220 protein-coding genes, 1 tRNA gene, 1 other RNA gene, 15 pseudogenes and 2 riboswitches (2 of these 239 running past the window's edge) are annotated in these 230,686 nt (G+C 41.9%); of the genes and pseudogenes, 179 read left to right on the forward strand and 58 right to left on the reverse strand.

Annotated features, from left to right (window positions below):
• From flgK to GFC28_RS14590, 6 genes are all read left to right on the forward strand, one after another.
• On the forward strand, window positions 1-127 hold the end of the coding sequence (gene flgK, locus GFC28_RS14565) for a flagellar hook-associated protein FlgK (protein WP_044746290.1). Its footprint begins 1,454 nt before the window's first position; 127 of the gene's 1,581 nt are visible here — the last part of the coding sequence; its start codon lies beyond the left edge, outside the window; its stop codon occupies window positions 125-127.
• A gap of 10 nt (window positions 128-137) precedes the next feature.
• Entirely contained in the window at window positions 138-1,058 is a 921-nt protein-coding gene (gene flgL / locus GFC28_RS14570; protein ID WP_044746289.1) for a flagellar hook-associated protein FlgL, read from the forward strand.
• Window positions 1,059-1,077: 19 nt separating this feature from the next.
• A complete protein-coding gene (locus GFC28_RS14575; RefSeq protein ID WP_044746288.1) occupies window positions 1,078-1,632 on the forward strand; it encodes a DUF6470 family protein in 555 nt (184 codons plus the stop codon).
• A gap of 58 nt (window positions 1,633-1,690) precedes the next feature.
• Window positions 1,691-2,134 (forward strand): flagellar assembly protein FliW, encoded by a 444-nt coding sequence (gene fliW / locus GFC28_RS14580; RefSeq protein WP_044746287.1) that lies wholly within the window; start codon window positions 1,691-1,693, stop codon window positions 2,132-2,134.
• On the forward strand, window positions 2,135-2,362 hold the full coding sequence (csrA, locus tag GFC28_RS14585) for a carbon storage regulator CsrA (protein WP_044746286.1): 228 nt from the start codon (window positions 2,135-2,137) through the stop codon (window positions 2,360-2,362).
• 115 nt (window positions 2,363-2,477) lie between these two features.
• Entirely contained in the window at window positions 2,478-3,290 is an 813-nt protein-coding gene (locus tag GFC28_RS14590; protein WP_044746285.1) for a flagellin N-terminal helical domain-containing protein, read from the forward strand.
• Window positions 3,291-3,726: 436 nt separating this feature from the next.
• Here GFC28_RS14590 and GFC28_RS14600 read toward each other — a convergent pair whose 3' ends face one another.
• Entirely contained in the window at window positions 3,727-4,581 is an 855-nt protein-coding gene (locus GFC28_RS14600; protein WP_044746283.1) for a DNA endonuclease, read from the reverse strand.
• A 471-nt stretch (window positions 4,582-5,052) separates the two neighbouring features.
• Here GFC28_RS14600 and GFC28_RS14605 point away from each other — a divergent pair, with 471 nt between their 5' ends.
• From GFC28_RS14605 to GFC28_RS14650, 10 genes are read left to right on the forward strand one after another with little or no spacing between them, the layout of a single operon-like run.
• Complete coding sequence (locus GFC28_RS14605) at window positions 5,053-6,801, forward strand: motility associated factor glycosyltransferase family protein (RefSeq protein ID WP_156450543.1); 1,749 nt, start codon at window positions 5,053-5,055, stop codon at window positions 6,799-6,801.
• A gap of 2 nt (window positions 6,802-6,803) precedes the next feature.
• Window positions 6,804-7,157 (forward strand): hypothetical protein, encoded by a 354-nt coding sequence (locus GFC28_RS14610; protein WP_044746282.1) that lies wholly within the window; start codon window positions 6,804-6,806, stop codon window positions 7,155-7,157.
• Between the two features lie 4 nt (window positions 7,158-7,161).
• On the forward strand, window positions 7,162-8,529 hold the full coding sequence (locus GFC28_RS14615) for a motility associated factor glycosyltransferase family protein (protein ID WP_044746281.1): 1,368 nt from the start codon (window positions 7,162-7,164) through the stop codon (window positions 8,527-8,529).
• Between the two features lie 13 nt (window positions 8,530-8,542).
• Window positions 8,543-9,538, forward strand: a complete 996-nt coding sequence (locus tag GFC28_RS14620; RefSeq protein WP_044746280.1) for an NAD-dependent 4,6-dehydratase LegB — start codon at window positions 8,543-8,545, stop codon at window positions 9,536-9,538.
• A complete protein-coding gene (locus GFC28_RS14625) occupies window positions 9,535-10,707 on the forward strand; it encodes a LegC family aminotransferase (protein ID WP_044746279.1) in 1,173 nt (390 codons plus the stop codon). Before GFC28_RS14620 ends, GFC28_RS14625 begins: the two co-directional genes overlap by 4 nt.
• Window positions 10,700-11,857, forward strand: coding sequence for a UDP-N-acetylglucosamine 2-epimerase (gene neuC / locus GFC28_RS14630; RefSeq protein WP_044746278.1), 1,158 nt, complete (start codon window positions 10,700-10,702; stop codon window positions 11,855-11,857). Before GFC28_RS14625 ends, neuC begins: the two co-directional genes overlap by 8 nt.
• The gene (gene neuB, locus GFC28_RS14635; protein WP_044746277.1) at window positions 11,854-12,924 is read left to right on the forward strand and encodes an N-acetylneuraminate synthase; all 1,071 of its coding nucleotides are present in this window, start codon (window positions 11,854-11,856) and stop codon (window positions 12,922-12,924) included. The genes neuC and neuB overlap by 4 nt, the downstream gene beginning before the upstream one ends.
• On the forward strand, window positions 12,924-13,556 hold the full coding sequence (locus tag GFC28_RS14640) for an acetyltransferase (RefSeq protein WP_044746276.1): 633 nt from the start codon (window positions 12,924-12,926) through the stop codon (window positions 13,554-13,556). The genes neuB and GFC28_RS14640 overlap by 1 nt, the downstream gene beginning before the upstream one ends.
• Window positions 13,553-14,602 (forward strand): nucleotidyltransferase family protein, encoded by a 1,050-nt coding sequence (locus GFC28_RS14645; protein WP_044746275.1) that lies wholly within the window; start codon window positions 13,553-13,555, stop codon window positions 14,600-14,602. Before GFC28_RS14640 ends, GFC28_RS14645 begins: the two co-directional genes overlap by 4 nt.
• Window positions 14,599-15,294, forward strand: a complete 696-nt coding sequence (locus tag GFC28_RS14650; protein WP_044746274.1) for an acylneuraminate cytidylyltransferase family protein — start codon at window positions 14,599-14,601, stop codon at window positions 15,292-15,294. Before GFC28_RS14645 ends, GFC28_RS14650 begins: the two co-directional genes overlap by 4 nt.
• Before the next feature lie 785 nt (window positions 15,295-16,079).
• Here the strand turns inward: GFC28_RS14650 and GFC28_RS14655 are convergent.
• Entirely contained in the window at window positions 16,080-16,889 is an 810-nt protein-coding gene (locus tag GFC28_RS14655; protein WP_044746273.1) for a flagellin N-terminal helical domain-containing protein, read from the reverse strand.
• A 132-nt stretch (window positions 16,890-17,021) separates the two neighbouring features.
• Here GFC28_RS14655 and flaG point away from each other — a divergent pair, with 132 nt between their 5' ends.
• From flaG to GFC28_RS14775, 24 genes are all read left to right on the forward strand, one after another.
• A complete protein-coding gene (flaG, locus tag GFC28_RS14660; RefSeq protein WP_044746272.1) occupies window positions 17,022-17,372 on the forward strand; it encodes a flagellar protein FlaG in 351 nt (116 codons plus the stop codon).
• A gap of 15 nt (window positions 17,373-17,387) precedes the next feature.
• Window positions 17,388-18,953 carry a flagellar hook-associated protein 2 gene (locus GFC28_RS14665; protein ID WP_044746271.1) on the forward strand — a complete coding sequence of 522 codons (1,566 nt, stop codon included), beginning with the start codon at window positions 17,388-17,390 and terminating at the stop codon, window positions 18,951-18,953.
• Window positions 18,954-18,975: 22 nt separating this feature from the next.
• Window positions 18,976-19,374 carry a flagellar export chaperone FliS gene (fliS, locus tag GFC28_RS14670; protein ID WP_044746270.1) on the forward strand — a complete coding sequence of 133 codons (399 nt, stop codon included), beginning with the start codon at window positions 18,976-18,978 and terminating at the stop codon, window positions 19,372-19,374.
• Window positions 19,374-19,727 carry a flagellar protein FliT gene (locus GFC28_RS14675; RefSeq protein ID WP_044746269.1) on the forward strand — a complete coding sequence of 118 codons (354 nt, stop codon included), beginning with the start codon at window positions 19,374-19,376 and terminating at the stop codon, window positions 19,725-19,727. Before fliS ends, GFC28_RS14675 begins: the two co-directional genes overlap by 1 nt.
• Before the next feature lie 75 nt (window positions 19,728-19,802).
• Entirely contained in the window at window positions 19,803-20,063 is a 261-nt protein-coding gene (locus GFC28_RS14680) for a DUF8042 domain-containing protein (protein ID WP_052661024.1), read from the forward strand.
• 3 nt (window positions 20,064-20,066) lie between these two features.
• Window positions 20,067-20,288: a hypothetical protein gene (locus GFC28_RS14685; RefSeq protein WP_044746268.1), complete on the forward strand. Its 222-nt coding sequence runs from the start codon at window positions 20,067-20,069 to the stop codon at window positions 20,286-20,288.
• Window positions 20,289-20,421: 133 nt separating this feature from the next.
• On the forward strand, window positions 20,422-20,976 hold the full coding sequence (gene hpf / locus GFC28_RS14690) for a ribosome hibernation-promoting factor, HPF/YfiA family (protein WP_044746267.1): 555 nt from the start codon (window positions 20,422-20,424) through the stop codon (window positions 20,974-20,976).
• 68 nt (window positions 20,977-21,044) lie between these two features.
• Window positions 21,045-21,518 (forward strand): hypothetical protein, encoded by a 474-nt coding sequence (locus GFC28_RS14695; protein WP_044746266.1) that lies wholly within the window; start codon window positions 21,045-21,047, stop codon window positions 21,516-21,518.
• Between the two features lie 139 nt (window positions 21,519-21,657).
• Window positions 21,658-24,171, forward strand: a complete 2,514-nt coding sequence (gene secA / locus GFC28_RS14700; RefSeq protein ID WP_044746265.1) for a preprotein translocase subunit SecA — start codon at window positions 21,658-21,660, stop codon at window positions 24,169-24,171.
• A 90-nt stretch (window positions 24,172-24,261) separates the two neighbouring features.
• Window positions 24,262-25,366, forward strand: a protein-coding gene (gene prfB, locus GFC28_RS14705) for a peptide chain release factor 2 (protein WP_369815562.1) whose coding sequence is annotated in 2 segments (ribosomal slippage) — window positions 24,262-24,336 and window positions 24,338-25,366 — 1,104 coding nt in all. Because the reading frame shifts where the segments join, the coding sequence is not laid out codon by codon here.
• 312 nt (window positions 25,367-25,678) lie between these two features.
• The gene (locus GFC28_RS14710; protein WP_044746299.1) at window positions 25,679-26,548 is read left to right on the forward strand and encodes a YitT family protein; all 870 of its coding nucleotides are present in this window, start codon (window positions 25,679-25,681) and stop codon (window positions 26,546-26,548) included.
• 60 nt (window positions 26,549-26,608) lie between these two features.
• Window positions 26,609-26,938, forward strand: coding sequence for a cytochrome c551 (gene cccB / locus GFC28_RS14715; RefSeq protein WP_044746264.1), 330 nt, complete (start codon window positions 26,609-26,611; stop codon window positions 26,936-26,938).
• A gap of 191 nt (window positions 26,939-27,129) precedes the next feature.
• Entirely contained in the window at window positions 27,130-27,816 is a 687-nt protein-coding gene (gene ftsE / locus GFC28_RS14720) for a cell division ATP-binding protein FtsE (RefSeq protein WP_044746263.1), read from the forward strand.
• A complete protein-coding gene (gene ftsX / locus GFC28_RS14725) occupies window positions 27,806-28,699 on the forward strand; it encodes a permease-like cell division protein FtsX (RefSeq protein WP_044746262.1) in 894 nt (297 codons plus the stop codon). Before ftsE ends, ftsX begins: the two co-directional genes overlap by 11 nt.
• Before the next feature lie 31 nt (window positions 28,700-28,730).
• Complete coding sequence (locus GFC28_RS14730; protein WP_044746261.1) at window positions 28,731-30,020, forward strand: murein hydrolase activator EnvC family protein; 1,290 nt, start codon at window positions 28,731-28,733, stop codon at window positions 30,018-30,020.
• Window positions 30,021-31,154: 1,134 nt separating this feature from the next.
• Window positions 31,155-31,718, forward strand: a complete 564-nt coding sequence (gene ahpC / locus GFC28_RS14735) for an alkyl hydroperoxide reductase subunit C (protein ID WP_044746260.1) — start codon at window positions 31,155-31,157, stop codon at window positions 31,716-31,718.
• Window positions 31,719-31,732: 14 nt separating this feature from the next.
• Complete coding sequence (gene ahpF / locus GFC28_RS14740) at window positions 31,733-33,262, forward strand: alkyl hydroperoxide reductase subunit F (protein ID WP_044746259.1); 1,530 nt, start codon at window positions 31,733-31,735, stop codon at window positions 33,260-33,262.
• A gap of 810 nt (window positions 33,263-34,072) precedes the next feature.
• Window positions 34,073-34,498 carry a MerR family transcriptional regulator gene (locus GFC28_RS14745; protein WP_231883383.1) on the forward strand — a complete coding sequence of 142 codons (426 nt, stop codon included), beginning with the start codon at window positions 34,073-34,075 and terminating at the stop codon, window positions 34,496-34,498.
• A gap of 124 nt (window positions 34,499-34,622) precedes the next feature.
• Window positions 34,623-35,309: a zinc metallopeptidase gene (locus GFC28_RS14750; RefSeq protein WP_044741479.1), complete on the forward strand. Its 687-nt coding sequence runs from the start codon at window positions 34,623-34,625 to the stop codon at window positions 35,307-35,309.
• 61 nt (window positions 35,310-35,370) lie between these two features.
• Window positions 35,371-36,705 (forward strand): hemolysin family protein, encoded by a 1,335-nt coding sequence (locus GFC28_RS14755; RefSeq protein WP_044741478.1) that lies wholly within the window; start codon window positions 35,371-35,373, stop codon window positions 36,703-36,705.
• A gap of 270 nt (window positions 36,706-36,975) precedes the next feature.
• Complete coding sequence (locus GFC28_RS14760; RefSeq protein ID WP_044741477.1) at window positions 36,976-37,698, forward strand: ZIP family metal transporter; 723 nt, start codon at window positions 36,976-36,978, stop codon at window positions 37,696-37,698.
• 122 nt (window positions 37,699-37,820) lie between these two features.
• Window positions 37,821-38,129 (forward strand): ArsR/SmtB family transcription factor, encoded by a 309-nt coding sequence (locus tag GFC28_RS14765; protein WP_044741476.1) that lies wholly within the window; start codon window positions 37,821-37,823, stop codon window positions 38,127-38,129.
• Between the two features lie 17 nt (window positions 38,130-38,146).
• Window positions 38,147-39,091, forward strand: a complete 945-nt coding sequence (locus GFC28_RS14770) for a cation diffusion facilitator family transporter (protein WP_044741475.1) — start codon at window positions 38,147-38,149, stop codon at window positions 39,089-39,091.
• Window positions 39,092-39,614: 523 nt separating this feature from the next.
• Window positions 39,615-41,063 (forward strand): S41 family peptidase, encoded by a 1,449-nt coding sequence (locus tag GFC28_RS14775; RefSeq protein ID WP_044741474.1) that lies wholly within the window; start codon window positions 39,615-39,617, stop codon window positions 41,061-41,063.
• Window positions 41,064-41,100: 37 nt separating this feature from the next.
• On the opposite strand, the gene GFC28_RS14780 is transcribed toward GFC28_RS14775, so the two are convergent.
• The 9 genes from GFC28_RS14780 to GFC28_RS14820 all read right to left on the reverse strand — a co-directional run bounded on the left by GFC28_RS14780 (window position 41,101) and on the right by GFC28_RS14820 (window position 49,275).
• Window positions 41,101-41,499: a GtrA family protein gene (locus GFC28_RS14780; RefSeq protein ID WP_044741473.1), complete on the reverse strand. Its 399-nt coding sequence runs from the start codon at window positions 41,497-41,499 to the stop codon at window positions 41,101-41,103.
• Window positions 41,496-42,485: a glycosyltransferase family 2 protein gene (locus GFC28_RS14785; protein WP_044741472.1), complete on the reverse strand. Its 990-nt coding sequence runs from the start codon at window positions 42,483-42,485 to the stop codon at window positions 41,496-41,498. Before GFC28_RS14785 ends, GFC28_RS14780 begins: the two co-directional genes overlap by 4 nt.
• A gap of 15 nt (window positions 42,486-42,500) precedes the next feature.
• A complete protein-coding gene (locus GFC28_RS14790; protein ID WP_044741471.1) occupies window positions 42,501-44,189 on the reverse strand; it encodes a DUF6044 family protein in 1,689 nt (562 codons plus the stop codon).
• Window positions 44,190-44,791: 602 nt separating this feature from the next.
• The gene (locus tag GFC28_RS14800; RefSeq protein ID WP_044741469.1) at window positions 44,792-45,298 is read right to left on the reverse strand and encodes a hypothetical protein; all 507 of its coding nucleotides are present in this window, start codon (window positions 45,296-45,298) and stop codon (window positions 44,792-44,794) included.
• Window positions 45,299-45,300: 2 nt separating this feature from the next.
• Entirely contained in the window at window positions 45,301-46,326 is a 1,026-nt protein-coding gene (locus GFC28_RS14805; RefSeq protein ID WP_044741468.1) for a hypothetical protein, read from the reverse strand.
• Between the two features lie 262 nt (window positions 46,327-46,588).
• A complete protein-coding gene (locus tag GFC28_RS14810) occupies window positions 46,589-47,098 on the reverse strand; it encodes a hypothetical protein (protein WP_052660893.1) in 510 nt (169 codons plus the stop codon).
• A 375-nt stretch (window positions 47,099-47,473) separates the two neighbouring features.
• A complete protein-coding gene (locus GFC28_RS20310) occupies window positions 47,474-47,713 on the reverse strand; it encodes a transposase (protein WP_442854559.1) in 240 nt (79 codons plus the stop codon).
• A gap of 55 nt (window positions 47,714-47,768) precedes the next feature.
• A complete protein-coding gene (locus tag GFC28_RS19375; RefSeq protein ID WP_231883382.1) occupies window positions 47,769-48,443 on the reverse strand; it encodes an IS630 family transposase in 675 nt (224 codons plus the stop codon).
• 328 nt (window positions 48,444-48,771) lie between these two features.
• Entirely contained in the window at window positions 48,772-49,275 is a 504-nt protein-coding gene (locus tag GFC28_RS14820; RefSeq protein ID WP_044741467.1) for a MerR family transcriptional regulator, read from the reverse strand.
• A 239-nt stretch (window positions 49,276-49,514) separates the two neighbouring features.
• On the opposite strand from GFC28_RS14820, the gene GFC28_RS14825 reads away from it, so the two are divergent.
• From GFC28_RS14825 to GFC28_RS14955, 27 genes are all read left to right on the forward strand, one after another.
• A complete protein-coding gene (locus GFC28_RS14825) occupies window positions 49,515-50,708 on the forward strand; it encodes a PDZ domain-containing protein (protein WP_044741466.1) in 1,194 nt (397 codons plus the stop codon).
• A 16-nt stretch (window positions 50,709-50,724) separates the two neighbouring features.
• On the forward strand, window positions 50,725-50,946 hold the full coding sequence (locus tag GFC28_RS14830; protein ID WP_044741465.1) for a CsbA family protein: 222 nt from the start codon (window positions 50,725-50,727) through the stop codon (window positions 50,944-50,946).
• Between the two features lie 202 nt (window positions 50,947-51,148).
• Window positions 51,149-53,128 carry an excinuclease ABC subunit UvrB gene (gene uvrB / locus GFC28_RS14835; protein WP_044741464.1) on the forward strand — a complete coding sequence of 660 codons (1,980 nt, stop codon included), beginning with the start codon at window positions 51,149-51,151 and terminating at the stop codon, window positions 53,126-53,128.
• A 16-nt stretch (window positions 53,129-53,144) separates the two neighbouring features.
• Window positions 53,145-56,006 carry an excinuclease ABC subunit UvrA gene (gene uvrA / locus GFC28_RS14840; protein ID WP_369818776.1) on the forward strand — a complete coding sequence of 954 codons (2,862 nt, stop codon included), beginning with the start codon at window positions 53,145-53,147 and terminating at the stop codon, window positions 56,004-56,006.
• Window positions 56,007-56,335: 329 nt separating this feature from the next.
• Window positions 56,336-56,650 carry a magnetosome magnetite crystal formation protein family gene (locus GFC28_RS14845; RefSeq protein WP_044741481.1) on the forward strand — a complete coding sequence of 105 codons (315 nt, stop codon included), beginning with the start codon at window positions 56,336-56,338 and terminating at the stop codon, window positions 56,648-56,650.
• 14 nt (window positions 56,651-56,664) lie between these two features.
• Complete coding sequence (locus tag GFC28_RS14850; RefSeq protein WP_044741462.1) at window positions 56,665-56,865, forward strand: PspC domain-containing protein; 201 nt, start codon at window positions 56,665-56,667, stop codon at window positions 56,863-56,865.
• A complete protein-coding gene (locus GFC28_RS14855) occupies window positions 56,862-57,206 on the forward strand; it encodes a phage holin family protein (RefSeq protein ID WP_044741461.1) in 345 nt (114 codons plus the stop codon). The genes GFC28_RS14850 and GFC28_RS14855 overlap by 4 nt, the downstream gene beginning before the upstream one ends.
• An 86-nt stretch (window positions 57,207-57,292) precedes the next feature.
• A complete protein-coding gene (gene hprK, locus GFC28_RS14860; protein WP_044741460.1) occupies window positions 57,293-58,228 on the forward strand; it encodes an HPr(Ser) kinase/phosphatase in 936 nt (311 codons plus the stop codon).
• A gap of 18 nt (window positions 58,229-58,246) precedes the next feature.
• Entirely contained in the window at window positions 58,247-59,056 is an 810-nt protein-coding gene (lgt, locus tag GFC28_RS14865) for a prolipoprotein diacylglyceryl transferase (RefSeq protein WP_044741459.1), read from the forward strand.
• Window positions 59,057-59,072: 16 nt separating this feature from the next.
• The gene (locus GFC28_RS14870) at window positions 59,073-60,008 is read left to right on the forward strand and encodes a nucleoside recognition domain-containing protein (RefSeq protein ID WP_044741458.1); all 936 of its coding nucleotides are present in this window, start codon (window positions 59,073-59,075) and stop codon (window positions 60,006-60,008) included.
• Window positions 60,008-60,649, forward strand: a complete 642-nt coding sequence (ppaX, locus tag GFC28_RS14875) for a pyrophosphatase PpaX (RefSeq protein WP_044741457.1) — start codon at window positions 60,008-60,010, stop codon at window positions 60,647-60,649. Before GFC28_RS14870 ends, ppaX begins: the two co-directional genes overlap by 1 nt.
• 3 nt (window positions 60,650-60,652) lie before the next feature.
• Window positions 60,653-61,147: an acyltransferase gene (locus GFC28_RS14880; protein ID WP_044741456.1), complete on the forward strand. Its 495-nt coding sequence runs from the start codon at window positions 60,653-60,655 to the stop codon at window positions 61,145-61,147.
• 490 nt (window positions 61,148-61,637) lie between these two features.
• Entirely contained in the window at window positions 61,638-62,810 is a 1,173-nt protein-coding gene (locus GFC28_RS14885; protein ID WP_044741455.1) for an ATP phosphoribosyltransferase regulatory subunit, read from the forward strand.
• Between the two features lie 103 nt (window positions 62,811-62,913).
• Complete coding sequence (gene hisG, locus GFC28_RS14890) at window positions 62,914-63,537, forward strand: ATP phosphoribosyltransferase (RefSeq protein WP_044741454.1); 624 nt, start codon at window positions 62,914-62,916, stop codon at window positions 63,535-63,537.
• A 17-nt stretch (window positions 63,538-63,554) separates the two neighbouring features.
• Entirely contained in the window at window positions 63,555-64,841 is a 1,287-nt protein-coding gene (gene hisD, locus GFC28_RS14895; RefSeq protein WP_044741453.1) for a histidinol dehydrogenase, read from the forward strand.
• On the forward strand, window positions 64,835-65,422 hold the full coding sequence (gene hisB, locus GFC28_RS14900; RefSeq protein WP_044741452.1) for an imidazoleglycerol-phosphate dehydratase HisB: 588 nt from the start codon (window positions 64,835-64,837) through the stop codon (window positions 65,420-65,422). Before hisD ends, hisB begins: the two co-directional genes overlap by 7 nt.
• Window positions 65,423-66,058 (forward strand): imidazole glycerol phosphate synthase subunit HisH, encoded by a 636-nt coding sequence (hisH, locus tag GFC28_RS14905; RefSeq protein ID WP_044741451.1) that lies wholly within the window; start codon window positions 65,423-65,425, stop codon window positions 66,056-66,058.
• Window positions 66,058-66,795 carry a 1-(5-phosphoribosyl)-5-[(5-phosphoribosylamino)methylideneamino]imidazole-4-carboxamide isomerase gene (hisA, locus tag GFC28_RS14910; protein WP_044741450.1) on the forward strand — a complete coding sequence of 246 codons (738 nt, stop codon included), beginning with the start codon at window positions 66,058-66,060 and terminating at the stop codon, window positions 66,793-66,795. Before hisH ends, hisA begins: the two co-directional genes overlap by 1 nt.
• Complete coding sequence (gene hisF, locus GFC28_RS14915) at window positions 66,792-67,550, forward strand: imidazole glycerol phosphate synthase subunit HisF (RefSeq protein ID WP_044741449.1); 759 nt, start codon at window positions 66,792-66,794, stop codon at window positions 67,548-67,550. Before hisA ends, hisF begins: the two co-directional genes overlap by 4 nt.
• Window positions 67,547-68,179, forward strand: a complete 633-nt coding sequence (hisIE, locus tag GFC28_RS14920) for a bifunctional phosphoribosyl-AMP cyclohydrolase/phosphoribosyl-ATP diphosphatase HisIE (RefSeq protein WP_044741448.1) — start codon at window positions 67,547-67,549, stop codon at window positions 68,177-68,179. The genes hisF and hisIE overlap by 4 nt, the downstream gene beginning before the upstream one ends.
• 680 nt (window positions 68,180-68,859) lie before the next feature.
• Window positions 68,860-70,317, forward strand: a complete 1,458-nt coding sequence (locus tag GFC28_RS14925) for a tetratricopeptide repeat protein (protein ID WP_044741447.1) — start codon at window positions 68,860-68,862, stop codon at window positions 70,315-70,317.
• Window positions 70,318-70,409: 92 nt separating this feature from the next.
• Window positions 70,410-71,357, forward strand: a complete 948-nt coding sequence (gene trxB / locus GFC28_RS14930; RefSeq protein WP_044741446.1) for a thioredoxin-disulfide reductase — start codon at window positions 70,410-70,412, stop codon at window positions 71,355-71,357.
• A gap of 312 nt (window positions 71,358-71,669) precedes the next feature.
• On the forward strand, window positions 71,670-72,128 hold the full coding sequence (locus GFC28_RS14935; RefSeq protein ID WP_044741445.1) for an 8-oxo-dGTP diphosphatase: 459 nt from the start codon (window positions 71,670-71,672) through the stop codon (window positions 72,126-72,128).
• Between the two features lie 15 nt (window positions 72,129-72,143).
• Window positions 72,144-73,037 (forward strand): RNase adapter RapZ, encoded by an 894-nt coding sequence (gene rapZ / locus GFC28_RS14940; protein ID WP_044741444.1) that lies wholly within the window; start codon window positions 72,144-72,146, stop codon window positions 73,035-73,037.
• On the forward strand, window positions 73,034-73,996 hold the full coding sequence (locus GFC28_RS14945) for a gluconeogenesis factor YvcK family protein (protein WP_044741443.1): 963 nt from the start codon (window positions 73,034-73,036) through the stop codon (window positions 73,994-73,996). The genes rapZ and GFC28_RS14945 overlap by 4 nt, the downstream gene beginning before the upstream one ends.
• A 57-nt stretch (window positions 73,997-74,053) precedes the next feature.
• Window positions 74,054-75,010 (forward strand): DNA-binding protein WhiA, encoded by a 957-nt coding sequence (gene whiA, locus GFC28_RS14950; RefSeq protein ID WP_044741442.1) that lies wholly within the window; start codon window positions 74,054-74,056, stop codon window positions 75,008-75,010.
• 25 nt (window positions 75,011-75,035) lie between these two features.
• On the forward strand, window positions 75,036-75,293 hold the full coding sequence (locus GFC28_RS14955; protein WP_044741441.1) for an HPr family phosphocarrier protein: 258 nt from the start codon (window positions 75,036-75,038) through the stop codon (window positions 75,291-75,293).
• Window positions 75,294-75,514: 221 nt separating this feature from the next.
• Here the strand turns inward: GFC28_RS14955 and clpP are convergent, their stop codons facing one another.
• Entirely contained in the window at window positions 75,515-76,105 is a 591-nt protein-coding gene (gene clpP, locus GFC28_RS14960) for an ATP-dependent Clp endopeptidase proteolytic subunit ClpP (protein ID WP_044741440.1), read from the reverse strand.
• 453 nt (window positions 76,106-76,558) lie between these two features.
• Between clpP and GFC28_RS14965 the strand changes: the two genes are divergently transcribed.
• Window positions 76,559-76,630, forward strand: a tRNA-Arg gene (locus GFC28_RS14965).
• Between the two features lie 379 nt (window positions 76,631-77,009).
• Here the strand turns inward: GFC28_RS14965 and GFC28_RS14970 are convergent.
• Window positions 77,010-77,516, reverse strand: a complete 507-nt coding sequence (locus GFC28_RS14970) for a DUF3189 family protein (RefSeq protein WP_044741439.1) — start codon at window positions 77,514-77,516, stop codon at window positions 77,010-77,012.
• Between the two features lie 454 nt (window positions 77,517-77,970).
• Between GFC28_RS14970 and rpoN the strand changes: the two genes are divergently transcribed.
• The 24 genes and pseudogenes from rpoN to GFC28_RS15090 all read left to right on the forward strand — a co-directional run bounded on the left by rpoN (window position 77,971) and on the right by GFC28_RS15090 (window position 104,536).
• Window positions 77,971-79,269 (forward strand): RNA polymerase factor sigma-54, encoded by a 1,299-nt coding sequence (gene rpoN, locus GFC28_RS14975; RefSeq protein WP_044741438.1) that lies wholly within the window; start codon window positions 77,971-77,973, stop codon window positions 79,267-79,269.
• A 12-nt stretch (window positions 79,270-79,281) separates the two neighbouring features.
• Window positions 79,282-79,527 carry a glutaredoxin family protein gene (locus GFC28_RS14980; protein ID WP_044741437.1) on the forward strand — a complete coding sequence of 82 codons (246 nt, stop codon included), beginning with the start codon at window positions 79,282-79,284 and terminating at the stop codon, window positions 79,525-79,527.
• 129 nt (window positions 79,528-79,656) lie between these two features.
• On the forward strand, window positions 79,657-80,691 hold the full coding sequence (locus GFC28_RS14985) for a sugar-binding transcriptional regulator (RefSeq protein WP_044741436.1): 1,035 nt from the start codon (window positions 79,657-79,659) through the stop codon (window positions 80,689-80,691).
• Between the two features lie 31 nt (window positions 80,692-80,722).
• Window positions 80,723-81,730, forward strand: coding sequence for a type I glyceraldehyde-3-phosphate dehydrogenase (gene gap / locus GFC28_RS14990; protein WP_044741435.1), 1,008 nt, complete (start codon window positions 80,723-80,725; stop codon window positions 81,728-81,730).
• A 113-nt stretch (window positions 81,731-81,843) separates the two neighbouring features.
• Window positions 81,844-83,028 carry a phosphoglycerate kinase gene (locus GFC28_RS14995; RefSeq protein WP_044741434.1) on the forward strand — a complete coding sequence of 395 codons (1,185 nt, stop codon included), beginning with the start codon at window positions 81,844-81,846 and terminating at the stop codon, window positions 83,026-83,028.
• 18 nt (window positions 83,029-83,046) lie between these two features.
• Window positions 83,047-83,808, forward strand: a complete 762-nt coding sequence (tpiA, locus tag GFC28_RS15000) for a triose-phosphate isomerase (RefSeq protein ID WP_044741433.1) — start codon at window positions 83,047-83,049, stop codon at window positions 83,806-83,808.
• Complete coding sequence (gene gpmI / locus GFC28_RS15005) at window positions 83,801-85,336, forward strand: 2,3-bisphosphoglycerate-independent phosphoglycerate mutase (RefSeq protein WP_044741432.1); 1,536 nt, start codon at window positions 83,801-83,803, stop codon at window positions 85,334-85,336. The genes tpiA and gpmI overlap by 8 nt, the downstream gene beginning before the upstream one ends.
• Before the next feature lie 20 nt (window positions 85,337-85,356).
• Window positions 85,357-86,649 carry a phosphopyruvate hydratase gene (gene eno, locus GFC28_RS15010; protein WP_044741431.1) on the forward strand — a complete coding sequence of 431 codons (1,293 nt, stop codon included), beginning with the start codon at window positions 85,357-85,359 and terminating at the stop codon, window positions 86,647-86,649.
• A 310-nt stretch (window positions 86,650-86,959) separates the two neighbouring features.
• Window positions 86,960-87,346 (forward strand): DUF3221 domain-containing protein, encoded by a 387-nt coding sequence (locus GFC28_RS15015; protein WP_044741430.1) that lies wholly within the window; start codon window positions 86,960-86,962, stop codon window positions 87,344-87,346.
• Between the two features lie 390 nt (window positions 87,347-87,736).
• Window positions 87,737-87,970, forward strand: coding sequence for a preprotein translocase subunit SecG (secG, locus tag GFC28_RS15020; protein WP_044741429.1), 234 nt, complete (start codon window positions 87,737-87,739; stop codon window positions 87,968-87,970).
• Between the two features lie 72 nt (window positions 87,971-88,042).
• On the forward strand, window positions 88,043-88,783 hold the full coding sequence (locus tag GFC28_RS15025; protein WP_044741428.1) for an alpha/beta hydrolase: 741 nt from the start codon (window positions 88,043-88,045) through the stop codon (window positions 88,781-88,783).
• An 18-nt stretch (window positions 88,784-88,801) separates the two neighbouring features.
• Window positions 88,802-91,090: a ribonuclease R gene (gene rnr, locus GFC28_RS15030; protein ID WP_044741427.1), complete on the forward strand. Its 2,289-nt coding sequence runs from the start codon at window positions 88,802-88,804 to the stop codon at window positions 91,088-91,090.
• An 88-nt stretch (window positions 91,091-91,178) separates the two neighbouring features.
• Window positions 91,179-91,646: an SsrA-binding protein SmpB gene (gene smpB, locus GFC28_RS15035; RefSeq protein WP_044741426.1), complete on the forward strand. Its 468-nt coding sequence runs from the start codon at window positions 91,179-91,181 to the stop codon at window positions 91,644-91,646.
• A 107-nt stretch (window positions 91,647-91,753) separates the two neighbouring features.
• Window positions 91,754-92,107: a transfer-messenger RNA gene (gene ssrA, locus GFC28_RS15040) on the forward strand.
• Window positions 92,108-93,506: 1,399 nt separating this feature from the next.
• Window positions 93,507-94,634 (forward strand): annotated as a pseudogene (locus tag GFC28_RS20315) (DNRLRE domain-containing protein); the annotation flags it as partial.
• Between the two features lie 1,975 nt (window positions 94,635-96,609).
• Window positions 96,610-97,173, forward strand: a complete 564-nt coding sequence (locus tag GFC28_RS15050) for an SMI1/KNR4 family protein (RefSeq protein ID WP_044742373.1) — start codon at window positions 96,610-96,612, stop codon at window positions 97,171-97,173.
• A gap of 140 nt (window positions 97,174-97,313) precedes the next feature.
• A complete protein-coding gene (locus GFC28_RS15055; protein ID WP_231883380.1) occupies window positions 97,314-99,890 on the forward strand; it encodes an RHS repeat domain-containing protein in 2,577 nt (858 codons plus the stop codon).
• 56 nt (window positions 99,891-99,946) lie between these two features.
• Window positions 99,947-100,309, forward strand: a complete 363-nt coding sequence (locus tag GFC28_RS15060) for a YxiJ-like family protein (protein WP_044743943.1) — start codon at window positions 99,947-99,949, stop codon at window positions 100,307-100,309.
• A 103-nt stretch (window positions 100,310-100,412) separates the two neighbouring features.
• Window positions 100,413-100,985, forward strand: a pseudogene (locus GFC28_RS15065) (RHS repeat-associated core domain-containing protein); the annotation flags it as partial.
• A 15-nt stretch (window positions 100,986-101,000) separates the two neighbouring features.
• Entirely contained in the window at window positions 101,001-101,564 is a 564-nt protein-coding gene (locus GFC28_RS15070; RefSeq protein WP_066329572.1) for a hypothetical protein, read from the forward strand.
• Window positions 101,565-101,680: 116 nt separating this feature from the next.
• Window positions 101,681-102,613, forward strand: a pseudogene (locus GFC28_RS20320) (RHS repeat domain-containing protein); the annotation flags it as partial.
• A 34-nt stretch (window positions 102,614-102,647) separates the two neighbouring features.
• On the forward strand, window positions 102,648-103,076 hold the full coding sequence (locus GFC28_RS15080) for a WapI family immunity protein (protein WP_044744790.1): 429 nt from the start codon (window positions 102,648-102,650) through the stop codon (window positions 103,074-103,076).
• A 137-nt stretch (window positions 103,077-103,213) separates the two neighbouring features.
• Window positions 103,214-104,097: pseudogene (locus GFC28_RS20120) on the forward strand (RHS repeat-associated core domain-containing protein); the annotation flags it as partial.
• A gap of 19 nt (window positions 104,098-104,116) precedes the next feature.
• The gene (locus GFC28_RS15090; RefSeq protein WP_066149114.1) at window positions 104,117-104,536 is read left to right on the forward strand and encodes a YxiG family protein; all 420 of its coding nucleotides are present in this window, start codon (window positions 104,117-104,119) and stop codon (window positions 104,534-104,536) included.
• A 231-nt stretch (window positions 104,537-104,767) separates the two neighbouring features.
• On the opposite strand, the gene GFC28_RS15095 is transcribed toward GFC28_RS15090, so the two are convergent.
• Both GFC28_RS15095 and GFC28_RS15100 read right to left on the reverse strand, forming a co-directional pair.
• A complete protein-coding gene (locus GFC28_RS15095; protein ID WP_066329568.1) occupies window positions 104,768-105,934 on the reverse strand; it encodes an IS256 family transposase in 1,167 nt (388 codons plus the stop codon).
• A gap of 159 nt (window positions 105,935-106,093) precedes the next feature.
• Complete coding sequence (locus tag GFC28_RS15100; RefSeq protein ID WP_156487543.1) at window positions 106,094-106,393, reverse strand: inorganic diphosphatase; 300 nt, start codon at window positions 106,391-106,393, stop codon at window positions 106,094-106,096.
• A 407-nt stretch (window positions 106,394-106,800) separates the two neighbouring features.
• Between GFC28_RS15100 and GFC28_RS15105 the strand changes: the two genes are divergently transcribed.
• The 4 genes from GFC28_RS15105 (at window position 106,801) to GFC28_RS15130 (ending at window position 111,366) form a co-directional block, all read left to right on the forward strand.
• On the forward strand, window positions 106,801-107,181 hold the full coding sequence (locus GFC28_RS15105; RefSeq protein WP_044742734.1) for a DUF2712 domain-containing protein: 381 nt from the start codon (window positions 106,801-106,803) through the stop codon (window positions 107,179-107,181).
• A gap of 433 nt (window positions 107,182-107,614) precedes the next feature.
• A complete protein-coding gene (locus tag GFC28_RS15110) occupies window positions 107,615-108,445 on the forward strand; it encodes a hypothetical protein (RefSeq protein WP_044742735.1) in 831 nt (276 codons plus the stop codon).
• A 1,580-nt stretch (window positions 108,446-110,025) separates the two neighbouring features.
• Window positions 110,026-110,673: an ATP-binding cassette domain-containing protein gene (locus tag GFC28_RS15125; RefSeq protein ID WP_044742738.1), complete on the forward strand. Its 648-nt coding sequence runs from the start codon at window positions 110,026-110,028 to the stop codon at window positions 110,671-110,673.
• Window positions 110,674-111,366: a hypothetical protein gene (locus tag GFC28_RS15130; RefSeq protein WP_044742739.1), complete on the forward strand. Its 693-nt coding sequence runs from the start codon at window positions 110,674-110,676 to the stop codon at window positions 111,364-111,366. It begins immediately after the preceding gene.
• A gap of 92 nt (window positions 111,367-111,458) precedes the next feature.
• On the opposite strand, the pseudogene GFC28_RS15135 reads toward GFC28_RS15130, so the two are convergent.
• Window positions 111,459-111,773, reverse strand: a pseudogene (locus GFC28_RS15135) (transposase); the annotation flags it as partial.
• A 69-nt stretch (window positions 111,774-111,842) separates the two neighbouring features.
• Between GFC28_RS15135 and GFC28_RS19005 the strand changes: the two are divergent.
• The 4 genes and pseudogenes from GFC28_RS19005 to GFC28_RS15150 form a co-directional block, all read left to right on the forward strand.
• Window positions 111,843-111,989, forward strand: a pseudogene (locus GFC28_RS19005) (ATP-binding protein); the annotation flags it as partial.
• A gap of 151 nt (window positions 111,990-112,140) precedes the next feature.
• Complete coding sequence (locus GFC28_RS15140) at window positions 112,141-112,647, forward strand: inorganic diphosphatase (protein ID WP_369815521.1); 507 nt, start codon at window positions 112,141-112,143, stop codon at window positions 112,645-112,647.
• A 451-nt stretch (window positions 112,648-113,098) separates the two neighbouring features.
• A complete protein-coding gene (locus tag GFC28_RS15145) occupies window positions 113,099-113,692 on the forward strand; it encodes a TetR/AcrR family transcriptional regulator (RefSeq protein WP_044742789.1) in 594 nt (197 codons plus the stop codon).
• Window positions 113,693-113,779: 87 nt separating this feature from the next.
• Window positions 113,780-115,156, forward strand: coding sequence for an MFS transporter (locus GFC28_RS15150; protein ID WP_044742788.1), 1,377 nt, complete (start codon window positions 113,780-113,782; stop codon window positions 115,154-115,156).
• Window positions 115,157-115,437: 281 nt separating this feature from the next.
• Here the strand turns inward: GFC28_RS15150 and GFC28_RS15155 are convergent, their stop codons facing one another.
• Window positions 115,438-116,001: an FAD-dependent oxidoreductase gene (locus GFC28_RS15155; protein ID WP_044742796.1), complete on the reverse strand. Its 564-nt coding sequence runs from the start codon at window positions 115,999-116,001 to the stop codon at window positions 115,438-115,440.
• 763 nt (window positions 116,002-116,764) lie between these two features.
• A complete protein-coding gene (locus GFC28_RS15160) occupies window positions 116,765-117,667 on the reverse strand; it encodes a MerR family transcriptional regulator (RefSeq protein ID WP_052660949.1) in 903 nt (300 codons plus the stop codon).
• A 658-nt stretch (window positions 117,668-118,325) separates the two neighbouring features.
• Between GFC28_RS15160 and GFC28_RS15165 the strand changes: the two genes are divergently transcribed.
• The gene (locus GFC28_RS15165; protein WP_044742787.1) at window positions 118,326-118,589 is read left to right on the forward strand and encodes a YusU family protein; all 264 of its coding nucleotides are present in this window, start codon (window positions 118,326-118,328) and stop codon (window positions 118,587-118,589) included.
• A 103-nt stretch (window positions 118,590-118,692) separates the two neighbouring features.
• On the opposite strand, the gene GFC28_RS15170 is transcribed toward GFC28_RS15165, so the two are convergent.
• Together GFC28_RS15170 and GFC28_RS15175 are read right to left on the reverse strand one after the other, a co-directional pair.
• Entirely contained in the window at window positions 118,693-119,781 is a 1,089-nt protein-coding gene (locus GFC28_RS15170) for a GGDEF domain-containing protein (RefSeq protein WP_066329560.1), read from the reverse strand.
• Between the two features lie 418 nt (window positions 119,782-120,199).
• Entirely contained in the window at window positions 120,200-121,864 is a 1,665-nt protein-coding gene (locus tag GFC28_RS15175) for an ABC transporter ATP-binding protein (RefSeq protein ID WP_044742786.1), read from the reverse strand.
• Window positions 121,865-122,769: 905 nt separating this feature from the next.
• Here GFC28_RS15175 and GFC28_RS15180 point away from each other — a divergent pair.
• Both GFC28_RS15180 and GFC28_RS15185 read left to right on the forward strand, forming a co-directional pair.
• Window positions 122,770-124,503: an ABC transporter ATP-binding protein gene (locus GFC28_RS15180; protein WP_044742785.1), complete on the forward strand. Its 1,734-nt coding sequence runs from the start codon at window positions 122,770-122,772 to the stop codon at window positions 124,501-124,503.
• Between the two features lie 158 nt (window positions 124,504-124,661).
• A complete protein-coding gene (locus tag GFC28_RS15185) occupies window positions 124,662-125,222 on the forward strand; it encodes a nitroreductase family protein (RefSeq protein WP_044742784.1) in 561 nt (186 codons plus the stop codon).
• A gap of 231 nt (window positions 125,223-125,453) precedes the next feature.
• Here the strand turns inward: GFC28_RS15185 and GFC28_RS19380 are convergent, their stop codons facing one another.
• Window positions 125,454-125,621 carry a hypothetical protein gene (locus GFC28_RS19380; RefSeq protein WP_156487544.1) on the reverse strand — a complete coding sequence of 56 codons (168 nt, stop codon included), beginning with the start codon at window positions 125,619-125,621 and terminating at the stop codon, window positions 125,454-125,456.
• 83 nt (window positions 125,622-125,704) lie between these two features.
• Between GFC28_RS19380 and GFC28_RS15190 the strand changes: the two genes are divergently transcribed.
• Entirely contained in the window at window positions 125,705-126,286 is a 582-nt protein-coding gene (locus GFC28_RS15190) for a CotO family spore coat protein (RefSeq protein WP_044742783.1), read from the forward strand.
• 158 nt (window positions 126,287-126,444) lie between these two features.
• On the opposite strand, the gene GFC28_RS15195 is transcribed toward GFC28_RS15190, so the two are convergent.
• From GFC28_RS15195 to GFC28_RS15205, 3 genes are all read right to left on the reverse strand, one after another.
• Entirely contained in the window at window positions 126,445-126,927 is a 483-nt protein-coding gene (locus GFC28_RS15195; protein WP_044742782.1) for a CotY/CotZ family spore coat protein, read from the reverse strand.
• Window positions 126,928-127,239: 312 nt separating this feature from the next.
• Window positions 127,240-127,734, reverse strand: coding sequence for a spore coat protein (locus tag GFC28_RS15200; RefSeq protein ID WP_044742781.1), 495 nt, complete (start codon window positions 127,732-127,734; stop codon window positions 127,240-127,242).
• Window positions 127,735-127,835: 101 nt separating this feature from the next.
• Window positions 127,836-128,117: a hypothetical protein gene (locus GFC28_RS15205; RefSeq protein WP_044742780.1), complete on the reverse strand. Its 282-nt coding sequence runs from the start codon at window positions 128,115-128,117 to the stop codon at window positions 127,836-127,838.
• A gap of 604 nt (window positions 128,118-128,721) precedes the next feature.
• Between GFC28_RS15205 and GFC28_RS15210 the strand changes: the two genes are divergently transcribed.
• From GFC28_RS15210 to GFC28_RS15240, 8 genes are all read left to right on the forward strand, one after another.
• Window positions 128,722-129,081 (forward strand): DUF1360 domain-containing protein, encoded by a 360-nt coding sequence (locus GFC28_RS15210; protein WP_044742779.1) that lies wholly within the window; start codon window positions 128,722-128,724, stop codon window positions 129,079-129,081.
• A 680-nt stretch (window positions 129,082-129,761) separates the two neighbouring features.
• Entirely contained in the window at window positions 129,762-129,917 is a 156-nt protein-coding gene (locus GFC28_RS19385) for a hypothetical protein (RefSeq protein ID WP_156487545.1), read from the forward strand.
• 133 nt (window positions 129,918-130,050) lie between these two features.
• The gene (locus GFC28_RS15215) at window positions 130,051-130,374 is read left to right on the forward strand and encodes a hypothetical protein (protein WP_044742778.1); all 324 of its coding nucleotides are present in this window, start codon (window positions 130,051-130,053) and stop codon (window positions 130,372-130,374) included.
• Window positions 130,375-130,483: 109 nt separating this feature from the next.
• Window positions 130,484-130,837 carry a hypothetical protein gene (locus GFC28_RS15220; RefSeq protein WP_044742777.1) on the forward strand — a complete coding sequence of 118 codons (354 nt, stop codon included), beginning with the start codon at window positions 130,484-130,486 and terminating at the stop codon, window positions 130,835-130,837.
• Window positions 130,838-131,218: 381 nt separating this feature from the next.
• A complete protein-coding gene (locus GFC28_RS15225) occupies window positions 131,219-131,986 on the forward strand; it encodes a glucose 1-dehydrogenase (RefSeq protein WP_044742776.1) in 768 nt (255 codons plus the stop codon).
• Window positions 131,973-132,446: a hypothetical protein gene (locus GFC28_RS15230; RefSeq protein ID WP_044742775.1), complete on the forward strand. Its 474-nt coding sequence runs from the start codon at window positions 131,973-131,975 to the stop codon at window positions 132,444-132,446. The genes GFC28_RS15225 and GFC28_RS15230 overlap by 14 nt, the downstream gene beginning before the upstream one ends.
• Window positions 132,433-133,473 carry an alpha/beta fold hydrolase gene (locus tag GFC28_RS15235; protein WP_052660947.1) on the forward strand — a complete coding sequence of 347 codons (1,041 nt, stop codon included), beginning with the start codon at window positions 132,433-132,435 and terminating at the stop codon, window positions 133,471-133,473. The genes GFC28_RS15230 and GFC28_RS15235 overlap by 14 nt, the downstream gene beginning before the upstream one ends.
• A 703-nt stretch (window positions 133,474-134,176) precedes the next feature.
• Window positions 134,177-135,463: a glycosyltransferase family 2 protein gene (locus tag GFC28_RS15240; RefSeq protein ID WP_052660946.1), complete on the forward strand. Its 1,287-nt coding sequence runs from the start codon at window positions 134,177-134,179 to the stop codon at window positions 135,461-135,463.
• On the opposite strand, the gene GFC28_RS15245 is transcribed toward GFC28_RS15240, so the two are convergent.
• Both GFC28_RS15245 and GFC28_RS15250 read right to left on the reverse strand, forming a co-directional pair.
• The gene (locus GFC28_RS15245) at window positions 135,460-135,666 is read right to left on the reverse strand and encodes a hypothetical protein (RefSeq protein ID WP_044742773.1); all 207 of its coding nucleotides are present in this window, start codon (window positions 135,664-135,666) and stop codon (window positions 135,460-135,462) included. The two genes, GFC28_RS15240 and GFC28_RS15245, sit on opposite strands and share 4 nt — an antisense overlap.
• 17 nt (window positions 135,667-135,683) lie before the next feature.
• The gene (locus tag GFC28_RS15250; protein WP_044742772.1) at window positions 135,684-136,025 is read right to left on the reverse strand and encodes a hypothetical protein; all 342 of its coding nucleotides are present in this window, start codon (window positions 136,023-136,025) and stop codon (window positions 135,684-135,686) included.
• A gap of 711 nt (window positions 136,026-136,736) precedes the next feature.
• On the opposite strand from GFC28_RS15250, the gene GFC28_RS15255 reads away from it, so the two are divergent.
• The 3 genes from GFC28_RS15255 to GFC28_RS15265 all read left to right on the forward strand — a co-directional run bounded on the left by GFC28_RS15255 (window position 136,737) and on the right by GFC28_RS15265 (window position 140,589).
• Window positions 136,737-137,756, forward strand: coding sequence for a glycosyltransferase family protein (locus tag GFC28_RS15255; RefSeq protein WP_052660945.1), 1,020 nt, complete (start codon window positions 136,737-136,739; stop codon window positions 137,754-137,756).
• Between the two features lie 695 nt (window positions 137,757-138,451).
• A complete protein-coding gene (locus GFC28_RS15260) occupies window positions 138,452-139,579 on the forward strand; it encodes a polysaccharide pyruvyl transferase family protein (protein ID WP_044742771.1) in 1,128 nt (375 codons plus the stop codon).
• Between the two features lie 2 nt (window positions 139,580-139,581).
• Window positions 139,582-140,589, forward strand: a complete 1,008-nt coding sequence (locus tag GFC28_RS15265; protein WP_044742770.1) for a CgeB family protein — start codon at window positions 139,582-139,584, stop codon at window positions 140,587-140,589.
• Between the two features lie 251 nt (window positions 140,590-140,840).
• Here the strand turns inward: GFC28_RS15265 and GFC28_RS15270 are convergent, their stop codons facing one another.
• The gene (locus GFC28_RS15270; RefSeq protein WP_044742769.1) at window positions 140,841-141,563 is read right to left on the reverse strand and encodes an ABC transporter permease; all 723 of its coding nucleotides are present in this window, start codon (window positions 141,561-141,563) and stop codon (window positions 140,841-140,843) included.
• Between the two features lie 780 nt (window positions 141,564-142,343).
• On the opposite strand from GFC28_RS15270, the gene GFC28_RS15275 reads away from it, so the two are divergent.
• A complete protein-coding gene (locus tag GFC28_RS15275) occupies window positions 142,344-142,547 on the forward strand; it encodes a hypothetical protein (RefSeq protein WP_066329558.1) in 204 nt (67 codons plus the stop codon).
• Window positions 142,548-142,601: 54 nt separating this feature from the next.
• Complete coding sequence (locus GFC28_RS19550; RefSeq protein WP_172798659.1) at window positions 142,602-142,778, forward strand: hypothetical protein; 177 nt, start codon at window positions 142,602-142,604, stop codon at window positions 142,776-142,778.
• Window positions 142,779-142,816: 38 nt separating this feature from the next.
• Here the strand turns inward: GFC28_RS19550 and GFC28_RS15280 are convergent, their stop codons facing one another.
• Together GFC28_RS15280 and GFC28_RS15285 are read right to left on the reverse strand one after the other, a co-directional pair.
• The gene (locus tag GFC28_RS15280; protein WP_044742767.1) at window positions 142,817-143,149 is read right to left on the reverse strand and encodes a spore coat protein; all 333 of its coding nucleotides are present in this window, start codon (window positions 143,147-143,149) and stop codon (window positions 142,817-142,819) included.
• A gap of 13 nt (window positions 143,150-143,162) precedes the next feature.
• Window positions 143,163-143,429: a hypothetical protein gene (locus GFC28_RS15285; protein WP_044742766.1), complete on the reverse strand. Its 267-nt coding sequence runs from the start codon at window positions 143,427-143,429 to the stop codon at window positions 143,163-143,165.
• A gap of 178 nt (window positions 143,430-143,607) precedes the next feature.
• Between GFC28_RS15285 and GFC28_RS15290 the strand changes: the two genes are divergently transcribed.
• The gene (locus GFC28_RS15290; RefSeq protein ID WP_044742765.1) at window positions 143,608-144,525 is read left to right on the forward strand and encodes a proline dehydrogenase family protein; all 918 of its coding nucleotides are present in this window, start codon (window positions 143,608-143,610) and stop codon (window positions 144,523-144,525) included.
• A gap of 556 nt (window positions 144,526-145,081) precedes the next feature.
• Here GFC28_RS15290 and GFC28_RS19010 read toward each other — a convergent pair.
• The gene (locus GFC28_RS19010) at window positions 145,082-145,231 is read right to left on the reverse strand and encodes a YuzL family protein (RefSeq protein WP_080862757.1); all 150 of its coding nucleotides are present in this window, start codon (window positions 145,229-145,231) and stop codon (window positions 145,082-145,084) included.
• Window positions 145,232-145,421: 190 nt separating this feature from the next.
• Here GFC28_RS19010 and GFC28_RS15295 point away from each other — a divergent pair, with 190 nt between their 5' ends.
• The 23 genes from GFC28_RS15295 (at window position 145,422) to yunB (ending at window position 168,819) form a co-directional block, all read left to right on the forward strand.
• Window positions 145,422-147,806 carry a 3-hydroxyacyl-CoA dehydrogenase/enoyl-CoA hydratase family protein gene (locus GFC28_RS15295; protein WP_044742764.1) on the forward strand — a complete coding sequence of 795 codons (2,385 nt, stop codon included), beginning with the start codon at window positions 145,422-145,424 and terminating at the stop codon, window positions 147,804-147,806.
• 181 nt (window positions 147,807-147,987) lie between these two features.
• The gene (locus GFC28_RS15300; RefSeq protein ID WP_044742763.1) at window positions 147,988-149,163 is read left to right on the forward strand and encodes an acetyl-CoA C-acetyltransferase; all 1,176 of its coding nucleotides are present in this window, start codon (window positions 147,988-147,990) and stop codon (window positions 149,161-149,163) included.
• 55 nt (window positions 149,164-149,218) lie between these two features.
• A complete protein-coding gene (locus GFC28_RS15305) occupies window positions 149,219-151,003 on the forward strand; it encodes an acyl-CoA dehydrogenase family protein (RefSeq protein ID WP_044742762.1) in 1,785 nt (594 codons plus the stop codon).
• Window positions 151,004-151,062: 59 nt separating this feature from the next.
• Window positions 151,063-151,422, forward strand: a complete 360-nt coding sequence (locus GFC28_RS15310) for an arsenate reductase family protein (protein ID WP_044742761.1) — start codon at window positions 151,063-151,065, stop codon at window positions 151,420-151,422.
• A gap of 74 nt (window positions 151,423-151,496) precedes the next feature.
• Window positions 151,497-151,880, forward strand: coding sequence for a glycine cleavage system protein GcvH (gene gcvH, locus GFC28_RS15315; RefSeq protein WP_044742760.1), 384 nt, complete (start codon window positions 151,497-151,499; stop codon window positions 151,878-151,880).
• Window positions 151,881-152,063: 183 nt separating this feature from the next.
• On the forward strand, window positions 152,064-152,411 hold the full coding sequence (locus GFC28_RS15320; protein ID WP_044742759.1) for a toprim domain-containing protein: 348 nt from the start codon (window positions 152,064-152,066) through the stop codon (window positions 152,409-152,411).
• 15 nt (window positions 152,412-152,426) lie between these two features.
• Entirely contained in the window at window positions 152,427-152,741 is a 315-nt protein-coding gene (locus GFC28_RS15325) for a thioredoxin family protein (RefSeq protein ID WP_044742758.1), read from the forward strand.
• A gap of 259 nt (window positions 152,742-153,000) precedes the next feature.
• The gene (locus GFC28_RS15330) at window positions 153,001-153,348 is read left to right on the forward strand and encodes an SCP2 sterol-binding domain-containing protein (protein ID WP_044742757.1); all 348 of its coding nucleotides are present in this window, start codon (window positions 153,001-153,003) and stop codon (window positions 153,346-153,348) included.
• Window positions 153,349-153,423: 75 nt separating this feature from the next.
• Window positions 153,424-153,523: riboswitch (SAM riboswitch) on the forward strand.
• Between the two features lie 70 nt (window positions 153,524-153,593).
• Window positions 153,594-154,910: an O-acetylhomoserine aminocarboxypropyltransferase/cysteine synthase family protein gene (locus GFC28_RS15335; RefSeq protein WP_044742756.1), complete on the forward strand. Its 1,317-nt coding sequence runs from the start codon at window positions 153,594-153,596 to the stop codon at window positions 154,908-154,910.
• 442 nt (window positions 154,911-155,352) lie between these two features.
• A riboswitch (SAM riboswitch) is annotated at window positions 155,353-155,460 on the forward strand.
• 85 nt (window positions 155,461-155,545) lie between these two features.
• The gene (locus GFC28_RS15340; protein WP_044742755.1) at window positions 155,546-156,571 is read left to right on the forward strand and encodes a methionine ABC transporter ATP-binding protein; all 1,026 of its coding nucleotides are present in this window, start codon (window positions 155,546-155,548) and stop codon (window positions 156,569-156,571) included.
• A complete protein-coding gene (locus tag GFC28_RS15345; protein WP_044742754.1) occupies window positions 156,564-157,229 on the forward strand; it encodes a methionine ABC transporter permease in 666 nt (221 codons plus the stop codon). The genes GFC28_RS15340 and GFC28_RS15345 overlap by 8 nt, the downstream gene beginning before the upstream one ends.
• A gap of 22 nt (window positions 157,230-157,251) precedes the next feature.
• A complete protein-coding gene (locus GFC28_RS15350) occupies window positions 157,252-158,082 on the forward strand; it encodes a MetQ/NlpA family ABC transporter substrate-binding protein (protein ID WP_044742753.1) in 831 nt (276 codons plus the stop codon).
• A gap of 219 nt (window positions 158,083-158,301) precedes the next feature.
• A complete protein-coding gene (locus GFC28_RS15355) occupies window positions 158,302-158,664 on the forward strand; it encodes a carboxymuconolactone decarboxylase family protein (RefSeq protein WP_044742752.1) in 363 nt (120 codons plus the stop codon).
• Between the two features lie 192 nt (window positions 158,665-158,856).
• Window positions 158,857-159,636 (forward strand): Fe-S cluster assembly ATPase SufC, encoded by a 780-nt coding sequence (sufC, locus tag GFC28_RS15360; protein WP_044742751.1) that lies wholly within the window; start codon window positions 158,857-158,859, stop codon window positions 159,634-159,636.
• A gap of 18 nt (window positions 159,637-159,654) precedes the next feature.
• Window positions 159,655-160,965: a Fe-S cluster assembly protein SufD gene (sufD, locus tag GFC28_RS15365; protein WP_044742750.1), complete on the forward strand. Its 1,311-nt coding sequence runs from the start codon at window positions 159,655-159,657 to the stop codon at window positions 160,963-160,965.
• Window positions 160,965-162,185 carry a cysteine desulfurase gene (locus GFC28_RS15370; protein WP_044742749.1) on the forward strand — a complete coding sequence of 407 codons (1,221 nt, stop codon included), beginning with the start codon at window positions 160,965-160,967 and terminating at the stop codon, window positions 162,183-162,185. The genes sufD and GFC28_RS15370 overlap by 1 nt, the downstream gene beginning before the upstream one ends.
• Window positions 162,175-162,612, forward strand: a complete 438-nt coding sequence (sufU, locus tag GFC28_RS15375) for a Fe-S cluster assembly sulfur transfer protein SufU (protein WP_044742748.1) — start codon at window positions 162,175-162,177, stop codon at window positions 162,610-162,612. The genes GFC28_RS15370 and sufU overlap by 11 nt, the downstream gene beginning before the upstream one ends.
• Before the next feature lie 29 nt (window positions 162,613-162,641).
• On the forward strand, window positions 162,642-164,039 hold the full coding sequence (sufB, locus tag GFC28_RS15380) for a Fe-S cluster assembly protein SufB (protein ID WP_044742747.1): 1,398 nt from the start codon (window positions 162,642-162,644) through the stop codon (window positions 164,037-164,039).
• Window positions 164,040-164,346: 307 nt separating this feature from the next.
• Complete coding sequence (locus GFC28_RS15385) at window positions 164,347-165,195, forward strand: DUF72 domain-containing protein (RefSeq protein WP_044742791.1); 849 nt, start codon at window positions 164,347-164,349, stop codon at window positions 165,193-165,195.
• A 14-nt stretch (window positions 165,196-165,209) separates the two neighbouring features.
• Window positions 165,210-166,028: a sulfite exporter TauE/SafE family protein gene (locus GFC28_RS15390; protein ID WP_044742746.1), complete on the forward strand. Its 819-nt coding sequence runs from the start codon at window positions 165,210-165,212 to the stop codon at window positions 166,026-166,028.
• Window positions 166,029-166,043: 15 nt separating this feature from the next.
• Window positions 166,044-167,423 carry a bifunctional metallophosphatase/5'-nucleotidase gene (locus tag GFC28_RS15395; RefSeq protein WP_044742745.1) on the forward strand — a complete coding sequence of 460 codons (1,380 nt, stop codon included), beginning with the start codon at window positions 166,044-166,046 and terminating at the stop codon, window positions 167,421-167,423.
• 54 nt (window positions 167,424-167,477) lie between these two features.
• The gene (locus tag GFC28_RS15400; protein ID WP_044742744.1) at window positions 167,478-167,780 is read left to right on the forward strand and encodes a YunC family protein; all 303 of its coding nucleotides are present in this window, start codon (window positions 167,478-167,480) and stop codon (window positions 167,778-167,780) included.
• Between the two features lie 283 nt (window positions 167,781-168,063).
• Window positions 168,064-168,819 carry a sporulation protein YunB gene (yunB, locus tag GFC28_RS15405; RefSeq protein WP_044742743.1) on the forward strand — a complete coding sequence of 252 codons (756 nt, stop codon included), beginning with the start codon at window positions 168,064-168,066 and terminating at the stop codon, window positions 168,817-168,819.
• 241 nt (window positions 168,820-169,060) lie between these two features.
• Here the strand turns inward: yunB and GFC28_RS15410 are convergent, their stop codons facing one another.
• On the reverse strand, window positions 169,061-170,029 hold the full coding sequence (locus GFC28_RS15410) for a M23 family metallopeptidase (protein WP_044742790.1): 969 nt from the start codon (window positions 170,027-170,029) through the stop codon (window positions 169,061-169,063).
• Between the two features lie 207 nt (window positions 170,030-170,236).
• On the opposite strand from GFC28_RS15410, the gene lipA reads away from it, so the two are divergent.
• Complete coding sequence (gene lipA / locus GFC28_RS15415; RefSeq protein WP_044742742.1) at window positions 170,237-171,133, forward strand: lipoyl synthase; 897 nt, start codon at window positions 170,237-170,239, stop codon at window positions 171,131-171,133.
• Between the two features lie 140 nt (window positions 171,134-171,273).
• Window positions 171,274-172,800: an IS1182 family transposase gene (locus GFC28_RS15420; RefSeq protein WP_066329555.1), complete on the forward strand. Its 1,527-nt coding sequence runs from the start codon at window positions 171,274-171,276 to the stop codon at window positions 172,798-172,800.
• Between the two features lie 111 nt (window positions 172,801-172,911).
• Here GFC28_RS15420 and GFC28_RS15425 read toward each other — a convergent pair whose 3' ends face one another.
• The gene (locus GFC28_RS15425) at window positions 172,912-173,535 is read right to left on the reverse strand and encodes a YhcN/YlaJ family sporulation lipoprotein (RefSeq protein WP_369818775.1); all 624 of its coding nucleotides are present in this window, start codon (window positions 173,533-173,535) and stop codon (window positions 172,912-172,914) included.
• A 167-nt stretch (window positions 173,536-173,702) separates the two neighbouring features.
• Between GFC28_RS15425 and GFC28_RS15430 the strand changes: the two genes are divergently transcribed.
• Complete coding sequence (locus tag GFC28_RS15430; protein WP_044742343.1) at window positions 173,703-173,978, forward strand: YutD family protein; 276 nt, start codon at window positions 173,703-173,705, stop codon at window positions 173,976-173,978.
• A gap of 317 nt (window positions 173,979-174,295) precedes the next feature.
• Here the strand turns inward: GFC28_RS15430 and GFC28_RS15440 are convergent, their stop codons facing one another.
• On the reverse strand, window positions 174,296-174,571 hold the full coding sequence (locus GFC28_RS15440) for a cytosolic protein (protein WP_369818726.1): 276 nt from the start codon (window positions 174,569-174,571) through the stop codon (window positions 174,296-174,298).
• Window positions 174,572-174,697: 126 nt separating this feature from the next.
• Window positions 174,698-174,964 (reverse strand): DUF3055 domain-containing protein, encoded by a 267-nt coding sequence (locus tag GFC28_RS15445; protein ID WP_044742337.1) that lies wholly within the window; start codon window positions 174,962-174,964, stop codon window positions 174,698-174,700.
• 116 nt (window positions 174,965-175,080) lie between these two features.
• Here GFC28_RS15445 and GFC28_RS15450 point away from each other — a divergent pair, with 116 nt between their 5' ends.
• The 3 genes from GFC28_RS15450 (at window position 175,081) to GFC28_RS15460 (ending at window position 177,343) form a co-directional block, all read left to right on the forward strand.
• Complete coding sequence (locus GFC28_RS15450) at window positions 175,081-175,518, forward strand: DUF86 domain-containing protein (protein WP_044742336.1); 438 nt, start codon at window positions 175,081-175,083, stop codon at window positions 175,516-175,518.
• Between the two features lie 83 nt (window positions 175,519-175,601).
• Complete coding sequence (locus GFC28_RS15455) at window positions 175,602-176,240, forward strand: helix-turn-helix transcriptional regulator (RefSeq protein ID WP_044742342.1); 639 nt, start codon at window positions 175,602-175,604, stop codon at window positions 176,238-176,240.
• Between the two features lie 332 nt (window positions 176,241-176,572).
• Window positions 176,573-177,343, forward strand: coding sequence for a TIGR01457 family HAD-type hydrolase (locus tag GFC28_RS15460; protein ID WP_044742341.1), 771 nt, complete (start codon window positions 176,573-176,575; stop codon window positions 177,341-177,343).
• A 244-nt stretch (window positions 177,344-177,587) separates the two neighbouring features.
• Here GFC28_RS15460 and GFC28_RS15465 read toward each other — a convergent pair whose 3' ends face one another.
• Window positions 177,588-178,073, reverse strand: a complete 486-nt coding sequence (locus GFC28_RS15465; RefSeq protein ID WP_044742335.1) for a phosphatidylglycerophosphatase A family protein — start codon at window positions 178,071-178,073, stop codon at window positions 177,588-177,590.
• A gap of 418 nt (window positions 178,074-178,491) precedes the next feature.
• On the opposite strand from GFC28_RS15465, the gene yutH reads away from it, so the two are divergent.
• Both yutH and GFC28_RS15475 read left to right on the forward strand, forming a co-directional pair.
• Complete coding sequence (gene yutH, locus GFC28_RS15470; protein WP_044742334.1) at window positions 178,492-179,496, forward strand: spore coat putative kinase YutH; 1,005 nt, start codon at window positions 178,492-178,494, stop codon at window positions 179,494-179,496.
• A gap of 267 nt (window positions 179,497-179,763) precedes the next feature.
• On the forward strand, window positions 179,764-180,759 hold the full coding sequence (locus tag GFC28_RS15475) for a 2-hydroxyacid dehydrogenase (protein ID WP_044742333.1): 996 nt from the start codon (window positions 179,764-179,766) through the stop codon (window positions 180,757-180,759).
• Window positions 180,760-180,780: 21 nt separating this feature from the next.
• Here the strand turns inward: GFC28_RS15475 and GFC28_RS15480 are convergent.
• Together GFC28_RS15480 and GFC28_RS15485 are read right to left on the reverse strand one after the other, a co-directional pair.
• A pseudogene (locus tag GFC28_RS15480) lies at window positions 180,781-181,653 on the reverse strand (IS1182 family transposase); the annotation flags it as partial.
• A gap of 163 nt (window positions 181,654-181,816) precedes the next feature.
• Window positions 181,817-182,982 (reverse strand): annotated as a pseudogene (locus GFC28_RS15485) (IS256 family transposase).
• Between the two features lie 128 nt (window positions 182,983-183,110).
• On the opposite strand from GFC28_RS15485, the gene GFC28_RS15490 reads away from it, so the two are divergent.
• Window positions 183,111-184,481 (forward strand): lipase family protein, encoded by a 1,371-nt coding sequence (locus tag GFC28_RS15490; RefSeq protein ID WP_044742527.1) that lies wholly within the window; start codon window positions 183,111-183,113, stop codon window positions 184,479-184,481.
• A 181-nt stretch (window positions 184,482-184,662) separates the two neighbouring features.
• Here the strand turns inward: GFC28_RS15490 and GFC28_RS15495 are convergent.
• Window positions 184,663-185,001: pseudogene (locus GFC28_RS15495) on the reverse strand (ATP-binding protein); the annotation flags it as partial.
• An 86-nt stretch (window positions 185,002-185,087) separates the two neighbouring features.
• Between GFC28_RS15495 and tnpC the strand changes: the two are divergent.
• Window positions 185,088-186,536 (forward strand): IS66 family transposase, encoded by a 1,449-nt coding sequence (gene tnpC / locus GFC28_RS15500; protein WP_044742528.1) that lies wholly within the window; start codon window positions 185,088-185,090, stop codon window positions 186,534-186,536.
• Window positions 186,537-186,578: 42 nt separating this feature from the next.
• Here tnpC and GFC28_RS15505 read toward each other — a convergent pair.
• The 5 genes and pseudogenes from GFC28_RS15505 to GFC28_RS15525 all read right to left on the reverse strand — a co-directional run.
• Window positions 186,579-187,031, reverse strand: a pseudogene (locus GFC28_RS15505) (ATP-binding protein); the annotation flags it as partial.
• Complete coding sequence (locus tag GFC28_RS20125) at window positions 187,028-187,726, reverse strand: hypothetical protein (RefSeq protein WP_082063584.1); 699 nt, start codon at window positions 187,724-187,726, stop codon at window positions 187,028-187,030. The pseudogene GFC28_RS15505 and the gene GFC28_RS20125, both read right to left, overlap by 4 nt.
• Entirely contained in the window at window positions 187,719-188,609 is an 891-nt protein-coding gene (gene istA / locus GFC28_RS20130) for an IS21 family transposase (protein ID WP_082063585.1), read from the reverse strand. The genes GFC28_RS20125 and istA overlap by 8 nt, the downstream gene beginning before the upstream one ends.
• An 849-nt stretch (window positions 188,610-189,458) precedes the next feature.
• Window positions 189,459-190,630: pseudogene (locus GFC28_RS20325) on the reverse strand (ISL3 family transposase).
• A 724-nt stretch (window positions 190,631-191,354) separates the two neighbouring features.
• Window positions 191,355-193,042: pseudogene (locus GFC28_RS15525) on the reverse strand (IS1182 family transposase).
• Between the two features lie 377 nt (window positions 193,043-193,419).
• Here GFC28_RS15525 and GFC28_RS15530 point away from each other — a divergent pair.
• A pseudogene (locus tag GFC28_RS15530) lies at window positions 193,420-194,498 on the forward strand (IS256 family transposase).
• 129 nt (window positions 194,499-194,627) lie between these two features.
• On the opposite strand, the gene GFC28_RS15535 reads toward GFC28_RS15530, so the two are convergent.
• Window positions 194,628-196,103: an IS1182 family transposase gene (locus GFC28_RS15535; RefSeq protein WP_044745120.1), complete on the reverse strand. Its 1,476-nt coding sequence runs from the start codon at window positions 196,101-196,103 to the stop codon at window positions 194,628-194,630.
• A 312-nt stretch (window positions 196,104-196,415) separates the two neighbouring features.
• On the opposite strand from GFC28_RS15535, the gene GFC28_RS15540 reads away from it, so the two are divergent.
• From GFC28_RS15540 to thrB, 3 genes are read left to right on the forward strand one after another with little or no spacing between them, the layout of a single operon-like run.
• On the forward strand, window positions 196,416-197,714 hold the full coding sequence (locus GFC28_RS15540) for a homoserine dehydrogenase (RefSeq protein WP_044745125.1): 1,299 nt from the start codon (window positions 196,416-196,418) through the stop codon (window positions 197,712-197,714).
• Window positions 197,714-198,775 (forward strand): threonine synthase, encoded by a 1,062-nt coding sequence (gene thrC / locus GFC28_RS15545; protein ID WP_044745119.1) that lies wholly within the window; start codon window positions 197,714-197,716, stop codon window positions 198,773-198,775. The genes GFC28_RS15540 and thrC overlap by 1 nt, the downstream gene beginning before the upstream one ends.
• Window positions 198,772-199,701 carry a homoserine kinase gene (thrB, locus tag GFC28_RS15550; RefSeq protein WP_044745118.1) on the forward strand — a complete coding sequence of 310 codons (930 nt, stop codon included), beginning with the start codon at window positions 198,772-198,774 and terminating at the stop codon, window positions 199,699-199,701. Before thrC ends, thrB begins: the two co-directional genes overlap by 4 nt.
• A gap of 44 nt (window positions 199,702-199,745) precedes the next feature.
• On the opposite strand, the pseudogene GFC28_RS15555 reads toward thrB, so the two are convergent.
• Window positions 199,746-200,047 (reverse strand): annotated as a pseudogene (locus GFC28_RS15555) (NifU family protein).
• Window positions 200,048-200,075: 28 nt separating this feature from the next.
• Between GFC28_RS15555 and GFC28_RS15560 the strand changes: the two are divergent.
• Complete coding sequence (locus tag GFC28_RS15560) at window positions 200,076-200,411, forward strand: YuzD family protein (RefSeq protein WP_044745117.1); 336 nt, start codon at window positions 200,076-200,078, stop codon at window positions 200,409-200,411.
• Between the two features lie 165 nt (window positions 200,412-200,576).
• Here GFC28_RS15560 and GFC28_RS15565 read toward each other — a convergent pair whose 3' ends face one another.
• Together GFC28_RS15565 and GFC28_RS15570 are read right to left on the reverse strand one after the other, a co-directional pair.
• Window positions 200,577-201,551: a DMT family transporter gene (locus GFC28_RS15565; RefSeq protein ID WP_044745116.1), complete on the reverse strand. Its 975-nt coding sequence runs from the start codon at window positions 201,549-201,551 to the stop codon at window positions 200,577-200,579.
• 514 nt (window positions 201,552-202,065) lie between these two features.
• Window positions 202,066-203,136 carry an NAD(P)/FAD-dependent oxidoreductase gene (locus tag GFC28_RS15570; RefSeq protein WP_044745115.1) on the reverse strand — a complete coding sequence of 357 codons (1,071 nt, stop codon included), beginning with the start codon at window positions 203,134-203,136 and terminating at the stop codon, window positions 202,066-202,068.
• A gap of 226 nt (window positions 203,137-203,362) precedes the next feature.
• Here GFC28_RS15570 and GFC28_RS15575 point away from each other — a divergent pair, with 226 nt between their 5' ends.
• Window positions 203,363-203,602: a YuzB family protein gene (locus GFC28_RS15575; RefSeq protein WP_044745114.1), complete on the forward strand. Its 240-nt coding sequence runs from the start codon at window positions 203,363-203,365 to the stop codon at window positions 203,600-203,602.
• Window positions 203,603-203,821: 219 nt separating this feature from the next.
• Here the strand turns inward: GFC28_RS15575 and GFC28_RS15580 are convergent, their stop codons facing one another.
• Window positions 203,822-204,529, reverse strand: a complete 708-nt coding sequence (locus GFC28_RS15580) for a DUF2225 domain-containing protein (protein ID WP_052661008.1) — start codon at window positions 204,527-204,529, stop codon at window positions 203,822-203,824.
• A gap of 198 nt (window positions 204,530-204,727) precedes the next feature.
• Here GFC28_RS15580 and dapF point away from each other — a divergent pair, with 198 nt between their 5' ends.
• Window positions 204,728-205,582 (forward strand): diaminopimelate epimerase, encoded by an 855-nt coding sequence (gene dapF / locus GFC28_RS15585; protein WP_044745112.1) that lies wholly within the window; start codon window positions 204,728-204,730, stop codon window positions 205,580-205,582.
• A 159-nt stretch (window positions 205,583-205,741) separates the two neighbouring features.
• Window positions 205,742-206,104, forward strand: coding sequence for a HesB/IscA family protein (locus GFC28_RS15590; protein ID WP_044745111.1), 363 nt, complete (start codon window positions 205,742-205,744; stop codon window positions 206,102-206,104).
• 152 nt (window positions 206,105-206,256) lie between these two features.
• Here GFC28_RS15590 and GFC28_RS15595 read toward each other — a convergent pair whose 3' ends face one another.
• Window positions 206,257-207,249, reverse strand: coding sequence for an NAD(P)/FAD-dependent oxidoreductase (locus tag GFC28_RS15595; RefSeq protein WP_044745110.1), 993 nt, complete (start codon window positions 207,247-207,249; stop codon window positions 206,257-206,259).
• Between the two features lie 265 nt (window positions 207,250-207,514).
• Between GFC28_RS15595 and GFC28_RS15600 the strand changes: the two genes are divergently transcribed.
• The 5 genes and pseudogenes from GFC28_RS15600 to GFC28_RS15615 all read left to right on the forward strand — a co-directional run bounded on the left by GFC28_RS15600 (window position 207,515) and on the right by GFC28_RS15615 (window position 210,839).
• Window positions 207,515-208,738 (forward strand): NAD(P)/FAD-dependent oxidoreductase, encoded by a 1,224-nt coding sequence (locus GFC28_RS15600; RefSeq protein ID WP_044745124.1) that lies wholly within the window; start codon window positions 207,515-207,517, stop codon window positions 208,736-208,738.
• Between the two features lie 74 nt (window positions 208,739-208,812).
• Window positions 208,813-209,309 (forward strand): annotated as a pseudogene (locus GFC28_RS15605) (NUDIX domain-containing protein).
• Window positions 209,310-209,447: 138 nt separating this feature from the next.
• Window positions 209,448-209,576: a YuiA family protein gene (locus GFC28_RS19555; RefSeq protein WP_044745109.1), complete on the forward strand. Its 129-nt coding sequence runs from the start codon at window positions 209,448-209,450 to the stop codon at window positions 209,574-209,576.
• A gap of 133 nt (window positions 209,577-209,709) precedes the next feature.
• Window positions 209,710-210,033 carry a YuiB family protein gene (locus GFC28_RS15610; protein WP_044745108.1) on the forward strand — a complete coding sequence of 108 codons (324 nt, stop codon included), beginning with the start codon at window positions 209,710-209,712 and terminating at the stop codon, window positions 210,031-210,033.
• A gap of 104 nt (window positions 210,034-210,137) precedes the next feature.
• Window positions 210,138-210,839, forward strand: coding sequence for a 3D domain-containing protein (locus tag GFC28_RS15615; RefSeq protein WP_044745107.1), 702 nt, complete (start codon window positions 210,138-210,140; stop codon window positions 210,837-210,839).
• A 161-nt stretch (window positions 210,840-211,000) separates the two neighbouring features.
• Here GFC28_RS15615 and GFC28_RS15620 read toward each other — a convergent pair whose 3' ends face one another.
• Complete coding sequence (locus GFC28_RS15620) at window positions 211,001-211,831, reverse strand: cobalamin-binding protein (protein WP_044745106.1); 831 nt, start codon at window positions 211,829-211,831, stop codon at window positions 211,001-211,003.
• A 90-nt stretch (window positions 211,832-211,921) separates the two neighbouring features.
• Between GFC28_RS15620 and GFC28_RS15625 the strand changes: the two genes are divergently transcribed.
• From GFC28_RS15625 to GFC28_RS15640, 4 genes are all read left to right on the forward strand, one after another.
• Window positions 211,922-212,293 carry a DUF309 domain-containing protein gene (locus GFC28_RS15625; protein ID WP_044745105.1) on the forward strand — a complete coding sequence of 124 codons (372 nt, stop codon included), beginning with the start codon at window positions 211,922-211,924 and terminating at the stop codon, window positions 212,291-212,293.
• Window positions 212,294-212,363: 70 nt separating this feature from the next.
• Window positions 212,364-213,857 (forward strand): leucyl aminopeptidase, encoded by a 1,494-nt coding sequence (locus GFC28_RS15630; protein ID WP_044745104.1) that lies wholly within the window; start codon window positions 212,364-212,366, stop codon window positions 213,855-213,857.
• 374 nt (window positions 213,858-214,231) lie between these two features.
• Entirely contained in the window at window positions 214,232-214,852 is a 621-nt protein-coding gene (locus tag GFC28_RS15635; protein ID WP_044745103.1) for a DUF47 domain-containing protein, read from the forward strand.
• Between the two features lie 17 nt (window positions 214,853-214,869).
• Window positions 214,870-215,868, forward strand: coding sequence for an inorganic phosphate transporter (locus GFC28_RS15640; RefSeq protein WP_044745102.1), 999 nt, complete (start codon window positions 214,870-214,872; stop codon window positions 215,866-215,868).
• Between the two features lie 38 nt (window positions 215,869-215,906).
• Here GFC28_RS15640 and GFC28_RS15645 read toward each other — a convergent pair whose 3' ends face one another.
• Window positions 215,907-216,512 carry a biotin transporter BioY gene (locus tag GFC28_RS15645; protein ID WP_044745101.1) on the reverse strand — a complete coding sequence of 202 codons (606 nt, stop codon included), beginning with the start codon at window positions 216,510-216,512 and terminating at the stop codon, window positions 215,907-215,909.
• Between the two features lie 300 nt (window positions 216,513-216,812).
• Between GFC28_RS15645 and GFC28_RS19560 the strand changes: the two genes are divergently transcribed.
• Complete coding sequence (locus GFC28_RS19560) at window positions 216,813-216,965, forward strand: hypothetical protein (protein WP_172798626.1); 153 nt, start codon at window positions 216,813-216,815, stop codon at window positions 216,963-216,965.
• 376 nt (window positions 216,966-217,341) lie between these two features.
• Here the strand turns inward: GFC28_RS19560 and GFC28_RS15650 are convergent, their stop codons facing one another.
• Together GFC28_RS15650 and GFC28_RS15655 are read right to left on the reverse strand one after the other, a co-directional pair.
• A complete protein-coding gene (locus tag GFC28_RS15650; protein ID WP_044745099.1) occupies window positions 217,342-218,670 on the reverse strand; it encodes an ArsB/NhaD family transporter in 1,329 nt (442 codons plus the stop codon).
• Between the two features lie 14 nt (window positions 218,671-218,684).
• Entirely contained in the window at window positions 218,685-219,107 is a 423-nt protein-coding gene (locus tag GFC28_RS15655) for a hypothetical protein (RefSeq protein WP_044745098.1), read from the reverse strand.
• Between the two features lie 217 nt (window positions 219,108-219,324).
• Between GFC28_RS15655 and kapD the strand changes: the two genes are divergently transcribed.
• The 3 genes from kapD to GFC28_RS15670 all read left to right on the forward strand — a co-directional run bounded on the left by kapD (window position 219,325) and on the right by GFC28_RS15670 (window position 220,826).
• On the forward strand, window positions 219,325-219,951 hold the full coding sequence (gene kapD / locus GFC28_RS15660) for a 3'-5' exonuclease KapD (RefSeq protein ID WP_044745097.1): 627 nt from the start codon (window positions 219,325-219,327) through the stop codon (window positions 219,949-219,951).
• Window positions 219,952-220,044: 93 nt separating this feature from the next.
• Window positions 220,045-220,251, forward strand: coding sequence for a hypothetical protein (locus GFC28_RS15665; protein ID WP_044745096.1), 207 nt, complete (start codon window positions 220,045-220,047; stop codon window positions 220,249-220,251).
• Window positions 220,252-220,310: 59 nt separating this feature from the next.
• On the forward strand, window positions 220,311-220,826 hold the full coding sequence (locus GFC28_RS15670) for a superoxide dismutase family protein (RefSeq protein ID WP_044745095.1): 516 nt from the start codon (window positions 220,311-220,313) through the stop codon (window positions 220,824-220,826).
• A 578-nt stretch (window positions 220,827-221,404) separates the two neighbouring features.
• Here GFC28_RS15670 and GFC28_RS15675 read toward each other — a convergent pair.
• Window positions 221,405-222,571: a MalY/PatB family protein gene (locus tag GFC28_RS15675; protein ID WP_044745094.1), complete on the reverse strand. Its 1,167-nt coding sequence runs from the start codon at window positions 222,569-222,571 to the stop codon at window positions 221,405-221,407.
• Window positions 222,572-222,755: 184 nt separating this feature from the next.
• On the opposite strand from GFC28_RS15675, the gene GFC28_RS15680 reads away from it, so the two are divergent.
• The 3 genes from GFC28_RS15680 to GFC28_RS15695 all read left to right on the forward strand — a co-directional run bounded on the left by GFC28_RS15680 (window position 222,756) and on the right by GFC28_RS15695 (window position 224,869).
• Window positions 222,756-223,019 carry a DUF1871 family protein gene (locus tag GFC28_RS15680; RefSeq protein ID WP_044745093.1) on the forward strand — a complete coding sequence of 88 codons (264 nt, stop codon included), beginning with the start codon at window positions 222,756-222,758 and terminating at the stop codon, window positions 223,017-223,019.
• 183 nt (window positions 223,020-223,202) lie between these two features.
• Window positions 223,203-223,703: an Lrp/AsnC family transcriptional regulator gene (locus GFC28_RS15690; RefSeq protein WP_044745091.1), complete on the forward strand. Its 501-nt coding sequence runs from the start codon at window positions 223,203-223,205 to the stop codon at window positions 223,701-223,703.
• A complete protein-coding gene (locus tag GFC28_RS15695) occupies window positions 223,700-224,869 on the forward strand; it encodes an aminotransferase (RefSeq protein WP_044745090.1) in 1,170 nt (389 codons plus the stop codon). Before GFC28_RS15690 ends, GFC28_RS15695 begins: the two co-directional genes overlap by 4 nt.
• A gap of 54 nt (window positions 224,870-224,923) precedes the next feature.
• On the opposite strand, the gene GFC28_RS15700 is transcribed toward GFC28_RS15695, so the two are convergent.
• Window positions 224,924-225,289 (reverse strand): helix-turn-helix domain-containing protein, encoded by a 366-nt coding sequence (locus tag GFC28_RS15700; RefSeq protein ID WP_044745089.1) that lies wholly within the window; start codon window positions 225,287-225,289, stop codon window positions 224,924-224,926.
• A 188-nt stretch (window positions 225,290-225,477) separates the two neighbouring features.
• Here GFC28_RS15700 and yugI point away from each other — a divergent pair, with 188 nt between their 5' ends.
• Window positions 225,478-225,858, forward strand: coding sequence for a S1 domain-containing post-transcriptional regulator GSP13 (gene yugI, locus GFC28_RS15705; RefSeq protein ID WP_044745088.1), 381 nt, complete (start codon window positions 225,478-225,480; stop codon window positions 225,856-225,858).
• Between the two features lie 45 nt (window positions 225,859-225,903).
• On the opposite strand, the gene GFC28_RS15710 is transcribed toward yugI, so the two are convergent.
• Entirely contained in the window at window positions 225,904-226,137 is a 234-nt protein-coding gene (locus tag GFC28_RS15710) for a DUF378 domain-containing protein (RefSeq protein ID WP_044745087.1), read from the reverse strand.
• Window positions 226,138-226,404: 267 nt separating this feature from the next.
• Between GFC28_RS15710 and GFC28_RS15715 the strand changes: the two genes are divergently transcribed.
• Window positions 226,405-227,568: an iron-containing alcohol dehydrogenase gene (locus tag GFC28_RS15715; protein ID WP_044745086.1), complete on the forward strand. Its 1,164-nt coding sequence runs from the start codon at window positions 226,405-226,407 to the stop codon at window positions 227,566-227,568.
• Between the two features lie 86 nt (window positions 227,569-227,654).
• On the opposite strand, the gene GFC28_RS15720 is transcribed toward GFC28_RS15715, so the two are convergent.
• The gene (locus tag GFC28_RS15720; protein WP_044745123.1) at window positions 227,655-228,263 is read right to left on the reverse strand and encodes a transglutaminase-like domain-containing protein; all 609 of its coding nucleotides are present in this window, start codon (window positions 228,261-228,263) and stop codon (window positions 227,655-227,657) included.
• A 269-nt stretch (window positions 228,264-228,532) separates the two neighbouring features.
• Between GFC28_RS15720 and GFC28_RS15730 the strand changes: the two genes are divergently transcribed.
• Window positions 228,533-229,882 carry a glucose-6-phosphate isomerase gene (locus tag GFC28_RS15730; RefSeq protein WP_044745084.1) on the forward strand — a complete coding sequence of 450 codons (1,350 nt, stop codon included), beginning with the start codon at window positions 228,533-228,535 and terminating at the stop codon, window positions 229,880-229,882.
• 195 nt (window positions 229,883-230,077) lie between these two features.
• Here GFC28_RS15730 and GFC28_RS15735 read toward each other — a convergent pair whose 3' ends face one another.
• Window positions 230,078-230,440 carry a helix-turn-helix domain-containing protein gene (locus tag GFC28_RS15735; protein ID WP_044745083.1) on the reverse strand — a complete coding sequence of 121 codons (363 nt, stop codon included), beginning with the start codon at window positions 230,438-230,440 and terminating at the stop codon, window positions 230,078-230,080.
• 167 nt (window positions 230,441-230,607) lie between these two features.
• On the opposite strand from GFC28_RS15735, the gene GFC28_RS15740 reads away from it, so the two are divergent.
• On the forward strand, window positions 230,608-230,686 hold the beginning of the coding sequence (locus tag GFC28_RS15740) for a helix-turn-helix domain-containing protein (protein WP_044745082.1). The gene runs 152 nt beyond the window's last position; only the first 79 of its 231 coding nucleotides appear in the window; the start codon lies at window positions 230,608-230,610; its stop codon lies beyond the right edge, outside the window.

The following is a 230,686-nucleotide window of genomic DNA, read 5'->3' on the forward strand; positions in this document are numbered from 1 at the left end:
TCTTGATGAAGAAATGACGAATATGATTAAGTTCCAACACGCTTATAATGCAGCAGCCCGGCAAATCACGGTCATTGATGAGATGCTTGATAAAATCATCAACGGAATGGGCATTGTAGGAAGGTAGGTGGTTTATAATGAGAGTGACGCAGTCGATGCTTGCCAATAATATGCTTCGCAATTTATCAAACAGTTATGAAAAGCTTGGAATATATCAAGAACAGCTGACAACGGGAAAAAAGATTACACGTCCATCTGATGATCCTGTGGTTGCGATGAAAGGAATTGCTTACCGTGAAGGCTTAGAGCGTGTACAACAATATCAGCGCAATATTGGCGAGGTTAATAACTGGATTGATAGTGCTGACGATGCCCTTGATCAGGTGGGCCTTGCTTTGCAGCGTGTGCAGGAGCTGATTGTTCAAGCGTCTACCGACACGGCAACTCCTTCAGATCGCCAGAAAATTGCTGATGAAATCGAACAAATTCAAAAACATATTGTGGATGTGGCTAATACGAAGATAGGAGATAAATATATTTTTAATGGCGCTGATACAAAAAATCCGTTGTTTACTTCTTATCCTGAAAGCACTGGAACAGCATTGGGATTAAATCCTAATGCTAATACAAGTGATGTAGAAATCGAGGTATTTGACGGAATTAAGCTTGATGTCAATATTAATGGTAAGGATTTATTTGCTGGTGCAACAGGACAGGACGGGCTTGTTGGCCTATTGCAAAAAATAAAAATCGATTTAAGGGACGGAAGTAAAACAGGAGACGATATCGATAACTATTTAGGAGATATTCAAAAGCAACAAGATGCGTTATTATCTGCGCGTTCGGAGCTGGGAGCCAAACAAAATCGAGTAGAAATGATGGAGAATCGCTTATCTTCGCAAGAAGTGATTATGACAAAAGTCATGTCTGAGAATGAAGATATTGATTATGAAAAAACGATTACGAATCTTATTTCACAGGAAAGTGTGCATCGTGTTGCGTTAAGTGTGGGTGCACGCATTATTCAGCCGACTTTAGTTGATTTCCTGCGTTCATAATAAAGTAAAAGGTGAGAGCATGGATTTTCCGCAAATACAAATTCAAACGACTAAAGCCATTCTTGGGTTAAACATTCAAAGGCCTATTCAACAAATAGAGCAGCCTAAAGCTGATCTGAATATTAAGCAGCCACCGGCAACGGTTTTGATAGATTCAAAGCCTGCCCGATTAACAATTGATCAATCGAAAGCTTGGAGCGATATGGGGCTCATTGGTCCGTTAGCTTCTTCAAGAGAATTTGCGCAAGAAGGGCGACAGGCAGTGTTAGAAGGCATTTCTCGGCGTGCGCAGGAAGGGGATCGGTTGATGAAAATTGAAGATAAAGAAAATGTCATTGCGGAAATGGAAAAAGAAAAAGGAATAAGGCTTTATAGCGGTCTTACTATAAAATTTATTCCTTCTGTGCATAGCGTCAAAATCGATTATCAACCGAGCGAAGTAAATATTGAAGTCGATACAAATAAACCGATTATCAGCGTGAACGTGAATCGGCCGATTCATGAATATACGCCTGGTAAAGTATCAGGTTATATGATTCAGTATCCGTCCATTAAAATCGATGTTAAATATTGAGAAGCGGTACCGTTGCGGTGTACCGCTTTTTTTGTGAAAGGGAAGAAAGGGGTATAGTATGAAAATTGTATCGAAATTTCTAGGAGAAGTGGAAATCAATGATGACCAAATCATTCATTTTCCTAACGGATTACCGGGGTTTGAAACAGAAAAACAATTTGCTATTTTGCCACTAGAGGATCAATCTGCTTTTGCCATTTTGCAATCCGTTGGTCACAGCCATGTGGGATTTGTGATTGCCTACCCTTTTGCTTTTTATGCTAACTATACTTTTGAATTGACTGAGGATGATATTTCCAAGCTGAAACTGGATTCTCCAGACGACTGTGTAACGTATGCCATCATGACATTAAGAGAACCTTTTATTGATTCGACTCTGAATCTCAAAGCGCCCATAGTCATTAATATAAAAGAAAAAATCGGCAAACAACTGATTCTTCATGATAGCGATTATCCGATCCGTTTCCCGATTTCAACTGTACATGGGAAGGAGGAAGTATAATTGCTGGTGCTTACGCGAAAAAAAAATGAATCGATTATGATCGGGGATTCCATTGAAATTAAAGTGCTTTCAGTAGAAGGGGAACAAGTGAAGCTCGGGATTATTGCCCCCAAGCATGTTGATATACATCGCAAAGAAATCTATTTATCTATTCAAGAAGAAAACAGGCAGGCAGCCGACATTTCGACAAAATTATTGCAGCAATTAAAAAATAACAAAAAAAGCTAAAAAGCATTAAACATTTCGCAAATCGTACCGATATAAAAAATGGAGAGCAGGGAGATCCTGTCTTCCAATTCTACAAGGATGTAGAAAAATATCAATTCAAGGAGGAATTTCGAAAATGAGAATTCAACACAACATCTCTGCGTTAAACACGCACCGTCAATTAGCGTTCAACAACACTCAAGCTGCGAAAAACCTTGAGAAGCTTTCTTCTGGCTTCCGCATTAACCGTGCTGGCGACGATGCAGCAGGTCTTGCCATCTCTGAAAAAATGCGCGGCCAAATCCGCGGTTTAGAAATGGCATCTAAAAACGCGCAAGACTCTATTTCTTTAATTCAAACAGCGGAAGGTGCGTTAACGGAAACTCATGCTATCCTTCAACGTATGCGCGAGCTTGCTGTACAAGCATCTAACGACACAAACGTAACGGCTGACCGTGAAGCAATTCAAAGTGAGATTGATCAACTTGTTTCTGAACTTGATCGTATAGCTGGTAATACTGAATTTAACACGCAAAAACTTTTAAATGGATCTTTTAGCGGAAAAGTGTTCCAAATTGGTGCAAACAGCGGCCAAACTATTACTTTATCAATTAGTAATATGGACTCTTCTTCTTTAAGTGTGAACAGTCTTTCAGTAAGCACAGCTTCAGGTGCGCAAGATGCGATCACTAAAATTAACACAGCTATTGAAACTGTATCAAAAGAGCGTTCTAAACTTGGTGCGGTGCAAAACCGTTTAGAACACACAATTAACAACCTTGGCGCCACTTCTGAAAACTTAACAGCTGCTGAATCACGTATCCGTGACGTTGACATGGCGAAAGAAATGATGGAGTTCACGAAGAACAACATCTTAATGCAAGCTGCGCAATCAATGTTGGCTCAATCCAACCAAATGCCGCAAGGAGTATTGCAGCTATTACGGTAATTTGGATTGGAAGGGCGTCTAGCCTGGAAACGGGCTAGATGATGACTGGGTGAATTGCTGGGAAGCCCTAAAGCCTTCCTTGCCACAACGAAGCTGGAAACGGCAGGCGTGAAGGTGCAAAAAAAGGAAGGATGCAACAATGGGCAATCAGCAGCCAAGCTCCTGTCTCGAAAGAGTGGAGAAGGTTCAACGACTAGGGCGTACCACCTAAGGCCATTGGCTATGGTGATGAGGTCCGTAGGGGAGGCGGATGCCGAACCGAAGTGCCCGGCCCCTCACTAGCGATTAGCTGGCGGGTGAAGAGATAGTCTACACAACGGTCGAAAGACGTTGAGGCATGGCAAGCCAACCAACAACCACAAGGAGTATTGCAATTGCTCCGTTAATTTGCAAACAGCGATGGGCCTTAGAATTGTTTCTAAGGCCTTTTTAATATTTATATATCGTACCTTTGTATTTCTCTCCATTTATAGACAATGGACCAGTAACTTCTTTGCAGGGCGCTGGCAATTTCTTTAATGCTCATCCCGTTCTGTTTCATCTGTTTGATTAGTTTTATTTCTTCAGAGGAGTAGGGTTTGTAGCGTTCGGAGCTGCTAACTACAATGTCAAAGTTCGGATATTTATGCTTCCATTTCATACTTTCTAATTTTAGCCGCTCATTCCAATTGGTTTTGTAATGCATGGATGGACAAGTGTTTGTTACGTTGAAAATAATATGTAAGAATAGAAATGTATCTTTTACACACGTTGTTTTTAAAATCATACCTTGTCCATCTTTACGTTGGCTTAGTTGGAAAGCGATATGGAAGTGTTTAAGAATATGCCGCTGCAATTGTTGCAGTTCATTGTGTGAATAACATTGCAAATACAAGTAAATGTGAGGGGTAAGATAAATGCGTTTTTTTCGCTTGTTTACCCGAGAAGAAATACAAAGCGAACCATCATCCATATATAATACGGCAAGAAAATGAGGTAAAGTACAGTACGAAAGTAAGGAAAGCGGTATCTGTTTTGTACCATCCTCCCGATAAAAATGCGGGTACAGAGATGTAAATAGTGGCATAGAACGGGAACGGACGCATTGGCTTTTAGGAGTAATATAAAGAAATTCATTGAAAAACGATATTTTCCATTTTCGATATTCTTCTTGCTGGATTCCAAAATGTTCACGATAGCTATGATTTTTTCTTCGGCTGTTCCGATAAATTTTGGTGATTTCTCCATCTCCCATAATGCTTGCGACTAATATGTTTTGTTGTATAGGCGTTAATTGTAGGAAATCTTTCATTGAGATCTTCCCTTCCAACGAGCGTGTTTTTATGTATTATAACATATGTTCGCCTCTTTATTTCCATCGTTTATCTTTATAAATTTATAGCAGTAAGTGGAGACGCGGTGGTCATATAGGAGCAGAAGTTGCATCTTGTATCATCATTCGCATTCAAATGTGTAAAATCATATGATCATGAAGTCGTTTAGAGTTTTTATTCAATATAGGTATCATTTTCGACAAATAATAATTTTTATACTATTGGTTGATGTATGGGGCGCCTCTATAATTAACAACACGGGCTTAGGTTTACAAGAGAAAGTTGGATGTGGCTATAGCGGTTCACATGGATGAAAATCGTTTGGAATAAAAGCGGCTCTTATATTATCGAAAGAATGTCAATAGGCGTCAGTTAAATTCTAGCGATTGGGCGATGATGTATTAACAAAAGGGGATAAATGGCCGATATTATAATTGAGGTGCTAATTTATGAACAATGGGATGAAAGAGTATTCAATTATAGAGGAAATCGCCAAGAGCGGGCATCGCATTCATAGGATAAACAATTATTATTTGCACAGCAAATATGACCCGATACGCGAAGCTGCCCGATTTGCCGACCAGCATTACAAAAAGCATCATTTGCATATTTTATTTGGTATTGGGTCGGGGCATATTGCAAAAGCTTTAAGTGAAAAAATGAGTGAAGATGAGTTTTTAATCGTGATTGAACCATTAGATCAACTGATGGAAGAACAAATGAATAGTGAGTTAAAGCAGACAGCGATGATAGGGCTAAAACATGTAGATAACTTTCAACAGTTGTGTGACACGCTTTTAATGGAGCGGTTTAACTATCGAGTACAAGTTATTTGTTCGCCTAATTATGATAGACTGTTTCCAAATGAGTATAAAAAAGTATTAAGCATAATCAAAGATTTAATATACGTACAAAAAGTAAACGAAAACACTATTAGAAAATTTTCGAAGGAATGGCAGAGAAATTTTATTTTAAATTTATTTTATGCTTTTGATGACATTCCTTTGAAAGAGTTAAAAGGATATTTCAATGCTCCAGTGGTAGTGGCTTCTGGTGGTCCGTCATTAACCAAACAAATCTTGTTGCTGAAAAAAGTAAGGAATCACGTACTTTTAATTTCGTCAGGCTCTACTATCAATACGCTTCTTAAACATAATATTGAACCTGATTTTGTTGTAACAATAGATGGCCACATAAATAACTATAAACACTTTGAATCGATAGAATTTAAAAAAACGAAAATAATTTATTCTTTATCACATCATGAGAAAATTTTGGAGAAATTAAATCAGAGATCGTTCTTTTTTGTTTCAAGCGTTCATCAAACTTTAGAACTCTACGCAAAAAAATTATTAAATCAAGAAGTATCAGGTATTTTAGGAGGAGCTTCTGTAGCTGCTTTTGCGTTAAGTATAGCTTATATGATTTCTTCGGGACCTGTTGCTCTTATTGGTCAAGATTTGGCTTATACAGATAACAAAACACATGCGGAACATAATAAAAACTTCAGAAAAATTGATGAAGCTTATATTAAAGAAAGAGGAGTGTTTTATACAGAAGGATATGATGGTGGCCAAGTATTAACTGATTATGCTTTCTTCACAATGAAACACAATTTCGAAAAATTACTTCAAACTTTCCCACAGCCTGAAAGGATCTATAATTCAACAGAAGGCGGAGTTAAACTGGACGGATATCAACAAATTTCATTTCAAGAGTTTTGCGACAGATATGTAGATACAAGCAAAAATGTACCTATATTTGATATGGATTCATATCCGCATAAAGATATTCCAGAATGGCAAGAGTTTTTAATGAGAATTGAAGATGAAATAAAACTACATGATAAGGTAAAATGTCTTGTTGACGAGGCAGTCCTGTTGTTAAAAAGAAATGTTTTTGATACAGTGTTTGATGCTAAAATTTTAAAGAAGCTAGATAAAATTGATGAACAGTTAAAACCGATTTTTGCAGAGGGAATGATGTCATTAATTGCTCAACCTATTATTTTAGATACATTTAATAATTACCTTCCGGGAGAGAATGAGACGAAGAAAGAAGTATATCAACGAGTTTATACTCGTTCTCTGGATTTATATTCGCGTTTAAAGGAAGCAGCAACAGATTCAAAATTTCATCTAATATGTTTGAAAGAAAAGGTAAAAAATAAAATTATTTCAATGAATAAAGAGGGATAATGATGATAGATGTTATTTATGAAACACAGGCTAGTTTCTATGAATATATCGAACGAGTAGTAATCGGAACTCAGAACATTGCTGATTATTTACGAGAAGATAGAATTGGGGAAGCAATGCAATTAATTATGCAATTTAGTGAAGGGGTGAGTTGGCTAACTCAAGTGATTATACTAATGCGTGAGCATCATTACTATATTGATATCCACCCGAGTAAAATTAACCAATTTTTAATTGAAATTAATGAAGGTTTGGAAAGACAAGATTATGTTATTGTTGCGGACATGTTTGAATACGAGATTCAACCATTTTTTGAAGAAGCAAGGGAAAAGTGTTTCGCAAAAGTAGGGGAATAGGAAATTGAAACTATATCTAAAAAATGTTCAAGCCGTAAAGGATAAAGTATTGAAGCAGCAGCTTTTGAAAAATAGGTTTAATTATAGTAAAGATATTGAAATAGAGACATCTAAAAAAGGTCCTTTAACCTTAAAGAAAAATAATCACTATTTATATAGTCGATACGATCCAATAAAAGATGTATCGAAGTTTATTGATTCTCAAATTGATCCTTTGGCGAACATATATTGTCTATTTGGTTTCGGTCTTGGATATCATGTCGAACAACTAATGGCTAAAGAGCCGAATAAAAAAATTATTGTAATTGATAGGGATATATCAACGCTTCAAATTGCGATGCAACATATCGATTTAACCAGTATTTTAAGCAATGAAAATGTAAGAATAGTTATTATTTCCAATTCGATAAAAATTCAGGAGTTTATGAGAAGTCTCGAGTTGGATGGTTCAAATATTAAATGGATTATTCCACAATCTTGGATTAGCACGATATCAAACAGCAGTTTGAAGGAAATACTCGAAGATATAAAAATTAAAGAAATGTCGTTCTTAAGAATGAAAAATATTATGAAAGAGAATTTTCAAAATAATATTCAGCTGTTTGATTCGCATATCGGTTCACTTTTAGGTCAATTTGAGGGCGAAAAAGCTGCATTAGTCGCGGCTGGACCATCATTAGATGATAATATTGATGTTCTAAAGCAATTGAAAAATAAATACTTTTTACTTTGTGTTGGTGCTGCCTATAAAACCTTATTGCATCATAATATTGAACCTGATGCGATTGTGATGTCCGATCCGCATGATTTAGTGTTTGAACAAGTCAAGGGTGTAAGCAGCCAAATTCCATTAATTTTCCTTGCTACCGTTAATAAAGAAGTGGTCAGATATTGGTCAGGAACTAAAATTATTTTGTTTCAAGAAGGGTACCCTCCTTCAGAACAATTTGCCAAAGAACATCAGATTCCATTGATTCAGACAGGTGGTTCAGTTGCAACAACTGGATTAGATGTATTAATTAAAATGGGATTTGCGGAAATTGTCTTTTTTGGACAAGATTTGGCCTATAAAGGGAATCAATCTCACTCTATTTATTCAACTTCTAATAAAACGATTTCATTTAATCAGCCAACATTTACAGTTGAAACAAACAGTCATGAAAGGGTAGCTACATCAAGAAGTTGGTTGATTTTTCGAAAATGGATCGAACAGAAAATACAACAAACTCCGAAAGTTCAATTTAAAAATACATCATATAACGGAGCGCTGATAAAAGGTGCTCCTTATGTGGCCGGGGAACATATAGCTAATAGTGCTAAAAACATGGAGGATATAAACTTTTTAGATTTGATATCAAAATTTATTAAATAGGAATGATGCAGCAATGAAAATTTTAGTTACTGGTGCTGATGGATTTATTGGCTCTCATTTAACAGAAGAACTTGTCCGCCAAGGATATGATGTAAAAGCTTTTGTTTATTACAATTCTTTTAATTCATGGGGATGGTTAGATACCTCTCCGGAAAGTATAAAAAAAGAATTAGAAGTATTTGCTGGGGATATTCGCGATCCGCATGGTGTAAAAGAAGCGATGAAAGGATGCGATGTTGTCTTACATTTAGCGTCTTTAATTGCGATTCCTTATTCTTATCATTCACCTGATACATATATCGATACGAATATTAAGGGGACATTAAACGTTCTTCAAGCAGCACGGGAATTGGATATTCAAAAAGTTGTTCATACATCCACAAGTGAAGTGTATGGGACAGCACAATACGTACCAATTGATGAAAATCATCCGCTTCAAGGCCAGTCTCCATACTCTGCTTCTAAAATCGGAGCGGACCAAATGGCAATCGCTTTTTATCGTTCGTTTGAAACGCCTGTTGCGATTATTCGGCCTTTTAACACATATGGCCCAAGACAGTCAGCTCGTGCAGTCATTCCGACGATTATTACACAACTCGCATCTGGTAAGCGGAAAATCAAACTTGGTTCGCTTCATCCAACACGTGATTTTAATTATGTAAAAGATACAGTAAATGGTTTTATTTCTGTTATGAAGCATGATCAGTCAATCGGTGAAGTGATTAATATCGGTAGCAACTTTGAAGTGTCGATTGGTGAAACAGCACAGCTTATTGCTGAAATCATGGGTGTCGATATTGAAATTGAAACAGATGATGCTCGGATTCGCCCGGAAAAAAGTGAAGTAGAAAGATTGTGGGCGGACAATTCGAAGGCCAAAACTTTACTGGGCTGGGAGCCTAAATATGGTGGAAAAGAAGGATTTAAAAGAGGCTTAAAAGAAACAATTGAATGGTTTACAGACGAAAGAAACTTATCTCAATATAAGGCAGATGTGTATAACATATGAGCGATGTTTTATTAGAACTAGCTAAAAAAATTAAAAACATATGTCCAGAGAAAGATTTTATACCGCTACATGAACCAATATTTACAGGAAATGAAAAAAAGTATGTAGCTGACTGCATTGAGACAGGATGGGTATCTTCTGTAGGGAAATATGTAGATGAATTTGAACGATTATTAGCGGAGTTTATCGGTGTAAAAAGAGCGGTTGCTGTTGTGAACGGAACCGCAGCGCTTCATATTGCTTTAAAGATTGTTGGGGTTCAGCCTAATGATGAAGTGTTAATTCCTTCGTTAACCTTTGTGGCAACTGGGAATGCAGTTGTTTATTGTGGGGCTATTCCACATTTTGTGGATGTCTCAAAAACAACATTAGGTATTGATCCATTTAAGCTTGAAGACTATTTGAGAGATATAGCGATAGTAAAAAATAATGTTTGTGTAAATAAACAAACCGGTAAAATCATTCGAGCGATTGTTCCGATGCATACATTTGGCTATCCTGTTGATTTAGATCCATTGTTAGATATATGTGAGCGATGGAATTTAATCATGGTTGAAGATGCCGCGGAATCGCTAGGTTCCTATTATAAAGGAATTCATACAGGAAATTTCGGAAAAGTTTCTGCCATGAGTTTTAATGGCAACAAAATTATTACAACCGGCGGTGGAGGAGCAATTTTGACGAATGATGAGAAACTGGCAGATTATGCGAAGCATCTTACTACTACTGCCAAACTCCCTCATCGCTGGAAATATGAACATGATGAAATAGGCTATAATTATCGTATGCCAAATATAAATGCAGCATTAGGATGTGCACAACTAGAACATTTAGAAGATTTTATTGAAAAGAAACGCCGACTTGTTGATATGTATGAGCAACTCGTAGAAGGTTATCATGGAATTAAATTATTTAAAGAGCCTGAGTTTGCAAAAAGCAATTACTGGCTGCAAACATTAATTTTTGATGAAAAAATTTATAACATAGATGAAGTTTTGGAAACGTTAAATAATTATAACGTGATGTCAAGGCCTGTATGGAAGCCGTTACATCTGCTGACACATTTTCAAAACTGTCCAAAAGCTGATTTATCGATTACAGAACAATTACAGTATCAAATTGTAAATGTTCCTAGTAGTCCATACTTAGGAGAAGATGCAGATGAATAAAAGAAAAATATGTGTTGTAACAGGTACAAGAGCAGAATACGGTCTTTTATATTGGTTAATGAAAGAAATACAGTTGGACCCTGATTTAGAACTGCAAATTATTGCGACAGGCATGCATTTATCTCCAGAGTTTGGATTGACCTATAAGCAAATTGAGGAAGACGGTTTTGTGATTAATGAAAAGGTCGAAATGCTGCTATCTAGCGATACAGCGGTAGGAATTGTCAAATCCCTGGGGTTGGGGACAATTGGATTTGCAGATTCTCTAAATCGATTAAAACCTGATATTTTAGTCCTATTAGGGGACCGGTTTGAAATATTAGCAGCGGCTCAAGTGGCGATGATTGCCAGAATACCAATTGCCCATATTCATGGTGGGGAAGTAACTTATGGCGCGTATGATGACGCCATTCGACATGCGGTAACGAAAATGAGTTATCTTCACTTTGTAACGACTGAAGAACATAGGAAACGAGTTATTCGATTAGGAGAGCATCCGAATCGAGTCTATAACGTGGGAGCACCGGGAATTGAAAACATTATGAAATTGCAATTGCTGTCAAAAAAGCAATTAGAAGAGTCACTGGAAATTTATTTAGAAGAGCCTATTTTTTTAATAACCTACCATCCAACAACATTAAGTACCAATCCAATTGAAGGTATTGAAGAACTTTTAGAGGCGCTAAATAATTTTAACAATGCAACTATGATTTTTACAAAAGCCAATGCAGATGACAATGGGAGAAGGATAAACAATTTGATTGGCTTGTATGTGAGTAAAAAGCCAAATAAAAGAAAAATTTTTGATTCACTGGGGCAGTTACGCTATTTAAGTTTACTTAAATATGCTAGTGTTGTGATTGGAAACTCTTCTAGTGGTCTTATAGAAGCGCCTTACTTGAAAACTCCTACAGTCAACATTGGTAGTAGGCAAAAAGGAAGAATTAGACCAGACTCTGTTTTTGATTGTAATCCAGATGTTAAAGAAATAACAGAGACAATAATTAAGGCGTTAAATTATGAATTTAAAAGAGATAGTGAATATGAAATTTTTGGAAAAGGCGAAACTTCTCAACGAATATTAGAAGTTTTAAAAAATATAAATATCAAATCAGTGGCAAAAGAATTTTATGATGGAGAGATCCTATGAAACAAACATTTATTATCGCTGAAGCCGGAGTTAATCATAACGGTTCGTTAGACTTGGCCTTTCAACTGGTGGATGCCGCAGTAGAAGCCGGTGCTGATGCGGTTAAGTTTCAAACCTTTAAAACCGAACATTTAGTGACAAAATCGGCGCAACAGGCAGAATATCAAAAAAAGAATATGGGAAAATCCGCATCACAATATGAAATGCTGAAAAAGTTAGAGTTGAGTTATGCAGACTTTAAAAAGCTAAAGCAATATTGTGATGAAAAAGATATTACGTTTTTATCTACACCTTTTGATTTAGAAAGTGTAGATTTTTTAATTCAGGAATTAGGGTTGAATGCTATAAAAATACCATCTGGCGAAATTACAAATGCTCCTTATTTACATAAAATTGCATTGCATGGTGTCGATGTGATTTTATCGACAGGAATGGCTACAAAGGAAGAAATTCATCATGCACTAACGTTTTTAGCTTACGGCTTTGCGAATAAAACGGATGTTTCATTCGATAAAGTAAAACGTTTTTATCAAACAGATGAAGCCAAAATGTTGCTGCAAGAAAAAGTAAGCATTTTACATTGCACAACTGAATATCCGACACCATACGAAGATGTGCATTTGAATGCAATGGATGATATGAAAGAAGAATTTCATCTTTCTATTGGATTATCGGATCATACGGAAGGAATTGTCGTTCCGATTGCCGCAGTTGCAAAAGGGGCGAAAATCATTGAAAAACACTTCACGTTGGATAAGGCATTGCCAGGTCCAGATCATAAAGCTTCATTAGAGCCAAATGAATTAAAGGAAATGATTCAATCGATTCGAATCATTGAAAAAGCCCTTGGTGAGAAGCAAAAAAGACCGACGAAAACAGAGTTGAAAAATAAAGAAGTAGCAAGAAAAAGCTTAGTTGCGGCTAAAGCGATTAAAAAAGGAGAAGTATTTACCTTTGATAATCTAACGGTAAAGCGGCCTGGAACAGGAATCGAACCATACTATTATTGGGATTATATCGGACAAAAAGCAGGACAAGATTATGAAGAAGATGAGGTTATAAAGTAATGTGCTCCAAACCAGTGATTATTATTGGAAATGGCGGGCATGCGCGAGTATTGATTGACATTCTATTAATGCAAAAACGAGAGATAATAGGTTATACGGCACCTACAGAAGAAAATAATCGATACAATGTCACTTATTTAGGTAAAGACGAAGAAATATTAAAATATGATCCGCGAGAAATTGAACTGGTTAATGCTCTCGGTTCTGTGTCTGATACGAGGCATCGAGCAAATATTTTCAACATTTTTAAATCAAAAGGTTATACGTTTTCTACCATCATTCATCCTTCAGCGATTATTTCAGATACGGTTATATTAGGTGAAGGTGTGCAAGTTATGGCAGGTGCTGTTATTCAACCATTTGTTAAAATTGACGATAATACTATTGTAAACACCTCAACTAGTATAGACCACGACTGCTGTATAGGTAAACATTGTCATATTGCGCCGGGATGTGTTTTATCCGGTGGAGTTTTTGTTGGAGAGGGAACTCATATAGGTACAGGAACAAAAATTATTCAAAATGTTATAGTCGGAAAAAATGTGTTAGTAGGTGCAGGCTCCTTGGTCTTAAGAAGTGTTGGCGATAATAAGAAAGTTTATGGTAGTCCTGCTAAGGAAGTGAGCAAATGAGAAACTGGAAAGAATTATTAGTATCTCCTTCAACATCTATTATCGAAACGATGAAAAATATAGACCAAAACGCTGCTCAAATTGCTTTAGTAGTGGATGATGATTTTCGGCTTTTAGGTACAGTGACAGATGGGGATATAAGAAGGGGAATTTTAAGAGGTATTTCACTTGATGACCAAGTATCGAAAGTCATGAATAAAAATCCGATTACAATGAAAAAGGGAGCATCGAAGCAGGCAATTAAAAGGGTGTTCCAAGAAAAAAAACTACGTCAGCTTCCCATTTTGAATAAAAATAATCAAGTAGTAGACGTTATTTTCTCAGATGTATTATTTGATTCAGCTTCTTTTGATAATTGGGTTGTTTTAATGGCAGGGGGATTAGGCACCCGTCTTCGTCCTTTGACAGAACACATACCCAAACCGATGTTAACAGTTGGCACCAAACCGATTTTGCAAACGATATTAGAAAGTTTTATTGAACATGGGTTTCATCAGTTTTACTTTTCCGTCAATTATAAACGTGAAATAATAAAGGAATATTTTGGTGATGGATTGGGATGGGGGATAAATATCCAATACCTTGATGAAGATCGAAGGCTGGGTACTGCCGGTGCACTTTCTCTTTTTACTGAGAAACCAACAAAGCCTATTATTGTTATGAATGGAGATATTTTAACCAAAGTAAACTTTCAGCAACTTCTCCAATTTCATGAAGAAAATGGTTCTGTAGCAACGATGTGTGTAAGAGAGTATCAGCATCAAGTACCTTATGGAGTAGTACGTACAGAAGGAACAATGCTTTGTTCGATTGAAGAAAAACCAATTGAACGTTATTTTGTTAATGCAGGGATATATGTACTAAATCCAGAAGTGTTGGAATTAATTCCTGAAAATAAGTACTTTGATATGCCATCTTTATTTGAATCAATAATAAAACTTCAGAAGAAAACAAATGTATTTCCTATTCGGGAATATTGGTTGGATATCGGACAAATACCAGATTTTGAAAAAGCTAACTTAGAATTCTTGGAGGTTTTTGGATGATTAATAATAAAAAAGTTTTGGCTGTTGTTCCTGCAAGGGGAGGTTCAAAAGGAATTCCTAGGAAAAATATTAAACCACTTAGAGGAAAACCGTTAATTGCTTGGACAATAGAAGAAGCAAAGAAATCCCGTTTTTTAGATAAAATTATTGTTTCTACCGAGGACGAAGAAGTTGCAATGATCGCCAAGGATTGGGGAGCTGAAGTTCCTTTTTTAAGGCCTGTAGAATTGGCTCAGGATGAAACACCCGGGATCGCTCCTGTACTACATGCACTAGATTATTTTGTTGATTATGAATATGTCGTTGTCTTGCAACCAACTTCACCTTTAAGAAAAGCAGAAGATATTGATAAAGCTATTATTTTATGTGAGCAAAGCAAAAGTAAATTTTGTGTGTCTGTTACCGAAAGTGACATTATACCAGAATGGATGTTCTTTATCGATAATCAAGGTAAATTAGTACCTTTAAATAGTGATTATGCAGGAATTCCTTATCAAAGGCAAAATGCTAAAAAAACCTATATTCTCAATGGAGCTGTGTATGTTGGAAAGAGAAGCGCACTAATAGATAGTGGTTCGTTCTTAACTAATAATACAATTCCCTATATTATGCCTATTAGTAGATCCGTTGATATAGATGATATAATTGATTTCCAATGGTGTGAGTATATTTTAAAAGATCAAGATAGGTAGTTTGTTATTTATTACACAAATGTGATTGTCAAAATACAGTGAAAATTTAAAGTTATCTATTGATAAATGTAACTTGTGGATTCAACTTTTGTGTAAGTCTATGTGTAAGTCTATTAGAAAGACTACTGTTATTTTTAATAATAAAATTTGGTATAGCTTACTTTGAATTTATTACAAAACTATCCAATATAGGAGCCATTAATTGTTTGTGAATAATAAAGGTTAATGTTACTTTATTCACCAATTATTTTTAGTCAGTTAAAGTAATTCGTTATGTTAATTTTCCACTCTGAATCTATGCAGACTAGTAATATCATAGCTTGATAATCAAAAATGCACCAAATGGAGAATAAGAGTATTTGTTTAACAGAGTATTTATGCCATGTTACTTGATATAGATCCTTCATAGCCAATGATTCTATGTGAAAGGACAATTCATATCATTTTTCAGACAAGAGAGCCTACCGTGACCGTTACTCTATATTAAGTTATCATGATGCAGAAAAAAGATGTATACGCTTAATGGTTAAGCTATACATTCGATTTATCTAACAATTCAAAGTATTTTAAGCATATAGAATATTATGAATGTAAACGAAATAAAGAAAAGGCACGAGCTATATAAAATCAAGATTGATTTGTCAATATATAAATTGCTTCAACAACTCTTTGGTCTTATTGAAACATCTTACTTATATAGATTTTTATATCGAACTCATGCCTACATAACCTAATTTTTTAATTTTTTTGACTGCCCAGTTGTTTAGGGCAGTCTTTTTTATTTGTTAATATAATAGCTTTAATATCTCCTCCGTATTACGATTGACATGAGAAATGAGCAAATAATCACCTTGCTGCCGGATGGATCCGCTTATGTAGTTCATCATTTCACGAGCAACATTAGTGTCTCTGAGCAGAGATTCCGATGTAGTTAGGTTCACTTCTTTTAACATGGCATTGTTTAAATGATGTTCAATGGCTTCATAGTCGGAACCGATATTAGTTAAATGGAAAGTTAAGTTTTTCAATGCTTTGTCCACTTTGGTAATAAGCTGTTCAGCATCCGCTCTTGTTAGTAAATTAGCTCCATTAATTCCAAGACTTTCTGTATCCATCTTCACCATGTCGACTGAGATGATTTGTCCCGGGTTTGCTCCAACTTGTAGAATGAGTGGCCGATTTTCGCCAAGGATTTTTTGGGTATTAAATTCAAGTTTGCTAGCCGTATCATCGATTGCTTGCAACAACTGCTCTAATTCCTGCTGGCTTGCATTATGGTCATCTGCATTTAGCGTATCACTAGCATTTTGTACAGCCAGTTCCCGAATTCTTTGCAAAAGATGGCTAACATTCATCAATCCTTCTTCGGCAGATTTTAGAACGGAAAGCCCATCTTGCATATTTCGTTGTGATTGTGATAATCCCCTAATTTGTGCCCTTAGTGTTTCGGAAATGCTTAATCCTGCAGCGTTATCGCTCGATTGCTGAATACCTAATCCGGAGGCCAGTTTGTCTAAAGTTTTAGAAAGGCTTGTGATATTGCTTTGATAACGATGAATGGAAAAAGCAATCATGGAATGATTTTGTATTTGCATATACTCACCTCCCCCCTTTACTTGTACATTTTTTATATCGACATTTTTTTAACAAAACTAAATACATCTCTTTAAAGATTCTTAATGTCACCGATATAAAAAGTAAAGAAAGTGATCTAGGAGGAAATAGGAATGAAAATCATAAATTCATCGTCAGTCAGAGACATTTCGATATTAAAGTCTTCTAATGAAAGCGAGTCTTTGACGATGGAAAAAGTGATGATAGAACCAGCAGGACAGGACGAGGATACGAGAATATCAAAAGAAAGGTTAGAAGAAATTGCGGGAAAACTAAATGAATTTTTAGGAGATCACAATCGTTCTATTAAATTTGTTTTGCATGATGAACTTAAGGAATATTATGTGCAAATCATTAATTCTGAAACGAAAGAAGTTGTCAAAGAAATTCCTCCTAAGAAATTGCTCGACGCTTTTTATACGATGAAGAAGTTTTTGGGAATGGTTATTGATGAGAAAATTTAAAAGGAGACGATAGAAATGTCAACCATGAGAATTGGCGGATTAGCCAGCGGCATGGATATTGATCAGCTTGTAGGAGATTTAATGAAAGCGGAAAGAATCCCTCTTGATAAATTATATCAGCAAAAACAAACCTTCGAATGGCAACGTGATGCCTATCGTGATGTGAATAAAAAGTTAGCTGACTTCGATACGTATTTATTTAATAACTTTGGTTTGGTAAGTAGCGTTTATCAAAAAAGTACCACATCTTCTAATGAACAGGCGGTAGCTGTAAAAGCGTCAGGTTCAGCCTATGATGCAACGAATACGATAAGCGTCTCTAGACTTGCTAAAGCTGCTTCAGGTGTGTCCCAAGCAGTTGCAGGTGCGAAATCTAATACAACTCTAGGGGAAAAAGGTCTAACTGCTGATACTACGATTACGATTGCTGCCCTCCAAGCTGATGGAACGTATAGAGAAGAAGCGGTCACGTTTAAGCCGACTGATACATTTGCAGATGTAGCTAAAAAACTAAATCAGTCTGGGTTAAATATTAATGCTATTTTTGACGATGGCTCAGGAAAATTGGGCATCTCTACTCGAACAACAGGAACCGTTGATACGACCACTATCGATAAAGCGGAAGTTTATGTAAAATCAGCCATTGGAGATGATATTTTCTCCACTATTTTTGGATTTGGTACAGGCAACGATCAAGATGGCACCCCTGATGTTACGGCACTAGCGAATGGCGGTCAAAATGCTAAGTTTACTCTAAATGGATTAGAAATGGAAAGGCAAACAAACACGTTTACCATCAATGGAATCCAATATACATTGAAATCAGAGACGACGACACCGGTTATCATTACATCACAAACAGATGTTGATGGAATGATCGCAAAGATAGAGGATTTTGTAAATAAATATAACGAACTGATTAGTTCCCTAAACGATAAAATCCGTGAAAAGCGTTACCGGGATTATCCGCCGCTTACAGACGAACAGAAAAAAGATATGACCGAAAAACAAATTGAGTTATGGGAAGAAAAAGCAAAGAGTGGATTACTGCGTAATGATTCGATTATTTCTAATGGATTATCGCAAATGAGACGTGATTTGTATAGCAAGGTTGATGGTATTGGCACGAATGTGATTGACACGATTTCTGAATTGGGGATTACAACTACAAATGAAATTACAAATGGCGGTCAACTTGTTATAGATCGTGATAAACTAAGAGCAGCATTAGAAAATGATCCAGATAAAGTTGTGAAAATATTGACACAAAGTGGTCAAGTGACAAAAGATGCAAGTGGTCAAGTGGTTTCCGATACACGAGGCATTGTCCAGCGTCTTCGTGATTCTATAAAAGGAATGACGCAAAATATTGAGAAAAAAGCTGGGAAACCTACTTTGACTGAAAATCAATATTCAATAGGTGTACAATTGAAGGATGTTGAAAATCGAATTTCTGATTTTCAGCGGCGTTTAGAAGATATTGAAGCTAGATATTGGAAGCAATTTACTGCTATGGAGCAGGCTGTGCAAAAAGCAAATCAACAATCGGCGTTTTTGATGGGACAATTTGGAGGAAATTAAATAATAAAGAGGGTGCTAGTACGTGGTTAACCAACAACTCCACCAGATATATCAGCAAAATAGTGTAAGTACTGCTTCGCCAGGTGAATTAACATTGATGCTTTACAATGGTTGTTTGAAGTTTTTAAACAAAGGGAAACAAGCAATCAAAGAGAACAATATTCAGGAGAGAAATATCAATTTACAAAAGGCGCAAAGAATTATTCAGGAGCTTATGGTAACACTGGATCAGAAATATGAGGTGGCTCATCAGATGATGGCCATGTATGAATATATGAATCGTCGCTTGGTTGAAGCAAACGTTACAAATAATATTGCCATTGTGGAAGAAGTAGAAGGATTTATGACAGAATTCCGTGATGTATGGAAGGAAGTTATTCGATTAAATCGTCAAAAGCAATTTAAAGGAGATCAAGCCTAATGGATTTAGTAGAACAGCTTATGTCATGCTCTAAAAAATTGCTGGCTGTTCTTGAAAATCCAAATAGTGATCGTGACCAGCAAGTGGATAAAGTAGTGGAATTGTTAAATGAAAGAGAAGAAATCATTGTTAGATTGAAGGGACAAACTGATGCGAAGCTGAAAAAGCGTCCACAAATAATGGAAATTTTACAAATGGAACAAGATATTCAGAAAAAAATTCATCATTTATACGAACAAATAAAAAATGATTTAAAGAGATGGAATGGACAGAAGCGTTTGCAGAATGCGTATAATAGACCCTTTTCTCATGTTGAAACATATGATGGACGTTTTTACGATAAAAGAAAATAAAATTTAACTAAATTTACATTTATTGTATTATTTTGGGATTTCTCTCACCATTACGAACGCACACAAGGCGACGCGGTGCTAGCCGATCTTTTTACCGCGCTTGGCCGCATTCATGATGTCAACGAGCGGCTGCTCTCCCGCTTTTTTGCGGAGAATGCCGCCATCATGGCGGAGATCCGCCGGTTTTCCGCCGTTGAGGACGAGGCATGGAAGCTGGATGGAAAGCTGCAGGATGCCAATGTGAAGCAGCAGCTTGTCGAGACGCGCTTAGCTCCTGCGTTTGAAGCGTGGAAAGCCAGCATGCTGACGCATTTGCGCCCATATGTGGAGCAATAATTGATGCTTTTGCTACGTGAAACCATCGAAGGAGCAGTGGCGAAAGCGATCAGTGCGGAAGCACCGTTCTGTAATGTCAGCATGCCTTTTGGCAAGCAGGCCGCAGAAAAGATGAATCCATCTGTACTAAACCGTTCTCTAGCTGAGTGGAGGGCGGTTTTTTATTTGCATGGAATCAGAGTTCGCTTGATTTCAAACAAGGCTGGCATAAAGGGGCGAGAATAAGAGTAAATATTACCATAATATCCATTTGATTTTTCACAAAATTTTCAAAAAATATTCGACGTTTGAAGAAGGATTTTGTAGGGGATTGTAGAACTATACACATAACCCTTTATTAAAGGAGGCTTTTGCACATATGAAGTACAACATTCGCGGTGAGAATCTGGAAGTTACGCAAGCCTTAAAAGACTACGCTGAGAAAAAGCTCGGCAAATTGGAACGCTATTTTGACGCAACGGAAGAAGTGATAGTCAATGTGAACTTAAAAGTATATAACGATAAACAAGCGAAAGTAGAGGTGACGATCCCGATGCCGCAACTGGTGCTGCGCGCAGAGGAGCGGCATGAGGATATGTATGCGGCGCTTGATTTGGTGACAGACAAATTGGAGCGGCAGATTCGGAAGCACAAGACGAAAGTGAACCGAAAATGGCGCGAAAAAGAAGCGAAGCATGTATTTGCCGGCAACGATGTTCCGGTGGCAACTGAACCAGCAGAGGAAGAGGAATGGGATTTTGAGCTCGTGCGCACCAAACGGTTTAGCTTGAAGCCGATGGACAGCGAGGAAGCGATTTTGCAAATGAATATGCTCGGCCATAGCTTTTTCGTCTTTACCAACGCGGAGACGAACCGCACCAACATTGTCTACCGCCGCAAAGACGGAAGATACGGTTTAATTGAAGCGAATTAATCTTCATCCCCTGCCTTTTGAAGGCGGGGGATGTTATAATGTATTAGGAGAAAGGAGGTGAGTAAAAGATGGAAGAGATGTTAAAGCAAATTTTGCTTAAATTGGATAAGATGGAAACGAATGCGGAACAATTTCAAGAAGAAGTTCGCCAGCGATTGGATCAAGTGGACAAGCGTTTTGCGCAAATGGATGAGCGGTTTGTCCAAATCGACGAACGCTTCTCTCAAATCAATGAACGCTTCACCAATCTGGAAGCTCGTTTAGACCATCTGGAGAGTGAGATGGCAGAAGTGAAAGAGCGCCTCGGTCACCTTGAAAGCGACATGGTTGAGGTGAAACAACGGCTCGAGCAGGTCGAAGGGAAGATAGGCAAGGTAAAAGAAGCGGTGTTCCCCCAAGAACCTCAAGTCGCTGACGATGTGTATGCGCTGTTGAAAAACATCCATAAGAAAATCGAGGAAAAAGGGTTTGAAATCTATGCGCTCAACAAACGGCTGTTGCATGTCGAAGGAGCGATTGAACAAATCCAATCGCAAACGTAACGAGCGGTTCCAGCTAGAAGGCTGGCTTTTCTTTTTTCCCTCCTCTCTTCTCCATCGATCCCCGCGTTTGAGTTGTCACCTATTCCTGTAAATGATATCATGTAAATTAGTGATTCTATCTGAATAAGGGGCGTTATATATGCTAGGAGTATTAAAAAAGGTGTTTGATTCAAATAAACGCCAGATTCAACGCTTGGAAAAAATTGCAGAGCAGGTGGATGCGCTCAGTGCCGATATGGCCAAGCTTTCTGATGAAGAGCTGCGCCAAAAAACGGAGCAGTTTAAAGCGCGCTACCAGCAAGGCGAGTCGCTTGATGATTTGTTGGTCGAAGCTTTTGCGGTTGTGCGCGAGGGAGCGAAGCGCGTCCTTGGGCTTTATCCATATAAAGTGCAAATTATGGGCGGTGTTGTGCTTCATGAAGGCAATATCGCTGAGATGAAAACAGGGGAAGGGAAAACGCTGACGGCCACGATGCCGGTCTATTTGAACGCGTTGACAGGAAAAGGCGTTCATGTCGTGACGGTCAACGAATATTTGGCCAGCCGCGACGCGACGGAAATGGGTCGCCTGTATGAGTTTTTAGGCTTAACGGTCGGTTTGAATTTGACAGGCTTGTCACGCGAGGAGAAGCAGGCCGCGTACCAAGCGGATATTACGTATGGAACGAACAATGAATTCGGCTTTGATTATTTGCGCGATAACATGGTGCTCTACAAGGAGCATATGGTGCAGCGTCCGCTTCATTTTGCCGTGATTGACGAGGTCGACTCGATTTTAATCGATGAGGCGCGAACGCCGCTTATTATCTCTGGTACCGCGCAAAAGTCGACGAAGCTGTATATTCAGGCGAACGCGTTTGTTCGTACGCTCAAGCGGGATACGGACTACACGTATGATGAAAAAACAAAAAGCGTGCAGCTGACAGAAGAAGGGATTACGAAAGCGGAGCGCGCGTTTGGCATCGATAACTTATTTGACTTAAAGCATGTGACGCTGAACCATCACATTAATCAGGCGTTAAAAGCGCATGTGACGATGCAGCGCGATGTCGATTATGTCGTGGAAGAAGGAAAGGTCGTCATCGTTGATCCGTTCACAGGTCGTTTAATGAGAGGCCGGCGTTATAGCGATGGCTTGCATCAAGCGATCGAAGCGAAGGAAGGTCTGGAGATTCAAAACGAATCGATGACGTTGGCGACGATTACGTTCCAAAACTATTTCCGCATGTATGAAAAATTAGCGGGAATGACAGGAACAGCGAAGACAGAGGAAGAAGAATTCCGCAACATTTACAATATGCAGGTGGTTGTCATTCCAACCAATAAACCGGTCATTCGCGAAGATCGCCCGGATTTAATTTATAAAACGATGGAAGGCAAATTCCGCGCGGTCGTCGAGGATATTGCCGAGCGCCATGCGAAGGGGCAGCCGGTGCTTGTCGGTACGGTTGCGATCGAGACCTCTGAGCTGATTTCAAGCATGCTGAAGAAACGAGGCATTCCGCATAATGTGCTGAACGCGAAAAACCATGCAAAAGAGGCGGAGATTATTGCGCAAGCTGGACAAAAAGGCGCGGTGACGATCGCCACAAACATGGCAGGGCGCGGAACGGACATTAAGCTTGGCGAAGGGGTGACCGATCTTGGCGGATTGGCGGTCATCGGTACGGAACGGCACGAAAGCCGCCGGATTGATAACCAGCTGCGCGGACGTTCAGGACGTCAAGGAGATCCTGGAGTATCGCAATTTTACTTGTCATTGGAAGACGAGTTGATGCGCCGCTTCGGCTCGGAAAATTTAATGGCGATGATGGATCGCTTCGGCATGGACGATTCCCAGCCGATTCAAAGCAAAATGGTGACAAGAGCGGTTGAGTCGGCGCAGAAACGCGTGGAGGGCAATAACTTTGACGCGCGGAAGCAGCTGTTGCAATATGATGATGTATTGCGCGAGCAGCGGGAAATTATTTACCGCCAGCGCTTTGAGGTGCTGGATTCCGAAAATCTGCGTAGCATTGTTGAAAAGATGATCCAATCGGTCATCGAACGAGTGGTGACGACGCATGCGCCAAGTGAAGAGCTTCCGGAAGATTGGGATTTGAAAGGCATTCTGGATTACGTCCATGCCAACCTGCTTCCAGAGGGAGATGTGGCCGTCAGCGATTTGCGCGGCAAAGAACCGGAAGAAATGATCGAAGTGATTTGGCAAAAGGTCAAAGCGCGCTATGATGAAAAAGAACAGCAAATCGATCCGGAGCAAATGCGCGAATTTGAGCGCGTGATCGTGCTTCGCGCGGTCGATATGAAGTGGATGGATCATATTGATGCGATGGAGCAATTGCGACAAGGCATTCATCTGCGGGCATATGGACAAATCGATCCGCTTCGCGAATATCAAATGGAAGGCTATGCGATGTTTGACGCCATGATTGCTTCCATTGAAGAAGAAGTGGCAAAATATATCATGAAAGCGGAAATCCACAGCAACCTTGAGCGCCAAGAAGTGGCGAAGGGAGAAGCCGTTCATCCAAAAGAAGATGAAGGGGAAGTGAAGCGCAAGCCGGTTCGCAAAGCGGTGGACATTGGCCGCAATGATCCGTGCATTTGCGGCAGCGGCAAGAAATATAAAAACTGCTGCGGGAAAAACGCGTAAATCAAAGTGAGGGGGGCAGCCTCTCGCTTTGATTTTGCCCTGTAACAGATAGGAAATATAGGGAGTAAACTAGTAATGAGGTGAACAGCGATGATTGATTTAGTGGAAGTAAAGCAAGACTTGGAGAAAATGGCTAAGCGATTAGCGGATATTAGGGGGTCTCTTTGACCTTGATGTGAAGGAGGCGCGCATTCGCGAACTGGAGGAGCAAATGGCTGCGCCCAATTTCTGGGATGATCAAAAGGAAGCGCAGACGGTGATTAGCGAGGCGAATGCACTGAAGGATCTCGTCGGCGCCTTTCATCAACTAGAAGAGCGGTTTGAAAATTTAGAGCTGACCTATGAGCTTGTCAAAGAAGAGCCGGATGAAGATTTGCAGCAGGAGCTTGTTGCCGAAGCGAAAAAGCTGACAAAGGATTTTAGCGAATTTGAGCTGCAGCTGTTGCTGAATGAGCCGTATGATAAAAACAATGCCATTTTGGAGCTTCATCCGGGCGCGGGCGGAACGGAGTCGCAAGACTGGGGCTCCATGCTGCTTCGCATGTATACAAGATGGGCAGAGAAAAAAGGTTTTAAAGTAGAAACGCTGGATTATTTACCTGGCGAGGAAGCCGGAATTAAAAGCGTCACTCTGTTAATTAAAGGACATAACGCTTACGGCTATTTAAAGGCGGAAAAAGGCGTGCACCGTTTAGTGCGCATTTCCCCATTTGATGCTTCGGGCCGCCGCCACACATCGTTTGTGTCCTGCGAAGTGATGCCGGAGTTTAACGACGATATTGAAATTGAGATTCGTTCGGAAGACATTAAGGTCGACACGTACCGTTCAAGCGGCGCCGGCGGCCAGCATGTCAATACGACCGACTCGGCCGTGCGCATCACCCACATTCCGACAGGGCTTGTGGTGACGTGCCAATCCGAGCGTTCGCAAATTAAAAACCGCGAAAAAGCGATGAATATGCTCAAAGCGAAGCTATATCAAAAGAAATTAGAGGAGCAGCAGGCGGAGCTGGCGGAAATTCGCGGCGAGCAAAAAGAAATCGGCTGGGGCAGCCAAATTCGTTCCTATGTGTTCCATCCTTATTCGCTTGTGAAAGACCACCGTACGAATACAGAGGTAGGAAACGTACAAGCGGTGATGGACGGCGAAATTGATGCGTTTATTGACGCATACTTGCGTGCCAAGCTGAAATAAAAACGAGGCTTGAAGAGGAGAGACCATCCTTCTTCAAGCCTTTTTGCGCTTGGATTTGGATAGCGGACCAGATCGCGGTTGCTTACGATTGACAACGACGACTGACTGCTCTTCAGTTGGAGAAATCGCGAACCTTTCTTTCTGTGGCCGATTGCTTCATCTTCAAGCCGTATTTTCGATAGATTGGCTTTTATTGCGCAAACTATAAGGAAGCGGATGCGAAGATATTCTTTAATCCTTTATTGCGTTATTGGGCTGTCATTTACGAACGAAAATAGGCGTGCTATACTCTCATGGGGGGTTTTGAAGATGATGAAACAAGCAAAACGAATCGGTCAACGATTGCATCCTGCTGTTGCCATGATCGGTGAATATGTATACATTCTTATCGGTTCAGCGATCGTTGCGATCGCGTTTAATCTGTTTTTGCTGCCAAATCGCGTGGCTTCTGGAGGTGTCAGCGGCATTAGCACCATTTTGCATGCGACGTTTGGCTGGCAGCCTGCTTATGTGCAATGGGCGTTTAATATCCCGCTATTTATTGCCGGGGTTGTGTTTTTAGGACGGCAATTTGGCGTGAAAACGCTCGTGGGAACGGTCTTTTTGCCGCTCGTTGTCTATTTGACGAAAGATGTCGAACCGGCCACTCACGATCCGTTGCTTGGCTCTTTATTCGGAGGCATTGGTGTCGGTGTCGGTTTGGGATTGGTGTTTCGTGGCAAAGCGTCGACAGGTGGAACCGATTTAGCCGCGCAAATTATTCATAAATTTACAGGTCTTTCCCTCGGTACATGCGTCATTCTGATCGACGGCTTGATTGTGTTGACAGCCGCCATTGTCTTTGATATTGAACGCGCGTTATATGCACTGATTGGTTTATTTGTTACAAGCAAAACGATTGATATCGTCCAAATCGGCTTTGGCTATTCCAAAATGGCGATGATTATCACGAATAAAGAAGAGGAAGTGCGGGCGGCTATTCTACATAAAATTAACCGCGGAGTGACGAAAATGTCCGGGTACGGCGGATATACAGAGCATGAGCGCCCTATTCTTATGTGCGTTGTTGAACAAACAGAATTCACGAAATTGAAACAATTAGTGAAAACCATTGATCCATCGGCGTTTGTCGTCATTATGGACGCGACCGAGGTGCTTGGCGAAGGATTCAAACGTGCGTAAGCGGCTGGAAAATCGGTTATAATAAGGCTGTCTGCAATTTGTTAGAGGGGGAGTTCGTCAATGAAAAAGAAATTAACCGTCTTATTGCTGGGCATGTCGTTCATGTTAGCTGCTTGTGGCGGGGGAAACGAAGCAACAGATAACAAAGATACACAGAACCAAGGATCCACCGCGTCAGCCGCAGAGGAGATTTTTAAACAAAACTGTGCAAGCTGTCATGGCGCTAACTTAGAAGGAGCAGTGGGGCCTAATTTACAAAAAGTGGGGAGTAAATATTCCCAAGACGAAATTAAGCAAATTATCGAAAAAGGTCAAGGCGGCATGCCTGGCGGCATTATTCAAGGGGACGACGCCGACAAAGTGGCCGAATGGCTCGCATCCAAAAAATAAAAAGAAAAGCAATCCGGCAGGCCTGCCGGATTGCTTTTTGTTTTAAACGTCACGGTTTTGAAACATAAATGTAAACAAAAAAGGAAGAGGGTCGTGTTATAATAGGTTTTGTGGAATTTTGTATAAATAGCGCGAGACCGCTCGAATAGTGGCATCATGGGCGATGACTCTATAAAAATAAGGTGATTAAAATGATTGAAATGAAAGATGTATATAAGACCTATCCAAACGGCGTCATTGCGCTAAATGGAATTAATGTCCGCATTAAGCAGGGGGAGTTTGTTTATGTCGTTGGTCCGAGCGGTGCTGGAAAGTCGACATTTATTAAAATGATGTACCGCGAGGAAAAGCCGACAAGCGGTTCGATTATGATTAACGGCGTCAACCTTGCTCATTTGAAGGACAACAAAGTGCCGATTTTGCGGCGGAATATTGGCGTGGTATTCCAGGACTTTAAATTGCTCCCTAAGCTAACGGTATATGAGAATGTAGCGTTTGCTTTGGAAGTAATTGAAGAATCGCCGAGACTGATTAAAAAGAAAGTAATGGAAGTATTGGATTTGGTCGGCTTAAAGCATAAAGCGCGGTTTTATCCCGATGAGCTTTCTGGCGGCGAGCAGCAGCGCGTGTCCATTGCGCGTTCGATTGTCAATTCGCCAAAGATTGTGATTGCGGACGAGCCGACAGGAAATTTGGATCCTGACAATTCTTGGGGAATTATGGAGATTTTCGAGACGATTAATGATCGTGGCACGACGATTGTGATGGCTACGCATAACCGTGAAATTGTCAATACGATTAAAAAGCGTGTCATTGCGATTGAAAGTGGAAAAATTGTCCGCGATGAGGCGAGGGGAGAGTATGGCTATGAGGTTTAATACCCTTCGGCGTCACATGCGGGAAAGCTTTAAAAGCATCGGACGCAACGGCTGGATGACGTTTGCCTCCATTAGTGCCGTCACGGTTACGCTTTTGCTTGTTGGCGTGTTTCTTGTCATCATGTTTAACATGAACCATTTTGCCAGCAAGATTGAAAATGATGTCGAGATTCGCGTCTATATCGATTTGACGGCGACAGAGCAAGATAAGCAGGCGTTAAAGGCGCAAATTGAGGCGGTTCCAGAGGTAAAAGAGGTGGAGTATTCCTCCAAAGAGCAGGAGTTGAAAAATCTTATTAAGAGCTTTGGTGAGGAGGGCTCGTCGTTCCGTTTGTTTGAACAAGATAACCCGCTGAGCGATGTTTATGTCGTGAAGGCGAAACAACCGGAAGATACGGTGAAAGCAGCAAAGAAAATTGAAACGTTTAAGTCTGTACATAAAGTGAAGTACGGGCAAGGTCAAGTGGAGAAATTGTTTAAAACTCTTGGCATTGCAAGGAATATTGGCTTAGGTTTAATTATTGGGTTGCTCTTTACGGCGATGTTTTTAATCTCCAATACGATTAAAATTACCATTTTTGCGCGTCGCCGTGAAATTGAGATTATGAGATTAGTAGGAGCCACGAACGGATTTATTCGCTGGCCATTTTTCCTTGAAGGGCTATGGCTCGGTGTAATGGGAGCGATTATTCCGATCGTGTTGATTTCGCTTGTTTACTATAACATTTATGAGTTTGCCAATCCGAAACTAACGGTTCCGTTTTTGCAGCTCCTTCCGTTTCATCCATTTATGTGGAAGATTAGCATTGTTTTGCTCATGCTGGGCGGATGTATTGGCGTGTGGGGAAGCATGATGTCTGTGCGCAGATTTTTAAAAGTTTAGTAGATCATAGAGGAGAAAGGGGAACGAAGTCGTGAAGCAAAAGGTGCTTTCATTAGCAGCAGCGGCCGTCATTGGCGCATCCAGTTTTTCTCCGTACTTAGTCGGTGCGGTAAGCAATCAGGAGATTCAACAAAAGCGCAATGCAATTAACAACATTCAATCAAAGCAATCGTCGATTCAAAACCAGATGAGCCAAGCCGATCAGGATATTACTCGCTTGCAATCCCAGCAGGAGAAACTGGCGGCAGAAATCAAAAAGCTTGATATGGCCGTATCAGAAACAAGCGGAAAAATTCGCGATCTATCTGCCACGATTGAAGATACGAAACAAGATATTCAAGTTTTGCAGCGGGAAATCGCAGAGGTGAAAGAGCGTATCGAAAAGCGGAATGAGCTGTTAAAGGAACGAGTCCGTTCTTTACAGCAAAGCGGCGGATTGGTCAGCTATCTTGATGTGCTGCTAGGGGCGCAAAGCTTTGGCGATTTTATCGATCGCATTAGCGCGGTAACAACCATCTTTGAAGCGGACAAGCAAATTATCGCAGAGCAGGAAGCGGATAAAAAGCTGAAGGAAGGCAAAGAAAATGAGTTGACGACTAAGCTTGCGTCGCTGCAAAGTGATTTGCAGAAACTTCAGCAGCTCAAACAACAGCTGAGCCAACAAATTAAGGAGAAAGACCAATTGATGGCACAGCTTGAGAAACAAGAGCAAGATGTTCACGAGAAAAAATTGGCGCTAGCGGAAGAACAAGAGGTGCTGAAAAAGCAAGAAGCAGCGATGAAGGCACAGCTTCAGCAGCTGTTGATCCAACAGCAGCAACAAGCCGCAAAAGCAAAATCAACGGCATCACAAACATCTAGTTCTTCAGGCTCGTCCTATGTTTCGGGCGGAGGAAGCGCAGGGGTGCCGGCTGTGACAAGCGGAGCGTTTATGAGACCGGCCAATGGCCCAGTTACGTCCGGCTTTGGCAGACGCGGCGGCGAGTTTCATGCTGGTGTCGATATTGGCAAGCGCGCGGCTGAAGTGCCTGTTGTGGCAGCAGCAGACGGATATGTATTTCGTTCCTATTATTCACAAAGCTACGGAAACGTTGTATTTATTACGCATGTCATTAATGGACAAGTGTATACGACCGTATACGCTCACTTAGAATCCCGTTTGGCTCATGAAGGACAAACGGTCAAAAAGGGCCAAATCATCGGGTATATGGGGAACACAGGCTGGTCAGAAGGAGCGCATCTTCATTTCGAATTGCACCGCGGTCCGTGGAATGCAGCGAAATCCAATGCTGTGAACCCACTAAGTTATGTTAATTTCTAAAATCTAAAATTTAAAAAAGCAGCATCAACATGCACAACTTGTCTGGATAGCCCTTTCAGCAAGTTGTGCATTTTTTATGAAGGGAGGATGACATGGCAAGGTTTCTGTATGAATGGTTCAATTGAATCAGTCCTTTTTTACTTATGAAACAGGATCATTGAATATCATTTGAGATTGTTTTAACATACCTATCAAGAAGTCTCCTACTTCTTCATTTGCGAGGGAGATACTAGCACCACGGCATAGAGAGGTAACTTGAGATGCGAAATATGGGGTTTTGCCTGGTTGATAATGGAACGATTCTTTGGGATTAGGCAGGTGAGTTTACTTCAGAAAGGGAAAAGAGTAAAATAAAGACGGACATGGCTTTTATATGGAATATTTTAGAATTTTATAGAGATTCGGTTTTGTCTCTTGCTATAACCGGATTCCGTTTTTCAGTAGACCGCACAGCATGAAACGGCAGATCTCTGATCAGGTGCCGATGATCTCCCGATGCTTCCATCTCTGTATGATGTCACATTGGCTCAGCAGCTTTGTCTTTCCGCTTGATTTGAAAAAACACTTTGATGATCGAATACTTCTTCGCTGAACGTTCTTTGCTTGTATGTTCTTATCATGATGGGGGCAAAATAAAAGTGTATGCTTTTGATTGGGCATATGCGATGATCGTTAAGTGAGCCAGCTCCTCAAGCAAGGAGTGTCACATATACTTGTGCAGGAAAGATCTAGCGATTGTTATCAATGGCTCAAAACACGCTTGGCTTCTCTTTACAAACCTATTAAAATCAGTAGCCATACGCAGAAATGTTTGAAAAGCGTGTCTTTTCGTCAATGTGGGAGCCGATCGTGACTCATTTAGAGGAAACGGTTGCTTATTCTCATTCAACATGGACCAAATGGCCGCTAAATGAGAAAGGATGATCAGCGGCGGAGCGCAGCATTAAGGCGAATGGCCGGTTTCTATCGTTTGATGTAGGGATAAAATCAAAATAAATTTGAATCACATCTATTGACAAATAGATACTATTATATGATAATAAATATCGGATTATAATTATTATAATTTACATAAATAGCTTGGGTGACAAGCTATGAATCATTCCAACACTATTTTTAGGAGGTAGATGAAAGATGTCTTTAATCGGCAAAGAGGTACAACCATTCCAAGCAAAAGCGTTCCATAACGGAGAGTTTATCGATGTGACAGAGCAAAACTTTAAAGGAAAATGGAGCGTTGTTTGCTTCTATCCAGCTGACTTTACATTCGTATGCCCTACAGAGCTTGAAGATTTACAAAATAACTACGCAACTTTAAAAGAGCTTGGTGTTGAAGTATATTCTGTTTCAACAGATACACATTTCACACATAAAGCATGGCATGATACATCTGAAACCATTAACAAAATCGAATACATTATGATTGGCGACCCTTCACAAAAACTATCTCGCATGTTTGATGTATTAGATGAAGAAGCAGGTCTTGCTCAACGCGGTACGTTCATTATTGATCCAGACGGTGTGATCCAAGCGGTTGAGATTAATGCTGACGGTATCGGCCGTGATGCAAGCACATTGATTAACAAAATTAAAGCTGCGCAATATGTTCGCAATAATCCTGGTGAAGTTTGCCCAGCTAAATGGCAAGAAGGATCAGCAACACTGAAACCAAGCCTTGATCTTGTAGGTAAAATTTAAGAGGGGATATCAACATGATATTGGATGCAGAAATAAAAGCACAGCTGGCCCAATATCTGCAATTGATGGAAGGAGACGTACTTCTTAAAGTCAGCGCGGGATCCGATAGCGTATCCCGCGATATGCTGGCTCTTGTGGATGAATTGGCCACCATGTCTCCTAAAATCAAAGTAGAGAACACACAGCTAGAGAGAACGCCAAGCTTTAGTGTGAATCGCATCGGCGAAGACACAGGGATCACATTTGCCGGCGTTCCATTGGGCCATGAGTTTACTTCATTGGTGTTGGCTCTACTCCAGACAAGTGGAAGACCTCCAAAAGTCGATCAGAAAGTAATTGAACGAATTAAAAACATAAAAGGCACCTATCATTTTGAATCTTATGTGAGCTTGACATGCCATAACTGCCCTGACGTTGTACAAGCCTTGAATTTAATGAGCATCCTGAATCCTGGCATTTCGCATACGATGATTGACGGTGCAGCGTTTAAGGATGAGGCAGAAAGCAAGGGGATTATGGCCGTTCCGACTGTATTCTTAAATGGAGAACTTTTTGGCAGCGGACGGATGTCGCTTGAAGAAATTCTTTCAAAGATAGGAAGCACTTTGGATGCCTCCGCTTTCGCTGAAAAAGAACCATTTGATGTGCTTGTTGTCGGTGGCGGTCCAGCTGGCGCAACGGCAGCGATTTATGCAGCGCGAAAAGGCATTCGCACGGGTATTGTAGCTGAACGCTTTGGGGGACAAATATTGGATACGTTGGGCATTGAGAACTTTATCAGTGTCAAATATACAGAAGGCCCTAAGCTTGCAGCGAGTCTTGAGGAGCATGTCAAACAGTATGATATCGATATCATGGATTCGCAGCGAGTGAAGCGCTTAGAAAAGAAAGATCTTATTGAAATCGAGCTTGAAAATGGCGCGGTTTTAAAAAGCAAGACAGTGGTTTTGGCAACAGGCGCTCGCTGGCGCAATCTTGGGGTGCCAGGTGAGGCTGAGTTCAAAAACAAAGGAGTGGCCTACTGCCCTCATTGCGACGGTCCGTTGTTTGAAGGAAAGCATGTGGCCGTTATTGGAGGCGGCAATTCCGGCGTAGAGGCAGCGATTGATCTTGCCGGTATTGTCAAGCATGTCACCGTCTTTGAATTTATGCCGGAATTAAAAGCTGATGCCGTTCTTCAAGAGCGCCTCTACAGTTTGCCTAATGTCACCGTTCTTAAGAACGTCCAAACAAAGGAAATTACCGGTACAGACCGAGTAAACGGCATTTCTTACATTGACCGCGAAACAGGTGAAGAGCATCACCTTGAATTACAAGGCGTATTCGTGCAGATTGGCCTTGTGCCAAATACCGATTGGTTAGAGGGAACTGTTGAGCGCAACCGCTTCGGCGAAATTATCGTCGATAAGCGAGGGGCTACGAACATCCCTGGCGTATTTGCGGCAGGCGACTGCACAGATAGTGCATATAAGCAGATCATTATTTCGATGGGATCAGGCGCGACCGCCGCTTTGGGCGCATTTGATTACCTCATTCGAAATTAATCAGTGATGTAGTGATGGTTACAGGTGATACGTAAACTCTTGGAAAGCCGCTTTCTGAATGGCATTGGAAAGCGGCTTTCTTTTTAATTTTAACATTCTTCAGTCGAGAAGTCTCCCACTTCTAAATCTTGCGAAGCTTGATGAAAGTGGGAGATGAATCGACTTCGGACAAGGACAGGCTTTTGCCTGTTCAATTGTCTGACCCTGTGGTAAAATAAACCTATGTCGTTCTTTCATAACTGGATATAGGAGGTTGCATGGAGAAAATAAAATGCGAAAACCAAGCGGATCCTTCCATGCGTAAAATATCCAAGGTACAAAAGAACTCCGAATTGTCGGACATCTAGGGTTGGAACGACCCGAAGTCACGCTCAGGGAGACGAAAGGCGGCTTTCGTCGTGGAACTGAGAAGCTCCCACTTCAAGCTTTAGCTAAGTGGTGAGTAGTTCACCAAAGCCTGCGGATCAAGTAAATCGCCTTTAAGAATTTGACGGCCAAAAGGTCTATTCCTCTCGATCTCCAAGAAGCACTTTCTAGATTAGCTCCCCGCCATGCATGATGGAGGAAATCGGCTTTCCTTATGCATAAAAATAGATGAATCTTTCCTCGCCATCCATTCGTATATATTCATAAAGTGAACTTGTATGTGAAATACAACTGAAAGATCCATGATTGGAAGAGAAAAGTTGATGAATCATGTTGTCTTCTATAAAAAAACTATACAGCATAACGTTTGACTGTATAGTTTTTGTAGGTACAATATGAATTAAAAGAATGAAAATCAATGAAAGGGGTGAATGTGTTGGGAAGTTGTTTAAAATTGGCGAGCTTGCGGAATTAGCAGGTGTATCGAAGCGGACGATTGATTATTATACACAGCTTGGCTTGCTTGAACCCCTTCGTTCGGAATCGAATTATCGTTATTACCCTGAAGAGAGTCTCGAATATTTGCGGCTGATCCATGTGTTAAAGAAACAAAATTTAACGCTGGAAGAAATCAAAGAACGCGTACAGACGATGAAGAATTTATCGTTTTCTGTAGAGGAAATTGCCAATAAGATTGAGCATCTTCAGGAGCAGATGAAGCAGATTCAAGAAGAAGTGTTGGAATTAAAACCGTTGCTGCAGCATCTCAATAAACAGCAGATGAAGCTGATGACCAAACCGTTAGCACAGCAAGGATATGGGTTGTTGCACGCATTAGCGATATTGCTTGGGGAGAACCCTTTTATTTAACCAACAAAAAAGGGTTGTATCCCTGAGGCCCCAGAGAGCATCATGCAGCAAAGCTTCCTATGAAGGCGGTACGGCAGGCCGGTTGAATAGATGTAAACACCATATGGCAGTAGGAGGGAAAATGATGTTATTTCATCCGATGGACATTTTTATCTTTTTAGCATTTGGATTGTCACTTTGGGCACAATTTAAAGTAAAAGGAACCTTCAACCAATGGGCGAAAGTGCCTGCGGGCTCTTCACTGACAGGAGCTGAAGTAGCAAGAAGAATTTTGGATTCTCAAGGCTTATATCATGTCCCCGTGGAGCCTGTGGCTGGCGCGTTGACAGATCATTATGATCCGTTATCCAAAACGGTTCGATTATCTGAGCCTGTTTATTATGGGCATTCGATTGCGGCTTTATCGGTGGCCGCTCATGAAGTCGGGCATGCTATTCAGCATCAGCAATCATACGGTGCGTTAGTTTGGCGTCATCGCATGTTTCCGCTGGTGAATTTTTCGTCCGGGATCGCTCCTTTTCTTTTATTGCTTGGATTTTTGCTTCATCAAACATCGCTTATTGGATTTGGGATCATCCTCTTCTCCGCGGCTGTAGCATTCCAGCTAATCACGCTGCCGGTAGAGTTTAATGCAAGCTCCCGCGCCAAACAATTGCTTCTTGCGCAAGGAATGATTGTTCATCAGGAAGAGCGAGGCGTGAAAAAAGTATTAAACGCTGCAGCGCTTACTTACGTAGCGGCTGCTTTGATCTCTGTTTTAGAGTTAATGAAGTTTGTCATGATTTTCTTTCAAGGAAATAATGAAGAATAAAGCTTATGGATTCAATGGACAGGAGGTGGGTTCTCTAGCTGCCTTCAGCTGGAGAGTTTAATTGGAAATAGTGAATTTATTGATGGTTGCCGTTTTAATTGCTTTAACGGCATTCTTTGTCGCCTCGGAGTTTGCGATTGTCAAAGTGCGCAGCACACGTATTGATCAGCTTGTAGCGGAAGGAAATAGGAGCGCGATCGCCGCAAAGCGCGTTATCAGCAATTTGGATGAATACTTGTCAGCCTGCCAGCTTGGCATCACCATTACCGCGTTAGGTCTCGGCTGGCTGGGCGAACCCACCGTCATGCATTTGCTTCATCCTTTGTTTGAAGAGATGCATATAAACGAATCGGTAGCTTCTATCCTTTCTTTTGTCATCGCCTTCTCCACCATTACATTTTTACACGTTGTGGTTGGTGAGTTAGCGCCTAAAACGCTGGCGATCCAAAAAGCCGAGACGATTACGCTGCTATGCTCCAAACCGTTAATTTTTTTCTACAAAGTGATGTACCCGTTTATTTGGGCGCTAAACGGATCCGCGCGGATGGTTACAGGGTTATTTGGCTTAAAGCCTGTGTCTGAGCATGAGGTAGCTCATTCTGAAGAGGAATTGCGGCTGATTTTATCAGAAAGCTATAAAAGCGGCGAGATTAATCCGTCTGAATATAAGTATGTCAATAACATTTTTGAGTTCGACAATCGCATTGCCAAAGAAATCATGGTGCCCCGCACAGAGATTGTTGCCTTTGATATAAACGATTCCATCATCGATCATTTTGAAATTATGAAGCAAGAAAAATATACACGCTATCCCGTGATGGACGGCGATAAGGACCATATTGTCGGCATGGTGAATATTAAAGAAATTTTAACGGATTGTATTCACAATCCTCAAGCCGCGGAAAAAAAGATCGATGACTATATTCGTCCGATCATCCAAGTGATTGAGTCCATTCCGATTCATGATTTGCTCGTTAAAATGCAGCGTGAACGGGTTCATATGGCCATTCTCATTGATGAATATGGCGGGACAGCGGGCCTTGTCACCGTTGAAGATATACTGGAAGAAATTGTAGGGGAGATCCAAGATGAGTTTGATGCCGATGAAGTCCCGAGAATTCGCAAAGTGAATGAACATACGATGATTGTGGAAGGAAAAGTGTTGATTGAAGATGTCAATGATTTGCTTGGAACACATATAGATGACACGGATGTGGATACGATTGGCGGCTGGATGTTAACAGAGAAATTTGATATTCAGCAAGGGAATACGTTGGCATTCGATGGTCATGAGTTTAAGGTTTTACAAATGGAGGGCCACAATATCCGATTAATTGAAATCAAGAAACTTGTGAAATCTTCTGCACGAACGGTGCGGGAGACAGTGGTTGAATGACCATGAATCAAGTGAAAAAGAAACGGCAGTTGGTGATCAAGCTGCCGTTTCTTTTTGGATCATGGGATAGGGCACATGAAGAGGCAGAGTCGCATACAGGAATATAAAACATGATGTGAAGCGACACATAGCGGAAAAAGCGGCAGACTCAGCCTTTATTCAAAGATAGATAAGCTTCTTCACATGGGCGGATTTTTTCTTGTCCAGCCGCATATGGTAGTAAAGAGAAAAAAGAAAGGATTCGCGGTAAGGAATAAGGAGAGATCGGGGATGGACTCATTGGGATGGTTTGGATTTTCCGCTTCCGCACTTGGAATGCTCATAGGTGGAGCGGTTGCTTGGTTGTTTTGCGGCTGGCATAAAGGAACGCCTATTATTTTTTCATTGTCGAGTGGCATGATTTTGGGACTTGCGGTAGTGGAAATTTTGCCGGAAAGTATGGCGGTAGGAGGTTGGCTGCTTACTGTGATTGGATTAGCCGCAGGTTATGGGATTTATCATCACTTAGAAAGCATGTGGCATCGAGTGGTTGTCGTAACGAACAGGAAAAACCATGATGCATGGATTCATTCGGGAGTATATCTTCTTTTTAGCATTGCTATACATAATCTTCCCACAGGGATCGCCTTAGGAGTCAATGCCCATTCCCCGTTGGCCGAGCAGCTGGGGCTGGCCATGATTTTTCATAATATTCCCGAAGGGCTGGCGGTTTTTACCCCGTTGCTGATGGCGGGAATGGGGATGATGGGAGTGGTCATTGGAGCGATCGCCGTGTCGATTCCGGTTGGGATTGGAGCGCTGCTTGGCAGCCTTTATGGCGCGGATATTTCTGGGCTGTCCGCCGTGATGACAACCATAGCGGTGGGGATCATGCTGACAGTTGCTGCAAAGGAAATGTTGGGAATGGCTTTAAAGGAAACAAAGGTGATCCATTGTCTGTTGCTTTCTATGCTTGGTTTTTTGTCTGTTTGGTGTTTCTTAATTTTTCTCTAGGATAATGAATAAGGGAAAGAGAAAACGAAAAAAAATGAAAAAAGGATAGACGAAATCATAAAGATAGAATATAATACATATGAGCATATGTTCATATGTAATAAAAAGGGGGCTCTAACAAATTGGACAAAAAAGATCATGCTTTTTTAGCTGATGAAACGGTAGAACATGTATCGTTAATCTTTAAAGCGTTGGCAGACCCGACACGAATAAAGCTCCTTTACTTGTTATCTCAAGAAGAATGTTCTGTTAATCATATGGCGGAAGTGTTGGAATTATCTCAATCCGCCGTCTCTCATCAGCTGAGTTTGCTCCGAAACTTGCGGCTCGTGAAATACCGACGCGAAGGAAAAACGTTATTTTATTCTTGCGATGACGAACATGTTATTTCGCTATTAAAACAGGCGATCGACCATTCAGAGCACCATTAATAAGGAGGTATGTAACAATGCATCACCATCACCATCATCATGATCATCATCATCATGGCCATCATCACGGACACCACCATCATGATTTAGGAAGGGAAGGAAATAAAAAAGGGCTGATTGTGGCTCTTTCCATTACGGCCGGCATCATGATTCTCGAGTTTTTAGGAGGATTATGGACGAACAGTCTCGCTCTTTTGTCCGATTCCGGCCATATGCTGAGCGATGCCAGTTCGCTGCTTCTTAGCCTTATTGCGATCTGGTTTGCTGCCAGGCCTGCATCCCCCAATAAAACGTATGGTTTTTACCGGTTTGAAATTTTAGCGGCTTTGTTTAATGGCGTTACGTTGTTTATTATCGCTGGATTTATTATTTGGGAAGCCATTGGGCGTTTTTATCATCCGCCGACGGTTTCCAGCGGTTCTATGATGCTGATTGCTTTGATCGGTTTGATAGCGAATTTATTAAGTGCTTGGGCGTTAATGAGAAAAGGGGATGTGAAGCATAATGTGAATTTGCGCAGCGCCTACCTGCATGTGCTGGGCGATGCGCTAGGATCTGTAGGAGCGATCATTGCTGGATTGGTCATGTGGGCTTTTGGCTGGTATATAGCTGATCCAATCATTTCTGTGCTTGTTGCGCTCCTCATCTTGAGAGGGGCATGGGGAGTGATTAAGCATACGGTTCATATTCTGATGGAGGGCACGCCGATTACGATTGACCAGCACGAGGTGAAAAAAGCGCTTGAAAGCATTGAGGGAGTGATCAATGTCCATGATCTCCATATTTGGACGATTACATCCGGGCTGGACTCTTTAAGCTGCCATATGCTGATTGAAGACCGTCAGGACAGCCAAAAAATTTTGCAGGCGGCGATTCATTTGATTGAAGAAAAATTTAAAATCCTCCATACAACCATCCAAATTGAAACCTCGCAAATTGATCATGGAGAAATGAGAGTGTAGTGATCGACTTTCTTTTCGCTGTATAGACACCATTTCTGATGGAACAGATGATCCTTGGAAAGCCGACAGAAATCCGGATGATACCGCTCATCCATCTATGGATCTATGCGGAAGCTTGTTGTTTAGACAGCGGATGACTGAAAAACGACAGATCATAAAATTATGGATCATTAGGCGGCTTTTCTGATGAAGGCCGCCTTCTCTCCACTTTTTTAAGTACAGATGGAAGATGAAACATGATCGCCTATTCAAAAGCAGAATCTCATTTTTTCGACGGTCGTCCATCCGGCGAAATCCCCAATCACCTACTCTTTGGAATGTTGCCGCATCACGTGTATATCGTCAAGTGGAACCAATATCATATCAGTTGAGAAAATAACAGCAAACGTGTAAACTGAATATTGCGCAGATGTAATCATAAGCTGTACAAGCTGTTCATATAATGATGATAAAGGGCATCGCACGGCACGTTGTGTGGTGCCTTTCCTTGCATGGTGTAGTGTGGATAGAGGAGGAGAAAACGATGAAGAAGCAAACGACAGCAGTGCTTATGGCTTTATCGATGTTGGTCGGAGCTGGGGGAACCTATGCTGGTATACAGCTAACGGATCGTCATGAAAGTAGCAACCTGTCCGTCCAATCGGAGCAAGCCACAAAGGAAACGGCAAAAAATGAGCAGGAAGAGCTCAAAAAAATCCAACAAGCTTATGAGCTCATTAAAAGCCGTTATGTGCAAAAGGTGGATGACCAAAAACTAATCGAAGGCGCAATTCAAGGGATGATCGGCACACTGAAGGATCCATATTCTGTATACATGGATGAAGAAACGGCTGAGCAATTTAATGAGTCCCTTGATTCCTCGTTTGAAGGAATTGGCGCAGAAGTAAGCATGGTGGACGGAAAAGTGACGATTGTCGCTCCATTTAAAAACTCTCCAGCCGAAAAAGCGGGGCTGAAGCCAAACGATCAGATCGTGAAGGTGAACGGGAAAAGTCTGGAAGGACTTGATTTATATGAAGCGGTCTTAAAAATTCGCGGCAAAAAGGGAACGACGGTTCATTTGGACATTCTTCGCCCAGGGATGAAGGATCCAATTCGAGTCAACGTCGTACGCGATGAAATCCCAATTGAAACGGTCTACGATTCGCTCAAAACGTATAATGGCAAAAAAGTAGGATATTTAGAGATTACTTCATTCTCAGAAAATACAGCTCAAGATTTTAAAAAGAAATTAGAGAAATTAGAATCGGAAAAAATGGATGGATTGGTCATCGATGTGCGCGGTAATCCGGGAGGCTACTTGCAAAGCGTAGAGGATATTTTAAAGCAGTTTATTCCGAAGGGCAAACCATATATCCAAATTGAGGACCGCAATGGCCGCAAGCAAAAATTTTACTCCAATTTGACGGAGAAAAAGCCGTACCCGATTGTTGTGCTGATCGATAAAGGTAGCGCCTCAGCGTCGGAAATTTTAGCAGGTGCCATGAAAGAAGCCGGCGGTTATAAGCTGGTGGGGGAAACATCGTTTGGAAAAGGCACGGTGCAGCAGGCCATCCCGATGGGCGACGGCAGCAACTTAAAACTTACGCTTTATAAATGGTTGACTCCTGATGGAAATTGGATTCATAAAAAAGGAGTTAAGCCGGATGTGACTGTGGAGCAGCCGGAATACTTCCATGCCAGCCCGATTCATATTGATAAAGCCCTCCAATACAACATGAATAGTGAGCAAATTAAAAACGCCCAGCAAATGCTCAAAGGACTCGGTTTTGATCCGGGGCGTGAGGATGGATATTTCAGCGAGGAAACAGTAGAGGCCGTCAAGTCATTCCAACAAGAAAATAAAATTCCAGCTACAGGAAGCATTGACAAGCAAACAGCTGAATTGCTTGAAACGAAAGTGCTGGAAGCGGTCCGTGATGATAAAAATGACAAACAGTTAAAAGAAGCGATGAAAGTGTTATTCCAATAATACAAAGGGAACGGTTCGAAGCCGAATCGTTCCCTTTTCATTTGATGAAGACGAGACGTTTTTGTCCAAGGTAATTGAAGATGGTATAAAGCGCTGTGCCGAATAAAATGGCCATATCATCGGTATACTGGGCGGGCAGAAGGGAAACCGTGCCCATCGTCCAGTGAGCCAGTTGTTTGCCTAGACGATAAGCAAAGAAGTAGCATACCATAATCACAAGTGCAAAACGAAAAGCGCTGCTGCCGATGGGCGCATGGCTGCGAAATGTAAACAAACGATTTAAGCAGTAGCTGACGATAGCGCCAATCGTGTTGCCGATCAACGTGGCCCCCCAATAGGAAACATGAGCGAGATGAAGCAGCGTATACATGACAGACAATCCGACAGCGGTATTAATCAACCCGACAAGCAAGAAGCGGAAGAACGAATGATTCATAGATGGATCCGCTCTTTCTGGTTTGTTTTCATTCGCAGAGAATATAAATTTTCTTCAATGGTAAACCGCGGTCTTCTTTTGACTTCTTGATAGATTTTTCCAATGTATTCTCCAATGAAACCGACGCTCATTAATAAAAGCCCTCCAATCAGCCAAATTGAGATCATAATGGATGTCCATCCTGATTCGGCATATCCCAGCAGCTTGACGATGAAAGCATAGAGACCAGCGATGCTGCTAAGAAGAAAAGAAAGAAAGCCGACAAATGTAATGAAGCGAATCGGCACGACACTAAACGAAGTCACTCCATCCAAGGCGAAAGCCAGCATTTTTTTCAATGGATATTTCGATTCTCCAGCAAAGCGTTCTTTTCGATCATAAAGCACTTGAGTCGAACGGAACCCCAGCAGCGGAACGATGCCGCGCAGAAATAGATTGGCTTCGTCATAACGGCTGAGCTCTTGCAGCGCCCGCCGGCTCATTAAGCGGAAATCAGCATGATTATAGATCAGAGCGATGCCCACTTTTTGCATCAATCGGTAAAAGCCTTGTGCGGTTGCCCGTTTGAACCATGTATCCGTGCTGCGGCTACGGCGCACACCGTATACAATATCAAAGCCTTCCCAATATTTTATAATAAATTCACGGATGGCCTGGATATCGTCTTGCAAATCAGCATCAATGGAAATAACGCAGTCCGAATACTCCATGGCCGCTTGAAGTCCAGCTAACAGTGCGCGTTGATGTCCAAAATTGCGCGATAGCTTAATTCCGGTGATCAGCGGATTTTTTTCGCTTTCCTCCAAGATAAGCTCCCATGTTCGGTCACGGCTGCCATCGTCGACAAACAATAGCTTGCTTTCAGAGGCAATCAGCTTCTCTTCTTGCAGCTGCTGCAATACACCGGTTAGCTGTTTAGCTGTTTCTAAAAATACTTCTTCTTCGTTATAGCACGGTACCACAATGGTTAACACAGGCGTTTCCATTTCGTCTCTCCTCCTTTATTCCACTTCGTATAAATAGATTTTCCAAACAGATTGGGAGTCTTCAAATGCTTTAAGCAGGCGCAGATGATTTTCTTTGGCATTCATAATAGGAACGGATGAAAAGAGATAGCGTCCGCCCATTTTCTTAAATACGTCTGTATGAAGTTCTAAATGGTAAATTTTCTTATGGGATGTTTTGCGAAAGCCATAATGCTTTCCAAGCTCCGCTGAGAAAATGTAGACACGATTGCCCCAATGATCGAAATAATCTTTTAGCTCTGGGTTCTTATCCAGCTCTTTCGCGATGATTTTGCGAAAAGAGTGTTTATACGACAGTGGGTAAAAATTATTGTACGTATCCAATGTATAAAAGCCGTTATATTGCGCAATGGCCGGATGCAGGCCGATGCTGGCGACACGATAGGAGCTTGGCGGTTTTCCGATGTATTCTTTGATCTCATGAAATAAATGCTCTGCATAAAATTCTTTAAATGACGGTGTGCCGCTGATACGGTAGCGAATTTCTTCATTGAATCCCCCTAGCAACAGCGTTTGCAAAAGGATGGCGGCCATAGCCACCTGCTTCCAGCTTCTATTTCGGCGCCATAGTATTTGCAAGGCTAAAGCAAAGTCTAAATAAATGACCAAAGGCCGCAAAAAATGGAAACGAGCGAAATTAAAGGTGTTCAGCAACGCAAATCGTTCTTTGAGCGGCTGCCAGCCTTTATAAAACCAAAAGGCGTACCAAACGGATAAAACAAAGTTTAGAATGAATAAAAACAAAAAACGTCTTTCGAGCTCCCCTTTCTTTGCTCTTAGGATGAAAGCAAAGGCAAGGAACAGAATGGGCTGAATGATAAAAGTATGCACGGTCATCACATGGGTATGACCAAGAAAATAGTTTTTAAAGACAAGATGGATCGTATGCCAAAATCCAAGCTTTGAGGACACAAATTCGTTTCGGCTAGTCGGCTCATGGCTAAAAAGCAACGAATAGACAAGGCGGTATTCGATGGCCAAGAATAGGCTTGTCATGAACACGATACTGCCGAGAAACGGAATATTCCATTGTTTTTTGCCAATCGCATCACGAAGCCAAAGAAGCCCCATCGCCGTTAAGAAAAAGAAAAAGCCGAGCACAAAGCTTGCATAGAACGGAAGAAGGGCAAGGGTGGCCCATTCCTTCCAGGACGCTTGACGGTTTCGGATCGACAGAAAAGCCCAAAGTGCCAGTGGCATGCCGAGGGTGCTAAGCATTCCCGACGGCCAGAAAGGAGTCAAAGCGAAGGTGAGCGCTGCTCCGACGCGAATAAGATAAGCTTCTTTTTCCCTAAGAAAATGCCGCTTTAATAAAAGATACATCCCCAGAAAAGCGAAGCCGCGCGTAATGGTCTGGCTGACGGCATACGCTACCATGGACGGAAGCAACGCGTGAAGCCAAACGATGCCGCTAAATTCGGTGCCATAGGCATTGCGCGGCAGTCTGTTAATGACTTGCGGAATCGTCGCGTTGATGGATCCAAATAGTTCTCCGCTTCGTACAAGCACCTTGTACCAAGCGATATTGGAATCTAAATTATCATGAACGCGAATATGGGCATTTTCTCCTAAAATATAAAGCGGAGAAAGATAAAGAATGATAAGAAAAATGGCGATCCATATGGCGATCCGTTCTCGTTTTTCCACAATCGAATGCTCTTGCATGGACCATCTCTGCTCCTTTCTTGCTGATGATTCATGTAATGGAATATCAATATTTCTCGCGCCTGATACCGCCAATGACGGCTGGAAGATGCAAGAATTTCTGTTTCGTTACGCATCATGCCAAAAAAACGGTCATGGCGATCCCGTTTGCCGATGGCCGAAACATAGAATCTGCCCCTTACATTTTGATTTTCTTGGCGGCGGCATTCATTATAAACAAATAGAATTAAAAAAACATAAGAAATGGATAAAAAAAGGAGAAGGAAAAATAGAGTTCCATTCATTAAAGTAATGAGGAATGAAAAGAGTGAATGCCCAGTCCAAATCAATAGGGGACGGGAAGGACGAGAAACGGCTATTGGCTGATGTCTGAAGGAGAGAGGTAGAGGAGTTGAATGGATGTTTAAGAACTAGAGAATAGGTACGTCGTTTCGCAGGCGATGTGTGATTCGAAATAAAAAAAGAAAATGCAGGAATTTGATTCGATAAATGAAATAATAGGGAGAGGGCTCAGGAGCATGATCGCTTGTCCGGAAAGGCAAAAAGCTTTCCGGACTTGGTGGCATGCTTAGATTCCTGTCACCGTTTTTCGAATGGAACCGCTAAATGCTTGGAATAAAAAATATAATCAAAACAACTAATAGGGAAGCGACAAGCCATGTCATCATTAATTTTTTTTCGACTGGAATATTGTTCGCAGCTAATTGATGGATAACAGATAATATAAAAAGGTTTATGAAATAAAGAAAATAAAAAATGATGATGTATAAGAGCCAAATCTGGTTTTGAATAAGCTGGGACCAAGAAGTTGTAGAAAATAAAACGACAAAAGCAAAAAACGAAGCAATGAGTAAGCATAAAATGATAATATGCATTTTATTCCAAATTTTATGCTTCATAAAATGATGATTTTGCCTTGCATAATTGTACAATAACAAATTATCAGCGAACAAAATAATCATGATCATGATGATAACAAACATTTTCCTCAAAATAATGTTGTCAATGGATAATAATGAATTACTTTTTATCATAAACATATGGAGTATAACGGCAAGAATCAGTAAGCCGCCTAGTGTCAGTATTTGATGAAGCCAGTATTTTTTCATATCTATTCCCCCTTTGCTTCTTTATAAAATTCTATTACGGATTGATAGGTTGTTGAAAATGGCTTCAATCCTAAATCTAAAGCTTCTATATCTGCAAGTAAATCGATGCCTCGATTATTAAGAAGGATGAGATAGCTTTTATCTTGTGATTCACGTAATTGGGCTAAGGTTTTAGATGGTAAATAAATAAAAGTAGGCTCATTTTTTTTCACTTTGATCTTATGATCTACTATGGATAGATTCCCTTTCTCATCCAACAGTAGAATGTCAACTTCAGTAGTATATGGCACAGAATGTAGTTTAAGTCCGTATATTGGAGTTTTAGCCAGCAATTTATCTCCCTTTATTATAAATTCTACTTCTTGATCATTGTTGCTTATCCAAGTAGGATTTGGAAAATAACTGTTTGCTTCATGAAGACTGGAATCAAAGTGGAAAGACTGCTTTGTCAACATATCTTCTTCTATATTCATTTCATCATCCGATACAAAATAACGAATTAGACTCAAATTTCCTCCATTATACCGATCCGCAGGGGCTGTATGATCAAGAGGAAAGAAAATTAATTCATTTATGCCTTCTCTATCCCATTTAATATCTACACTAATTTCAATTGAAGATCGAGGGTTAACATGATACGTAATAAAGCGTTCCCACTTCTTGCTGTTCTTCTTTTTCACTTTTGCTATTTTATTTCCTTGAATAAAAAAACCTTGAATGTTCATATTACCGTCTGTATTATTTTCTAATATAACTTTTCCAGAAATAACAGACTTATTTTTTGGTAATTTTATATATTTAAATTTTTCGTTTTTGATATTTTTATAGTCCATATAATTAGAGTCAGGAATAAATGCCTTCACTTGAGTGAACGCAACTGAGGATTCCACTGTGTTACCAGAAGATTTTAACAGGCTGAACTCATTGCTGATTCTTACATCTGGATCACTCAGATTATTATTAGTTGAACAACTTGCTATGATTGAAAATAAAACAAACGATAAAACTAATTTTTTCTGCATTGTCAATTGAATACCCCCTCAACTCTGTTATTTGTGTAAAGCAAGATGTAACCCAAAGCTGGCCAACTCTCTATTTCTTTTAAAAATGAGTATAATAATCGACGGATAAATAGAAATGCCTGTATTTTATATTAGTCTTTTATGTGGGGGCTCACATGCATGGTTTTATAGATTATTTTATAAAAATTCGCAACGAAAATGGCAAGTGAGGCTATGTAAATGTATTTACATAGCCTCACTTGCTGGGTTATAGAGTTAGTTTGAATATTTAATAACTTCCAGAATCATAGGTTCTGGCCTCATAGAGAATACCTGAATCTGTTGCCGTATGAATAGTTAATCCTTCAAAAGATTGACTACCGGATGGATTTGAAGTTGAAACTTGTGACGTGGCTGTTAATTTTCCAATAGCGGTACCCTTAGATCCTGTAATATAAGACATACCGCTTATTCGTAAAGAGGTTGTGGCGCTTACAACAGTCAACCATACTTTTCCTGTCGTTTTCCCTGTACTTGTTACCTTTGTGGAATCAGCAGAAAGAGCAGTTGACCCTTTTGCTAGATCCCCCCATGATGCTACCGAAAAACTTTTTTCAGTATTTAAGTTTCCAAAATCCACTTCATTTGGTATGTTAATACCAGAATCAACTAAATGCCAATCTTGATCCCAATTTATAGTAGATCCTTCGTTTTCATCAGCTGCAAATGCACTTCCGGTACCTGAAAATATGATACTAGCTGTTAGAAACGAAACTGCAATTTTGTTTAATTTATACATTTATTTTATTACCTCCCAACTAAATTTATGATTATTGTATCATAATTTTTTATAAATTTAAAATATTAATATTTTTTTGTGGTTTATTATAATAATTGGTTTAAAACCAAAAGATGTATTTTAACCTTATCTTTATACGAAGTTAACGGTTTCTAAGAAAAATAAAGAGTTGGAGGTTTCAATATGTCCCTTCGCCTCTTTTCATGTTAAGATGATTTTGGCAATGTTAATAGAAAAATTCTCTGTTAGGAATACGAATATAGGGAATCTTTATATTGCTTTTCAAGTTCTGTGTGGATTGATATGAAAAAATAGGATGTTAGGAATTTGATTCGATAAATGAACTATATAAATGTAACTTAACATTTCGTCTTTTCAAGTACCACACCCTAAGCGCTGTAGAACTTCTTTATGATGATGTTCAATGTACTCTAAAAAGCTGTTCATCGACTGCTCAATGGCATAAAGATCCTTGTGGAATCGGTTGGCAATCACAGACTCTTTCAACCATTTCCAAAGACGTTCAATTGGATTTAATTGAGGGGAATTAGAGGGAAAAGAAAAACATGATTTAATCTTCATGTTCACGCAAAAATTCTTGCACTTGTTTCGCATGGTGAATCCGAGCGTTATCTAAGACCAAAAGAACATATTTCCCCTGATACGTTTGTCAAATGCGCTTGACAAACTCAAGGAATGACTCCGTGTTACAAGCCAATGCCGGTTGCGTGATGACCTTTCCATTGAGGACATTCACGACACCAAATAATCTCACACTCGCATGATGCCCATACGTAGGAATTTGCTTCTGTTTTCTTACTTTTGCCCATGTGGCTCTCAATGCTTGATAAGAGCGAATATGTGTTTCATCCGTATACAACAGAACCATATCGTCGGTCATTAGTTTTTTTATCATATCCATCTCTTGCACAATTGCCCGTTGCTTCTGTTCGTCTCCTTTCGCCAGCGTATAGGTGGGACGGGTATAGGAGAGTCCAAGGCGATGAAGCATTTTATTCACTCTGACCCTTTTCATGGAAATTCCGTACCGATCTTGAAGGTAGGATTGAATGATGCGGGGATCCCAAGAAGCCGCCACCCCCAAGCCTTGTTCGAAAGGATTGCTGTGTAGAATCATGTGTTTTAACTCACCTTGTTGTTCTTCCGTGAGATACGGAGACTTCCCAAGAGGAGTTTTTTTATCGAGTAACTTCTCCAGTCCGCCCTCATTGAATAAGAAGACATGGGTAGACACGGATTGGCGATGGAGGTTGAACATCGCTACCACTTCTTTGCCAAGATAGCATTCCATGATTAATCGAACGACTGTTACCCGTTGACGCAAAGAGGTATCTTTGATTTTTCGTTCTTCTTTTCGTAACTTCTGATCTGTGAATCAGTGGTCATCTGTGATTTTCAATCGTTTCATAGGTAATGTTTCGCTCCTTTTCAGTTCGGTCTCTTAGGAACAGTATCCACCAAATGAACCAATGTTATACGGAGGTTGAATTTTTAAGTAATAGGGAGAGGGCTCAGGAGCATGATCGCTTGTCCGGAAAGGCAAAAAGCTTTCCGGACTTGGCAGTATTGTTAGATTCATGTTGTTGGGCAAAGGAGGTACAATCGATTGATGTTATTAGATATTGAACGTTCATGTGTTAGAGATGAAAGGTTCACACAAATAAGCCGATAATTCGGCCTACGCCGCGGCGTTTTTGCTTTTTAGACAAAGAATCGTCCGCTTCGCGCTTCTCATTGGCTTCTTCCAGCAGGGAGATGCGTTGTTCAAGCTGGCGGATGTAAGAATGCAGCTCTTCAATTTCGCGGCGGTGCTGCAACAGTTGAACGGATACAACTTCATCTGCTTTTTGCTCAAGCTGGCGTTCAATGCGTTGAAAACGTGAGGTGAATTCGTTTAGATATGGTTGAAGATGAGTGGAGAAAAAGTCTTCTGGGCACAGAATGGTTTTTTCATTTTCTTCTTCTGTTTCGCACTCTTCAAGAGCCGCTCCTTGCTCAAATTTGATCTGTTCAAGCAATGCAAGTGTTTCAGAATCGAATATGTAATGTCCTGCTTCGTTTTTTTTGCATGGAATCTCGTATTTTTTAACCCAGCGCTGAATCGTTTTAGGCGATACTCCAAGACGCTTGGCAACACTGCTCGTTTTTAGTTCCATGGTTTTTCCTCCTCTTTTCTTTCCTTGTCTATATCATTTTTTCCATCGAATGTCCAAATTCCTTTTACGATGACAAAACTAGTGCTCATTCGGCAAAGAAAGTGGGAATAGGAAAAAATTCGCCATTTGTCGAATAACATATAAAAAAATATGCAACCAATCGTATGATTTGTAGAAGCGATTTGCTAGAATGAAAAGTAGATCAGTAGATACGTTCATGATGATCGGAGGTGAAGCCCATGCTTGGCATGTGGGGGATGGAGCTTTTGAAAGGAGTCGGGCGGTTGTTGACCGAGCCCCTTTTGTATTATGGCGTGCTGCTTGCGGCTTTCGTCGGCTGGCGTCGAATGAATAAAGAGCGCAAGCATTTTCATATTCGCGTATATGGCTGGTTTCAGGAAAGTGTCTTTTTTTGGCGCAGCGGTTGGGCCGTTGGCTTGTTTCTTTCCATCGTGACGGTAGTGTCTGGAATGGCGGTACCCCACGATGTGTTGCTGCTGCTTTTTTATGTGACGGTTTTGCTGAGCTTGACAGGACAGATGCGGTTACTATCTCCTGCTTATACGGTTGGGGGATTGGTTTTGCTTGCAGCTGGTTTTATGAAATACGGAGGCGCTTGGCCGTTGGTTTCAAAATATGTGGAAAGCCTTCACGAGGCGCCTATATCCGTTTTTATATGGCTGCTTGCATTGCTGTTATTTGCCGAGGGGGTTCTCATTTTGCGAAACGGAGCAGTGGCTACTTCTCCGCAGCTTGCTAAAAGCAAGAGGGGGCTTATGATTGGAGAACATTGGGTAGATAGGATTTGGTTTGTGCCTGTGCTTCTGCCCATTCCCAATGGCCCGCTCGCTTCGCCTTTTTCATGGTGGCCATTGTTTTCGGGCATGGATCATTCCTATTCATTCGCTCTGGTGCCATTTTTGCTCGGTTTCTCGCAGCATATGCAAGGCATGCATCCACGCGTCTCTATTCAAATGGCCGGCCGTCGCGTGCTCTGGTTAGCGGCCGCTGTCAGCGCGGGAGCTTTGGCGTCTTCTTGGTTTCCTTCCTTAGGAATCGCGGTTGCAGCTGCGGCGTTGATTGCTAGAGAATGTCTGGCTTTTTGGCAGCATCGGCAAGACCGTTCCCGTCCCCCGTATTTTTCACAGCAGGAGCAGGGGTTGGTTATTTTGGGGATTTTACCAGAATCGAAGGCTGAAAAAATCGGGTTGAAAATCGGCGAAGTGATTGCGAAAGTGAACGGCATACCCGTTAAAACGGAGAAAGAATTTTATGAGGCATTGCAGCATAACCGCGCTTTTTGTAAGCTAGAGGTGTTGGATCAAAATGCGGAAGTCCGTTTTGTCCAAGGAGCGTTATATGAAAATGAGCATCACGAGCTTGGATTGTTGTTTGTGCAAACGCGGGAAAAATGGACATCGGAAGCTGTATAGATAAGGGGTTTTGCTTATGTGGTTTCTCGTTGCATTAATCGTGCCGTTTTTGCTAGTGCTGCTTTTTACTCGCGTCACTTATAATCATTATGTGGGGACGCTGCTGACAGTGGCGCTGTTAGTAGCTTCTTATGTCAAAGGATATACAAACGAGCTTCATGAAGTGTTAGCGGATATTGCGTCGACAACGGCAGGCTTTTTATATGCAGAGAAAATGGTAAAAAAATTTAAAAAATAAGAAGAAAGCCACCGCAAAAGATCGATTGAACCGTTCTTTTGCGGTGGCTTTTATTATTGCAGCCAAAGAGATGGAAATAACTGTTCGCTCTGTAAGGCTTACGAAAGTTTTGAAAACGAATATAAGTTCGTATTTTTTGTGCATCTTAAGCATTCATGTGGTACAATACAATTAGGATGAATACGAAGGGGGCTTTGCGCAGGTGAAAGACCATTTTCAATTAGTATCAGCCTATCAGCCGCAAGGCGACCAGCCAAAGGCAATTGCTAAGCTGGTGGAAGGAATTTTGAACGGTACGAAGCATCAAACGCTATTAGGAGCGACAGGAACAGGAAAGACCTTTACCATTTCTAACGTCATCCAGAAGGTGAATAAACCGACGCTGGTCATTGCTCATAATAAAACATTGGCGGGCCAGCTATATAGTGAATTGAAGGAGTTTTTTCCAAATAATGCAGTTGAGTATTTTGTGAGCTACTATGACTACTATCAGCCGGAAGCGTATGTGCCGCAGACGGATACGTATATTGAAAAGGACGCAAGCATCAACGATGAAATTGATAAGCTGCGGCATTCGGCCACATCTGCTTTATTTGAGCGGCGCGATGTCATTATTGTGGCCAGTGTATCATGCATTTACGGCTTGGGTTCTCCGGAAGAATATCGAGAGCTTGTCGTATCTTTGCGGACAGGGATGGAAATCGAAAGAAACGAATTGCTGCGCCGTTTAGTCGATGTGCAGTATACGCGCAATGACATTGATTTTCAGCGGGGAACGTTTCGCGTTCGCGGTGATGTCGTCGAAATTTTTCCGGCTTCGCGCGACGAGCATTGCATTCGTGTCGAGTTTTTTGGCGATGAGATTGAACGGATTCGCGAGGTAGATGCGCTGACTGGAGAAATTATCGGAGAGCGGGAGCATGTTGCGATTTTCCCAGCTTCCCACTTCGTCACGCGCGATGAAAAAATGCAGCTGGCGATTCAAAATATCGAGCAAGAGCTGGAAGAACGCTTGAAGGAGTTGCGGGAGCAGGGCAAGCTGTTGGAAGCGCAGCGGCTTGAGCAGCGCACGCGCTATGATCTTGAAATGATGAGGGAAATGGGCTTTTGTTCAGGAATTGAAAACTACTCACGCCATTTAACATTGCGCCCGCCAGGATCGACTCCTTATACGCTGCTCGATTATTTTCCAGACGATTTTTTAATTGTGATTGATGAATCGCACGTCACACTGCCGCAGATTCGCGGGATGTATAATGGCGACAAAGCACGCAAACAGGTGCTGGTCGATCACGGCTTCCGCCTGCCGTCAGCGCTTGACAACCGTCCGCTGACGTTTGAAGAGTTTGAGAAAAAAGTGAACCAAATTATTTATGTGTCGGCAACGCCGGGACCATACGAATTGGAGCATAGTCCGGAAATGGTCGAGCAAATTATTCGGCCGACCGGGCTTTTGGATCCGACGATTGATGTTCGTCCCATTCAAGGGCAAATAGATGACTTGATCGATGAAATTCATGAACGCGTGAAGCGGAATGAGCGAACACTAGTGACGACGCTCACGAAAAAAATGGCGGAAGATTTAACCGATTACTTGAAGGAAATTGGGATTAAGGTGGCCTATTTGCATTCGGAAATTAAAACGCTTGAACGCATTGAAATCATCCGCGACCTGCGCATCGGCAAATACGACGTGCTTGTTGGCATTAACTTGTTAAGAGAGGGATTGGATATTCCGGAGGTGTCGCTTGTCGCGATTTTAGATGCTGATAAGGAAGGATTTTTGCGTTCAGAGCGTTCGCTGATCCAGACGATTGGACGAGCGGCCCGCAATGCCAACGGTCATGTGATTATGTATGCCGATACGATCACCAAATCGATGGAGATTGCGATCAATGAAACAAAACGGCGCCGTTCCATCCAAGAGGCCTATAACCGTGAGCATGGCATCGTACCGAAGACGATTCAAAAGGGGATTCGTGATGTCATTCGTGCGACGTATGCGGCTGAACAGCCAGAGTCGTACGAGGTGAAGCCGGATCGCCGCAAATGGACGAAAAAAGAACGGGAGCAGCTTGTGGCGAACTTAGAAAAAGAAATGAAAGAAGCGGCCAAAGCGCTTGACTTTGAACGTGCGGCCGAGCTTCGCGATTTAATTTTTGAACTCAAAGCGGAAGGATGATCAAAAGCTTATGCCAATGGATAAAATTACGATTAAAGGGGCAAGAGTTCATAATCTAAAGAATATGGACATTGAGATCCCGCGAGACCAACTTGTTGTTTTAACGGGGTTATCAGGTTCAGGAAAATCGTCGTTGGCGTTTGATACAATTTATGCGGAAGGGCAGCGGCGCTATGTCGAATCGCTTTCGGCATACGCCCGCCAATTTTTAGGACAAATGGACAAGCCGGATGTCGATACGATCGAAGGGCTATCTCCGGCCATTTCAATCGATCAGAAAACGACGAGCCGCAATCCGCGCTCCACAGTGGGAACGGTTACCGAAATTTATGATTATTTGCGCTTATTGTTTGCGCGGATTGGCCGTCCCGTTTGTCCAGAGCACGGCATTGAAATTACGTCGCAAACCATTGAACAAATGGTTGACCGCATCCTAGCTTACCCGGAACGAACGAAAATTCAAGTATTAGCGCCGATCGTATCGGGAAGGAAAGGAACGCATGTTAAAACGCTAGAAGAGATCAAAAAACAGGGATATGTACGCATGCGCATAGACGGCGAGATGCGCGAGCTATCGGAAGACATCGAATTAGAAAAAAATAAAAAGCATTCTATTGAAGTAGTGATTGATCGCATCGTCGTGAAGGAAGGCATTGCCTCGCGTTTGGCAGATTCTCTGGAAACAGCGCTGAAGCTGGCTGACGGCAAAGTGATTATTGATGTGATCGGAGAAGAAGAACTTCTGTTTAGCGAGCATCACGCTTGTCCGTATTGCGGTTTTTCGATTGGCGAGCTTGAGCCGCGCATGTTTTCATTCAACAGTCCGTACGGAGCGTGTCCGGATTGTGACGGGCTGGGCGCTAAATTGGAGGTAGACCGGGACTTAGTCATTCCGAATGATGAACTGACCTTGCGCGAGCATGCGATCGCTCCATGGGAACCGCAAAGCTCCCAATATTATCCGCAGCTGTTGGCGGCTGTTTGCCAGCATTATGGAATTGATATGGATGTTCCGGTAAAGGAGCTGCCGAAGGAGCAGTTAAATCGCATCCTGTATGGAAGCAATGGTGAAAAAATTTATTTTCGTTATGAAAATGATTTTGGCCAGATTCGCGAACATTACATTGAATTTGAAGGGGTTATTCCCAATATTGAACGGCGTTACCGCGAAACAAGCTCTGATTATATTCGCGAGCAAATGGAAAAATACATGGCTGATCAGCCGTGTCCAACGTGTAAAGGCTATCGTTTAAAAAAAGAAAGCTTAGCTGTGCTTGTCGGCGGCAAGCATATTGGGGAAGTGGCATCGCTGTCTGTCACGGAAGCGCTCGCGTTTTTCCGGAGCTTAGAATTGAGTGAAAAAGAACAGAAAATTGCCCATATGATTTTGCGTGAGATCATAGAACGACTTGGTTTCTTAAATAATGTGGGCTTAGATTATTTAACATTAAGCCGTTCAGCCGGCACATTATCAGGTGGGGAGGCACAGCGCATTCGTCTTGCGACCCAAATTGGCTCCCGGCTAACGGGTGTGCTTTACATTTTGGACGAGCCGTCCATCGGCCTCCATCAGCGTGACAACGATCGGCTGATTGATACGCTCAAAAACATGAGAGACATCGGCAATACGCTGATTGTCGTAGAACATGACGAAGACACGATGCTGGCTGCTGATTATTTGATTGACATTGGTCCAGGCGCCGGCATTCATGGCGGCCAAGTAGTGGCGGCCGGAACGCCGGAAGAAGTCATGAACGATCCTCATTCCCTAACAGGCCAATATTTGTCGGGCAAAAAGTTTATTCCGCTTCCGCCGGAACGCCGCAAGCCAGATGGCCGCTGGCTTGAAATACATGGCGCAAAAGAAAACAATTTAAGAAATGTGTCCGTGAAAATCCCGCTTGGCACGTTTGTGGCTGTGACGGGAGTATCAGGTTCGGGAAAAAGTACGCTTGTCAATGAAATTTTGCACAAAGCGCTGGCGCAAAAATTACAAGGAGCGAAAGCGAAGCCTGGAGAGTATAAAACATTGAAAGGAATCGAGCATCTGGACAAAGTCATTGACATCGACCAGTCTCCGATCGGGCGTACGCCTCGCTCAAATCCGGCCACGTATACGGGAGTATTTGATGATATTCGCGAGGTGTTTGCAGCTACGAACGAGGCGAAGGTGCGCGGCTATCAGAAAGGCCGTTTTAGCTTTAACGTGAAGGGCGGCCGCTGCGAAGCCTGCCGCGGCGATGGCATTATTAAAATTGAAATGCACTTTTTGCCGGATGTGTACGTTCCATGTGAAGTATGCCACGGCAAACGCTATAACCGTGAAACGCTGGAAGTGAAATATAAGGATAAAAACATTGCCGAAGTGCTGGAAATGACGGTGGAGGATGCGCTCGCCTTCTTTGAAAACATTCCGAAAATCAAGCGAAAGCTGCAAACGATTTATGATGTCGGATTAGGCTATATCAAGCTTGGACAGCCGGCGACAACGCTATCTGGGGGAGAGGCGCAGCGGGTAAAATTGGCGTCCGAACTGCATCGCCGTTCGACAGGGCGCACTCTCTATATTTTAGATGAGCCGACCACAGGCTTGCATATTGATGATATCGCCCGCTTGCTTAAAGTGCTTCAGCGGCTGGTGGATAACGGTGATACTGTGCTTGTTATTGAGCATAATCTTGATGTCATTAAAGCGGCTGATTATATTATTGATCTCGGTCCTGAAGGTGGCGATAAAGGCGGACAAATCGTGGCGGTGGGAACCCCAGAGGAAATCGCCGAAGTGAAAGGATCCTATACGGGACTGTATTTAAAACGCATTTTAGAGCGCGACCGCCAGCGAATGCAAGCGATGTATGAAGAAGTAAAGGTGCCCTAATCAAGGGCCCTTTTTTCACATTCATATGAACAGATAAGGTCTAGGTCTAGCCAAAGAGGGAAAGATAAGCACAGGAGAAATAGATGCGCTGAATAGGGGGCAAGATCATCATCGCGCTTCCTTCTTTTGATGCAGAGAAGCTCAGATTGGAAATTCAACACCATCCACCGAGAAGTCTCCCCCTCTAAACGGAGTGAAGGTGGGAGAGGCTCATGAGATGCTTTGTTTTCAAGGATGCTAGTGAGAATCCCATCTATGTATAGCATGAGGTACTGAAACTTTTCGGTATATGCATCGTATATATTGATATAAAGAAGGGAGCGATGAATGTGAATTCATCTAAGCTGTTATCGGCCACTTGCTATTTTAGCGTGTTTTTTGCGCCGTTTCTTTTTCCGGTGATTGTTTATTTTGTCACGAAAGAGGAGAAGGTCAAAAAACATGCGAAAAAATCGCTGTTTTCGCATCTTCTTCCGTTTTTCATTCTTGTGCTGTCCATCGGTGGTTTTATCATTGCCGCAGCGACCAACCATGATGGCTTGGCAGCGCTGCCGTTTTTGGGAATCGTAGTGGGAGGAATGATTCATTTATTGGTCATTATTTGGAATGTGATCAAAGGCATTCAAGTATTGCAAGAAGCATAGAATGGGGTGAAACCATGAACAAAAAACTGGTTCGGTCTTATCATGACCGCAAAATTGCGGGAGTGCTCGGCGGCTTGGCCGCTTATTTTCGAATTGATTCAACGCTCATTCGGTTAATTTTTGTGATTTTGCTTTTATCGACTGGAATTATGCCGTTTGTTTTATTTTACGTCATCGCCGCCTTGGTGATGCCGCAAGAGGGGATGGAACGATGAAGTGGCTTGCGCATATTATTGTCAATGCCGTACTATTGTTGGCGCTTGCCGGCTATTTTCCGTCCATTCATTTGTCTGGGGTTGGCGCTGCGCTTTTAGCTAGCTTTCTGCTGTCGCTCTTAAACATGGTCGTCAAGCCGATTTTGATTGTCCTAACGCTTCCGGTAACCGTCTTAACGTTTGGACTATTTTTATTTGTGATCAATGCTTTAACATTGCTTATGACATCATGGCTGATGGGTGACTCATTTACAATTGATGGATTCGGTGCGGCCTTGTTGGCTTCGCTTGCGATTTCTCTCTTTCATGTCATCATTGATGCGATTAGCGATAGAGACTAAAACGTTCCGCTTCGGCACGAACGTTTTTTCTTTTTTCACATGCGTTGGGAAAAGTGTTAAAATGGAAAAGCAAAGGGGGGGTTGTGATGCCGAAAGTTCGGACGCAAGATTTGATTGAACAATTTCAGCTTGAATTAATCAGCGGGGCGGAAGGAGTGCACCGTCCGATTACAACAAGCGATTTATCGCGGCCGGGAATTGAGATGGCGGGATATTTTGCTTATTATCCAGCTGAGCGGATTCAATTGCTAGGAAAAACAGAGCTTTCGTTTTTTGAACGATTGCACCCGGCTGAAAAGAAGATCCGCATGGAAAAACTTTGTACAGATATTACGCCGGGAATTATTGTATCGCGCGGGCTGGATGTTCCGCAAGAATTAATTGAAGCATCTGAGCGCCATTCGGTTCCGGTCATGCGTTCAACGATGAAAACGACACGCCTTTCGAGCCGATTGACGAATTTTTTGGAAAGCAAGCTGGCTCCAACGACCGCTGTACATGGGGTATTGGTTGATGTATACGGTGTTGGCGTGCTGATTACCGGAAAAAGCGGTGTCGGAAAAAGTGAAACGGCGCTGGAGTTGGTGAAGCGAGGCCATCGTCTTGTGGCCGATGACTGCGTAGAAATTCGTCAAGAGGATGAAGGTCTTCTCGTCGGTAATGCTCCAGAGCTGATTGAGCATCTTCTGGAAATTCGCGGGCTTGGTATCATTAATATGATGACGTTGTTCGGTGCAGGAGCCGTGCGGACACATAAGCGCATTTCGCTCGTCGTGGATTTGGAGTTGTGGGATCCGAATAAACAATATGACCGGCTCGGTTTAGAAGAAGAGAAAGTGAGAATTATTGATACAGAAGTGACAAAATTGACGATTCCAGTAAGACCCGGCCGAAATTTAGCGGTCATTATTGAGGTAGCCGCCATGAATTTCCGCTTGAAACGAATGGGAATGAATGCTGCTGAAGAGTTTTCGGCTCGCTTAACAGATGCCATTGAGGATGGAGATCATGATTACGAATAAGAGAGGAGGAAGGATAAGGTGGATCCAGCGATTCAGCCATTAGATCGTGTATTTTTACACCTTGGTCCTATCACTATTTATTGGTATGGAGTGATTATTGGAACAGGCGTGCTGCTTGGATTGTGGATTGCGACGCGAGAAGCGGTCAAGCGTGGATTGGCAAAAGAAACATTTGTGGATCTCGTTTTATTAGCTGTTCCGATTGCGATTATTTGTGCCCGTACATATTATGTGATGTTTGAATGGGATTATTACGCGAAGCATCCTGCTGAAATTCCAAAAATTTGGGAGGGCGGCTTAGCCATCCATGGCGGTTTAATTGGCGCAATCATTACGGGAGTCGTCTTTGCCAAACGGAGGGGCATTTCGTTTTGGAAGCTGGCTGATATTGCAGCGCCTAGCATTATTTTAGGCCAGGCAATCGGCCGTTGGGGCAACTTTATGAACCAAGAAGCGCACGGCGGACCAGTAACGCGCCAATTTCTTGAAAGCTTGCACCTTCCAGATTTTATTATTAACCAAATGTATATCAACGGCCAATATTATCATCCGACTTTTTTATATGAGTCGATTTGGAATTTTGTGGGCTTTTTCTTGCTGATCATGTTGCGTCGGATCAATTTGCGCCGCGGTGAGTTATTTCTCAGCTATTTAATCTGGTATTCGATCGGTCGCTTTTTTATCGAGGGAATGCGGACAGATAGCTTAATGCTGACAGATCATTTGCGGATTGCCCAAGTTGTCTCCATTGCCCTGATTGTGTTAGCGGCCGGATTGTGGATGGTACGGCGAGTAAAAGGATGGGCGAAGGAGCGTTATTTAGATTAGAAAAGGGGGAGGCGGATTGGTCGAGACGGTCAAAAAAGGGCTGGCAGTCGGCGTGAAGACGACGGGAGCGCTTGGAAAAATTATTTTTCCGGTCACGCTTATCGTATCGATTCTGCAGTATACGCCGATTTTGCCGTGGATCATTCGAGTGGTATCTCCGCTGATGAAATGGATCGGCCTGCCAGGGGAGGCTGCCATTCCTCTTGTGTTGGGGAATTTTTTAAACTTATATGCCGGAATTGGCGCGATTTTGACGCTGCATCTGACGGTAAAAGAAGTATTGATTTTAGCTGTCATGCTTTCGTTTTCCCACAATTTGCTTGTGGAAGTGACAGTCGCTGGAAGAGTGGGGGTCCATGTAGCTTTAGCTGTTGGTGTTCGCGTTATGCTGGCGATTGTTTCTGCGCTCCTCATTCATCTGATTTGGCAGGGAGGAGATGAGGTGGCGCAATACGGCATGATCTCTAGCTCTTCAGCAGAGTTTTCTGGATGGGGACTTGTCGTTTGGACAGGCGTGAAAAAAGCGTTGTTCGGAATTATGCAGCTCGCCATGATTGTCATTCCGCTCATGGTCGGGATTCAAATTTTGAAGGATTTAAAATGGCTTGATGTGTTTTCACGTTGGATGTCCCCGTTGACGAGAATGCTTGGAATGAAAGAAAATACGTCGATGACGCTGGCGGCGGGACTTTTATTTGGTTTGGCATATGGAGCAGGAGTCATGATTCAGGCGGTACAAGAGGATGGTGTATCGAAGAAAGATGTCACGCTTGCTTTTCTGTTTCTTTCTGCGTGCCATGCGGTGGTAGAGGATACACTATTATTTGTTCCGCTTGGCATCCCGGTATGGCCGCTTTTGCTGATTCGCTTGACAACGGCTGTTCTATTGACGATGATGGTCGGATTTGTTTGGAATGTTTATAGTAAAACAGGGAGAAGGGAAGCAGCCTAATGAACATTCGCACGATTTTATTTGATTTGGATGGCACGCTGATTGATACAAATGAACTCATTATCCAGTCGTTTTTGCATACGTTGGAAACCTACTATCCCGGAAAATATAGACGGGAGGATGTCCTGCCGTTTATCGGTCCGCCGCTTTACGATACCTTTGCTGCGCTTGATGCAGCACGGGTAGAAGAGATGATTGCGACCTATCGGGCGTTCAACCATCGCCAGCACGATGCGCTCATAAAAGAATATGAAACGGTATATGAAACGATTGCCGTGCTACACCAGCACGACTTTCAATTGGGAGTCGTGACGACAAAAATGAACGCGACGGCGCTGATGGGATTAAAACGGACAAAGCTTGATCCGTTTTTCCGCTGTGTTGTCGGGCTGGATGACGTACAAAACGCGAAACCGCATCCTGAACCGATTTTGAAGGCGCTTGAGCTTTTAGGTTCTGTTCCAGAAGAAACGCTCATGGTTGGAGATAATTATCATGACATTTTAGCGGGAAAGCAAGCGGGAACAAAGACGGCAGGAGTAGCATGGGCCATTAAAGGAAGAGAGTATCTGGAGAAGTATGAACCAGACTTTATGCTTGAGAAAATGAGTGATTTATTGGCGATTGTAGGGGTGGAATAAATTTTGAGACGAACGACAAAATATCCGGTATCTGGAGCCAATTCGTTGTGGCAAGTGTATAAAACGGTCTCGTTTTGGAAGGTGTTTAAAAATGTAGTGATCATTCAAATAGGGCGCTACACGCCATTTATGCGGCTGAAAAATTGGCTGTACCGCACATTTTTGCATATGGAAATTGGCGAGAAAACCGCACTTGCGTTTATGGTGATGCCGGATATTATGTTCCCAGAAAAAATCAAAATTGGCCGCAATTCGATTATTGGCTATAATACCACGATTTTAGCGCATGAGTATTTGATTGATGAATATCGCCTAGGCGATGTCATGATCGGCGATGAAGTCATGATCGGCGCGAATTCCACCATTCTCCCGGGAGTGGTCATTGGCGATCGCGCGATTGTGGCTGCAGGAACGGTGGTACACAAGGATGTGCCTCCAGGTGCATTTGTGGCCGGCAATCCGATGCGAATGATCCGTATGAATAAGCCGCTTTCATAAGATGAGAGGCGGCTTTTCTTTTTTTCTATAGCGTAGTGCCCAAATATAGGCTGGTAGAAAACATCATCGCCATTGGTTAAGAGGAGTTCATCATTTGTATCTTTCAAGAGAATTCGTTTGGTACAGTTAAATGAGCTTTTTGACGGTTGAAGGCAAGTCCATCAGCCTTTGATAGCGGTTCGCCAAACGAATGGAAAATATGTGTGTTCGTATCCATAGGTGTTGTCGATTCACTTTTTATGCGATGGGTGGGATATAGACGGCAGGCGCTTGTCCATAAACAGCGATTTCTTATGCTTAGGCAGGAGAAATGTTGTTGATGGACCATTTTTATTATGGAAAGCATGAATTCATTAAGCTTCTTGTAGTGATTAGTGCTATTTTGAATCATCTTAACCTTGACGTAAGCCCCGACAAGGAGTAAACTACAAATAACTTCATCTCTCTACCATATTAGCAAACTAAAGTATTTCGGTAAAGGCGGGTTACTATGTCTAGAAAGCTGTTTATGTTTGAAAAACCGTTGGGGATGCGCGATACATTACCTTTTTTATATAAAGCGAAGCAGCACGTCCGCCGAACAATGGCGAATGAAATTGAACAATGGGGATACGAGTTTATTGAAACTCCAACGTTAGAATATTACGAAACGGTTGGTACTGCTTCAGCGATTGATGACCATCAATTGTTTAAGCTTCTTGACCAGCAGGGGCATACGCTTGTTTTGCGTCCTGATATGACGGCGCCGATTGCCCGCTTGGCTGCGTCAAAGCTTTACGAAAGCGGAAATCCGCTCCGGTTGGCTTATCATGCGAATGTGTTTCGCGCCCAGCAGCGGGAGGGAGGGCGCCCGGCCGAATTTGAACAAATTGGAGTGGAATGCATCGGCGATGGCACCATTGCCGCAGATGCAGAAGTGATTAGCTTAATGATTGCCGCCTTAAAACAGATTGGGCTTGACCGATTTACAGTCACGATTGGACATATTGGCTATGTCCATGCGCTATTTTTAGATATTTTAGGAAATGAAGAGCGTTCCAATACGTTGCGCCGCTTTTTGTATGAAAAAAATTACGTTGGTTACCGTGAACATGTCAAATCATTGCCGCTTTCCTCGATCGATAAGCAGCGGCTTTTAAATCTGCTCGAATTGCGCGGTGGAGCCGAAAGTATTGAAAGGGCGCGCGAGCTGGTGGATAGAGAGAACGGAATCGACACGATTGCCGAGCTGGAGCAGCTGTATGAACATCTCAAACTGTATCAGGTGACGGAACATATTAAGTTTGATTTCAATCTTGTGAGCCATATGAGCTATTACACAGGAATTTTATTTGAAGTATATGCAGAAAAGGTTGGCTTTCCGCTTGGAAACGGCGGGCGCTACGATGAATTGTTGGAAAAGTTTGAACGAAAGGCCCCCGCTACCGGATTTGGGATTCGGGTTGACCGATTGATTGAAGCGCTAGGCGAACCGGAGGAGAGCCGGGAGATCCATTGCATTATTTTTAGTCAAGAAAGACTTTCGGAAGCGATTCAATTGGCGAATCAGCGGCGTAAAAACGGTGAAAAAGTCGTTATGCAGCACATATCGGGAATCGAAAATATTGATGCTTGCGCAAAACAATATCACCACATTACCTACTTAATTGGTCAAAATTCATGATCACGAAATGCTTGTGATCCATGTTGGAAGGTGGGTTCCTGCCGTTGCCGCTTTTGTGATTGGATGAATATGTGCCGGTTCATGGCCAAAGGAGGAATAGCGTATGTTAACCGTTGCGATGCCAAAAGGCCGCATTTTTGAAGAAGCGGTGGAGCTGCTGCGTCGAGCCGGCTACCGGCTTCCGCCTGAATTGGATGAATCTCGTAAGCTGATTATCGATGTTCCCGAAGAGAAGATGCGTTTTATTTTGGCGAAACCAATGGATGTCAGCACATATGTTGAGCATGGTGTCGCTGATGTAGGGATTGCCGGAAAAGATGTCATGCTAGAAGAGGAACGGGATGTGTATGAGATTTTGGATTTAAAAATCAGCCCATGTCATTTAGCCGTTGCCGGGTTGCCTGATGGAAAAATGAATCGGATTGCGCCAAGAGTGGCGACGAAATATCCGAATATTGCCTCCAGCTATTTTCGCGAAAAGGGAGAGCAAGTTGAAATTATTCACTTAAACGGCTCTATTGAACTTGCGCCGCTCGTCGGATTGGCGGACCGAATTGTCGATATTGTTTCGACCGGAAGAACATTAAAAGAGAATGGGCTGGTGGAGCTAGAGAAAATTGTGGAGGTAACCTCTCGCTTAATTGTCAATCCAGTGAGTTATCGCATGAAGGCAGCGCCTATTCATGAGTTTGTCGAGCGGTTATCAGTCATCATTAGCGAGGAATGAAAGGGGTGGAGTGTTGCATGAAGATTGAGCGATTGACGCGTGCCTTATCATTGAAGCGATCGATCGAAACGGGGACCGAACAGCAAAGACAGACGGTCCGAACTATTATTGAAGAGGTGCGGCGCAAAGGAGATGAGGCCTTAAAGGAATATACGGAAAGATTTGACGGCGTCTTACTTGAATCGTTGCAGGTATCAAAGCAGGAAATGGACCAAGCTTATGAGCAACTGGATTCCTCCTTGATTGCCATCATTCGCGAAGCGGCGGAAAATATTCGTGAGTATCATGAACGCCAAAAGCGGGAGTCTTGGATGATGATGAAGGAGGACGGAACGATCCTCGGTCAGAAGATCACACCGCTTGATGCGGTCGGGCTTTATGTGCCGGGCGGTACAGCGGCTTACCCCTCTTCTGTTTTAATGAATGTCATTCCCGCACAAGTAGCAGGAGTCAAGCGGATTGTGATCGTATCTCCTCCCGATGCCCAAGGCAGCTTGCCGGCAGGAGTGCTCGTCGCCGCTTGCGAGCTTGGAATTCAAGAGATTTATAAAATCGGGGGTGCCCAAGCGATCGCCGCCCTTGCTTATGGGACAGAAACCATTCAGCCGGTTGATAAAATTTTTGGTCCAGGCAACATTTATGTGACGCTGGCGAAGCGGGAAGTGTTCGGGCAAGTGGCGATCGATATGATTGCTGGACCGAGTGAAATCGTGGTGCTAGCTGATGAAACAGCAAAAGCGAATGAAATTGCCGCTGATCTTTTATCACAGGCTGAGCATGATGAGCGCGCTTCCAGTATCCTTGTCACTCCTTCCATGAAATTGGCGCTGGAAGTCGCGAGCGAGGTAGAAGCACAGCTGGAAACGCTGCCGCGCAAGGAGATCGCCGCTGCCGCTATCGAACAATATGGAGCGATTTATGTGACCGAGACGATGGAGGAAGCGATCGCCGCCGTTAATGAGCTGGCTCCGGAGCATTTGGAAATGATCACGAATGATCCGATGAGCCTCGTTGGACAAATTCGTCACGCTGGCGCGATTTTTTTAGGACGGTTTAGCTCTGAGCCCGTAGGCGATTATTTTGCCGGCACGAACCATGTGCTGCCTACGAACGGAACGGCTCGTTTTTCAAGCGGATTGAGCGTCGATGAATTTGTTAAAAAATCGAGCCTTATTTTATACAGCGAACAGGCGCTAGCGGCTAACGCCGCAAAAATTGCTGCGCTGGCGCGGCTAGAAGGGCTGGAAGCACATGCGCGGGCTGTAGAGGAACGTTTGAAAAATCAAGGGGGAGAAACATCATGAGAAAGGCTATGATTTCACGAACGACCAATGAAACAGATATTCAATTGGAACTGACGCTGGAGGGCGAGGGAAAAGCGGAGCTTGAAACAGGAGTGCCGTTTTTAACCCATATGCTGGATCTCTTTGCGAAGCATGGGCAGTTTGATTTACAGGTAAAGGCGGTCGGCGATATTGAAATCGACGACCATCATACAACGGAAGATATCGGAATCTGCTTAGGACAGGCGCTTCGAGAAGCTTTAGGTGATAAAAAAGGAATTAGACGCTATGGCAACGCGTTTGTGCCAATGGACGAGGCGCTTGCACAAGTCGTGATTGATTTAAGCAACCGACCGCACTTTGAGTTTCGTGGCGAATTCCCAAGCCCAAAAGTTGGGACGTTTGATGTGGAGCTTGTGCATGAATTTTTATGGAAGCTGGCCTTGGAGGCGCGCATGAATTTGCATGTGATTGTTCATTATGGCCGCAATACCCACCATATGATTGAAGCGGTGTTTAAAGCGTTGGGAAGAGCATTGGCTGAAGCGACGATGATTGACCCGCGTGTAAAGGGAGTTCCATCGACGAAAGGAATGTTATAAATGATTGGCATTATTGATTATGGAATGGGCAACTTATACAGCGTCAGCAAAGCGCTAGAGCGCTTGAACTATGAATCTATCGTTTCAGGGGACGTGGATCAGCTCAAGAAAACGAAAGGTCTCATTTTGCCGGGGGTCGGATCTTTTAAAGATGCCATGCACATCTTGAATGAAACAGGGCTGTCTGATTTTATTCGTGAAGCGGTGGAAAACGGAATGCCGCTGCTTGGAATTTGTCTTGGGATGCAGCTTTTGTTCGATGAGAGCGAGGAGAATGGCAGGACGGAAGGGCTTCGGCTATTAAAAGGCCGCGTTGTCCGTTTTCCGGGAACGACCTCAAGTGGTGAAGCGTATAAAGTACCGCATATGGGATGGAATCGTCTGCACATTCGTTATCCGTCTCCGCTTTTTGAAAATGTCGAAGAAGGATATGTCTATTTTGTTCACTCATACTATGTCGATTCAACCGATCAAGAAGTTGTGCTGGCAAGCAGCACATATGATGTGGAAGTTCCGGCTGTCGTGGGTCAAAACTATTTATTTGGAACACAATTTCATCCGGAAAAAAGCAGCAGCATCGGAATGAACATATTAAAAAATTATGCGGATCTTGTAGCAAGAAAGGAGAACGAATGATGGCGGCGTTTACCATTTATCCGGCGATCGACATGCGCGGCGGCAAGTGTGTTCGGCTATTACAGGGCGATTATAATAAGGAAACGGTATATGGCGACTCGCCGTTTGAGATGGCGCGTCTATTTGCCAAGCAGGGAGCGCAATGGATTCATATGGTCGATCTCGATGGCGCAAAGGAGGGACGCCGTATCCATGATCGCTTTGTCATTGAGGTTGTCCGGCAGTTAAAGGTGAATGTGCAAGTGGGCGGGGGCATCCGTACGGAAGAGGATGTCGCTTACTACTTGGATAACGGGGTGGCTCGCGTGATTTTAGGCAGCGCTGCTATTTCCAATCCTTCCTTTGTCAAAAAAATGCTGACCACATACGGCGAGCGCATTGCGATTGGCATTGATGCCAAAAACGGCTATGTGGCAACAGAAGGATGGTTGAATACATCGAATGTCAAGGCGGAAGAGCTGGGAAAAGAACTGGCGGAGGCTGGAGCGCAGACGTTTATTTTTACCGATATTGCGAAGGATGGCATGCTGTCTGGGCCGAATATTGAAGCGGTTGCCGATATGGCGCGGGCAACCGGACGGAATGTGATCGCTTCAGGAGGAGTCCGTTCTCTCCATGATTTGCGAACATTGAAGCCGTTTGTCCATGAAGGAGTAACAGGAGCCATTATTGGAAAGGCATTGTATACAAATCAGTTTACTGTTGCTGAGGCGTTAAAGGTGGTGCAGGGCGAATGATTACAAAGCGCATTATTCCTTGTCTTGACGTGAAGGATGGCCGCGTGGTAAAAGGGGTTCAATTTGTGCAGTTGCGCGATGCGGGAGATCCAGTTGAATTGGCGGAATTTTACGACGAACAAGGGGCCGATGAGCTGGTGTTTTTAGATATTTCCGCTTCCCATGAGGGACGAAAAACTATGATCGAGGTCGTTGAGAATGTCGCGGCACAGCTTGCGATTCCGTTTACAGTCGGCGGCGGAATCCATTCGTTAGAAGATATGAAGCGCATTCTTCGCGCTGGTGCGGATAAGGTGTCTTTAAATACGGCGGCAGTTACCCGTCCCTCGCTTATTAGTGAGGGGGCTGATTTTTTTGGTTCACAATGCCTAGTCGTAGCGATCGATGCCAAATACGATGAAGAGCTCGGTTCTTGGCGCGTCTATACACATGGAGGGCGCAAGCCGACGAATTGGGAAGTGGTCGAATGGGCCAAGCAAGCGGTAGAGCACGGCGCAGGTGAAATTTTATTAACAAGCATGGACTGTGATGGAGGAAAAAACGGTTTTGACCTTGAGCTTACAAAAAAAGTGAGCGAAGCTGTTTCCGTTCCAGTCATTGCTTCGGGAGGCGCGGGCCATGCAGAGCATTTTGTTTCGGCGTTTCTTAAAGGAAAAGCAGACGCTGCTTTAGCTGCCTCGATTTTTCATTATAAAGAAACGTCTGTTAAAGAAGTAAAAGCCTATTTGCGCGAGAGAGGAGTGCACGTTCGATGAATATTTCTAATATTCGTTTTGATGAAAGAGGGCTCGTTCCCGCTATTGTGCAAGATGCGCAAAGTAAGGAAGTGTTGACACTTGCTTATATGAATGAAGAGGCGCTGCAAAAATCGCTTGAAACAGGGGAAACATGGTTTTATAGCCGCTCCCGCCAAGAGTTGTGGCATAAAGGAGAAACCTCCGGGAATACGCAACGCATTCTTGAGATGCGTTATGATTGCGATCAAGATGCTCTCCTTATGCTGGTAGAACCGCAAGGGCCTGCCTGCCATACCGGAAGCTATTCCTGTTTTTCCGAAACGATCCACGGCGAAGCAGCTGGCGCATACACTGACCGCTTCTCCATTGTTAATCAGCTTGAACAAATTATCGCCAAACGTGAAGCGGAGCGTCCGGAAGGGGCGTATACAACTTATTTATTTGAAAAAGGAATTGATAAGATTTTAAAAAAGGTAGGTGAAGAAGCAACCGAAGTCGTTATTGCAGCCAAAAACCGCAATCCAGAAGAACTAAAATGGGAAGTTGCCGATTTATTGTATCATTTGCTTGTCTTGTTGCGTGAACAAAAATTGCCGCTTGATGCCGTGCTTGCTGTATTAAAGGAGCGCCATGCAGCAAAAGAGTAATTTTTGAGCTGGTTCATAATCGTTCGTATTGCGATTGGAGCCAGCTTCTGTTATGTTTAAGTGACATATCCGTTGCCTAAAGGTGCTGCCTGTCCCTTTTGTCCTCAGACTAAAGGTGTTGAAGCGTTAGTCCCTCGCTAGCTGTCAATAGATGGCTTTTCACACTTCCTTAGTTCAGAGCCCCACAGCTGAAAAGATCGGCCTCTCTCAAGGAGATGAATGATGATAGGCTAATCACCGGCTGCATTCTGAAGAAAAAATAAACAACCCCAAGTGTGTTGCTTGTCCAATAAAAAACAATTGACCTTGCTTGATTCCTAGCTTTTCTGCCATAATCGGCAAACGATCGCTTGCCGACTGGGCATGCATCTGGCGGGAAAAGCTTGTGTCTAGTTCGATCATTCCATGTTTTTAGTAAAGTAATGGATCATCAACACTTGTGGTCTATATCATTTGATGTGAGGGGTGTTTTTGAAGCGTGGCGTGTTTCGCCTATATTCACATGATAAGGCAACTCCGGATCCTGAAAAAATGAGGCCTTTTTCTTTTGGAGCGGTTCTATTGTGTTAATTCCTGAGTAATGGATGGTAAAACAAAAATTCAGCTTATATCGCTTATACAGTTTTAAGAGAATATGTTATACTTCTTTTCGGTGAATTCAGCGGAACATGGAGGACTAGATGGGAAAACAATTAAAACGAAAACGATCAGCAGCGAAGGTCATTCCGTTTGTGCAAAGCGGAGAGTACTACTTTAAAAAAGGGTTAATTGCTTATAAACGTGGCGATTTGGCGCGAGCGAAAAAATATTTGGAGCGGGCTGTGCAATTGAATGGTCAAGAAGCGATGTTTGCTTTTCAGCTTGCGATTGTATTGGCGGAGTTAGGTGAATATCAAGCATCCAACCAGCTGTTTTTGACCGTTGTTCATGAGCTTGATCCCGAAATGAGTGAATGCTTTTATTTTTTAGCACATAATTATGCTCATCTTGGTCTATTTCGCGAGGCGATGAATCATGCGCAAACCTATTTAGAGCGCGAACCGGATGGTGAATTTTTGGAAGAGATTGAAGATTTAATAGAGCTTTTAAGCATCGAATATGAAGATGATGAGTTTATCAGTCAAGAGGATTTGATCGTAAAACAAGAAAAAGCGCGCTCGTTACTGGAAAAAGGGGATTTTCCGGCAGCAATTGAAGTGTTGGAAGCGATGATTGCTGAATACCCGGAATTTTGGTCCGCATACAATAATTTGTCATTAGCTTATTTTTATATGGGAAATGCTGAAAAAGCACAGAGCATTATTGATGAAGTGCTTGAAAAAAATCCTGGCAACCTGCATGCACTTTGCAATCGGCTTGTGTTTTTTCATTACTTGCAGGATGAAGCAGAGGTCGCCCGCTTGACAGAGGAATTAGCCTGTGTGCATCCGTTTCTCATTGATCAGCGCTATAAGCTTGGCGCTACATTCGCGCTTGTCGGACGTTTTGACCTTGCTTTTAAATGGCTTCACCATTTGTATAAAATGCGGTTTCATGGTGATTTTTTATTTTATTATTGGCTCGCCTATTCTGCTTATTATACCGGTCATGCCCGTTTAGCCAAAACAGCGTGGGAAAAAGTAATCGATCTGAGCCCTGATAAGAAAGGGCAAGAGCCGTGGGGAGTGTTTGAAGAAAAAGTTAAGCGGTGGATGAACGGAACGAATATTGCTGAGGTGCTTTATGGATTATATGTCATCAGCAAATCATTGAATGCGGATGAAGTAAAAGCGTATATCCATGTAAAAGAGACAATGGAACAGCATTGGCTTGTCCGGGAGTTTATTGATTATATTTTGCTCCCAGCGCAAGCAATGTCGCCGTTGTATATCGTAGACGCCTACGCCGTAATGGATGAATTATGGGAAAAAAATGTGTTAGCAGATGAAAAAATGTATATCACTTGGTTTCATGTGTTTGCCAATGCGGTGGATGTGCTGCGAAACTTCTCCAATTATCAGGCATGGGCGGCAGCGATTGAATATGTATGGAGACGAAATCAGGGCGAATCCGTGACACAAAAAGGAATCGGAGAAAAGTACAGTATTTCGTTATCAACTGTTCAAAAATATGTAAAACAAGTTCGAAAATGGTTATAATGAGCAAATTAATAGACGTTTATCCAGGACTTATATACGATAAAAGTAAGGAAATAATAAGCAGGTAAGTAGCGCGTAAAGGAGTGGACGCTGTGTCAGAAGAAAAAATTTATGATGTCATTATTATTGGGGCGGGACCGGCCGGAATGACAGCCGCTGTCTACACATCTAGAGCGAACATGTCGACGCTGATGATTGAGCGCGGAGTTCCAGGCGGCCAAATGGCCAATACGGAGGATGTAGAAAACTATCCAGGTTATGAACATATTTTGGGACCAGAATTAGCAACGAAGATGTTTGAACACGCCAAAAAATTTGGAGCAGAGTATGCTTACGGTGACGTAAAAGAAGTGATTGATGGCCAAGAGTACAAAACCGTTGTGGTTGGAAATAAACAATATAAAGCGCATGCGGTGATTATTGCGACAGGAGCGGAGTATAAAAAGCTAGGTGTTCCTGGGGAGGCAGAGCTGAGCGGCCGCGGCGTTTCTTATTGCGCGGTATGTGATGGCGCCTTTTTCCGCGGAAAAGAGCTTGTTGTTGTGGGCGGAGGCGATTCCGCAGTGGAAGAGGGCGTATATTTAACCCGTTTTGCTAGCAAGGTTACGATTGTGCATCGCCGCGATCAGCTGCGGGCGCAAAAAATCTTACAAGACCGTGCATTTGCTAATGAAAAAATCGATTTTATCTGGAATCATACAGTTAAGCAAATTCATGAAAAAGACGGAAAAGTGGGCGGAGTCACGCTTGTCCATACACAAACAGGAGAAGAGCGGGAGTTTTCATGTGATGGCGTGTTTGTTTATATCGGTATGCTGCCGCTTTCGAAGCCATTTGTCAGCCTTGGCATTACAAACGAAAATGGCTATATTGAAACAAACGAACATATGGAAACAAAAATAGCCGGAATTTTTGCGGCGGGCGATGTCCGTGAAAAATCGCTGCGGCAAATTGTAACGGCGACAGGGGACGGAAGCATTGCGGCGCAAAGTGCACAGCATTACGTAGAGGAGCTAAAAGAGTCGCTAAAAGTGAAATAATCACTTAACGAAACCGTAATGGATGTTTAACCGCACTGTAACACAAATGAAATAATTTTCCTGTATGCTAAAGGTAAAGTAATTGACCCCCTTTTATATAAATTTCCGTGTATGGCATGGGTACTTCCCGTGCCTCTTTTTTTGCTGTCGCAAGATACAAAGGGTATGAAGCAAAAACAGTCGGAGCCGGCTGATCTCACAGATTCATCATCGCGCTCTTATTGCGATATACGGCCGATATGCAACTAGCACCATATCGCCAGAAATAGTATAATAAAGTAAACTGTATTGAGTAATGTTGAGGTGAACGTGTTGCAACGCGTAACAAATTGTGTTTTGGTTAATGATGGGAAAATTTTGTTGCTGCAAAAACCGCGCCGAGGCTGGTGGGTTGCTCCTGGAGGAAAGATGGAGCAAGGTGAAACGATTCGCGAAGCATGTATTCGAGAATATCGGGAAGAGACGGGCATTTATTTGAAAAGCCCCGAATTAAAAGGGGTATTTACCATTGTGATCAAGGATCAGGAGCGAATTGTTTCGGAGTGGATGATGTTTACGTTTTTTGCGGATCAGTTTGATGGCGAACATATGCCTTACTGTGAGGAAGGGAAGCTTGAATGGCACCCTGTGGAAACGATTCACCAACTCCCGATGGCACCGGGAGATCGTCATATTTTAGATTATATGTTAAAGGGCTCTGGCATGATCTATGGTTCGTTTATTTATACAGAAGATTTCCAACTGCTTTCGTATCGATTAGACCCAAGCTAAGGGGAGAGGATGAAGATGAGTACAGGTTCAACCAACGACATACAAATGGTCATTATCACTGGAATGTCGGGAGCGGGAAAAACGGTGGCCATTCAAAGCTTTGAAGATTTGGGGTTTTTTTGTGTCGATAACTTGCCACCAACCTTGCTGCCAAAATTTTTAGAGCTAATGAAGGAATCGGGGAATAAAATTAATAAAATTGCGTTAGTGATGGATCTGCGCAGCCGCGATTTTTTTGATAAATTATTGGCGGCACTTGATGATTTATCGGAGTGGTCATGGGTGACACCACAAATTTTATTTCTCGATGCGAGAGATTCTACACTAGTTGCTCGGTATAAAGAAACGCGGCGCACTCATCCGCTTGCGCCAAATGGCTTGCCGCTTGAGGGCATACGGTTGGAAAGAGAAATACTGGAGGAGCTAAAGGGACGAGCGCAAATCATCTATGATACCTCTGACTTAAAACCAAGGGAGCTGCGCGAAAAGATCTTAAAGCAATTTTCTTCACACACACATCAAACCTTTACGGTTCATATTGTGTCATTTGGCTTTAAATACGGCTTGCCTATTGATGCCGATTTAGTCTTTGATGTCCGGTTTTTGCCGAATCCGCATTACATTGAACATATGCGGCCTAAGACAGGAAAGGATGAGGAAGTGTCTTCATATGTACTGAAATGGAACGAAACGCAAAAGTTTCTTGAGAAAACGATTGACCTATTGACGTTTATGCTGCCGCACTATAAGCGGGAGGGAAAGAGCCAGCTCGTCATTGCAATCGGCTGCACAGGAGGCCAGCACCGTTCAGTAGCGCTTGCTGAATATCTTGCTCAACATTTTTCGGCTGATTATAAGACGCATGTGTCTCATCGAGATATGGAAAGACGAAAGGAAAAGCATCTATGAGTAAAAAGATTGATCCGAAGATCGTTATTATTGGTGGCGGAACCGGTTTGCCTGTGCTGTTGAGAGGGCTGAAGCAATATGATGTCGATATTACTGCGATTGTGACTGTAGCAGATGATGGAGGAAGCTCAGGCCGTTTGCGGGATGAACTTGATATTCCGCCGCCAGGTGATATTCGCAATGTTCTAGCTGCACTTTCAGATGTCGAGCCGCTCGTCGTTGAATTGTTTCAGCATCGCTTCCAAAACGGAAACGGATTGTCGGGCCATTCAGTAGGCAACTTAATTTTAGCTGCGATGACCTCCATTACTGGAGATTTTGTTAAAGCCATTCGTGAAATGAGCAAAGTGTTGAATGTGCGAGGCAAGGTATTGCCGGCAGCGAATAAAAGCGTAGTTCTTCATGCGGAAATGGAAGACGGGACCATCGTTTCTGGAGAATCGAAAATCCCGTACTCTGGAAAAAAAATCAAAAGAGTTTTTTTAACTCCAGAACAGATCGAACCGCTTGAAGAAGCACTGCATGAAATTCGTCAGGCTGATTTGATTGTGCTCGGTCCTGGAAGCTTATATACAAGTATTTTGCCTAATTTGTTAGTGCCGAAAATCGGTCAAGAGGTATGCGAGGCAAAAGCTAAAAAAGTTTATGTATGCAATGTCATGACCCAAGCCGGCGAAACATTGCATTATACAGCAAGCGACCACGTGAAAGCGCTGTATGATCATATGGAGTGTGCTTTTTTGGATATGATTCTCGTCAATAGCGGAGAAATTCCTAAGGATATTCAGCAGCGTTATGCGGAAGAGCTGTCCGAACCTGTCAAGGAAGATTTAGAAAAGCTAACGGAGCTGGGAATAACCATTATCCGCGATCATATTGTAAAGTATGAAGATCGCGTGATACGCCATGATACAAAAAAGGTGGCAGCGCTGCTCGTTTCACTTTTAGAAACGTGCTAGAGTCGCACGCACCTCCTTTATCCTTTGAAAAAATCATGAAGCATGGAGGTGAGTAGGTTGTCGTTTGCGTCAGAGACGAAAAAAGAGCTAACGAATTTAGATGTCAAAGACTGTTGCTTAAAAGCAGAGTTATCAGCCCTTTTGCGCATGAATGGCTCGCTGTCTTTTTCCAATCGCAAGCTTACCATTGATGTCCAAACGGAAAACGCGGCCATCGCCCGGCGCATTTATACGCTAATGAAAAAAGGATACACCGTTACCGTTGAACTGCTTGTCCGGAAAAAAATGCGCTTAAAGAAAAACAATGTTTACATCGTTCGAATTGTCGAAGGAGCGCGCGAATTACTTGAGGATTTAAAAATCTTGGAGGAATCTTTTTCGTTTGTTCGGGTCATCTCTCCGGAATTGATCAAGAAAAAATGCTGCAAGCGTTCTTATTTGCGAGGCGCTTTTCTTGCTGGCGGATCGGTTAATAATCCCGAAACCTCTTCCTACCATTTAGAGATTTTTTCACTGGACAAAGATCATAACAACTCGTTATGTGAATTAATGAACAGCCATTTTGGGCTGCATGCGAAAACGTTGGAACGCAAAAAGGGGTTTATTACGTATTTAAAAGAGGCAGAAAAAATTTCAGAGTTTCTTAATATTATTGGCGCTCATCAGGCTTTGCTGCGCTTTGAGGATGTTCGGATTGTCCGCGATATGCGAAACTCGGTCAACCGCCTTGTCAATTGTGAAACGGCTAATTTAAATAAAACGATCGGCGCCGCGATTCGTCAAGTAGAAAACATCCGCTACATTGATGAAACCATTGGTTTAAGCGCACTTCCAGATAAGCTTCGAGAAATTGCAGAATTACGAGTAACATATCAAGATGTTACATTAAAAGAATTAGGTGAAATGGTTTCAGGGGGGAAAATTAGCAAGTCGGGTATTAACCATCGCTTGCGGAAAATCGATGAAATTGCTGAAAAGCTGCGGGCAGGACAGCCTGTAGACTTCCATAAATAAAATCAGGAAAAGGGGAGGAAGGAATATGGTGGAAAAACAGGTGGAAGTGTTGTTGAAAACTGGATTGCAAGCGCGTCCAGCTGCACTTTTTGTTCAGGAAGCGAACCGCTTCTCATCGGATCTTTTTATTAAAAAAGATGGAAAAAAAGTCAATGCCAAAAGCATCATGGGTCTGATGAGCCTAGCGATCAGCTCCAGATCGGTCATTACGTTAATCGCTGATGGACCGGATGAACAAGAAGCGATTGAAGCATTGACAAAATATGTGCAAAAAGAAGGATAGTAAGAGGCTGCAGGAATGGCTGGGAGAGAGCGACTCGTTCAGGATGCTCAAACCGCACTTTGTCCGAGAGTCATTCGATGCATAAAAGGAAAAGGCTGTTCTTTACGGAAAAGAACAGCCTTCATATTTTCAGATTGGCTGTCCGCATTTTTCAGCCAAGCGTTTTTAAAATAGTAGTAGACAAAGTCTGCTTTGACTTTGTCTACTACTGGCTGTCCGGATTATTTTTCGTCAACGCGTGCCAACACGCGGTCGATTAAACCATATTCTTTTGCTTTTTCCGCTGTCATAAAGTTATCGCGGTCTGTATCGCGCTCGATGATCTCGATTGGCTGGCCTGTATTTTCTGCCAAAATGCGATTCAGCTTATCGCGTAAGAACAAGATGCGTTTAGCGGCAATCTCGATATCAGTAGCTTGACCTTGCGCTCCTCCTAAAGGCTGGTGGATCATGATTTCACTGTTTGGAAGAGCAAAGCGCTTTCCTTTTGCGCCAGCAGAAAGCAGGAACGCCCCCATTGATGCTGCCATTCCAATGCAAATGGTCGAAACATCTGGCTTAATAAACTGCATCGTGTCATAAATGGCCATTCCGGCTGTAATCGAACCACCAGGGCTGTTAATATAAAGGGAAATATCTTTTTCCGGATCTTCCGCTGCTAAGAATAAAAGCTGGGAAACAATGGAGTTCGCGACATGGTCATCGATGGCACTACCTAAAATAATGATGCGGTCTTTAAGCAAGCGGGAGTAAATGTCATATGCGCGTTCACCGCGGCTTGTTTGCTCAATCACTGTAGGAATTAAATTCATGAGTTTTCCTCCTTTACCAGTCAATTAAAATCATATGTATTTCTATGATACATAATTGGTCAATGAAGGTCAAACAAAAAGCGTTTTGCCTTCTCCTCATAATTTTATTTATTCGCTATTCTGTTCCGATATCCCTTTTTTCAGCATATCCGCTTTTTTGTTTTTTAAACAGACGTATTGCTGAAGAAAATAGATTTTAAATTTTTAACATATCCACCGAGAAGTCTCCCTCCTTTAAACGGAGTGAAGGGGGGAGGTTCATCTGTTAGTAAGCGTTTTGCCCGATATAAACGCAGCTTAAACGATAGCTGAGAGGTCGGCGGCCGAAGACACCAATCTATGGACTTGTTTTTTCCATAATGAATCGATCTTGCTTCTTATTTCCACAACATATTTTCCTCTTGCAAAAAAAAACGTTCTTCATTATAATGGAACATGCGGCTAACCAATCATGCCCTCGTAGTGTAGTGGATAGCACGAGAGATTCCGGTTCTCTTAGCGTGGGTTCGAATCCTGCCGAGGGCGTTCCAACTATCCTACTGGTTCGGATTACATTTCCACAACTCCTTGATACGACTGCATTTGCGGTCGTTTTTTATTTTTTTAAATCCGAAAGAGTCCTTTTGTTTTTGGAAAAATTTTTCACAAGACAGTTCCAGCGTTGTTGAATCCATTGGTAGGGGCTCTTTTCGTCGATGACATACGAATCAATCTCTTTGCGGGCAAGGCGCCATGGCGATGCTGGACCCTTTTTATTGGGAAAAATCAAAGAACATGTTGAGGGGGGATTCAAATAAAGAAGCAGCGGAGAAACGGACGGGTTGATTCTTCTCTGTTTGTCAGGAAGAAAAAAGGATGGTTATTTTCGAGCATTTTTGGCACGAAAATAACCAAGAGATAGAGGTTATTTGAAATTTTGATTTTCTAATACAACGACTTTTTTTTCTGTCGATTGACCGATTTGCTTTGTAAATTCAACGAGACGAAGAATATCATGACAACATTGTTTGGCACCTAAAACTAATAAGGGGACGCCAATAAAATCGATGTGCAATCCTCTTGAAAAAAACCCTCCCATTGTCATGGCAAATGGAACCGTTGGCGAAGTATTAGAAAAAATAATCTTTTCGTGATGGCTATGTTTTTCTTGTAGCAATGTAATGAAATTTACCAATGCTTGAACGACTAATTTGTTTCTTTTTCTGCCAATGGTATACACAGAATTTCCATCTTCATCGATTCCGTGGAAGAAAAATTTTCCGAAATCATCTTTTGTCAGTTTGTTAAAATAGTCCGTATTTAAAATTTCTTCTTTCGTCAGCTCTCGATCCAAAGGCAGCTTTTTTAAATGGTAGGCTGCTGCTAGTGCCGTGCTATGTGTTCCAGCGTAGTCATTATATATGTAAATCACCCAATCACCCTCTTTTAATCCTATGTTGTAATAAGTAGGATGACCAGAACCCGTCGTATTTAAAAGAGCGAAAGAGCTTTCCCTTGTTCCTTTTATTGGTATGAATTTGGGATGTTTCGTGTAAAAGGTCGGATTCTGATCGGTTTTTCAGCGATAAAAACAAGAATTCAAGCAGTGTTCATTGGTTTTGAATGGATCAGTAGTATCATTAGTCTGACAACTATGTGTAGGATATCAACAACATTCACCACATCTATAAAGAATATCCGCCTATACTTTCCAAAGCGCTCCTGTTATCTATCTTCATAATAGCAGCAGTCCACGATCAGGAAGGTCTTTTTTGTGTGATTTTTCGAATATATATAAAAATAATGGATTCGGATATACGGAAATTTTATTTCCTATACGTTTTGAGGATGTTGATGTACAATAATAAAGAAGGGAGCGTGAGATTATGAGAGCGGGGCTGTTTCAAGAGCAACGCTTGCACCTCTCATTAACAAAGGAACTGGCTCAAGCGATTGAATTGCTGCAGTATTCAACGCTTGAATTGCGCTCTTTTTTGCATGAGCAATCTCTAGAAAATCCTTTTCTCGAAATCAAGGATCATAAGTTTGTTCGTACTCCTAAGCAGTCAAGGAACGGAGAAACACGAAATTGGATTGAAAATATCGGGAAATCTTCCGAGACGCTTGCGTCTTATTTAAAAGCCCAGCTTCACGCTTTTCCGTTATCTGCAAAAAGACGGCAGATTTTGCATTATTTAATTGCTTCACTTGATGAGGATGGATATTTGCGAATGGAAATGAAAGAAACAGCGGCCCTGTTGTCGCTATCAGAAGAAGAACTGGAGGATGCCATTCAGTTTTTGCAATCGCTTGAACCGGCCGGAGTGGGCGCGCGCAGTTTGCAAGAATGCCTGCTCATCCAGCTTCAGCGCCTGCCTGTTCGCCATGAACTAGCAGAACGGGTCATAGCTGATTATTTTACGATGTTTGTTGAAAAGACATGGAAAGCGCTTGCGAAGCAGCTGAAAATCAGCATATCGAATTTGCAGGAAATATGGGATTTAATTCGCACGCTTGAGCCGCGGCCGGGCAGTCATTATGCTGCGGCGGATCCGCATTTTATCGTGCCGGATTTGATTGTTACAAAGCGTGATGGGGAGATATGTGTGTGGCTGAATGATGAGTTTCTTCCAGAAGTGATTTGGAATCACGCTTACGAAAAAAAAGTCGCCGATCAGCAGGATGAACAAATTGAATGGTTTGTGAGAGAAAAATACCGGCAGTTTATGTGGCTGACAAAAAGCTTAGAACAACGTAAACAAACATTGGTTCTTGTTGTGAAGGAAATCATGGAGAGACAGAAGCAATGCCTCGAAGAAGGGTTGGCCGCACTAAGACCATTAACAATGCGCGATATTGCCGATGCGCTGAATATTCATGAATCTACCGTCAGTCGAGTGATTCGGAATAAATATGTACAGACACCGTTTGGAACAGTAGAGCTTCGCCATTTTTTTACAAACTCTCTTTCTGCGGAAAATGATAACGAAGAAGCATCTGCAGCCAAGACGAAAGAATTGATTAAAAAATTGATTGAAGCAGAGGATAAACATGCTCCTTTATCCGATCAAAAAATTGCTGATTTATTAAACGAAGAGCACCAAATTGCTATTTCCAGAAGAACAGTGGCCAAGTATCGGGAACAATTGCATATTCCATCATCTGCGAAACGAAAACGATATTAAGGTGTGAACGTGATGATTGTCCATCTTTATTCCAAAAAAGATTGCCATTTGTGCGAGAAGGCGAAAGAAATTTTAGCTGAATTGCAGACTGAACTCCATTTTACCATTCAAGAAATCGATATTTATCAAGACGATATGTTGTTGGAACGATACCATCTGATGATTCCGGTCGTCGAAGTGGACGGGAAAGAGCTGGCCTATGGCCTTATTAAAAAAGATTTTATAAGAAAGCGGTTACTTGAATGCTTGAATAGTTGAACATCTACCATACTCCTGTTACAATTAAAAAAGAGGGCAGGAGTAATTTTTTTTGCACAAGCGGGACAAAATAAGTCACTGCGGGACGTATTGTGTCCATATATTATAGGCAAGGGGAAGGGAACTACATTGCGATCATGGATTGATGCACAGAAAAAATTATTGCCTGATCTTCTTGAGTTTATGCAAAAACGCTATCGCATTTTGCAGTACATTCGGCTGATGCAGCCGATTGGAAGAAGAGCGTTGTCTGGAAGCATCGGGATGAGCGAACGTGTCCTTCGCGCAGAAGTACAATTTCTAAAAGACCAAAACTTAATTACCATCACTTCATCTGGTATGCACGTGACATCCGATGGTGACGAATTGCTCAATCTTTTGGAAGATGTGATGAAGGAACTGCTCGGTTTGAAGGATTTAGAGAAAAAGGTAAAAAGTTTGCTCCCTGTCGAAGAGGTCATCATTGTTGCTGGAGATAGCGACCTTTCTCCTTGGGTGAAAAAAGAAATGGGAAGAGCTTGTGTAGCGTGCATGAAAGAAAAGCTGAGCGATCAAAGTATCGTCGCTGTGACCGGCGGAACGACAATGGCCGCAGTAGCCGATATGATGATGCCAGATCCTAAACAGCACGGCATATTATTTGTTCCTGCCCGAGGCGGATTAGGAGAGCATGTCGAAAATCAAGCGAATACGATCTGTGCCAAAATGGCGGAAAAAGCAATGGGCAATTACCGTTTGCTCCATGTGCCTGACCATCTAAGCCAAGAGGCGTATCAGTCGCTGATTGAAGAACCAGCAGTCAAAGAAGTGCTTCAACTGATCAAATCATCGAATATCGTAGTGCATGGAATTGGCGATGCGATCACGATGGCCGAACGCCGTAAAACCTCTAGAGAAGACATGGAAAAAATTAAGCAAAGACATGCTGTGGCTGAGGCTTTTGGATATTACTTTAATCAAGCGGGCGAAGTGGTGCATAAGGTGCAGACAATCGGCATTCAGCTTGAAGACATTAAACGCGTTCAGCATGTGATTGCCGTTGCTGGCGGTGCTTCTAAAGCAAAGGCGATTAAAGCGTATATGAAGCAAGCGCCTCGCTCGATTTTAATCACGGACGAAGGAGCAGCAAGAGCGTTGACGGGGGAGCCACATCCCTTAACATAACCATTTTTGAATCATGAAGGAGGAACCACCAATGGCTGTAAAAGTAGGTATTAACGGTTTTGGACGTATTGGCCGCAACGTATTCCGCGCGGCATTGAAAAATCCGAATATCGAGGTCGTAGCTGTTAATGACTTAACAGATGCGAAAACATTAGCTCATCTTTTAAAATACGATTCCGTTCACGGCACACTAGATGCTGAAGTTTCTGTGAACGGCAACAACCTTGTCGTAAACGGAAAAGAAATCGTTGTAAAAGCGGAGCGCGATCCAGCGCAACTAGGCTGGGGCGAGCTAGGAGTTGATATCGTTGTTGAATCAACAGGCCGCTTTACAAAGCGCGAAGATGCTGCGAAGCATTTAGAGGCTGGCGCGAAAAAAGTCATTATCTCCGCTCCAGCAACGAATGAAGACATTACCATCGTGATGGGTGTTAACCAAGAAAAATACGATCCAGCTAACCATCATGTGATTTCAAATGCTTCTTGTACAACAAACTGCTTGGCGCCATTTGCTAAGGTGCTTCATGAAAAATTCGGAATCGTTCGCGGCATGATGACAACGGTCCATGCTTATACCAACGACCAGCAAATCCTTGATTTGCCTCATAAAGATTTGCGCCGTGCCCGCGCTGCTGCTGAATCGATTATTCCGACAAGCACGGGCGCTGCCAAAGCGGTGGCCCTTGTTTTGCCTGAGCTAAAAGGCAAGTTAAACGGTATGGCGATGCGCGTGCCAGTATCGAATGTATCTGTTGTCGATCTTGTAGCTGAGCTTGAACAAGAAGTAACGGTAGAAGAAGTAAATGCAGCGCTTAAAACAGCAGCAGAAAACGAGTTAAAAGGCATTCTTGCTTACAGCGAAGAACCGCTTGTCTCTCGCGATTATAATGGCAGCCCGGCATCATCTACGATTGATGCGCTTTCTACAATGGTCATGGAAGGAAAAATGGTCAAAGTGGTTTCTTGGTATGATAACGAAACAGGCTATTCAAACCGCGTGGTAGACTTAGCTGAATATATTGCCTCAAAAGGTTTATAAATCTATTTGTCTTAGTCGCTCATTCAAGTCTATAATAGTGAAATGGAGAGGGGAGCGGGGGGAGTCCCCCACTCCCTTTCGTATGCAGAAACCATTGAAGGAGGCCGTTTGCCATGAACAAGAAAACCGTCCGCGACATTGATGTCAAAGGGAAGCGCGTTTTTTGCCGAGTTGATTTTAATGTCCCAATGCAAGATGGACGCGTAACAGATGACACACGCATTCGCGCTGCATTGCCAACCATTCAGTATTTGTCAGAACAGGGGGCGAAAGTGATTTTAGCGAGCCACCTTGGCCGCCCGAAAGGAAAAGTAGTAGAAGAAATGCGTTTAACGGCGGTGGCGGAACGCTTAAGCGAGCTGCTTGGTAAAAAAGTAGTGAAGACAGATGAAGCCTATGGAGAAGAAGTAAAAGCGGCCATTGCTGCTATGAACGAAGGCGATGTCCTGCTGCTTGAAAATGTTCGCTTCTATCCGGGCGAAGAGAAGAACGACCAAGAGCTAGCTCAAGCCTTTGCAGAATTGGCTGACGTCTATGTCAATGATGCTTTTGGCGCTGCGCACAGAGCTCATGCGTCCACAGAAGGAATCGCGCATTACTTGCCAGCAGTGGCAGGCTTTTTAATGGAAAAAGAGATTGAAGTGCTTGGCAAAGCACTTTCCAATCCAGAGCGTCCATTTACTGCCATCATTGGCGGCGCGAAGGTGAAAGACAAAATCGGCGTCATTGAAAATTTACTTGATAAAGTCGATCATTTAATCATTGGCGGCGGCCTTGCTTATACGTTTGTGAAAGCGTTAGGTCATGAAATCGGCAAATCGCTGCTCGAAGAAGATAAAATCGAGCTGGCGAAGTCATTTATGGAAAAGGCGAAAGAAAAAGGCGTAAAATTTTATATGCCGGTTGATGCCGTCGTAGCCGATGACTTTTCGAATGCCGCAAACAAAAAAGTTGTAAGCATTGATAATATTCCAAGCGATTGGGAAGCATTGGACATCGGTCCAAAAACGCGCGAGCTGTATCGCGATGTGATTTTGCAATCTAAGCTTGTCATTTGGAATGGACCAATGGGAGTATTTGAGATGGACGCATTTGCCGAAGGAACGAAAGCAGTAGCACAGGCGCTAGCTGATGCGAAGGGTACATATACGGTTATCGGTGGCGGCGATTCCGCGGCAGCTGTTGAAAAATTTGGATTGGCTGAAGAAATGGATCATATCTCAACTGGCGGCGGCGCGTCGCTGGAATTTATGGAAGGGAAGCAGCTCCCTGGTGTGGTTGCGTTAAATGATAAGTAATCAGAAGGAGGTAAAGCCATGCGTAAGCCGATTATTGCAGGAAACTGGAAAATGCATAAAACTCTTGCAGAAGCTGTAAGCTTTGCGGAGGAAGTCAAAAAGCTCGTCCCTTCTTCTGAACGGGTCGACTCCGTTGTTTGCGCTCCGGCACTATTTTTAGAACGTCTTGTGGCAGCGGCTAAAGGCACGAATCTAAAAATTGGTGCACAAAATATGCACTTTGAAGCAAAAGGAGCGTTTACAGGAGAAATTAGCCCGTTGGCGCTGCAAGATCTCGGAGTCGAATATGTCATTATTGGGCATTCCGAGCGCCGTGAAATGTTTGCGGAAACCGATGAAACAGTGAATAAAAAAGTTCTTGCTGCATTTCAGTATGACCTCATTCCGATTGTGTGCTGCGGTGAAACATTAGAAGAACGAGAGAGCGGGAAAACGAATGATATCGTTGCTGCGCAAGTGGAAAAAGCGCTCGAAGGACTAACGGAGAAGCAAGCAAAGCGAGTGGTGATCGCTTATGAACCAATTTGGGCGATCGGCACCGGCAAGTCTTCAACAGCAGAAGACGCCAATGAAGTATGCGGCCATATCCGCTCGACTATTGCGCAAAAATTTTCCCAAGAGGTGGCAGAAGCGGTTCGCATTCAATATGGCGGCAGTGTGAAACCGGATAATATCAGCCAGTTTTTAAAGCAAGAGCACATTGATGGAGCGTTAGTTGGCGGCGCCAGCTTAGACCCGCAATCATTTCTGCAGCTAGTGGAGGCAGGACATCATGAGTAAACAACCTGTGGCATTAATTATTTTAGACGGATTCGCTCTTCGCGAAGAAACGTATGGCAACGCGGTCGCACAGGCGAAAAAGCCGAATTTTGACCGCTATTGGAACGAATATCCTCATGCTACGCTCACGGCGTGCGGAGAAGCGGTCGGTCTTCCTGAAGGGCAAATGGGAAACTCGGAAGTCGGCCATTTAAATATTGGCGCTGGCCGGATTGTGTATCAAAGCTTAACGCGCGTCAATATTGCGATTCGTGAAGGAGAATTTGACCGTAACGAAACATTTTTAGCCGCAACGAATCATGTAAAAGAAAAAGGCACGAATTTGCACCTTTTCGGTCTTCTGTCTGATGGCGGTGTGCACAGCCATATCAACCATTTATACGCATTATTAAAATTAGCGGCGAAAGAAGGCGTGAAAAATGTATATATCCACGGCTTCTTAGATGGCCGAGATGTTGGGCCACAAACGGCGAAAAAGTACATTCATGAATTAAATGAACAAATGGCCCAGATGGGAGTCGGTGAAATTGCGACATTGTCTGGCCGCTACTATTCGATGGACCGTGACAAGCGCTGGGAGCGCGTTGAAAAAGCATACCGCGCCATGGTTTATGGCGAGGGCCCGGCTTACCGCGATCCATTAGAATGTATTGACGATTCGTATGCCCATGGCATTTACGACGAGTTCGTGTTGCCGTCTGTGATGGTGCGTGAGGATGGAACACCTGTGGCGACAATCCAAGACAACGACGCCGTGATTTTCTATAATTTCCGTCCCGACCGGGCGATTCAAATTTCTAATACGTTCACAAATGATGATTTCCGCTCGTTCGATCGCGGACCAAAGCATCCGAAAAACGTATTTTTCGTTTGCTTAACTCATTTCAGTGAAACCGTAAAAGGATACGTAGCATTTAAACCAACCAATCTCGATAATACGATTGGAGAAGTGATAGCGCAGAACGGTTTAAAACAGCTGCGCATCGCTGAAACGGAAAAATATCCGCATGTGACCTTTTTTATGAGCGGCGGACGCGAGGAAAAATTCCCTGGAGAAGACCGGATTTTAATCAATTCGCCGAAAGTGGCGACATATGATTTAAAACCGGAAATGAGCGCCTATGAAGTGACTGAAGCGCTGTTAAAAGAAATTGCCGCAGATCAATATGATGCCATCATTTTAAACTATGCGAATCCGGATATGGTCGGCCATTCCGGAAAGCTCGAACCGACGATTCGGGCAGTCGAGGCTGTTGACGAGTGCTTAGGAAAAGTCGTTGATGCGATCATCGCCAAAGGCGGTGTGGCGATTATTACAGCCGATCATGGAAATGCGGATGAGGTCTTAAATCCAGATGGAAGTCCGCAAACGGCTCATACGACGAATCCAGTTCCCGTCATTGTCACAAAAAAAGGAATCGTGCTTCGTGACGGCGGAATTTTGGGAGATTTAGCGCCAACGATGCTAGATTTGCTTGGATTAGAACAACCAAAAGAAATGACAGGAAAAACTTTGATCGTAAAATAAGAAAAAAGGAGAGATTTGTCATGTCAGTGATTATTGATGTATATGCTCGCGAAGTATTAGACTCGCGCGGAAATCCAACAATTGAAGTAGAAGTATATACAGAATCCGGTGCTTTCGGCCGCGCATTAGTGCCAAGCGGCGCATCCACAGGAGAATATGAAGCGGTGGAGTTGCGCGACGGCGACAAAAACCGTTATCTCGGCAAAGGTGTATTAAAAGCAGTAGAAAATGTAAATGAAATCATTGCTCCGGCGATTATCGGCTTTGATGTAACCGATCAAGTAGGGATTGACCAAACGTTAATGGAACTTGACGGTACAGAAAATAAAGGGAAATTAGGGGCCAACGCGATCCTAGGTGTATCGATGGCAGTCGCGCGCGCCGCTGCTGATTATTTAGAAGTGCCTTTATATCAATATCTCGGCGGATTTAATGCGAAAACATTGCCTGTGCCGATGATGAACATTTTAAACGGCGGTGCGCATGCGGATAATAACGTCGATATTCAAGAGTTTATGATTATGCCTGTCGGCGCGCCAAACTTCCGTGAAGCGCTTCGCATGGGGGCAGAGATTTTCCATAGCCTAAAAGCCGTATTAAAAGCGAAAGGTTACAATACAGCCGTTGGTGATGAGGGCGGATTCGCGCCAAACTTAAAATCGAACGAAGAAGCGCTACAAACCATTATTGAAGCGATTGAAAAAGCGGGCTACCAACCGGGCCAAGAAGTGATGCTGGCGATGGATGTCGCTTCTTCAGAGCTGTACAATAAACAAGATGGAAAATATCATCTTGAAGGCGAAGGCGTGATCAAAACATCTGAAGAAATGGTGGCTTGGTATGAAGAGCTTGTATCGAAATATCCAATCATCTCCATTGAAGACGGCTTGGATGAAAACGATTGGGCGGGCCATAAACTATTAACTGAACGCCTTGGCAAAAAAGTACAGCTTGTCGGCGACGACTTATTCGTTACAAACACGAAAAAATTAGCTCAAGGTATTGAACAAGGCGTTGGCAACGCGATTTTGATCAAAGTGAACCAAATCGGTACGCTAACAGAAACATTTGATGCGATTGAAATGGCGAAACGCGCAGGCTACACAGCGGTGATCTCTCACCGTTCCGGTGAAACGGAAGACAGCACTATTGCGGATATCGCTGTGGCAACAAACGCTGGTCAAATCAAGACAGGCGCTCCTTCGCGCACAGACCGCGTGGCGAAATATAATCAATTGCTTCGCATCGAAGATCAGCTTGGCGAAACCGCTGTTTACCAAGGCATGAAATCATTCTATAACTTGAAAAAATAATGATGGAAAACTTTAAACAAGGAACCTGACCGAATCATCCGGTTGGGTTCTTTTCTTTGTACTTGGTTTCTAACGGAGAGTTTATAAATACCGTTTATGCAGAACAAGGGCAACAAGTAAATTGATTTTATCTGATACCGTGAGTGGATTGATTCGACATATGGATCATTTTTACTTAATGGAAGAATTAGTTTTCAAGTAATTTGTATGGAAAGGAAAATGGAAATTTTTAAGCTATACGTGAATTTACATAAATTTTATCATTTGATATTATATGTTTAATCGAATTTAATAAGGTGGTCAGGGAATAATGAAAAAAATTTTATTCATACCTACACTGTTAGTTTTATTTATTTTGATCCCTTTTGTTATCGTTTATTTTAATAAGGATACAAGCACAGATCATCAAGATTTAGCTAAATTTGAAGGATATGTAGTGCTTAAAGACATGCAAAAGGATGCATATAGAGTTCTATTGATGAAAAACATCAGTAAGGATGACATTTATTCAAGGTCTGTTGATGAGCTTTTAGATCAAGGGAGAAGGGAGCTTGATACGATGTGGCTCTGGATAAAGAAAAAGGACTATGGAAGAATTCAAAAGGGGCAAAGGGTTGTTGTTTGGTATGGACCAGAAGTGCAAGATTCTAATCCTCCTCAATCATCGGCCAAACAGATTCAAATTTTAGACGAGTAAAGCGATTTTTACGTTATTGAACCACAGGTGCTAATTATTCATTATTTTACTAAAAAGCGCAGCATCATATGCCTTTACACAAATTTTTCTGCTTCTTTACTCAAATAAGAACGCTAGTGATCCACCCCTTTGTCTGCAGAGTGATCCTTGTTCGAGCATCCCGAAGGCAACCCAATAGCTAGCCGATTATGAAAGGAAAGCTAAGAATCAAACGCTGTTAATGATTTTATTGGATCATTCATCCTGATAGTTATTGGTAAGTAAAAGGTTGGTCATCACTTTGAAGTCTGCAAAACGAGTTTGAAGAGCTTTTTGTGCGGTTGTATCATCAGCCGATTTATGATACATTAAAATTATTGCAGTGTGCGTTTTTGAGAAGGAGGAGTAGACATGCATACTCTGCTTGTCACGTTATTGGTGATTGTATCGATTGCGATGATTGTTGTTGTGCTGCTGCAATCGGGAAGAAGCGCTGGACTGTCCGGAGCGATTACGGGCGGGGCCGAGCAGCTATTCGGAAAGCAGAAGGCTCGCGGTCTTGACGCAGTATTGCACCGCATGACGGTCGTTTTAGCGGTTTTGTTTTTTGTTTTAGCAATTGCCGTAACGTATTTTCAACTGTAAACTTGAAAAAGGGGGCGGTCCATGGTAAAGGGCTGCCTTTTCTGTTTGGAATCGTGAAAGGAGATGCAGAAAATGAAGATTGTTTCACCAAAACCATTCACATTTGAAGCAGGAGAACGCGCTGTACTATTACTTCATGGATTTACGGGAAACTCATCAGATGTCCGGATGCTAGGACGTTTTCTTGAATCCAAAGGATATACATGCCATGCGCCCATTTATAAAGGGCACGGGGTTCCGCCAGAAGAGCTTGTGCATACCGGTCCGGATGATTGGTGGCAGGATGTGATGAATGCGTACGAATTTTTGCGGGAAAAAGGCTATCAAAAAATTGCAGTCGTCGGTTTGTCGCTTGGCGGGGTATTTTCCCTTAAATTAGGTTACACTGTACCTGTAGTGGGCATCGTTCCAATGTGCGCACCTATGTATATTAAGAGCGAAGAAACGATGTATCAAGGAGTGCTGGACTACGCGCGGGAATATAAAAAACGGGAAGGAAAAGCACCAGAGCAAATCGAAAAAGAAATGGAAGAGTTTCGCAAAACGCCGATGAAAACATTAAAGGCACTTCAGGCGTTAATCGCTGAGGTACGAAATCATATCGATTTAATTTATGCGCCGACATTTGTGGTCCAAGCGCGTCATGATGACATGATTAATACCGATAGTGCAAATATTATTTATAACGGCGTTGAATCTCCAATCAAACAAATCAAATGGTATGAGGAATCCGGTCATGTGATTACGCTTGATAAAGAGAAAGAACAGCTTCATGAAGACATTTATGCATTTTTAGAATCATTGGATTGGTAATCCTCGAAAGGAGGAAACATGATGGAACCATTAACGGAGCGGCTGCTTGCGTTTATGCGCGATGAAGCGTATAAACCGCTCACCGTTCAAGAATTGGAAGAAGCGTTTGGAATTGAGGATGCAGCGGAATTTAAGGAATTTGTCAAAGCGCTTGTCTCCTTAGAGGAAGACGGGCTGGTAGTCAGAACAAGAAGCAACCGCTACGGTGTGCCGGAAAAAATGAATTTAGTCCGCGGAAAGGTGACGGGGCATTCGAAAGGCTTTGCGTTTGTCGTGCCCGAAGATCCGCTGCTTGATGATATTTTTATTCCGCCTTCTGAATTGAAAAATGCCATGCATGGCGATACCGTGCTTGTCCGCATCAATCCTCATGCCTCAGGCGCGCGCAAGGAAGGAACGATCGTCCGCATTATTGAACGCGGCGTCACGGAAATTGTGGGAACTTATACGGAAAGCAAAAATTTTGGATTTGTCATTCCCGATGATAAAAAGATTGTCAATGACATTTTTATTCCGAAGCATGCGGCAAACGGGGCGGTTGAAGGGCATAAAGTCGTCGTCCGTCTCACCACTTATCCGGAAGGAAGAATTAGCGCTGAGGGTGAGATCATTCAAATTCTCGGCCATAAAAACGATCCGGGTGTCGATATTTTATCGATTATTTATAAGCATGGCTTGCCCATGCAATTTCCTGAAGAAGTCATCGCGCATGCCAACAGCATTTCAGACACGATTTCCGCTGAAGATTTGCAAGACCGCCGCGATTTGCGCGATCAGTTGATTGTAACGATTGATGGCGCGGATGCAAAGGACTTAGATGATGCCGTCACGGTGACAAAGCTAGAAAATGGCCATTACAAATTAGGCGTACATATCGCCGATGTCAGCCATTATGTAACGGAAGGCTCGCCGATTGACCGAGAAGCAAATGAACGCGGCACAAGCGTTTATCTGGTGGATCGAGTCATTCCCATGATTCCGCACCGTCTATCAAACGGCATTTGTTCCCTTAATCCGAAAGTCGACCGTCTCACCTTGTCATGTGAAATGGAAATTAATGAGCGCGGCGACATCGTCAGCCACGAGATTTTCCAAAGTGTGATTCGCACGGCGGAACGCATGACGTATTCGGATGTGAATAAAATCTTGGTCGACAGAGACGAAGAGCTGCGTAAAAAATATGAGCCGCTCGTGCCGATGTTCGAGTTAATGGCCGAGCTTGCCGATATTTTACGTACAAAACGAATGAACCGCGGAGCCATTGATTTTGATTTCAAAGAAGCCAAAGTCTTAGTGGACGAAAACGGTAAGCCATATGATGTGATTTTACGCGAACGCTCGGTAGCGGAGCGGCTGATCGAGGAATTTATGCTTGCGGCTAACGAAACCGTTGCGGAACATTTTCATTGGATGAATGTCCCTTTCATCTATCGCGTCCATGAGGACCCAAAACCAGAAAAGCTGCAACGCTTCCTTGAGTTTATTACCAACTTTGGCTATGTTGTCAAAGGGACCGGCAATCAAATTCATCCGCGGGCATTGCAGGAAATTTTAGAAGCGGTGCGCGGCGAACCGGAAGAGATGGTCGTATCGACGGTGATGCTTCGCTCGATGAAGCAAGCCCGCTACGATGCGGAAAGCTTAGGCCACTACGGCTTGTCTACTGAATTTTATACACATTTCACATCGCCGATCCGCCGTTATCCCGATTTAATCGTCCATCGCCTGATTCGCACGTATTTAATTAATGGCAAGATAGATAATCAAACCCAGCAGAAATGGGCGGAACAGCTGCCGGACATCGCCGAGCATGCTTCCAACATGGAGCGGCGTGCGGTTGAAGCCGAACGCGAAACAGATGACTTAAAGAAAACCGAGTTTATGGAAGACAAAATTGGCATGGAGTTCGATGGCATCATCAGCTCTGTCACGAACTTTGGCTTGTTCGTGGAACTGCCAAACACGATCGAAGGATTGGTGCACGTCAGCTATTTAACAGATGACTATTATCGCTATGACGAACACCACTATGCAATGATCGGCGAACGAACGGGGAAAATGTACCGCATTGGCGATGAAATTACGGTGCGCGTGATCAACGTCAATAAAGAAGAGCGCATCGTCGATTTTGAAATTGTCGGTATGAAAGGGCGCCGTCGCAAGGAACCAAAAGCAGCGCCGGTCGTGATTAAAGGAAAAAAACGAACAAAAGAAGGCGGACGTCCAGAGAAAAAAACAAAAAAGAAATTTTATGAAGATCTTCCAAGCGCTAAAGCAAAAAAGAAGAAAAAGAAGAAAAAGCGCTAAGGCGAAGCCTCTTGGGCAAAGAGGCTTTTCCTTCTTTCGTTTTTTTGATACAATAACATTTGTCTGTATAAGGGGGAGGACGAGCGCAATGCCAAAAGGTGAAGGAAAGCTGATTGCTCAAAATAAAAAAGCCCATCATGACTATTTTATTGAAGAGACGTATGAAGCGGGTCTTGTCTTGCAAGGAACAGAAATTAAGTCCATTCGCGCGGGGAAAGTCAATTTAAAAGATTCATTCGCGAAAGTGGAGAAAGGCGAAGTGTTCATTCATAACATGCATATTAGCCCTTACGAACAAGGGAACCGTTACAATCACGATCCGTTGCGCACAAGAAAGCTCCTTCTTCACCGTCGGGAAATCAATAAGCTGATTGGCTACACAAAAGAGCAAGGCTATACGCTTGTACCTTTAAAATTGTATATTAAAAACGGCTTTGCCAAGCTATTGCTCGGCGTTGGGAAAGGGAAGAAAAAGTATGACAAGCGTGAGGATCTGAAACGAAAAGAAGCGAAACGGGAAATCGAACGAGCTTTCCGTGAACGCCAAAAAATGTAAATGAAGAAGTTGACAATTGAAATCAGAAGCGTTTATGGTATAATAAATAATGTTGATGCCAGTTCATTTCATGGCTTAAGCTTTTTCCGATGTCCTTTATCGAACGAGGGGACGTTACGGATTCGACAGGGATAGATCGAGCTTAAGCTGCGAGCCGAGGGGATCGTCCTCGTAAAAACGTCACCTAAATATAACTGGCAAAGAAAATTACGCTTTAGCTGCTTAATAATTGCGGCTAACTCCTCCCGCCATCGCCCATGTGGTCGGGTCAGGGGTTCATCATGAGTGGGATACGCCCAAGTCCACCGTCTGAGGACGCGGGAAGAGACGAATCAGACTAGCTGCTTGGAGGCCTGTCGGTAGGCGGAAGATGCGGCGAAAGCAAAATATACCGACTACGCTCGTAGACGCTTAAGTGGCGATATCTTTGGACGTGGGTTCGACTCCCACCGTCTCCATTTCCAACATCCGAATGGTTCGGATAAAAAATCGTTAAACCCTTGATACGACTGCGTTTGCGGTCGTTTTTTATTTTTTGAGAATCCAAAAGAATCCCATAGTTTTTGAAAAAATTTTGCACGAATTCTGTACGATTCAGTACGAGATTGAATAAGTCAGTTTTTTTGGTTTTATGTTATCCATGAAGTAAATGGTCAAAAGAGCGATCCAATCCAGCCCTCCTATTTATATAAACACTCCTTCACTTTTTTGTATGGTGAATCTGCATCTTATCTAAGGTAGCTATTCGAGTATATTTTCCCTGATTCACTACGGGATTGTAAAATACAGTTTATACAATACAGAAAGGAGATCAATGTGAATACTGATCGTGCCATTTTCTTTTTAATTTCAGAACATTGACCACTCCAAATAAATTTTCGTTTATCGATGTTTGTAGTAAGAACTTATTTTTGTCTGATGTGTTTAAATAGACGCTAGCTTTTTTATTCTGCTTCTCTGGAATGGCCGCCCAGATTAGGAATAGGAGGAAAAGGGATCATCGGACTGAATTTTGTCGAAATTTCTCGTATATTGTCTGTCGAAAAATCTTGCCACTCCCTTTTCTCCTCGCTACAATGTTTTTGAACCATGGATAGATAAAGGGAGAATACGATGAAACCACGCAAAAGGATGAAACAACTTAGAAAATGGTTCATTTGGAGTCTGGCTTTTTTGTTAATTTTGACTAGCCTCCCAGTGGAGGGGTGGGCGGAAGCGATTCACGCTCAGGCGGACAACACCGCCAAGCCGTCACCGTCCCGAGTGCCGCCCGCTCCTTCCTTTCAGCTTCAGCCTGGGGAGCTTATGGAACAACGGACCGAGAGAACCAAGGTATTCTATAATGGAGACGGCACGTTTACCAAGCACATTTATTTTGAACCGATTCACCTAAAGAAAAAAGGGGAGAAACGGTTTGAAGAGATATCCCCAGGTTTAATGGATCGTTCCGATCGCCCCAATGTGGTGGAAACGGATCGTACGATGCTCGAGACGGATTTTTATAAAAAAATGGTGAACGGGGAATATGCGACCTTTCATTACAATGGCTCCTCGATTTCGTACTCGATTGTCGAAGCATCGGGGGAGGGCGTCCCACCGATCCGAGCCAAGGATGTAGTCGCTACCTATCAGAAAAAAGACAATAAAATTCTTCATAAAAATGTATTTCCACATATAGATTTACAAAATATCGCCTTTAATGAATCGACAAAAGAAGATATCGTGCTTCGTTCTTTTAATGGGTATCATAGTTTTAAATTTCATTTGAAAACGGACTTACACGCAGCCGTTCAAGAGGACGGTTCCATTTTATTTACCAACCAGAAAAAAGAAAAGGTGTTTGAACTGCCGAAGCCTTTTATGGTCGATTCCAATCTTGATGAGCGTTCAGGAGAGGTGCAACGGTCTGAACAGGTCACGTATGAGCTTCAACCGGATGATCAAGGGTATATCTTAACGGTCACGGCCGATCCAGAATGGTTGAAAGATCCGAAGCGAGTGTATCCTGTCTATATTGATCCAAGCACTTCCATTCAGCTATCGACGGATACCTTTGTGATGAGCGCGTATCCGACGACGAACTATAGTTCTGCTTCGAGTAAGTGGGACTCTGCGCAAGGACAATATGTGCTCAAAGTCGGTTATTATGATGGCACGACAGGGACGTGTTACGGGTTTTTAAACCCGGATATTGCTAGTGTCAAGAACATGAATGTGACCAGCGCTACATTCAATGTGTATGTGACCCACTCCTACTATGCTACAACAGCCACCGGCTTATGGTTGGACGCGGTCAACGGCTCGTGGTCGGCGAGCACTTTAACATGGAATAATCAGCCTTCTTCTACCAATATCGGCAAGGTCGATGTCGCCAGAGACCAATGGGCGCAATTTAATGTCACCAATACGGTTAAAGAATGGGCAGCTGGAACCAAACCGAATTATGGCTTGAAACTTCATACGAACGGAAATGGACAAACATATTGGAAAAAAGTCGTTTCTGGAACGAACAGTACCTATAAACCTTACTTGTCTGTCACGTATACGATCCCCGTTCCAAATACACCGACAGGAACAGCCTACAGTAATGGGGATGGAACCGGCTATGTCGATCTATCATGGAATCCCGTTCCGGGCGCAACCGGGTACAAAGTATGGATTTATAACGGGAAAGAGTATGAGTCGTTTAGTGTCGGAAACGTGACCTCTTGGAGCACGAAAGGAAAGAAGATTTGGCCGACGGCTTCAGAAATCAGCGCGGGACGCTATGATTTGCATCAGGACGGCTTAGGAACCGAATTAGCTGTGGATCCGTCTCCTGTCTATCGCAATTCAGGAGGAAGCTATCCGAATAGTAAGAACTATTGGTTCCGTGTCAGCGCGATCTTCCCTCAAGGGGAAAGCGCGGTATCAGAGGCCTATATGCCCGCCATTCCGAATTTAGCGAAGCCATCCGCTCCGACAGGAAAAAGCTATACCAATGGAGATGGAACCGGCTATATAGATGTTCAATGGAACCCGGTGAGTGGCGCGACGGGATATAAAATTTGGATTTTTAATGGAGCCTCCTATGAATCGCTCAACGTCGGAAATGTGACGTCGTGGACCACCAAAGGGAAAAAATATTGGCCGACTCCGGCAGAGGTGGACGCTGGTCGCTATCAGCTGCATTTAAATGATAGCCGCGGGGCCGAACTGCCTGTGGATCCTTCTTGGACCTACGCCAACGCAGGAACGCGATATGAGAATTCAACGAACTACTGGATTCGGGTCAGTGCCTATAATTCACAAGGGGAAACGGTCTTTTCGGAGGCGTATATGCCGAGAATATCACCTTTGCCTAAACCTGCTGCACCATTAGGTGTCGCTTTTGGATATGACGATAAAAAAGGGACAGTTGAGTTATCTTGGGGGAGATTGGAAGGTGCAACAGGTTATAAGGTTTGGATATTCAATGGAAAAGAATATGAGAGCATTGATGTTGGAAATGTAAATACTTGGACTACTGCTGAAAAAGGAATTTGGCCTAGGGATGAAGACATAGCTAATGGTAGGTACAAATTATGTTTAGATGGATCGGGTACGGAATTAGATATTAATCCTTCTACGCTTTATACTAATGCCGATGTCAAATATGCGAATAGCAATAATTATTATTTTAGGATTAGTGCATATGATCAATATGGGGAAACAGTTGTTTCTGAGGCCTTTGTTTCATCAATTAGTCCGGTTACTGAAAAGGAAGCTATGATTGATAATACACCTGTAGACGAGGAAGGATGGATCGAGGAAGAGTATGAAGATATTGACATAACTACAGATAGTGAGAAGGTATTAAAGGACTTAAAAGAAAACATCTCAGAGACTAGTGATCAAATTAAAGAATTGAGGGATTTCCCTGAAACTACTGAAATATATAATGAGCTTTCAAACGTCGATATTGAAGAAGAGGTAGTGAAAGGGGAAATTAACAATTTAACCTATCAAATTGAAAATGAAAAAATTATATACAGTGAATCTAGTATAACAGAATCAGTTCAATCGAATAGTGTTGCAACAAATAATTTATCTTTCACTAGTAGTGAACCAGATGATACAAGTGAAGAAATCGAGGAAGTCTTTTATGATTATCCGGAGGATATGTTTCTACCGGAAACAATTGTGAATGTTGATACTAATTTAGTACTTGTTGATAGCAATACTGGCGAGACTTACTCTACTGAAGAATATATTTCGCAGTCAGTAGCAAAAGAACAGAGGGATACTGTCCATACTGCTTCTTATCTACCACAACTTGGTTATTTTCTCACTAAAGAAGTTACTTATGTAAAGAATGCAGGGACTACTAATGCTACAATTGTGCATTGTAGTACAGTGGTACAAGCAGGGGGTAATTTAAGGCCGAATTATTTTACAGTTAAAGCTTCGTTTTTAAGCTCAAATGATGTGAACGGCCCATTTGATGTAGCTGCGTCAACTACAAAGTATAATGTAAAATTACTCCAAGACGTTTGTGTTGAGAAAAGAATAACATCGACTAAATTCTGGATTGGCAAAACTCACATTACTGCTCATTACAAAGGAGGATATACTTCTCAAAAAGTAAAAATGAGTGAAAAGTTTCTACTGAATAAAAAGGGAGTAATATATCCTTATTATCGTGACCCAAGAATGAGAAAAGTAATGAAAAAACCATCGTCAACAACATGGGATAGGGTACCTAAAGAGCAGCGAGTAAAATGGAGTACTAGTCAAAGAGACAAATATTTAGATTGGTATATAGAAAACTATGGATTTATAATTAAGAGTTTTTACGAAGTTCACCATATTAGACCGAGAGAATATGGTGGTAACAATGATTATTCGAACTTAATTCCCCTTCTAAGCTCCTTTCATCGAAAGGTGGTAAATCCTTGGTGGACGAACTACAAGTAATATTTATGATATGTTGGGAGGTATCATAATGAGTTCTTTACTTACGCTTACACTTACATCATTAAAAAAACGGCTCACAGATCAACCATCTATCCAAATTCAGCAGGATTTAGGGTATGTTACAGAAGTCCGTTTTTTATTTAATGCCCCAGCGTCAGAAAGTGAACTATTGAAATTTGAAGAAACCAACCAATTATTCTTGCCAAAAGACTATAAGGAATTTTTATTAATGCATAATGGGGCAAGATTATTTATAGATGAAAAAAGCGGTGCTTCCTTTGATGTACTAAGTATAAGTGAGGTACAAGAGAACCACCAATCTTTAGATTATCCAGAAGGTTGGTATCCTATAGCGTATGGTTTAGAGAGTAGTATCCTAGTGATGAATCTTAACGAAATCACCCCTCATAAAAGAAGTAATGAGTATTTGTTTTGGCTAGAACCTGGAGAAAGTATTGAGCATGCCACTCCTCTTTATATGAATTTTGAGATCTTTTTAGAGAGGCTCATTATCTCACAAGGAGTGGAGTATTGGAATTGGCCCATTTATAAAGCAAGACATTTCTATAAAGCGAATGATTTAGAAGATTAGAAATTTCTTTAATAGGGTGAACCTGCGATAACTTATATCAGCGCAGAGATTCATCCTTTTTATAATATGGTCCGTTTTTAAACAGCAGCTTCGAAGGAAACGTTGCGAATTGGAGCGGAACGGGCGGAAGCGTAGACAATATGGAATCATTCGATGGGTCTTACTCCCTCAAAGTATCGAGAACGAGCACCACGCAGTCCGCGAGTGAATATAAGCAGACCGTGATCGTAGGGCAAACTTCGAGTGATACGCCGCTTCGTCTGACACTCACCGGTCTTTCCAAAGCGCAGGATGTCAAAGCCAATGGAACCGTGAGCCCAAGCGATTATTCGATTACCGCGAAAGCGTATTTTGTCGACGGAACGACCCAAACGTATACGGCAGATTTTCCGATCGGCACGCAAGAGTGGAACCGTGCCGCCGTTTCGATTCAGCCTTCCAAGCCAATGGATAAAATCGACCTATCCGCTGTCTTCCGCGGCAATTACACCGGAACGGTCTGGTTTGACGCCATTCGCTTAATGGAAGGAAACGTTGTCACGAAAAACAAGTATGACGCCAAAGGCAACTATGTGGAGGAAGAAACAGATGAAGCCGGGTATGTCACGAAAAAGAGCTATGATGCGGTAGGAAATCTGTTAAGTGAATATGATGAGAAGGGACATCAAAAACAGTACAAGTATGACCCATCCAATCGTTTAAAACAACTCCTATTGGCGAATGGAACGTCCGTCCACTATGATTATGACTTGAACGGCAATATGACTTCGAAAGTCATTCAAACGAGCAGCGGTCCGTCACAAGGATTTACCTATTCGTATGATAAGACGGGAAAACTCCTGAAAACGGTTGGTCCATTAAATGACGTAACAACCAATGAGTATGATGCCAACGGCAATAAAATCAAAACCGTCTTGCCGAAAGGCAACACGATTCAATGGACGTATGACGGAACGGAACGAGTCAAGACCATTTCCTACAACAACGTCCCGTATTACGAATTTAGTTATGATAAAAATGGGAATGAACTTTCGGTTCAATACTTAAAAGACGGCACGACGAAGACTAGAAAGTTTGATGAGAAGAACCGTGTGACGGAGCAATCCGACCGCGGCGGAGTCCAAAAATGGACGTATCCGACCACCTCGGATAAATTGCAACAGTTCCTGTTCTCGCACGGATCATTCAGCCAAACCGTCACTTACCAATACAACGCCTTGGATCAAAATACGGTTGTTCAAGATGGAACGTATACGTACCGTTTGGATTATGACGAAAGAGGCCATGTTCGCACGTTTACCACCGGAAATGAAGCGGGTGCCACCTTTACGTATGACGACCGCGGCTTGGTGAACAGTCTGGTGGTGGGAACGGCGAACGGAACTGAGTTATTGGCGGAAACGTACCGTTACGACGAAAACGGCAACCGAATCCGCATCGAAACGTCGAACGGGGACGTCACGGTGTACAGCTATGATGAGCTCGATCAGTTGAAGATCGAACAATGGCCGGATGGAACGACGATCGAGTACACGTACGATGGATTCGGGAACCGGACGAAAATTGTGAAAACGAAAGACGGATCATCGATGACGACGACGGCCGATTATAATGCGGCGAATCAATTGGTTCGTTTCGGCGATGAAACGATCACGTACGATGCGAACGGCAACCGATTAGAAGACGGCCAGTATCGATATGAATGGAACGAAGCCGATCAATTGGTTTCCGTTACAAGAAAAGGCGAAAGCACGCCGTTTGTGACCTACAAATATGATGAAGACGGCCGCCGCATTCAAAAGAACGTGAATGGCGTCGTGACAAACTACCACTACCAAGGCGACAGCCTCAACGTCTTATATGAAACCGACGCAAGCGGAAATGTGGTACAATCGTATATATACGGAGAAAACGGCCAGCTGTTGGCGATGAAAAAGGGCGGGGCGACGTACTTCTACCACTACAACGCCCATGGCGATGTCATCGCGTTAACGGATGCGCAAGGAAATGTGGTGGCTCGTTACGAGTACGACACATGGGGCCAAATTCGTTCTCAAACGGGTGCCCTAGCAACCGAAAACCCGTATCGCTATGCGGGATACCAATATGACGAAGAGACGGGATTGTACTACCTCATGGCCCGTTACTACCACCCAACCCATGGTGTGTTCCTGTCCATGGACCCTGATCCAGGAGATTCGGACGATATCTTGACGCAGAACGGCTACACATATGCGAACAACAACCCGGTGATGTTGGTCGATCCGGATGGGCATTTTGTCTGGATGGCGATTAATGCGGGATTTGCGGCGTATGATGGGTATAAGGCCTTTAAAAAAGGCGGTTGGAAAGCGGCAGCGATTGCTGTTGGCGTGGGGCTGGTTGGTGGTGCTGCATTTAAGGCATTTCGAGCAGCACAAGCAGCAAAGGGTCTCGCACGGTTTTGGTATAAAGGTACCTTTAAAAATAGTATAGAATCGCTAGCATATCATCATAACAAACATGTCGTTAGAAAGGGACGCTCCTATAGTCCAGAAAGATACACAAAACTAGCGAGAGCATTCTATCGTTCAAATAAACATTTGCGAGAAGAAGTGACACTATCTACAGGCAAAAAAGGATATAGAATTAAGAAAGGAAAGGTTGGAGGTTATTATACCAAAAGGGGGAAAATAGTGACATTTTGGCATAACGGTTGGAAACTCAAGAAAAAGTAGAAATATGAATATTATCATTTTTAACATAGTTAAAGAGGGAAAGAGGTGAACAATTTATGAAGGTTAATCACGATGTAATATTAGAACTTGAAAAAATGAGTATATTATTAAACAATGATTTTCCCTCAGAAGATATAGAAAGAATTGAAAATACCATTTTTAAAGATAATGATAAATACTGTTTGACAGGGGACTTTGACAGCTTTTGTTCATTAATAAGTGGCAGTTTAAGTTATGTCCTTGCTCATAAAAAGATACCTAGGTATCAAAGAAAATTGTTGTATAAAGATTTTTTTGCTTTGTATCCTTATTACGAACCTTTAAGGAAATATTTAAACAAATTCCCCCATTTTTCCGAAGAATTACAAGTTCACGAAAGGGTTCGGGAATTACTTTTAGAAGTTGTTAAATCATACTAAGGTTTAATATTTCTATACTTTAATTTTTTCATTAATATTTGTTGAAATTTAAAGAATTTGAAAGAGGGTGTCCCAAAAGTGATCATTTTTGGGACACCCTGCTTATTACCTAATCGCCCGTTATTACCATCCAGAGCATGGCGTGTTCCTTTCCTTGGATCCAGACCCAGGGGATACAGATGACATTCTCACGCAGAACGGCTACACATATGCGAACAACAACCCGGTGATGTTGGTCGATCCGGATGGGCATTTTGTGTGGATGGCGATTAATGCGGGATTTGCGGCGTATGATGGGTATAAGGCGTATAAAACCGGTCGGGGATGGAAATACGTAGCTAAGAAAACCGCCCTTGGTGCGATTGGTGGAGGAAAATTAAAACTTGTTAGACATACAGGGAAAAGCCTTAAGTTTGTATGGCTTCTTGGCAAAAACGGTTTTCAAAAGAAAACCAGGATTAATACCGATTTGCCTGGTGGCAAGGCAGTAGCTAAAAGTATATTTAGGCACTTAACGAAAGGGAAAAAAGTCATTCAAAAAAGAGATAGAAATTCTGTGAGAAGGTATACTCCTGATAATAAATATCAAATTCGATATAAAAAGCGAAAAGACGGAACATGGAAGATAAATCTAGATTTAAAACGCGGTGGAGTGTATGAGGACATACATTTTTAAAAGGGAGGGGTTCCATTGTCATCGGTATCACATTACCTGATTCCGATCCAAGCAAAGCTTGATGATTTACGTAGGATTTCTCAATCACAACATATCAGAGTATTCATAAGTTCTTCAGATTCGGATCTAGATTATGGAGAAGCTTTTAGCTGCACGCAAGTCGTACTGCAAGTGAATCATCAGGAATGTTATGTAGTGACGGCGGAGCAAACAGAAATCGCTTATAAAGCGGAGATTGACCATCTTCTCATTGTAAAGGAAAAAGAAATACCAACATTACAATCGTTCAATCCTAAAGAGAAATTAGAGTTTATCCAGATAAAAGAAATGCAATCTCAAAATGGATTTCAACTGATTACTTTTTTAGAAGAAGACTATTATTTTAACTCTAGTGGGCTAATTTTCACTTTTGAAGCAGGAGCAGCTCTTATGTTAGCCAATCATAATGAAAAAATTTTCATTAGCCTTGGAAACACTCCGTATGTGCTCCTTACGACCTCAAACATTGAGGATATTCATAAGATTTTATTAAAAAGGGAGTTAAAGCCTTATACATTACAGATGAAACCTAGTATTTAAAAAAAGAGGAAGCGATCTTTTGGTTAGCATCGCAAGAACGGCGTCAAAGTGTTTCTTGGTCAGAGGTTATCCCGGGGTTTCGGGTATAACCTCTTTTTGTTATAAAAATACGATGACGCATTCAAAAGAACGTCAATGGCGTGGTGACGAACTACCACTACCAAGGCGACAGCCTCAACGTCTTATATGAAACCGACGCGAGCGGAAATGTGGTACAATCGTATGTATACGGAGAAAACGGTCAGCTGTTGGCGATGAAAAAAGGCGGGGCGACGTACTTCTACCACTATAACGCGCATGGCGATGTCATTGCTTTGACCGATGCGCAAGGAAATGTGGTGGCCCGTTACGAGTACGACACATGGGGCCAACTTCTTTCAAAATCCGGTGAGATGGCAGACGAAAACCCATATCGTTATGCGGGATACCAATATGATGAAGAGACGGGATTGTACTACCTCATGGCCCATTACTACCACCCAACCCATGGCGTGTTCTTGTCCATGGACCCTGATCCAGGAGATTCGGATGATATTCTAACCCAAAACGGCTACACATATGCGAACAACAACCCGGTGATGCTGGTCGATCCGGATGGGCATTTTGTGTGGATGGCGATTAATGCGGGATTTGCGGCGTATGATGGGTATAAAGCCTTTAAAAAAAGTGGTTGGAAAGCAGCGGCGATTGCTGTTGGCGTGGGACTGGTTGGCGGAGTTGGATTTAAAGCAGGTAAGGTACTATATCGAGCTTATAAAGTGAAGTCAACTGCTAAAAAAATGAGATTTGATAGCACGGCATTTAAACATATGCAAAATCGGGATCGCTATGTTCCAAGACAGATTTTAGCAAGGGCAATCGTTTATGGGAAGAAATCTAAAGATGGGGCCAAAGGTTATAATAAATATACCGTAGCCATGCATAAGTTAGAAAAAGCAAGGCACTCCATAGGCGATCCTAGAAATTATAAGTATAAAAAATATAAGTTGACAGTTGTGTATAATAAGAGAGCTAAGAGGGTGCGTCATTTTCACTATGAGCCATATTAAACAACGAATATAACCGGCAGAAAGGATGTAAAGCATGAAAATATTTGTATGCGAGGAAAATCCGGACCGAAGTCTAGAGTTAATTATCACAAACTTTGAAAATGAAGGAGATCCGTTTTTTGGTGGTTGCTATTTTACAGGAAAAGTAAAGCTAAAAGGTAGTGGGTTTGCAGCGGAAACGGTTCACTTCCATTTTGACAATCATAATATCTTTCGCTTCTATGAAAGTTTAAGGAAAATATACAGAGAACAAGAAGGTAAAGCAGTTTTTCATTCAGAATCTAAAGAACTAAATGTGACAGTGCATATTCATAATAGTGGTGAAGGAATTGTACAGATTCAGTTTAAGGATTTGCACAGCGATGATTCCTTTAGTAGCAGCTTATATATCCATCTTTCTACATTACCATATATTCTTGAACAACTGCGGCACCATTTAGATATTTTTAAATACTGTTCATAGTTATATCCTTACGAGTATCCTGATGAAATTAGACACTCGATAGAGGAACAAGTTTGACGACACGCTTATTTTATATTATAGCGTTGTCGTCTTTTTAGTTAGACCATTGATAATAAAAAGGAAAATAAGACTAGTACGTTCTCTATGAAACCGAAGTCAGTGATGCTCTGTTAAAATGATATGTATACAGAGAAAACGGCCAACTGTTGGCGATGAAAAAGGCGGGGCGACGTACTTCTACCACTATAACGCGCATGGCGATGTCATCGCGTTAACGGATGTGCAAGGAAATGTGGTGGCCCGTTACGAGTACGACACATGGGGAAATATTCTTTCCCAATCCGGCGTCTTGGCAGCCGAAAACCCATATCGTTATGCCGGATACCAATATGATGAAGAGACGGGACTCTACTACTTGATCGCCCGTTATTACCACCCAACCCATGGCGTGTTCTTGTCCATGGACCCTGATCCGGGAGATTCGGATGATATCCTCACACAGAATGGCTATACGTATGCGAATAACAACCCGGTGATGTTGGTCGATCCGGATGGACATTTTGTGTGGATGGCGATTAATGCGGGATTGGCGGCGTATGATGGGTATAAAGCCTTTAAAAAAGGTGGTTGGAAAGCAGCAGCGATTGCCGTTGGCGTGGGACTGGTTGGCGGTGCGGCGTTTAAAGGAGCCAAAATTGCGTATAGAGCATATAAAGCAGGTAAATTTTCAAAAACTTATAGGCTAGCGAAAAAAGTTGCAAAAAAACATGGAGGTACTTTGGAAAGAGCTAAGGGCAATGGATGGAAAGTATCTATTCCTGATGGAAAGCACTCCTATCGGGTTAGAGTGATGAATGCTGGATCTGGTAATAGAAAGAAAGCATATTATCGAATAAGTCATTCTAAATATGGTTCATTCGATAGGTATGGCAACAAAAGTAGTGATAGGTCATACACACATATTAATCTTTCAAGGAAATCTTATAAGGAAATAAGCCGTATTTTAAATAAAAAGTATTAGAACAGAAAGAAGGAGTAATATGGGGAACGCTGATATACAGAAAATACTTGATAAACTATGGGGAGCTGAAATTTTAGATACACAAGTAGACTTACTAAATGACATTATAAAATTTAAGATTAAGATTACGGATGATAAGGTTGTAAAATTTCATGAAATAGCTTTTATTGATGTTTCTTCATTTTACTTTGTGAAGGATAGTGAAGAATTTAGATTTCATTTTTATGATAGGGAAAAAGTAGATTTTTTGGAGTTAACCTCTATCCATTATCAAAACGAACCTTTAGGTGAACTACATTTTTGCTTACCAAATGAGGAGGAATGGAGTAAACAATATCATTCTAAAGTCAATATTATAATAGAAATTTGGGATTCAATTTTGTTGATTGAGACAAGAAAAATTTCTCTAGATGGAAAAATAATAAATATAAAAAAATAATTTATTATTTGATTTTGAATTGAGGATGGCTATTTTGTTAGAAGAGCACGAAAAATTTTTTGTTGTATTCGGTACCGTCAAGAATTTTGTGTAATGTAAGATAGATAGGGTATCTCTGAAATGGATTTTAGAATAGAGAGGGGGACTGTTTCCTCCACACAGGAGACTGAATATTCAGTCTCCTGTGTGGAAAGGGGGGATCCCCTTCTTTCGTTAATTTACAGTGTTTGGTTAGTGATAACGCTCTTCAAACATTCGTTGAAGGGCTTCATGAGCTTCGGCAAATCCTCGCAACCTTCTCCCTGCCCATTTCTCATTAAAATCTTGAATGGTCAAATATACGACTTTTTCAGCGGCTTCTAAACTATTCAAACTGTTCATCGGCTTTAGACGTTTCCGAATCTCCTTGATCGTTCGTTCGATGGCATGGGTCGTATAAATCACACTTCGAATACGGCTTGGATCATCCATAAATGTAAGGAGGACATCCAACTCATTGGCCCAAGATTGGACTTCTCTCGGATACTTGCTTGACCATTTCGACTCAAACTGTTGAAACATCTGTAACGCCATCTCCTTATTCGGCGCGCGATAAATCAGCTTGAGATCCTCGGCCACTTCAAATTGGTCTTTTTTCCGAACACGATTGAAGGTATTACGTACTTTGTGAACGACACAACGCTGCACATCGGCTTTCGGATAAACCGCCTTAAAGGCTTCCTCCAACCCTGGTAGTCCATCGAATACGCCCAGAAGCACTTCCTTGGCGCCTCTTTGGTAGAGGTGTTGAAGAATTTCCTGCCATACATAGGAGCTTTCTTGTCCTCCCACAAAGAAATCAAGAATTTCGCGATATCCTTCTTCGTTCACCCCTAACCCCACATAAATGACTTCTTTCTCCACGGTTTCGCGACGAAGTTTTACGTATAAACCATCCAAATATAAGACGGAATAACGCTTGTGCAGTGGACGAGTGTGCCATTTCTCGATGTCTTCCTTCACGACATCGGTCATACGGCTGATCGTTGCAGGAGAATAGGCATTGCCTAAAATTCGTTCAATAAACTTGCCAATTTCACGCGTACTCATGCCACTTTGATACATCCTGATGATGGCTTCCTCCAGCCAGCCGGTGTGGCGTTGGTAAGGAGCAAACAGTTGCGTTTGAAATTCCCCGTTTCGGTCTCTAGGGACCAAAAGACCTTCAATCCGGCCATATTGCGTATCTAGATTTCGTTGATAGTAGCCGTTTCTCATATTTGATGTTCCGGCCTGTTCTATTTCGAGGAAATTCTTGATTTCTTCCCGCATGATCCGTTCTAATTTTTCCTTTACAAACTGACGAATGACACTTTCCAGTTGATTTGCCCAGTCGACATTCGGTATACTTTTAGACATAGGTAGGGTTCTCCTTTCTCTGGAATGTTTGGGTTCAATCAGAGAATACCCTACCTTTTTTATTTTGATCTAGTAAAATGCTTGACACAAAATTTTATACATCATCTCCAAATTATATATGTTCATAACCTTTTTTGTTATAAATTTATGGCATTTATTTTACTCAGCTACAGGATATTTTTTAAATCTGTCTTGGCAACTCTTAATCAATTTAAGAGCAACATCTCTCCCTTCCCATCCAATAATAGTTGTTTCTTTATTTTCGAGTTCCTTGTATCGTTCAAAAAAATGTTTAATCTCCCTAAGGGTATGAGGATTAACATCTTTAAGACTATGCACATTTTCCCATCGTGGATCAGAAAGTGGAACACCTATTAGTTTTTCATCCTGTCTTTTAAATAGTTTTCCTTTACTGTGCAGTATATTGAAAATATATTGAATGATCTCTTTTTCTAGCATGCAGTTAGTGGACAAGTGATGTTGCAAAAAAGTCTTTATTTCGCTTCTTCCGACAATATTGGATTTCCTTTCGCCTTCAATCCATCTTGCAGATACTCTACCAATGCTGAGAAGACTTCTGGACTTAAATTTCCCTCGCTAACGCAAGTTCAGACATTCCGACTGAATTTTTCTCAAGAAGTGTTTGAATGACATTCCATAAATTTTGATTCACTTGTATCCTCCTCTAACAACAAATATTTACAAGTAAAATTTTACATCATATTAAAAAATTTTTCATTATTTTTGAAAAATAGGTATTTTCCACAATCAAATTTGCGGGAAATACGGATGTTTTTTCTAGTAAATTTTGATATAGTGAGGGTGAAGCTGGCCAGCTTGAAAATATAGTAGGAGGATGATTTGTTATGAAAAAGAAACTGCTTGTCAGTGCTCTAAGCACAGCGCTTTTGTTGCCAACAGCTGCAGGTGCAGCATATAAGAGTTATGTAGGATACGCCCTTCCTCCACTTTACGGTAATAACTATACTAGCTACCACACAAAGGAAACTAATGATGATTATATCGTTAATATTGTAGAAAATCTTGAAGGTACATCTACGGCAACTTTCTGGGCTGAGGATCATAATGGATCAATCTCTAGTAAGTATAATCAGAAAGTAGGGAATACTACTAGAATCAACTTTAATACTAACAAATCTGCGGGTAATCAAATTAGAATGGCCATGGAAAATGCAGAGTTTAGCATTAGTAATGCATTCGTTGCTGGCCGTGTTGATTTTAGATAATTAGTGAATAAGTCTGAGGTCTATATTTATAACTGTATTAGGAAATTTGCTTAATTTTTTGATAATAGACAACTGTTGTTTAATTTGATTTTTTGGTTCTTATGCTCTTTTGGTAATAATGTTAACGTATCTAGATTTATAATCGAATATTACCAAATTTGCGTAAGAACCTGACCTGTTTAAAAGCATAATGCATAATGTCCTTTTCTTACTATATATTTGAATATGAGTTTAACTTGAAAGTTCGACTTTTGAATGGTCAGCGCGGCTTTCTTTCACGCAAAAGTGTTCGAAAACGGAGATTGATATACTTGTTCTCTATTTATTATTAATGAAAAGACGAAAAAGTTAGTCATATTTATGATATAATCTTTTGTTTTAATCTAAGTATGAAAATACAAGCCTTATTTTCACGGGAAGAGGAAGTGAATCAATGAATCTTCTAAAACTAGAACTAAAAAGTTGTTGGAAAAGAGCAGAGTTACATTTTATCGTAAATTTTATGCTCATTATTTCTATTGCTTCTTTCCTTATAGAGTGTATTCCATTTTATGGTGTGAACCTAAGTTTCGTGAGATCGGCAGCAGAGAGTACCCTTATCCAAGGGACGTATGCTAGCATGCTTAGAACAACGTTACTGAGTATCCTTCCCTTAATTTGTTCTTTTATATATGCAGATTCTTTTTACATAGATTATAAAACAGGAGTATATAAAAGTATTATTACAAGAACTGATAAGAGAAAATATATTATGATCAAATCGATTGTTGTATTTATTAGTCCTTTTTTTGTGTTTTTTATTACTTTATTTGTTAACTTGGTATTATGCTTCATCGTATTTCCGAAATATGGTTTTGACAATATATACTCTTTACCACCTTACGATATTGGAGTTCAAAACTATAACAGTATGTATTTGTTTGACTTTTTAAGAATACAGGCTCCATTTTTTTATAATATAGTTTCTGTCTTGATTATAAGTATGTTTGCCGGGTCGATTAGCCTACTTACTTATTCCGTATATTTTATGTTTTTATCAAAAAACAGAATAGTAGGCACTATGGCCGTTTTTATGTGCTATATTTTATCTAACATTGCGTTTCCGGTGTTAGGATTTCCTAGCCTTTCGTTATATGAACAAATCAAACCGAATCATATAGGTCATTTTTATCCAATAGTCATTTGGATGATTGTACTGTTTATTTTGTCTATTTGTTTTATTGTAAGTAAAGGAATGAAACGGGAATGGGATTTTGAAGATTAGAAGATTAAAGGATGAAAAAAATGAAACTAGTGTGTAACAAATTAGTATTTCAGTTCCTTTATTCGAAAACATTTTATTTAATCTTTCTGTTATTATTAGTTGTTATGTTTATTACAAATATAGGGAATGTTAAATGGAATAACAATGAGATGAATTTAATTTTTTGTTATCGAAGTTTCTTTCGAAGAATGCTAGTGCTCTTTCTTATTATTCCTAGTTTTTTATTTTTGCTTGATGGAGCTTTACGTTTCTTTGATCAATATAAAGTTTTGTTAAAATTCGCTTACATCCGTGAATGGTGGAAGCTAAAGGTTTTTACTATCTTTATGGTCACATTGGTATTCGTTCTCTTATTACATATGATTTTATTAATAGTTCTTTTTAGTAATGGAGTTTTTAAATATATAACGTTTGATTTCCTGTTATATCTATTATCCGGTTTTTTATTACAAATAATCGGCTTTATGTTGATTAGTGCTATTTACAAAACATTAGGCTACTTATTTAAAAACAAATATATCGCTATACTCACAGCATATATTTTTCTATTAATTCCGTTTGCCGTAAGCGGATTATTCACCTTCAATATATATTCGTTGCTTGATTATATGTTTTTAATGAATATTGAAGATTATAGTAATATTGTTTCTAATTTCATAATCTTGTTTCCTCTGTTATTTTTGCTGTCTATTTGTTTATTTATTTTGAATTACATCATCATAAAAAGGCAGGATATATATTGGAGGAGATAAATATGTATCGAAGAAAGATGTTTCTGAATCCAATTATAAATAACAGCTTGTATATTATTTTGATGAGTTTATTTATAGGCTGGTACCAAACGAGATATTTAGAATGGCTTACATCTGAATATAAGAGTATAAAATGGTTTGTTTTGTGTTCCTATGGTTATTTAGATGTATATAGTATTAAATACGTATTCCCTGTTTTCATTTGGATTCTTCCACAACTGTATCTAGTTTATCTATTAGGAAATTTTATTTATCAAGACATTCACAAAAATGCTGTCTATATATTTACGAGAACTGATCACCGCACATCGTGGTTTTTCTCAAAAATCAGTTGGTTATTTATTTATGTTTTATTTTATTACTGTATCCATTTTTTCATTAATATTTTAATGGCAATTATAAAAGGTTTTACACTTCAAAATTATCAAGATTTAATTGTGATCGGACTTACATTTTTATTACAAGTTTCTGTTAGTTATCTATTAGTATTGATGATTAACGTATTCACTTTATTTTTCCAAAATACGTATGCGTATATTGTAGTAATAGCCGGATATATATTTTTGATTATGTTAACAGGAATGTTAGCTGAATTTTCAAGCCATTATTTATTTATTGCAGAATGGTTCCCTTTTTCTCATTCTATATTGACATGGCATGACTTATATTTCATCAAAGAACTGCAGGGTCTTTTTTCGATAAAGTATTTTGATGGATTCAGTATTGTTCAATCTTTTGTATATATCATTATCTTTACTTTTGTGACTATATATTTTGCTATTAAGAGATTTAAAAATATGGATCTTATTTAACAAAGGGGAGAACGAGATGAATTATTTAGAAATAGACCATTTAAGTAAAATAATTAAAGATAAAGAGGTGCTAAAAGATATAAATTTATCTCTGCATGCAGGGAAAATATATGGATTTTTTGGAAGTAATGGCTCAGGTAAAACAATGTTGTTTAGAACAATATGCGGTCTTATTAAACCAACATATGGAAAAATTAAAATAAATGGTGAAATACTGCATCAAGATATTTCATTCCCTAGAAGTGTTGGAGTTATTATCGAATCTCCAGGGTTTTGGGATCATCTTACGGGATTTGAGAATTTAAAACTTCTCTCAAAGATTAAAAATATTATTACTGATGAAGATATAAAAAGAAGCCTACAAAGAGTCGGGCTTGATTCTAATGATTCAAGAACTTATAAAAAGTATTCTCTTGGAATGAAACAAAGATTAGCTATCGCCCAAGCTATTATGGAATCTCCTGAATTGCTGATTTTAGATGAGCCTACTAATGCTTTAGATGAAGATGGGATAGAGTTAATCAGAAAAGTGTTATTAGAAGAAAAAAGAAGAGGAGCAACTATTTTAATTGCTAGTCATAATAAAGAAGACATTCATATACTTTCCGATCAAACGTTTAAAATGAAAGATGGTCAAGTATTTCGGATAGGGGAAGGAAAATGATTGAAGATGAATAAAGGGATAAAAATATTATATATTGTTACGATGTGTTTATTAATAGGTAGTATTGTGTTTGGTATTTTAACCAAAAAGTCATTTACAGATAATACAATACCATTAAATCTTTCTAAATTCAAAAATGCTTCTATCTCTATTAATGATGAGGAAAATATTACAGATAAATATTTTAGTAATGATATTAACAATCTAAAAGAATTGATGAATAAATCTGATTTGATTGTAAAAGGACAGATCTCAGATGTTAGGAAAAACTATAACCAAGCATTAAAGACGAAGTTTAAGGTAAATCAAATCATTAAAAGCGATGAAAAATCCAAAAACATAACATATATTTATGTATTTGAACCTAGTAATTTTCATTTTAATAATTATGTCATTGTATCAGGCTATAATGTAATGAAGGAAAACGAAGAATATTTACTGTTTTTAAAACATCTAGATGTTCCTGACGGCTATAAGTATAAACATGATGAAGCGATAACTTTTATTCCTGTATCTACATACTATGGAAAATATCAATTGAGTGGCAATGCGGCTACACAAAAAATAGAAATCGATAAGGTAGAAGAACTAAAATATTCTGATATAGAAAATTACGAAGTTGTGACTGAGAATTCAGAAGTATTACAAACATTTAACTATTTAAAAAAAGAAGTGAGTAAAACATTTAAATAAGTATTCGCACAATATTTTAATAGGAATGTACGTAATATCCGCCATCCCTCCTTCATTGGGAGCCGTTGCTTGGAAGGTTTGTTTCAATAAATTATCCTATACGTTGTAATGGGTCTCAATCCTTCTTCACTCATGATGCGAGCGACCGTCTTTTGAGACACACGAATCCCTTGTTTGCGTAGTTCTTGCGTCATTTTCGGACTTCCGTAAATCTTACAGTGTTTTTTGCAAGAAAAAAGTGCAGAGTATTGAAGTATATAAATTTGTTTTGGTTGAATAAATATTCGATTGAAGTTGGCCATACCGGGGCTTGATAAGGAGCCCTGCAACCATGGTTCTTTTGCCAAAGAAGCCAGACTCAGTAAGTTTGGCAAACCAATACAGATTACCCATGGTTGCCACTCCATGTAAAGCCCCTATGAATGAATTTTGAATAAAATCTTGTACATCTCTGCACTTTTATTTTGTGCTAAACATGGGGGAATGTATTCGGTGAGGATGTACTAGCGACAGCCATTTTAGATCGCCTATTACATCACGCCATTACCTTTAATATCAAAGGCGATTCTTATCGTCTACGAGATAAAGAAAAAAGCAGGGGTTTATCCTGCCCAATTGCCTAATTAAACATTCATAATGGGGAATTTCATTTCGTTGAAATTGTTTTAAATCGTTGTTGACAATATCCATTATCAATTAATATGTACTAAAATTATATATTGTGATACAATTTTATCCAGTTAAAAAATTCGTTAGCTAAAATGCTTTAAAGAGGTGGCTGAAATGGAAAATGTAGTTGAAGTAACTATTGAGGTCCCACGTGGAGAACAAAATAAGTATGAATTTGATGAATCCACAGGGAAAATTAAATTAGACCGTGTACTATTTTCCCCTATGTTTTATCCTTGCGATTATGGCCATATTGAGAACACACTAGCTCTTGACGGCGATCCATTAGATGTATTAGTACTAACTACAAACCCTACCTTCCCTGGATGCGTGATTGATACGCGTATTGTAGGTGCACTTATTATGAGCGATGACAAAGGACAGGATGAAAAACTAATAGGTGTTCCGCTTTCTGATCCACGATGGGAAAATGTGCATAGTCTTAAAGATGTTAATCCTCATACCCTTAGGGAGATTAAACATTTTTTTGAACGATACAAGGAACTCGAAAATAAAGAAACAACTATTATTGGATGGGAAGGGAGAGATGTTGCTCTTAAATTGATTAAGAGTTGCCAAGACAGATTTAAAAAATATCCTGTAGCTGAGTAAAATAAAAAATGACATAAATTTATAACAAAAAAGGTTATGAAAATATATAATTGATATAATTTGGAAGTTGATATTAACAAAACATTTAATAAATCATTAGACACATTAGAACGAGAATGGAAAGATTATTTAAAAACTAATGTTAAACCAATTTCATATAAAGATAAAGAAAAAACAAAATTGCATTTTCAAAAGAGAAAACTTTTTCGATATGGGTAGTCCTCACATCTCATACCGGATTTCTACAACCGAAAGACATTGATCTATTGAAAGATGGTGCTCTATTTTATCACTTTTAACTATCCCCTTCGAAACAATACGGAACTGGAAAGATAAGAAAACATCGCGCTGTCTCTCCGCTCTAATCTCTTGACGAAAACAAAGCCAAGGAGTAAAATGAAATCACTTAAATGACAGTCAGTACTGACAGTCAAAAAGAGGGTGAAAATGGATGGAGAATCGCGATGTGATGAATAATAAGGATAAATTAATGCAGGCAGCGATCGATTTGATCGCTGAACGAGGGTATCACGGGGTGACCACACAGGAGATTGCGGCCGCTGCGGGTTTAAGCGAAAAGACCTTATTTCGTCATTTTGGAAGCAAACAAAACTTATTAGAATCCGCTTTTGACCGTTACCACTATGCAGCGGAAATGAATGACTTATTTCAAGGCGGCCTGAATGGGGATGTATACGAAGATTTGCTTCGCATCAGCCGCACTTACCATGAAATTATGTTTCGAAACCGCAAAATGATTAAGATATCCATTGCGGAAGGCCATCATTTGCCTGGCTTTCGGGAGAGAACACATCAGCATCCACAGCAGTTAAAGAAACTATTGATCGATTACTTTACGGAGATGGAAAAGCGAGGCAAGGTGATTCACACCGACCACGAACAAACGGCTGTTTCTTTTATGCTTATGCATTTCGGCGCGTTTATGAATTATATAGATGCGACGGATACGACAGTGCTGAACGTCTCGTTAGAGCAAATGATTCAACATAGCGTACAGTTGTGGACTAGGGCTTTGTCTCCCTAGTTTTTTTACCTTGACGATTGACAGTCAGCACTGACAGTCATGAGTGGATCATGAAATATGACAAAATAAAGAGGAGGTCTAATCAAGATGGATGCCCCGTTTTCTCGGCAAGAAGGCATGAAATTGATGCGTGTGGTGATGTTTACCTTAACTCTGTCGTCTATGAGTATTCTGATGTTTAATTTTGTTCTGCCAGAGATCAGCGAGTCTTTTCATTTAACGACAGCCCAAGTCAGCTGGGTCACGTCCGCTTACTCCCTCATTTATGGAATCGGAACCGTGATATATGGAAAGCTGGCGGACCGCTATAAATTGAAAAACATTCTGACCGTTGGATTGCTCGTACTGGCAGCGGGTTCCTTTCTTGGTCTTGTAGCTCAATCATTTTCGATGGTTCTTGCTGCTAGGTGTTTACAGGCGTCAGGGGCCGCCGCAATCCCAGCGTCAGCCATGCTGATTCCTTTACGTTATTTTCCTCCCGAGCAAAGGGGACACGCGATGGGAACGGCCTTTGTTGGCTTAGCCCTAGGGAGCGCACTTGGTCCGATTATTTCTGCTTTAATGATCAGCATGGTCCATTGGCGATGGTTATTTTGTATTCCTGTGTTTCTCTTATTGACTTTGCCGTTTTATCGCAAATACCTTGGCGATGAAGAAGGTTCATCGGCCCATATAGACTGGATCGGGGGATTTTTGCTTGCTGCATCCGTCACTTTATGGTTATTAAGCGTCACCAATGAATCATGGTGGCTGTTGTTAGGAGGAATGATTGGATTGGGGGTGTTCAGTTTGCGTATTCTGACGGCTCGCCAACCTTTTATTCAACCTCAGCTTTTTAAGAATAAACAATATACAAGGCGATTAGCGATTGCTTTTATCGTGAACGGAATCGGTTTTTCCCTTTATTTTCTGAGCCCTTTATTTTTAGCCGAAATTCATCATCTACCTCCTGCTTGGATCAGTATGGCTATGGTTCCAGCGGCGCTGACAGCCGCTTTGCTCGGACAAAAAGGAGGAAAGTTAGCCGATAGAAAAGGTAACACTTATTTGTACTCTATTGCCTCAAGTTTATTAATTCTCTGTTTTGCCTTACTTTCTACATTTATAGGCGTCTCTCCTTTATGGATCGCTTTCTTTTTGGTGATCGGTCAAGTGGGGCAAACGTTTATCACGATTGCCATATCGAATGCCGTTTCGCTGACCTTGCTGAAGGAATATTCAGGAGTCGGCATGGGACTGTTGTCTATGTTAAATTTTATTGCCGGCGGAATGGCATCGGGGATTTATGGGAAAATGATCGATCTTGGGGCTGATGTTGCTTGGAACCCTGCCAATGTCTATACAAATGGAGCTGTTTACAGCAATCTCTTCTTAGTTCTTGCGGTGATCCATGTCCTGACCCTCATGTTTTATTTAGCAATCGCCAAAGAATCATTTCCGCTAAACAGTGATGGAAGAGAGTAAGTGATATTGCGTCTCTTTTAAGCCATCATCAAAAGAGCGGTGTTTCTTTTCAGAAAAGGGTGCGATACCATTCGATACCGCCCCAAGACAACAAGTACTTCGATTTGATCTCGTACGATGTGCGTATGTTCATTTTTTATGATCTTCCGGTTAAGAGAGACATTTTATATCGAAAGCTGATTTCTATTTAGAGAGAGGTTTGCTCGTACGAGAAGGGGATCTTTCTAGGCATCATAAAGCAACCAAAGGGGCAGCTTCGTTTTGAAGGCTGCCCTTTGGATTTATGATTGGAGAACATCATGATCAACGTAGCGCGCGCCATTTAACTCGCTAATGAGATTAATGGCAACTTTGGCTCCATCGCCAGCGGTGATGATGGTATGCACGCTGACGCCAGCCACTGTGCCGGCGGCCCAAATCCCTTCTACATTGGTTCGTCCTAGCTCATCTACTTCAACGATCGTTTTAATTCTCGGTTCAGTTCCTTGTTTTGTTTTGACTCCAATTTTTTCTGCGAGGTCTGTTGCTATACCGGTTGCTAGAATAATATGCTCAGCCTCGAATGTTTGCTCGGCTGCTTCAATTTGAAATCCTTTTTCCAGCTTTTGAATGCTGGTCACTTGACCGCTCATGAGTTCTGCGCCAAATTTAGCCGCTTGCTTCTTTCCTGTCTCTACTAAATCGGTTCCCGTGATCTCCATGACACCGTAATGATTTTCAACCCAAGCCCGCTTTGTCATGCTTTTTCCATTGTCAATTAATAGCGTTTTCTTTCCGGCTTTTGCGGTGAACAGAGCGGCGCTTGCCCCGGCTGGTCCAGCACCGATAATCGCTACATCATACATCATTTGAGACCTCCTTATGGAAATTTCTACATGACCCATTATAACATGGAGGCACATATAACCATAATGATATGTTTTGAAAATTTCTATCATTCTTTATTATAGGCGTTATATGGGCTTAATCAGACATATAGCATGATAAGGAATGGACATAAGCCAAACAATCTTTATGGCTATGATTCGTTAGCCGAGGGTTCGCTTCAACTGTTTAGGCGGCATCAATAAAGATTTCCGTTCTGAAACTCGTTTGATGACCAGTCTCCCTTTAGAGAATTTGCCAAGGTACTCATCACCTGAAGAGACGAGATGCTTTCTGATATTGTTTTTTATTCAAACGGTTCAATGGAAATGGTTAATAAAAAATCAACGTGATCAAAAGGTGAGGATAGGGGAGTGTAAATATCTAATATTTTACTTTTTGTGTTCGTTTAGAGACATCTATCGCATTTTAATATAAAAATCAAGTACATCTTTTGATTATTAATCTAATTTCATCTATTAATTCAAAAAATATTATATAGATATAATTTTTTGACAATAAGCAAATTTTTTATGTAGCCCTGAAACAAATGATTTTGGAAAAGACGAGAGACAGGGACATGTGCGCAGCACAGGGGAAGGCAGAGCCGCTTGCAGTCCCGTGTTTGGGCTGTGAAGCGGCTCATAATGTTGACATCTGCTCGTTTTTCCATGTCAAACATCTATCGCTCTTTTGCTCATTCATTAGTGAGCAAAAGAAACGGGGGAGCTTTGTTCCTTTGCTTTAGCGGTCTTTCACAAGGCTGAAAATGTCATCGGTCATTTGTAAATTTGGAGCTGTTCCTTCTTGGATATACGATGTTGTATCAGGGGACACAATATAAAATGAAATGTGTGGATAATGCTTGGCAACATGATGACATTTTGTAAGAAGATCGCTATTTTGTTCCAAGGAAGCCGTTGTATAAGCTGACAGCACCACTTTTTTTGGTGTTAATTGCTGAACGGCCGACTCGATGACATCAAAGGCAGAAATTCGTTCAAGCATGATCGTCTTCCAGCCATAAAGCAAAGATTCTAATAAAATGATTTGCAGCCAATTTTCGTGCTGTTCCTGAGGAAAGCATGCACCCAGCAGCAATGGCGCATGTTCATGGCAAGGGAAGTTGCGGCGTATTTGGATGAGAACATCGCGAACGACTACGCTTGCTAACATTGCTTGATCTTTTCTCCAATGCCCTTGGTTCCTGCGTTTTTCCACCTCTTGCAAAAAGGGAATGACGATGGAGTGAAGGAAGGGCTGCAATCCATAGATCTGATATGCTCGTTGTAGAGTGCGATAGATAGCTGCTTCATGGCAAAGATCTCCTTCATGAAGTAATGTGCAAACAGATTCATGAGCCCATGAATGCGTATCATCCATCTGTTCGTTCAAGTTTTTCTGGTTGAGTGCCGCTTTTTCTTTTAGGTGCAGCGCTGCTTGTTTGACAGACTGGCCTTTCTCCACTAAAGATTTCACATATAGAAGCTGTTGTACTTCCTCATCGCAGTAAATGCGGTATCCGTTGTCAAGCCGTTTCGGCTGAACGATTCCATACCGTTCCTCCCATTTGCGGATGACTTGCTTAGAAAGCCCTGTTATGGCGGCTACTTGCTGAATGTTATATGTCATGTCATTATTCGTCATTTTCACATCATCCTTTTTGGCAGCATGGCTTATCCAATGTGATCGGAGTCATGAATGATTTTCTTCATAAACTATATAACATGTCCCTTGATTTGTACAATAGGGGGACGAATCAGCTCTTCGATAAAACGGCTTGTCTGATGATAGATTTCCTGAGATTATTCGCTTCCTCTGCGAGTGATAGTTTTCATGATGGTGGAAAATAAATGGATGCATTTGTTGTTCTGGTGTCATGTAAATACGATGAGTGAACGATATCTGTAAAAAACAACAGTTAAAATCGGTTATCACCTGCTCACTTCGTAAGGAATATTGCCGTATCAAGTTGTATTCATCATATAGTAGCAAACATAGTGGCGAGCAAACCGGGCGCTTTTTTTTTTGCGGTTTTGGTAAAATTTTGTTTATAATGGATACAACATGCGACAAGATTCTCGGTCTTTTTTAAAGAACAAGGAAGCGGAACGATGGATCGCTGTTGAGAATATGGGGTTAGGGATGGAACATCAAGCACCTGTTGCCGTTCAATTTTCTAAAAGTAGTCGCCATATATAGTTTAGCAGCTGAGCAAGTGGTTGACTTGCTGGACGGAAGCAGTTAAGATGCCCCCTTTATCTTAGCTGATGATCAAATAAAGGATATCGGAGGGAGATAAAAAATGAATGAATCCTTTACCGAACAGTTTGAAGCACTGATTGAGAAGTATACAGAATTGCTGCTTGGACAAAGCAATTATGAGTTAAAAGAGAAGGTCAAGGTTTGGATTCTTTATTCCCATATTGCCAAATCTATGCCGGCGCTTGGACAACACTGGAATCAATTGTATCCTGATGCGAAGGAACAAGTAAAAGTGATGATTCAAGAAATTAAGCATTTAAACGAACGGGAGCGCGCGAAAAAAGGAGGAGATCGCCGCATCTAGATCAGCTTCGTTTATAGTCCTTCTACTGATTGAACGAGCCATTTCAGCTTCTACGCATAGCGTAAAGGAAAGCAGGACCCGTTCAAAGGAGAGAGAAATGGCATTACGATGGGATAATAGGTTGTTGAAACACAATTCGATTGCGGCCAATTTGCTTGGCTATATATAAATACTGATCAGCTTGTTCGATTGCTTTTTCAATCCCCGTTTGTCTATTTAATCGCGCAAGACCGATGGAGACGGTGATATGCGGCATTTCTGTTCCATCTATTGTATAGAAAGTATGCTGGGCAATGGCAACCCGAAGATTCTCAAGCAGTGTAACCGCTTCCTTTTCGCTATATACCATAATGCAAATAATAAATTCTTCTCCCCCGTAACGTCCAACAATGATTCGCTCTGGAATAAACTCCTTAATCATATCGGCTAGTTTTTTTAATACTTCATCCCCGTTTTGGTGCCCATATGTGTCATTAATTCTTTTAAAAAAATCGATATCAAGCATCGCGATATAATAAGACGGTCCTCGTTTTTGGCTGTTGACGACCTCTACAAATTTTCTCATGTTGTATAAATGGGTAAGGGGATCGTGGTCCGCGTAAAATCGGAGCTTTCTTATAAGCTGGAGCTGTTTTTTGCCTAAATGAATGAAGAAAAGCAATAGAAGTGCTCCTAATTGAAAGGAAAGAAAATGAATGAATGTTTCCTTTTTAAATATCTCCCCATTAAAAGGAGAAAAATGAATGATCGGAAACTGGGAAATTAGCCAAATGGAAGAAAAGAGGAAGAAAACTTGGATGTAACGAAATCCTTTTTTGAGCTTGAAGCGATAATATAAAAGGGATAAAAAAGTAGGCAGCATCCATTCGAATAAAATGCTTGCAAAGGTACCTTCTCCTTCTAATATCCACCTCCACGCAACGACGAAGCAAAGGGCAGGAAGAGCATAGCTTGTACCATGCAGCATAGCCAAAATGACAAGGGGGAGCGTTTGCCAATTCCAGTTTTGTCCGCTGTTTATAGCCAGCAAATCAAATAAGCTGATGGTGGCCAACGACACGATTAGAATATGCAACCATTTGACTTGGTTAGCAGAGAAATATTTCTCTTCATCATTTTGCAAGTAAAGGGCTTGAATGAATAAGTGCATCAGCAGCAAGATACCTATATTTGCTAGTATGAATAGAATCATTCGCCTCACCTCAAATGAATAAAATAATAGGCTTTTGAAAATTATAGAAAAAAACAAAAGGAAAAGATAGAGGTATTTTAATAAATTTTTATTATATAGGGGGAAATGAATGCTTTCTGGAGCATCGACTGTTGTTTTAACACATTCACTGAGAAGACCCCACTTCTAAACGGAGTAGAGGTGGGGGAGGTTATGCTCAAAGCAAAAGAATAAAAAATGATAGAAACCGAGGCACCGACCTCGGTTTTTTCATCAGGGTATCCAATACTTCCCCTTACACGCAGAAGGAGTGATGGATTTTTCTCACAGGCTGGGACATGGATCGGGGAAGAGTCAAATTGTCCAAAGTGCACAAAATCTAGGCAATTTGTAACATGTGAACATCATTGCAAATTTTACGATAAAATCATGAGTTTTGCTAATTGGTGGCCATGATTGCTTCTCCTTGGGAATGGGCATGTAAGTGGATGATTTTGTTACATACTGACTCAAAATCATTGCCATGGTCTATAATGATAAAAATGGAATGTGATGAGCCGTTTTCGATTAATTTCTTTATCTTTTCTTTACCGCTAAAATCCATATGAGAAATTGCTTCATCAAACATGATGATGGTTGCCCCTTTTAAAAGAGCTCTGGCAATAGCAATTCGTTGAATTTGGCCTCCTGATAAATTTTTACCGTTTTCCCCAACTAATGTCTTTTCTTTATCAGGCAATTTTTCTATCATATCATCTAAACCAGTCGCTCTCAGCACTTCCATATAAGTATTCGAATCAACGTTTTCTACACCATATTTAATATTGTTTTCAATTGTATCGTTGAATAAATAGATTTTTTGCGATACGATGCCAATGTTTTTCCGAAGCGATTTTTTATCGATGTCATGAATCGGTATTCCATTTATAAGAACTTGTCCTTTTTGCACATTATATAATCCCATTAATATTCTAAGTATTGTTGTTTTGCCGGTTCCATTTTTCCCCTTTATTAGAAGATTATCAGAAGGGGCTAGTGAAAAACTTACATTGTTCAAGATATATGGCTGGTCTTCTTTATATCTGAAAGATACGCCTTTAAACTCAATGCTCTTAATATCATTTATTTTGACTTTATTCTGCTCCTCATCTTCTCCTATTTGCTCCATAAATATATGAAGCCTTTTCAGACTTACTAATGCCGGCTGGATTGTCAGAACAGTAGCCGATATATTTTGAATAGGCGAATACAGTCTAGGGAGATAGTTCATAAATACCATATATCCGCCTATTGTCATGTTGTTCAATATGACATCTTTCCCGCCCATAACGATTAATAAAACAGAAGACAGCGAACCAACCAAAACAATTAATTCCATACCAATTGAATAAAAGATTGATTGTTTAATATTGGCAGCCACTAGATCTTTAGCTGCTGAATGGATTTTTTCTGTTTCCTTATCCTCTACTGAGAGATTTTTAACTTCTTCGATCCCCTGTACGGACTGCTGTATTTTGTTGTTTAAAACGGCACTTTTTTCAGCAGTTTCAGTAGATATATGAAATATCGAAGACAAGAATTTGTTTGAAATTATATAATATACTGGCATTAACAGGCATAAAATGAATGTTAATTTGGAATTAATTGTTGTCAGAATAATAAAGGTAGCAACTAGTTCAAAAAAACTTAGCAAAATTTTAAAGGTGTTGGCAGAAAACAATCCCCCTATATGGTTTACCTCATTTAATCTTGATGTAATATATCCGCTGGGGTAAAAATGGAAAAACTCCATAGGTAGCTTCAGTAGCCGTGTTGATATATTTTGCCGAATATTCAATACGATATTTTGGCTTACTTTTGTAAAAACTACATTGGAAAAATAGTTGAGCATGCTCTTACTTACATATACGAATGCAAGTATTGCACTGAATATAAGAACATAGTGATAATCTTTTTTGGCTATTCCAAAATCAAAAATATTCTTAATGATTAATCCTGGAAGTACCGTAATCGCAGAAAGAACAACTAATAAAAGAAAAGCGATGGACAAGTTCTTTTTAAAATCTTTTAAATAGCTAAACAATAATTTTGCGCTGTTGCTCATATATATCCTCCTAGTTTCGTTAGTTGAGGTAATGGAACAATAAGTATCTGGATCTTTCTAAAGAAATGAATAGTACAAATTTTACATATCTCTTCGTTAAAATCCTTTTGAAAATCTGTTTCTTATTTTGATTGACATCTTTTGTATTTTTCATTTTAAATTATATAGGTCAAAGATTCCTATCGAAAGATGATAAAATGAACGATTATTATGTCCTTGTGATATTACTTATTGAAGCATTCATCACATTCATCATCTTTGTTTTTTATAAATAATTCTGGTGCTGCTTCACACTTGGACTCTACGATGAAGTTAATTTATAACTACAATCCTATAGCTGTGACCGATTGGGTTTATTATAATGATATATTTTTGATTATAGTAATTATTTAACTAAAAAAGTAGATATTGCTCATAAAGTAGTCGGCAATCAAAAGGGAAAAGTATGAAAAACGGCGCTTGTGCACTGCGGTCCGAAAAGTGGACAGTATAATTTCCATTAACGTGAAGGAATCAGCGTGATCAAGCTCTGGTTTCTTTCCTTTTCCCGCTTTTTTTCAGTATCCCAGAACCCCTTGGAACGGTCAAGGATAAGCATTGGACAGCCTCACGGAATCTGATGGAAGGTTCATATAAATTGATCCAGCAGGATTAAAAAAATAGGGCAGCCGCAGCATCAATCCAGACGTTTTCTTTTATTGACAAGAGCTTGATTGTAAAATTATAATCAAAAATGATTTTCATTATCATTCATTAGGTGTCCGCGACCTATTTTAAATGGGTTGTTATCGACATTTGAAAATTGATTCGAGTTTGGAAGGCGATAGAGAGAAAGAGTGAATGGCGGGGAAGCGCTGAAGTCTGTACAATGTACATAGAGCTTCGATAAAAAGGGGGTAGTAAAGATGGTTCGAAGGTTTTTCGCTTATTATAAGCCATATAAAAGATTATTTTTGCTTGATTTTTCTTGTGCTGTATTAGCAGCCATTATTGAATTAATGTTTCCGCTTGCGGTGAATCAAGTGGTAGACGATCTATTGCCGAGCGGGAATTGGAGCCTAATATTATGGGCTTGTGTAGGACTGTTGTTCATTTATCTTTTGAATGCTTTGCTCAACTACGTTGTTACGTATTGGGGCCATAAATTAGGGATCAATATTGAGACAGATATGCGCAACGAAGCGTTTCAGCACGTTCAAAAGCTTTCTTTTCGCTATTTTGATAACACAAAGACGGGACATTTAGTCTCACGCATGACGAACGATTTAATGGATATTGGAGAAATGGCTCATCATGGTCCAGAGGATTTGTTTATTGCCATCATGACGTTGCTTGGCACATTTGGGATTATGCTTGCGGTGAACCCCAAGCTGGCCGTGATGATTTTTACTCTCGTTCCGATTATTATGCTGTTGACGATTTATTTTGGGAAGCAAATGTCCGTGGCATTTTCGCAGCTATTTGGCGATATTGCAAACTTTAATGCACGCGTTGAAAACAATGTAAGCGGTATTCGTGTTGTGCAGTCCTTTACTAATGAAGAGCATGAAATTGCGAAATTTAAAGAAAGCAACGATCTCTTTCGTTGGACAAAACTGCGCTCTTATCGAATTATGGCCAATAACTCATCCATGAATTATGTTTTAACGAAAATTCTTTCCTTGTTTGTGCTGCTGGCAGGAGCGTGGTTTGTGATTGATGGGCAAATGACATATGGTGAATTTATCGCTTTCTTATTATTAGCCAACGTGTTGATCGGGCCCATTCAAAAAATTAACGCGGTCATTGAAACATATCCAAAGGGCATTGCCGGCTTTAAACGTTTTATCGAGTTTTTAGAGACAAAACCAGAAATTACGGATCACCCTCATGCGCTTCAGCTGTCACATGTCCATGGGGAAATTCGTTATGAGAATGTGTCGTTTTCCTATAAACATGATAAACGTGTGCTGGATCACTTAAATCTTCATATTCGTCCGGGAGAAACCATTGCATTGGTAGGGCCTTCAGGTTCGGGAAAATCGACGATTTGCCATCTCCTGCCGCGATTTTATGAGCGAGATCGTGGCCGCATCATGATTGATGGAATCGATATTCAGGATATTTCTTTAAAGTCTCTGCGTTCACATATCGGCATTGTGCAACAGGATGTCTATCTTTTTGATGGCACCATCCGCGATAATATTGCTTACGGCAAATTAGATGCAACAGAAGAAGAAATTTGGGAAGCCGCAAGAAAAGCGCAATTAGAAGATGTGATCTACAGTCAAGCGGATGGATTAGATACGTTGATCGGGGAGAGAGGAGTGAAGCTGTCAGGCGGGCAAAAACAAAGAATCGCGATCGCAAGGATGTTTTTAAAAAATCCGTCTATTCTTATTTTAGATGAGGCTACATCCGCTTTAGATACAGAAACCGAACAAGCTGTGCAAGAAGCGTTGGATCATTTGGCACAGGGAAGAACAACCATTGTGATTGCGCATCGGCTGGCGACTATTAAAAAGGCTGATCGGATTGCCGTGGTAGCGGATCAGCGGATTATTGAAGAAGGAAGCCATGATGAGCTCATGCGGCGGAAAGGAGCTTATTATCGTCTTTATATGGCACAATTTGGTGATAGAGCCTCAGCAGGCATCTAAGGGAGAAGTGCTGCAATGATAATAGACGCAGGTGGGGGAATTCATATCTAATGGGGAGCAAGGTGAAGAAAAGGCTGAAGGGAAAGACATTTACAAATCCCTTCAATTTTGAAATAATTGTAATTGAAAATCATTATTATTATCATAAGGAGGCATAAATGATCACCATGCAGCAGGAATACAAAGTAGCTCATACCATTAAAGAGCGTCGGTCGATTAAGGAGTTTAAAGAAGATCCCATTCCAAAAGAAGTGATATGTGAATTATTAAATACAGCTGTTTGGGCGCCTAATCATGGATTAAGAGAGCCATGGCGTTTTATACTGTTTGTGAATGAAGGAAAAGAAAAACTGATTGATGCGATTGCTCAAGAATCCAATAATGGAAAGAATATTGATCTATTAAGAGAAAAGCTCCAACCGATTCCAGCGCATTTATTAGTCGTCATGCAGGAAGATCCGCGTCAAAAGCAATGGGAGGAGGATTTAGCGGCAACAAGTGCCTTAATCCAAAATTTCCAACTGGCTGCATGGGAAAAAGGAATTGGCGTGATATGGAAAACAGGAGCCTATATTTATTCGCCATCTTTCCGCAAAAAAGTAGGAGTAGAGCCGGGAGAAAAAATTGTTGGGCTATTACATATTGGCTACCCTGCTTCGATCCCACAGGCCAGACCGCGGACAAAAGCGGAAGAAAAATTAACCGTCATTGAATCATAACGAGATATAGGAAAAAATCATGTGTGCTGGTGATGGATCTTATATAAAGTCGTTTAAAACATATTCATCGAGAAGTCTCCCGCCTCTAAGTTGAAGTGTAGGTGGGAGACTACCATTGGTAAGAAGCACGTGGATGATCCGCTGGCCGAACAACGCAGTCCCTTGAAATGGAGATGAAAGCGGCGTGGTTCGGGCTTCTGTCACGCTGACGAAAAAGCGAGTGAACGAGATTCATGCGACCGTAGATGTTTGCATATGCCGTTTGTTCGATCCTCCAGAAAAACGTTCGTATTTTTCCAGCTGATGAATGGTTCGGTTTCCGCTTCTATCGATAGATTGATCAGGCCTCTCTAATTCCTCCTCTAAGCAACAGACAAGACGAAACGCTTGTGACTTCATGCACAATCCCTCCTGTTCACTTTCTGGTCATCAAAAAAGAGAGGGAACGCATAGAATAAACATGAACAGGAGGTGAAAATTGTATGAAAAGAAAACCATCACCTAAGCCATTGCTATATATTGCGCAGCCGGGCTTTCAAAGAATGAATGCTCCAATGCAAAAAGTTGTTATAAAAAAGGAAAAGGATGTTTCGGAAACACCATATAAAGAAAAGAAGGATGAGACAGAGCAACATGTTGAAGAGGTAAAAGATGAAGTCAAAGATGTAGAAGAAGTGGAAGAAAAGTATGAGATGGTGGTTGAAGAAGCTGAGGATGCTACACCAACTGAAGCAGAGACGGAAGAGGAGAAAGCGGTGACGGAGCAAGAAGAAGTGACGGAACAAGAGGAAGAGCAAGAAGAAGAAACATGGAGCGATACGGATATACGTGAGTATCGGAAACGATTTACGGAGATGACGGTTGCCGAGAAAATCGATTATTTAACGAACTTGCCATCTTATGTACCTAAAGCGCTATGTATCATTGAAACAGAATCAGAAAACATTCGAGGTGTGATTGTAGAGAGAGAAGATAACAGAGTGAAAATTAGAAGAAGCGGCGATTTACGGTTATTGGAATTTGCGCAAAATGAAATTTTGAATATTCAAATATTAAGCTTCTGAATAAAATATATTCTGCAGGGTAAAAAATTTTTTTGGCCATCTTCTTGTTTGCTTCTTTCTTTATTGTATGAAAATAGACTGCCTCATTGTATTGGGCAGTCTATTTTTAGGAACTTGACAGAAAAAATGCTGGTAGAACCAGCAGCCATTTTCCTTTCTTAACCGTGGTGATGGTGTTTTTTTGTATCTCTCGCACGGCCTACTAAATCAGGAGGTAAGCATTGAATAGCAGTGAAGTTCTGCAAGTCGACTTCTATGCAATAATTCGTTTTTTCGAGACCGAAGAAATCTGGATCGCAAGGATCGCAGACACTAATGGTTTCGCCGTCTCCATCAACCGGTCTTAATAAAGATAATGTTGCGCAGCAGTCTTTAATATTTTCAACACGGAAGAAAATCGTTTTAAAGCATGCCATATCGCCAGTAAAGCCGCCCACATTTCCGAAAATAGTGAAAGGATCTCCTTTTTTTGTATAGAGGATAAAAGGAACGGTATCTCTTCCTGGAGAAATAGCAGGGTTTAACAAGTTGCTGAAGCAGCTAGTCGGGCACTGTTCTTCAATGGCTTCTTGCGCATCAAAAATTTCTTCAACCGCTCTGCATACGCAATTATAATCTTTATGATGCTTATCGTGGCCCATTTAATTCAACTCCTTATAACTGGTTTTATTGACCTTCTGTCCCTAACAGAGTATGTGCGTTCATTTTATAGTGTGTGGGCATTTGTCTAAAAATTAGGGAAAATATTCAAGAAAGAAATGTGTTTATCATGGAAAAGATTTGCTTTTTATGTTATAGATTTGCCTAAGAATGTTGGATTTGAAATGACAGATGAAAAGAAAATCTCAAGAGCCAAATGATAAAACACGTATTCATAATCGATGATACAAAAGCAATCGTGCTGGGAGAGGAAAGGTACAAAGGCGAGGGCGAATACCCTCGCCTTGACAGATTTAGAGAATGTCGATTTGTACAACAAGCGCGACGAGAATTTGAATCAATACTTGGAGGGAGATAGCAACATCAGTATCTGTAGTAGTAACAACGACGTTTTTAGAATTTTCGATGATCAATTTTTGTTTGTTTGCTTGAGTAATCGTTGCTTTTTGTAGCAATTCCTGTGTGACTGCCTCAGCACGGATGCTGTCAGCGATTGTTAAGTTAATGACTAATGCGATCGCTACTTGAAGAACAACTTGTAGAGCGACAGCTACTTGTGTTTCTGTAGAAGAGATTTCGATGTCGCAAGAGTCCTTAACGATAATGGTTTCTGACGATAATTGCTCTGTGTCAGCTCTCTGAACCGCATCCTGCATCACTGTAGAATTGTTGTCACTATCATCACAGACGTTAAATCTGTTGTTATAGTAATTATTTGGCTCAAACCGTTTTTCAATGGGATGACATGCGGAACCGTGAGCCTGCCACGAATATGGTCTGGCTTCCATAGTTATTTTCCTCCTTTTTCTTTTAATACTATTAAATGCGGAAAGGATTTTTTTGTATATGATACTTGCCCTAGGGGATTGACCCATTTATTGCGTACTTGTCACGATTTTTTTCTGTTTTTTAACATATCTCTTAAAGTGGTGTTTTTTGGGGGTTCAGGAGTTTTGCTGGCTTTCGCGATTTTTGGTTGGTTTTGCTTTTCGAGAAATTCATTTACTTGGTTTTGTAAATTTCCTACTAGTGCTTTCAGCTGCTGTTTTTCGTCATCTGAAAGCTGCCGTCTGTGCTCGCTGCTTACGTTGTGCTTATTAAATGCATCTAAAATAAACAGTTTGGCTAAGCTTGATGAGATTTGCTCCAGGTTTTTTTTGTTATCAGACAAATGGATTCTCCTCCTTTCAATGTGTCACAGTGTCGGTCCTCAGGGCCGTTTTTTCTTTTGAGATGAACGGTTTTTTCAATTGGAATGCGGCAAAATGGAATAGAAACGTGGTAAATATCCTCCTTTCCTGTATACATATAATGCAAATGTGCCGATTTTTGATTGGATAAACATACAAATGCCTGTGCCCATTTTTTCTATTTTGCTTCACTGGGGCCGGCCATTTAGGATTCGGCCGTGTGAAGATCGGTTATTGCTGCTTTATTCTTATAAAAATAGGACTATTCTTTGATGGCTGTTTTTGCTGTTTATGGACAGGAGATATAGATGGAACTTGGCATGTTGATGTATCGATAATTTCAGGGGAGATGAGGTTTTAGATGTTCACATTTGCATCTTTTCAGAGCTTGGATTGACTGTCGATTGTCAGATGTCCAAGAGCCTACGGCTTTGCAAGTTCATATTGGCGTGGGAAAGAAAGTCCACAGATTTGGCTTCGAACACCCATTCTATAGAGAGGATTGATCCATTCCCAAGTTCGCAGTTGGCTGAACATAATTGATTCCTCCCTGCATATGATGATAAGGAAAGTGAGGGGAAAGGGATGCTGAACAGTATTTCATATATAGAACTGTTCGTTTTTTCGTTTGCTGTTTTTCGGCTGACTAGATTGTTGGTATACGATCAAATAACGAGTTTTATTAGAAAACCTTTTTTAGAGGAAATTGTAGAAACAAATGCTGAAAATGTGGCAGAAACATATGTGGTCATTAAAGGAAAAGGGATTCGTGCCTTTCTAGGAGAGCTTTTAAGCTGTTACTGGTGTACAGGAGTTTGGTGTGCGGCAGGATTATTTTTAGGAGGGTGGCTTTTTCCGGCCGTTTTTGAACCGGTGATCATGATCCTGGCGATTGCGGGAATGGCTGGAGTGATCGAAGCCATTGTAGAAAAATTAGTAGAATAGTTGATTTTGTTAACCATTATCAAAGAGTGAACATAAGATTATATAGAAATAGCTTGGTATTTCGGCTTTTCAAACCATTTATTGGGCCGTCCGGCTGGACATGAGTGCTCCCTCCAAGCCTTCTTTGGGAATAGACGAACTGATTTTTTTGAACAGCGAAGAGCTGAAATTTCAAGTTAAATTTATTTGTAGAAGGGGGAGAAAGGATGGCACGAGAAAAGCATAAAAAGTCTGCAGAATCGACTGAAAAGAAAGAGAAAGAAAACAAAAAAAAGAGAAGAGGCTGTGGATGCGGAAGAAGACGAAAAAAAGAATAAACATAAAGGTTTTGTTAGTAGGGCTCCTTTTCCTGAAAAATATAAAACAGGAAAATGGAGCTTTTTTTCATATTAGAATTTCTCTCCCTTATTAAAGAAGTAAGGCGCTGTCTAGCTTCAAACACCATCGGCTCGAGTCGCGTCGACTCACACTGGAAGGGGGCTTTGCGCTTTTTTTATTCATGATGTCAAGGATAGCCCATATCAATAAAGTAAATATGTTACAACAGACAAGCCGTTGAAGAGTCATTTTTGATAGATGTGGCTTTTAGCGTTGCTATCCAGTACAGATGATTTCACTCTATCAATCCAATAGGGTGTGTTGACATTTGATTTTCATCCTGAATAAGCAAGGAGTCTATCATGTTGTTCAGCTTTTGGTCACGTTTTGACGTGACACGAGCCATTCGCCGATTTTTCTCCCATCATCGAATGAGCGATCTTTCTTTGGAGCGGCTATTATTGGATCGCCGCATCATCTCTATACGGATTGTCGGAATTTGTCCTGTACTCGATTGAGTATGGATATTTGTTTCGACTGTGAGCTGAAAAAATAGTTAATAGTTGATACAAGAGCCATTACAATCGCACACAACAATGATGATGGGAAAAAATAGAATATAATAACTTGCTTGAAAGGAGGAAAAGCAGAATGGCGAAAAAACTCGTTTTAGCGAATTTAGGGAGCTTCACAGATACACAGGTTCAACTGTTAAGACAGTTTAAAAATTTATTAGCGGCTTTGCCAGACAGTCAAAATATTTCTTTGAATTTGAATCCGACAGCTCAGCAGGACGTAAGTGCGCAGCAGGTTGGAGAAGATCTCGGTTTAACGATTACTTTAACAACACCTCTAGGAACCATCTCGTTTTCAATTGGTTTGGATTTACCGATTGAAGACTTGTTGAATACGATTTTAAATGTTGTGACAGCGATCATTTGTGCAATAGACCCAGATTTAGACATATGTTCCTAAATCTATGTTGAAATAGCATATTTTTTGAAATCTATTCTCTTTACCTACAGCATTTTCAATCAAAATGAGTACAGTATAGAGAAATCTAATAATAGGGGGAAAATAAGTTATGAAGCTTAACCTTGGCGGGCTAGGAAATTCTGCGCAAGCAGCCGAGCTCATTAACCGAATTAACGAGGCTGTCAAGTCATTGGGAAATGGGAAGCTTACGACTAATAATACAGCGAGCACAGCGGCTCCATCAACAGCTCAAGCTAGCACACAGCAAGTAAGCGCACAACAAGTAATTGATCCAGACTTTGGATTGAGCATTTCGCTTACCACTCCGCTTGGTACGATTAGTTTTTCTTTTGATTTAGATCTTCCAGAAGTTGATCTAACAGAGATATTGAATATTTTACTAAGTGTCATTGAAGCAGTGCTCTGCGCCTTGTTCCCAACTTTAGATATTTGTACTCCTTAATTTAGCATCTCTTCATTAAGGGCTATATCTATATAGATGTAGCTCAACCTTCTTCGTAATTTATATTGGATATGGAGTTCAGATTGTTTTTCAATGGTGAGATGGCCGAACAACGAATCGCTTCACAAAACCATCAATGCGGCTGAAAGCGGTACAGTTCGGATCTTTGTCACGTGAATGAGCGACAGGGGAAGGTTAGTGAACTTGTCTTCGGCCGTTCATGTTTCAGAGATCCGTTATTCCATTTTTCAGTTGCATTTGTATCGTAATCGATTGTGCAATGTAAAGAAAGCCATGTAAGATCATTCTGAGCGAAGCGAGGAATGAACGAGAGCATGGCTTTCTTTTTCGAAAAAAGCAGTAGAGAAGGGAGAAGCAATGATGCATCGATTATTTGATTTAACAAATAAAACAGCCATTGTTACAGGCGGAGGTACCGGGTTAGGAAAGCAAATTGCTATTGGGCTGGCAGAAGCAGGAGCGAATGTAGTGATTTGTTCACGCAAGCTGGAAAAGTGCGAGGAAGCATGCGAAGAAATTCGACAATTAGGAGCACCATCCATGGCTCTTGCCTGTGACGTGACTCAAGCGGATGATATCAAGCGGGTTTTACAGCAAACAAAGGAAAGGTTTGGAGCGCTTGATATTCTTGTCAACAATAGCGGAACATCATGGATGGCTCCCTTTTTCGATGTTCCTGAAGACAAATGGGAGAAAGTGATGGAGGTTAATGTCAAAGGGATGTTTTTATTTTCGCAAGCGGCTGGAAAAATGATGGCTGAGCAGCAGTCAGGGAAAATTATCAATATTGCTTCCATAGCCGGCATGTACGGACAGCAAGCAACATTGATGGATGCATGGCCCTATTCGACAAGTAAAGGTGCCGTGATTGCGCTGACAAAAGATTTAGCGGCCAAGCTAGCTCCTTTTCATGTACAGGTCAATGCGATTGCCCCAGGTTTTTTTCCTACAAAACTAACGTCTGCATTACAGCATGTCCGTGATGATCTTTTGGCAAAAACACCATCGGGGAGATTGGGGAATGCAGAGGATTTAAAGGGAGCTGCGATCTATCTTGCATCTAAAGCATCGGATTACGTGACAGGCCATATTCTTGTAGTGGACGGTGGAATGAGTGCGACCATATAACATAGAGGTTCAAATCAATAAAAATCTTTTCAAAGCTCGCAATTTAGATGCCATATATAAACAATTAAAAACAAAAAGCTTTCAGCTTGAAAACAAGGGAAATGCATCTATTCAGCAATTGTTGAATCATGAAGCATGGGTTCGGTTATTCGCTGTTTTAGAGCCGCTTATTTCTCGGCAAGTAGGGAAAATAAAAGCCCATCAGGAATTGCTATCCAATGTATTGAATCTTCCTTTAAAAAGCGATATGGCGAATATTGCCCAACTTGTCGTGGATACACAAGAAAAAATTGATGCCCTTGAAGAGCAACTTTGGCCGCTATCTGATGTACGGCAACAAACCATACTTAATGAGAAAATCAACAAAATAGAAGCAGAATTAGGGGATATTCGAGAAATGCTGGCGAAGGTTGTTCACTCTTTGAATGAAGGGAAAGACATGAAAAATGGAGCAGAATGAATTAGTAGGGCATGTCCACAAAGAAATCAGCCGCTGGCGCAATATATGGACGGTACGATCAGATGCGGAGCGTGCAAATGAAACAAAACGAATTTCGATTTGGAAAAAAAACAAAGCTGTGCTATGGTATTATCCTTCCCCAGATAAAAAGTATGATATTCCGGTGTTTCATGTCTATTCGCTCGTGAATCGCGCCTCCATTTTGGACTTGGCCCCGGGCACAAGCTTGATTGAGGGATTTGGATCGAGAGGATATGACGTTTATTTGCTAGATTGGGGAGCTCCTGCTTATGAGGACAAAGATATCACGCTAGAAAACTATATTGTTTCATATCTTCAGCAGGCAGTGAAACGGGCAATCAGGCATTCAGGAGCCGCTGAAATTTCATTAATCGGCTACTGCTTAGGAGGGACAATGGCCGCGATTTATGCTGCCATTGCGGAGGAACCGATTCGAAATTTAATTTTCATTGCTACACCGGTGGATATGAAAAATCTCCCCATTATGAATAAATGGGTGGAGGCGCTTCGAAGCGGAACGATTCAGCCTGCTTCATTTTTTCGCGAGATCGGCATCGTACCAAGGGAATTCATTAAGGCAGGAGTTCGATTATGCACAGTTCCTTTTTACTTTAGCCACTATTTCTCTCTTTTGCAGCGCGCCCATGATGAAGCCTATGTGAGGAAATGGAAGCTTTTCAACGATTGGACGAACGATCATATTCCTTTTTCGAGTGCCGCTTTTCTTGATTTAATGGATTTGATTGCTCAAAATAAAATAATCAATGGCCTCCTTCGAATAAAGGAAAAGTCTGTTCAATTGGAAAATATCACGGCCAATTTGTTGGTTGTGTGCACAAATGGAGATCGCTTAATTCCAGCTGAATTATCTTATCCGATCATCGAAAAAGCTTCAAGCCATGATAAAACATATCAACAAGTGGAAGGAGGACACGTATCGTTTGCGTTACAAGGAGGAATGCCGGAATTTTGGGATGAATGGCTAAAGCAGCGCTCGTCCTTATAGCTTCTCCCTTTTATCATTTGTTTTGTTCCCTGTTCCATTATGGATAGGGACTATTTTTTTATGTTTTTACTGGCAGGCCTTCTAACAAAGCCTATCTGTTTTTTTACTTTAACCTATATGGACCGGAATGAACCTCTCCTCCCGTTCCTTCGTGTAGAGGAGGAGACTTCTCGGTGGGTGGTGTGAAAAAAATCGTCATCAATGAAAAAGCTTCATCGGACGGAAAGAATAACGGAAACAGGTGCGGATAATTCCAATGGTGGGCGACCGGACAACGCCGCTTTACAGAATGGTGAATAGGTCTGAAAGCGGCGTTGTTTCAATCTTTGTCACGTATCCGCAGCTGTAGATTGTAGATTTTGATTTGATAGATGAATATGGAAAGTATGATGCCGTCCATTCATGTGATGAAGCGACAGTTGAAGATCTTTCATCCCTTCCGTCTTTTTTGCTATTAAGCTGAATCTGTATAGATGTTTATGACAAAAACCCCATCACCGTCGGAAGGAGGAAAAGCGGCCATTCACTCATCATAGATGAAGGGACTATTTTTGGATAGGTGGAAAGGCAGATATGATCATACTGAATGATTTTGCAGAGCGGAATGCATCGTCTCTACATATATATGAATAACAGTTTCCCTATTCAGAGCGCTGGAGCTTGTCTATTTATGTGATAAAGAAAGAACATTGGAGGGATGATAGTGGCGGAAGATATTCATGTGTTGCTTTTAGATTATACATCGCCGATTTCATTATCGAAGGCGCTTATTTCTTTACAGCTTCTTCACTCGCGGGTCAAACATATTACCATAATAAATAAAGGGGATTTAGTTCCTTCGCTTCATATTCCCGCCTTGCCGCAACCGGTCACATACCAAAAGATCATCGCGGGAAATTTAGGGAAAACAATCCAACAGCTTGTTAGAGCAAGCGGGTGCGAATATACATTATTTCTGTATGATCATGATTATTTAACAGAAAAAATTCAACACGTATTATTGCAATTAGAGAAAGACAATATGATGATGGTCGATTCGTATCGTGTCCGCGATTTAACGATACAGCGCCCTTTTTTAGTAAAAACGCGTCTTTTGCAGCAATCCTCTTCTTTATTGGAGCGCCAAGTCCCGTTCAAGGAAGCGGTATTGCCTTGCTGGTTCAGTCGTTTAAACGCAGTCAATACGATCATGATTTCGGAGGGGGCGGTCAAGCAAACAAGAAGCGTTGCGAATCATACTAGCTTTTATAAACAAGAGATGATCCAGAAATACTTTAGCCGTCCTATAAATCTCACAGAATCCCCTTCAATTTCCATTATGTTGGCGAATTACAATATGGAACAATATATTGACATCGCTCTTGCCTCTTGTTTTTATCAAACGGTACAACCTGATCAAATATTGGTGATTGACGATGGCTCAAGGGATCGCTCCTATGAAAAAATCCAAAAGTGGAACGGGGTAATCCCTCTCGAAAGCTTCCAGCAAATAAATAGCGGGAAAGCGCGTGCTTTCAATCAATTATTGCCGCAAATCAAGTCGGATTTTGTGTTGGAGCTGGATGCCGATGATTGGCTGGATCCTGATGCAATGGCTGTTTTAAAACAGCATTTGGCCCATCTTTCTGAGGAAGTTTCTGTTCTTTATGGGAATTTGAGATTTTGGAAGCAACAAAACAATGGGGATGTTATATTTAAAGGAATTCGAAAAGGGAAGCCTGTTCACAATCAGCAGGATTTAATAGAATATCCTTTTCCGCTGGGACCGCGTATCTATAGAACGTCGGCTTTAAAAGAAAATGGCGGCTTCCCTGTAAAAGATTTTCAGGATGGCCGCCTGTACGAGGATGTACTAGTGTTAAATGATTTATTAAAAAAGGGACGTCTTCATTATGAAAATTTTACTATATATAATGTTCGTAGGCATCATGCAAGCATTACGAAAAAAAATCACTCCAAATGGAGCGAATTCATCAAATATCTTGATTAAGAAGCGATCGGGAAGCGGATAAAGTTAATGTCAGCAATTAAAATAAAATGTGTGACATTGCTGTATCCAGTAAATTCTACCACTACAATCGAGTTATCTTTTAAGCCTCCTAAAATCCCGGATACAAATAAATCATTCGTTTCAAGCTCTACCAATTGACCAACACGCTTTGCAAGTTCTTCTCTAAATGTGGGACTAAACATAGAAGTGGTTCCCTCCTTTAAATTTCATTAACTTCTTCAATTTTGTCCAGGGGAATCAAAACTAATGAACCATCAAACTCTACCATTACGATATAATCCTCCTGAATCGCAATCAGTGTGCCGCTAATCACTTCACTTGGAGTTGTAACAGCAATTTCCTTATAAAGATATTGCTCGAGCCCGCCAGGAGTTGGAGGACTAGGACATGGGAGATGAATAGAAAAATCAAGATCGATACCTAGCAGGTCAATCATAAAGGAGAAATCGATCCCGCAGTTAGCGGAGTCCGTCGGCGTTAATCGTTGTGTAAGAGCAACTAGCTGTTTTTTTAATTTTTCTGTTTGTGGATTAGTTGCCAATGTAACCATCCTTTCATTCATTGATGTTTGATACTTTGATAGTATATGTATCAACGGATTCTCTTGGATAAGCGATTTCACTAGGAATTGCATATTTGATGCAATTAACTATATAGATTTGGAGCGAAAAATCGACAGCGACGGAAAGTGTTTCAGTGTGGAGAAAGAATAACAGAAAATGGTTTGTGAATGTTGGATATTCACTAGTATTTATTTTTATATAGAGGCAATTGGATACATCAACTTTATTCCAAAATGAGCAGGTGATAAGCCATTTCGCTAGTCGGGCGACTAAACAACATCGTTTGCTGACAAAGGGATTGGTCTGCCGTCGGTGTTGTTCCACCTTTCGTCACACGGACGCGAAGAGAGTTTCATCTTCAAGGGATGTTGTAGCTTATCGTTTGCTAGCGAAACCATTTTTTCTCGTACCTTTTCCGCTGTATTTCATAGTATGTATAGAGAGGCAACTTGACATATCGACATTTTCGCTTCTTCGCTGAAGCGATTGTTGGCTTTCGGCAGTTGAGTGGTCGAACAATGTCGTTCCCAGGTCTGAAAGACACTTCATTGTTCGATCTTCCATCGTGATGGAAGCAAGTCACCGTCTTGTCTCCAACTGTCGAAAAAATCAAGTCGCTTCTTTCCAATCTGCTATAAATCCATCTTTAAAATTGTATATAGAGGAAAAATGGTGATGGAGGGATCATGATGAACATGATTATTTTTCCCCCGACGATTGATTGGTCATGGATGAGGCAACGGCCGCAACAATTGGCCAAGCAGCTGGCTAAAAGAGGATATACCGTTTTTTATTGCAATCAATCAACGCAAAAAAAGCCTGTAGAAGAAATGATGCCAAGATTATATATTGTTCATCATTTTAGTAAATGGGTAAGAGAAGAGTATCCAAGACTGAAACAGACGTATGGAAATGTGGTTGGCCTATGGTGTACGTGGCCGAAATTAACACCTTATATAAAAAAAATGAAACCGGATTGGGTGATCTATGATTGCGTAGATGAAATGGAAAGATGGCAGCGTTACGAGCCGGAAATGGTAAAGCGATCAAATGCCATTATTTGCACGTCACAGCCTCTGTTTGAGCGGCTGCGAAAGGACTATCCCTTCAAGCGTATTGAGATTGTACGAAATGGCTACGATCCCGATTTATCACTTCATCTAGAACATGCATCGTCCATCCTTCCACGTGATTTACCAAAAAATAATAGACCGCTAGTAGGTTATGTGGGGGCATGGGCACCGTGGATTGACGAAGAGCTTGTGCGGCGACTGCTGCGGGAGAAAATTGATTTGGTCGTCATTGGAACCGAATTTGGTTTGAATTATTGTTCATATGGGAAATCGAACATGCATTTTCTAGGGCATAAAACGCATGAGCAGCTTGCGAACTATCTTCCTTTTTTTCATGTTTGTATCATCCCTTTCCAAAAGAATAAACTTACAGCCGCTGTTAATCCTGTCAAAGCATATGAATATTTAGCGGCTGGAAAGCCCGTCGTTTCAACCAATCTCCCCGAATGCAGACAGATGTATCCCTATGTAGAGATCGGACATTCTCATGATGAGTTTGTTTCCAAGGTACTTCACTATATCCATCATGCAGGAGATGCGTCTGACCGCATCCGCTATGCTTTACAGCACACTTGGGATCACCGCGGTGAGCAAATCGAAGCGATTATTAAAGAATTTACACATTTCAAGAGATAATATAACGACGAAAGATGTATTCTATCATCAAACAGATTGACGCTTTCGACATCATTTCTCATATTTGAAACTGGCACCATATCATTTATATAGAGAGGCAATTTGACATGTTAACATATTCACCTCTTTGAATAAACGACTGTTGGATGACCGAACAACACCGCTTCCGGATCAATACATTTGTCTGGAAGGCGGTTCGTTGTTTGGTGATCTGTCATGCACATTGGTATGACGAAGGCAAGGCGAAAAAATCAAAGGCTGCTTTTGAATAGGCCATCTATTTCATCTTCTCGTTCAATCCCGATCATTCACAAATGGATCCAATGTCGAAATCTTTGATCACTTATATAGAGGTTTTCAGTCTTGTTGCGAAAGTATGAAAATGCGCAGAGCGATATGTTCCAAGGATATTCTAGGTTTTCTGCCGTTCCGAAAATAGAAAAGAGCAATATAAATATAATCATAAACGTTGACCATCTATTTTTATTAATGGAACGAACAAAGAAGTTTGTTTCTATGAAAATATGAAACAGAAACAATGATCATGCACTATGTGTGTGTTGCAAAATCTAATGGATTGCTTAGCCTTCTGCCTTTACCGCTATCCGTTTCAGTAGGTGAAAAAAATAAACAAGAAAGGTTTATGGATGTCGAACCATTTACTTGTACTTACAAAAAGAAAAGGGTGATGTTATATGAAAGTATTAATCCATGGCTTTTATGGAGCTGGAAATGCCGGAGACGACGCTATTCTTCATTCTATTATCCGGACGCTTAAACAAGTCGATCATCGAATAGAAATTGTAGTGATTGCTTGGTCCAAAAACATAAAAGCGTATTATGGAGATGAAAAAATTGATTATATTTTCGGCTTAGATTTTAAGCGGATTACCCAAGCTTTAAAAGAAAGTGCCCTATTGATTGTTGGGGGCGGAGGATTGTTTCAAGATTATAACACTTTTGCACCAGAAAATTTATTCATCGATCAAAAAGGAGCATTAAATTATTACTCAGCTCCCATTATTTTAGCGAAAATGCTAAATGTCAAAACCATGCTATATGCTGTTGGAATCGGTCCGCTAGCGAGCGAGGAATCGAAGCGGGCTATGAAGTGGATCGGCGAAATGGTCGACAGCATTACAGTAAGAGATGCTGCTTCAGCGCAGCTATTAACCTCGTTAGGTATCTCCAAGCAACAACTGTCTGCTGACCCAGTGATCACATTACCTGCTGCTGCTCAAACCAACTTCTCACTAAACAAAAAAACGTCGTTGCATAAATATATTGGATTGAATTTGCGCAATTGGTCATATGACCGCAAAAGCGCAAAGAAGGCAGAGCATCAGCTTATTTCTGTACTCAATCAGCTGTCTGAGAAATATTTGGTTACTTTTGTGATTATGTCTTTTAACAAATTACCATCAGAATTAGAAAAAGCGCGCCAGCTTGCTAAACGTCTTAAAGGAGATTCACTGATTTTGCCATATGATTGTTCTCCGGAGGAATATAAATCGATGTGTAGAGAGCTGGATTTAATGATTGCGATGCGGCTTCATGCCAGTATTTTTGCTTTGAGCGAAGGAGTGCCAAGCATCGGGTTATCCTATGATGACAAAGTAAGCGGTCTTTATCAAGAACTCGATTTAAAACCATATTGTTTTCCTATTGAAGAGATCGATATATCCTCTCTCCGTATTCTCATCGAGGACTGTCTGACCAACTCTCAAAATCATCGCCAGTTGATTCAAGATAACGTTACCGCTTTGCAAGAGAGAGAACGGATCAATCAAACCGTTCTAATGAAAATGCTTGGGGGGATGTAAGGATGGACAGCAGTCCGTTAAAAATCGTATTTATTGGCAGATATACAGAGGGAGAAACAGGAATTGTCCGCAGCATTCAAATGGGGTTGCTTGAAAATGGCTATCAAGTGCATGAGATCAATTTAAAGCTAGGACCCCATCTCATTTATAATCCTTATCGTCGTTTTGGCGGCCATGGACCTGTGTATGTGAAATGGCCAGCTATTAAGGAAGAGGTGGCCCGCTTTCAACCAGATATCATTCTGTTTTGTGCCGGAGGATTGACATTTCAGCCGGAGGTTCTAGAAGAAGTCAAAAAATATTGCACGGTCATTGGAATGACATTAAGCGATCCGGATGTGTATCCGACTGTCAGGCAGTTCGTTGGAAAATTTGATTACCACACAACGAATTCAGTTTTATCCTATAAGCAATATAAGAAAGCAGGGATAACGAATACATTTTATATGCCGTTTGGGATCGACTCGCGCTTTTTTATTCCACGAGAGCCTGTTGCCAAGTACCAATCAGATGTTTCAATCATTGGCCATTATCGGCCCAATCGATTAGAAATTGCCCAATCGCTTCAAGATATTTTTCAAGCAAAAATTTTTGGAAGAGGATGGCCTTTGAAATCGGAAGGTCCTGTATATGGCGAGAAATGGTTTCAAGCGATGCATTCGGCGAAAATGGTCGTCAATTTTCCAAAAACAGGTGCAGGGTATACGAATGTGAAAGTTGGTGTCTTTGAAGCGGTGGCTACGGGAAGGTTGTTATTTACGGAGTATTTCGATGAAATGCGTCAGTTTTTTGAATATGATAAAGAAATTGTCGGATATAAAAATAAAGAGGATTTAATTGAAAAAATTCGTTACTATTTAGATCACCCTGACGAGGCTGAAGCGATTGCTCGTGCCGGACAAGAACGATGTGCTAAATGCCATACATGGAAGCAGCGTCTCCATACATTTTTCAGCGAGATCACATTAAAGACACCAGAAAAATCGTGGAGTGACTTACTAAAATCATAGACAGAGCTAACACCAGCAGGGGGTCTCTGCTGATGTTATTGAACGTCGGCCATATCAGCTGGTAAAACCGAGTCATGGTCCGCTGTTTTGTTTCATAAGGGCGATGTCCCTACTTTCGGCCACTGATAGGGCAGGAGAGCAATACAGACCATTGATGCGGCAGCTCTTTAACGGAAAATAGAAGAGCTGCTAGAAAGCATCAAGGATATAGGAACGACGATGGAGAGTAAAGCCGTCAGCTTCTACAAACCTTATTTTCCTGCGCTTGCTTCTTGCTGCGCCGTATGAGAATGATAGAAAAATACACGGTAGTTGCATGTGCAAACGATGATGGAGGCGATAGCAGCGACAACCATAAGGGTAAAGACGATAAAAATTTGATATTTGACCGCAGCGATTGGTTCAGCCCCGGCTAAAATCATCCCTGTCATTGTTCCGGGAATTTGAACAAGCCCCATTGTTTTTAACGTGTCAACCGTCGGGATCATGGCAATTTTTATAGCGTTCCGTTTCATTTCCTTCTCATCTGTACTTTCTGACTTTTTCATCGTTTCTAGAACTACGCTAGCAGCCACCATGGCTGTTCCCGAAAACATTCCGCCGACCGGGATGATGTATTGAGCTTGGAAAGGAATGACGCCAACCATAAGCCATAAGCAAATAGAAAAGCCGACAGATGCAGAGATTCCCAGCAATACAAAAGCAAATGTGCGTCTATATTCTATCCCTCTTTTAGAAACATTCAGCGAAGCAGCAATAATCATAGCCAATACATAACCTATGATGACATACCAGTGTTTAAAGGAGAAAATATAGGAAATAAAATACCCGAGCAGCAGGAGTTGAACAAATCCTCTTAACGAGGACCAAAGGATATCCTTTTCTAAGTTTAATGATTGTTTGTATGAAACAATGATAGGGATAAAAACAAAAAATAAAATGGCTAAAAGAGCCGTATTGTGAACATCTCGCAACGTAAAGCATCCTTTCTTCCTTAGTTGAGAATAGTTATCATTTATCTATTAGTATAAAGGAAAAACTTGTTTATTGTCCAATGTTAATCAGATCAAGGTGAGCTTCAGGGGGAGATCGTTTTTGCTGAGAATGACCTTTTCATGCGGAAGAAAAAATGGTCTGTGTTAGTTTGTTCACACGGAGATAGGATACGTGAATGTGGCAAAAGGAGCAGAAGCATACAAAGCTGTGCTTCATGGAGATACCGTAGATGATGCTGAAGCGTTCAAAAAGATGCTTTCCATCATGATTCGTGGAATCGTTGCTTAAGCAAGAGCAGAGGGTTGCCTATTATGATGTGGATAAAACGTAACTTTTTACCATGTGTGTTATGATGCATAGAGATTTAGATTGACAAACCGGCTGGTATTTAGATAGATTAACAGCTTGATATATCAATATTTGTCCTCAAGTAAGCGGATGATCACTGATTTCGACGGTTCAACAATTGAACAATACCGCTTCCAGACAAATTCATTTGTCTGGAAGCGGCTGTTTGGAGACAAGTCACGCACTTGCTTTCGAGCGTTGCCAACATGGGATTCTGCTTATTGGATGATTCTATATCATTCGCAAATGGATTGAATGCTGAAATCATTCATCGTTTATATAGATAGCTCCCTATACTCTAAGCGGAAGTTTTTATTTGCTCAAAATGGGACATTCGCCCACGCTCTCCGCACTTGCCTGACATATGTATGAAGTGTGGGAATTTATGAAAGATGAGGAGGAAAATCAACATGAATAATTTTATTGGTCAAGACACGAGAGTTTGGGGACGTCCTTGGGGATGGGGAGTTCGTCCATGGGGATTTTTTGGTCCACGTCCATTTTTCGGTGGCGGTCCCTTTTTTGGAGGTTTTTTAGGAGGATTATTAGGCAGCGCATTGGTTCCTCCGTTTTATGGCGGATCTCCATTTTTCGGATACCCTTATTACTATTAAAAATAGGGAAGGGTGAATCAAGCGCTAATATGGACTGATGAGAGGAGAACCGTAATGATTCGGGCAAACCCTTATGAAACGAGATGGTTTTTCGGTGGCCCATTTTTAGGAGGACTGTTAGGAGGATTAGTCGGGAGCGCGTTAATTCCACCGCTTTTTTATGGATACCCAAGACCATATGGTCCGTTTCCTCCGTATGGTCCATATCCTTATGGAGGATATTGGTATTAATGAGTGTTTCCCCCGTACGTTTTATACGGGGGAAACATTTATTGAACATTTGGTTGATATGGAAATTGATTCGTATATCCTTGGAATTGCTGATAAGATTGTTGCAGCTTTTGCTGATCTGCCGCTTCAAGCTTATACCATCCTTTTTTAAACATAAGATTATACAGTTCACGCTGGCAATTTTGCGTTTCAGTAAAAATATGAAGCATATCCTGATATAATTGTTGGTGGCTTGCTTCGTGTAAAAATGTAGTATAGGAAGAGGTCATATACTTTTCAGTGGCTAATAAATCATTTAAAAAGTCGCGGTCGTTCATTTGTGGTGTTTTAGCCACTTGTGTTTCTGGATTTTGAATAGATGCTTGGTTCATTTATTTTCCCTCCTTATTGAAAAGATGATGTAGTGGATGGATTTGGTTGCTGTTGCAAGTGTTGTAAAATTTGCTCATAATGACGTTGATGCATTTGTCCAGCTCTTTCGATAGCAGCTGCGACTTCTGGATCTTGGCACTGCGATGCAAAAAAGTGCGCTTTTTTCATAGCGAGCAAGTTCCAAGACATCATATCTGTGAAATACATGGCATCTTTTGATGAAATCATTTGCGGCGGCTGAGGCATAGCAGCCTGCTGTTGGATGGGTTGCTGTTGCATAAGGTTCCACTCCTTTTATAAATATGGTATCAATGACTCGGTTGTAGATTATCCGGTTTGTGTAATAATATACATAAAGGCGAATTTTGTCGAAAAAAGATATTCAATTATAAAAAAACATGCTAAAATCATCGTAGATAGTACATGAAGGCGTTTACGGAAATAAGGAGGTAGTAAGATGGAGCAATTGATGCGTGACTTTTTTTTGTTTTTATCAAAAAATAAAACATTGACAAAATTGGCGAAAAAATACGGGTTGCGCTTCGGGGCTTCTCGCTTTGTAGCTGGAGAAACGATTGAACGTGCTGTAGAAGTGATTAAAGATTTAAATAAAAAAGGGCTTGCAGTGACGATCGATTATTTAGGAGAGTTTGTTGATAACGCAAAAGAAGCGAATGAAATGGCTGACAATTCTATTGAAGCCATTCGCGCAATTGGAAGAGAGAAGTTGAACTCCCAGCTATCCTTAAAAATGACATCAATGGGACTAGACATTTCTGATGAGCTTGTGATGCAAAATATGCGCCGGATTCTAGATGCGGCAAAAGAAAACGGCGTATTTGTTACCATTGATATGGAGGACTATTCACGTTGCCAAAAAACATTGGATATTTTTAAGCAATTGAAAAAAGAATATGATAATGTGGGTACGGTATTGCAAGCGTATTTATATCGTACGGAATCCGATATTGAAGATTTAAAAGATTACCATCCGAATTTGCGCCTTGTTAAAGGAGCGTACAAGGAATCGCAGGAAGTAGCGTTTCCTGAGAAAAAAGATGTTGATGATAATTTCAAAAAAATTATTAAAATGCATCTGCTGAATGGAAACTATACGGCGGTAGCGACTCATGATGATGCGATTATTGAATATACGAAGCAGCTAGTAAAGGAATATAACATTCCAAATGATCAATTTGAGTTTCAAATGTTGTACGGAATTCGCCCAGAACGACAAGAACAGCTTGTTCGCGAAGGATACACCATGCGTGTCTATGTACCGTATGGAACAGACTGGTACGGCTATTTTATGCGCCGTCTTGCTGAACGCCCAGCGAATGTAGCATTTGTTATCAAAGGAATATTGCGTAAATAGTAAAGGCACAAATATCCATGGTTTATTGTTTTATAAAAATCACAGCATGATATGGATAAACACAAGCTTTTCTGCCCCTTCCCTTGAACAGAATGATAACGTTCGTTATTTGGGAAGGGCCGTACCTATCTCATGTTGCTAAGCTTTTAACAGTGAATGAAGAAAAAAATTCGCGATTTTGTCTCTTCATTTGCTGCCGTTTTTATTTTTCTGCTCGATCCAAAAGGGGCTGCCTATTATTAGAAGGCAGCCCCTTTATATCGTTCACTCGTGGTGCTGGATCCCATCGATTCGTTTATGGTCCTTATGCTATATCTACTGAATAAATGAATGGTGTCAATAAAACTTACGGTCGAAAGGCAAGTCGGTAACTTGCCGCCGTTACGCTAAAGCGTGACCGCCAGCCCAATCAACAGGCCGTTTTCAGACAAATCCGGCTGTCTGAAAGGGGGCTGTTCGATCGCTCAACCATCGACTTCTCAAGTGGAAGTGAATGTTGAAGGATCAAGTTGTATGGATCATTGTTGCATGTATTGCCCAGCTATAGCAAGTATCGTTACTCTCCTTGCATGTTTGCTTTTTTATATTGCTGATTTTGACTTGTTTTTTTCCCGCTTCCATCCATCTCGACATTTGGTCCTGCGTTTCCTTTGACACTTGCGGCGCTGACGGCTGCTTTAGACGGGTTCTTCTGCATTTTTGCCATCCCTATCACCTCCGTTTTTAGCTTGGCTGAAAAAAATAATTTATACTCTAGACAAAAATTGTTAAGCATATATATTGCGAAAATTTGAAAGATACTTTATATTTGAATTATAAGAATAATAGTCAGCCAATATTTTTTTTGAGAGAAAATGAATGATTATTCATTCAATATATTGGAGGGGGAAGTTGCCATGGTCAAACGGATTAAACGGGCCGCGGTATTAGGCTCTGGAGTAATGGGCTCCGGCATTGCCGCACATTTAGCGAACGTCGGCATTCCAACCTTGCTTCTTGATATCGTGCCGCGTGAACGAACAAAGGAGGAGGAAGCAAGAGGTCTTACATTTGAACATAAAGCTGTTCGTAACCGCTTGGCGAATCAGGCTCTGCAAAAGCTATTGAAGCAAAAACCGGCGCCGCTGATGGCGAAAGAAAAGCTGGCGCTCATCGAGACCGGAAATTTTGAAGATGACTTACACCGTCTGGCGGAGGCTGATTGGATTATTGAAGTAGTGGTGGAGAATTTAGACATAAAAAAACAGCTGTTTGCTAAAATCGACGCAGTCAGAAGAGAAGGGAGCATTGTAAGTTCCAATACGTCTGGTATTTCAGTGGAAGCCATGTCTGAAGGACGTTCGGAAGATTTTAAAAAGCATTTTTTAGGGACTCACTTTTTTAATCCGCCCCGCTATTTAAAACTTCTGGAAATCATTCCGACGAAAGCCACTGATCCAGAGGTTGTTGCCTTTATGAAGGAATTTGGCGAGGAAGTGCTTGGGAAAGGAGTCGTCATTGCTAAAGATACGCCTAATTTTATTGCTAATCGCATTGGAACGTATGGGCTGCTAGTAACAGTGCGAGAAATGATCAAAGGAGGCTACAGCGTTGGCGAGGTTGACTCGGTTACAGGGCCGTTAATCGGACGTCCGAAAAGCGCTACGTTTCGCACGCTGGATGTCGTTGGTTTAGATACATTTATTCATGTAGCGAACAATGTATTTGAAAAAGTGGACGGAGAGGAAAAAGAGGTTTTTCGCACTCCTGATTTTATGAAAGCAATGCTGGAAAAAGGATGGCTTGGCAGCAAAGCAGGACAAGGATTTTTCCTCAAAAAAGGAAAGGACATTTTAGAATTAAACTATGAAACCCTGGAATATGAACCAAGCAAAAAACTAAAAACACCAGCGGTCGAGATGAGCAAGCAGGCTAAAGGATTAAGCAATAAATTGAAAGCGCTTGTATATAGCGATGACCGTGCTGGAGAATTGCTTTGGAATATTTTAAGCCCGGTCCTTCTTTATTCGGCACAACTGCTAGGGGAAATTGCCGATGATATTGTCGCCATTGACCGGGCAATGAAATGGGGATTTGGATGGGAGTTTGGCCCGTTTGAAACATGGGATGCGATCGGTGTGGAAGCGTCTGTTCGCAAAATGCAAGAAGAAGGAAAGAACGTTCCTGATTGGGTTGCTCAAATGCTTGCTGCGGGGCATACATCCTTTTATAAGCGAGAAAACGGAAAAGTTTTAGTTTATGACAAGGGAGAATACAAGCCTGTTTCAGAGAATCCAAAAGTCATTCATCTTAAACGGTTAAAAGAAGAAAACAGGGTTATCAAAAAAAATAGCGGTGCCAGCTTGATTGATTTAGGGGATGATGTTGCGCTATTAGAGTTTCATTCACCAAATAATGCGATCGGCCTTGATATTGTCCAAATGATCAACGACTCGCTAGAGGAAGTCGATCGCAACTATAAAGGCCTTGTCATTGGAAACCAAGGGAAAAACTTCTGTGTTGGTGCCAATCTGGCTCTGATTTTAATGGAGGCCCAAGATGATAATTATTTTGAAATTGAGCTCGTTGTGAGACAGTTCCAGCAGGCGATGATGAATATTAAATATAGTCCAAAGCCAGTGGTTGCTGCTCCTTTTGCGATGACGCTTGGCGGCGGTACGGAAATTTGCTTGCCGGCCGCACGCATTCAGGCGGCAGGAGAAACGTATATGGGATTAGTTGAAGTTGGTGTTGGGTTGATTCCTGGCGGCGGTGGAAACAAGGAACTCTATATTAAATATTTAAACAGCCTGCCGAATGGTGTGGACTTTGATTTGCAAAAAGTGGCGAATAAAGTGTTTGAAACGATTGCGACGGCCAAAGTATCTACATCGGCGTTGGAAGCTCGCGAGCTGAATTTTTTAAATCGACAAGACGGAATTACGATGAATGGTGACCATTTGCTTTATGATGCCAAACAGGCTGTAATTTCTCTATACGACAGCGGTTATCAGCCGCCTGTGCGCAAAAAGATTCCGGTCGTAGGCGAGTCTGGATACGCGGCATTGCTTTTAGCTGCTCAATCCATGCACCTTTCCGGTTATGCTACAGAGCATGATGTAAAGATTGCTAAAAAGCTTGCCTATGTCATTGCTGGAGGAAAAGTGCCGTACGGTACGGAGGTAGATGAACAATATTTATTAGATTTAGAGAGAGAAGCGTTTTTAAGTTTAGTAGGAGAAAGAAAATCGCAGGAGCGGATGCAGCATATGCTTGTAAAAGGAAAGCCGCTGCGCAACTAAATAACAAATCTAGATACGCGGCCGTATCCAAATGAGCACAGGGGGCTTTCTCTTAACAACAGCAAGGGGATTGACTCTCGCTGCTCTCATCGAAGTTGCGTGGAATATGGTTTGGATGCGATAGGGCATTCATGCTCGTAAAATCTTAAATAAAGCCTATATAGAAACAGGGGGGAAGATTGTGAGAGAAGCAGTCATCGTAGCGGGAGCGCGTACTCCGGTCGGAAAGGCGAAAAAAGGGACGCTGGCTCATATGCGTCCAGATGATTTAGGCGCTCTTGTTGTGAAAGAAACATTAAAGAGAGCGGAAAATTATGATGGAGACATCGATGATTTGATTGTTGGTTGCGCCATGCCGGAGGCGGAGCAGGGGCTAAATATAGCCCGCAACATAGGGGCATTGGCAGGTCTCCCTTACACTGTTCCAGCCATTACGATCAATCGCTATTGCTCATCAGGGCTGCAGGCGATTGCTTATGCAGCGGAGCGCATTATGCTTGGCCACTCTGACACGATTATCGCTGGCGGCGTTGAATCAATGAGCCTTGTCCCCATGCTGGGGCATGTTGTGAGGCCGAATGCAAAAATTGCTGAAAACATTCCAGAATACTATATGTCAATGGGACATACAGCAGAGCAAGTGGCTATGAAGTATGGAATCAGCCGCGAAGAACAGGATGCGTTTGCTGTACGCAGCCATCAGCGGGCAGCCCAAGCGATCCGTGACGGGAAGTTTGTGGATGAAATTGTTCCGGTGAATGTCACGATCCGTACGGTTGAAAATAACCGACTTGCGGAAAAACAGATCGTATTTGCTGAAGACGAAGGTGTTCGTCCGGAAACGAACAAAGAAATATTAGCAAAGCTGCGCCCGGCGTTTGCCGTTAATGGAACCGTCACTGCAGGAAATGCGTCGCAAACAAGCGATGGGGCAGCAGCGGTCATGGTGATGGATCGCGAAAAGGCAGAAGCGCTTGGCTTGAAGCCTCTTGGAAAATTCCGTTCATTCGCCGTAGCAGGCGTCCCTCCAGAAGTGATGGGAATCGGGCCGATTGCTGCTGTTCCAAAGGCGCTAAAGCTTGCTGGATTAGAGCTTTCCGATATCGGATTATTTGAGCTAAATGAGGCGTTCGCTTCACAAGCGATTCAAGTGATTCGGGAGCTCGGTCTAGATGAAGAAAAAGTCAATGTCAATGGCGGAGCGATTGCTCTCGGGCACCCGCTCGGATGCACAGGGGCTAAATTAACGCTGACCTTGCTTCATGAGATGCGCCGCCGGCATGAGCAATTTGGTATTGTTACGATGTGCATCGGCGGCGGCATGGGAGCCGCTGGTGTATTTGAATTATTGGAGTAGGGCCAAGCAGATGATATGAAGATTGTTCACATAAAAAACAAGGGGGAGAAACGCAATGGCAAAAGCGATGGATAATGTGGTGAAAGGTGGCAGCTTCTTAATTGAGGAGGTAGACTGCGGACGCGTGTTTACTCCGGAAGATTTTACAGATGAGCATAAAATGATCGCCAAAACAACAGAGGAATTTGTGATCAATGAGGTGTTGCCTCAGTTAGAGCACTTAGAAAATCATGAGTTTGATCGTTCTGTTAAACTGCTAAAGAAAGCGGGAGAAATTGGACTTTTAAGCGCGGATGTCCCGGAAGAGTATGGAGGTTTGTCGCTTGATAAAATCAGCTCAGCATTAATTGCCGAAAAAATGGCGCGGGCCGGAGGGTTTTCGATTTCGCATGGCGCCCACGTAGGAATCGGCTCACTTCCTATTGTATTATTTGGAACAGAAGCGCAAAAACAAAAATATTTGCCAGCATTGGCTACAGGTGAAAAGATAGCGGCTTATGCCTTAACAGAGCCGGGCTCCGGTTCGGACGCTCTAGGGGCGAAAACGACAGCGAAGCTGAATGCAGAAGGCACTCACTATGTTTTGAATGGAGAGAAACAATGGATTACCAATGCAGGGTTTGCGGATGTGTTTGTCGTTTATGCTAAAGTGGATGGCGAGCATTTCTCGGCTTTTATTGTAGAGCGTGATTTTCCTGGGGTGTCTACCGGAGCAGAAGAAAAGAAAATGGGAATTAAAAGCTCTTCCACTCGCACATTAATTTTACAAGATGCCCTTGTGCCGAAGGAGAATTTATTAGGGGAAATTGGAAAGGGGCATGTCATCGCTTTTAATATTTTAAATATTGGCCGTTATAAATTAGGTGTCGGAGCGGTTGGCGGCTCCAAACGAGCTCTAGAGGTGACGATTCAATATGCGAATCAGCGCCAGCAATTTAAAACGCCAATTTCCCAATTTTCATTAACACAAGAAAAATTTGCGACCATGGCATCAAAACTATACGCTGCGGAGAGCTCGGTATATCGCACTGTCGGATTATTTGAGGAGCGCATGAGCAAGCTGGATGCCGAACAAGCGAAAGAAGGAAAAGAAATTGCTAGATCTATTGCTGAATATGCCATTGAATGTTCATTGAATAAATTTTTTGCAACGGAAGTATTGGATTACATTGTGGATGAAGGGGTACAGATTCATGGCGGCTACGGTTTTATGCAGGAATATGAAATTGAACGGGCGTATCGCGACTCGCGCATTAACCGTATTTTTGAAGGAACGAATGAAATCAACCGTCTGTTAGTACCGGGAACGTATTTGCGGAAAGCGATGAAGGGAGAGCTTCCTCTTTTGCAAAAAGCGCAAAAGCTGCAAGAAGAGCTCATGATGCTGATGCCGGAAGAAGTAGGAGATGGATTGCTAGAGCAAGAAAAATATTTGGTGCGGAACGCGAAAAAAATTGCTCTGTTGACAGCCGGCCTAGCCGTGCAGAAATTTGGCCCGAAACTAGAGAAAGAACAAGAAGTGCTAGTGAATATTGCCGACATTGTCAGCAATATTTATGCGATGGAATCAGCGCTTCTTCGCACAGAAAAGGCGATTCAAAAATTTGGAGCAGAGAAAAATAAACAAAAAATTTTATATACAGAAATTTTCTGCCAGGAAGCATTTAATGAAATCGAAGCACATGCAAAAGAAACGATTGTAGCGGTTGAGCAAGGAGATATGCTGCGAATGATGCTATCGGCATTGCGCAAGCTTACGCGCCATACGCCAATCAATGTCATTGCCAAAAAACGCGAAGCGGCGGCCGCGCTCATTGAAGCGGAACGTTATATTGTGTAATAATGAGAAGTACCAGACGAACCGTCTGGTACTTTGTTTATAGAGGGTGGTGAACGATCATGCTAACTTTTTACTGGTACCCGAAATGCAGCACTTGCCGAAAAGCGAAAAAATGGTTAGAGGAGCGCGGCATCGCAGTGAATGATGTACATATTGCCGAACATCCACCAACAAAAGATGAATTAAGAGAGCTGTATCAAAAAAGCGGGCTTCCGCTCAAAAAGTTTTTTAACACAAGCGGCATGAGGTATCGGGAGCTAGGATTAAAAGATCGCATCAGCACAGCGACTGACGACGAGCTGCTTGAACTATTGGCATCGGATGGCATGCTGATTAAACGGCCGATTGCAACAGATGGGACGCATGTGGTAGTAGGATTTGATGAGCAAGCTTATGAAAAAATTTTTGGACAAGTATAACGAATACAGTCGAGTTTTTCAAAAAAATCAGTTATTATTAAAAAGAATACATTGCTGTTGGAGGGACATAAATCATGAACACACCAAAAGAATTGCGCTATTCTGAAGAACATGAATGGGTACGTGTGGAAGATGGTAAAGTTCGAATTGGAATTACTGATTTTGCGCAATCCGAGTTAGGAGATATCGTATTTGTTGAGCTTCCAGAGGTAGGTGCGGAACTTACAGCAAACGAGCCGTTTGGCAGTGTTGAATCAGTGAAAACGGTTTCTGAGCTGTATGCCCCTATCAGCGGAAAAGTTGTTGAAATTAATGAAGAATTAAACGACAATCCTGAATTTGTCAATGAATCTCCATATGAGAAGGCATGGATGATTGTTGTTGAGCCGACTGATTTAAGCGAAATCGATCGTTTATTGACGGCTGAACAATATGAGCAAATGATTAACCAAGAATAAGATCGATTCTAGCACGCCGTGGCTAATAATGCCGCGGCGTTATATCTTTTATATGAATAGTGAATGGTTAAAGTAAGCATGGATTTTTTCTCCGATCTCAAGGCTGTTTTATTTTTGGAAGCAGGAAGGTAGAAAACAAAGAGCGAATGGAATACAATATACATAACTTCTTTTCATTAGGTGATGATCATGATGGATAAAGAAAAAGTAATTATTGTTGAGGGGCGCTCCGACAAAAAGAAAATAGAGGGCATGATTAAAGATTCCGTTGAAATCATTTGCACAAACGGGACGATCAGCCGTGCCAAATTAGATGAGTGGATTGATCAGCTGTATGATAAAGAAGTGTTTATCTTAGTGGATTCTGATGAAGCGGGAGAACGATTGCGAAAGCAGCTGCGCCGTGAATTTCCTGAGGCGGAGCATTTATATATTGATCGCATGTATCGAGAGGTGGCCGCAGCACCTAAAAAACATATTGCAACGGTGCTGCTGAGCGCTAATATTGATGTGTATGCAGATGATTGGTAAAAGGTGTGAAGAAGTGTGGAAGAAGTAACGATACAGCAATTAGATGAACTCATTCAGCAGGAGGAGTTTGTATGTTTGTATGTATATACACCGATGTGCGGCACATGCCAGCTGGCGAATCGCATGGTCAGCATTGTTCAAGAGCTAGTTTCTCATGTAGCCTTTCGGAAGACCGATATTAACTATATGCCGGATCGAGCGGTCAGCTGGGAAATTGAAAGTGTACCTTGCCTGTTGTTATTTAGAAACGGGGAAATGAAAAAGAAGTTATATGCATTTCAATCTGTCCCATATTTATATGAGGTGATTCAAGAATTGCAAAAGCCGTAATGCATGCATTTATGGATAAGAGAAGAACAAACAGTAGATGGGTCCATTTTAGATTGTGCAGAAGTGTTGGCATCCGTATAGATTGAAGCAAGCCTTTGGGGGCTTGCTTTTTTATTTAGAGTTTTTTTGACATATTTCTCGGGAAATATGAAAAATCGTGTCCATTTTCTTGATGATTTGTCGACAAGTTTATAAAGGAATTATGCCTTTTTCTATGGAAATAAATGAGAGAAAAGGATAATGGAGAGGCGGGAAAACGATGAAGATTTATGAATTAACTAAAAAATTTATGGAACGTGTACAGACGTTGCACCATCTGTTGCCGATTTTACCGGAGGAGGAACTCTACATTCGCTTTGAATGCGATGCAGAAACACTGATTTTCGCCATTTCAAAAACGGGAGTTCATCTGGCGAAGGAAGCTGATGAAAGGAAGATATTAACCATTAGAGGGTCGAAAGAGGCGCTTGTTAGTCTGTTGAAAGGTGAACTTAAATTGCAGCAGCAGCTCCGCTTAAAAGAATTAGTGGTTTCCGGTAGCTTTCGTCACATGCTTTTATTAGAATCGCTTCTTCATTTAGCTAAACCATATCGTTATGCCTCTTGAATATGAAATCACGAAATGTTATTGACATGATAAAAAAACAGTGTTATTATTCAGAAAAATAAAATAATAAACAAGTTCTTATCAAGAGTGGTGGAGGGACTGGCCCGATGAAGCCCGGCAACCGGTTTGACACGGTGCCAATTCCAGCAGGGTGTATCGCTCTGGCAGATAAGAAGAGTTAAAGGAAATTCCCCCCTCTTCTTATGATGAAGAGGGGGTTTTCATTTGATTATGAAAAGGAGAGGATGACAGTGGGCGAAAAATCATATCGTTTAGAAACGCTTGCGGTGCATGGGGGATTAAGTCCAGATCCTGTGACAGGAGCAAGAGCCGTTCCGATTTATCAATCGAACGCTTATCAATTTGCCAATACGGAGCATGCAGCCAACTTATTCGCATTGAAAGAAGAAGGGTACATTTATACGCGCATTCATAACCCGACCGCCACAGTCTTTGAGGAAAGAGTGGCACAATTAGAAGGAGGAATTGGAAGCCTTGCAGTAGCAAGCGGCATGGCCGCAATCACGCTTGCGATCTTAAATATAGCGCAAGCAGGAGACGAGATTGTGTCAGCTTCAACGCTATATGGAGGTACCTATAACCTCTTTGCCACTACCCTTCCGAAATATGGGATTAAAACGCATTTTGTTGATCCCGCTAATCCGGAAAATTTTCGTTCTGCCATTACGCCAAAAACGAAAGCGATCTTTGCAGAAACGATTGGTAATCCAAGTTTGCACGTACTAGATATTGAAGCGGTAGCCAACATTGCGCATGAGGCAGGCATTCCTCTCATTATTGATAATACGTTTGCCACTCCATATCTATGCCGTCCGATTGAGTATGGAGCGGATATCGTTGTTCATTCAGCTACTAAATGGCTGCTTGGAAACGGTACAACGCTTGGCGGCATTATTGTAGACGGAGGAAAGTTTAATTGGGATTCTCCTAAATTTCCGGGATTTACAACTCCGGATCCAAGCTATCACAATCTTGTGTATGCAGAAGCTTTAGGTCCGGCTGCTTATATCATTAAGGCTCGTGTGCAATTGCTGCGGGATCTTGGACCAGCGATTAGCCCATTTAATGCGTTTCAATTTAATTTAGGGCTTGAGACGCTTCATGTACGCATGAAAGAGCATATTGCTAACACGCGTCGGATTGTAGACTATTTAGATCGCCATCCGGCAGTAGAATGGGTGCTGTATCCTGGACACGAAAAGCATCCAGCCCAAAATTTGGCCGAAAAATATTTGCCGAAAGGAGCGGGAGCCGTTGTGGTGTTCGGCATTAAAGGAGGAAGAGAAGCGGGAGCGGCTCTCATTAACAACGTGAAGCTTTGGTCGCACTTGGCCAATGTAGGAGACGCCAAAAGCTTAATTATTCATCCAGCCAGCACCACGCATCAGCAGTTGAGCTCAGAAGATTTGCAGGCCTCGGGAGTTACGGAAGACTTGATTCGTCTATCGGTCGGCATCGAAAATGTAGAAGACTTAATTGATGATTTAGAACAGGCCATCTCCATTGCCACAGGAATTCGTTCGCTGTATTCAGAAGTGTAAAGAATAGCCGCAAACAATTGAATCGGTCATAAAAATAGTCCATTCATCTTGATGAAACAATAGTTTCAATGAAGGGTTAGAACATATCAAAAACAAGGCGTGTTGATGATCCAATAAAAGCCGACTAACATCGCCCGATTCCTCGCTTTTCTGTCGTAATCTGTAACCTCTTTGCTTGCCGGCTTGTCAGCATGTCCTTGTCATACAACGAACGTTTTGCGGGCAAAATGGGTTCGCCAGTGTGTTTGTTCGAAGGAGATGCCGAAAAGGTTGTGTTAAGCCAGAGCATTTTGAATGGATCATCGGCGCTTGTGTATGGATTCTATAATTAGGAATAATTTTTTCTGTTGACACCTTCCTTTATAGAATGATAGAATCACTTTTGTAATTTGTATAATTCTTAGATGAATTAAAGCATTAACTGAATAAAGGAGCGTTGCTGCTCTTATCAAGAGAGGTGGAGGGATGTGCCCTATGAAACCCGGCAACCGTCAGCATTCGGCTGAAATGGTGCCAATTCACACAAAGCGTTCGCTTTGAGAGATAAGAGACAGAAATGGGAGATATCAAAACCTTTCTGTTCTCTTGAGCAGAAAGGTTTTTTAGTTGCTGGAACAAAGGAAGGTGAATCGCGTTTGATTACGCTAGAAAATGTAACAAAAGTATATTCGTCAAGCCAGGGAGCGGTAACAGCTGTCAATGATGTAAATTTGCACATTAAAGAAGGAGAGATTTTTGGCATTATTGGATATAGCGGTGCTGGAAAAAGCTCGCTGATCCGTCTTTTAAATGGCTTGGAAAAGCCTACAAATGGAAGAGTGATGGTTGCCGGCCAAGACATCGCAAGTATTAAAGGAAGAGAATTGCGCAAGGCGCGGCAAGAAATCGGGATGATTTTTCAGCATTTTAATTTGCTTTGGTCAAGAACGGTTCGAGACAATATTGCGTTTCCCTTAGAGATTGCTGGGGTTCCAAAGGACCAGCGGTTAAAGCGGGCGGATGAACTTATTCAGCTTGTTGGTCTGCACGGAAGAGAAAATGCCTATCCATCGCAGCTCAGCGGGGGGCAAAAACAGCGTGTCGGTATTGCCCGGGCGCTCGCGAACAATCCGAAGGTGCTGTTATGCGACGAAGCGACTTCTGCTTTGGATCCGCAAACGACAGATTCGATTCTTGAGCTTTTAGTTGATATTAATCAGCGCCTCGGATTGACTATTGTATTAATTACTCATGAAATGCATGTAATCCGTAAAATATGTGATCGTGTGGCGGTAATGGAAAACGGAAAGATTGTCGAAGAAGGAAAGGTATTGGATGTATTTCAACATCCACAACAGATGATAACGAAACGGTTTGTTCAACAGATTACGGAACCTGAAGAAACGAAAGGGACGATTGCTCATTTGTTCAACCAATATCCTAACGGCAAAGTTGTCCAGCTTACTTTTGCTGGCCATGCGACTGAACGGCCGCTCATCGCAGAACTGATTCGAAATTTTGAAATAACCATTAATATTTTGCAAGGGAAGATTTCACAAACCCATCAGGGCTCGTATGGAGTGCTGTTTGTTCATATGAGTGGAACGGATGAGGAAGTAGCCAGAGCGCTTGACTACATTCGTCAGCAACAAGTCGGTGTGGAGGTGATGACGAATGAGTAGCATGTTTCCTAACGTTCAGTGGGAATCGATTTGGGCGGCAGCGTCGGAAACGCTGTATATGACAGGAGTTGCCGTGGCGTTTACATTTGTATTTGGACTCATTCTAGGATTGTTGCTGTTTTTAACATCCAAAGATAATATTTGGGAAAACAAAGCCATTCATACAATCGTTTCTGCTTTTGTTAATATTTTTCGTTCTATCCCATTTATTATTTTAATTATTCTGCTTATTCCTTTTACAAAGATGCTAGTCGATACGATTCTTGGGGCAAACGCGGCCTTGCCGGCATTGATTATTGGCGCTGCTCCATTTTATGCGCGCATGGTGGAGATCGCTTTGCGTGAAATTGACAAAGGTGTGATTGAAGCGGCGAAAGCCATGGGAGCGACAACGGCGACAATCATCTGGAAGGTATTGATTCCTGAATCGCTGCCGGCTCTTGTCTCAGGGATCACAGTAACCGCTATTGCGTTAGTTGGCTATACGGCGATGGCGGGAGTAGTGGGCGCTGGTGGCCTTGGGAATCTTGCTTATTTAGAAGGGTTCCAACGCAGTCATAACGATGTGACCTTTGTTGCTACAGTGCTCATTTTAATCATTGTATTTGCCATTCAGCTTATCGGTGACTTTGTCACTTCCAAAATAGATAAGAGATAACAATATAAAGGAGGAAAAACAGATGAAAAAATGGTGGGGTGCATTATTAGCGGTAGTGCTTGTGCTCGCGTTGGCGGCATGCGGCGGCAAAGACGGCGCACAAGGAGATCAAGAGAAAAAGGAATTAGTAGTAGGCGCATCGAATGTGCCGCACGCTGAGATTTTAGAAAAAGCGAAGCCAATTCTTAAAGAAAAAGGCGTCAACTTAAAGATTGTCACATTCCAGGATTATATTTTGCCGAATAAGGCGCTAGAGAATAAAGAAATCGACGCTAACTATTTCCAGCACATTCCTTACTTAGAGGCACAAATGAAAGAAAATGGCTATGATTTTGTCAATGCTGGCGGTATTCATATTGAACCAATCGGAATTTATTCTAAAAAATACAAAAGCCTTGAGGAGCTTCCAGAGGGAGCCACCATTATTATGAGCAACTCTGTCGCTGATCACGGGCGTATTTTGTCCATGCTTCAAGAGAAAGGATTGATTAAATTAAAAGACGGCATTGATAAAACAAAAGCCACTGTTAAGGATATTGTAGAAAATCCGAAGAAGTTAAAATTTAAAACCGATGTTGATGCCGGTTTACTGCCACAAGTTTACCAAAACAATGAGGGCGATGCGGTCGTGATTAACGCCAACTACGCTTTAGATGCCGGATTGGATCCTGCGAAAGATCCGATTGCTGTCGAGTCGCCAAAAAACAATCCATATGTGAATATTATTGCGGTACGTAAAGGCGATGAGAACCGCAAAGACATTAAAACACTTGTCGAAGTGCTTCAATCCAAAGAAATTCAAGATTTCATCAAAAAAGAATACAAAGGTGCTGTCATTCCAGCAGCTGAGTAATACTATAAAGAAAGCGGAAGCTTCACAGCGGAGCTTCCGCTTTTTTATGTTCTCTTACTTTTGGTGTAATCAGCATGAGAAACCACGGGGCTTGATGATTATGCAACCATTTCTTCCAGAACGTTCAGGTCGATTTTCTTTTCGATTCAGTTATATGATCTTCCCATTTTTAGTCAATAATATAAGCGCAGTTCTTATGATTTTGAAAGGAGCTTGAGGATGAATCAACCAACACATTCTTCAACAGAAGCGGCATTGCAGCATTATAAAGAAGGATTGGGCGCCTTCACACAGAAAATCCCCGCAGTGGCAGAGAAATTTAATGCCTTTACTGAAGCATGCTTTCAGGAGGGAGCTTTGTCGCAAAAAGAAAAGCAATTGATCGCTCTCGGGATTAGCCTAGCTACACAAGATGAATATTGTACGATTTATCATACGAAAGGCTGTATCGATCAAGGGGCGACAGAACAGGAAATCTTGGAAGCTTGCGGCGTTGCGGTAGCGTTTGCGGGAGGCGCAGCGATGAGCCAAGCGGTGACGCTTGTTCAAGAATGCATCGCCGAATTGACGACAAAACATTAGTGAAAGAGCCTCCAGAATAGGAGGCTTTTTTGATATGTTTACTTATTAAACTTTTTTATTTAAAAAGTATACTAATGGAGTTAAATGGTTGCTAATACCTTTCATTTGTTATAAGATTGTAATGAGAATAAAATGAGAATTACAATAACGATGAGATACACAAACTTCTTTTAGAAAATTGGAGGTATTTTTATGGCGGTATTGACAATCAAAGATCTTCACGTATCGGTGGAGGGGAAAGAAATTTTAAAGGGTGTAAATCTGGAGGTAAAAGGCGGAGAAATTCATGCCATTATGGGACCGAACGGAACGGGAAAATCAACGCTATCTTCCGCGATTATGGGCCATCCAAAATATGAAGTAACAAAAGGAAGCATTACATTAGATGGACAAGACGTCCTTGAAATGGAAGTAGATGAGCGCGCGCGCGCCGGTTTATTTTTAGCTATGCAATATCCAAGCGAGATTAGCGGTGTGACGAATGCCGATTTCCTTCGTTCTGCCATTAATGCTCGTCTTGGAGAAGGGAACGAGATTTCGTTAATGAAGTTCATCCGCAAACTAGATGAAAAAATGGAGTTCCTTGAAATGAACTCTGATATGGCTCATCGTTACTTAAATGAAGGATTTTCCGGCGGAGAGAAAAAACGCAATGAAATTCTTCAGCTTATGATGCTAGAGCCAAAAATTGCAATTTTAGACGAGGTCGACTCGGGTCTTGATATCGACGCTTTAAAAATCGTTTCAAAAGGTGTTAATGAAATGCGCAGCAGCGATTTTGGCTGTTTAATTATCACTCACTATCAACGATTGCTTAATTACATTACGCCAGATTATGTGCATGTGATGATGCAAGGACGCATTGTGAAATCCGGCGGTCCGGAATTAGCGCAGCGCTTAGAAGCTGAAGGATATGACTGGATCAAAAAAGAATTGGGCATTGAAGATGAAATGATTGAGCAAGAAGCGTAAGCGTTAGGAGGATTATTTATGGCAATCGAAACGAAACTACCATTCGATCAACAGTATGTGCGCACTTTTTCTGAAGGGCGCGGAGAACCAAGCTGGCTTTTAGATCTTCGCTTACAAGCTCTTGCCAAAGCAGAAGAGTTGTCATTGCCAAAGCCAGATAAAACAAAGATTGATAAATGGAATTTTACTGAGATCACACAACATTTTGTACAAAGTGCGCCGTTTGCATCTCTCGAAGAACTTCCAGAATCAGTAAAAACACTGGTTGATGCAGGCGAAGAAGCAAAAAATTTATACATTCAACGCGACCAGACACCAGCATATGTTTCATTATCGGATGACTTAAAGAAGCAAGGAGTTATTTTTACGGATATTTTCACGGCTGTGCGCGAACATGGAGAGCTTGTGAAAAAATATTTTATGCAGGATGGAGTCAAAATCGATGAGCATCGCTTGACGGCTCTTCATGCAGCGCTTCTCAATGGCGGCGTTTTTGTATATGTTCCTAAAAATGTGGAAATCAATACCCCGCTTCAAGCTGTTTATATTCATGAAACACAGGATGCGGCACTGTTTAATCACGTGATTGTCGTAGCGGAAGCGAATAGTAAACTTGCCTATGTTGAAAACTATGTTTCCATCCATGAAAATGCGAATGCAGTGGTTAATATCGTCGCTGAAGTATTTGCCCATGAAAATGCTCAAGTGATTTTTGCAGCGGTTGACCATTTGGCAAAGGGAACGACCACATATGTCAATCGCCGCGGGATCGCAGGACGCAATGGCCGCATTGAGTGGGCATTAGGATTGATGAATGATGGAAATACCGTTTCTGAAAATATTACGCGATTAATCGGCGACGGTTCTTATGGCGACACAAAAACCGTGGTGGTTGGACGCGGCGAGCAAACGCAAAACTTCACGACAAGCGTTGTGCATTACGGCAAGCACACAGAAGGCCGCATTTTAAAGCACGGCGTCATGAAGGATAGCGCGACTTCCATTTTTAATGGTATTGGCAAAATTGAGCACGGTGCTGCGAAATCAAATGCTGAGCAAGAATCGCGTGTGCTTATGCTCAGCGACAAAGCGCGCGGCGACGCCAATCCGATCCTTTTAATTGATGAAGATGATGTAATAGCGGGCCATGCTGCTTCTGTTGGACGGGTGGATCCCATTCAGCTTTATTATTTAATGAGCCGAGGTATTCCAAAGGTGGAGGCAGAGCGTTTAATTATTCATGGATTCTTAGCACCTGTTGTCAAAGAAATCCCGCTGGAGAACGTGAAAAAGCAACTTATTGAAATCATTGAAAGGAAAGTTAAATAATGAACGTAAAAGAGGTTCGTCAGCTGTTTCCAATTTTAGACCAAGAAGTTAATGGGAAGCCATTAGTGTATCTTGACAGCGCAGCTACTTCTCAGAAGCCTCTTCCGGTAATTGAAGCGCTTAATCAATATTATCGCGGATATAACTCAAACGTTCATCGCGGCGTGCACACGCTTGGAACGAAAGCGACGGATGCGTATGAAGGAGCGCGTGAAAAAGTACGCAAATTTATTAATGCAAAATCAACACAGGAAATTATATTTACACGCGGGACGACGACCGCATTAAATACCGTGGCGGCGAGTTACGGACGCGCCAATCTGCGCGAAGGAGACGAAATTGTCATCACGTATATGGAACATCATAGCAATATCATTCCTTGGCAGCAGGTGGCTAAATATACAGGCGCTACGTTGAAATATATTCCGCTTCAAGAAGACGGATCCATCAATCTAGAAGATGTTGAAAAAACGGTGACGCCGAATACAAAAATTGTTTCTGTTATGCAAGTATCGAACGTTTTAGGTGCGATAAATCCAATTAAGCAAATTGCGCAAATTGCTCATCAAAATGGTGCTGTCATGGTTGTGGATGCTGCACAAAGCGCACCGCATATGAAAGTCGATGTGCAAGATTTGGATTGTGATTTTCTTGCATTTTCTGGGCATAAGATGTGCGGTCCGACAGGCATTGGCGTATTATATGGTAAACGTTCGCTTTTGGAGCAAATGGAACCCGTTGAGTTCGGCGGAGAAATGATTGACTTTGTCGGTTTGTACGAATCGACATGGAAGGAACTCCCATGGAAATTCGAAGGGGGAACGCCGATTATTGCTGGTGCGATTGGGTTAGGAGCCGCTATTGATTTTCTTGAACAAATCGGTTTAGAAAATATCATGGCTTATGAACACCAATTGGCGCAATACGCGCTAGAGCAGCTTTCCGCTATTGAAGGCTTGACGATCTATGGACCAAAGGAACGTGCAGGTCTTGTCACATTCAATATCGACAATGTTCATCCTCATGATGTGGCCACGGTGCTTGATGCGGAAGGAATTGCCGTCCGTGCCGGACATCATTGCGCGCAGCCTTTAATGAAATGGCTCCATGTTTCCGCGACTGCGCGAGCAAGCTTTTATTTATATAATACTGAGGAAGACATTGATCGGTTAGTAGCGGCATTAAAGAAAACGAAGGAGTATTTCAGCCATGTCTTTTAATAACCCTTTAGATACATTGTATCGCCAAGTCATCATGGATCATTACAAAAATCCGAGAAACCGCGGCGTGCTTGAGGATGAAAATATTGATATTAATATGAACAATCCGACATGCGGCGATCGTGTCCATTTAACGATGAAGGTAGAAGGCGGAAAGGTGATGGATGCGAAATTTGAAGGGGAAGGCTGTTCGATTTCGATGTCGTCTGCTTCGATGATGACGCAAGCAATTAAGGGAAAAACGATCGAAGAAGCGCTAGAGTTAGCCCATGTCTTCTCTGATATGATGCAGGGAAAGGAATACGATGAATCGCTTGATTTAGGAGATATTGAAGCGCTTCAGGGCGTTTCTAAATTTCCTGCTCGCATTAAATGTGCGACGCTTGCATGGAAGGCGATGGAGAAAGGCTTACGCTCACAGCAATGAAAGGCTTGTAAAAAAGGAGGCGAATCATAATGGCGAAAAAAATGCCAGAAATCGGCGAATATAAATATGGCTTCGTCGATAAGGATGTTTCGGTGTTTCGTGCGAAACGCGGATTGACGAAAGAGATTGTAGAAGAAATTTCGCGAATGAAAAATGAGCCGCAATGGATGCTGGAATTTCGCTTAAAAGCGTTAGATATTTTTTATAGCTTACCAATGCCACAATGGGGTGGCGATTTATCAAGTTTAAATTTTGATGAAATTACGTATTATGTAAAGCCATCAGAAAAATCAGGGCGTTCATGGGATGAAGTGCCTGCGGAAATTAAAGCGACATTTGATAAATTAGGCATTCCAGAAGCGGAGCAAAAATATTTGGCAGGGGTATCAGCGCAATACGAATCCGAAGTGGTGTACCACAACATGAAAGAAGACCTTGAAAAGCTCGGTGTGATTTTTAAGGATACGGATTCCGCTCTTAAAGAAAATGAAGATATTTTCCGAGAGCATTGGGCAAAAGTGGTGCCGCCAACAGACAACAAGTTTGCAGCGCTTAACTCGGCAGTGTGGTCGGGCGGCTCGTTCATTTATGTTCCGAAAGGAGTGAAAGTGGAAACTCCGTTGCAAGCATATTTCCGGATTAACTCGGAAAACATGGGACAATTTGAGCGTACATTGATTATTGTCGATGAAGGCGCACATGTGCATTATGTGGAAGGCTGTACCGCTCCGGTGTATACCACAAACTCGCTTCACAGCGCCGTTGTGGAAATTATTGTGAAGAAGGGTGCGTACTGCCGCTATACAACAATCCAAAACTGGGCCAACAACGTCTTTAACCTTGTAACGAAGCGTGCGGTTTGCGAAGAAAACGCAACAATGGAGTGGATTGACGGAAATATTGGCTCTAAATTAACGATGAAATATCCGGCTGTGATTTTAAAAGGAGAGGGCGCGCGCGGTTTGACGCTTTCCATTGCGATCGCTGGAAAAGGCCAGCATCAAGATGCCGGGGCGAAAATGATCCACTTGGCGCCAAACACATCTTCGACCATTGTTTCTAAATCTATTTCTAAGCAGGGCGGAAAAGTAACCTATCGCGGAATCGTCCACTTTGGTCGAAAAGCATCAGGCTCTCGCTCCAATATTGAATGTGACACACTCATTATGGATAATCAGTCTACTTCTGATACCATCCCATACAATGAAATTTTAAATGACAACATTTCATTAGAGCACGAAGCAAAAGTATCAAAGGTATCAGAAGAGCAACTGTTCTACCTCATGAGCCGAGGCATTTCGGAGCAAGAAGCGACGGAAATGATCGTGATGGGCTTCATTGAGCCATTTACAAGAGAGCTTCCGATGGAATATGCGGTAGAGATGAACCGTCTCATTAAATTCGAGATGGAAGGAAGTATTGGTTAATCCTTATAATATCAAGGTGTAGTGTTTCCTTGGGGACGCTGCGCCCACCATTGATCCATGATTGCATCTGATCAGCTCTATTGATTTCGCTTCATCCCCACACTGTTGATTAAATATCCAGCAGTGTGGGGTGTTTTTATAGTCGAACATTCTAGTTTGGACGAACAAAGAAGCCAACATGTTTTGCTTCATCCCTGTTTCTAGCCAATGTATACAATAAAGCTGCGTTGTTTTCATGGAAGTTCAGACCGATTTGCTACATTATTTTTCCACATAATTGTGTTATGATGAGGTTAAGGTGATGCGGATGATTTATATCGGATTAACTGGCTGGGGAGATCACGACAGCCTTTATCCACCCGGTCTTGCTTCTAAGGATAAACTGCAAGAATATGCGGCCCATTTCCCAACTGTCGAGGTCGATTCCTATTTTTATGCGATTCAGCCGCAGCAAAATGTAGAGAAATGGATTTGTGAAACTCCTGACGCTTTTCGTTTTATTGTAAAAGCGTATCAAGGAATGACAGGCCATGAACGTGGAGAAATCCCCTATTCAAGCAAGGAAGAAATGTTTGCTGCTTTTTTATTGTCCATTGCTCCGTTTTTAGAAGCGAAGAAGCTGGCCATGGTGTTGTTTCAATTTCCGCCTTGGTTTGATTGCCGGCGTGAGCATGTCGCATACTTGCGCTGGTGTCGAGAGAAAATGGGGGATGTTCCAGTGGCCTTAGAGTTTCGGCATCAGTCATGGTTTTGGCCCCGTTTTTATGAAAAGACATTGAAGTTTATGGAGACGGAAGGATGGATTCATAGCATATGCGATGAACCGCAGGCAGGGGAAGGATCGGTTCCGGCTGTTTTGCACCCAACAAACCGCGAAAAAACACTGATTCGTTTTCATGGACGCAACGTGCACGGATGGAATAAAGCAACGAGTGGAGAAAATTGGCGTGCGGTCCGTTATTTGTATCGCTATCGTGAAGACGAGTTGCGCGAATGGGTGCATCATATTCGGCGCCTTCAGAAGCAAACAAATGAGCTTTACATATTATTTAATAATAATTCTGGCGGCGATGCGGCAGATAACGCCAAACAGCTACTTCAAATGCTTGGTATCGAGTATACGGATTTAGCGCCAAGACAGTTAGATTTATTTTAACGGAGAGGGGTATAATGGAGTACGTATTATTGGTTTTGGTCGGTTTTTTGGCCGGTACGATCGGCAGCTTAGTAGGGTTAGGCGGAGGGATTATTATTGTACCTTCATTATTGTTTTTAGGAGCCATCCACTTTTTGCCCGACGTTTCTCCGCAAGTAGCAGTTGGCACATCACTAGTGGTTATTATTTTTAACGGTCTTTCCTCGACGCTGTCTTATATGAAAGAACGCATGGTGGACTATCAGAGCGGATGGCTTTTTTTTATCGGAAGCGGACCGGGGGCCATGCTTGGTGCGTGGACCAATCAAATGCTAAGCTTGAAACATTTTTCGCTTTACTTTGGCTTGTTCTTGGTTTTCGTTTCGTTTTTGTTGATGCTGACCAAACGTTCCACCCATTTGCCTAAACAAAAGCATTTTGTTGTCACGCGCACATATATAACAAATGAGGGAGAAACGGTCATCTATGGATACCATCCGGCAATCGCGATTGCGATTGCCTTTGCCGTCGGCTTCTTCGGCGGATTGTTTGGGATTGGCGGAGGATCGCTGATGGTTCCAGCGATGATCCTGCTGTTTTTCTTTCCGCCGCACGTGGCTGTGGCCACATCCATGTTTATGATCTTTGTGTCTTCCGTTGTGAGCTCTATTACCCATATCGTGCTGGGAAATGTGGAGTGGCTGTTTGCGATTGCTTTGATCCCAGGCATTTGGATTGGCGCAAAGATAGGGGCATGGATGAATAAAAAACTTAAAAGCCAAACGCTTGTTTTGATGCTGCGGCTTGTCCTGATTCTGCTTGGAGTGCGCCTTATTATTCAAGGCATTTCATAAAAGAGGTGTTTTTGGTTGAAGCAAAATCTTTATATTTATCATACAAACGATGTGCATAGCCATTTTGAAAATTGGCCGAGAATTGCTAAATTTTTGCGGGATAAACGACGCGAACATGAACGGCAAAACGAAAAAATGCTTTTGTTCGACATTGGTGATTTTATCGATCGATTTCATCCCATTACGGAAGCAACAAGGGGAAAAGCGAATGTGCAGCTATTAAATCAATTGCAGTATGATGCTGTGACGATTGGCAATAATGAAGGAATCACGCTTAATTATGAGGAGCTGAGTCAATTATATGAAAATGCTCGTTTTTCCGTTTTAGTAGCGAATTTGTTTGAAAAAGATGGGCAACGTCCGCCGTGGCTTCAGCCGTATCGCATCATTTCCGTGTCTGACACCCTTCGTATTGGCGTAATTGGTGTCACCGTTTATTTTAAAAAATTTTATGAGCTGCTAGGATGGAACATTACTCCACCATTAGAATGGCTGAATGACATTGTACACGATGTGCGGAAACAAGCCGACGTCGTGATTTTGCTGTCACACTTGGGAATTAACGATGACGAGTTCATTGCGCAAACGGTATCGGGGATTGATCTGATTCTTGGTGCACATACGCATCATGTGTTTCCAAAGGGAAAATGGGTGAACGATACGCTTCTATGTGGCGCTGGAAAGTATGGACAGCACATTGGAGTGGTGAAGCTGTCCATGCCGGAAAAGAAATGGGAAGCGGAAGTAGTAGATATGGCTGCACTTTCGGAATGCGAAGACACAAAGCAGATGCTTATGGGACTGGAGGAGGAAAGCTTACAGCAGCTTGACAAAGAAGTAGTGGCTGAACTCCATCAAGAGCTGCCTTTACAATGGTTTTCTCCATCACCTTTCGCCCAGCTGCTAGCCTCTGCCTTAAAAGAATGGTGTAGCGGCGATATAGGTATGGTGAATGCAGGAGTGCTGCTCGAACCGTTGCCAAAAGGCATTGTCACAAAAAAGGATTTGCATCGAATTTGCCCTCACCCGATTAATCCATGCAAAGTGTATTTGCGGGGAGACGAACTAAAAGAAGTGATTTTACAAGCGCATACAGAAACGATGAAGCGGCTCTCCATAAGAGGATTCGGATTTCGCGGCAAAATAATGGGACAAATGGCGTACGATGGCGTGAAACTGCAAACAGAGAAGACAAGTGATGGCTCAGAGCATGTTCGCCATATTTTTATTAATGGTAAGGAGCTGAGGGCTGATCAAACGTATGCTGTCGCTACGATTGATATGTTTACTTTCGGGCATTTTTATCCGCAAATTCATCGCGCTCCGCAAAAAATCTATTATATGCCTGAATTTCTGCGGGATTTGCTGGCATGGAAATTAGCCCAGCCATCGTAAGCACACTTTTTTCTCTTTTTCATACATTGAATTAGAGAAAGGAGTGTGTTCGGTATGATCGATATTAAACCTGTTATGATTGACAATTATCCATTTATCGCAATTTCTGTGCAGCTTCCTAAAACGAATTTATTAGCGGTCGCAAGCGATCAAGGGTACATTATGTGCGGAGCTCTAGATGTGGGATTATTGAATGAAAAACTGAAAGATAGAGGGATTATTGCAGGCAGGGCGATAGGTGTCCGCACCATTGAACAGTTGCTAGAGGCGCCATTAGAGTCGGTAACGGTGGCAGCTGAAGAAAGAGGAATTACGGTTGGAATGACAGGAAGGGAAGCTTTGCTTAAAATGAAATAAAGGTTCTATAAATAGAAAAACAATCGTTTGATTTATAGAGAGGCAACTTGGGGTGTCAACACATTGTCGCTTTCTCAATGAAGCGGCGGTTTTATTGCGACTGTCGGGATGTCTAACGCCGCTTTCATCGTTCTGGGAGGCGGCGTTATTTGATTGCCAGGTTCGTTAGTTTAAGCCTTTATATCGAGGCAAATATCGAGTTACATCTATAATTGGGATAAAAAAAATAACAAATGTCCTCTCTTTCAAGCATACATATAGCTTGTAAAGGGGGGATTTTCCATTGGCTGCATTTCCTAGACGTTTACCAAAAAAAGGGCCTCTTCCTTTTCGTTATTTATTTTTGCTCACTTTTGTTTTTTTTATTTTGTCTACAGCAGTCAGTCTTTGGATTATTAATAAAGGAATCGAACCGGTGTTAATGGATATTGCCGAGAGTGAAACGAAGCGAGTCGCTAATCTGGTCATCAACAGCGCAATTAAGCAGCAAATTGAAGAAGAAGAAATAAATATGAATGATGTAATTGTGATCCAGCATGATACAAACGGCAATATCGCTTCCATTAATTATAATAATGCGATTGTCAATCGGGTTGTTACCAAGCTTGTTGATCGCGTGGAAAAGAATTTAAAAGCAGCATCTCAAGGAAAATTTCAGGAGCTTGAAATTTCTAGTGTTGGCGTTGAAGATTCGGAATCGAATGAGGATGGAATTATCTATTATATACCTGTTGGCCAAGCAACAAATAATGTGTTGCTTGGAAGTTTGGGGCCTCGCGTTCCTGTTCGGTTTGACATCATCGGTGATGTGACGCCAGAAGTGAAAAAAAGCATCCAGCCGTTTGGAATTAATAATGCCCTTGTAGAAATTGCCGTCCGTGTCGAAGTGAATGTTCAAGTGATTATTCCATTTTCGACAAAACCGATTGTTGTAGCGCGGGACTTTCCGGTTGCAATGCAAGTCATTGAAGGAGAGGTTCCGAACTTTTATAACAACGGAAATAACGCGAATCCATCATTTGAAGTACCGACTCATTAACATGAAGCAGATGGATTTCCGCTGGTTTAGACAATCGTACGATGAGAAGCTGGAATGGATAACTGATGTAAGGAAGAATCTCCCTTTTTTCAATGGTTGGAGGCAGATTACCGACTTCAAGCAGGACCAACCAGCGGCTTTTAGACCCCTTCATCATTCTGTGACGCGGTGTATGTGGCGAAAAAGGTCAAATTTCATATTGTTACTGTATCTCTATTATGTAGGGCAAGAAGAGATCGGATCATTTCCGATCTCTTTGTTTTTGCTTTGTTTTATCCATTCTTTCCCATATTTTTAAATGCGGATATGGATCAAATGACCACTCTGCATAGCCGTTATCTTTATACATGCCATAATGAAGATGCGGTGGAAATTTGCCGGCAGTGCCGGGAGGGCCATAGCCTGAGCTGCCAACAGCGCCGATAATCATTCCCGGTTCAACAATTTGTCCTTGATGCAAGCTTCCAGCAAATCCGTTTAAATGGGCAAAATAATGATACGTATTATTAATATCGCGTATGCCAACACGCCATCCTCCGTACTGGTTCCATCCTTTTAATTCAACGATGCCGTAACAAGTGGAGCGTACAGGAACTCCATAATCAGCGAAAATATCTGTTCCTTCATGAATTCTTCTTCCCCCCCAGCCTCTTGCATCGCCCCACGTATCTTTATAGGTGTAGTTAGCGTGAAGAGGAAGAGGAAATGCGTGACTATCAAGACGAAGAGTGCCATATTTTTTATAAATTTTCACTTTTCCTAAAATCATATCGACGGTTTTACTGCGATGATAATACTGCCATAGAGCCATTTTTAAATGCTCATGATCGGTGCCGTATGATTGGAGAAACCGCGCCATGGAAAAAATAATATCCTCATCATTTGTCGAATCAGCTACACCATCTCCATTTCCATCTATTCCAAAACCGCCAAATTGTGAGATCGTGAACGGATTCGTATCATTTTGATTTTTATTAAGAGGCCCAGACCATATTTCCGGTTTAATATAAATACCAAGAACGCCTTTCGCTTTCGGTAAATCGCGGCGCACAAGGCGGATATTTCGTTCATATTGATCAATTGCGGCAAAATAATACCAAGGAATGAGCGAGACTGCTTCCGCTTGTTTGTACAGCTCCATTCGCCGTTCATAAATATCTTCATCATGCATGGTTTCTTTTGCAAAGACGGACAGGGGAAACGAAACCATGCATAAAACGGTCAATGCCAGAGAGATTAGTTTATACACATCTTCCTACTCCTTTCAGAAAATCTGATATCATTAGTTTGAGGAGATTGGCGGTTTTCATAAATATTAAAAATTGGAAGCTGCAAGCGGTTACGACAATTTCCTTTGTGTTCAACCTTGCTTTTTTTTATAATAAAAATGTGTAAATAAATTATTGGAGTGTGAAAAATGGCTACAAACGAAGAACGCATTCGCAAACCCGATTGGTTGAAGATAAAGCTGAATACGAACGAAAATTACATCGGCCTGAAAAAAATGATGCGCGAAAAGCAATTGCATACCGTTTGCGAGGAAGCAAAATGCCCGAATATCCATGAATGCTGGGCTGTAAGAAGAACGGCCACCTTTATGATTTTAGGGGACGTTTGTACGCGTGCATGCCGTTTCTGTGCGGTCAAAACAGGCTTGCCGACTGAGTTGGATTGGAAGGAACCGGAAAGAGTGGCCGATTCCGTGCGCATTATGAACTTAAAGCATGTTGTTGTAACAGCTGTAGCGCGTGATGATTTAAAAGACGGAGGAGCGGCTGTGTTTGCGGAAACGGTACGTGCGGTTCGCCGCAAAAATCCGTTTACGACCATTGAGGTGCTTCCGTCTGATATGGGTGGAGTATATGAAAATTTAAAAACATTAATGGATGCTCGGCCTGACATTTTAAATCATAATATCGAAACCGTCCGCCGTCTCACTCCAAGAGTTCGTGCCCGCGCTACGTATGAGCGCTCCCTTGAATTTTTACGGCGTGCTAAAGAATTGCAGCCGGATATTCCAACTAAATCCAGCATTATGATTGGACTTGGAGAAACCAAAGAAGAAATTATTGAAGCGATGGATGACCTAAGGGCTCATCATGTTGATATTTTAACGATTGGACAATATTTGCAGCCGACAAAAAAACATCTTAAAGTGCAAAAATATTATCATCCGCATGAATTTATGGAATTAAAAGAAATAGCGCTAAGTAAAGGATTCAGCCATTGCGAAGCTGGACCGCTTGTGCGCTCTTCTTACCATGCGGACGAGCAGGTGAATGCGGCTGCGCGCCAAATGAACCAGCAAGCATAAATGTCAAAAGAGGATGTCCCAAAAGTGTTCGCATAGCGTTCGCTTTTGGGACACTTTTTTGGATAAATAAAGAAGAAAACCGTTCCTCTTTTGGTATAATAGAGTCACCATAACCCTACCAAAGAAAGGACGGTTTTCTTATGTACACTTATTATAATCGAGATCAACTCATTTTGCCAATGGATCTTGAAATTTTCATTCCCAAACATCATCTTTGCCGGATTGTGGATCTGGCAGTGGAAAAAATGGATCCGGCTCTGTTCGTTTCCCTCTATCCTGGCGGAGGGCGTCCAGCCTATCATCCGAAAATGATGTTGAAAGTCATCCTGTATGCCTATGCCAATCGGATCTACTCCTCTCGCCAAATCGCTAAGCAGTTGAAAGAAAACATTTACTTTATGTGGCTATCCGGCCATCAAACACCGGATTTTCGCACGATCAACCGATTTCGGTCGGAACGGATGAAGGACATCCTTTACGAAACGTTTTTCTCCATTGTCGATCTTCTGCGTCAAGAAGGGTTGGTCAAGTTAGAGGATTATTTTCTGGATGGAACGAAAATCGAGGCCAATGCCAACCGATATACATTCGTTTGGCGCAAATCAACGGAAAAGTACGATCAGAAACTGGAGGAGAAATTCCGGAAAATCGTTGCCTCGATCGAACAGGTGACGAAAGAAGATGAAGAGGCGGAACAAGAGGGGGATTTTCAAGAAAAGCTGGAAGCTTCACCGATCACGTCCGAAAGGATCGAAGCCGTCATCGAACAAGTGGAAGAGCGCCTAAAGAAAGAGCCGAAGAATCGTACGTTAAAGAAAGCCAAACAGCAATTAGAACAAGATCTTCTCCCCCGTAAGAAAAAATATGAAGAATGCAAAGAAAGATTAGGCGAACGGAACAGTTTTTCGAAAACGGATCCGGATGCCACGTTTATGCGGATGAAGGACGACCATATGAAAAACGGCCAGCTCAAACCGGGGTACAATGGGCAGATCGGGACAGAGAACCCATTCATCACTGGATTTAGCGTGCATCAACGGGCAGGGGATGCCGGATGTTTCATTCCGCATTTGGAGCAATTGGCCGCCTATGGGAGTGAGGAGAACTACACGTACTGTGAGAAAAAGGAGATCGTCGCCCTGATCAAGTACAACACGTTGGATCGGGAACAAACGAAAGCGTGGGCGAAGGAGATCGGCCGAATCGAGAACATGACGTATGATGAGGAGCTGGATGAGTGGATTTGCGCTAAAGGGGAACGGTTGGTGTTTGGGTATGAACGGAAGGAAACGACCGACAACGGGTACGTTACCGTCAAACGGACGTATCGTTGTACGGCTTGTGCCGGATGCCCGTTTCAGGCGACATGCGCCAAAGGCAAAGACACGAACACCATCCGCGTTTCCTTGAAAAATCAACAACAACGGCAAGAGATCCGTAAACGGCTGTCCACGGAAGAAGGGGCGGCGACGTACCGAAAACGACAAATCGAAAACGAGCCGGTGTTTGGGCAAATCAAGCACAACCAGCAATTTCAGCGCTTTTTGTTAAGAGGGCTCCCAAAAATCACCTTGGAATGGGGGCTTATTTGTGCTGCTCACAATTTGAGAAAGTGGGCGGCCACAACCGATCCAACAAAGAAAAAACAGGATCAAATTCAGAAATAAGGAGAAATTCTCGTTTCAAAAAAAGGAATAAATAACCAAATAGTAAAGAAAAGAAACAGAGGCTGTCCCCAAAAGGTCGGTTTAACGACCTTTTGAGACAGCCTCTTTTCGTTATTTTGCTTTTGTTTCTTTTGGTGTGCCATCGCGAAAATCACGATCGAGACGATCGTTCATTTCATGAATCATTTCGCCATTGGCATTTTCTCCGTCACTCAGCTTCCGACCTTGCGGATATTTAAGCATGTCTTTAATCGTTGTGTCGAGAATTTGGTCAATATTTTGGCTGTTCGAATCTAAACGTCCAAAGCGTTCGATTTCTTTCATCATTCGCGGGTCATCCGCGACATAGACATGATAGTAGCGCGGTACGACAGAAAGGGCGGTTTTTTTCACTTGATCAGCTGTCTCCAATCGGTTTTTTGTATCTGTATCGTAAGCAATGAGTACTTCCTCATCCGTTACGAGCGTCGCCACATCATTCACATTTGGCAGCTGTACACATAATTTGCTAATTAAATCGGCGACCCGTTCGCGATTTAATGTTGGCATCGCGCCATAAGATGTTCGATCTCCCATAATTGGGCTTTTTTGATGGCGGACGTAACCGAAGTTATTCAGCCTTGAATCATTGCCGTTTGGAACGCCTTCGACATTATATAAATCATTTCGATCGGTGACATTAATCGTATTTCCATTTCGTCTATATAAATCCCCGTTGTTGTTATCCTCTGCCATTTGCGCACATCCAGTGAGAGACACGACGGCGCCAATGGAAAAAGCAAGGACCGTTTTCTTCACTATAAACACCTCCTCGTTTTCATCATTCCTTTCTATGCAAACTTTCATAACAGTAATTGATTGGGAGTGCTTCATCATTTATGATAAAGGATGAGGTGAAAGAAATGATTTGTATTAACAATACATGCTATGAGCTAGTTGAAAATGTGAAAAACGGGTTCAATGAAGAAGCCTTTCGCACACGCTATGCGGATATTTTGAATAAATACGATTATATTGTTGGAGACTGGGGATATAATCAGCTACGGCTGCGAGGCTTTTTTGACGATCATAATCAAAAAGCGACATATGATACAAAAATTAGCACATTATCCGAATATTTGTATGAATATTGCAATTTCGGCTGCGCCTATTTTGTATTACGAAAAGTTAAAAAATAAGCATGGCTGAGATGGTAGGCAAATACAGTTTACATGATGCCTTCTTTCTAACAGGTGATCATTTAACACCCTCCACGGCGAAGTTTCCCACCTTTACACGCAGGGAAGGTGAGAGGAAGGGGTTCATGTATAAAGTTATCGCGCCTTTTTCTGCCTCAGACGGTCTTAAAAACGCTTGCCACATAAAGATAACTGAGCAAAGATAAGAATGAAACAAAGAAGTTCATAAGCGGATGGGCGAAGAGAGGGGCTCAGAATGAAAGCGTTGGTCAATAGGATGGCTATCTCAAGAGATATGAGATAGCCATGTTTTTTCGTTAGTCATTAAGCTGATCATACGGAGGTTGTTCATCCCTCGCCGGATCATCATGAGGTGGATGGGCTCCTGGATATTGGCGTGGAATATTTTGATGGAACGCTTTATATTCATAATTAAAGTTGCTGTAATAGCGTTGTCCTTCATGCCAAGGTGTACTTTTATTTTGGACAGGTTCCTCTTTCCTGATGGGCGATCCGTATGGACCATCGGGAAATTCTTCAGATGTCAGAAAGTCTCTCCGTTTTTCGACACTGGAAAAGTCCGTATAAGGCATTTTGTTCATCCTCCTTCATCTAAGGGGATGTTTATAATATGCCCCTAAAATGAACACGATATGAATAACGGAAGCAAAAATGTCTCTCCGCTTTGTTACAGGCAGGAGACTTCTCGGTGGATGGGGTTAAATCACCTCAAACAAGAAAGAACGCAAATCGTCGGCATCTTCTTCACTTAATTGGTAAGCATGTTCTAAATAGCCTGGCTCTTCAAGATCATCCTGCCCGATAATGGCAAACCGATTACCTTGCATATCCAGAACGAGATATTTTCCATAAAAGCGGTCGGTTTGAACGATCGCTAAGTCAAAACGCTGCCGTTGGCCAAGGAAGCTAACAAATCTTGTCTTGGATTCAACGGCATCATCATATAAAAAAAATCGTTCACTCATGCGTTGCACCTCCAAAAAAGTCGATACATTCATCTTACCAGACGTTTATGCGATTTGTCTCCGTTTGTTATAATACACTATAAAGGGGTTTAATTGAAAAGGGAGGCCAGGATGACATGTATTTTGTTGATCGCACTAAAATTGAAGCAACCTTATGCTATATGGAACGGCTATTAAGGATTTATGAACAACAGGCGGAATGGGAGGGAGAAATTGCCCAGCTCGCATTTGAACGTATTGCCCATCTTTGTATTGATGCCGTGCTTGATGTAGGAAATGCGATGATTGATGGCTTTATTATGCGAGATCCAGGCAGTTATGAGGATATCATTGATATTTTAACAGATGAGAAAGTCATCACAAGCGCTCAAGCTCAAGAGTTAAAAGCCATTATTCAATACCGGAAAATGCTTGTGCAGCAGTATACAGAACAAAACCATTCCGAGCTGCTTGAAATATTCCGACGGGCGCTGCCAGCTTTGCAGTCGTATCCAGCTTCGATTCGCATATACTTAGAAAATGAACTTGGGCCTGTTTCAGCGTTTCGCAATTGATCATTGATTTTTGAAACTTTTTTGTTTAAAAATTGTGTAAATGTCAGAAATAACGTAAAATGAGGGAGAGGACGGTGAACGAGATGAATAATCAATCCTCTTCCACGAAACAGCAATTGCTGCAGCTGTTGAAAATAGAAAAACGGCTGACCGCGGGTGAACTAGCCAAGCGGCTAGAAGTGAGTGAGATGGCTGTGCGCCGCCACCTTCATACATTGGAGCGCGACGGTCTTGTTCAGGCAACGCTTGTTCGCCAAGCGATGGGAAGACCAACGAATGTATATGAGCTGTCGGAGAAAGGGGAAGAACGTTTTCCGCAGCATTATAAACAGCTCACGATGGACTTGCTCAAGGAGCTGGAGCATGTAGCGGGAGCCGAAATGCTGGAAAGGCTTTTTCGAGCGAGGACCGAACGGCTCAAAGCAACATATGAGCGTGATTTTCAGAAGAAAACATTTGAACAAAAAATGAAGCGGCTCTTAAAGCTGCAAAATGAGCAAGGATATATGGCAAAAGTCAAGAGGGATGAAGACGGAACGTACCATCTCATTGCGTATCATTGTCCCATTTCTGAAGTGGCTAAAGAATATCATTCTGTTTGCTCGTGCGAACAGCAGCTTTTTCGCCAGCTTTTGGACACTTCCGAAGTTGTTTTACGCACTTGTATAACAAAAGGAGACGACAGGTGCCACTATCAAATAAAAGAACAGACAGGTGAATGATCAAAAACAAGAACGCTCTATTTATGCAATAAAGGGCGTTTTTGTTTTTGCGTTCAGGCTCTTGATCGAATGGATGTTAGTATAAGTGTCGCCGTTTCATAAGGAGCGTATATTTTGTCATTCCAGCGGATTTGTTGTTAATATAACCTTGTTTTACGGTTGTAATGTTTCCTGCAACTCACTCTCTACATCGAGGAGTCACAAATGGAGTGTCAACGGTTTTCTCCCTGTCCTTATGAACATCATGCAAAAAAAGAAAGGAGGAAGGCGCATCCCTCTCTCCCTTACTCCCTCTAATTGTTGGAGCGGGGGGCTCCTGCGCCAAAAATATGATGAAGAACTATAAAGGCTATTTAATTGATCTAGACGGAACCATGTACCGTGGAACAGAATGTATTGCAGAAGCAAGAGAATTTGTAAAAGAGCTGCATCGGAGAAATATTCCTTATTTATTTGTTACCAATAATTCCTCACGCACGCCAATGCAGGTGGCTGAAAAGCTGAATTCATTTGATATTCCAGCGACTGAACAACAGATTTTCACAACAAGCCAAGCGACAGCGAACTATATTTTTGAACAAAAACCGGACGCTTCGGTCTATATCGTTGGTGAGGACGGAATTCGTGAAGCCTTAAAAGAGAAAGGATTTACATTTGCATCAGAGGATGCTGAATTTGTTGTAATGGGCATTGACCGCACGATTACATATGAAAAGCTGGCCATCGCTTGTTTGGCTGTGCGCAATGGCGCTACATTTATTTCGACTAACGGTGATATCGCGATTCCTACAGAGCGCGGGCTGTTGCCTGGGAATGGATCATTGACAGCTGTGGTCGCCGTTTCTACGCAAGTGTCCCCTATTTTTATTGGTAAGCCCGAAAAAATCATTATGGAACAGGCATTAAAGGTTCTAGGAGTGCCGAGAGAAGAAACATTAATGATCGGTGACTATTATGATACGGATATTAAGGCAGGAATGAACGCAGGAATCGACACATTGCTTGTACACACTGGCGTTACTACAAAAGAATTGCTAAAGCAATATGACCAACAGCCAACTTACACGGCAGATTCGCTTCAAGAGTGGCTGGAAAGGCTTTGATGTGCCGATGCTCCATTCATAGCTCAAGGTCGAGAGAAGAAGTATACCATGAAAAAGGGTGCCTGTTCATTCAGGCACCCTTTCTGATGAATGCAGAAATAGGCAATGGATAGCCCATATGAAGCTTTGCCCCCTTCACTCTGTTTAGAGGAGGAGATAAAACATTACGATAATCACCTAATAATAGGCATTTTCTTTTGTTTTGTATAAACATCAAGAATGGAATGCTCCGCTAACATTCGCTTTATTTTTTTTCATAGGCAGCACGGTGTGCCAAGCGGCTTGAAGCTGCTGCTGCGATGGCTCCGACAATGTCATCTAAAAAGGTATGGCATTTTCCCGTTGATTTATCATTCAAATATTGGAGAATCCCCGGTTTTTGTTTATCAATGTAGCCGTAATTGGTAAAGCCAATCGATCCGTATACATTCACAATCGATAAGGCGAGAATTTCATCTACTCCGTATAGTCCTTCATCTCGATGGATGATGGATTGAAGAGGTTCTTCCAGCATCCCTTTTTCCGCTAATACATCCAGCTGTATTCCTGTCAGAATCGCATTTTGAACTTCACGTTTGGAAAGAACACGATTCACATTTTCAATGCATTCTTCCATTTTTAAGTTTGGATGGTATTTGGATTGTAGATAGTATACTAAGTCAGCAATATCTTCGATTTTGACGCCACGTTTTTCTAACCAATTGCGAGCGGTTTGTTCGAGATTTTCCATTGATTTCACCTATTTCTTTTATAAAGTGTTTTGTATTGTATATGTTTGCTGCCGTGTAAACGTGTCTAATTTATGCCTGATATCAAGGGTGTTGATAGTTAGACCGCTTCATTGCAGCCTGTCTGCCAGCCAGACATCGATGATTAGCTGCCTTTTTGAAAATAAACAGCGATGGCTGTCTGCTTTGCTTGTATTTTGATCAATGAAAGCATCGCTTTGTTTTTTCCCGGTCAAGCTCATACCATACTGTCACAATGTTTTAGCAAAACAGAGGGAAATCCATCTCCATTGAATTTGTTAGTATTATACTCAAAAAGCGAAATAGGGCGCAAATATTTTATGTTTATGCTGGCTCGACAGATTATACAAATTTTTCTTATGCTCTCCTCATATACTTTGTTGAAGGAGGATGAGAACTGTGCGTGAGGTCATTAACGATGAATACGGGCTAAGTATAGAGCAGACAGAGAAGATGGGAGAGTATGATACATTTCTATTCAAAAATGAACGATATATGATTGTTCCTGTTGAACAGCGAACGGGTGAGGAAGTTAATGAGTTGTATCAGATGGGAATGTACTTACACGCAAAAGGAGATCTGTCAGTCGCTTCTTTTGTACAGACCAAAACAGGTACGATCATAGCTTATCATCAAGACCGGCCTTTTGTTGTTCTGCGCATTTATCCGCATGTATATACGCGAACGATTCCAATTGGCAAGGAATTAGCAAAGATGCATGAACAGGGGCGGCATTTTCCAGCCTATATTGCCCACTGTAAGCGAATTGGTCGATGGAAGGAGTTGTGGGGGCAAAGGCTTGATCAGATGGAAGATTTTTGGAGGGAAAAAGTAAAGGTGCCACGAGAAACAGAGTTTGAGCAGCTATTTATTGAATCCTTCCCATATTATATGGGACTTACGGAAAATGCTATTCAATACATCACGGATACGGAACTGGATGAAAAGCCGTATTTTGTTGATTCGGCTACCATTTGCCATGAACGAATTGCCCATACCCTTTGGGCTGAAGGAAGAGAGGTCAAGCTACCGACAGATTGGGTATATGATCATTGCGCGCGCGATTTGGCAGAATGGGTGCGAGCCTTATATATGAAAGAAGGAAGAAGCGATGATGAGCAAATTCGCCGTTTTTTCCGTGAGTACGAACGTTTGACGCCGTTGTCCGCTTTTGCTTGGCGGCTTATCTATGCCCGTTTAGTATTTCCGCTTCACTATTTTGAATGCATTGAAGGCTATTATTCCGCCAATAAAGAGGAAGAAAGGCATGGACGGGAACAGATGCTTCGCACCATTTTGGCCAATACAAGAAACTATGAGCAGTTTTTAGCCACTTTTTATGACCGGCTTGAGCTTGTTCGCCGCTTCCGGTTGCCAACCATTAAATGGCTATCGCCTGCCTAGCCTTTTATATATGAGAAGAGCATCCTATAGACATGCACGGTCGGCAAGCCAATCGGCTTGCCGACTTCAGCAGAAAAGCGAGAACTCCAGCCCTGTTCATTGGTTTGTTTTGAATCATCAATACCTATGCTTTTATAAAAATGTGATGTATTTAATTGGCTTGCTTCTGTGATTGTAAGGCCAATCGATCAAGAGAAATCTTTTTTTTCGTTTTGTTTATGATAAGATGAAAAAGAAAGATGATCGTATAAGGAAGGAGACGGGGCAATAGTGAAGCCGTATGTTTTTATTACGAGAAAATTGCCAGATGACATCATTGCACCTCTCAAGGAATATGCGGAAGTGACGATGTGGCCTTACGAAGATGTAGCTGTATCAAGAGAAGTTTTGTTGGAGGAAGCGACGAAAGCGGATGCGCTATTAACGATGCTTTCAGAGCAAATCGATAGGGAAATAATGGAAGTTGGGAAATCGTTGAAGGTTGTCGCCAACTTAGCTGTCGGTTTTGATAATATTGATGTCTCACTGGCAACGGAGAAGGGAATCGCCATTTGTAATACACCAGATGTATTAACGGATACAACCGCGGATTTAACCTTTGCGTTATTGTTAGCTGCTGCGCGTCGTATGGTAGAGGCTGCTGAATTTATCAAAAGCGGCGAATGGAAAAGCTGGAGCCCTTTTCTATTGGCGGGAACGGATGTTCATCATAAGACGATTGGAATTGTTGGAATGGGGAAAATCGGCCAAGCGGTGGCCAAACGCGCTGCAGGGTTTGACATGAACATTTTATATCACAACCGGTCGAGAAACGAGCAGGCGGAAGCGCAGCTTGGCGCAGTCTATTGTTCTTTTTCCGAGCTTTTGCAGCAATCTGATTTTATCGTTTGCTTGACTCCTTTAACGAAGGAAACCCGGCACCTCTTTAATCGTTCCGCTTTTCAAATGATGAAGCGTTCCGCGATTTTTATCAATGCGTCAAGAGGGGCGGTTGTCGACGAAGATGCCTTGTACGAGGCGCTTGTTCAACAAGAGATTGCAGGTGCAGGATTGGATGTGTTTACAAAAGAACCTATTGATCCTTCTCATCCGTTGCTTTCCTTAAAAAATGTCGTGGCCTTGCCTCATATTGGCAGTGCAAGCGTTGAAACGCGCTGTAACATGATGGAATTATGCTGCCAAAATATACTGGCTGTCTTAAAGGGCGAGACGCCAAAAACGCTTGTAAACAAAGAATGGTTACTCAACCACCACAATGCGTAATTCCCCGCATAGCGGGGAATTTCAGACTGTAGACAAAATAGGGTTCAGACTCAGTGTCTGAACCCTATTTTGATGAAAATAAGAGCCTAGATGTGAAAAAAATGAAGAGCCTTGAGTGGCCCTCCATAGCCATGTAGCTAGTTTTTTCAAATTCATGGCAGCACAAACAAGCATCGCCTGCATTGAAACTTTTTCCAGACCTCGATAAACTGTCCAACGCAGACCATGCTTCTCTTTCATATCTGCAAACACTCGTTCAATCGTTTCTTTTCTCCGAGCGTAGATTTTTTTGTTTTCTTCGGTATGTCTTAAATGTTCCGCTTCTTCATAATATCCTTGCCAAATGTGACGTGTTACAACCTTGATATGATTTTTACTTTGAGTGCATTGAGAGAGAAACGGACACTCTTGGCAAATCATTGGATTCGATTTGTATTCGCGTAGTCCTTTTCGATTCGTCGTCGAATACGTTAACACTTGGTGGTTCGGGCAAAGGTAACAGTCATTCGCTTCATCGTAAACAAAATCTTGTTTTCGAAAATAGCCTTTTTTCGTTTTCGGACGAGTATAAGGAAGAACCGGACGAACCTCTTCATCGATAAGCCGTTTCGCTACCGCAGGAGTTTTGTAACCCGCATCTAACGCCAAAGCCGAGGGTTTTCCCACTTTCTCTTTGACTCGATAAAAGAGCTCATGAAGGACTTGACTGTCATGGACATTGCTTGCCTTTACCACAGTGTGCAGGATAAATCCGTTATCCTCGCACATCGTATGAAACGAATAAGCAAAGACTCGTTCCCTTTCATTTTTGACAAATAATCCACTCTCAGGGTCCGTCGTACTGACTTTGACCTCCCGAACCTCTGGAGAAGATTCAGGAGGTAGAGGCTTTTTTCGGTACCGTCAAGAATTTTGTGTAATGTAAGATAGATAGGGTATCTCTGAAATGGATTTTAGAATAGAGAGGGGGGCTGTTTCCTCCACACAGGAGACTGAATATTCAGTCTCCTGTGTGGAAAGGGGGGATCCCCTTCTTTCGTCAATTTACAGTGTTTGGTTAGTGATAACGCTCTTCAAACATTCGCTCGAGGGCTTCATGAGCTTCGGCAAATCCTCGCAACCTTCTCCCTGCCCATTTCTCATTAAAATCTTGAACAGTCAAATACACGACTTTTTCAGCAGCTTCTAAACTGCTCAAACTGTTCATCGGCTTGAGACGTTTCCGAATCTCCTTGATCGTTCGTTCAATGGCATGGGTCGTGTAAATCACACTTCGAATACGGCTTGGATACTCCATAAATGTAAGGAGGACATCCCACTCATGGGCCCAAGATTGGACTTCTCTCGGATACTTGCTGGACCATTTCGACTCAAACTGTTGAAACATCTGGAACGCCATCTCCTTATTCGGCGCGCGATCAATCAGCTTGAGATCCTCTGCCACTTCAAATTGATCTTTTTTCCGAACACGATGTAAGGTATTACGTACTTTGTGAACGACACAGCGCTGCACATCGGTTTTCGGATAAACGGCTTTAAAGGCTTCCTCCAGTCCCGGAAGGCCATCAAATACACCAAGAAGTACTTCCTGTAATCCTCTCTTGTAGAGATTGTGGAGGATCTCTTGCCACCTATAGGCACTTTCTTGTCCTCCTACGAAGAAGTCGAGAATTTCACGATACCCTTCTTCGTTTACCCCTAACACGACATAAATGACCTCTTTTTCTACCGTATCTCGACGAAGTTTCACGTACAACCCATCCAGATATAAGACCGAATATCGCTTTTGTAGAGGACGTGTGTGCCATTTCGCAATGTCTTCCTTTACCACATCCGTGATATGACTAATCGTTGTTGGTGAGTAGGCATTTCCTAAAATTCGTTCAATAAACTTGCCAATCTCACGTGTACTCATGCCACTTTGATACATCTTGATGATGGCTTCCTCGAGCCAGCCGGTAGGGCGTTGGTAAGGGGGAACAACTGCGTTTGAAATTCCCCGTTTCGGTCTCTTGGGATCAAAAGACCTTCAATCCGGCCATATTGCGTATCTAGATTTCGTTGATAGTAGCCGTTTCTCATATTCGATGTTCCGGCTTGTTCTATTTCGAGGAAATTTTTTATTTCTTCCCGCATGATCCGTTCTAGTTTTTCCTTTACAAACTGACGAATGGCGTTTTCCAGTTGATTGACCCAGTCTACATTCGGTATACTTTTAGACATAGGTAGGGTTCTCCTTTCTCTAAGATTTTTGGCCAAATCAGAGAATACCCTACCTTTTTCTTTTGGTCTAGTAAAATGCTTTACACAAAATTTTATACATCATCGCTGGAACATCCTATTACATTAAAGTGAAAGGCTATAATAACGGTAGTGTATACGCTAGATTAAATATCACAAATGCACCTCCTAATTTTATTACAATGCAAGACAATAGTTACGTAGACCTTTCTATAGGAGCTAATGAAAAAAAGTACTTTAAATTTACTGCTCCAAGAACCGGATTCTACCGTTTCTACACTAGTTCATACCAACAAGATGGTACTATAAGTGATACAGTTGTCCGCTTATATTCGGATGAAAACTTAACCAATGAATTAGCATACTCAGATGATATGATTGAGAGTGTTTTTTCAAAAGTGACTTACGAGCTAACAGCTGGTGTAACGTATTATGTATCAGTTTCAGCTTTTGGTTCATCAGCCATTAATACTCGTTTCGCTATTAGCCCTAACTTACCTCTCTATATCAAAAAAGATGGTGAAACGGAAGAAACGCTAATCGGCTCATATAACGCTCAGAAGTACCCTTATGGTGATTTAATGTTAGACCTCGAGCATCTAACGGATGAATATGCTTCTTTAGTAGGTAATCAATATGTTGTAGAAGATGGAAAAGCTTATTTTACAAGACAGAGTTTAAGCTATAATATGGACATATTGCAGTATGAAGATCGCGTATTAATAATTGTTCCACCGGATCCACAGGTTATGGAAGCGGCTCAACCATATGAAGTACCGGATAGCGAAATGGAGACGTATGCAAATGCTTCTAACTGTACTGCATCAGCATGTGACTTTACCGTAGTTCTTGCGGCAGGTATGTTGACTAATTCTTCATATTTTAAAACGTTTATTCCTAAAATTATTAATAAATATGCATCAATTGGTAAGTCCGTACGTGTCGCAAATCCTATTTTTCCTTATGGAAAAACTGATGGTCTTCCGACATACCTATGGCCAACATTAGCATCTGTTCAATTACAAGCCATTATTTACGAGGCAGGTAATAGTGTACTACCTCAATACACTACTGGAACTAAAGTTCGTGATGCTGCTAAGAAGAATTATAGAGGTGGAAAGATTGTATTAATTGGACATAGCGGTGGAGGGGTTTCTTCTATCCGTGGAGCGCAATTATTAAAATCAGCAGGCTACTCTGTTCATGAAGTTGTACAGGTAGGCTCTCCTCATATGCCACTATCTTCTGATCTAGCTAGTAATACAACATTTATGAGAGATAGTAAAGTAAAAGATTGGGTAACAAAATTGGGTTTTTGGACAAATAAGCCTTACAGGATTGTGAATGTTCCACAGAAACCTCAGAAAAATCCGATTGATATTCACGCAAATTATTTTAGTGGATTGTCCTTTACTTTAAACGGAGTTACTACAACAAATGCTGATCAAACTCTTAATGCAATGTGGCCAAGCATAGATTAATAAAACAAGGGAGATGTCACGAGTAGCATCTCCCTTTATTGTCTCAAATACATTGGTTCATTTTTCTAATATATTATTTTTAGCCTACAAGCATAGACTTAAAATGAATAGTCCCCACAGAATATAAGGAGTCAAAAGAAAAAGCTGTAACCGTCAAGTAAAATTGAACACTTTTTGATCATTAATTTTGAACAGTTTTGTCACCAAAAATGGAAATTCTGTTTTTCATTCTGTAACTATCTCCACCCAAATGAATGACTTCTAAGCGATGAATAATTCTATCCAAAATGGCTATAGTAATCGCAGGATCACCTAATAATTCTCCCCATTCCGCAGGCCCTTTGTTGGACGTTAAGATGATAGAAGATTGATTATATAAGTCATTAATTAGGTGAAAAAAGAGATTGGCTTCTCTTTGATCCATGTCCATAAACATTAAGTCGTCAATAATGACGAGATTCGATTCCCTCAAACGTTTTAACCGAATTTGGGATTTACGAGTCATTTCTTCTGTTTGTAACTATTCAGCCACATGATCAAGTGAGTTGAATAGTTTTTGTATTTCTTGTCTATGATGTGAATACTCTAGACAAGGAGGTGAATCGCATGTTGACGGTACAACAAGCTGTATTTACAATGGAGAGCCTCATGGGCAAAATCCAACAACAAAACCAGTTCATTCATCAGCTCATCCAAGAAAATGAACAGTTGCGTCAGAAAAACAAGCACTTGAGCAAAGAAAATGAACGACTCAGAGGTCGCATTCAAGAGCTGGAAGCACGCACGAAAAAAAACAGCTCCAATAGCCATTTGCCCCCATCCTCTGACCGTTTTGCCCGCCCCCGTTCTTCACGTGAGCCATCTGGCAAAAAGCCAGGCGGACAAGAAGGACATCGTGGAACGACGCTCCGTCAAGTGGAACATCCGCATCATCGTGTCGTCCATCGTGTGAACATGTGTCAAGGATGTGGGGCTTCTTTGTGTGAAGTCCAGCCTTTCAAAGTCGATGTCCGTCAAGTGTTCGATCTCCCTCCTGTGACGATCAAGGTCACCCAACATGATCGTGAAGTGAAATCGTGTCCGCATTGCCAATGTGTCCAACAAGCCCCGTTCCCACCACACGTAACGAATCATGTGCAATATGGCCCGCGGCTCACTGCGCTCGCCGTTTATTTGCACCATATTCAATTGATTCCTTACAAACGTGTAGGTGATATGATCGAAGCGTTATATCAGCACTCGATCAGCACAGGGACTCTCGCCAATATGGTGAAACGAGGACATGAAGCGTTGGAGCCAAACATGGACATCATCGAAGAAGCTTTGCTGGATTCCAACATCTTGCATGTCGATGAAACGAGTTTGCGCATCGAAGGGAAACGGGCATGGGTTCATGTCGCGTGCACATCGAAATATACGTACTTGGCTCCTCACGCTTCCCGTGGAAAGAAAGCGACCGATGACATCGGGATTCTTCCACGATATAAAGGGACGATGATGCATGATGCGTTCGGTACGTACCCGAACTACACCGAAGCCACCCATGCCCTTTGTCACGCCCATCATTTGCGTGATCTGAAGAGCTTCATCGAACAAGGGCAGACATGGGCCATGCGCATGACCACCTTTCTGTTCGCTGCCAAGCAGGCGGTGGAAGTCCATCACGGTGCACTTCCTAACGAAGACACGAAACGATGGGAGCGTGTGTATGATCGCATCCTAGCGAAAGCACAGCACCGATTGGAAACGATGACGCCTCTCCCGAAAAAAGCACTTGCCTTTGTTGGACGGCTTCAAAAACGAAAGGAAGAAGCGCTGCGTTTCTTGCGGGAAGCTCATGTTCCCTTTGACAACAACCAAGCAGAACGGGATCTTCGCATGGTCAAAGTGAAAGAGAACATCTCGGGCACGTTTCGTGAAGAAGCATTCGCCCAGTCTTTTTGTATCGCAAGAAGCATCGTTTCCACACTCACGAAACACGAAAAAAACGTGTGGAACTCATTGTGTCGTCTGTTGAAAGGCGAAACACTCGATGATATTCTTTCTACTACTTAGGGCGTTTTCTATAACAGAAATGCCCTATTTGTGCTGGGTTTCTTTACATACTATTACTTCTGTTTTCAGCGCATGAACTAATTCTCCCATCGTGATGAATGTAACCTTATATCCTTGATAGATTGCTTCCATCCCAATTCCTATCGCCAAATGTGTCTTACCCACACCTGGTGGTCCTAATAAAATCAAATTAAACAGCTGATCCAGCCATACCAGTTCACATAATTGCTGGAGTTGTCTTTTTGTTAATGATGGTTGCTCCTCCAGTTGAAATTCATCTAATGTTTTGTAGTATGGGAAAGACGCCCATTTTAAACGTCTTTCCCGTAATTTTTCCTCTCTTCGTTGTTGCTCATAACGTAACACATCATGCAAAAAACCTACATATGTCCGTTCCTCTGTTTCAGCTTTCTTTAATAGTATCGGTAAATGTGACGCTGTCTCTGTTAAATGCAATGCTCGTAAATTCTCCTGTACGTTCGTCAACTGGCTCATTTTCTTTTCCCCTCCAAAATGTGAATATATTCTTCGATATTCCTTTTGGCAGCTTGTGCATGCAACACAGAATGACCCTCTTCATGCAATGGTTGCGGTGATTGCACATTCACATGGGTTGTGTGCAACGTTACCTGGCGTTGCAAGTGACCGATGACGTCTGTAAACTCTGACGCACTATACAACCGTAGTTCCATGCATTGTTGCAGAGCTTGGCTACAAATGCATGCAGGATGTTGAGCCAGCTGAGTCTGGATGAGTTGTAATTGATCTCGCATATATCGCGGATAGGCTTTTCGAATATGGGCTAAAAATGCTTTCGCCACCTCCGGTTGCTCAAATTGATGGGCTACTCGTTCGATGTAAGCATCGATTCCCTTTGTACGATCACGCAAGTGATTACGGTTTTGAATCAGTTTCCCTTTTCCTTCGGCGATGCGATGTTTTCCTATGCATCTTTCTGTTTTAGGATCGTATATCCACAACTCTGTTTCTTCTTTCATGACGACCTGTACCGTTTTCCCAAAAGGAGTATACGTCCCAAGCGGAACCGTGTATCGATTGGATCGATATAAAATCGTGTTGTCCTTTCTTACCGTTCTTGTTATACTATTGGCTAGGGTAGATATTTCGGCGCGTGCCGAATCTAAAGCGAGAGAGATGGGGCGTAAGTGTGTTTTTTCCTGTTCAAACACATCGACCGGTCTCTTTTTTTGTTGTATTATGAATCCTCCCGTTTCCTGTTCTGTTCAGCCACTCCCACCCTTGTTCATTCCATAAATCCAAATGCAAAAAGGTACGATGTTTGGCAAAGTTGTGCTTAATAAAACCCACTACATTTTCAATTTTTCCCTTGCTTTCTGGATCTGCTTTTCTGCACACATGAAGCGTCAAGTTTCGCTGTCTACGATACACTTCAAACTCCGCCGTCAGAATGAGATCTCCTGCATTTTCGCTCACAACGATCAGATTGTCTTGATCGTAAACGAGTTCGCGTGGCATGCCTCCAAACCATTGAAAAGCTCGTTCATGTGCTTCGATCACATCCCTTGTCGTAAAAGGGCGATTCAACCATTCTTTATACTTGTAACGCGAGTGGGACAGAACAAAAGCGATAAAATACAACTGCACTTCTTTTCCTCGTTGATCTTTTACACGTATTTGACCGAAATCCACTTGTGCTTGTTCTCCCATCGGTGGGTCCGGAACAGCTTCATAGTGACGATAACATAGTTCTTTTGGTATCTTCCATTCTTCACGTAAATGCCGGACATATTGACGTACGGTACTCTCTCCAACCGAAAGGTTTGGATCACGTTCCTCTAACCAATCTTGTATCTGGGACGCTGAGATGTCTGGATGTTTCTGAATCCACTGTAAAATCATATCTCGATACGGATCTAATTTCCTTTGCCTTTGCTTTGTGGAAGCTAACCACCTCGTCATCTCTTCTGGTGACCGCTGAAGATAATGATATAAAGTTGTTCGGGATATGTTTAGCTTTTTAGCTACTGCAACTTTACTAAATCCCTGCTTTAACAGTTGGTAAATTTCCATGTACACTTCCCACTTATCCACCTTTCTTTTCCTCCTAGCAACTAAGTAGAATGTCAATATCTATCTTAGCTGTTAAGAGCGTTTTTGGTAAATAAGTGTCCAATTTTATTTGTCGGAAACTGTCCAGTTTAGTTTAGCAGTTACAAACCATAAATATTAAATGTTACCTGAATTTTCTGATGTATCTAAAAGCAAAACTAGAATGAGAGTAATAGGAGGGGAAAAGCAGAATTGACGCTATAATTACAAGTTTCATCCTTTTATAGTACCCGAAAAATTATTACAGCAATAATTCCTCCAATAAATTGTAAGCTAGCTAGAATTCATATAAATCTTTTCCTTATCTATTAAATATTTGGTTCTGTCATCATTCAATATTGATTTTAGGACATAAAAAATTCGTCTTGTAAAAGCTAGGTGTTTTCTTCTTCTATTACTATTACACGAACGCACTCGTTCATTAAACACACTATATTTAAGATTTATTACGCTTAAAAAGTTTTATAACGTTCGAATAGACACTGTAAACAAAGAAACACCAAACCATCCAAGGAAATATTATGTATAAGATATTCATGAGGTTACTAAGTATTTCATGCGGAGTTCTTTCCATAGTAAAACTATAATCATAAACGAATCCAATCCAATACAAAAGCAATAAACCACAGAAAGCTATGAAAGGAAATGTTCTTTTAGCTGTTGCCATCAATATCATGTTTACAACGATAAGAATGATTATTAAATTTGGATGTGTCATATAATCCACTACACTATCATTAGCATAAATGTCATTAGAATCACGCATTTCAAGTCACCACCGTAAAAAACAAAATTTCGGTTCATCACCAAAAGATGTACTTGATTTTTACGTTAACATATGATAGCAGTCTCTAAACGCACACGCAAAGCAAAGCGTTGGATATTTCGGTATCCATATCCCCGCCTTTTGATCAACTTGATTTTGTTGTTGATTCCTTCCATTGGGTCATTGGAATAAGGAAAAACGATGCAAGAAAGCACCGCCTCTTTTCGAGCGAGCAGCGCCTTGGTAATACTTTCGCACAGCCGCACATTCACTAAAGAGGTGGCGATCAAACCATTGTGCCAAACGAGTTTCGGCTTGTTTTCTTGTTGGACTTTTCGATACGTAACGGAAGTGCTGAAGAGTTTGATAGACATGGCGTAAATACGAACTTTCTTGACACCATTGTCGAACGTTCTGTCTCTCTTCTTCTGTCAACTTTTCTGGCCGTTGGCTCAATAATCGGCAAACACGGCGAACGCTTCCATGTTTCGTTCCACCTTTAGCAAGGTATTTACGGCAACGCTTGAGTGCATCGGTGAACAACTGAATGACATGGAAGTGATCGAGAACATGGATCTTGGACACACTTTTTGAATGGCTTTTCTCATGGCTGGAGCCAAATCACTGACGATATACTTCGCCGTTGAAGCGACAGGTTGAAGGACCTCTGCAATCGCTTCTTCATTCTTTCCTGAAGCCATAGACAGGGCACGCCGAGTTTGAGCATCCATCTACGGCTACTCCATAATCTTGTCCTTTACGGAAAGCGAATTCATCCACGCATACAACGGTCGAATCCGAAGTTGACAAACAAGCCGGGGTATATTGATAAAACCAACGTTCTACCGTTGTATAAGCAAGTTGTAAAAAGTGAGCGACTTCTTGAATCGTTTTTTCGATACAGAGCTGAGCGACCCACTGTTGAAACGATTCCGTTACGATACTGTGAGATGAAAGTCCCGGATAGGAAACGGTAAACGTAAGGGAACAAGTGGAGCAACGTCTTCTTTCAACAGGGAGTTCAATACAAAATAGACCGATTGTATGAGTATAGCCATGGATCCATTGCTTCCGTTTGGATGGATGACACTTTCGTTGTACGTCCGAAGCAAACGAGGCAGACCGGGCAATGCGGAGGAAGAGACAGTTCGAAAATCCAGCGATCTCCCTCTTTTCGTTCTCCTTGAATAAGAAAGTCTGGTAAATCGATAAAACCTTTGATCAACTGAGAATGCATGCGAAATTTCCTCCATGGTTGATGGTTTGGTCACCTTTATCATACAGGAAATTTCGCTTTTTTTGTATCTTTATGTACAAAAAAATTTAATTGTCAAGTACATTTTGTGGTGAAGAGCCAAAGTTTTATATTACTTCCATTTTAATCCGCAAACTGTGTTTTTTAAATATTTTTACAATTTAAACATCCCTTTTATCACTTTACATCTCGCACTTTCCTAAAAAAATTATATCCTGTTTTTTCAAAGTAAAAATGTCCTTTTCAGTGCGTTATCTTTTCGATAAAAACTCCCAATTTATTAGATTATTTTATTTTATGTTTACGAACAAAAAAGTCATTTAAAAACCACCCCTCTTAATTAATTTATCGAAGCAAGTCTCTTATATTGTTTTCCCTATTTAGAGTTTCGACATTAGCAAATAAATAACCTTTTTATTTAGGTTTAACCATTCATTACCTTATTCTCTATCCTGCTTCGTTGGTACAAAAAGAAAATTAAACGACTTTTTTGCATTTAAACAACATTTATGTAATTTAAACAACTTTTTTGTCACTCAACAACTATACCTATTTTGTTTTATGCAAAAAAATGGGGCTGTCTGATAAGTCCCTAAAATGAAGAGGCTGTCTCAAAATCGAAGAGTCAGCCCCCACAACACAATATATATGACATAATGTTGGATAAATGAGCTATATATTGTTAAACGCACGTGAGGTCAGACCCTTATGAGACAGCCCCTTTTGTATTTTTTCGATTTTTCTCCGAAAGTAGCTGGCGGATGCCTGCTACTTTCAGTATGTTGTGGGCTAATGCCACAATTCCAAACTCGACATGTACCTTGTCGAGACCCCGCAATGAAAATCTGCGGAACGACCGATTGCCCTTGATGTGACCGAACACACTTTCCACCTCGACTTTGCGTCGAGCATAGATGGCGGCTTTCTCTTCACATTCAAGGGCTGTTTTTGCCTTCGCTTTCATTTCTTCGAAGACGGTATTCCAGTGAACTTGACGATTGCCCTTCGCTTTCGTGCACTGCGCTTTTAATGGGCAATCTGTACAATCTTCACATTCGTATATTTTGAAGCTTTGCTCATAACCAGACGGATTCTTTTTGTTTTGATATTTTTTAAACGTTACTTTTCTTCCATTCGGGCAAATAAAACAATCATCCTCTTCACAATAGGTCCAGTTTTTCGCATTTTAATGTCCTTTTTGTATTTGCGTGTCTGTTCTTGTACATAGGATCCATAAGGAATGAGAAAATCAAATCGAGGCTCTTTCTCATCACCAATCGCATATACATAGTTTTCTTCACTGCCATATCCTGCATCTGCAATGACTGTTTTGGGCATCGGTAATGAAGTGGACGCTAGCTTCTCCAAATGTGGGATAAAGCAACGTGTATCGGTTGGTCGTTGATGAATGGTATAAAACAAGATAAACTGATTCTCTGTCCCGATTTGCACATTATACCCTGGCTTCAGTTGACCATTTTTCATATGATCTTCTTTCATTCGCATAAAAGTTGCGTCTTTATCCGTTTTTGAATAGCTGTTACGATCGCCAAAGATTTCGTTCTGCTCCTTGTATTTGGCTAGTCGAGGTAAAAAATTTTCTCGAATCAGTTTTAAAGGTTTTTTCCATTTCTTGCGTTCTGCTCGTTTTTCCTTCCGAACTTTTGTATCGGATTCCTGTTCGATTTCCTCTGTTAGGATTTCGACTTTTTCTTCTAATTTTTGAGCGATGGCTTCCAAGTTCTGTTCCGTGATTTCTGGATCTTCGTTCGCCTCTTTTTGTGCTGTTCCTGCTTCTAATTGGGTTAATTCTTGAATGTACTGAAGTGTTTCTTGAATTTTTTCTCTTAACTTCGCTTCCAATTTCGAGGTTGATTTTTTCCACATGAAAGAATACTTATTGGCATTGGCTTCCATCTTAGTACCATCCAAAAAGTAGTTTTCCATCGTGATGTAATTTTCTTCAATCAATTTCAGAATCATCGCTTCAAATAACTCATCCATCAAGGACTTCATCCGTTCTCCACGGAACTCATTGATCGTGCGGAAATCGGGTTGTTGCATCGCAGCTAACCACATGGCAGGAATATTTTCTTTTATTAGTTTTTCGATTCCTCGGCAGGAATAAACCTTTTGAGAATAAGCATACAGAATGATTTTCAGCATCATTTTGGGATGATAGGAACTTCTGCCGCCGCCTTTATAATGAGAAAACAATAGCTCATCTGGTACAGATTCAACCATTTCATCCACTACTCGTGCGACGTGATGTTCTGGTATGAGGGCTTCAATATCAAAAATAACTTGAATTTGACGGTTGTCATAGGGTTTAAAAGTAGGGGCTAATTGTCTTTTAGAGAGCTTTTTTTCCTCTGTTTCTGGAAAAAGTGTCATTTGCGTGTTATAATTTTCAGTAGTAATCATTTGATTGCTCATAAAAATCGTCCTTTCTGGAATGTTGTGGTGGTACCTTCATTTTACAGGATAGGACGATTTTTTTGTGTACTTTTTTAAAAAATAAAAAAAATAAGAGGGGCTTCAAAAAGTCAGTTACCCTGACTTTTTGGACAGCCCCATGCTGATGATGTATAAAATTTTGTGTAAAGCATTTTACTAGACCAAAAGAAAAAGGTAGGGTATTCTCTGATTTGGCCAAAAATCTTAGAGAAAGGAGAACCCTACCTATGTCTAAAAGTATACCGAATGTAGACTGGGTCAATCAACTGGAAAACGCCATTCGTCAGTTTGTAAAGGAAAAACTAGAACGGATCATGCGGGAAGAAATAAAAAATTTCCTCGAAATAGAACAAGCCGGAACATCGAATATGAGAAACGGCTACTATCAACGAAATCTAGATACGCAATATGGCCGGATTGAAGGTCTTTTGATCCCAAGAGACCGAAACGGGGAATTTCAAACGCAGTTGTTCCCCCTTACCAACGCCCTACCGGCTGGCTCGAGGAAGCCATCATCAAGATGTATCAAAGTGGCATGAGTACACGTGAGATTGGCAAGTTTATTGAACGAATTTTAGGAAATGCCTACTCACCAACAACGATTAGTCATATCACGGATGTGGTAAAGGAAGACATTGCGAAATGGCACACACGTCCTCTACAAAAGCGATATTCGGTCTTATATCTGGATGGGTTGTACGTGAAACTTCGTCGAGATACGGTAGAAAAAGAGGTCATTTATGTCGTGTTAGGGGTAAACGAAGAAGGGTATCGTGAAATTCTCGACTTCTTCGTAGGAGGACAAGAAAGTGCCTATAGGTGGCAAGAGATCCTCCACAATCTCTACAAGAGAGGATTACAGGAAGTACTTCTTGGTGTATTTGATGGCCTTCCGGGACTGGAGGAAGCCTTTAAAGCCGTTTATCCGAAAACCGATGTGCAGCGCTGTGTCGTTCACAAAGTACGTAATACCTTACATCGTGTTCGGAAAAAAGATCAATTTGAAGTGGCAGAGGATCTCAAGCTGATTGATCGCGCGCCGAATAAGGAGATGGCGTTCCAGATGTTTCAACAGTTTGAGTCGAAATGGTCCAGCAAGTATCCGAGAGAAGTCCAATCTTGGGCCCATGAGTGGGATGTCCTCCTTACATTTATGGAGTATCCAAGCCGTATTCGAAGTGTGATTTACACGACCCATGCCATTGAACGAACGATCAAGGAGATTCGGAAACGTCTCAAGCCGATGAACAGTTTGAGCAGTTTAGAAGCTGCTGAAAAAGTCGTGTATTTGACTGTTCAAGATTTTAATGAGAAATGGGCAGGGAGAAGGTTGCGAGGATTTGCCGAAGCTCATGAAGCCCTTCAACGAATGTTTGAAGAACGTTATTGTTAACCAAATGTTGTAAATAAACAACATTAGGGGATTCTCCCTTTCCGCACATAAGACTGAATATTCAGTCTTATGTGTGAAAAAAAACAGTCCCCTATCAACTCAAATCCATTCAGAGAAACCCTACCCCCATTACATTACACAAAATTCTTGACGGTACCTCAGCCCCCATTCGATGGAAACTTTTTGAAGGCCTCGCAGGACAAAGCGGCGAAAACCGCGATTTTGTTTGATTTGCCCGAACACACTCTCAATATCGGTTTTACGTTGGCGGTATTGTGCTTGTCCTACTTCACTCTCGAGTCGTTCCCGAGCTTTCCGTTTTTGTTCGTGATAGACCGGGTTCCATTGCGTGGTCCGTCCGTACTGGGAAGTTGTGCAGGCAGAACGGAAGGGACACCCCTCGCATTCGTGGCATGGGTAGTGTTGGGTGACCGAGGTGTATCCCGATTCGGAAGTCTGTTTCGATGTTCCGATACGGACCAGCTTTTTCCCGTTCACACAAATCCAAACGTCTTCTTCCTTGTATGTCCAGTTCCGCTGATGATGTGGATTCTTTTGGATCTTGGGAGTATTCTCTTTCTCGTATGTGTTGCACTTAATCAAGGCAGATAGGTTGTTCTCTTCCAGCTTCACGTAGTTCTCTTCCGACCCATAGGCCGCGTCACCGATCAACCGTTCAGGCTCGACCCCGTACTTCTCTCGAACGGTCTCCAAATGGGGGAGAAGACAACGGGTGTCGCCAAGTCTCTGATAGAGGGAATACCCCAAAATAAATTGCTCGGAAGAACCCACCTGTACGTTATAAGCGGGCTTCAGCTGACCGTTCCGCATGTGATCCTCCTTCAATCGCATGAAGGTGGCATCCACGTCGGTCTTGGAATAGCTATGGCAGTCTCCGCATACATGAAGTTGGTGCTCGTATTTTTCACTGCGGGGCAAGTACCCCTCTTTCATCGTCTTGATGGATTTCTTCAACGCTTTGTGGTCCGGTTCGGCCTCGAGTCGTTCTTCCCACTCCCTCGTTTTCTGCCGAATTTCTTCTGAAGTCCAAGCAGGCGGAGCGTCAGATTCTTCTGTGTTTTCTTTCTCCACGATCCCGTCGATGTGGGCGATGAGCTGATCGACGTTGGCTTGCAGTTTCTCCCGGTACTTCTCGGCGGACTTGCGCCAAACGAACGTGTACCGGTTGGCATTCGCTTCCACTTTTGTTCCATCGACGAAATAGTCTTCCATCTTGACATAGCCATCATCGACAAGCAGGGTGATGATTTCCCGGAACAGATCGTCAATGAGCTCCTTCATCCGTTCCGAGCGAAACCGGTTAATGGAACGAAAATCCGGCTTTTGAAACCCGCTTAACCACATGAGTGGAAGGTGTACCTCCAATTCTCGAGCAATTTCCCGACCGTGGTACATTTTTTGCGTGTAAGCATAAAGAATGATTTTCGTCATCATTTTAGGGGGATAGGCAGAGGCGCCTCCTCCTTTGTAATAAGACAAAAACGTCTCCATGGGGATACGTTCGACCATCTCGTGAACGACATGGGCCATGTTATCCGGTGGAATCAGATCCGCTATATGGCTTGGCAATGTAAGGTTGTCCATGGTATACTTAGTGCTTCATAAAAGAATCGCTCCTTGTTTTTGTGTTGAATGTGGTTGGGGTGACTCCATTCTAACAAAAATGGAGCGATTTTTTTATTTGTTTCCTAAAAACAAGGGGGCTGACCGCAAAACGTGTTAGCGTTTTGGGGCAGCCCCTTTTATGAATAAAAAATTATCTGAATTTACTTGATGTTAAGCGTTTTCAGAATATATGATAATAAAATAATCATTGTAAAAGAAAAGTATATCTTTTATAATGTCTACTATAAAAGGACAAATGTACATATAAGAGAAACAAAAGGGGTGGAAAATGTGGCAAAACCGATTGCAGTAGGCTTATTAGGATTAGGAACAGTGGGGAGCGGTGTAGTTAAAATCATTGAAAATCATCAGGATCAGCTTATCCATCAAGTGGGTTGCCCTGTTGTTGTGAAAAAGATTCTTGTGCGCGATGTATATAAGGAACGTGATGTTCAGGTGAACACTTCATTGCTGACGACCCGTGCTGATGAGGTGATCAACGATCCAGAGATCGATGTGATTATTGAGGTAATGGGAGGAATTGAAGAAACGAGAAGGCATCTTTTGCAAGCATTACAGCAAGGAAAGCACGTAGTGACGGCTAATAAAGATTTAATGGCCTTATATGGTTCGGAATTGCTGGCCACAGCAACAGAAAACGGATGCGATTTATTTTATGAAGCCAGCGTTGCAGGGGGCATTCCCATTTTGCGAAGCCTTGTCGAGGGATTAGCTTCTGACCGCATTACAAAAATGATGGGGATTGTCAACGGAACGACTAATTTTATTTTAACGAAAATGTGCAAATACGGGATGCCTTATGAGCAAGTGCTTGCAGAAGCCCAGGATCTTGGCTATGCGGAAGCCGATCCGTCCGCGGATGTTGAGGGATTGGATGCAGCCAGAAAAATGGCAATTTTGGCCCGTCTTGGTTTTTCTATGAATATCGATTTAGAAGATGTACAAGTAAAAGGCATTACGGATATTACGGAGGAAGATTTAGATTATAGCAAACGTTTAGGTTATACGATGAAATTAATCGGCATTGCCCATCGTGATGGCGATAAAGCCGAAGTCAGCGTGCAGCCGACGCTGCTTCCTGATTCACACCCGCTTGCTTCTGTGAGCGACGAGTACAACGCTGTATATGTATACGGGGAAGCCGTTGGAGAAACGATGTTTTATGGACCCGGAGCAGGCAGCTTGCCAACCGCGACCGCTGTCGTATCGGATTTGGTAGCGGTGATGAAAAATATGCGGCTTGGCGTCAACGGTAGAAGTGCAGTCGCCCCGCAATACGAGAAGCGTCTAAAATCACGTTCAGAAATCTTTTCTAAATATTTTGTACGCATCCATGTGAAGGATGAAGTGGGGGCATTTGCTAAAATTACCGCAATTTTTGCTGAGCAGGGGGTAAGTTTTGAAAAAATTCTTCAGCTTCCGCTTAAAGAAAAAGGGCTGGCCGAGATTGTCATTGTTACTCACAGGGCCTCACAGCAGGCTTACGAAGACATTTTGCAGCGTTTAAGGGATCTTGAAATTGTTCATCAAGTCAAAAGCTCGTACCGCGTAGAAGGGAATGGAAATTGATGATGTGGAAGGGATTATTGCATGAATATCGTCATTTTTTGCCGATTACAGAAAAAACCCCGCTTCTTTCACTAAATGAAGGAAATACTCCGCTTATTCGTTTGGAGCGTTTATCGAGGTTGCTTGAAATCGATCTTTATGTAAAGGTCGAAGGGGCCAATCCAACGGGTTCATTTAAAGACAGGGGAATGGTTATGGCTGTCGCCAAGGCGAAGGAGGAAGGAAGCCATACGATTATATGCGCTTCGACAGGAAACACCTCTGCGGCAGCGGCTGCGTATGCGGCCAGAGCAGGATTGCGCTGCATTGTTGTGATTCCGCACGGGAAAATTGCAATGGGCAAGCTAGCTCAGGCCTCGATTTATGGAGCAGAAATTTTCGCCATTGAGGGCAATTTTGACGAGGCCTTGAAAATGGTGCGCCGGCTTAGTGAAATGGCGCCAATTACCCTTGTTAACTCGGTCAATCCATATCGAATCGAAGGGCAAAAAACAGGGGCCTTTGAAATTTGCGATCAACTGGGAAAGGCACCGGATGTACTAGCGATTCCTGTTGGTAATGCGGGAAATATCACCGCTTACTGGAAAGGGTTTAAAGAATATCATGAAGCGAAAGGCACGGGTCTTCCAGAAATGCGCGGGTTTGAAGCAGAGGGGGCGGCAGCGATTGTCCGCAACCAGGTCATTACTCAACCAGAAACGATTGCAACCGCGATTCGCATCGGCAATCCGGCAAGCTGGAATCAAGCGGTGCAGGCCGCTAGCGAATCGAAAGGGAAAATTGATGAAGTATCCGATCAGGAAATGGTGACGGCTTATAAGCTTCTTGCCAGAGAAGAAGGCATTTTTGCCGAGCCAGCTTCATGCGCATCCCTGGCAGGGGTCATCAAGCAGAGAAATAACAAGGAAATCAGCAGCGGAAGCACAGTCGTTGCCGTGCTTACGGGAAATGGATTAAAAGATCCGGCGATTGCCATCGATGTGGCAGAAATCAAGCCGCTTGTTCTCCCAAATGAGGAGCAGGTCGTATTTGAGCATATTCAAGGGGCTGTTCGCCAATGAAAGAAGGAGAGATGCTAAAGATCGTTGTTCCAGCCAGTACGGCTAATCTAGGACCTGGATTTGATTCTCTTGGTCTTGCCGTTTCTCGTTATTTAGAATTGGAAGTGCATAAAGGCGATGAATGGCGCTTCATTCCTCAAACGGCTGAAGTTCAAACGATCCCTCAAGGAACGGAAAATTTGATTTTTCAAGTGGTAGAACGTCTTGCCAGCCAGTATGGGCGTGCTCTGCCGCCTTGCGTTGTCAAGGTATCCAGCGATATTCCATTTACGCGCGGACTGGGGAGCAGCGCTGCCGCTGTTGTCGCTGGAATTGAATTAGCTAATGAGCTTGCGGACTTATCCTTGACAATGGAGGAAAAAATACGGCTGGCTGCTACTTATGAGGGGCACCCTGACAATGTTGGCGCTTCATTATATGGAGGACTGGTCATTGGCAGTCATCGTAATGAGGAAACGACGATTGTCCATCTTTCTGATATTGATCTCGATTTGGTCGCCGTCATTCCCAGCTATGAATTGGAGACAAAAAAAGCACGCAGCGTTCTGCCGCAATCGTTCACTAGGGCAGAAGCAGTAGAGGCAAGCGCTATAAGCAATGTTTTAGTCGCTGCACTGCTCATGAAAAACTGGGAGCTGGCCGGAAAGATGATGGAATGCGATTTATTTCATCAGCCGTATCGTCAAGAGCTGATTCCAGAATTACCGCTTGTCCTGCCGCTTGCGAAGGAATATGGAGCGTTTGGTGTAGCGTTGAGCGGCGCAGGGCCAACAATCCTTTGTTTTGTTGAGCCTGGAAAGGGAGAACATGTAAGAGAACGATTGGCTCCTCATTTTCGGCATTGCCAGGTTGAAACGTTAACCGTCGAGCCAAAAGGAAGTCAAGTGTATAAAACAACCTTAGAAGCATATGAAATGGATAGGTAAAAGAAGAGAAGGGCGTCCCGCTTAGGACACCCTTCTATTTATGTTTAGAATACTTGCTCTACTTCAACGACTCCTGGCACTTCTTCTAAAAGAGCACGTTCAATTCCGGCTTTTAAAGTGATGGTTGAGCTTGGGCAGCTGCCGCAAGCACCAAGCAAGCGCAATTTAACTACGCCGTCCTCAACGTCGACAAGCTCGCAGTCACCGCCATCGCGAAGAAGGAATGGGCGCAACTTATCTAACACTTCTTGTACTTGTTCTTTAATTTCCAAATCGCTCATTCTTATCGACTCCTTTCCTTAACTTTATTATAATCGGTATAAAGAAAAAAATCTAATAACTTTATTTGTCATAGAGAGGAAAGGTGGCCGCCTATGTCGTTGAAGCAAGTGGAAATATGCGTATATGGGGCAGAGGTCATATGTGCTTCGTGTGTTAATTTGCCCTCTTCAAAAGAAACGTATGAGTGGCTTGAAGCCGCCATTAAACGGAAATATCCGGATCAGCCGTTTCTTATCACATATGTCGATATTTTTAATCCGCCGGATGACGAGGTTAAGAAAGCGTTTGCGGAAAAGGTCATTGAAGAGGATTTATTTTACCCGGTTGTGGTTGTGGAAGGAGAAATTGTGGGAGAAGGAAATCCGAAGCTAAGGGCCATTTATGAAAAAATGGAGCAATACGGTTATCAAGCCGTTGAGCAACTGTAAAAATAAAACACGGCCGTCAAAAGTTTTTCCTATAAACTTGGCGGCCGTGTTTTATTTTTACACAAGTGTTGATGAACCATTATTTTACTAAACATATGGAATGATTGGGCTAGAAATCAAGCCAGTCAATGGGTTTTTATTGGAGCATCCACACACCTGACATTTTTATGCATTCAGGCTTTGCTGACTGGAAGCAGAAGCATGCAGCCTTCGGGAAAAGTAGCTGTGCAAAATCATACCGATGACAATGGCTAGCATGCCGAACCATGAAAGGGCTGAAGGCATGGGAGCCGACAAGAGGAGGATTTCTCCGAACACGGCGAAAAGCACTTCCATTGATTGTGTTGCTTCAACAGCCGCCAGCTTATGCATATCTTTGCGCACCATGTCGGTAGCTTGAAAAAAAAGAATCGTAGCAATAATTCCTGAAAAGATAGCGACGAGCAGTGACTGGATGATTTGTTCCTTGCTTGGTGCGCCTGCTGTCAGCAACCCGTATAGCGATAAGAGCAGCCAAAATGGCAGGCTGGCCAACGTCATTCCAAGCGTTCGCTGATAGCTATCCAAACGGCCGCCGCAAATTTCCATCATTTTACGATTACCAAGCGGATAAGCGAAGGAAGCGACAATGACTGGCGCAACACCGAGCAGAACCGTGCGCCAAGATACATGGTTGGCTTGCTCAAGCTGCATAAGAATAATGCCGAAAAAAATGATCAATGAGATCGCCAGCCCTTTAATAGGAATCTTTCCCCGAACTTTTTTCAATCCTTGTGGCGTTTCGATGGTCTCGAAAAAAAGAGGAGCGAGCAACGACCCGGATATAATCGTAAATTGCCACGTCCCGGCAATCAGCCAGCCTGGAGCATACATGGCAGCAAAGCAAAGCGGGGCGTAAAACAGCCCGAATCCGACCAAGCTCCACACGAACCAAGAGCTAGGCTGCTTTCTCATTTCTTGAAACAAAACCCGCGTGTTTTTTCGTGAAGCGACAATAAGAAAAAGAAACGGTACCATAAAAATAAATCGCAGTGATGCGCTCCACACCCAACTTCCTCCAGATAATTCCATTGATCGATTAAGGATAAAAGTGGAGGCAAAGAAGAAGGCCGCACCAATTCCTAAGAAAATCGGACGCAATGAGCTCACCTCTTACATGTGATTGAATGATCTAAAACATACATGTGGATAAAATAGTTTCCCTCGCTTTCACTATTTGCATCAACCCACTAGATCTGGCGGGGTATATGACTTATTTTAGCAGAGATGGAGGAGAAGGGGTATCGATAAATACAAGCTTGAAGATGGAAAGCCCTTTCTTTTGACCACCCATATGAGATGGTGTCAGAACCGCGTTAGATGAGGAACATCGTATTTGTAAACCTGTGAACGACTCAGCACTTATGAAGTGAGAGACGATTTTCTAAGAGGCATTTCAAGTTTCCATGTAGTACGTACTGGATGGAAGAAAAAATAAAGTCGGGGAAATCCATTGATCGTTTGCTAGATTTATTATTGTTGCATATCTTTTTTCAATCAAAAAGGCGGAAATGACTCCGCCTTTTTTTACATCAAAAAACCGTCCAAGTTTTGATTTTTTATAAGCAAATACTGATTGATCAAAGGGTTTGAAGATATTTTGAGCCGTTTTGCATCAATATCCATTATGATATTTGTACATCCAAAGAACGCCAGATTTTAACAGACGCGGCACTCTGCCGGTTAAAGGACGGTCAGCGACAAGGCCAAATCCATGCTTTTTGCCGAGAGAACCGAGAATGCCTTTTAGCTTAATCGGCGGAAATTCGTTTGGCGGTTCTTCTCCGCGCCAGCGGCTTTGCAGCACTTGAACAATTTGCTCTGCCTGTCCTTCCGCAAGCTGTGCGCTTGGGGAATGAGGAAGGCTCGCACAGTCGCCGACAACATAGACATTTTCATATTCAGGGATATGGTGCTGGTTGGTTAAGACCACGCGGCCTTGCCCGTCTTTCTCCACATTTAACTCACGAACGACCCGGCTTGGCTGGATTCCTGCTGTCCATACAATGGCGTCACAGTGAATAGGCTCATCGTGATTATATAATATGCCTTCTTCAACTTTTGTGATATTGGAATGGCGGACAATGCTGATGCCATGCTCATGAAACCAGCTTTCGACATATTGGCTGAGCCGCTCTGGAAACATAGGTAAAATTCGTTCTCCGCGGTCAAAAAGCATCACGTGAAGATCAGGACGGCTTTCGGCCAGCTCACTTGCCAATTCGACACCGCTTAATCCTGCTCCAACGATACCGACAGTGGACTGCGGAGGTAAATTGCTTAATGTTTGATATGTGACACGGGATTTTTCAATCGACTGGATGCTATGTGTAAACTGTTCCGCCCCAGGGACGTTATGATACTTATCCTCACAGCCTAATCCGATGACTAAATCATCATATGCGACAGTCGTCCCATCATGCAATAAGACCGTACAGGCATCCAAATCAATACGAACAACTTCTCCAAAGCAATATGTGAGGCGAGGGTGTTCTGGAAAAGGTACACGAATATCGTGGTCGCTGACGGTACCAGCAGCCAATGCATAGTATTCCGTTTTTAAACAGTGATACGGAACACGGTCAATCAGCGTAATGTGAACGTTCTCAGGTAAATGGTTTGGGAGAAGGCGAAGCAAAATTCGCATATTTCCATAGCCCCCACCAAGCAGAACGAGGTTTCTCATGCTAGAATTCCCCTTTTGTAGTTGTCTTTTCACGCAAAACGTTGACCAAATGACATTAAAAGTATAGCGAAATTGTGACAAAATCACAATAATTTTTCGAAAAAAATGATAAATATATAAAGGACTTTCTTTATTCAGGATGGCGGAATCAAGAAATAAAGTGTCATAAATTGACGGCGACGATAAAAATCGTTACCATTTAAAGCAGGTAGTGAGGTGACAAGCGTTGATTCAGCCAATTATTGAATTTTGTATAAGCAACTTAGCGAATGGTTCACAAAAAGCGCTGGAAAAATTGGAAAAAGATCCGAACCTAGATATCATTGAATATGGATGCCTAAGCTATTGCGGGAAATGCGGCCAGTCGCTTTTTGCGTTAGTAAACGGCGAAGTAGTAACAGGGGAAACGCCGGAGCATTTGGTAGAAAACATTTATAAATTTCTTGAGGAAAATCCAATGTTTTAGAAAAAAGCGGCTGCAGACAGCCGCTTTTTGAATATCCTTCTTTATATGGTCGCCGCTTGATATGTTAGCATAGAGTTCGTCAGATTTTTGCCATGCGAATGCGTGAAGAAAAGATCCGTCACAAGAAGCTCTGAATCTAAGATTTATTCGTTCAATCTTTATAAATGCATGCATATCGATTTTTGGGAGCCATTGGTGCTAGAAATCGACCACTTGCGCTTATTTTAGCCGTTCATCGCCGTGTTGATGGCTAGAGTTTTCGCCGCTGCGAATTTCCTGCCATCGTTCATGAGCCATAGCAATAATCCCTGTTTCAATGGTTTCCTTCTTTTTCGCAATCACTTTTGAAAAATATAAAATCGCCTGTTTTGTTTCACCTAATCTTCGATGCAGTTCACCTATGAGATAAAGAATACGCACCTCAGACATATGGGTGCCAAGAAAATCGTCGTTGCTATAGGATGCCATGTATTCCTGTAAAGCGAGGCGCATAAAACGCTTTTCTTGTTCAGGAACTTTGTATGTGCGATAAAGCCAAGCAAGACGCATATACAATCCAGCAAGAACAATGTGTTTTTCCTGCTTCAGCGTAGCTGAATAAATCCCGAGCTTATACGTGCTAACCGCTTCTTGAAACGTTCGCTTTCCACTATAATTGTGTCCGCTCCAAAGCTGACAAATATATTGCTGAATCGCTTCAAATGTTTGAGGAGGGAAATAAGCAGAAAAATCTTCTGTCACCGAAAATCCGCAATGAGGACAAACACTCACATAATAAAGCAGCGGATTTAGGTCTTCAGACTGGTAGTATGAACAAAAATCGCTGTCGTGTTTTATTGGCCGAAGAAAGCGGGAGCGAATCTTTTTCGTGGTGTATGGCTGATGACAAACAAGGCAAGAAATCTTTCGATCATATAACTCATTTATTTCCATGATGCTTCCCCCGCGATTGATTTAAGGATAAAGGCCTATTACAAATTCATTATACAGATAAGAGCACAAAAAAAGAAGATGCCAGAGCATCTTCTTTTAAAGGTGTATATGAAAAAACGGGGGATATTTTCATTGTTTCCCAACAATATCGCGTTTATACTTATATGTACAAAATTTTTAGGAGGATGCACAATGGGCAATTTTTCGTTTGCGAAAATGCACGGCTTAGGAAACAGTTATATATATGTCAATTTGTTTGAAGAGACGATCCCAGAAGAGCTTTTGCCAGAGCTAGCGATCAAAGTATCCAATGTTCACACAGGGATTGGATCGGATGGACTGATTTTAATTTGTCCGTCAAACGTCGCTCCTGTGCGCATGAGGATTTTTAATAGTGACGGCTCGGAAGGAAAAAATTGCGGCAACGGCCTTCGCTGTGTAGCGAAATATGCTTATGAGCATCAGTTGGTGAAGGAGCGCTCATTTTTTATTGAAACATTGTCAGGGCTGGTGAAAGCGGAAGTTTCTGTGGAAAATGGCCTTGTGACTAACGTAACTATTGATATGGGTCACCCTCGCCTTAAGCGGAGTGAAATTCCGATGATCGGAGAGGAAGCAGAGCAGGTGGTCGCAGAACCGATTCGGATCGCTGATCAAACATATACGATGACCGCTGTTTCCATGGGGAACCCACATGTCATTTTTTATGTAAATGATATTCACCAGGCTCCTGTGACCTCGCTTGGTCCTATTGTTGAAAAAGACAAACGGTTTCCAGAGGGGGTTAATGTGGAATTTGTAGAAGTGGTCAGTGATCATGAACTGCACTTTCGTGTATGGGAGCGCGGTTCAGGAGTCACACAGGCATGCGGAACAGGGGCATGTGCAGCGGTGGTAGCCTCCGTACTGAATGGTTGGACGGCCCGTAATCGTGAAACAGTTGTTCATCTGTTAGGTGGCGATTTATTTATTACCTGGACAGAGGAAGGAAATGTGCTGATGACAGGGCCTGCCGAAACGATTTGTACAGGTGTGTATGAGTACTAAGACCAAGTGTTGATCTCAATCGGTAAATGGATCTTTGGCCCAAATGATCGTTAGTTGTCTAAAGAAAGCTAAAGCTGTAGCAAAATGGAGGCTGACGATTTGAATCGTTTGAACAAGTGATAGGAAAACAGATATACTAATGAAAAAGGAGGGAATGATATGAGCGATGTCATTCAGTTGACGGAAGCAGCGGCGTTTCAAATTAAAGATATGATGAAAGAGCATGGAGAAGAGAACGCTTATCTCCGCGTAGGAGTAAAGGGCGGCGGCTGCAGCGGATTATCATATGGCATGGGGTTTGAACATGACCGCCATGAAGATGATCATGAGCTGGAGCAGCATGGTATTAAAATATTGATTGATAAAGAAAGCGCGCCAATTTTAAAAGGCACGATTATCGATTACAAACAGTCGTTAATGGGTGGAGGTTTTACAATCAACAACCCGAACGCGATCGCCACATGTGGCTGCGGATCGTCGTTCCGTACGGCGGCAAACGCTGGAACACCGGAGGAGTGCTAAGGCTATTTAGCGACGAACTTCTTTATAAAAAGGGCGTCCTTATGTTAAGGGCGCTCTTTTGTGCTATTTGCCATAAACATTGTGCTCCATATTGTGAAGAAAATAAAACACGGCAGGGAGGTCTAGGAATCGACCGCCCTGCCGCAGATGGTTTAGAACATAGAAGAAGAATGCATTGGCTGTACTTTGGCTTTTGGATCAATATAGGCTTTCGCGTTATTGACTGCCGTTGGCGCTTCACCGAAGCCGCAGGCAATTAATTTTACTTTTCCTTCATATGTGCAAATATCGCCAGCTGCATAAATGCCTGGAATATTTGTTTCCATTTTGGAGTTTACTTTAATGGAGTTTTTTTCAATTTCAAGTCCCCATTCTTTAATCGGTCCAAGGGATGATACGAATCCATAGTTGACCACTACGGCATCCACATCAATCGTTTCTTTTGAGCCGTCTTTTGCATTTTCGAGAATCACTTGGCGAATGCCCCCATCGTCACCGACTAAATCAACGGGCACAAATGGTGTTTTGACAACAACTTTGGAATTCATTAAATTCTCTACACTATGCTCATGAGCCCGGAATTTATCGCGGCGATGGACAATGGTCACTTTTTCAGCAATTGGCTCAAGCATAAGCGCCCAATCGACAGCCGAGTCGCCGCCGCCGCAAACAAGCACTTTTTGTCCCGCAAATTTATTTAAATCATCAATAAAGTAATGCAGGTTTTTCCCTTCATATTGAGCGGCATCTGCTAACTCAAGGCGTCGTGGCTGGAAGGCGCCGTTTCCAGCTGTAATGATGACAGCTTTCGAATAATGGATTTCTTTGTTTGTTGTCAGTTTGAAAATACCATCATCCTGCTTTTCCAGTTTTTCAACGGATTGTTCTAAGCAAACGGTCGGATTAAATTTCGCCATTTGCTCCTTTAAATTATCAATCAGTTCTTGTGCGCGAATTTTAGGAAACCCAGCGACGTCGTATATGTATTTTTCTGGATAAAGAGCAGATAACTGTCCTCCCAATTGTGGAAGGCTTTCAATAATTTTTACGCTTGCTTGGCGCATTCCTCCATAAAACGCTGTAAACAGCCCGGTTGGTCCGCCGCCAATAATCGTAATATCATATACCTTCTGGTCTTCCTTCATGACCCCTTCTCCCCCTACTCAATGAAAAATGCAGACACTTACATCATAACATATTCATTACTTTTATAAAAAAGAAAAAAACCACTTGAAAACGATACGAAAAAAGACTAATATGTTTTTGGATGGATTGTTAAGATTTTTTGACAATTATTCGACATTTTTTTGTCCCTTATCGTGAATTTATTCACAAACTTTTTTCAATAAAATGCAGCATGAAAGCGCACGCTAGTGGTAAATGCTGCAAATAAAAAATAAAAAGGTGGAAGTGATTGAGTTGAAAAAGCCAAATGTTGTAATTTTAGGGGCAGGCTATGGCGGTTTGATGACCGCGGTGCGCTTGCAAAAGTTTGTTGGAGTGAATGAAGCGAACATTACTCTTGTCAACAAAAACAATTATCACTACGAAACTACGTGGTTGCATGAGGCCTCAGCTGGAACGCTGCATCATGATCGCGTGCGCTATCCAATCGCTGATGTGATTGATCGCAGCAAAGTGCAATTTGTGCAAGATACGGTTGTTAAAGTAGTTCCGCAAGAGAAGCGAGTGATTTTACAAAACGGCGAATTAACTTACGATTATTTAGTCATTGCGCTCGGTTTCGAATCTGAAACATTTGGCATTAAAGGGCTAAAAGAGTACGCATTTTCTATTGCTAACGTGAATGCCGCCCGCCAAATTCGCGAGCATATCGAATATCAATTTGCGACCTATCATACAGAAGAAGAAAAGCGCAATGAGCGTTTAACGATTGTTGTTGGCGGTGCTGGATTTACGGGTATCGAATTTCTTGGCGAGCTGGCAAACCGCATTCCAGAGCTTTGCCGTGAATATGATGTGGATCCGAAAAAAGTGCGCATCATTTGCGTTGAGGCTGCTCCGACAGCTCTTCCTGGCTTTGATCCAGAGCTTGTGGAATATGCGGTTAGCTTGTTGGAGCGCAAAGGAGTAGAGTTTAAAATCGGAACAGCCATTAAAGAATGTACACCAGAGGGCATTGTGGTTGCGAAAGGTGACGAAGTTGAAGAAATCAAAGCAGGCACAGTCGTTTGGGCCGCGGGTGTGCGTGGAAGCTATGTCATTGATGAATCTGGCTTTGAAGCAATGCGGGGCCGTGTAAAAGTGGATCCGTTCTTGCGCGCTCCTGGTTATGATAACGTATTCATTGTCGGCGACTGTTCACTAATGATTAATGAAGAAACGAATCGCCCATATCCGCCTACAGCACAAATTGCGATGCAGCAAGGCGAGTTATGCGCGAAAAACCTTGCCGTTTTAATTCGCGAACAGGGCGAACTGCAGCCATTTAAGCCAGATATTAAAGGAACGGTATGTTCGCTTGGGCATGACGACGCTATTGGCGTTGTGTTTGGTAAAAAGATGTGGGGGGCAAAAGCAAGCTTTATGAAAAAAATGGTTGACAATCGTGCCCTCTACTTGATTGGCGGTCCATCTCTCGTTATGAAAAAAGGAAAATTTAAGTTCTTCTAATAAAGAAATTGTATGGGCAAACAAGCTTTTGTTTGCCCTTTTTTAAAATTGAAGGAAAAAGAGGTTGGAGCTATATGAAAAAGAAGCGTGGGCATGTGTGGCTGGCGGCGGCAGGGATCGTACTAAATGATGCGGGGGATTGGCTTGTTGTCAAGAAGAAGTATGGCGGATTGCAAGGACAATGGTCATTGCCGGCAGGATTCGTGCAGCGTGGAGAAACAGCAGATGAAGCGGTGATCCGGGAAGTGGAGGAAGAAACAGGAATCCAAGCCGAAGTGATCGGATTGATTGGATTGCGCACAGGAGTCATAGATGATGAAATCAGCGACAATATGATGATTTTTTTGTTGAAGGCTTTATCCAAAAAATGGTCATCCAACAAGATGAACCATGGACAGCGGCGTTTTTATCGAAAGAGTCTCTTTTGAGTGATTCAAGTGCGTCGACTTTGCTGCAGCATCTGCTGAAAGCATGGCCTTTATCCTATTTCCATTTTCATAACGGATTGGATCCGGGTGAACCATTTGGATATACAAAATACCACGTTTATTTCAAAAATTCAAAAAATTAAGAAAAACAGAGGAAATGAAAGGATTTTGCCAATGTATCCGTTTACATCGGGGGAAATCGTCCGAAATGCTCCTTTTCTTTTTGTATAGATCTTTGATATATTATCAGAAAATTAAGAAAAGGGAAGAGGGATGACATAATGAAAAAGACAGAATCAACGGTATGCCCATATTGTGAAGGAAATGGTTACGTTCAATTGTTGTTAGGCGGTTCAGAAACATGCTATTGCTGCTCCGGAAAAGGAACCGATAGCAAAAATCATAAATAAATGATAACTGAGGGGCAAGTTTATATGCTTGCCTCTATCATTTTGCTACGCAAAAGCGCTTATATGAATGCTTTCATTGACTCCCATTCTACGTTTCAGTACACTTAAGAAGGATGTACTGGAGGTGATGGGGATGGAAATGAGCGTACCCGTTTTATTAATATCCATGTTATTGTTTTTTGTGTTATTTTTTGGGATTGGCTTTTTATTGAATATGATTTTAAGAATGTCATGGATTATGGCTATTTTAAGCCCGATTGTCTTTATTTTTATTATTGATGATGTGAGATGGACAGAATATTTTACTCATCCAGGCGCTTCGTTTACTGCGCTCAAACACAAAATATTATCGCTGGCGCCTGCTGATGTTATGATCCTTAGCAGCGGGCTTGTCGGCGCTATTTTTGCCGGAATTGCGATTCGGGCGCTGCGTGCTAAAGGATATCAAATGTTTTAAGACTTTCGCTGAATAAGCGAGAGTCTTTTTTATTTTCTCATTCTTCCCGGTGAATATTTCGTTTTCCCTGTGGAAATAAATAGAACCATGGGAGGAGTGAGGAAATGAATATGATTAGAAGAATGAGTATGACGCTTTTATTTATCGGCGCGTTTTTTACTACCTTTCAATCTGTTTCTGGAGTAGAAGCGAAGACAATTGTTCACTCACTTTATAATTCATCTGTTTCATTTTTTCAACGCAGTTATTCTTTTTTTGATAACTTCGAGATAGACAACCATGCATTAGCAAATGAGCAATGGACTCGATATGAAGAGCGGGTGCAGCCGCAAATTTCATCCGAACAAACGATGAATCACTCGCTAAACTTAGAGGAAGCGATCGATTGGTCGCAATACCCTTCCACTACTGTTGTTGCGACTGGCTATACAGCAGGCGTGGAATCGACAGGGAAATCGCCGAACCATCCGGAATACGGCATTACTTATTCAGGAGTACGAGTCAAACGAGATCTCTTTTCAACGATTGCTGCTGATTTAAATGTGTTTCCTATTGGAACGATTTTGTTTATTCCGGGATATGGATATGGGGTAGTGGCAGATAAAGGAGCGGCTATTAAAGGGCACCGCATTGATTTATACTACCATACAGTAGATGATGTGTACAAACATTGGGGCAAGAAGACGGTGAAAGTTTATATTGTGAAAAAAGGAAATGGGACATTATCCGAGCAAGAGCTAACTAAATTAAATGAGGATGAAGCCATGCAAGTGTTTCGGCAACAATATTTAAAATCGGAAAGCTAATGAAAATAGAGAAGGGCTGTTCATGACAGCCCTTCAGATTGTTTTAAATGCTTCCATCCTGCGTCTTTACTCGGCCATGTTTCTTGTCTGCCAAGAGGCTTCAAGCCAGTCTGATTTGAGGCCATCATCAATGAAGAATGTTAAAATGGTTGTAGACAAAGTCAACAGTGACTTTGTCTTTTTTCGTGAAGTAAAGGATCGATATGATCATATTCTGGAAATATGTCAGGGTGAAGCAAAGAAGCAAGCTTTTTTAATCCGAGCAGTAGTCTTGGTGAAGGACGGCAAAATAAAGATTCTTCGAGGACGGAAATGCGCCCTGCTTTTACTGCTTGGATTTCGCTCCATCCGGGACGCTTGTTGACGATGGCTGGATCGATTTTTTCCGTTCTCACTCCAACCCAAACAAGGCAAATATGTTCCGGGTTTCGTTTTTTTACTTCATTCCAGTCTGTTTGGATATTGGCTGCCTCGATATCAGCAAAAACATTCGTTCCTCCCGCTAGGGCGCTTATTTCAGTAAGCCAATTTGTTCCTCCAGGAGTGAATACAGGTTTTGGCCACCATTCCCAGTAGAGAGAGGTCGGCGCCTCGATATTTTTAGCTAGTTGCTTATAGTGATGGATAAATGCTTGGTAACGAGTGACGATTTTTTGTGCTTGTTCTTTTTTGTGCATTGCTTCGCCTAATAAAAGCAAATCGGAAGCAATATCATCCAACGAATTTGTCTGGAAGACGATATAAGGAATACGCCGTTTTTGCAGCTCAGCAATATTTCTCTCCATTCCTGGCACGCTTAAGGAAGCAAGCACAAGATCTGGATTCATCCTTTCTACTGCATCCATATCGATCTTTAGATCAGGCCCCACTTTAGGGAGTGAATGTACCGCTCTTGGCCAATCCGAATAATCGTCTACGGCGATTAAATTCTCTAAGCCTCCTAGGTAAGCGAGCAGTTCTGTATTGCTTGGGCATATGGAAATGATTCTCATGACTATCACCTCTTTTTTATTCCATAATGGTGTATTCTTCTTCTGCTGTGCGGTTTCCTTGTGATATGCTGAAAAAGGGGAGGGAGAAGCGTGTATCCGCTTGCGTATTATGAGTTTTTTGTGAAATTTAACGAGGGAGATTTTTATACGTGCCATGATTTATTGGAAGAAATTTGGATGGAGGATAAAAGCAATTTTTTCATTAAAGGATTGCTGCAAATGACGGTAGCTTTATATCATTATAGCTATGGCAATGTGAAAGGAACACGGATGATGATGGAAGCTGCCCAAAACTATTTGCAGCCTTATCGGCCCATCCATTGGGGGCTGGATGTAGAAGCGGTATACAGCTTTATTGAACGCTGTCTTGACTTGATTCCAGCAGATATTGAGCGAGTGGATTTTTCTCAGATTCATCGTCTGCCTTCTCTTCCTGAGCTTGTATTAGTGTTACAAGATTAGCTGGCTAGCGAAATGGGATGATGCATTGTATGATGATAGAGGAAAAATCAGACAAAGGAGGATTCATATCATGTTTAAAGTGGTTCAGGAGTCTCTAAATGAAACAAAGCATGAGGCTTGTATTGTTGGGATATTTGAGCGGCAGAGCGCATGGGGTGGTGTGCTGGCTGCTTGGGATGAACAGTTAAATGGACAACTTACAGCATTGTTGAAAGAAGGAGATCTTTCTCCAAAGCGAAAGCAAATTGCTAAAATACATACGCTAGGGCAATTGAATATCAAGCGCCTTTATTTTGTAGGATTAGGCAAGGAATCAGACCTGACATTTAATGGATTACGAGAAGCGATTGGCCGGCTGTTTAAAATGTTAAAAGGAGAAAAGCTCACAGAAGCAGCAGTGGCTCTCGATACGTTTATTACCGAAAATCTTGATGCTAGCGAGGCAGCTCACGCTTTTGCTGAGGCGTTTGCGCTGGCGACATATCAATTTGTCGGATATAAACAAAAATCAAATGAACCAGAAAAGAAACTGGAAGAGATGACTGTCTATACAGCGGCGGACCCTAAAGAAGTGGAAGCGAGCCTTTTGGTCGGTTCTGTTTATGGAAGGGCTACCAATTCAGCTCGGACGCTGGTGAATACACCAAGTAATTTATTAACAGCGACAGATTTGGCCGATTATGCAGTAGAATTGGCGCAAAAATATAAGTTTGAATACGAGGTGCTGGAAAAAGCGGAAATGGAAAAGCTCGGAATGGGAGCGCTGTTGGCTGTTAATAAAGGGTCGTCGGAACCGCCGAAAATGATTGTGTTGAAGTACCAAGGGAAGGAAGCGCGGGAGAATGTCATCGCGCTTGTCGGAAAAGGAGTAACCTTTGATACAGGCGGCTATTCCATTAAAACGAAGGATGGAATTGTCGGTATGAAGACCGATATGGCCGGTGCAGCCGCTGTCCTTGGTGCGATGGAAATTATCGGTGAACTCCGGCCGGAGCAAAATGTGATCGCCGTCATTCCAGCTACCGATAATTTAATTAGCGCTGATGCGTTTAGACCGGACGATGTGATTACATCCATGAGCGGTAAAACGATTGAAATTAAGAATACTGATGCAGAAGGGCGCTTGATTTTAGCGGATGCCATTACTTATGCCAAGCATCATGGTGCGAACTACATTATCGATGTAGCTACCTTAACAGGGGGTGTCATTATTGCGCTTGGTGTCCATACTACAGGAGCGATGACGAATCATGAGGAAATGTTTGAGCAGCTTTTAGAGGCATCAGCGGAAACCGGTGAATATATTTGGCGCCTGCCAATTACAGAAAAAGATAAGGAACGTGTACGCAATAGCCCGATCGCTGATCTCAATAACTCTCCAGGACGCGAAGGACACGCGATTATGGGCGGCGCCTTTCTCGCTGAATTTGCCGAGAACACTCCTTGGGTACATTTAGATATTGCCGGTACCTCCGTTACATCGAAAGACCATGATTTAGGGCCGGCCGGTGCAACCGGTGTGATGGTGCGAACTCTTGCTACTTTCGTCGAGCGTTTCCAGTAAGGAGAAGAAGCCGTTTATCAGCGGCTTCTTCAGACTGTTGAGAACCTTTTTATCCTGCATCGTTTGCCGCACTCGGCTGTGTTCCGTGTCTCAGATCGGCGAAGGAAAAAATCAAAATGATTAAATGAGACAAAGTTTTTTGTTAAGCTTGCTGCTGCTACGCTGAACCACTCCCACCTCCATTTCATTTAGAGGTGGGAGGCTTTTTAGTAGATATGTTAACTCTAAGACGAATACGAGCGAATCGTTCATCCAAATGTAAAGATAATGTAAATTTAGTGTTAATTTTTTTTTAAATTGTTGTAAATTCGACGGTTATTGATAAAATAAGACAGGGTGGCTCAACATTAGTTACATAAAATGGGGGTTTTTTTATGGTTTTTGCACCAAAAAAAGATGTCTTTTTTGATTTATTGTTTACAATTTCAGAGAATGTAAAAGAGGCAGCACAGTATTTTGTTGAGTACAAAATCAATAACATTAGTGATCTCAAAGAGTTTGCACGTGTCATGAAAGAGTATGAAAAGAAAGGCGATTCGTTTATTCATGAGCTTGTCGTTGCTTTAAATAAGACATTTATTACGCCGATTGAACGGGAAGATATTCACCAATTAGCGATGAAAATGGATGATGTATTAGATGGATTTGAGCAATGCTCCGCTCGTTTTGAAATGTTTTCGTTTACCGATATTGATGACCATATGGCGAAATTTTTTGAAAATATTTATCAAAGTACCATTGAAATCGCTAAAGCGTTGAAACTGTTAGCAAGCAAAAAACTGCTTGATATGCGGGTACATGCCATAAAAATCAAAGATTATGAAACAAAATGTGATGAAATTTTAAGAGCCTCTATTAAAAACTTATTTGTGACACAAAAAGATCCAATTAAATTGATCCAATATAAAGAATTGTATGAAATGTTAGAAGAGATCGCTGACAGCTGTGAGGATGTTGCCAATACCATTGAAACCATCATTATGCGCAACGCGTAAAAGGAGATTGCTCTTTTATGGATACGGTGTTCATACTTACAGCTTTAGTTGTCATCTTTGCGTTAGCTTTTGACTTTATTAATGGCTTTCACGACACAGCGAATGCGATTGCAACATCAGTTTCGACAAGAGCACTGACGCCGCGTCAAGCGATTATTTTAGCAGCGACGATGAACCTAATCGGTGCTTTAACTTTTACAGGGGTTGCTAAAACGATTACGAAAGATATTGTTGACCCGTTTGCTTTAGAGAATGGTTCCATTGTTATTTTAGCAGCGCTGACAGCAGCGATTGCTTGGAACTTAATTACATGGTATTACGGAATTCCAAGCAGCTCTTCTCATGCGATTATTGGGGCTGTTGCCGGAGCTGCTATCTCAGCAGCCGGTTTTGACGTTTTGAACTACGAAGGATTTTTGAAAATTTTACAATCCCTTATCCTTTCTCCTTTTCTTGCATTTGGCGTAGGATTTATTATGATGAATTTATTCCGAATAACGTTTAAAAATGCCAACCTCTCCAAAACGACCAAGGGATTTCGCATGTTTCAAGTGTTGACGGCAGCGATGCAGGCTTATACACATGGGACGAATGATGCGCAAAAAGCGATGGGGATTATGACGATGGCATTAATTGCTGGAAATTATCATCACTCCACTGACATTCCAGAGTGGGTGCGTCTATCAGCAGCCATTGCCATGGGGCTTGGAACCTCCGTTGGCGGCTGGAAAATCATTAAAACCGTTGGCGGAAAGATTATGAAAATTCGTCCTGTCAACGGGGCGGCAGCTGACCTTTCTTCTGCTCTTATTATTTTTGCGGCAACGACATTTAAATTGCCGGTGAGTACGACTCACGTCATTTCTTCTGCTGTTATGGGGGTTGGTGCGGCACAGCGTGTGAAAGGTGTAAAATGGGGAGTCGCACAGCGCATTGTGCTCACATGGATTATCACTCTACCTGTTTCAGCGCTGATTTCTGGATTTGTTTATCAATTATTTAAATTATTCTTATAAGAAAAACCGGGCGTAAAATCAACGCCCGGTTTTTTCAATTATGCTGCATGTCGATTGGTTGCGAACGACTTGCGAAGAGAGGCATAAATTCGAGGCGATATTACGCCGGCGACGATGGATAATATAATATCCTTTGGCAGAGGTACGAGCATCCAGGCCCATGCCATGCTATAAGAGAATCCTTCTGGAGCTTGTCCCCAATATTTATACGCTAAAAACATCCAATTTGTACCGATTACATAATTGATGATCATTCCGATGAGTGCAGCGACAACAAAACGAACGACAGAAGGAGACGGGTTGCCTTTTTCGACGATCCAACCAGTGATATATGCTGCTAAAATATAGGAGAGAATAAAGCCGAATGTCGGACGGACAATCATGCTGAATCCACCAGAAAATTGGGCGAATACAGGTGCGCCGACTAAGCCGATGAGCATATATACAATCATGGCAAAGGCGCCGAGGCGCCGTCCTAAAACAGCACCGGCAAACACACAAAAAAACGTTTGCAATGTAATCGGTACTCCGCCAATGACTAAAAATGGTGCCCAAGAAGTAATATTGGCTCCAATGGCCATTAAGGCTGCGAACATGGCGATTAATGTCATATCAAGTGCACGGAATGACGGTTTTGATGTCATATGTGAACCTCCTTGTTTATTTGGTTAACAAAATCGTATCGAACAATTGCTTGACTGTCAATTAATTTTTTGAATAATGCGGTCGTTTTTAGAAAATATATAAATACAAATGAAAAATGGAACAAATAGTATCTGTACAATCTACCGGTTAGAGACAAATCGGTGGCTTGCCTCACCCACGTGAAAGCGTGCCGCCGCAATGAGATCATGGTTTGCTTACTTTTGTATAGATGCTGATTCAGTACCATTACCATGGGTTACTATAAATGCTCCAATAGCGAGAATATGGGGGGATTGATGGTGAAACCGGAGAAAGATAGAAGCCATATTGAGAGGGCAAGCCAACAAGGTGCTCGTGAGGATCTCATCCATGTAAGTTCAGATGATGAAGGAAGCGATTATGATTTACGGGATGCACAAGAGGTTGGACGAAAGCAACTCGATCATGAATAAAACATCAGACTGTTGACAAATGCTTTCATGTTGCATCACTTGTTTTGCTCGTCCGCTTATGAACGTCTTGATTCGATTCTTAGCTTTGTTCCTTATCCGACAAGTGTTTTCAAGACAATCTGAGGGAAATGAATGGATGCTTAAAGTGATGGTCAAAGCAAAAATGGACTTTATTTACAATCTGAGATGTTTGGCTTCTCAAATATCTCAAAAACTAAAATACGTTCCAACGCAGTCCGATGGTTAGTTGGCAGCAACGGGGCATGCTAGACGAACCTCTCCCCTTCTTAACCGAGTGTAGGTGGAAAGGCTCACTATACGTCATGAGCATGAAACAGAAAAGAGCGAGTCATTAGCATGAACTCGCTCTTTTTTACTACATTAGATAGCGCAAAAATAAATACAAATGTGATAGAAGCAAAGCGATCAGCGTTAAAGGAGCACCGATTTTCAAAAAATCCATATAGCTGAATCCATGTCCTTCTCGTGAAGCGATGCCAGCGACAATAACATTAGCCGAGGCACCGATGAGAGTGCCGTTTCCTCCTAAGCAGGCTCCGAGCGCTAACGCCCACCATAAAACATCAATTTGCGGAGCATCAGGCGACAATCCCATTCCTGTTGCCATATCTTTAATCAGCGGAATCATCGTGGCGACAAACGGGATATTATCAATAGTTGCTGAGGCGATTCCTGAAACCCAAAGAATAAAATAGGCAGCGACTGAAATATTGCCTCCTGTCACATCCAATGCTTTTTCAGCGAGACTTTTAATCAAACCGATATCGACAAGCCCTCCTACTAATGTAAACAACCCAGCAAAGAAGAAGATCGTCACCCATTCTACTGAAGAAAAGATATCTTCCATCTCATGCTCTTGCACTCCAATCACCATGAGAATCGTCGCGCCAGTCATTGCAATCACCGCTGCATCGACATGGATAGAAGAGTGGAGAATAAACCCCAAAATCGTTAGCACTAAGACGGTGACAGACTTTTTTAACAAGACGCTATCTTTAATGTAATCGCTCTCATTCAGTTCCATTAATTGCTCAATTAATTTTTGATCGGATTTTAACTGGCGTCGATAAATCAAAAATAAGATAGCCACCGTTACAAGCATAATAATGACGATGATGGGAGCCAAATTCGTTAAAAAATCGTTAAAATCTAGATGCTTATTTGCTGAGCCAATCATAATGTTGGGGGGATCGCCGATCAGAGTAGCGGTACCGCCGATATTTGAGGAAAGCACCTCAGAGATTAAATAAGGAACTGGGTTCACGCGAAGGATACGCGTAATTGAGAACGTCACCGGGACGATAAGCAAGACGGTTGTGACATTATCAAGAAAAGCTGATAATACAGCTGTCAGCAAAGATAACATCACTAAAATGCGGCCGGGATTACCTTTAGCGGCTTTAGCGGCCTTAATGGCTACATACTGAAAAAAGCCGGATTTGCTGGTAATGTTCACAAGAATCATCATTCCGATTAATAATGTAATGGTTTCCCACTCAATGTGATGAGTAAAGGCTTTATGCAAATCAACAATTCCAAAAATCACCATGAGTGCGGCTCCAAGAAGGGCAATCACCGCGCGATTGATTTTTTCTGAAATAATAATGGCATAGGTGACTAAAAAAATAGCGATTGCTGCATAATATTGCACATTTGAAACTTCTGCTGCTACTGTGTCATGCAATGGTTTTCACCTCTTTATTGAATAGTTTGTCCACAGGAAGGGCAAAGCAAAGGGGATGAGTTCTCAATGTCTCTTGTGTAAAACATAAACTGGCAATTCGAGCATTGCACTTCCGTCAAGCGATCAATAAATAGCTTATGCGATGGGCGCTGCGGAATGGAGGTATCAACCATCTCTACATGAATCGCTTCGCGCGAATCGTCTTCCGCCACGACAAGTCCTTCGGCTTCCTCTTTTGTTCGCCAGCCCTGGTCGATCAAATGCTGCTGCAGCTGGCTATGAGACGAATGCTGAAGCATTTCCTCAGCCAATTTCATATATTGCTCATTTGTCAACGAAACAAATGGCACACCCGTTTTTTTCTTTTCCCAATATGCTTTCAATTGTTCCTCCGTAAAAATCAAAGTCACGATTTTATGAATGACGACATTTTTCAACGATGGTTCCCCTTTCTTTGACGGTATATTCCCCAATGTTTATTATAGCTTTTTCTTTATAGGGACTCAAAAAATTTTTAGAGGCGTACGTTCGCCCTTTTTTGTTTATTTTCTGAAAAAATAAGTAAAAGAATGGAATCTCATGATATAATAAAAGTACGATCATCGTCCGAGTGATGAATCATGGCGAACGAGTGTGGAGAAAGGAGGGACAATCATGCAGGCGAAGGACCATCAATATTTGTTTCTTGATTTTGAATTCACGATGCCTGAAAACAAGACAAAGCCGCGCGGTTTTTTTCCAGAAATCATTGAAGCCGGCCTTGTATCGGTCATCAATGGCCAAGTCTATGACCAATTTTCTTCCTATGTCAAGCCAGTTCATTTTCCCACTTTGACGGAGCGATGTAAGTCATTTTTGAATATTACGCAGGAACAAGTGGATCAAGGAATTTCTTTTGAAGAGCTCGTACATTGGTTGCAAGAATATGACCGCTTATGCCCGAATACCGTTGTTACTTGGGGAAACATGGATATGAAGGTGCTAAGGCATAATTGTTTGCAAGCCAATCTCTCTTTTCCGTTTACCGGTGAACACCGTGATTTAGCGATGGAATATAAAATGTTTTTTGGAGAACGCAATCAAACTGGGCTGCGCAAAGCGGTTCAAGAGTATGGAAAAGAAGGAGTCGGAAAGGCGCACTGTGCGCTAGATGATGCGTTTACTACCTATAATATTTTTAATTTAGTAGAGAAGGATAAAAAATATTTAGCGAAGCCAGAGCAGCCAACGATTGGCGAGCGCGTAGATTTTAGCCAGCTGCTAAAAAAATTTGCGTTATAATAGGCCAAGTCACCATGTGCAGTGGTTTGGCTTGTTTGTTTTTGTTATAATCAATCTTGCCAAGATTTTATCGAATGAGAGGCTGACGAAACGATGATTCCATATATCCTTAACTTATTTTTATATTTTCCGGAAGACAAGCGTGAATACATTCCAGCGGCTATTACGTGTACTTTATTTTTAATCGCTGCTCTTTTAACGATGCGGCTTATTATTAAAATTTCAAAATATCAGGAAGAAAAAGCGAAGCAATTTGAAGAGCAGCTCAGAAGAGAAAACATTATTCAAGATGACAAATAATCGTTTAAATTCCCTTTCGTCTGGAAATACTGCATGAAAAAAGAGGCGGGAGGGATTTTGTGTTTAAAAGATTATATGTGTTATTGGCTCTACTTGTGCTTGCCAGCGGCTGCAAGCAGTCTGCACCAACAAAGCTCCATGTCAAAATGGTGAATCGTGCAGGCGAAGTATTGGGGACGGCGAAGCTATCCGAGCAGCCGAGAGGGGTCAAAATTTCATTAGATTTGGAGGGGCTTCCTCCGGGGACGCATGCAATTCATATTCATGAAAAAGCCAGCTGCAAAAAAACAGACTTTCAGTCAGCTGGCAGCCATTATAATCCTGATGAGAAAAAGCACGGTTTACTTCATCCAGAAGGAGCGCATGCCGGTGATTTGCCCAACATTATTGTGAAAGAGGACGGAACTGTAAAAACGGAATTGATGGCCCCGCAGGTGACACTAAAGGAAGGTAAGGAGACATTACTAACCAAAGCAGGCACCGCTCTAGTGATTCATGCAGGCCAAGATGATGGAATGACTCAGCCGGCGGGAGATGCGGGAGATCGAATTGCCTGTGGCGAGATCAAACGATAAAGAATAGAGGATTTCTTTGCAAGTTTTTTCATTTTTATAGAGATAAAGTGTTGGGTTTAATCTTTTTATATCGATTCATATCAAGCAATTGGTCGGGAAGCAACATGAAGAGGCTTGGATGATGTGTTTAGGCGATAAGAATGAATAGTAGACTCGCTTCTATTCGAGAGAGCAGATATTTTTGATTTCGCTATATATGAAAAGGGAATGGCGCTTCCATTCCCTTTTCATATTTTTCGCATTTTAACACCATCCATCGAGAAGTCTCCCACCTCTAAGCGAAGTGGAGGTGGGGAGGTTTATCGAATCGTCAATAAAATCTTTCCGACGCTACCTCTGCTTTCGAGCTAATGGTGCGCTTCGATCGCTTCTTTCCGCATAAATGGTTTTCCGATTTTCATTTTTAGCTGTCCAGTTGCTAAAAGCTAGGGGAAATGTCTGGCTTCTGTATATCCGTATACTTCATGACCTCCGGCGGACCAAACTCTGTTATGACCATCGTTTTCATCTATATCCCATCCTTTCAATCCAAGCTATTGCTCGTCAAGGTTTTTGAGTTTCAAAGCAGAAAAATAGGCTTACAGTCCCTCGAAAGCGTCCCGAAGTCGTTCGAAGGCATTTTCAAGCGTTTGTTTTGTGCAGGCGATGTTAAGACGGATAAATCCACGTCCTTCATCACCGAATTTGCTGCCCATTTCTACAGCAATTCTCCCTTTATGGAGAAGCCGTTGCTTAAGCTCCGTTTCTGTTATTCCAAGGCCGCGACAATCGATCCAGATAAGGTATGTTGCTTCTGGACGAACGGCTTGTACGCCTGAGAAAGAATTGTGAATAAACGTGCATGTACGGTCTATATTGGTTTTTAAATATTCCAATAGTGCATCAAGCCACGGACCTCCATAACGGTAGGCGGCTTCCGCTCCAACAGTGGCGAATGTGTTAAGTGTAAAAAAGCCGTGCCGCTGCTGAACTTGATCGAATTGTTTTTTTAAACCGCGATTTGGAATAATCACACTCGCTGATTGCAAGCCAGCCAAATTGAATGTTTTCGTCGGTGCCAAGCATGTCACGCTTATGCTGGCGAAGGCTTCGTTTATGGAAGCGAACGGAGTGTGACGAAATGGCGAAAATGTTAAATCCGCATGAATTTCATCGGATACAACGATCACGTTATTTTCTAAGCAGAGAGATCCTAGAGTCTCCAATTCTTTTCTGGTCCATACTCGTCCCCCAGGATTATGAGGGCTGCATAAAAGCAGCATTTTGGCCCCTTTTAACTTTTCCTTAATATCGTCCCAGTTGATTTGATATCCACCCTCAGTCAGAAGAAGGGGACTTTTGACCAGTTTTCGCCCATTTTTTTGGACAAGTTGAAATAAAGGAGGATATACTGGCGTGAAAACCACAATCGCATCATTTGGGGAAGTGAAAGCTTCGATACATGTTGCTAGCGCTGGAACAACACCAGCAGAAAATGAGATCCAATCTGTCTCAATCGTCCATTGATGTCGGTTTTTCAGCCATTCTGCGAGTGCTTCTTTTAACGAGTGAGGGATGGCAGTGTAACCAAATACCCCATGCTCCAAACGGTCAGTGAGCGCTTTGATGACAGGAGGAGGAGCTTGAAAATCCATATCCGCTACCCACATTGGCAATACGTCTGGAACCCCGAATATTCGTTCTGCCTCATCCCATTTTACCGAGTGGGTGTGCCGCCGCTCGATCATATCGTCAAATGAATACATGGTAAATAACCCCTTTCTTGCAAAAGAATCACTGAGCGAAGGATGACCATCATGGCTTATTTTTTTCTGATTGAGAAAGAGCCGATGCCCAGGCTAAAAGAAAGGCTCCCTCCACCGCTTTATTTTGCTCCGTGTGATCGATTATAATTGGTTTATCATCTCATAAGGAAAGGCGGATCATGCGATGAATGCAGCGAAAACCAATCAAACATTGCTTGAGATGATTCAGCGCTGGGACCCGTTTGGCTACGGAGTAGAAGCCTATGAAACGGAGGCGGTAGATGTGATTCAAGCTGTTCATGAATGCCATGATGCTTATACGCTTGCTAAAAAAATCCAATCCATTTATGAATTCTCTTTTGAACAGCTAATTCCTTTCAGCAACTGCATGAAATTAGCGGAAGCTTTATTAGTGGTCAAGCATGGAGCAGAATGCTCGCTGTCATGATAATCGATTCTCGTTTTTGGCTGATAAAAACATGGATGAGCGCTATGAAAAACGTCAATGGGGCAAAGCGATCGCGCAGATGAACGGCTGCGGATCGCTTTGCTTATTTTGCTGCTTCTATCAAAAATTTTTCGTGCAAATGATCATGAATTGTGTGAAAATTCTCTATAGGGGGGATTCATGATGAAATTGACGGAAAAAGAACTGGAAATCGTGGAAATACTCGAAAAAAATGCCCGTTTGCCGCTGGAGACATTGGCAAAGATGGCCTCATTAACAACAGAAGAAGCAGCAGCGATTTTAGAAAAGCTGGAGGAGAAAAAAGTCATTGTTCAATACGCCGCTATTGTTGATTGGAGGAAAATTGATGGGCATGAGGGGGTAACGGCGATGATTGATGTCAAAGTGACACCGAAGCGCGGCGTTGGATTCGACGAAGTTGCGGAACGGATTTATCGCTTTCCAGAGGTTAAGTCGGTGTATTTAATGTCAGGAGCGTACGATTTATCTGTTGTTATTGAAGGACGCTCGATGTCGGAGGTGGCTCATTTTGTTTCAGAGAAATTATCGACTCTAGAATCAGTCATTTCTACGACAACACATTTTATTTTGAAAAAATATAAACACGATGGTACGGTGTTTGAGCAAGGAGAACAAGATCGGCGTATCGTGGTGTCACCATGACGCGGGCAACCAAAACATATGTATCGGAAACGGTCAGCCGATTAAAGCCATCAGGCATTCGGCGTTTTTTTGACTTGGCTGCAAGCATGGATGGCGTTATTTCGCTTGGTGTGGGAGAACCTGATTTCATCACCTCATGGAACGTGCGAGAAGCGTGCATTTTATCGCTGGAACAAGGGCATACATCTTATACGGCCAATGCGGGACTAATGGAACTGCGGGAGGAAATTTCCTCTTATTTGCTGCGGAAGTTTCAAGTGAAATATTGCCCGGAGGGTGAAGTGCTTGTGACAGTTGGAGCGAGCCAAGCGCTGGACTTGGCTTTGCGGGCGATCATCAATCCGGGTGATGAGGTCATCATTGTTGAACCAAGCTTTGTCTCCTATGGACCGCTTGTGACGTTGGCTGGAGGAACTCCTATACCGGTTCGGACAGAGGGAACAGATGAATTTAAGCTTCGTCCCCAACAAATTTTGCAAGCATTAACGGAACGAACGAAAGCGATCCTCCTTTGTTCGCCCAATAATCCGACTGGTACCGTATTGAACAAAGAAGAACTGGCCGCGATTGCTCACATTGCGAACATGCATGATTTGCTAGTCATTTCCGATGAAATTTATGCCGAGCTAACATATGACGAGAAGTATACGAGCTTTGCCGCAGTGGAAGGGATGCGGGAGCGCACGATTTTAGTGTCTGGATTTTCAAAAGGGTTCGCGATGACGGGATGGCGCCTCGGCTTTGTAGCTGCTCCTGAGGAAATCATGCAAGCGATGCTGAAAATTCACCAATATGCGATGATGTGCGCACCGACAATGGCTCAATATGGAGCCATTGAAGCGTTAAAAAACGGTGAACATGACGTGGAGGAAATGCGCAAAAGCTATCGCCGCCGCCGCAATTATTTTGTTCAATCATTAAATGAAATAGGCCTGCGCTGTCATATGCCGGGTGGAGCATTTTATGCATTCCCTTCCATTCGGGAAACAGGTCTTACATCGGAGCAATTCGCCGAACAGCTATTGTTAAAGGAAAAAGTGGCAGTTGTCCCTGGCAGTGTGTTTGGGGAGAATGGAGAAGGATATGTACGCTGTTCCTATGCCTCATCACTTGAGCAACTGCAAGAGGCGATCAAGCGAATGAGAAGATTTTTGCTTCAGCTGTAAACGCGGGGAGCTTGTTGTTTCCGCCACTGTTTGAGGTGGCGGAAACGCCCTCTTTTATTGAGGGTCTCCGTATTTGATTTCATAAAGCATTTGCATGACACGGAGAAAGTCTTCCTCGCTGAACTCCTTCGCTTTGCGCAAAATCAGCTTTGCCCGCTTTAATCCTATTTCTTTGATCAAATGCTCAATTTCAGGATCCATTTCCGAAGCGGTATTATTTGCCCCTTTTTCTAAGAGCTCTGAAGCTGGAACATCCAGCACGGTAGAAAGCTTAAGAATGGTTGGGACGTCAGGAATTTGCTCTCCAGATTCGTATTTTTGAATTGTGGCTGTCCCCACACGTACTTTTAGCGCCAACTCTTGTTGACTCATGTTGCGCCTCTCTCGGTACATTTTGATGTTCTCGCCAATCGCACTCATGAATTTATTACCCTCCTTTGCATTCTTTGTATCTCCATCATATCATGTTTTATTCTTCTTGATAGGACATTTCACTAATTCGTTGAAAACTGTGCAGAAAATTTTTATAATTTTTTGCTTCGTTTGCTCGATCATGGTATAATTTAAAACTGCATATTTGAAAATCAACAAATAGGAGTTGTTTTTTTTTGAGAAAATTAAAAGTGGGAAGCGTCGTCAAAGGGATTGTGACGGGAATTCAGCCGTATGGCGCGTTTGTATCCATTGATGAAGATATACAAGGACTTATTCACATTTCGCAAATTTCCCATCAATATGTTAAAAATATTCATGATTTTATCAAAATGGGTGATGAAGTAACCGTAAAGGTGCTTTCCATTGATGAAAAAACAAAGCGAGCCAGCCTTTCTATACGTGCGCTTGAGCCTTCGGGCGTGGAAAAAAGGGGAAGAAAGCGAAAGGTTAAAATGGCAAAAGCCAATGAATCAGCCAAAGGATTTAATACTTTAAAGCGAAAATTAGAAGAATGGATTGAACAATCGAAGTGCGAGGATTCATTCAATCAATAAAAACAAACACTCACCCTGTGAATGGTGAGTGTTATGCTTGTTGTTTTACGTACGAGAGGTTTTGGGTTCTGTACGTCCAAGCTCTTCGGCTGGTTTAAATAAAATCGCTAAATTAATTAATCCAGCGATTCCGACAAGGCCGTAAATGATACGAGCTAATGCTGAGTCTTGTCCTCCGAAAATAGCTGCTACTAAATCAAATTGAAAGAAACCAATTAAGCCCCAGTTAATCGCACCGATTATTGTAAGTAATAACGCAACGCGTTGAAGTCCACTCATTGAGGATTCCTCCTTTTGCTTTTAGATCGTTCAAGTATAGGTTGCATAATCAAGAATAAAAATATGCACAAAAATATGCCTGGTTGTTTCTTCAAAGCAAATCATTTTACATAAGGAAATGAAACGTACGATAATGATGGTAAAAGAAGGAGGTGTAAATTCTGGCACTAAATAGCTGAGCGACTAGTGGACATGGTCGATAGATAAGGAGAGAGATGGCGATTGCTCAGTGGAGCCGTTTGGAATTTTTGGAGCCAGAGAAGAGGTATGGAGAATTTTGTTTTTCACAATCCAACGAAATTAATTTTTGGAAAAGGACAAATTGAACAATTGCGCCAAGAAATTCCTAAGGATGCTAAAAACATACTCATCGTATATGGTGGCGGTAGCATCAAGCGCAACGGATTATACGATGAAGTCGTGGCGTTATTAGCCGAAATGGGGAAGGAGATATTCGAGCTATCCGGAGTGGAGCCTAATCCGCGTGTGTCAACGGTTCGCAAAGGAGCAGAGCTTTGCCGGAAGGAGCACATGGATTTTTTACTGGCAGTTGGCGGCGGCAGTGTGATTGATTGCACGAAAGCGATAGCGGCTGCGGCAAAATATGAGGGAGATCCATGGGATTTTGTGACGAAAAAGACATTTGTGACAGAGGCGCTTCCATTTGGAACGATCTTGACGTTAGCGGCGACTGGATCAGAAATGAACTCAGGCTCTGTTATTACGAATTGGGAGACAAAGGAAAAGTATGGATGGGGCAGTCCGGCTGTATTTCCGCAATTTTCGATTTTAGATCCAACCTACACGATGACTGTTCCAAAAGAGTATACGATTTATGGAATAGTAGATATGATGTCACATGTATTTGAGCAGTATTTTCACCATGTTCCTAATACGCCACTTCAAGATCGGATGTGCGAAGCGGTGTTAAAAATCGTCATTGAAACAGCGCCGAAGCTTGTCAATGATTTGGAGAACTATGAATGGCGAGAAACGATTTTATACAGCGGAACGATTGCGCTCAATGGCTTTTTGCAAATGGGATTACGCGGCGATTGGGCGACTCACAATATCGAGCATGCGGTATCAGCTGTATATGACATTCCTCACGGAGGAGGACTGGCCATTTTGTTTCCAAATTGGATGAAGCACGTTGTTGATGAAAATGTGGCTCGTTTTAAACAGCTGGCTGTTCGCGTCTTTGATGTTGATTCGACTGGAAAATCTGATCGGGATACAGCGCTTGAAGGGATTGAGAAGCTGCGCCAGTTCTGGACAAGCATCGGCGCACCGTCGCGTTTAGCTGATTATGGCATCGGTGATGAACAGCTTGAATTAATGGCTGATAAAGCGATGGCGTTTGGCGAATTTGGCCGTTTTAAAAGCTTAAACCGTGAGGACGTGCTGGCGATTTTACGGGCCTCTCTTTAGTGTTAAAAGCATGAAGCGATGCAACAAAGGGAAGTCATTCCTTTTGTTGCATCCTGTTTTACCTATCCTATTTTGAACGTGTATTTTTATAAATTTTCAGGGAGGTGGCATTGATACATGACGAGCGCGTTTGTGTTTTCCCGCAGGGCAGCGATTGTTTTCGGATTCGGTTTAGCGTAAATGACGGGAAAATCTTGTTCGTCCCATTGTGGTTGAACAGAAAATGCAAGCTTTTCTTGATCAAGGGAAAATTCCGCATGTATGCCTTGCTTGTTCCCTCGGGCATCTAAGCGGACCCAGCGATTGATTGCCCGGAGAAATACGGCATTCAATGCATGAATGCAATAGCCTTGATCTGGAGAATTAAAGAGCATGAGCCGCTGATAACAAAAACCGGTTGGAATTTTTTGTGATCTCAATAATGCGGCTAATAAATTCGCTTTGGCATAACAAATTCCTTCCCTATAGTAAAGCACCTCTGAAGCTTTGCATGTAATTCTTGAACTTTGAATGTCCCAAGAGTGGGCGATGCGATCTCTTACAAATTCATAGGCTGTTTTTGCTTTTTCCATTTCAGACATCCCTTGATGAAACAATTCACAGCCAACTTGCTGGATAAGGGGATGAGAGAAATTGACCACATCTAATTCTTCAAGATAATCCTGGAAATGAGAAGATTCAGGAACTAGCTTCATGATAGCGAACCTTTCTTTTTTTTGCATAATTATATGTTTTTTTGAATTGAAATTCAATTATTTCTTATGAAAGATCATTTCGTTGCACGGATGATTTGTTCGTTTTTTGATAATAAGAAGAGGGGGCTTGGTTGTTTGAACAGATTTATTGTCAAAGACAAAAATGTTCAAAATGAATCCGTTTTCAACTTTTTTGATCGCTTGATTATCCTTGCTTGTTTCGTTAAAGTGTAAGAAGTACAATATTTTTCTCTTGGAGGAACGAGAGTATGACACATATTCGTTTTGATTACTCAAAAGCACGATCTTTCTTTGGAGAGCATGAGCTTACATATTTGCGCGATGCCGTGAAGGTGGCACACCATTCATTGCATGAAAAAACAGGAGCGGGAAATGATTTTTTAGGATGGATCGACCTTCCTGTTGATTATGATCGCGAAGAGTTCGCCCGTATTCAAAAAGCAGCTGCTAAAATCCAAGCAGACTCCGATGTATTGCTTGTCATTGGTATCGGCGGGTCTTATTTGGGGGCCCGGGCGGCTATTGAAATGCTCCAGCATTCATTTTATAATGTGCTGCCAAAGGAACAGCGCCGCACGCCACAAATTATTTTTGTTGGCAATAACATAAGCTCGACCTATATGAAAGATGTCATGGATTTGCTGGAAGGCAAGGAGTTCTCCATTAATGTGATTTCCAAGTCAGGAACAACGACGGAGCCGGCAATCGCCTTCCGTATTTTCCGCAAGCTACTGGAAGAAAAATACGGAAAAGAAGAAGCTCGTAAACGCATTTACGCGACAACGGACCGTGCTCGGGGCGCGCTTAAAACATTGGCGACAGAAGAAGGCTACGAAACCTTTATTATTCCGGATGATGTGGGCGGACGCTATTCCGTTTTGACGGCTGTTGGTTTGCTTCCAATTGCGGTCAGCGGTGCTAACATTGAAGAAATGATGAAAGGGGCAGCACAAGCGCGTGAAGACTTCAGCAAATCTGAGCTTGAGGAAAATGCGGCTTATCAATATGCGGCTGTCCGTAATATTCTTTACAATAAAGGAAAAACAATCGAAATGCTGATTAACTACGAGCCTGCGCTGCAATATTTTGCAGAGTGGTGGAAGCAATTATTTGGCGAAAGCGAAGGGAAAGATCAAAAAGGCATTTTCCCGGCATCTGCAAACTTCTCAACCGATCTCCATTCATTAGGACAATATGTGCAGGAAGGACGTCGCGATTTATTTGAAACCGTTCTTAAAGTGGAAACACCGCGCCATGAGCTGACGATTGAAGCCGAAGACAGCGATCTGGATGGCTTGAACTATTTAGCGGGGCAAACGGTTGATTTTGTTAATACAAAAGCGTTTGAAGGCACGCTGCTCGCTCATACTGACGGAGGAGTTCCGAATTTGGTCGTGACGCTTCCACGATTAGATGAATATACATTCGGCTATCTCGTTTACTTCTTTGAAAAAGCGTGCGCCATGAGCGGCTATTTATTAGGAGTGAATCCATTTGACCAACCGGGAGTAGAAGCTTATAAAGTGAACATGTTCGCTCTTTTAGGCAAGCCGGGCTATGAGGAGAAGAAGGCCGAGCTTGAAAAACGCTTGAAATAACGAGGTTTTGCGACATATAAAAAAAAATCGGGGTCTCTTACCATGCTGAGGGACCCCGATTTGCGATGTGTTTAAGGAATTGACCATAATACTCACCTAGAAGCCTCCTGCCTCTAGCCAGAGTATAGAAGGAAAAAGATATATCATGTGGATAGAGACAGCCTCTTATTTTGAACAATAAAACTCAGCTACCGTTTATTCCTCTTCCGTTTGCTTTCCTTTAATAATCTCCCATATTTTTAGAAGTTGCTGACGTTGTTCTTTAGGAGCGTTTTTCAACTCTTTGATCAATACATCTAACTCAGGATCGTGTTCTTCCTCCTGAGCATGTTCCTCGCCCGTTGCCGTGTCCGGATTGACGGTGCGTCCAAGCAAATAGTCAGTAGATACACCATAATAATCTGCAAATTCTCGAATCGTCTCAGGATCGGGATTGCTTGCTCCTGATTCATAGCGATGAATTTGATATTTTGTAAGACCGAAAATTTCCCCAGCCCGTTCTTGGGTAAGGTTATGCTTTTCTCTTAACTTTTTCAACCGATAACCTAGTACACTCATCACTCGCATAACTCCCTTATGTTTCTCGAAAAAAATCATATCATAATTGCTAAAAGTGCAAAACAAAATTGCGAAAAACGAAAGAAAATGTTTGACGTTGCGAAAAATGAAACATATAATAAGAAGTGTTGATTGCGAAAAATGCAACAGAAAAGAGGGTGGGGTCATTGGTAAAGGTCAATCTTCGCAAAATTAGAGAATGTCGAAAAGCAAAAGGTTTATCACAAGGGGAGGTTGCAAAGCTTT

Source organism: Anoxybacillus sp. B2M1 (assembly GCF_001634265.1).
Classification (GTDB): Bacteria; Bacillota; Bacilli; order Bacillales; family Anoxybacillaceae; genus Anoxybacteroides; species Anoxybacteroides rupiense.

Bases quoted from the DNA above. Each gene is read 5' to 3' on its own strand.
- flgL (WP_044746289.1), top strand. From the start codon at position 138: ATGAGAGTGACGCAGTCGATGCTTGCCAATAATATGCTTCGCAATTTA.
- GFC28_RS14575 (WP_044746288.1), top strand. From the start codon at position 1,078: ATGGATTTTCCGCAAATACAAATTCAAACGACTAAAGCCATTCTTGGG.
- fliW (WP_044746287.1), top strand. From the start codon at position 1,691: ATGAAAATTGTATCGAAATTTCTAGGAGAAGTGGAAATCAATGATGAC.
- GFC28_RS14590 (WP_044746285.1), top strand. From the start codon at position 2,478: ATGAGAATTCAACACAACATCTCTGCGTTAAACACGCACCGTCAATTA.
- GFC28_RS14600 (WP_044746283.1), bottom strand. From the start codon at position 4,581: ATGAAAGATTTCCTACAATTAACGCCTATACAACAAAACATATTAGTC.
- GFC28_RS14605 (WP_156450543.1), top strand. From the start codon at position 5,053: ATGAACAATGGGATGAAAGAGTATTCAATTATAGAGGAAATCGCCAAG.
- GFC28_RS14610 (WP_044746282.1), top strand. From the start codon at position 6,804: ATGATAGATGTTATTTATGAAACACAGGCTAGTTTCTATGAATATATC.
- GFC28_RS14620 (WP_044746280.1), top strand. From the start codon at position 8,543: ATGAAAATTTTAGTTACTGGTGCTGATGGATTTATTGGCTCTCATTTA.
- GFC28_RS14625 (WP_044746279.1), top strand. From the start codon at position 9,535: ATGAGCGATGTTTTATTAGAACTAGCTAAAAAAATTAAAAACATATGT.
- neuC (WP_044746278.1), top strand. From the start codon at position 10,700: ATGAATAAAAGAAAAATATGTGTTGTAACAGGTACAAGAGCAGAATAC.
- neuB (WP_044746277.1), top strand. From the start codon at position 11,854: ATGAAACAAACATTTATTATCGCTGAAGCCGGAGTTAATCATAACGGT.
- GFC28_RS14640 (WP_044746276.1), top strand. From the start codon at position 12,924: ATGTGCTCCAAACCAGTGATTATTATTGGAAATGGCGGGCATGCGCGA.
- GFC28_RS14645 (WP_044746275.1), top strand. From the start codon at position 13,553: ATGAGAAACTGGAAAGAATTATTAGTATCTCCTTCAACATCTATTATC.
- GFC28_RS14650 (WP_044746274.1), top strand. From the start codon at position 14,599: ATGATTAATAATAAAAAAGTTTTGGCTGTTGTTCCTGCAAGGGGAGGT.
- GFC28_RS14655 (WP_044746273.1), bottom strand. From the start codon at position 16,889: ATGCAAATACAAAATCATTCCATGATTGCTTTTTCCATTCATCGTTAT.
- flaG (WP_044746272.1), top strand. From the start codon at position 17,022: ATGAAAATCATAAATTCATCGTCAGTCAGAGACATTTCGATATTAAAG.
- GFC28_RS14665 (WP_044746271.1), top strand. From the start codon at position 17,388: ATGTCAACCATGAGAATTGGCGGATTAGCCAGCGGCATGGATATTGAT.
- GFC28_RS14675 (WP_044746269.1), top strand. From the start codon at position 19,374: ATGGATTTAGTAGAACAGCTTATGTCATGCTCTAAAAAATTGCTGGCT.
- GFC28_RS14685 (WP_044746268.1), top strand. From the start codon at position 20,067: ATGCTTTTGCTACGTGAAACCATCGAAGGAGCAGTGGCGAAAGCGATC.
- hpf (WP_044746267.1), top strand. From the start codon at position 20,422: ATGAAGTACAACATTCGCGGTGAGAATCTGGAAGTTACGCAAGCCTTA.
- GFC28_RS14695 (WP_044746266.1), top strand. From the start codon at position 21,045: ATGGAAGAGATGTTAAAGCAAATTTTGCTTAAATTGGATAAGATGGAA.
- secA (WP_044746265.1), top strand. From the start codon at position 21,658: ATGCTAGGAGTATTAAAAAAGGTGTTTGATTCAAATAAACGCCAGATT.
- GFC28_RS14710 (WP_044746299.1), top strand. From the start codon at position 25,679: ATGAAACAAGCAAAACGAATCGGTCAACGATTGCATCCTGCTGTTGCC.
- cccB (WP_044746264.1), top strand. From the start codon at position 26,609: ATGAAAAAGAAATTAACCGTCTTATTGCTGGGCATGTCGTTCATGTTA.
- ftsE (WP_044746263.1), top strand. From the start codon at position 27,130: ATGATTGAAATGAAAGATGTATATAAGACCTATCCAAACGGCGTCATT.
- ftsX (WP_044746262.1), top strand. From the start codon at position 27,806: ATGAGGTTTAATACCCTTCGGCGTCACATGCGGGAAAGCTTTAAAAGC.
- ahpC (WP_044746260.1), top strand. From the start codon at position 31,155: ATGTCTTTAATCGGCAAAGAGGTACAACCATTCCAAGCAAAAGCGTTC.
- ahpF (WP_044746259.1), top strand. From the start codon at position 31,733: ATGATATTGGATGCAGAAATAAAAGCACAGCTGGCCCAATATCTGCAA.
- GFC28_RS14750 (WP_044741479.1), top strand. From the start codon at position 34,623: ATGTTATTTCATCCGATGGACATTTTTATCTTTTTAGCATTTGGATTG.
- GFC28_RS14760 (WP_044741477.1), top strand. From the start codon at position 36,976: ATGGACTCATTGGGATGGTTTGGATTTTCCGCTTCCGCACTTGGAATG.
- GFC28_RS14770 (WP_044741475.1), top strand. From the start codon at position 38,147: ATGCATCACCATCACCATCATCATGATCATCATCATCATGGCCATCAT.
- GFC28_RS14775 (WP_044741474.1), top strand. From the start codon at position 39,615: ATGAAGAAGCAAACGACAGCAGTGCTTATGGCTTTATCGATGTTGGTC.
- GFC28_RS14780 (WP_044741473.1), bottom strand. From the start codon at position 41,499: ATGAATCATTCGTTCTTCCGCTTCTTGCTTGTCGGGTTGATTAATACC.
- GFC28_RS14785 (WP_044741472.1), bottom strand. From the start codon at position 42,485: ATGGAAACGCCTGTGTTAACCATTGTGGTACCGTGCTATAACGAAGAA.
- GFC28_RS14790 (WP_044741471.1), bottom strand. From the start codon at position 44,189: ATGCAAGAGCATTCGATTGTGGAAAAACGAGAACGGATCGCCATATGG.
- GFC28_RS14800 (WP_044741469.1), bottom strand. From the start codon at position 45,298: ATGAAAAAATACTGGCTTCATCAAATACTGACACTAGGCGGCTTACTG.
- GFC28_RS14810 (WP_052660893.1), bottom strand. From the start codon at position 47,098: ATGTATAAATTAAACAAAATTGCAGTTTCGTTTCTAACAGCTAGTATC.
- GFC28_RS20310 (WP_442854559.1), bottom strand. From the start codon at position 47,713: ATGCGAAACAAGTGCAAGAATTTTTGCGTGAACATGAAGATTAAATCA.
- GFC28_RS14820 (WP_044741467.1), bottom strand. From the start codon at position 49,275: ATGGAACTAAAAACGAGCAGTGTTGCCAAGCGTCTTGGAGTATCGCCT.
- GFC28_RS14825 (WP_044741466.1), top strand. From the start codon at position 49,515: ATGCTTGGCATGTGGGGGATGGAGCTTTTGAAAGGAGTCGGGCGGTTG.
- GFC28_RS14830 (WP_044741465.1), top strand. From the start codon at position 50,725: ATGTGGTTTCTCGTTGCATTAATCGTGCCGTTTTTGCTAGTGCTGCTT.
- uvrA (WP_369818776.1), top strand. From the start codon at position 53,145: ATGGATAAAATTACGATTAAAGGGGCAAGAGTTCATAATCTAAAGAAT.
- GFC28_RS14850 (WP_044741462.1), top strand. From the start codon at position 56,665: ATGAACAAAAAACTGGTTCGGTCTTATCATGACCGCAAAATTGCGGGA.
- GFC28_RS14855 (WP_044741461.1), top strand. From the start codon at position 56,862: ATGAAGTGGCTTGCGCATATTATTGTCAATGCCGTACTATTGTTGGCG.
- hprK (WP_044741460.1), top strand. From the start codon at position 57,293: ATGCCGAAAGTTCGGACGCAAGATTTGATTGAACAATTTCAGCTTGAA.
- ppaX (WP_044741457.1), top strand. From the start codon at position 60,008: ATGAACATTCGCACGATTTTATTTGATTTGGATGGCACGCTGATTGAT.
- GFC28_RS14885 (WP_044741455.1), top strand. From the start codon at position 61,638: ATGTCTAGAAAGCTGTTTATGTTTGAAAAACCGTTGGGGATGCGCGAT.
- hisG (WP_044741454.1), top strand. From the start codon at position 62,914: ATGTTAACCGTTGCGATGCCAAAAGGCCGCATTTTTGAAGAAGCGGTG.
- hisD (WP_044741453.1), top strand. From the start codon at position 63,555: ATGAAGATTGAGCGATTGACGCGTGCCTTATCATTGAAGCGATCGATC.
- hisH (WP_044741451.1), top strand. From the start codon at position 65,423: ATGATTGGCATTATTGATTATGGAATGGGCAACTTATACAGCGTCAGC.
- hisA (WP_044741450.1), top strand. From the start codon at position 66,058: ATGGCGGCGTTTACCATTTATCCGGCGATCGACATGCGCGGCGGCAAG.
- hisF (WP_044741449.1), top strand. From the start codon at position 66,792: ATGATTACAAAGCGCATTATTCCTTGTCTTGACGTGAAGGATGGCCGC.
- hisIE (WP_044741448.1), top strand. From the start codon at position 67,547: ATGAATATTTCTAATATTCGTTTTGATGAAAGAGGGCTCGTTCCCGCT.
- GFC28_RS14925 (WP_044741447.1), top strand. From the start codon at position 68,860: ATGGGAAAACAATTAAAACGAAAACGATCAGCAGCGAAGGTCATTCCG.
- rapZ (WP_044741444.1), top strand. From the start codon at position 72,144: ATGAGTACAGGTTCAACCAACGACATACAAATGGTCATTATCACTGGA.
- GFC28_RS14945 (WP_044741443.1), top strand. From the start codon at position 73,034: ATGAGTAAAAAGATTGATCCGAAGATCGTTATTATTGGTGGCGGAACC.
- GFC28_RS14955 (WP_044741441.1), top strand. From the start codon at position 75,036: ATGGTGGAAAAACAGGTGGAAGTGTTGTTGAAAACTGGATTGCAAGCG.
- clpP (WP_044741440.1), bottom strand. From the start codon at position 76,105: ATGAATTTAATTCCTACAGTGATTGAGCAAACAAGCCGCGGTGAACGC.
- rpoN (WP_044741438.1), top strand. From the start codon at position 77,971: ATGAGAGCGGGGCTGTTTCAAGAGCAACGCTTGCACCTCTCATTAACA.
- GFC28_RS14980 (WP_044741437.1), top strand. From the start codon at position 79,282: ATGATTGTCCATCTTTATTCCAAAAAAGATTGCCATTTGTGCGAGAAG.
- gap (WP_044741435.1), top strand. From the start codon at position 80,723: ATGGCTGTAAAAGTAGGTATTAACGGTTTTGGACGTATTGGCCGCAAC.
- GFC28_RS14995 (WP_044741434.1), top strand. From the start codon at position 81,844: ATGAACAAGAAAACCGTCCGCGACATTGATGTCAAAGGGAAGCGCGTT.
- tpiA (WP_044741433.1), top strand. From the start codon at position 83,047: ATGCGTAAGCCGATTATTGCAGGAAACTGGAAAATGCATAAAACTCTT.
- gpmI (WP_044741432.1), top strand. From the start codon at position 83,801: ATGAGTAAACAACCTGTGGCATTAATTATTTTAGACGGATTCGCTCTT.
- eno (WP_044741431.1), top strand. From the start codon at position 85,357: ATGTCAGTGATTATTGATGTATATGCTCGCGAAGTATTAGACTCGCGC.
- GFC28_RS15015 (WP_044741430.1), top strand. From the start codon at position 86,960: ATGAAAAAAATTTTATTCATACCTACACTGTTAGTTTTATTTATTTTG.
- secG (WP_044741429.1), top strand. From the start codon at position 87,737: ATGCATACTCTGCTTGTCACGTTATTGGTGATTGTATCGATTGCGATG.
- GFC28_RS15025 (WP_044741428.1), top strand. From the start codon at position 88,043: ATGAAGATTGTTTCACCAAAACCATTCACATTTGAAGCAGGAGAACGC.
- rnr (WP_044741427.1), top strand. From the start codon at position 88,802: ATGATGGAACCATTAACGGAGCGGCTGCTTGCGTTTATGCGCGATGAA.
- smpB (WP_044741426.1), top strand. From the start codon at position 91,179: ATGCCAAAAGGTGAAGGAAAGCTGATTGCTCAAAATAAAAAAGCCCAT.
- GFC28_RS15050 (WP_044742373.1), top strand. From the start codon at position 96,610: ATGAGTTCTTTACTTACGCTTACACTTACATCATTAAAAAAACGGCTC.
- GFC28_RS15055 (WP_231883380.1), top strand. From the start codon at position 97,314: ATGGAATCATTCGATGGGTCTTACTCCCTCAAAGTATCGAGAACGAGC.
- GFC28_RS15060 (WP_044743943.1), top strand. From the start codon at position 99,947: ATGAAGGTTAATCACGATGTAATATTAGAACTTGAAAAAATGAGTATA.
- GFC28_RS15080 (WP_044744790.1), top strand. From the start codon at position 102,648: ATGAAAATATTTGTATGCGAGGAAAATCCGGACCGAAGTCTAGAGTTA.
- GFC28_RS15090 (WP_066149114.1), top strand. From the start codon at position 104,117: ATGGGGAACGCTGATATACAGAAAATACTTGATAAACTATGGGGAGCT.
- GFC28_RS15095 (WP_066329568.1), bottom strand. From the start codon at position 105,934: ATGTCTAAAAGTATACCGAATGTCGACTGGGCAAATCAACTGGAAAGT.
- GFC28_RS15100 (WP_156487543.1), bottom strand. From the start codon at position 106,393: ATGCTAGAAAAAGAGATCATTCAATATATTTTCAATATACTGCACAGT.
- GFC28_RS15105 (WP_044742734.1), top strand. From the start codon at position 106,801: ATGAAAAAGAAACTGCTTGTCAGTGCTCTAAGCACAGCGCTTTTGTTG.
- GFC28_RS15110 (WP_044742735.1), top strand. From the start codon at position 107,615: ATGAATCTTCTAAAACTAGAACTAAAAAGTTGTTGGAAAAGAGCAGAG.
- GFC28_RS15125 (WP_044742738.1), top strand. From the start codon at position 110,026: ATGAATTATTTAGAAATAGACCATTTAAGTAAAATAATTAAAGATAAA.
- GFC28_RS15145 (WP_044742789.1), top strand. From the start codon at position 113,099: ATGGAGAATCGCGATGTGATGAATAATAAGGATAAATTAATGCAGGCA.
- GFC28_RS15150 (WP_044742788.1), top strand. From the start codon at position 113,780: ATGGATGCCCCGTTTTCTCGGCAAGAAGGCATGAAATTGATGCGTGTG.
- GFC28_RS15155 (WP_044742796.1), bottom strand. From the start codon at position 116,001: ATGTATGATGTAGCGATTATCGGTGCTGGACCAGCCGGGGCAAGCGCC.
- GFC28_RS15160 (WP_052660949.1), bottom strand. From the start codon at position 117,667: ATGACGAATAATGACATGACATATAACATTCAGCAAGTAGCCGCCATA.
- GFC28_RS15165 (WP_044742787.1), top strand. From the start codon at position 118,326: ATGAATGAATCCTTTACCGAACAGTTTGAAGCACTGATTGAGAAGTAT.
- GFC28_RS15170 (WP_066329560.1), bottom strand. From the start codon at position 119,781: ATGATTCTATTCATACTAGCAAATATAGGTATCTTGCTGCTGATGCAC.
- GFC28_RS15175 (WP_044742786.1), bottom strand. From the start codon at position 121,864: ATGAGCAACAGCGCAAAATTATTGTTTAGCTATTTAAAAGATTTTAAA.
- GFC28_RS15180 (WP_044742785.1), top strand. From the start codon at position 122,770: ATGGTTCGAAGGTTTTTCGCTTATTATAAGCCATATAAAAGATTATTT.
- GFC28_RS15185 (WP_044742784.1), top strand. From the start codon at position 124,662: ATGATCACCATGCAGCAGGAATACAAAGTAGCTCATACCATTAAAGAG.
- GFC28_RS19380 (WP_156487544.1), bottom strand. From the start codon at position 125,621: ATGAAGTCACAAGCGTTTCGTCTTGTCTGTTGCTTAGAGGAGGAATTA.
- GFC28_RS15190 (WP_044742783.1), top strand. From the start codon at position 125,705: ATGAAAAGAAAACCATCACCTAAGCCATTGCTATATATTGCGCAGCCG.
- GFC28_RS15195 (WP_044742782.1), bottom strand. From the start codon at position 126,927: ATGGGCCACGATAAGCATCATAAAGATTATAATTGCGTATGCAGAGCG.
- GFC28_RS15200 (WP_044742781.1), bottom strand. From the start codon at position 127,734: ATGGAAGCCAGACCATATTCGTGGCAGGCTCACGGTTCCGCATGTCAT.
- GFC28_RS15210 (WP_044742779.1), top strand. From the start codon at position 128,722: ATGCTGAACAGTATTTCATATATAGAACTGTTCGTTTTTTCGTTTGCT.
- GFC28_RS19385 (WP_156487545.1), top strand. From the start codon at position 129,762: ATGTTGTTCAGCTTTTGGTCACGTTTTGACGTGACACGAGCCATTCGC.
- GFC28_RS15215 (WP_044742778.1), top strand. From the start codon at position 130,051: ATGGCGAAAAAACTCGTTTTAGCGAATTTAGGGAGCTTCACAGATACA.
- GFC28_RS15220 (WP_044742777.1), top strand. From the start codon at position 130,484: ATGAAGCTTAACCTTGGCGGGCTAGGAAATTCTGCGCAAGCAGCCGAG.
- GFC28_RS15225 (WP_044742776.1), top strand. From the start codon at position 131,219: ATGCATCGATTATTTGATTTAACAAATAAAACAGCCATTGTTACAGGC.
- GFC28_RS15235 (WP_052660947.1), top strand. From the start codon at position 132,433: ATGGAGCAGAATGAATTAGTAGGGCATGTCCACAAAGAAATCAGCCGC.
- GFC28_RS15245 (WP_044742773.1), bottom strand. From the start codon at position 135,666: ATGTTTAGTCCCACATTTAGAGAAGAACTTGCAAAGCGTGTTGGTCAA.
- GFC28_RS15255 (WP_052660945.1), top strand. From the start codon at position 136,737: ATGAACATGATTATTTTTCCCCCGACGATTGATTGGTCATGGATGAGG.
- GFC28_RS15260 (WP_044742771.1), top strand. From the start codon at position 138,452: ATGAAAGTATTAATCCATGGCTTTTATGGAGCTGGAAATGCCGGAGAC.
- GFC28_RS15265 (WP_044742770.1), top strand. From the start codon at position 139,582: ATGGACAGCAGTCCGTTAAAAATCGTATTTATTGGCAGATATACAGAG.
- GFC28_RS15275 (WP_066329558.1), top strand. From the start codon at position 142,344: ATGAATAATTTTATTGGTCAAGACACGAGAGTTTGGGGACGTCCTTGG.
- GFC28_RS19550 (WP_172798659.1), top strand. From the start codon at position 142,602: ATGATTCGGGCAAACCCTTATGAAACGAGATGGTTTTTCGGTGGCCCA.
- GFC28_RS15280 (WP_044742767.1), bottom strand. From the start codon at position 143,149: ATGAACCAAGCATCTATTCAAAATCCAGAAACACAAGTGGCTAAAACA.
- GFC28_RS15285 (WP_044742766.1), bottom strand. From the start codon at position 143,429: ATGCAACAGCAACCCATCCAACAGCAGGCTGCTATGCCTCAGCCGCCG.
- GFC28_RS15290 (WP_044742765.1), top strand. From the start codon at position 143,608: ATGGAGCAATTGATGCGTGACTTTTTTTTGTTTTTATCAAAAAATAAA.
- GFC28_RS19010 (WP_080862757.1), bottom strand. From the start codon at position 145,231: ATGGCAAAAATGCAGAAGAACCCGTCTAAAGCAGCCGTCAGCGCCGCA.
- GFC28_RS15295 (WP_044742764.1), top strand. From the start codon at position 145,422: ATGGTCAAACGGATTAAACGGGCCGCGGTATTAGGCTCTGGAGTAATG.
- GFC28_RS15305 (WP_044742762.1), top strand. From the start codon at position 149,219: ATGGCAAAAGCGATGGATAATGTGGTGAAAGGTGGCAGCTTCTTAATT.
- GFC28_RS15310 (WP_044742761.1), top strand. From the start codon at position 151,063: ATGCTAACTTTTTACTGGTACCCGAAATGCAGCACTTGCCGAAAAGCG.
- gcvH (WP_044742760.1), top strand. From the start codon at position 151,497: ATGAACACACCAAAAGAATTGCGCTATTCTGAAGAACATGAATGGGTA.
- GFC28_RS15320 (WP_044742759.1), top strand. From the start codon at position 152,064: ATGATCATGATGGATAAAGAAAAAGTAATTATTGTTGAGGGGCGCTCC.
- GFC28_RS15330 (WP_044742757.1), top strand. From the start codon at position 153,001: ATGAAGATTTATGAATTAACTAAAAAATTTATGGAACGTGTACAGACG.
- GFC28_RS15335 (WP_044742756.1), top strand. From the start codon at position 153,594: ATGACAGTGGGCGAAAAATCATATCGTTTAGAAACGCTTGCGGTGCAT.
- GFC28_RS15345 (WP_044742754.1), top strand. From the start codon at position 156,564: ATGAGTAGCATGTTTCCTAACGTTCAGTGGGAATCGATTTGGGCGGCA.
- GFC28_RS15350 (WP_044742753.1), top strand. From the start codon at position 157,252: ATGAAAAAATGGTGGGGTGCATTATTAGCGGTAGTGCTTGTGCTCGCG.
- GFC28_RS15355 (WP_044742752.1), top strand. From the start codon at position 158,302: ATGAATCAACCAACACATTCTTCAACAGAAGCGGCATTGCAGCATTAT.
- sufC (WP_044742751.1), top strand. From the start codon at position 158,857: ATGGCGGTATTGACAATCAAAGATCTTCACGTATCGGTGGAGGGGAAA.
- sufD (WP_044742750.1), top strand. From the start codon at position 159,655: ATGGCAATCGAAACGAAACTACCATTCGATCAACAGTATGTGCGCACT.
- GFC28_RS15370 (WP_044742749.1), top strand. From the start codon at position 160,965: ATGAACGTAAAAGAGGTTCGTCAGCTGTTTCCAATTTTAGACCAAGAA.
- sufU (WP_044742748.1), top strand. From the start codon at position 162,175: ATGTCTTTTAATAACCCTTTAGATACATTGTATCGCCAAGTCATCATG.
- sufB (WP_044742747.1), top strand. From the start codon at position 162,642: ATGGCGAAAAAAATGCCAGAAATCGGCGAATATAAATATGGCTTCGTC.
- GFC28_RS15385 (WP_044742791.1), top strand. From the start codon at position 164,347: ATGATTTATATCGGATTAACTGGCTGGGGAGATCACGACAGCCTTTAT.
- GFC28_RS15390 (WP_044742746.1), top strand. From the start codon at position 165,210: ATGGAGTACGTATTATTGGTTTTGGTCGGTTTTTTGGCCGGTACGATC.
- GFC28_RS15400 (WP_044742744.1), top strand. From the start codon at position 167,478: ATGATCGATATTAAACCTGTTATGATTGACAATTATCCATTTATCGCA.
- GFC28_RS15410 (WP_044742790.1), bottom strand. From the start codon at position 170,029: ATGGTTTCGTTTCCCCTGTCCGTCTTTGCAAAAGAAACCATGCATGAT.
- lipA (WP_044742742.1), top strand. From the start codon at position 170,237: ATGGCTACAAACGAAGAACGCATTCGCAAACCCGATTGGTTGAAGATA.
- GFC28_RS15420 (WP_066329555.1), top strand. From the start codon at position 171,274: ATGTACACTTATTATAATCGAGATCAACTCATTTTGCCAATGGATCTT.
- GFC28_RS15425 (WP_369818775.1), bottom strand. From the start codon at position 173,535: ATGGCAGAGGATAACAACAACGGGGATTTATATAGACGAAATGGAAAT.
- GFC28_RS15430 (WP_044742343.1), top strand. From the start codon at position 173,703: ATGATTTGTATTAACAATACATGCTATGAGCTAGTTGAAAATGTGAAA.
- GFC28_RS15440 (WP_369818726.1), bottom strand. From the start codon at position 174,571: ATGCCTTATACGGACTTTTCCAGTGTCGAAAAACGGAGAGACTTTCTG.
- GFC28_RS15445 (WP_044742337.1), bottom strand. From the start codon at position 174,964: ATGAGTGAACGATTTTTTTTATATGATGATGCCGTTGAATCCAAGACA.
- GFC28_RS15450 (WP_044742336.1), top strand. From the start codon at position 175,081: ATGTATTTTGTTGATCGCACTAAAATTGAAGCAACCTTATGCTATATG.
- GFC28_RS15455 (WP_044742342.1), top strand. From the start codon at position 175,602: ATGAATAATCAATCCTCTTCCACGAAACAGCAATTGCTGCAGCTGTTG.
- GFC28_RS15460 (WP_044742341.1), top strand. From the start codon at position 176,573: ATGAAGAACTATAAAGGCTATTTAATTGATCTAGACGGAACCATGTAC.
- GFC28_RS15465 (WP_044742335.1), bottom strand. From the start codon at position 178,073: ATGGAAAATCTCGAACAAACCGCTCGCAATTGGTTAGAAAAACGTGGC.
- tnpC (WP_044742528.1), top strand. From the start codon at position 185,088: ATGTTGACGGTACAACAAGCTGTATTTACAATGGAGAGCCTCATGGGC.
- GFC28_RS15535 (WP_044745120.1), bottom strand. From the start codon at position 196,103: ATGGACAACCTTACATTGCCAAGCCATATAGCGGATCTGATTCCACCG.
- thrC (WP_044745119.1), top strand. From the start codon at position 197,714: ATGATGTGGAAGGGATTATTGCATGAATATCGTCATTTTTTGCCGATT.
- thrB (WP_044745118.1), top strand. From the start codon at position 198,772: ATGAAAGAAGGAGAGATGCTAAAGATCGTTGTTCCAGCCAGTACGGCT.
- GFC28_RS15560 (WP_044745117.1), top strand. From the start codon at position 200,076: ATGTCGTTGAAGCAAGTGGAAATATGCGTATATGGGGCAGAGGTCATA.
- GFC28_RS15570 (WP_044745115.1), bottom strand. From the start codon at position 203,136: ATGAGAAACCTCGTTCTGCTTGGTGGGGGCTATGGAAATATGCGAATT.
- dapF (WP_044745112.1), top strand. From the start codon at position 204,728: ATGGGCAATTTTTCGTTTGCGAAAATGCACGGCTTAGGAAACAGTTAT.
- GFC28_RS15590 (WP_044745111.1), top strand. From the start codon at position 205,742: ATGAGCGATGTCATTCAGTTGACGGAAGCAGCGGCGTTTCAAATTAAA.
- GFC28_RS15595 (WP_044745110.1), bottom strand. From the start codon at position 207,249: ATGAAGGAAGACCAGAAGGTATATGATATTACGATTATTGGCGGCGGA.
- GFC28_RS19555 (WP_044745109.1), top strand. From the start codon at position 209,448: ATGAAAAAGACAGAATCAACGGTATGCCCATATTGTGAAGGAAATGGT.
- GFC28_RS15610 (WP_044745108.1), top strand. From the start codon at position 209,710: ATGGAAATGAGCGTACCCGTTTTATTAATATCCATGTTATTGTTTTTT.
- GFC28_RS15615 (WP_044745107.1), top strand. From the start codon at position 210,138: ATGAATATGATTAGAAGAATGAGTATGACGCTTTTATTTATCGGCGCG.
- GFC28_RS15620 (WP_044745106.1), bottom strand. From the start codon at position 211,831: ATGAGAATCATTTCCATATGCCCAAGCAATACAGAACTGCTCGCTTAC.
- GFC28_RS15630 (WP_044745104.1), top strand. From the start codon at position 212,364: ATGTTTAAAGTGGTTCAGGAGTCTCTAAATGAAACAAAGCATGAGGCT.
- GFC28_RS15635 (WP_044745103.1), top strand. From the start codon at position 214,232: ATGGTTTTTGCACCAAAAAAAGATGTCTTTTTTGATTTATTGTTTACA.
- GFC28_RS15640 (WP_044745102.1), top strand. From the start codon at position 214,870: ATGGATACGGTGTTCATACTTACAGCTTTAGTTGTCATCTTTGCGTTA.
- GFC28_RS15645 (WP_044745101.1), bottom strand. From the start codon at position 216,512: ATGACATCAAAACCGTCATTCCGTGCACTTGATATGACATTAATCGCC.
- kapD (WP_044745097.1), top strand. From the start codon at position 219,325: ATGCAGGCGAAGGACCATCAATATTTGTTTCTTGATTTTGAATTCACG.
- GFC28_RS15665 (WP_044745096.1), top strand. From the start codon at position 220,045: ATGATTCCATATATCCTTAACTTATTTTTATATTTTCCGGAAGACAAG.
- GFC28_RS15675 (WP_044745094.1), bottom strand. From the start codon at position 222,571: ATGTATTCATTTGACGATATGATCGAGCGGCGGCACACCCACTCGGTA.
- GFC28_RS15680 (WP_044745093.1), top strand. From the start codon at position 222,756: ATGAATGCAGCGAAAACCAATCAAACATTGCTTGAGATGATTCAGCGC.
- GFC28_RS15690 (WP_044745091.1), top strand. From the start codon at position 223,203: ATGAAATTGACGGAAAAAGAACTGGAAATCGTGGAAATACTCGAAAAA.
- GFC28_RS15695 (WP_044745090.1), top strand. From the start codon at position 223,700: ATGACGCGGGCAACCAAAACATATGTATCGGAAACGGTCAGCCGATTA.
- GFC28_RS15700 (WP_044745089.1), bottom strand. From the start codon at position 225,289: ATGAGTGCGATTGGCGAGAACATCAAAATGTACCGAGAGAGGCGCAAC.
- GFC28_RS15710 (WP_044745087.1), bottom strand. From the start codon at position 226,137: ATGAGTGGACTTCAACGCGTTGCGTTATTACTTACAATAATCGGTGCG.
- GFC28_RS15715 (WP_044745086.1), top strand. From the start codon at position 226,405: ATGGAGAATTTTGTTTTTCACAATCCAACGAAATTAATTTTTGGAAAA.
- GFC28_RS15720 (WP_044745123.1), bottom strand. From the start codon at position 228,263: ATGAAGCTAGTTCCTGAATCTTCTCATTTCCAGGATTATCTTGAAGAA.
- GFC28_RS15730 (WP_044745084.1), top strand. From the start codon at position 228,533: ATGACACATATTCGTTTTGATTACTCAAAAGCACGATCTTTCTTTGGA.
- GFC28_RS15735 (WP_044745083.1), bottom strand. From the start codon at position 230,440: ATGAGTGTACTAGGTTATCGGTTGAAAAAGTTAAGAGAAAAGCATAAC.